227 protein-coding genes (2 of these 227 only partly in view) are annotated in these 224,215 nt (G+C 70.9%); 106 read left to right on the forward strand and 121 right to left on the reverse strand.

The features are described 5' to 3' along the window. Positions 1-1,050 carry the 5' portion of a molybdopterin-dependent oxidoreductase gene (locus tag JYK18_RS40800; protein ID WP_206809269.1) on the reverse strand. The gene continues 507 nt to the left of window position 1, outside the view, so 1,050 of the gene's 1,557 nt are visible here — the first part of the coding sequence; it begins with the start codon at positions 1,048-1,050; the stop codon falls past the left edge of the window. A 143-nt stretch (positions 1,051-1,193) separates the two neighbouring features. On the opposite strand from JYK18_RS40800, the gene JYK18_RS40805 reads away from it, so the two are divergent. From JYK18_RS40805 to JYK18_RS40830, 6 genes are read left to right on the forward strand one after another with little or no spacing between them, the layout of a single operon-like run. Continuing rightward, positions 1,194-1,625 carry an Asp23/Gls24 family envelope stress response protein gene (locus tag JYK18_RS40805; protein ID WP_206809270.1) on the forward strand — a complete coding sequence of 144 codons (432 nt, stop codon included), beginning with the start codon at positions 1,194-1,196 and terminating at the stop codon, positions 1,623-1,625. Positions 1,626-1,639: 14 nt separating this feature from the next. After that, on the forward strand, positions 1,640-1,816 hold the full coding sequence (locus JYK18_RS40810) for a hypothetical protein (protein ID WP_205215344.1): 177 nt from the start codon (positions 1,640-1,642) through the stop codon (positions 1,814-1,816). Positions 1,817-1,821: 5 nt separating this feature from the next. Beyond that, a complete protein-coding gene (locus tag JYK18_RS40815) occupies positions 1,822-2,133 on the forward strand; it encodes an Asp23/Gls24 family envelope stress response protein (RefSeq protein ID WP_307796285.1) in 312 nt (103 codons plus the stop codon). After that, positions 2,130-2,633 (forward strand): DUF6286 domain-containing protein, encoded by a 504-nt coding sequence (locus JYK18_RS40820; protein ID WP_206809272.1) that lies wholly within the window; start codon positions 2,130-2,132, stop codon positions 2,631-2,633. The genes JYK18_RS40815 and JYK18_RS40820 overlap by 4 nt, the downstream gene beginning before the upstream one ends. Continuing rightward, positions 2,630-3,196 (forward strand): alkaline shock response membrane anchor protein AmaP, encoded by a 567-nt coding sequence (locus JYK18_RS40825; RefSeq protein WP_206809273.1) that lies wholly within the window; start codon positions 2,630-2,632, stop codon positions 3,194-3,196. Before JYK18_RS40820 ends, JYK18_RS40825 begins: the two co-directional genes overlap by 4 nt. Before the next feature lie 28 nt (positions 3,197-3,224). Continuing rightward, complete coding sequence (locus JYK18_RS40830; protein WP_206809274.1) at positions 3,225-3,863, forward strand: LysE family translocator; 639 nt, start codon at positions 3,225-3,227, stop codon at positions 3,861-3,863. A gap of 4 nt (positions 3,864-3,867) precedes the next feature. On the opposite strand, the gene JYK18_RS40835 is transcribed toward JYK18_RS40830, so the two are convergent. After that, entirely contained in the window at positions 3,868-4,845 is a 978-nt protein-coding gene (locus JYK18_RS40835; RefSeq protein WP_206809275.1) for a glycoside hydrolase family 26 protein, read from the reverse strand. A 127-nt stretch (positions 4,846-4,972) separates the two neighbouring features. Between JYK18_RS40835 and JYK18_RS40840 the strand changes: the two genes are divergently transcribed. After that, complete coding sequence (locus tag JYK18_RS40840) at positions 4,973-6,277, forward strand: cytochrome P450 (protein WP_206809276.1); 1,305 nt, start codon at positions 4,973-4,975, stop codon at positions 6,275-6,277. A gap of 452 nt (positions 6,278-6,729) precedes the next feature. On the opposite strand, the gene JYK18_RS40845 is transcribed toward JYK18_RS40840, so the two are convergent. Next, positions 6,730-6,867: a hypothetical protein gene (locus JYK18_RS40845; RefSeq protein WP_206809277.1), complete on the reverse strand. Its 138-nt coding sequence runs from the start codon at positions 6,865-6,867 to the stop codon at positions 6,730-6,732. A gap of 232 nt (positions 6,868-7,099) precedes the next feature. Here JYK18_RS40845 and JYK18_RS40850 point away from each other — a divergent pair, with 232 nt between their 5' ends. Continuing rightward, positions 7,100-7,414, forward strand: a complete 315-nt coding sequence (locus tag JYK18_RS40850) for a hypothetical protein (protein ID WP_206809278.1) — start codon at positions 7,100-7,102, stop codon at positions 7,412-7,414. Positions 7,415-7,419: 5 nt separating this feature from the next. On the opposite strand, the gene JYK18_RS40855 is transcribed toward JYK18_RS40850, so the two are convergent. From JYK18_RS40855 to JYK18_RS40885, 7 genes are all read right to left on the reverse strand, one after another. Further along, positions 7,420-7,785 (reverse strand): RNA-binding S4 domain-containing protein, encoded by a 366-nt coding sequence (locus tag JYK18_RS40855; protein ID WP_206809279.1) that lies wholly within the window; start codon positions 7,783-7,785, stop codon positions 7,420-7,422. A 21-nt stretch (positions 7,786-7,806) separates the two neighbouring features. Continuing rightward, complete coding sequence (locus JYK18_RS40860; RefSeq protein ID WP_206809280.1) at positions 7,807-8,832, reverse strand: nucleoside hydrolase; 1,026 nt, start codon at positions 8,830-8,832, stop codon at positions 7,807-7,809. Between the two features lie 104 nt (positions 8,833-8,936). Then, positions 8,937-9,239, reverse strand: coding sequence for a muconolactone Delta-isomerase (gene catC / locus JYK18_RS40865; protein ID WP_206809281.1), 303 nt, complete (start codon positions 9,237-9,239; stop codon positions 8,937-8,939). A 13-nt stretch (positions 9,240-9,252) separates the two neighbouring features. Further along, a complete protein-coding gene (locus JYK18_RS40870; RefSeq protein WP_206809282.1) occupies positions 9,253-10,374 on the reverse strand; it encodes a muconate/chloromuconate family cycloisomerase in 1,122 nt (373 codons plus the stop codon). A 32-nt stretch (positions 10,375-10,406) separates the two neighbouring features. Then, positions 10,407-11,252, reverse strand: a complete 846-nt coding sequence (gene catA / locus JYK18_RS40875) for a catechol 1,2-dioxygenase (RefSeq protein ID WP_206809283.1) — start codon at positions 11,250-11,252, stop codon at positions 10,407-10,409. 15 nt (positions 11,253-11,267) lie between these two features. Beyond that, the gene (locus JYK18_RS40880; protein ID WP_206809284.1) at positions 11,268-12,839 is read right to left on the reverse strand and encodes a 4-hydroxyphenylacetate 3-hydroxylase family protein; all 1,572 of its coding nucleotides are present in this window, start codon (positions 12,837-12,839) and stop codon (positions 11,268-11,270) included. A gap of 33 nt (positions 12,840-12,872) precedes the next feature. Then, positions 12,873-13,442: a flavin reductase family protein gene (locus tag JYK18_RS40885; protein ID WP_206809285.1), complete on the reverse strand. Its 570-nt coding sequence runs from the start codon at positions 13,440-13,442 to the stop codon at positions 12,873-12,875. 111 nt (positions 13,443-13,553) lie between these two features. Between JYK18_RS40885 and JYK18_RS40890 the strand changes: the two genes are divergently transcribed. Then, positions 13,554-14,357, forward strand: coding sequence for an IclR family transcriptional regulator C-terminal domain-containing protein (locus JYK18_RS40890; RefSeq protein WP_307796286.1), 804 nt, complete (start codon positions 13,554-13,556; stop codon positions 14,355-14,357). Positions 14,358-14,370: 13 nt separating this feature from the next. Here the strand turns inward: JYK18_RS40890 and JYK18_RS40895 are convergent, their stop codons facing one another. After that, positions 14,371-14,808, reverse strand: coding sequence for a hypothetical protein (locus JYK18_RS40895; RefSeq protein WP_206809287.1), 438 nt, complete (start codon positions 14,806-14,808; stop codon positions 14,371-14,373). Between the two features lie 96 nt (positions 14,809-14,904). Between JYK18_RS40895 and JYK18_RS40900 the strand changes: the two genes are divergently transcribed. Further along, positions 14,905-15,396 carry a cupin domain-containing protein gene (locus JYK18_RS40900; RefSeq protein ID WP_206809288.1) on the forward strand — a complete coding sequence of 164 codons (492 nt, stop codon included), beginning with the start codon at positions 14,905-14,907 and terminating at the stop codon, positions 15,394-15,396. Between the two features lie 171 nt (positions 15,397-15,567). Continuing rightward, positions 15,568-15,723: a DUF6131 family protein gene (locus tag JYK18_RS40905; RefSeq protein ID WP_194240158.1), complete on the forward strand. Its 156-nt coding sequence runs from the start codon at positions 15,568-15,570 to the stop codon at positions 15,721-15,723. 40 nt (positions 15,724-15,763) lie between these two features. Here JYK18_RS40905 and JYK18_RS40910 read toward each other — a convergent pair whose 3' ends face one another. The 3 genes from JYK18_RS40910 to JYK18_RS40920 all read right to left on the reverse strand — a co-directional run bounded on the left by JYK18_RS40910 (position 15,764) and on the right by JYK18_RS40920 (position 17,446). Then, complete coding sequence (locus tag JYK18_RS40910) at positions 15,764-16,075, reverse strand: hypothetical protein (RefSeq protein WP_206809290.1); 312 nt, start codon at positions 16,073-16,075, stop codon at positions 15,764-15,766. 86 nt (positions 16,076-16,161) lie between these two features. Next, positions 16,162-16,554 carry a GNAT family N-acetyltransferase gene (locus JYK18_RS40915; protein WP_206809291.1) on the reverse strand — a complete coding sequence of 131 codons (393 nt, stop codon included), beginning with the start codon at positions 16,552-16,554 and terminating at the stop codon, positions 16,162-16,164. 16 nt (positions 16,555-16,570) lie between these two features. After that, positions 16,571-17,446, reverse strand: a complete 876-nt coding sequence (locus tag JYK18_RS40920; RefSeq protein ID WP_206809292.1) for a TIGR03564 family F420-dependent LLM class oxidoreductase — start codon at positions 17,444-17,446, stop codon at positions 16,571-16,573. 88 nt (positions 17,447-17,534) lie between these two features. Here JYK18_RS40920 and JYK18_RS40925 point away from each other — a divergent pair, with 88 nt between their 5' ends. Then, the gene (locus JYK18_RS40925) at positions 17,535-18,389 is read left to right on the forward strand and encodes a LysR family transcriptional regulator (protein WP_206809293.1); all 855 of its coding nucleotides are present in this window, start codon (positions 17,535-17,537) and stop codon (positions 18,387-18,389) included. On the opposite strand, the gene JYK18_RS40930 is transcribed toward JYK18_RS40925, so the two are convergent. Next, positions 18,361-21,423, reverse strand: coding sequence for a BTAD domain-containing putative transcriptional regulator (locus JYK18_RS40930; protein ID WP_206809294.1), 3,063 nt, complete (start codon positions 21,421-21,423; stop codon positions 18,361-18,363). The two genes, JYK18_RS40925 and JYK18_RS40930, sit on opposite strands and share 29 nt — an antisense overlap. Between JYK18_RS40930 and JYK18_RS40935 the strand changes: the two genes are divergently transcribed. Both JYK18_RS40935 and JYK18_RS40940 read left to right on the forward strand, forming a co-directional pair. After that, positions 21,422-22,285 carry an alpha/beta fold hydrolase gene (locus tag JYK18_RS40935; RefSeq protein WP_206809295.1) on the forward strand — a complete coding sequence of 288 codons (864 nt, stop codon included), beginning with the start codon at positions 21,422-21,424 and terminating at the stop codon, positions 22,283-22,285. The two genes, JYK18_RS40930 and JYK18_RS40935, sit on opposite strands and share 2 nt — an antisense overlap. 260 nt (positions 22,286-22,545) lie before the next feature. Beyond that, on the forward strand, positions 22,546-22,974 hold the full coding sequence (locus JYK18_RS40940) for a nitroreductase/quinone reductase family protein (protein WP_206809296.1): 429 nt from the start codon (positions 22,546-22,548) through the stop codon (positions 22,972-22,974). A gap of 12 nt (positions 22,975-22,986) precedes the next feature. On the opposite strand, the gene JYK18_RS40945 is transcribed toward JYK18_RS40940, so the two are convergent. Genes JYK18_RS40945 through JYK18_RS40955 form a run of 3 tightly spaced genes read right to left on the reverse strand, consistent with a single transcriptional unit; the run spans position 22,987 to position 25,690 of the window. Next, a complete protein-coding gene (locus tag JYK18_RS40945) occupies positions 22,987-24,012 on the reverse strand; it encodes an NAD(P)-dependent alcohol dehydrogenase (protein WP_206809996.1) in 1,026 nt (341 codons plus the stop codon). Then, positions 24,012-24,689 (reverse strand): iron-sulfur cluster assembly protein, encoded by a 678-nt coding sequence (locus JYK18_RS40950; RefSeq protein WP_206809297.1) that lies wholly within the window; start codon positions 24,687-24,689, stop codon positions 24,012-24,014. Before JYK18_RS40950 ends, JYK18_RS40945 begins: the two co-directional genes overlap by 1 nt. A gap of 2 nt (positions 24,690-24,691) precedes the next feature. After that, positions 24,692-25,690 (reverse strand): amidohydrolase family protein, encoded by a 999-nt coding sequence (locus tag JYK18_RS40955; RefSeq protein ID WP_206809299.1) that lies wholly within the window; start codon positions 25,688-25,690, stop codon positions 24,692-24,694. 154 nt (positions 25,691-25,844) lie between these two features. Here JYK18_RS40955 and JYK18_RS40960 point away from each other — a divergent pair, with 154 nt between their 5' ends. Continuing rightward, positions 25,845-27,296: a helix-turn-helix domain-containing protein gene (locus JYK18_RS40960; RefSeq protein WP_206809300.1), complete on the forward strand. Its 1,452-nt coding sequence runs from the start codon at positions 25,845-25,847 to the stop codon at positions 27,294-27,296. Positions 27,297-27,312: 16 nt separating this feature from the next. Here the strand turns inward: JYK18_RS40960 and JYK18_RS40965 are convergent, their stop codons facing one another. Further along, positions 27,313-27,918: a TetR/AcrR family transcriptional regulator gene (locus JYK18_RS40965; RefSeq protein ID WP_206809301.1), complete on the reverse strand. Its 606-nt coding sequence runs from the start codon at positions 27,916-27,918 to the stop codon at positions 27,313-27,315. Positions 27,919-27,980: 62 nt separating this feature from the next. Between JYK18_RS40965 and JYK18_RS40970 the strand changes: the two genes are divergently transcribed. Beyond that, positions 27,981-28,406 (forward strand): SgcJ/EcaC family oxidoreductase, encoded by a 426-nt coding sequence (locus tag JYK18_RS40970; protein ID WP_206809302.1) that lies wholly within the window; start codon positions 27,981-27,983, stop codon positions 28,404-28,406. A 3-nt stretch (positions 28,407-28,409) separates the two neighbouring features. Here JYK18_RS40970 and JYK18_RS40975 read toward each other — a convergent pair whose 3' ends face one another. Further along, positions 28,410-29,198, reverse strand: a complete 789-nt coding sequence (locus JYK18_RS40975) for an SDR family oxidoreductase (protein WP_206809303.1) — start codon at positions 29,196-29,198, stop codon at positions 28,410-28,412. Positions 29,199-29,271: 73 nt separating this feature from the next. Between JYK18_RS40975 and JYK18_RS40980 the strand changes: the two genes are divergently transcribed. After that, positions 29,272-29,985: a 2OG-Fe(II) oxygenase gene (locus tag JYK18_RS40980; RefSeq protein ID WP_206809304.1), complete on the forward strand. Its 714-nt coding sequence runs from the start codon at positions 29,272-29,274 to the stop codon at positions 29,983-29,985. Here JYK18_RS40980 and JYK18_RS40985 read toward each other — a convergent pair. The 4 genes from JYK18_RS40985 to JYK18_RS41000 form a co-directional block, all read right to left on the reverse strand. Next, positions 29,982-30,947: a sigma-70 family RNA polymerase sigma factor gene (locus JYK18_RS40985; protein ID WP_206809305.1), complete on the reverse strand. Its 966-nt coding sequence runs from the start codon at positions 30,945-30,947 to the stop codon at positions 29,982-29,984. The genes JYK18_RS40980 and JYK18_RS40985 overlap by 4 nt on opposite strands. 59 nt (positions 30,948-31,006) lie before the next feature. Next, a complete protein-coding gene (locus JYK18_RS40990) occupies positions 31,007-31,339 on the reverse strand; it encodes a hypothetical protein (protein WP_206809307.1) in 333 nt (110 codons plus the stop codon). A 121-nt stretch (positions 31,340-31,460) separates the two neighbouring features. Further along, positions 31,461-32,636: a glycosyltransferase gene (locus JYK18_RS40995; protein ID WP_206809308.1), complete on the reverse strand. Its 1,176-nt coding sequence runs from the start codon at positions 32,634-32,636 to the stop codon at positions 31,461-31,463. Position 32,637: 1 nt separating this feature from the next. Next, entirely contained in the window at positions 32,638-33,285 is a 648-nt protein-coding gene (locus JYK18_RS41000) for an FkbM family methyltransferase (RefSeq protein WP_206809309.1), read from the reverse strand. Positions 33,286-33,704: 419 nt separating this feature from the next. On the opposite strand from JYK18_RS41000, the gene JYK18_RS41005 reads away from it, so the two are divergent. From JYK18_RS41005 to JYK18_RS41025, 5 genes are read left to right on the forward strand one after another with little or no spacing between them, the layout of a single operon-like run. After that, entirely contained in the window at positions 33,705-34,658 is a 954-nt protein-coding gene (locus tag JYK18_RS41005) for an aminotransferase class I/II-fold pyridoxal phosphate-dependent enzyme (protein WP_242583994.1), read from the forward strand. Further along, positions 34,655-35,656, forward strand: coding sequence for a polyprenyl synthetase family protein (locus JYK18_RS41010; RefSeq protein WP_206809310.1), 1,002 nt, complete (start codon positions 34,655-34,657; stop codon positions 35,654-35,656). The genes JYK18_RS41005 and JYK18_RS41010 overlap by 4 nt, the downstream gene beginning before the upstream one ends. Then, entirely contained in the window at positions 35,653-36,630 is a 978-nt protein-coding gene (locus tag JYK18_RS41015; RefSeq protein WP_307796287.1) for a UbiA family prenyltransferase, read from the forward strand. Before JYK18_RS41010 ends, JYK18_RS41015 begins: the two co-directional genes overlap by 4 nt. Further along, entirely contained in the window at positions 36,627-38,282 is a 1,656-nt protein-coding gene (locus tag JYK18_RS41020) for a prenyltransferase/squalene oxidase repeat-containing protein (RefSeq protein ID WP_206809311.1), read from the forward strand. The genes JYK18_RS41015 and JYK18_RS41020 overlap by 4 nt, the downstream gene beginning before the upstream one ends. Beyond that, a complete protein-coding gene (locus tag JYK18_RS41025; protein WP_206809312.1) occupies positions 38,279-39,493 on the forward strand; it encodes an NAD(P)/FAD-dependent oxidoreductase in 1,215 nt (404 codons plus the stop codon). Before JYK18_RS41020 ends, JYK18_RS41025 begins: the two co-directional genes overlap by 4 nt. Positions 39,494-39,498: 5 nt before the next feature. On the opposite strand, the gene JYK18_RS41030 is transcribed toward JYK18_RS41025, so the two are convergent. Then, positions 39,499-40,485 (reverse strand): methyltransferase, encoded by a 987-nt coding sequence (locus JYK18_RS41030; protein WP_206809313.1) that lies wholly within the window; start codon positions 40,483-40,485, stop codon positions 39,499-39,501. A gap of 141 nt (positions 40,486-40,626) precedes the next feature. Here JYK18_RS41030 and JYK18_RS41035 point away from each other — a divergent pair, with 141 nt between their 5' ends. Further along, entirely contained in the window at positions 40,627-41,460 is an 834-nt protein-coding gene (locus JYK18_RS41035; RefSeq protein ID WP_206809314.1) for a TauD/TfdA family dioxygenase, read from the forward strand. 309 nt (positions 41,461-41,769) lie between these two features. On the opposite strand, the gene JYK18_RS41040 is transcribed toward JYK18_RS41035, so the two are convergent. Beyond that, positions 41,770-42,351 (reverse strand): TetR/AcrR family transcriptional regulator, encoded by a 582-nt coding sequence (locus tag JYK18_RS41040; RefSeq protein WP_206809315.1) that lies wholly within the window; start codon positions 42,349-42,351, stop codon positions 41,770-41,772. An 86-nt stretch (positions 42,352-42,437) separates the two neighbouring features. Between JYK18_RS41040 and JYK18_RS41045 the strand changes: the two genes are divergently transcribed. The 3 genes from JYK18_RS41045 (at position 42,438) to JYK18_RS41055 (ending at position 44,843) form a co-directional block, all read left to right on the forward strand. Next, positions 42,438-42,851, forward strand: a complete 414-nt coding sequence (locus tag JYK18_RS41045; protein ID WP_206809316.1) for a VOC family protein — start codon at positions 42,438-42,440, stop codon at positions 42,849-42,851. 40 nt (positions 42,852-42,891) lie between these two features. Further along, positions 42,892-44,448, forward strand: coding sequence for a serine/threonine-protein kinase (locus tag JYK18_RS41050; protein ID WP_206809319.1), 1,557 nt, complete (start codon positions 42,892-42,894; stop codon positions 44,446-44,448). Between the two features lie 68 nt (positions 44,449-44,516). Continuing rightward, positions 44,517-44,843: a DUF3817 domain-containing protein gene (locus JYK18_RS41055; protein ID WP_206809321.1), complete on the forward strand. Its 327-nt coding sequence runs from the start codon at positions 44,517-44,519 to the stop codon at positions 44,841-44,843. On the opposite strand, the gene JYK18_RS41060 is transcribed toward JYK18_RS41055, so the two are convergent. Further along, positions 44,817-45,449, reverse strand: a complete 633-nt coding sequence (locus JYK18_RS41060; protein WP_206809323.1) for a response regulator transcription factor — start codon at positions 45,447-45,449, stop codon at positions 44,817-44,819. The two genes, JYK18_RS41055 and JYK18_RS41060, sit on opposite strands and share 27 nt — an antisense overlap. Beyond that, the gene (locus JYK18_RS41065; protein ID WP_206809325.1) at positions 45,446-46,603 is read right to left on the reverse strand and encodes a sensor histidine kinase; all 1,158 of its coding nucleotides are present in this window, start codon (positions 46,601-46,603) and stop codon (positions 45,446-45,448) included. The genes JYK18_RS41060 and JYK18_RS41065 overlap by 4 nt, the downstream gene beginning before the upstream one ends. 84 nt (positions 46,604-46,687) lie before the next feature. Here JYK18_RS41065 and JYK18_RS41070 point away from each other — a divergent pair, with 84 nt between their 5' ends. Genes JYK18_RS41070 through JYK18_RS41080 form a run of 3 tightly spaced genes read left to right on the forward strand, consistent with a single transcriptional unit; the run spans position 46,688 to position 49,067 of the window. Further along, a complete protein-coding gene (locus tag JYK18_RS41070; RefSeq protein WP_206809326.1) occupies positions 46,688-47,590 on the forward strand; it encodes an ABC transporter ATP-binding protein in 903 nt (300 codons plus the stop codon). Then, positions 47,587-48,294, forward strand: coding sequence for an ABC transporter permease (locus JYK18_RS41075; RefSeq protein WP_206809327.1), 708 nt, complete (start codon positions 47,587-47,589; stop codon positions 48,292-48,294). The genes JYK18_RS41070 and JYK18_RS41075 overlap by 4 nt, the downstream gene beginning before the upstream one ends. Then, positions 48,291-49,067 (forward strand): hypothetical protein, encoded by a 777-nt coding sequence (locus JYK18_RS41080; protein ID WP_206809328.1) that lies wholly within the window; start codon positions 48,291-48,293, stop codon positions 49,065-49,067. The genes JYK18_RS41075 and JYK18_RS41080 overlap by 4 nt, the downstream gene beginning before the upstream one ends. Positions 49,068-49,083: 16 nt before the next feature. Here JYK18_RS41080 and JYK18_RS41085 read toward each other — a convergent pair whose 3' ends face one another. The 3 genes from JYK18_RS41085 to JYK18_RS41095 are packed head-to-tail and all read right to left on the reverse strand — an operon-like array spanning position 49,084 to position 50,926. Continuing rightward, positions 49,084-49,761, reverse strand: a complete 678-nt coding sequence (locus JYK18_RS41085; RefSeq protein ID WP_206809329.1) for a hypothetical protein — start codon at positions 49,759-49,761, stop codon at positions 49,084-49,086. After that, positions 49,761-50,588: an ATP-binding cassette domain-containing protein gene (locus JYK18_RS41090; RefSeq protein ID WP_206809330.1), complete on the reverse strand. Its 828-nt coding sequence runs from the start codon at positions 50,586-50,588 to the stop codon at positions 49,761-49,763. Before JYK18_RS41090 ends, JYK18_RS41085 begins: the two co-directional genes overlap by 1 nt. After that, positions 50,585-50,926, reverse strand: coding sequence for a PadR family transcriptional regulator (locus tag JYK18_RS41095; RefSeq protein WP_206809331.1), 342 nt, complete (start codon positions 50,924-50,926; stop codon positions 50,585-50,587). The genes JYK18_RS41090 and JYK18_RS41095 overlap by 4 nt, the downstream gene beginning before the upstream one ends. Positions 50,927-51,031: 105 nt before the next feature. Here JYK18_RS41095 and JYK18_RS41100 point away from each other — a divergent pair, with 105 nt between their 5' ends. Next, on the forward strand, positions 51,032-51,415 hold the full coding sequence (locus JYK18_RS41100) for a hypothetical protein (protein WP_206809332.1): 384 nt from the start codon (positions 51,032-51,034) through the stop codon (positions 51,413-51,415). On the opposite strand, the gene JYK18_RS41105 is transcribed toward JYK18_RS41100, so the two are convergent. Both JYK18_RS41105 and JYK18_RS41110 read right to left on the reverse strand, forming a co-directional pair. Then, entirely contained in the window at positions 51,416-52,612 is a 1,197-nt protein-coding gene (locus JYK18_RS41105; RefSeq protein WP_206809333.1) for an HNH endonuclease signature motif containing protein, read from the reverse strand. It abuts the gene before it with no gap. 59 nt (positions 52,613-52,671) lie between these two features. Further along, on the reverse strand, positions 52,672-53,280 hold the full coding sequence (locus JYK18_RS41110) for a TetR/AcrR family transcriptional regulator (protein WP_206809335.1): 609 nt from the start codon (positions 53,278-53,280) through the stop codon (positions 52,672-52,674). 98 nt (positions 53,281-53,378) lie between these two features. On the opposite strand from JYK18_RS41110, the gene JYK18_RS41115 reads away from it, so the two are divergent. From JYK18_RS41115 to JYK18_RS47310, 3 genes are all read left to right on the forward strand, one after another. Then, positions 53,379-53,825: a nuclear transport factor 2 family protein gene (locus tag JYK18_RS41115; RefSeq protein ID WP_206809336.1), complete on the forward strand. Its 447-nt coding sequence runs from the start codon at positions 53,379-53,381 to the stop codon at positions 53,823-53,825. Further along, a complete protein-coding gene (locus JYK18_RS41120) occupies positions 53,822-54,643 on the forward strand; it encodes an NmrA family NAD(P)-binding protein (RefSeq protein ID WP_206809337.1) in 822 nt (273 codons plus the stop codon). The genes JYK18_RS41115 and JYK18_RS41120 overlap by 4 nt, the downstream gene beginning before the upstream one ends. 158 nt (positions 54,644-54,801) lie before the next feature. Next, entirely contained in the window at positions 54,802-55,026 is a 225-nt protein-coding gene (locus tag JYK18_RS47310) for a DUF6010 family protein (RefSeq protein ID WP_307796288.1), read from the forward strand. A gap of 72 nt (positions 55,027-55,098) precedes the next feature. Here JYK18_RS47310 and JYK18_RS41125 read toward each other — a convergent pair whose 3' ends face one another. Together JYK18_RS41125 and JYK18_RS41130 are read right to left on the reverse strand one after the other, a co-directional pair. Next, positions 55,099-56,253 carry a Cmx/CmrA family chloramphenicol efflux MFS transporter gene (locus JYK18_RS41125; protein WP_206810002.1) on the reverse strand — a complete coding sequence of 385 codons (1,155 nt, stop codon included), beginning with the start codon at positions 56,251-56,253 and terminating at the stop codon, positions 55,099-55,101. 162 nt (positions 56,254-56,415) lie between these two features. Continuing rightward, a complete protein-coding gene (locus tag JYK18_RS41130; protein WP_206809338.1) occupies positions 56,416-56,853 on the reverse strand; it encodes a rhodanese-like domain-containing protein in 438 nt (145 codons plus the stop codon). Positions 56,854-56,946: 93 nt separating this feature from the next. Between JYK18_RS41130 and JYK18_RS41135 the strand changes: the two genes are divergently transcribed. The 4 genes from JYK18_RS41135 to JYK18_RS41150 are packed head-to-tail and all read left to right on the forward strand — an operon-like array spanning position 56,947 to position 60,093. Continuing rightward, on the forward strand, positions 56,947-57,414 hold the full coding sequence (locus tag JYK18_RS41135) for an Lrp/AsnC family transcriptional regulator (protein WP_206809339.1): 468 nt from the start codon (positions 56,947-56,949) through the stop codon (positions 57,412-57,414). A gap of 50 nt (positions 57,415-57,464) precedes the next feature. Continuing rightward, positions 57,465-58,244, forward strand: coding sequence for a molybdate ABC transporter substrate-binding protein (gene modA / locus JYK18_RS41140; protein ID WP_206809340.1), 780 nt, complete (start codon positions 57,465-57,467; stop codon positions 58,242-58,244). Beyond that, positions 58,241-59,044, forward strand: a complete 804-nt coding sequence (gene modB, locus JYK18_RS41145) for a molybdate ABC transporter permease subunit (RefSeq protein ID WP_206809342.1) — start codon at positions 58,241-58,243, stop codon at positions 59,042-59,044. Before modA ends, modB begins: the two co-directional genes overlap by 4 nt. Further along, a complete protein-coding gene (locus JYK18_RS41150; protein ID WP_206809344.1) occupies positions 59,041-60,093 on the forward strand; it encodes an ABC transporter ATP-binding protein in 1,053 nt (350 codons plus the stop codon). The genes modB and JYK18_RS41150 overlap by 4 nt, the downstream gene beginning before the upstream one ends. Before the next feature lie 71 nt (positions 60,094-60,164). Here the strand turns inward: JYK18_RS41150 and ligD are convergent, their stop codons facing one another. Further along, on the reverse strand, positions 60,165-61,763 hold the full coding sequence (gene ligD, locus JYK18_RS41155; RefSeq protein WP_307796289.1) for a non-homologous end-joining DNA ligase: 1,599 nt from the start codon (positions 61,761-61,763) through the stop codon (positions 60,165-60,167). Between the two features lie 95 nt (positions 61,764-61,858). Between ligD and JYK18_RS41160 the strand changes: the two genes are divergently transcribed. The 5 genes from JYK18_RS41160 to JYK18_RS41180 are packed head-to-tail and all read left to right on the forward strand — an operon-like array spanning position 61,859 to position 65,109. Then, positions 61,859-62,311, forward strand: coding sequence for a sigma factor-like helix-turn-helix DNA-binding protein (locus JYK18_RS41160; RefSeq protein WP_307796290.1), 453 nt, complete (start codon positions 61,859-61,861; stop codon positions 62,309-62,311). Positions 62,312-62,366: 55 nt separating this feature from the next. Further along, a complete protein-coding gene (locus JYK18_RS41165) occupies positions 62,367-63,449 on the forward strand; it encodes a TetR/AcrR family transcriptional regulator (RefSeq protein WP_206809346.1) in 1,083 nt (360 codons plus the stop codon). A 25-nt stretch (positions 63,450-63,474) separates the two neighbouring features. After that, a complete protein-coding gene (locus JYK18_RS41170; RefSeq protein WP_206809347.1) occupies positions 63,475-64,320 on the forward strand; it encodes an LLM class F420-dependent oxidoreductase in 846 nt (281 codons plus the stop codon). Between the two features lie 22 nt (positions 64,321-64,342). Continuing rightward, entirely contained in the window at positions 64,343-64,717 is a 375-nt protein-coding gene (locus JYK18_RS41175; protein WP_206809348.1) for a hypothetical protein, read from the forward strand. A gap of 44 nt (positions 64,718-64,761) precedes the next feature. Continuing rightward, positions 64,762-65,109, forward strand: a complete 348-nt coding sequence (locus tag JYK18_RS41180; RefSeq protein WP_242583998.1) for a DUF3140 domain-containing protein — start codon at positions 64,762-64,764, stop codon at positions 65,107-65,109. A 12-nt stretch (positions 65,110-65,121) separates the two neighbouring features. Here JYK18_RS41180 and JYK18_RS41185 read toward each other — a convergent pair whose 3' ends face one another. Both JYK18_RS41185 and JYK18_RS41190 read right to left on the reverse strand, forming a co-directional pair. Further along, positions 65,122-66,177 carry an alanine racemase gene (locus JYK18_RS41185; RefSeq protein WP_206809349.1) on the reverse strand — a complete coding sequence of 352 codons (1,056 nt, stop codon included), beginning with the start codon at positions 66,175-66,177 and terminating at the stop codon, positions 65,122-65,124. 23 nt (positions 66,178-66,200) lie between these two features. Continuing rightward, the gene (locus JYK18_RS41190) at positions 66,201-66,911 is read right to left on the reverse strand and encodes a nucleotidyltransferase domain-containing protein (RefSeq protein ID WP_307796291.1); all 711 of its coding nucleotides are present in this window, start codon (positions 66,909-66,911) and stop codon (positions 66,201-66,203) included. Between JYK18_RS41190 and JYK18_RS41195 the strand changes: the two genes are divergently transcribed. Next, positions 66,883-68,706: a primary-amine oxidase gene (locus JYK18_RS41195; RefSeq protein WP_206809350.1), complete on the forward strand. Its 1,824-nt coding sequence runs from the start codon at positions 66,883-66,885 to the stop codon at positions 68,704-68,706. The two genes, JYK18_RS41190 and JYK18_RS41195, sit on opposite strands and share 29 nt — an antisense overlap. Here JYK18_RS41195 and JYK18_RS41200 read toward each other — a convergent pair. The 6 genes from JYK18_RS41200 to JYK18_RS41225 all read right to left on the reverse strand — a co-directional run bounded on the left by JYK18_RS41200 (position 68,703) and on the right by JYK18_RS41225 (position 77,097). After that, on the reverse strand, positions 68,703-69,404 hold the full coding sequence (locus tag JYK18_RS41200; RefSeq protein ID WP_374195120.1) for a serine hydrolase: 702 nt from the start codon (positions 69,402-69,404) through the stop codon (positions 68,703-68,705). The genes JYK18_RS41195 and JYK18_RS41200 overlap by 4 nt on opposite strands. A 575-nt stretch (positions 69,405-69,979) precedes the next feature. Then, entirely contained in the window at positions 69,980-71,128 is a 1,149-nt protein-coding gene (locus JYK18_RS41205) for a VWA domain-containing protein (protein WP_206809351.1), read from the reverse strand. Then, the gene (locus tag JYK18_RS41210) at positions 71,125-73,305 is read right to left on the reverse strand and encodes a DUF5682 family protein (protein ID WP_206809353.1); all 2,181 of its coding nucleotides are present in this window, start codon (positions 73,303-73,305) and stop codon (positions 71,125-71,127) included. Before JYK18_RS41210 ends, JYK18_RS41205 begins: the two co-directional genes overlap by 4 nt. Next, the gene (locus tag JYK18_RS41215) at positions 73,302-74,387 is read right to left on the reverse strand and encodes an AAA family ATPase (protein WP_206809355.1); all 1,086 of its coding nucleotides are present in this window, start codon (positions 74,385-74,387) and stop codon (positions 73,302-73,304) included. Before JYK18_RS41215 ends, JYK18_RS41210 begins: the two co-directional genes overlap by 4 nt. Next, on the reverse strand, positions 74,384-75,766 hold the full coding sequence (locus JYK18_RS41220; RefSeq protein ID WP_206809356.1) for a DUF5691 domain-containing protein: 1,383 nt from the start codon (positions 75,764-75,766) through the stop codon (positions 74,384-74,386). The genes JYK18_RS41215 and JYK18_RS41220 overlap by 4 nt, the downstream gene beginning before the upstream one ends. Continuing rightward, entirely contained in the window at positions 75,763-77,097 is a 1,335-nt protein-coding gene (locus JYK18_RS41225; RefSeq protein WP_307796294.1) for an SWIM zinc finger family protein, read from the reverse strand. The genes JYK18_RS41220 and JYK18_RS41225 overlap by 4 nt, the downstream gene beginning before the upstream one ends. Positions 77,098-77,224: 127 nt before the next feature. On the opposite strand from JYK18_RS41225, the gene JYK18_RS41230 reads away from it, so the two are divergent. Next, the gene (locus JYK18_RS41230) at positions 77,225-78,553 is read left to right on the forward strand and encodes a cytochrome P450 (RefSeq protein ID WP_206809357.1); all 1,329 of its coding nucleotides are present in this window, start codon (positions 77,225-77,227) and stop codon (positions 78,551-78,553) included. On the opposite strand, the gene JYK18_RS41235 is transcribed toward JYK18_RS41230, so the two are convergent. The 4 genes from JYK18_RS41235 to ctaD are packed head-to-tail and all read right to left on the reverse strand — an operon-like array spanning position 78,528 to position 82,560. Beyond that, a complete protein-coding gene (locus JYK18_RS41235; protein WP_206809358.1) occupies positions 78,528-79,157 on the reverse strand; it encodes a UdgX family uracil-DNA binding protein in 630 nt (209 codons plus the stop codon). The genes JYK18_RS41230 and JYK18_RS41235 overlap by 26 nt on opposite strands. 35 nt (positions 79,158-79,192) lie before the next feature. Further along, positions 79,193-80,500, reverse strand: coding sequence for an alpha/beta fold hydrolase (locus tag JYK18_RS41240; RefSeq protein WP_206809359.1), 1,308 nt, complete (start codon positions 80,498-80,500; stop codon positions 79,193-79,195). Between the two features lie 3 nt (positions 80,501-80,503). Further along, the gene (locus tag JYK18_RS41245) at positions 80,504-80,836 is read right to left on the reverse strand and encodes a metalloregulator ArsR/SmtB family transcription factor (protein WP_307796295.1); all 333 of its coding nucleotides are present in this window, start codon (positions 80,834-80,836) and stop codon (positions 80,504-80,506) included. Between the two features lie 44 nt (positions 80,837-80,880). Further along, complete coding sequence (gene ctaD, locus JYK18_RS41250) at positions 80,881-82,560, reverse strand: cytochrome c oxidase subunit I (protein ID WP_206810012.1); 1,680 nt, start codon at positions 82,558-82,560, stop codon at positions 80,881-80,883. Between the two features lie 150 nt (positions 82,561-82,710). Between ctaD and JYK18_RS41255 the strand changes: the two genes are divergently transcribed. Next, positions 82,711-83,139: a hypothetical protein gene (locus tag JYK18_RS41255; protein ID WP_206809360.1), complete on the forward strand. Its 429-nt coding sequence runs from the start codon at positions 82,711-82,713 to the stop codon at positions 83,137-83,139. Here JYK18_RS41255 and JYK18_RS41260 read toward each other — a convergent pair. Genes JYK18_RS41260 through JYK18_RS41275 form a run of 4 tightly spaced genes read right to left on the reverse strand, consistent with a single transcriptional unit; the run spans position 83,136 to position 85,702 of the window. After that, positions 83,136-84,167 carry an FUSC family protein gene (locus JYK18_RS41260; RefSeq protein WP_206809361.1) on the reverse strand — a complete coding sequence of 344 codons (1,032 nt, stop codon included), beginning with the start codon at positions 84,165-84,167 and terminating at the stop codon, positions 83,136-83,138. The two genes, JYK18_RS41255 and JYK18_RS41260, sit on opposite strands and share 4 nt — an antisense overlap. Next, positions 84,160-84,891: a metallophosphoesterase gene (locus JYK18_RS41265; RefSeq protein ID WP_206809362.1), complete on the reverse strand. Its 732-nt coding sequence runs from the start codon at positions 84,889-84,891 to the stop codon at positions 84,160-84,162. Before JYK18_RS41265 ends, JYK18_RS41260 begins: the two co-directional genes overlap by 8 nt. Then, positions 84,888-85,145, reverse strand: a complete 258-nt coding sequence (locus JYK18_RS41270) for a BON domain-containing protein (RefSeq protein WP_206809364.1) — start codon at positions 85,143-85,145, stop codon at positions 84,888-84,890. Before JYK18_RS41270 ends, JYK18_RS41265 begins: the two co-directional genes overlap by 4 nt. Continuing rightward, positions 85,142-85,702, reverse strand: a complete 561-nt coding sequence (locus JYK18_RS41275) for a nucleotidyltransferase family protein (protein WP_374195102.1) — start codon at positions 85,700-85,702, stop codon at positions 85,142-85,144. The genes JYK18_RS41270 and JYK18_RS41275 overlap by 4 nt, the downstream gene beginning before the upstream one ends. 93 nt (positions 85,703-85,795) lie before the next feature. Here JYK18_RS41275 and JYK18_RS41280 point away from each other — a divergent pair, with 93 nt between their 5' ends. Both JYK18_RS41280 and JYK18_RS41285 read left to right on the forward strand, forming a co-directional pair. Further along, positions 85,796-88,147, forward strand: a complete 2,352-nt coding sequence (locus tag JYK18_RS41280; RefSeq protein ID WP_242584002.1) for a phosphoketolase family protein — start codon at positions 85,796-85,798, stop codon at positions 88,145-88,147. Further along, positions 88,147-89,256, forward strand: coding sequence for an acetate/propionate family kinase (locus JYK18_RS41285; RefSeq protein ID WP_206809365.1), 1,110 nt, complete (start codon positions 88,147-88,149; stop codon positions 89,254-89,256). The genes JYK18_RS41280 and JYK18_RS41285 overlap by 1 nt, the downstream gene beginning before the upstream one ends. A 35-nt stretch (positions 89,257-89,291) precedes the next feature. Here JYK18_RS41285 and JYK18_RS41290 read toward each other — a convergent pair whose 3' ends face one another. Then, a complete protein-coding gene (locus JYK18_RS41290) occupies positions 89,292-90,482 on the reverse strand; it encodes a zinc-dependent alcohol dehydrogenase (RefSeq protein ID WP_206809367.1) in 1,191 nt (396 codons plus the stop codon). 97 nt (positions 90,483-90,579) lie between these two features. Here JYK18_RS41290 and JYK18_RS41295 point away from each other — a divergent pair, with 97 nt between their 5' ends. Then, positions 90,580-92,361 (forward strand): thiamine pyrophosphate-requiring protein, encoded by a 1,782-nt coding sequence (locus tag JYK18_RS41295; RefSeq protein ID WP_206809369.1) that lies wholly within the window; start codon positions 90,580-90,582, stop codon positions 92,359-92,361. Between the two features lie 87 nt (positions 92,362-92,448). After that, on the forward strand, positions 92,449-93,468 hold the full coding sequence (locus tag JYK18_RS41300; protein WP_206809371.1) for a lipase: 1,020 nt from the start codon (positions 92,449-92,451) through the stop codon (positions 93,466-93,468). On the opposite strand, the gene JYK18_RS41305 is transcribed toward JYK18_RS41300, so the two are convergent. After that, a complete protein-coding gene (locus JYK18_RS41305) occupies positions 93,458-94,042 on the reverse strand; it encodes an HSP18 transcriptional regulator (RefSeq protein ID WP_206809373.1) in 585 nt (194 codons plus the stop codon). The two genes, JYK18_RS41300 and JYK18_RS41305, sit on opposite strands and share 11 nt — an antisense overlap. Positions 94,043-94,148: 106 nt before the next feature. Between JYK18_RS41305 and JYK18_RS41310 the strand changes: the two genes are divergently transcribed. Further along, complete coding sequence (locus tag JYK18_RS41310; RefSeq protein ID WP_206809374.1) at positions 94,149-94,577, forward strand: Hsp20/alpha crystallin family protein; 429 nt, start codon at positions 94,149-94,151, stop codon at positions 94,575-94,577. Between the two features lie 67 nt (positions 94,578-94,644). Then, positions 94,645-95,073, forward strand: a complete 429-nt coding sequence (locus JYK18_RS41315; RefSeq protein ID WP_206809375.1) for a DUF6292 family protein — start codon at positions 94,645-94,647, stop codon at positions 95,071-95,073. 9 nt (positions 95,074-95,082) lie between these two features. Here JYK18_RS41315 and JYK18_RS41320 read toward each other — a convergent pair whose 3' ends face one another. Further along, complete coding sequence (locus JYK18_RS41320; protein WP_206809376.1) at positions 95,083-95,547, reverse strand: PaaI family thioesterase; 465 nt, start codon at positions 95,545-95,547, stop codon at positions 95,083-95,085. A 69-nt stretch (positions 95,548-95,616) separates the two neighbouring features. Here JYK18_RS41320 and JYK18_RS41325 point away from each other — a divergent pair, with 69 nt between their 5' ends. After that, on the forward strand, positions 95,617-96,057 hold the full coding sequence (locus tag JYK18_RS41325) for a MarR family winged helix-turn-helix transcriptional regulator (protein ID WP_242584004.1): 441 nt from the start codon (positions 95,617-95,619) through the stop codon (positions 96,055-96,057). Here JYK18_RS41325 and JYK18_RS41330 read toward each other — a convergent pair. Together JYK18_RS41330 and JYK18_RS41335 are read right to left on the reverse strand one after the other, a co-directional pair. Then, positions 96,023-96,613, reverse strand: a complete 591-nt coding sequence (locus JYK18_RS41330) for a disulfide bond formation protein DsbA (protein WP_206809378.1) — start codon at positions 96,611-96,613, stop codon at positions 96,023-96,025. The genes JYK18_RS41325 and JYK18_RS41330 overlap by 35 nt on opposite strands. After that, on the reverse strand, positions 96,613-97,446 hold the full coding sequence (locus tag JYK18_RS41335; protein ID WP_307796296.1) for an urea carboxylase-associated family protein: 834 nt from the start codon (positions 97,444-97,446) through the stop codon (positions 96,613-96,615). The genes JYK18_RS41330 and JYK18_RS41335 overlap by 1 nt, the downstream gene beginning before the upstream one ends. Before the next feature lie 205 nt (positions 97,447-97,651). Between JYK18_RS41335 and JYK18_RS41340 the strand changes: the two genes are divergently transcribed. The 3 genes from JYK18_RS41340 to JYK18_RS41350 all read left to right on the forward strand — a co-directional run bounded on the left by JYK18_RS41340 (position 97,652) and on the right by JYK18_RS41350 (position 101,094). Next, complete coding sequence (locus JYK18_RS41340; protein WP_307796297.1) at positions 97,652-99,682, forward strand: NPCBM/NEW2 domain-containing protein; 2,031 nt, start codon at positions 97,652-97,654, stop codon at positions 99,680-99,682. Positions 99,683-99,761: 79 nt separating this feature from the next. Then, entirely contained in the window at positions 99,762-100,313 is a 552-nt protein-coding gene (locus JYK18_RS41345) for a DUF305 domain-containing protein (protein WP_206809382.1), read from the forward strand. A gap of 46 nt (positions 100,314-100,359) precedes the next feature. Next, on the forward strand, positions 100,360-101,094 hold the full coding sequence (locus JYK18_RS41350; RefSeq protein ID WP_206809384.1) for a DinB family protein: 735 nt from the start codon (positions 100,360-100,362) through the stop codon (positions 101,092-101,094). Here JYK18_RS41350 and JYK18_RS41355 read toward each other — a convergent pair. Next, entirely contained in the window at positions 101,075-101,977 is a 903-nt protein-coding gene (locus tag JYK18_RS41355) for a hypothetical protein (RefSeq protein ID WP_206809386.1), read from the reverse strand. The genes JYK18_RS41350 and JYK18_RS41355 overlap by 20 nt on opposite strands. Before the next feature lie 93 nt (positions 101,978-102,070). On the opposite strand from JYK18_RS41355, the gene JYK18_RS41360 reads away from it, so the two are divergent. Both JYK18_RS41360 and JYK18_RS41365 read left to right on the forward strand, forming a co-directional pair. After that, a complete protein-coding gene (locus JYK18_RS41360; protein WP_206809388.1) occupies positions 102,071-102,913 on the forward strand; it encodes an SDR family NAD(P)-dependent oxidoreductase in 843 nt (280 codons plus the stop codon). Positions 102,914-102,938: 25 nt separating this feature from the next. Next, positions 102,939-103,718, forward strand: coding sequence for a class I SAM-dependent methyltransferase (locus JYK18_RS41365; RefSeq protein ID WP_307796298.1), 780 nt, complete (start codon positions 102,939-102,941; stop codon positions 103,716-103,718). On the opposite strand, the gene JYK18_RS41370 is transcribed toward JYK18_RS41365, so the two are convergent. From JYK18_RS41370 to JYK18_RS41385, 4 genes are read right to left on the reverse strand one after another with little or no spacing between them, the layout of a single operon-like run. Continuing rightward, positions 103,708-106,044: a polysaccharide lyase 8 family protein gene (locus JYK18_RS41370; RefSeq protein ID WP_206809390.1), complete on the reverse strand. Its 2,337-nt coding sequence runs from the start codon at positions 106,042-106,044 to the stop codon at positions 103,708-103,710. The genes JYK18_RS41365 and JYK18_RS41370 overlap by 11 nt on opposite strands. Positions 106,045-106,056: 12 nt before the next feature. Then, positions 106,057-107,532, reverse strand: a complete 1,476-nt coding sequence (locus tag JYK18_RS41375; protein WP_206809391.1) for an aldehyde dehydrogenase (NADP(+)) — start codon at positions 107,530-107,532, stop codon at positions 106,057-106,059. An 11-nt stretch (positions 107,533-107,543) separates the two neighbouring features. Next, positions 107,544-108,683: a hypothetical protein gene (locus tag JYK18_RS41380; protein ID WP_206809392.1), complete on the reverse strand. Its 1,140-nt coding sequence runs from the start codon at positions 108,681-108,683 to the stop codon at positions 107,544-107,546. Further along, on the reverse strand, positions 108,680-109,624 hold the full coding sequence (locus tag JYK18_RS41385; protein WP_206809393.1) for a 5-dehydro-4-deoxyglucarate dehydratase: 945 nt from the start codon (positions 109,622-109,624) through the stop codon (positions 108,680-108,682). Before JYK18_RS41385 ends, JYK18_RS41380 begins: the two co-directional genes overlap by 4 nt. A 128-nt stretch (positions 109,625-109,752) precedes the next feature. Between JYK18_RS41385 and JYK18_RS41390 the strand changes: the two genes are divergently transcribed. From JYK18_RS41390 to JYK18_RS41410, 5 genes are all read left to right on the forward strand, one after another. Continuing rightward, the gene (locus tag JYK18_RS41390; RefSeq protein WP_206809394.1) at positions 109,753-110,556 is read left to right on the forward strand and encodes an IclR family transcriptional regulator; all 804 of its coding nucleotides are present in this window, start codon (positions 109,753-109,755) and stop codon (positions 110,554-110,556) included. A gap of 22 nt (positions 110,557-110,578) precedes the next feature. Further along, complete coding sequence (locus JYK18_RS41395; RefSeq protein WP_206809395.1) at positions 110,579-111,403, forward strand: NAD(P)-dependent oxidoreductase; 825 nt, start codon at positions 110,579-110,581, stop codon at positions 111,401-111,403. Between the two features lie 198 nt (positions 111,404-111,601). Beyond that, a complete protein-coding gene (locus JYK18_RS41400; protein ID WP_206809396.1) occupies positions 111,602-113,074 on the forward strand; it encodes an NAD(P)/FAD-dependent oxidoreductase in 1,473 nt (490 codons plus the stop codon). Continuing rightward, the gene (locus JYK18_RS41405) at positions 113,071-113,937 is read left to right on the forward strand and encodes a metal-dependent hydrolase (RefSeq protein ID WP_206809398.1); all 867 of its coding nucleotides are present in this window, start codon (positions 113,071-113,073) and stop codon (positions 113,935-113,937) included. Before JYK18_RS41400 ends, JYK18_RS41405 begins: the two co-directional genes overlap by 4 nt. Further along, positions 113,934-114,962, forward strand: coding sequence for a PDR/VanB family oxidoreductase (locus JYK18_RS41410; RefSeq protein WP_206809401.1), 1,029 nt, complete (start codon positions 113,934-113,936; stop codon positions 114,960-114,962). Before JYK18_RS41405 ends, JYK18_RS41410 begins: the two co-directional genes overlap by 4 nt. Here the strand turns inward: JYK18_RS41410 and JYK18_RS41415 are convergent. Both JYK18_RS41415 and JYK18_RS41420 read right to left on the reverse strand, forming a co-directional pair. Beyond that, positions 114,959-116,473 (reverse strand): hypothetical protein, encoded by a 1,515-nt coding sequence (locus JYK18_RS41415; protein ID WP_206809402.1) that lies wholly within the window; start codon positions 116,471-116,473, stop codon positions 114,959-114,961. The two genes, JYK18_RS41410 and JYK18_RS41415, sit on opposite strands and share 4 nt — an antisense overlap. A gap of 55 nt (positions 116,474-116,528) precedes the next feature. Further along, a complete protein-coding gene (locus tag JYK18_RS41420; RefSeq protein WP_206809403.1) occupies positions 116,529-118,874 on the reverse strand; it encodes a glycoside hydrolase family 95-like protein in 2,346 nt (781 codons plus the stop codon). 124 nt (positions 118,875-118,998) lie between these two features. Between JYK18_RS41420 and JYK18_RS41425 the strand changes: the two genes are divergently transcribed. Next, complete coding sequence (locus JYK18_RS41425) at positions 118,999-119,802, forward strand: methyltransferase domain-containing protein (RefSeq protein WP_206809404.1); 804 nt, start codon at positions 118,999-119,001, stop codon at positions 119,800-119,802. Between the two features lie 4 nt (positions 119,803-119,806). Next, the gene (locus tag JYK18_RS41430) at positions 119,807-119,965 is read left to right on the forward strand and encodes a hypothetical protein (RefSeq protein WP_206809405.1); all 159 of its coding nucleotides are present in this window, start codon (positions 119,807-119,809) and stop codon (positions 119,963-119,965) included. A 29-nt stretch (positions 119,966-119,994) separates the two neighbouring features. Here the strand turns inward: JYK18_RS41430 and JYK18_RS41435 are convergent, their stop codons facing one another. Genes JYK18_RS41435 through JYK18_RS41445 form a run of 3 tightly spaced genes read right to left on the reverse strand, consistent with a single transcriptional unit; the run spans position 119,995 to position 121,039 of the window. Further along, positions 119,995-120,246 (reverse strand): hypothetical protein, encoded by a 252-nt coding sequence (locus JYK18_RS41435; protein ID WP_206809406.1) that lies wholly within the window; start codon positions 120,244-120,246, stop codon positions 119,995-119,997. Continuing rightward, the gene (locus JYK18_RS41440) at positions 120,243-120,452 is read right to left on the reverse strand and encodes a hypothetical protein (RefSeq protein WP_206809407.1); all 210 of its coding nucleotides are present in this window, start codon (positions 120,450-120,452) and stop codon (positions 120,243-120,245) included. Before JYK18_RS41440 ends, JYK18_RS41435 begins: the two co-directional genes overlap by 4 nt. After that, positions 120,449-121,039 (reverse strand): hypothetical protein, encoded by a 591-nt coding sequence (locus tag JYK18_RS41445; protein WP_206809409.1) that lies wholly within the window; start codon positions 121,037-121,039, stop codon positions 120,449-120,451. The genes JYK18_RS41440 and JYK18_RS41445 overlap by 4 nt, the downstream gene beginning before the upstream one ends. 103 nt (positions 121,040-121,142) lie before the next feature. Here JYK18_RS41445 and JYK18_RS41450 point away from each other — a divergent pair, with 103 nt between their 5' ends. The 4 genes from JYK18_RS41450 (at position 121,143) to JYK18_RS41465 (ending at position 124,579) form a co-directional block, all read left to right on the forward strand. Then, positions 121,143-122,330 (forward strand): sensor histidine kinase, encoded by a 1,188-nt coding sequence (locus tag JYK18_RS41450; RefSeq protein WP_206809410.1) that lies wholly within the window; start codon positions 121,143-121,145, stop codon positions 122,328-122,330. Next, positions 122,330-122,986, forward strand: a complete 657-nt coding sequence (locus tag JYK18_RS41455; protein ID WP_206809412.1) for a response regulator transcription factor — start codon at positions 122,330-122,332, stop codon at positions 122,984-122,986. The genes JYK18_RS41450 and JYK18_RS41455 overlap by 1 nt, the downstream gene beginning before the upstream one ends. Beyond that, on the forward strand, positions 122,983-123,819 hold the full coding sequence (locus JYK18_RS41460; protein WP_206809413.1) for an amidohydrolase: 837 nt from the start codon (positions 122,983-122,985) through the stop codon (positions 123,817-123,819). Before JYK18_RS41455 ends, JYK18_RS41460 begins: the two co-directional genes overlap by 4 nt. Positions 123,820-124,396: 577 nt before the next feature. Then, on the forward strand, positions 124,397-124,579 hold the full coding sequence (locus JYK18_RS41465) for a hypothetical protein (protein WP_206809415.1): 183 nt from the start codon (positions 124,397-124,399) through the stop codon (positions 124,577-124,579). A 219-nt stretch (positions 124,580-124,798) separates the two neighbouring features. Here JYK18_RS41465 and JYK18_RS41470 read toward each other — a convergent pair whose 3' ends face one another. The 5 genes from JYK18_RS41470 to JYK18_RS41490 form a co-directional block, all read right to left on the reverse strand. After that, positions 124,799-125,968 (reverse strand): ROK family transcriptional regulator, encoded by a 1,170-nt coding sequence (locus tag JYK18_RS41470; protein ID WP_206809417.1) that lies wholly within the window; start codon positions 125,966-125,968, stop codon positions 124,799-124,801. Positions 125,969-125,993: 25 nt separating this feature from the next. Further along, positions 125,994-127,442, reverse strand: coding sequence for a sugar ABC transporter permease (locus JYK18_RS41475; RefSeq protein WP_206809420.1), 1,449 nt, complete (start codon positions 127,440-127,442; stop codon positions 125,994-125,996). Positions 127,443-127,457: 15 nt separating this feature from the next. Beyond that, a complete protein-coding gene (locus JYK18_RS41480) occupies positions 127,458-128,231 on the reverse strand; it encodes an ATP-binding cassette domain-containing protein (protein ID WP_206809422.1) in 774 nt (257 codons plus the stop codon). Between the two features lie 93 nt (positions 128,232-128,324). Then, positions 128,325-129,461: a sugar ABC transporter substrate-binding protein gene (locus tag JYK18_RS41485; protein WP_206809424.1), complete on the reverse strand. Its 1,137-nt coding sequence runs from the start codon at positions 129,459-129,461 to the stop codon at positions 128,325-128,327. A 495-nt stretch (positions 129,462-129,956) separates the two neighbouring features. Further along, complete coding sequence (locus JYK18_RS41490; RefSeq protein ID WP_206809425.1) at positions 129,957-131,714, reverse strand: DEAD/DEAH box helicase; 1,758 nt, start codon at positions 131,712-131,714, stop codon at positions 129,957-129,959. 225 nt (positions 131,715-131,939) lie between these two features. Between JYK18_RS41490 and JYK18_RS41495 the strand changes: the two genes are divergently transcribed. Both JYK18_RS41495 and JYK18_RS41500 read left to right on the forward strand, forming a co-directional pair. Further along, positions 131,940-133,085: a YihY/virulence factor BrkB family protein gene (locus JYK18_RS41495; RefSeq protein WP_206809426.1), complete on the forward strand. Its 1,146-nt coding sequence runs from the start codon at positions 131,940-131,942 to the stop codon at positions 133,083-133,085. 94 nt (positions 133,086-133,179) lie between these two features. After that, positions 133,180-136,269, forward strand: a complete 3,090-nt coding sequence (locus JYK18_RS41500; protein WP_206809427.1) for an efflux RND transporter permease subunit — start codon at positions 133,180-133,182, stop codon at positions 136,267-136,269. 76 nt (positions 136,270-136,345) lie between these two features. Here the strand turns inward: JYK18_RS41500 and JYK18_RS41505 are convergent, their stop codons facing one another. After that, the gene (locus tag JYK18_RS41505) at positions 136,346-136,591 is read right to left on the reverse strand and encodes a DUF3039 domain-containing protein (protein WP_206809428.1); all 246 of its coding nucleotides are present in this window, start codon (positions 136,589-136,591) and stop codon (positions 136,346-136,348) included. Between the two features lie 26 nt (positions 136,592-136,617). On the opposite strand from JYK18_RS41505, the gene JYK18_RS41510 reads away from it, so the two are divergent. Genes JYK18_RS41510 through JYK18_RS41525 form a run of 4 tightly spaced genes read left to right on the forward strand, consistent with a single transcriptional unit; the run spans position 136,618 to position 139,876 of the window. Then, positions 136,618-137,427 (forward strand): sporulation protein, encoded by an 810-nt coding sequence (locus tag JYK18_RS41510; RefSeq protein WP_206809429.1) that lies wholly within the window; start codon positions 136,618-136,620, stop codon positions 137,425-137,427. Beyond that, positions 137,364-138,086 carry a hypothetical protein gene (locus tag JYK18_RS41515; protein ID WP_307796299.1) on the forward strand — a complete coding sequence of 241 codons (723 nt, stop codon included), beginning with the start codon at positions 137,364-137,366 and terminating at the stop codon, positions 138,084-138,086. The genes JYK18_RS41510 and JYK18_RS41515 overlap by 64 nt, the downstream gene beginning before the upstream one ends. 12 nt (positions 138,087-138,098) lie before the next feature. Beyond that, positions 138,099-139,016: a pseudouridine-5'-phosphate glycosidase gene (locus JYK18_RS41520; protein ID WP_206809430.1), complete on the forward strand. Its 918-nt coding sequence runs from the start codon at positions 138,099-138,101 to the stop codon at positions 139,014-139,016. Beyond that, positions 139,013-139,876, forward strand: coding sequence for a carbohydrate kinase family protein (locus tag JYK18_RS41525; RefSeq protein WP_206809431.1), 864 nt, complete (start codon positions 139,013-139,015; stop codon positions 139,874-139,876). The genes JYK18_RS41520 and JYK18_RS41525 overlap by 4 nt, the downstream gene beginning before the upstream one ends. 18 nt (positions 139,877-139,894) lie before the next feature. Here the strand turns inward: JYK18_RS41525 and JYK18_RS41530 are convergent, their stop codons facing one another. From JYK18_RS41530 to JYK18_RS41540, 3 genes are read right to left on the reverse strand one after another with little or no spacing between them, the layout of a single operon-like run. Then, positions 139,895-140,209, reverse strand: a complete 315-nt coding sequence (locus tag JYK18_RS41530) for a DUF3099 domain-containing protein (protein ID WP_307796300.1) — start codon at positions 140,207-140,209, stop codon at positions 139,895-139,897. A gap of 40 nt (positions 140,210-140,249) precedes the next feature. After that, a complete protein-coding gene (locus JYK18_RS41535) occupies positions 140,250-141,509 on the reverse strand; it encodes an amidohydrolase (RefSeq protein WP_206809433.1) in 1,260 nt (419 codons plus the stop codon). Then, positions 141,506-142,039, reverse strand: coding sequence for a hypothetical protein (locus JYK18_RS41540; protein ID WP_206809434.1), 534 nt, complete (start codon positions 142,037-142,039; stop codon positions 141,506-141,508). The genes JYK18_RS41535 and JYK18_RS41540 overlap by 4 nt, the downstream gene beginning before the upstream one ends. A gap of 207 nt (positions 142,040-142,246) precedes the next feature. On the opposite strand from JYK18_RS41540, the gene JYK18_RS41545 reads away from it, so the two are divergent. From JYK18_RS41545 to JYK18_RS41560, 4 genes are all read left to right on the forward strand, one after another. Then, a complete protein-coding gene (locus JYK18_RS41545) occupies positions 142,247-143,731 on the forward strand; it encodes a class I SAM-dependent methyltransferase (protein WP_307796301.1) in 1,485 nt (494 codons plus the stop codon). Further along, positions 143,728-144,153, forward strand: a complete 426-nt coding sequence (dtd, locus tag JYK18_RS41550) for a D-aminoacyl-tRNA deacylase (RefSeq protein WP_206809436.1) — start codon at positions 143,728-143,730, stop codon at positions 144,151-144,153. Before JYK18_RS41545 ends, dtd begins: the two co-directional genes overlap by 4 nt. 281 nt (positions 144,154-144,434) lie before the next feature. Beyond that, positions 144,435-145,514, forward strand: a complete 1,080-nt coding sequence (locus tag JYK18_RS41555; protein ID WP_242584008.1) for a sigma-70 family RNA polymerase sigma factor — start codon at positions 144,435-144,437, stop codon at positions 145,512-145,514. Positions 145,515-145,782: 268 nt separating this feature from the next. Next, positions 145,783-147,456 (forward strand): fumarate hydratase, encoded by a 1,674-nt coding sequence (locus JYK18_RS41560; protein ID WP_374195103.1) that lies wholly within the window; start codon positions 145,783-145,785, stop codon positions 147,454-147,456. Between the two features lie 9 nt (positions 147,457-147,465). Here JYK18_RS41560 and JYK18_RS41565 read toward each other — a convergent pair whose 3' ends face one another. The 4 genes from JYK18_RS41565 to JYK18_RS41580 form a co-directional block, all read right to left on the reverse strand. After that, positions 147,466-147,903, reverse strand: a complete 438-nt coding sequence (locus JYK18_RS41565; protein WP_206809437.1) for an SRPBCC family protein — start codon at positions 147,901-147,903, stop codon at positions 147,466-147,468. A 96-nt stretch (positions 147,904-147,999) separates the two neighbouring features. Next, positions 148,000-148,506 (reverse strand): hypothetical protein, encoded by a 507-nt coding sequence (locus JYK18_RS41570; RefSeq protein WP_206809439.1) that lies wholly within the window; start codon positions 148,504-148,506, stop codon positions 148,000-148,002. 116 nt (positions 148,507-148,622) lie between these two features. Then, entirely contained in the window at positions 148,623-149,741 is a 1,119-nt protein-coding gene (locus JYK18_RS41575) for a TIGR03364 family FAD-dependent oxidoreductase (RefSeq protein ID WP_206809440.1), read from the reverse strand. A 108-nt stretch (positions 149,742-149,849) separates the two neighbouring features. Next, entirely contained in the window at positions 149,850-150,623 is a 774-nt protein-coding gene (locus tag JYK18_RS41580; protein WP_307796302.1) for a GntR family transcriptional regulator, read from the reverse strand. A 264-nt stretch (positions 150,624-150,887) separates the two neighbouring features. Between JYK18_RS41580 and JYK18_RS41585 the strand changes: the two genes are divergently transcribed. Next, the gene (locus JYK18_RS41585) at positions 150,888-152,039 is read left to right on the forward strand and encodes an APC family permease (RefSeq protein WP_206810020.1); all 1,152 of its coding nucleotides are present in this window, start codon (positions 150,888-150,890) and stop codon (positions 152,037-152,039) included. Here JYK18_RS41585 and JYK18_RS41590 read toward each other — a convergent pair. Both JYK18_RS41590 and JYK18_RS41595 read right to left on the reverse strand, forming a co-directional pair. Continuing rightward, positions 152,000-153,106, reverse strand: a complete 1,107-nt coding sequence (locus JYK18_RS41590; RefSeq protein ID WP_206809441.1) for a nitronate monooxygenase family protein — start codon at positions 153,104-153,106, stop codon at positions 152,000-152,002. The two genes, JYK18_RS41585 and JYK18_RS41590, sit on opposite strands and share 40 nt — an antisense overlap. Further along, positions 153,107-154,735, reverse strand: coding sequence for an acyl-CoA synthetase (locus tag JYK18_RS41595; RefSeq protein WP_206809442.1), 1,629 nt, complete (start codon positions 154,733-154,735; stop codon positions 153,107-153,109). A 64-nt stretch (positions 154,736-154,799) separates the two neighbouring features. Here JYK18_RS41595 and JYK18_RS41600 point away from each other — a divergent pair, with 64 nt between their 5' ends. Both JYK18_RS41600 and JYK18_RS41605 read left to right on the forward strand, forming a co-directional pair. After that, positions 154,800-155,591, forward strand: a complete 792-nt coding sequence (locus JYK18_RS41600; protein ID WP_206809443.1) for a crotonase/enoyl-CoA hydratase family protein — start codon at positions 154,800-154,802, stop codon at positions 155,589-155,591. Between the two features lie 193 nt (positions 155,592-155,784). Continuing rightward, positions 155,785-156,747, forward strand: coding sequence for a methyltransferase (locus JYK18_RS41605; RefSeq protein ID WP_206809444.1), 963 nt, complete (start codon positions 155,785-155,787; stop codon positions 156,745-156,747). Here JYK18_RS41605 and JYK18_RS41610 read toward each other — a convergent pair. Further along, complete coding sequence (locus JYK18_RS41610) at positions 156,717-158,252, reverse strand: acyl-CoA synthetase (protein ID WP_206809445.1); 1,536 nt, start codon at positions 158,250-158,252, stop codon at positions 156,717-156,719. The two genes, JYK18_RS41605 and JYK18_RS41610, sit on opposite strands and share 31 nt — an antisense overlap. 131 nt (positions 158,253-158,383) lie before the next feature. Here JYK18_RS41610 and JYK18_RS41615 point away from each other — a divergent pair, with 131 nt between their 5' ends. Genes JYK18_RS41615 through JYK18_RS41630 form a run of 4 tightly spaced genes read left to right on the forward strand, consistent with a single transcriptional unit; the run spans position 158,384 to position 162,367 of the window. After that, a complete protein-coding gene (locus tag JYK18_RS41615) occupies positions 158,384-159,340 on the forward strand; it encodes a Zn-ribbon domain-containing OB-fold protein (RefSeq protein WP_206810021.1) in 957 nt (318 codons plus the stop codon). Positions 159,341-159,350: 10 nt separating this feature from the next. Continuing rightward, positions 159,351-160,406, forward strand: a complete 1,056-nt coding sequence (locus tag JYK18_RS41620; RefSeq protein ID WP_206809446.1) for a thiolase domain-containing protein — start codon at positions 159,351-159,353, stop codon at positions 160,404-160,406. Then, positions 160,406-161,575, forward strand: a complete 1,170-nt coding sequence (locus tag JYK18_RS41625; protein ID WP_206809448.1) for a thiolase domain-containing protein — start codon at positions 160,406-160,408, stop codon at positions 161,573-161,575. The genes JYK18_RS41620 and JYK18_RS41625 overlap by 1 nt, the downstream gene beginning before the upstream one ends. A 9-nt stretch (positions 161,576-161,584) precedes the next feature. After that, positions 161,585-162,367 (forward strand): class I SAM-dependent methyltransferase, encoded by a 783-nt coding sequence (locus tag JYK18_RS41630; RefSeq protein ID WP_307796304.1) that lies wholly within the window; start codon positions 161,585-161,587, stop codon positions 162,365-162,367. Here the strand turns inward: JYK18_RS41630 and JYK18_RS41635 are convergent. Then, positions 162,346-163,572 (reverse strand): cytochrome P450, encoded by a 1,227-nt coding sequence (locus JYK18_RS41635; protein WP_206809449.1) that lies wholly within the window; start codon positions 163,570-163,572, stop codon positions 162,346-162,348. The genes JYK18_RS41630 and JYK18_RS41635 overlap by 22 nt on opposite strands. A 237-nt stretch (positions 163,573-163,809) precedes the next feature. On the opposite strand from JYK18_RS41635, the gene JYK18_RS41640 reads away from it, so the two are divergent. Then, on the forward strand, positions 163,810-164,940 hold the full coding sequence (locus tag JYK18_RS41640) for a steroid 3-ketoacyl-CoA thiolase (protein ID WP_206809452.1): 1,131 nt from the start codon (positions 163,810-163,812) through the stop codon (positions 164,938-164,940). 89 nt (positions 164,941-165,029) lie between these two features. On the opposite strand, the gene JYK18_RS41645 is transcribed toward JYK18_RS41640, so the two are convergent. From JYK18_RS41645 to JYK18_RS41655, 3 genes are read right to left on the reverse strand one after another with little or no spacing between them, the layout of a single operon-like run. Continuing rightward, positions 165,030-165,485, reverse strand: coding sequence for a pyridoxamine 5'-phosphate oxidase family protein (locus tag JYK18_RS41645; RefSeq protein WP_206809453.1), 456 nt, complete (start codon positions 165,483-165,485; stop codon positions 165,030-165,032). A 58-nt stretch (positions 165,486-165,543) separates the two neighbouring features. After that, positions 165,544-166,443 carry an SDR family oxidoreductase gene (locus JYK18_RS41650; RefSeq protein WP_206809454.1) on the reverse strand — a complete coding sequence of 300 codons (900 nt, stop codon included), beginning with the start codon at positions 166,441-166,443 and terminating at the stop codon, positions 165,544-165,546. Further along, positions 166,440-167,216: an SDR family oxidoreductase gene (locus JYK18_RS41655; protein ID WP_206809455.1), complete on the reverse strand. Its 777-nt coding sequence runs from the start codon at positions 167,214-167,216 to the stop codon at positions 166,440-166,442. The genes JYK18_RS41650 and JYK18_RS41655 overlap by 4 nt, the downstream gene beginning before the upstream one ends. A gap of 67 nt (positions 167,217-167,283) precedes the next feature. Here JYK18_RS41655 and JYK18_RS41660 point away from each other — a divergent pair, with 67 nt between their 5' ends. The 5 genes from JYK18_RS41660 to JYK18_RS41680 are packed head-to-tail and all read left to right on the forward strand — an operon-like array spanning position 167,284 to position 171,464. Further along, positions 167,284-168,039 carry an enoyl-CoA hydratase family protein gene (locus JYK18_RS41660; RefSeq protein ID WP_206809456.1) on the forward strand — a complete coding sequence of 252 codons (756 nt, stop codon included), beginning with the start codon at positions 167,284-167,286 and terminating at the stop codon, positions 168,037-168,039. Then, positions 168,029-168,892, forward strand: coding sequence for a CoA transferase subunit A (locus tag JYK18_RS41665; protein ID WP_206809457.1), 864 nt, complete (start codon positions 168,029-168,031; stop codon positions 168,890-168,892). Before JYK18_RS41660 ends, JYK18_RS41665 begins: the two co-directional genes overlap by 11 nt. Further along, on the forward strand, positions 168,889-169,605 hold the full coding sequence (locus tag JYK18_RS41670; protein ID WP_206809458.1) for a CoA-transferase subunit beta: 717 nt from the start codon (positions 168,889-168,891) through the stop codon (positions 169,603-169,605). Before JYK18_RS41665 ends, JYK18_RS41670 begins: the two co-directional genes overlap by 4 nt. Then, positions 169,602-170,648, forward strand: a complete 1,047-nt coding sequence (locus JYK18_RS41675; RefSeq protein WP_206809460.1) for a nitronate monooxygenase family protein — start codon at positions 169,602-169,604, stop codon at positions 170,646-170,648. The genes JYK18_RS41670 and JYK18_RS41675 overlap by 4 nt, the downstream gene beginning before the upstream one ends. An 18-nt stretch (positions 170,649-170,666) precedes the next feature. Further along, positions 170,667-171,464, forward strand: a complete 798-nt coding sequence (locus JYK18_RS41680; RefSeq protein WP_206809462.1) for an alpha/beta fold hydrolase — start codon at positions 170,667-170,669, stop codon at positions 171,462-171,464. Here the strand turns inward: JYK18_RS41680 and JYK18_RS41685 are convergent, their stop codons facing one another. From JYK18_RS41685 to JYK18_RS41705, 5 genes are read right to left on the reverse strand one after another with little or no spacing between them, the layout of a single operon-like run. Beyond that, positions 171,465-172,022, reverse strand: a complete 558-nt coding sequence (locus tag JYK18_RS41685; RefSeq protein ID WP_206809464.1) for a sugar O-acetyltransferase — start codon at positions 172,020-172,022, stop codon at positions 171,465-171,467. Between the two features lie 14 nt (positions 172,023-172,036). Beyond that, entirely contained in the window at positions 172,037-173,188 is a 1,152-nt protein-coding gene (locus tag JYK18_RS41690) for an acetyl-CoA C-acetyltransferase (protein WP_206809465.1), read from the reverse strand. Then, a complete protein-coding gene (locus tag JYK18_RS41695) occupies positions 173,188-173,805 on the reverse strand; it encodes a TetR/AcrR family transcriptional regulator (RefSeq protein WP_206809466.1) in 618 nt (205 codons plus the stop codon). The genes JYK18_RS41690 and JYK18_RS41695 overlap by 1 nt, the downstream gene beginning before the upstream one ends. Before the next feature lie 8 nt (positions 173,806-173,813). Next, the gene (locus tag JYK18_RS41700) at positions 173,814-174,581 is read right to left on the reverse strand and encodes an SDR family oxidoreductase (protein ID WP_206809467.1); all 768 of its coding nucleotides are present in this window, start codon (positions 174,579-174,581) and stop codon (positions 173,814-173,816) included. Continuing rightward, positions 174,578-175,711 (reverse strand): acyl-CoA dehydrogenase family protein, encoded by a 1,134-nt coding sequence (locus tag JYK18_RS41705; protein WP_206809468.1) that lies wholly within the window; start codon positions 175,709-175,711, stop codon positions 174,578-174,580. Before JYK18_RS41705 ends, JYK18_RS41700 begins: the two co-directional genes overlap by 4 nt. Before the next feature lie 39 nt (positions 175,712-175,750). Here JYK18_RS41705 and JYK18_RS41710 point away from each other — a divergent pair, with 39 nt between their 5' ends. The 6 genes from JYK18_RS41710 (at position 175,751) to JYK18_RS41735 (ending at position 182,053) form a co-directional block, all read left to right on the forward strand. Next, positions 175,751-177,229, forward strand: coding sequence for a FadD3 family acyl-CoA ligase (locus JYK18_RS41710; RefSeq protein ID WP_206809469.1), 1,479 nt, complete (start codon positions 175,751-175,753; stop codon positions 177,227-177,229). Then, the gene (locus tag JYK18_RS41715; protein WP_206809470.1) at positions 177,226-178,065 is read left to right on the forward strand and encodes an enoyl-CoA hydratase; all 840 of its coding nucleotides are present in this window, start codon (positions 177,226-177,228) and stop codon (positions 178,063-178,065) included. The genes JYK18_RS41710 and JYK18_RS41715 overlap by 4 nt, the downstream gene beginning before the upstream one ends. Then, entirely contained in the window at positions 178,065-179,189 is a 1,125-nt protein-coding gene (locus JYK18_RS41720; RefSeq protein ID WP_206809471.1) for an acyl-CoA dehydrogenase family protein, read from the forward strand. Before JYK18_RS41715 ends, JYK18_RS41720 begins: the two co-directional genes overlap by 1 nt. Then, positions 179,186-180,070 (forward strand): acyl-CoA dehydrogenase family protein, encoded by an 885-nt coding sequence (locus JYK18_RS41725; protein ID WP_206809472.1) that lies wholly within the window; start codon positions 179,186-179,188, stop codon positions 180,068-180,070. The genes JYK18_RS41720 and JYK18_RS41725 overlap by 4 nt, the downstream gene beginning before the upstream one ends. Next, the gene (locus JYK18_RS41730) at positions 180,067-180,963 is read left to right on the forward strand and encodes an acyl-CoA dehydrogenase family protein (RefSeq protein ID WP_206809473.1); all 897 of its coding nucleotides are present in this window, start codon (positions 180,067-180,069) and stop codon (positions 180,961-180,963) included. Before JYK18_RS41725 ends, JYK18_RS41730 begins: the two co-directional genes overlap by 4 nt. A gap of 70 nt (positions 180,964-181,033) precedes the next feature. Further along, a complete protein-coding gene (locus JYK18_RS41735) occupies positions 181,034-182,053 on the forward strand; it encodes an acyl-CoA desaturase (protein ID WP_206809475.1) in 1,020 nt (339 codons plus the stop codon). Here the strand turns inward: JYK18_RS41735 and JYK18_RS41740 are convergent. From JYK18_RS41740 to JYK18_RS41760, 5 genes are all read right to left on the reverse strand, one after another. Continuing rightward, positions 182,050-182,994, reverse strand: a complete 945-nt coding sequence (locus JYK18_RS41740; RefSeq protein ID WP_206809477.1) for a nuclear transport factor 2 family protein — start codon at positions 182,992-182,994, stop codon at positions 182,050-182,052. The two genes, JYK18_RS41735 and JYK18_RS41740, sit on opposite strands and share 4 nt — an antisense overlap. Before the next feature lie 75 nt (positions 182,995-183,069). Then, positions 183,070-184,422, reverse strand: a complete 1,353-nt coding sequence (locus JYK18_RS41745) for an MFS transporter (RefSeq protein WP_206809479.1) — start codon at positions 184,420-184,422, stop codon at positions 183,070-183,072. Positions 184,423-184,468: 46 nt separating this feature from the next. Then, the gene (locus JYK18_RS41750) at positions 184,469-185,584 is read right to left on the reverse strand and encodes a M20 family metallopeptidase (RefSeq protein ID WP_206809481.1); all 1,116 of its coding nucleotides are present in this window, start codon (positions 185,582-185,584) and stop codon (positions 184,469-184,471) included. Next, on the reverse strand, positions 185,581-186,258 hold the full coding sequence (locus JYK18_RS41755) for a DUF1028 domain-containing protein (protein WP_206809483.1): 678 nt from the start codon (positions 186,256-186,258) through the stop codon (positions 185,581-185,583). The genes JYK18_RS41750 and JYK18_RS41755 overlap by 4 nt, the downstream gene beginning before the upstream one ends. Continuing rightward, on the reverse strand, positions 186,255-186,677 hold the full coding sequence (locus JYK18_RS41760) for a RidA family protein (RefSeq protein ID WP_206809484.1): 423 nt from the start codon (positions 186,675-186,677) through the stop codon (positions 186,255-186,257). The genes JYK18_RS41755 and JYK18_RS41760 overlap by 4 nt, the downstream gene beginning before the upstream one ends. A 218-nt stretch (positions 186,678-186,895) precedes the next feature. On the opposite strand from JYK18_RS41760, the gene JYK18_RS41765 reads away from it, so the two are divergent. Continuing rightward, the gene (locus tag JYK18_RS41765; RefSeq protein WP_206809485.1) at positions 186,896-188,182 is read left to right on the forward strand and encodes an NAD(P)/FAD-dependent oxidoreductase; all 1,287 of its coding nucleotides are present in this window, start codon (positions 186,896-186,898) and stop codon (positions 188,180-188,182) included. On the opposite strand, the gene JYK18_RS41770 is transcribed toward JYK18_RS41765, so the two are convergent. The 6 genes from JYK18_RS41770 to JYK18_RS41795 are packed head-to-tail and all read right to left on the reverse strand — an operon-like array spanning position 188,170 to position 194,199. Beyond that, positions 188,170-189,081 carry a LysR substrate-binding domain-containing protein gene (locus tag JYK18_RS41770; protein ID WP_206809486.1) on the reverse strand — a complete coding sequence of 304 codons (912 nt, stop codon included), beginning with the start codon at positions 189,079-189,081 and terminating at the stop codon, positions 188,170-188,172. The genes JYK18_RS41765 and JYK18_RS41770 overlap by 13 nt on opposite strands. A 37-nt stretch (positions 189,082-189,118) precedes the next feature. Beyond that, the gene (gene hsaB, locus JYK18_RS41775) at positions 189,119-189,664 is read right to left on the reverse strand and encodes a 3-hydroxy-9,10-secoandrosta-1,3,5(10)-triene-9,17-dione monooxygenase reductase subunit (protein ID WP_206809487.1); all 546 of its coding nucleotides are present in this window, start codon (positions 189,662-189,664) and stop codon (positions 189,119-189,121) included. After that, positions 189,661-190,566 (reverse strand): iron-dependent extradiol dioxygenase HsaC, encoded by a 906-nt coding sequence (gene hsaC / locus JYK18_RS41780; protein WP_206809488.1) that lies wholly within the window; start codon positions 190,564-190,566, stop codon positions 189,661-189,663. The genes hsaB and hsaC overlap by 4 nt, the downstream gene beginning before the upstream one ends. Then, positions 190,567-191,415: a 4,5:9,10-diseco-3-hydroxy-5,9,17-trioxoandrosta-1(10),2-diene-4-oate hydrolase gene (hsaD, locus tag JYK18_RS41785; RefSeq protein WP_206809489.1), complete on the reverse strand. Its 849-nt coding sequence runs from the start codon at positions 191,413-191,415 to the stop codon at positions 190,567-190,569. A 2-nt stretch (positions 191,416-191,417) separates the two neighbouring features. Next, complete coding sequence (gene hsaA, locus JYK18_RS41790) at positions 191,418-192,596, reverse strand: 3-hydroxy-9,10-secoandrosta-1,3,5(10)-triene-9,17-dione monooxygenase oxygenase subunit (protein WP_206809490.1); 1,179 nt, start codon at positions 192,594-192,596, stop codon at positions 191,418-191,420. A 10-nt stretch (positions 192,597-192,606) separates the two neighbouring features. Further along, a complete protein-coding gene (locus JYK18_RS41795; protein ID WP_307796305.1) occupies positions 192,607-194,199 on the reverse strand; it encodes an FAD-binding protein in 1,593 nt (530 codons plus the stop codon). Between the two features lie 106 nt (positions 194,200-194,305). Here JYK18_RS41795 and kstD point away from each other — a divergent pair, with 106 nt between their 5' ends. Genes kstD through JYK18_RS41820 form a run of 5 tightly spaced genes read left to right on the forward strand, consistent with a single transcriptional unit; the run spans position 194,306 to position 199,324 of the window. After that, positions 194,306-195,979 carry a 3-oxosteroid 1-dehydrogenase gene (gene kstD / locus JYK18_RS41800; RefSeq protein WP_206809491.1) on the forward strand — a complete coding sequence of 558 codons (1,674 nt, stop codon included), beginning with the start codon at positions 194,306-194,308 and terminating at the stop codon, positions 195,977-195,979. Next, on the forward strand, positions 195,976-197,109 hold the full coding sequence (locus JYK18_RS41805) for a Rieske 2Fe-2S domain-containing protein (RefSeq protein WP_206809492.1): 1,134 nt from the start codon (positions 195,976-195,978) through the stop codon (positions 197,107-197,109). The genes kstD and JYK18_RS41805 overlap by 4 nt, the downstream gene beginning before the upstream one ends. A gap of 1 nt (position 197,110) precedes the next feature. Then, complete coding sequence (locus tag JYK18_RS41810) at positions 197,111-197,401, forward strand: hypothetical protein (RefSeq protein WP_206809494.1); 291 nt, start codon at positions 197,111-197,113, stop codon at positions 197,399-197,401. Beyond that, positions 197,394-198,407 carry a ferredoxin--NADP reductase gene (locus JYK18_RS41815; protein WP_206809496.1) on the forward strand — a complete coding sequence of 338 codons (1,014 nt, stop codon included), beginning with the start codon at positions 197,394-197,396 and terminating at the stop codon, positions 198,405-198,407. The genes JYK18_RS41810 and JYK18_RS41815 overlap by 8 nt, the downstream gene beginning before the upstream one ends. A gap of 53 nt (positions 198,408-198,460) precedes the next feature. Further along, complete coding sequence (locus tag JYK18_RS41820; protein ID WP_206809498.1) at positions 198,461-199,324, forward strand: MaoC/PaaZ C-terminal domain-containing protein; 864 nt, start codon at positions 198,461-198,463, stop codon at positions 199,322-199,324. Here the strand turns inward: JYK18_RS41820 and JYK18_RS41825 are convergent. The 6 genes from JYK18_RS41825 to JYK18_RS41850 form a co-directional block, all read right to left on the reverse strand. Then, positions 199,314-200,480 (reverse strand): lipid-transfer protein, encoded by a 1,167-nt coding sequence (locus tag JYK18_RS41825; protein ID WP_206809499.1) that lies wholly within the window; start codon positions 200,478-200,480, stop codon positions 199,314-199,316. The genes JYK18_RS41820 and JYK18_RS41825 overlap by 11 nt on opposite strands. Further along, entirely contained in the window at positions 200,477-200,875 is a 399-nt protein-coding gene (locus JYK18_RS41830) for a MaoC family dehydratase (protein ID WP_206809500.1), read from the reverse strand. The genes JYK18_RS41825 and JYK18_RS41830 overlap by 4 nt, the downstream gene beginning before the upstream one ends. Next, positions 200,872-201,798, reverse strand: a complete 927-nt coding sequence (locus JYK18_RS41835) for an OB-fold domain-containing protein (RefSeq protein WP_307796346.1) — start codon at positions 201,796-201,798, stop codon at positions 200,872-200,874. The genes JYK18_RS41830 and JYK18_RS41835 overlap by 4 nt, the downstream gene beginning before the upstream one ends. An 11-nt stretch (positions 201,799-201,809) precedes the next feature. Further along, positions 201,810-202,964 (reverse strand): acyl-CoA dehydrogenase family protein, encoded by a 1,155-nt coding sequence (locus tag JYK18_RS41840; protein ID WP_206809502.1) that lies wholly within the window; start codon positions 202,962-202,964, stop codon positions 201,810-201,812. Further along, positions 202,964-204,001, reverse strand: coding sequence for an acyl-CoA dehydrogenase family protein (locus JYK18_RS41845; protein WP_206809503.1), 1,038 nt, complete (start codon positions 203,999-204,001; stop codon positions 202,964-202,966). The genes JYK18_RS41840 and JYK18_RS41845 overlap by 1 nt, the downstream gene beginning before the upstream one ends. Positions 204,002-204,069: 68 nt before the next feature. Then, a complete protein-coding gene (locus tag JYK18_RS41850; RefSeq protein WP_206809504.1) occupies positions 204,070-205,035 on the reverse strand; it encodes a GlxA family transcriptional regulator in 966 nt (321 codons plus the stop codon). A gap of 72 nt (positions 205,036-205,107) precedes the next feature. Between JYK18_RS41850 and JYK18_RS41855 the strand changes: the two genes are divergently transcribed. Further along, the gene (locus tag JYK18_RS41855; RefSeq protein WP_206809506.1) at positions 205,108-205,878 is read left to right on the forward strand and encodes an NAD(P)H-dependent oxidoreductase; all 771 of its coding nucleotides are present in this window, start codon (positions 205,108-205,110) and stop codon (positions 205,876-205,878) included. A gap of 417 nt (positions 205,879-206,295) precedes the next feature. Here the strand turns inward: JYK18_RS41855 and JYK18_RS41860 are convergent, their stop codons facing one another. Both JYK18_RS41860 and JYK18_RS41865 read right to left on the reverse strand, forming a co-directional pair. Then, positions 206,296-208,851 carry a DEAD/DEAH box helicase gene (locus JYK18_RS41860; protein ID WP_206809508.1) on the reverse strand — a complete coding sequence of 852 codons (2,556 nt, stop codon included), beginning with the start codon at positions 208,849-208,851 and terminating at the stop codon, positions 206,296-206,298. 30 nt (positions 208,852-208,881) lie between these two features. After that, on the reverse strand, positions 208,882-210,990 hold the full coding sequence (locus tag JYK18_RS41865; RefSeq protein ID WP_206809510.1) for an acyl-CoA dehydrogenase: 2,109 nt from the start codon (positions 210,988-210,990) through the stop codon (positions 208,882-208,884). Between the two features lie 142 nt (positions 210,991-211,132). Between JYK18_RS41865 and kstR the strand changes: the two genes are divergently transcribed. Further along, a complete protein-coding gene (gene kstR / locus JYK18_RS41870; RefSeq protein ID WP_206809512.1) occupies positions 211,133-211,741 on the forward strand; it encodes a cholesterol catabolism transcriptional regulator KstR in 609 nt (202 codons plus the stop codon). On the opposite strand, the gene JYK18_RS41875 is transcribed toward kstR, so the two are convergent. The 4 genes from JYK18_RS41875 to JYK18_RS41890 form a co-directional block, all read right to left on the reverse strand. Then, positions 211,727-211,975: a hypothetical protein gene (locus JYK18_RS41875; RefSeq protein WP_206809514.1), complete on the reverse strand. Its 249-nt coding sequence runs from the start codon at positions 211,973-211,975 to the stop codon at positions 211,727-211,729. The two genes, kstR and JYK18_RS41875, sit on opposite strands and share 15 nt — an antisense overlap. A gap of 202 nt (positions 211,976-212,177) precedes the next feature. Further along, positions 212,178-213,167: a TIGR03557 family F420-dependent LLM class oxidoreductase gene (locus JYK18_RS41880; protein WP_206809516.1), complete on the reverse strand. Its 990-nt coding sequence runs from the start codon at positions 213,165-213,167 to the stop codon at positions 212,178-212,180. A 46-nt stretch (positions 213,168-213,213) separates the two neighbouring features. Beyond that, entirely contained in the window at positions 213,214-214,044 is an 831-nt protein-coding gene (locus JYK18_RS41885; RefSeq protein WP_206809517.1) for an LLM class F420-dependent oxidoreductase, read from the reverse strand. Positions 214,045-214,097: 53 nt separating this feature from the next. Then, the gene (locus tag JYK18_RS41890; RefSeq protein ID WP_206809518.1) at positions 214,098-214,721 is read right to left on the reverse strand and encodes a DUF4383 domain-containing protein; all 624 of its coding nucleotides are present in this window, start codon (positions 214,719-214,721) and stop codon (positions 214,098-214,100) included. Between the two features lie 77 nt (positions 214,722-214,798). On the opposite strand from JYK18_RS41890, the gene JYK18_RS41895 reads away from it, so the two are divergent. After that, a complete protein-coding gene (locus JYK18_RS41895; RefSeq protein WP_206809519.1) occupies positions 214,799-215,245 on the forward strand; it encodes a pyridoxamine 5'-phosphate oxidase in 447 nt (148 codons plus the stop codon). Here the strand turns inward: JYK18_RS41895 and JYK18_RS41900 are convergent. The 6 genes from JYK18_RS41900 to JYK18_RS41925 form a co-directional block, all read right to left on the reverse strand. Then, positions 215,229-215,864, reverse strand: coding sequence for a hypothetical protein (locus tag JYK18_RS41900; RefSeq protein ID WP_206809520.1), 636 nt, complete (start codon positions 215,862-215,864; stop codon positions 215,229-215,231). The genes JYK18_RS41895 and JYK18_RS41900 overlap by 17 nt on opposite strands. After that, positions 215,861-219,100: a fused isobutyryl-CoA mutase/GTPase IcmF gene (icmF, locus tag JYK18_RS41905; RefSeq protein ID WP_206809521.1), complete on the reverse strand. Its 3,240-nt coding sequence runs from the start codon at positions 219,098-219,100 to the stop codon at positions 215,861-215,863. The genes JYK18_RS41900 and icmF overlap by 4 nt, the downstream gene beginning before the upstream one ends. 71 nt (positions 219,101-219,171) lie before the next feature. Further along, positions 219,172-219,744, reverse strand: coding sequence for an ATP/GTP-binding protein (locus JYK18_RS41910; protein ID WP_242584010.1), 573 nt, complete (start codon positions 219,742-219,744; stop codon positions 219,172-219,174). Positions 219,745-219,772: 28 nt separating this feature from the next. After that, the gene (locus tag JYK18_RS41915; RefSeq protein ID WP_206809523.1) at positions 219,773-220,435 is read right to left on the reverse strand and encodes a DUF742 domain-containing protein; all 663 of its coding nucleotides are present in this window, start codon (positions 220,433-220,435) and stop codon (positions 219,773-219,775) included. A gap of 7 nt (positions 220,436-220,442) precedes the next feature. Further along, the gene (locus tag JYK18_RS41920; protein WP_206809524.1) at positions 220,443-220,892 is read right to left on the reverse strand and encodes a roadblock/LC7 domain-containing protein; all 450 of its coding nucleotides are present in this window, start codon (positions 220,890-220,892) and stop codon (positions 220,443-220,445) included. Further along, a protein-coding gene (locus tag JYK18_RS41925; protein WP_206809525.1) for a nitrate- and nitrite sensing domain-containing protein crosses the window boundary here: on the reverse strand, positions 220,889-224,215 show its 3' portion. 603 nt of this gene lie beyond the right edge of the window; the window shows 3,327 of its 3,930 coding nt (coding positions 604-3,930); its start codon lies beyond the right edge, outside the window; its stop codon occupies positions 220,889-220,891. The genes JYK18_RS41920 and JYK18_RS41925 overlap by 4 nt, the downstream gene beginning before the upstream one ends.

Genomic DNA, 224,215 nt, shown 5'->3' on the forward strand with positions numbered 1-224,215 from the left:
GATCGCCAGCATCGCGCCGCGCCCCCGGTCCAGCGCGGCGGCCACCGGCGTTCCCGCGGTCCAGCCGTCCACGCTGGTCGAGAACAACTGCTCGGCACCGGGACGCACCCCGGCCTCGGTCAGCAGGTCCGCCAGGTCCACCCCGACGAAGTTCGCCGTGGACACGTACGGGCCACCGACCTCATTGGACACACAGGTCATGGTGATGGTGCGTTCCACCAGCGGCCGGTCGCGGATGTCGGCGAAGTCGTAGGTGACCTCGCGGTCCACCATGCCGTGGATGCGCAGGCTCCAGTCCTCGGTCCGCACCTGCGGCACCGACAACGCGGTGTCCACGCGGTAGAAATCCTTATTGGGCGTCAGGAACGGTGGTGTGCCGAGTTTCGCGAAGTCGGCGTCGGCCGGGATCGCGGGCGCGGTGCGCGCGGGCACCAGTGCGCCGACGCCGGCCCGGGAGGTCGCCGCGTCACGCGAACCGGCGAGCACCTGTCCGGCGGCACCGGCCACGCCCGCGCCGACCACCACCCCCGCTCCGGCGAGCAACACCGAACGCCGGGACGGGCCGTCTTCCCGTTCTTCCGCCCTGGTCCGGAAAAGCCGGTGCAGCCAGGCGAAAACCCCGACGCCGGCGAGCAGGCTGGCGATCGGCGCCAGCACGGCGACGGCGCTCAGGTCCGGACGTGCGGCCACCGCGATGATGCCGATCACGCCGAAAGCCGCGATCACCACCGCGCCGGGCACCACCGACCGCCTCGACGCGAGCCCGGCGGCGGCCGCCACCAGCACCATCACCACCGCCATGCCCAGCAGCAACACCAGTTTGTCGTAGGTGCCGAAGGTGCGGACGGCGTAGTCCTTCAGTTCCACCGGGGTCAGGTCGATGGCGCCGTTGCCGACCGCCAGGTACGGCGAGGCGTTGCTGCCGATGAAGCCGGCGACCAGGTGCCCGGCGGCCAGCGCCGCGAGCAGCGCGAGCACGCCCAGCAACGCCGCGACGAGCCGCGGCACCGCTGCGGTGTCCGATGTGGATCGTGCTTCGTCGCTGGTCATGCCGGGGATTCGGCACCGGTGCCGGGGCGGATTGGTCGGCGCGGGAAATTTCGGTGAGCGGCACCACAAAACCCGCCCGTGACGTTTCCCCCACCCCCGTGTCCTTCCACCGACGCGTTCGACCACCCGACGAGGAGGACAAGATGGCGAACGAGAAGCAGCAGCAGCCGGGCAGCGACCTGGTCACCACCGAGGGCATCACCACCATCGCCGACACGGTGGTGCGCAAGGTCGCCGGGCTGGCCGCGCACGAGATCTCCGGGGTGCACGCGCTCGGCGGTGGAGCTTCGCGGGCGTTCAACGCGTTGCGCGAGCGCATTCCCGGCGCCACCGCGAGCGCCGGGCAGGGCGTCTCGGTCGAGGTCGGCGAACGCCAGGCCGCGGTGGACCTCCAGCTCGAAGTGGAATACGGGGTGGCCATCGCCGACCTGAGCCGCGCCGTGCGCCGCAACGTCATCACCGCGGTGGAGCGGATGACCGGACTCCAGGTCGTCGAGGTCAACATCACCGTCGCGGACGTGCACCTGCCCGACGAGGACGACTCCGCCCCCGCCGAAACCGGCCGCGTGAACTGAGTGGGGGGAAGACCATGAACGCCACCCGCATCGGCTTGCTCACCGGCCTGGCGCTCGGCCTCGCGGCCGCGTTCGGCGGTTTCGGCGCCTTCCTGATCGTGCTGGTGCTCGGCGGGCTCGGCCTGCTCGTCGGGCGCTTCCTGGACGGCGAGCTCGACCTGTCCCAGCTGACCGGCCGCGATCGGGGGTGACCGCGGTGGACACGGAGGACCGCGGCACGCTCACCATCGAGGACCGCGTCGTCGAGCGCATCGCCACACGCGCGGTCAGCGAACTCGATGGCACCGACCAGCCCGCGAAGGTCCGCGCGCGGGTGACCGGCGATTCGGCGACGCTGGACGTCCGGCTCGCGCTCAGCTATCCGGTTCCGGTGGCCAGTACCACCGAGAACGCGCGGCGGCACCTGCGGCACCGCGTCGGTGAGCTGGCCGGGCTGACGGTTTCGCGAGTGGACATCACGGTCGCGGCCCTGCGCACCAGCGCCGCCGAACCGCGGAGGGTCCGGTGAAGCGCCGTCCCCGCCGCGTGGTGGCGGCCACCTCGGCGGCGCTGGTGATGGCCGCGGGCAGCACCGTGGTCGCGGTGGTGGCCATCCAGCTGATCCTCGGGGAACGGCCGTGGATCGACTGGAACGCGGTGGCGGGGCTGGACTGGCGTGCCCTGCCGATCGCGATTTCCGGTGGCACCCTTGTCCTTTTAGGACTCTTACTGGGGTGCGCCGCGGTGCTGCCCGGCAGGCTCACCGTGCTGCCGTTGCGCCCGGATTCCGGGGTGTCCCGGCCCAGCTACCGGTCCACCCTGCGCCGCGCGGCGGCGAACGTGGACGGGGTGTCGCGGGCGAAGCTCACCGTGCGCCGGCGCAGGCTCTCGGCGAAGGTGCGCACTGATCGGACGAACACCACGGGCCTGGCGGACGCCGTGCGCTCGGCGTTGGCCGAACGGCTCGGCCGAATCGATCCCGCGACCAGCCCGCGGATCTCGGTCAAGGTGGTCAGGAGGACAAAATGACCGGTCTCAACCGCCCGGCGCGGCTCAACCGCGCACTGCTCGGGCTGTCCGGGCTGACCCTGCTGGCGGCGGGCGGGTTCGCGCTGGGCACCTATTCCGGCAAGCTCACCTGGATCGACCGGTCCGGTCCGCTGCTGCCCGAGAACCCGCCCACGTGGGCGCTCTACACCACCGCGGCGGTCGCCATCGTGCTCGGCCTGCTGGCGTTGCGGTGGCTGCTGGCCCAGCTGGCGCAGAAGCCGAAAACGCACACTTGGCGCTACGAAAGCGATCCCGCGGCGGGGCGCACCGAACTCGCCGCGTCCACCGCGGTCGCGCCCTTCGCCGAGGAGGTCAGCGCCTACGCCGGGGTGCACTCGGCACGCGCCACGCTGGCGGGCCCGCGTCACGCGCCGACGCTGGCGGTGATCATCCGGGCCCACGATTCCGGTGATCTCAGTGCAATCCGGGATCGACTGGACACCGAAGCCGTCCCGCGCCTGCGACAAGCGCTGGACCTGGACACCCTGCCGCTCACCGTCGAATACCGCTTCACCGCCGCCGCCGGTGAACGCGTGCGTTAGTTCGCCCGTGATCGTCTAATCTGGCGGCATGCCCACGCCTGATCGCCTGGCCGCTTTCGCGCTCGCGTCGTTCCTGCTGATCCTCATCCCGGGTCCGGCCGTGCTCTTCGCGGTCAGCCGCGCGCTGGCGTACGGCCGCCGGGTCGCGCTGACGACCGTGCTCGGCGGGGCGCTGGGCAGTTTCACCGCCGCCACGGCCGTCGCCATCGGGGTGGGCGCCATCATCCAGGCCTCCGCCGTGATCTACACCGTGATCAAGCTCGTCGGCGCCGCCTACCTGGTCTACCTGGGTGTCCAGGCGATCCGGCGCCGCCGGGCGCTGCGGGAGGCCTTCGAGGCGGAGGCGGCCCCGATCAGCGGCGGGCGCACGCTGCTGCAGGGCTTCATCGTCGGCGTGACGAACCCGAAGACGGTGGTGTTCTTCGCGGCGATCCTGCCGCAGTTCGTCGACCCGGGCGCCGGGCAGGCCGGTCTGCAGATGGTGGTGCTGGGCGCGGTGTTCGCGGTGATCGCACTGGCGATGGATTCGGTGTGGGGCGTGGCGGCGGGCGCGGTCCGATCGTGGTTCGCGCGCTCGGCGCGGCGCCTGGACCTGGTCGGCGGCGCGGCGGGGCTCACCATGGTCGGGCTCGGCGTCGGGCTGGCCGTCAGCGGCCGCAAGGAGTAGGCGGTCAGCCCACCTGGACCTCACCCTGGTTCAGCACGCGCGGGTGGAAGTAGCCCGCCTGGATCTCGGCGTTGGTGTTGTTGCCGCGCAACTGTTCCGACCAGATCATGAAGTAGCTCCAGCGGGTCTGCGAGGTCAGCATCGCGTTGTCCGGGATCTTGCCCATTTCCGCCACGGCCACCGGTTTCTGCCCGGCGATGCCCAGCAGTTGCTGGTAGTCCGCCGCGCTCGGGTGGTTCTTGTACCAGACGTCCAGCGAGACCAGGTCGACGTAGTCCTCGCCCGGGTAGTACTGCGCCCAGCCGCCGTTCGGGTTGTCCTGGACGTTCCACACCCAGATGAGGTTGTCCAGGCCCTGGCCGTCGAGGTGGTCGCGGGTGATCCGGTAGAGCTCGGCGCCACCGTCCGGACCGGGCCGGTTCCCCCACCAGTTCCAGGATTCGTTCATCTCGTGCAGCGGCCGGAACAACACCGGCACGCCCGCGTCCTTCAGCTGGCGCAGGTACGGCACGACCTCGTCGAGGCGCCGCTTCCACGCCTGGTTCAGCGCGGTGCCCTCGGTGACGACCTGCCGGAACTGCTCGTCGTCGATCCGCGTTTTCACGCCGCCCTCGAACTCGCAGGTGCTCGGGCCGGTCGGCGTGCAGACGTGCCAGGTGAGCGTGACCAGCGAACCGTTGGCCCATTCGGTTCGGGCCTGGTCGATGACGTGCTGCCGGTCGGCCACGTCCGGGGCGCGGAACATCAGGTCGCCACCCCACAGCCCGGGGTACTGCCCGGTGATCGCGTGCACCTGCGCGGTGTACTGCGACGGCAGCGAGGCCGGTTCCTTGTTGTGCTGCCCCGAAATCACGCCGCCGCCCGCGGTCGCGCGCAGGTGGTCGAGCACCTGCTGCTTCGGGGTGGGCGGGAACGCCTGTGCCGCCGGGACCACCACGGCTGCCGCCAGCAGGGCAACGGCCATCGAACCGCGAACACGCATGGGATCCACCTTCCGCCGGTGAGCCACCGACGGTAGCCAGGTGAATCACCCACCGTCCAGGATGTTCAGCTGCCACCCGGCAACCCGCCCTTGACCAGGGGCTCTTTCCTTTCCTACTCTTGGTAAGGTGCCGACGACCGCGGAGACCAGGATCAAACCGGTGGTGCGCTGGAGCCTGGGGCACGCGCTGCCCCGGACCGCGCTCCGCGTCGCGGCCCGCCGCGGCGATTTGCAGGCCCGCCTCTTCGTCGAGGCCAACGCGGCGCCGACCGCGGAGCTGACCGGGCTGTTCGACGGCATCCGCGCCCGCGGGCCGTTGCTCGAATCCCGGTTCGTCTACGCCACCGCCACGCACGCGACGGTCAAGGAAGTGCTCACCGGCAACGACTTCCGCAGCGGGATCGGCGCGGCGGGCACCGGCCTGCTGGCACGGCTGACCGAATGGTCCGCGAGCGAAGTGCTGCACCCCATCGCGCCGCCGTCGCTGCTGGCCACCGAGCCGCCCGACCACACGCGCTACCGCAAGCTCGTCACCAGGGTGTTCACCGTGCGGGCGGTGGAGAACCTGCGCACGCGCACCGAGCAGATCGCGAACGACCTGATCGACCAGCTCGACGCCACCGGGCCGGTCGACCTGGTCGGCACCTACTGCGGTCTGCTCCCGGTCACCGTGATCGCGGAGATCCTCGGGGTGCCAGCGCACGAACGCCGCCGGATGCTGGAGCTGGGTTCCGCGGCCGCGCCCAGCCTCGACATGGGATTGCCCTGGCGGCAGTTCCGCGCGGTGGAGGCGGCGCTCGAGGCGTTCGACACGTGGTTGTCGCGACACCTGGACCACCTGCGGGAGAACCCGGGCGACAACCTGCTCAGCAAGCTCATCGCGGCCCGTGAGGACGGGGTCGGCCTCACCGACCACGAGCTGCGGGCGACCGCGGGCCTGGTGCTGGCCGCCGGGTTCGAGACCACGGTGAACCTGCTCGGCAACGGCATCGCGCTCCTGCACGAGCACCCGGAGCAGCTCGAAGCGCTGGAGGACGGCGGCTGGGCCAACGCGGTCGACGAGATCCTCCGCGTCGATCCGCCGGTGCTGCTGACCGGCCGGACGTGCCTGCGCGACACCGAGGTGTCCGGCGTGCGGGTGCCCGAGGGTGCGGTGGTGACCACCATTCTCGCCGGGGCGAATCGCGACCCGGCGGTGTTCGACGACCCGGCGCGCTTCGACGTGGGCCGGGAGAACGCGCGGGAGCACCTGTCCTTCTCCGCGGGTCGCCACTACTGCCTCGGCGCCGCGCTCGCGCGAATGGAGGGGGAGGTAGGGCTGCGGGTGCTGTTCGACCGCTTCCCCCGCCTGGCGCTCCTGCCGGGCGCCCGGCGCCGCCCCACCCGAATCCTGCGTGGCTACGAACACCTGCCCGCCCGGTTGAAGGGCTAGGTCCGGCCACCCGCACGACTGACGCTTCCCAAGCGGCGGAGCCGCTTGCTGTGGGCCGTCCACCCGCACCGCAGCGGGTTCTCAGGTGGCTTCTCGCGAGGACAGCTTCACCGTGGTGAATCGGTATTCATGAGGTGGAGCTCCCGGAGCGAGAAGCCGCCTGAGGTTCCGCCACCCGCACCGCTACGCAAGCCGTGGTCAACCATGCTTTAGGTCCCGCTTCGCCTGCAAGGATCGGGGGCGCTCCGAGGCGAAGCGGGAGCTCGAGGGCCGGCCCGTGGGTCACCGCGCGGAGCCAGGCGAACTGGTCTCCGCTGGGGCGAGGGGGGCGCCCGGGACTTCTCGCGGGCCGGCACCCAGTACAACGCTCCAGCGCCGCCGGTGTTCCGGCGTCGAGCGTGACCTGTACCTCAGCGTGGTCGTTCGCCCGGTATTTGATCACTCACGGTGAGTCAGGCCGACCGCGCCCGCCGCGCGTGGTCGACGATCGCCACCGCTCGCTCGACCGACACCAGCTCGGGCATCGGCACGCTGTCGATCTCCGCGCGCCACTGGACCAGCAGCCGGTCCACCACGGTCTCTGTCCACATCACACGCCTCGCACTTGGTCGCTTCGGAACCGTTAGTCGGCGTTGGGCACCGTCGCGTTATCAGAGTTTCGGCTGGTGGTGAGCACGGTCACCGTCCACGACGGAGCTACCGGGCCGGGCCGGGTTAACCCATCCGGGCGGGGGCCGTTCGCACCACGACGGAGCGCGTTCCCCGGGTTAGGCTGGGTGCCCCGGCAGTGTCGCTAGTGGACTGTCGATGGGAGTGGATGCCATGACACCGAACAACACCACGGTGGTCTCGGCCAGACTGGACCGGGAAATCAGCCACCGCGAAGCCGCCGAACTGGCGCAGCGCATGCACGGCGCCGCGCTGATCGCCATCGCCGTGCGGGGTGACCTGCTCGGCGTCGCCAGCCACACCCGGTTCACGCCGTACCCGGCGCTGGAGATCGCGGGCGAAACCTTCGCCGAGGGCCTGGCCGAGGCGGGCTACAAGATCCGCTCGTGGCGCTCGATCGAATGGCTCTCCGGCGCCGACGCCACCCTGCGCCACGCCGACCTCGAATGGCTCCCGCTGGCCGCCTGACCGGCTCAGGCGCGGCTGGAGCGGAACTTGTCCAGCACCCGCCGTTCGCGCTTCGTCGGCCGTCCGGCGCCCCGGTCCCGCCGGGCGACCGGGATGGCGGCTTCCGGCGGCGGCGCGGGCGTGCGGTCGATGAAGCAGGTGGCCGCGTCGGCGGCACCCACCCGCTTCTGGATCACCCGCACCACCTCGACCACGCGCGTCCGGTCACCCACCCGCGCGCGCACCTCGTCGCCGGGGGACACCGTGGTGGCCGGTTTCGCCGGCTTGTCGTTGACGCGGACGTGCCCGCCACGACAGGCCGCGGCGGCATCCGGTCGGGTCTTGGTCAGCCGGACCGCCCACAGCCAGCGGTCCACTCGGGTGGACTCCACCACCCCATGATGCCCTACCGCTCAGTCCCCGTTGAGCCCGTCGAGGAACGCCTGCTCGAACCGCACCGGATCGGCCCCGAGCGCGACCAGCAGCCGGTCTCCCCCGGCCCGCGGCGCGGTCCGGCCCGACTGCTCACCGTGCTGAACCACCACGATCGGGGTCTTCCGCGCCTCGGTCACCACCCCGCCGTCCCCGAAGCCCCACACCGCGGCCAGCGCGTCCCACCAGTAGAAGTACCCCAGCGCGATCCCGTCCCGCATGATCGGCTGCGTCATGATCGCGTGCACGATCCGCGCGCTCGGCGTCCGCGCCTCGGCACCGACGCGGTCCACGTAGGCCTGCGTGATCGGCACGTCGTTCGTCGCGTCGAGCGGGGTCAGGCGCACCGGCACGGCCCCGAAGGCGGCCCGCGCCGACGGCGGGTCCAGCCAGATGTTCAGCTCCTGGCTGTTGTCGAACCCCGGCAGCGCCTCGCCGAACAGGTTGCCCGGCACGTGCACCGCCCCGCCCATCACGTGCGCGGCCGACACCTTGTGCGCCAGCGGGCTGCCTTCGGGCACGGCCCGCGCGAGGTTGCTCAGCGGCCCGGTCACCAGCACCGACACCTTGCCCTTGGCCGACGCCAGCGTTTTCGCGATCAGCTGGGCCGCGGTCAGCTCCGACGGCGGCGGCGTGCGCCCGGCGTCACCGAGCGCGCCGGTGAGCACCTCCTCCATGTCGCGCACGGTGGACGCGGGCGCCGGGTGCACGCCGGTGTCCGAGCCGTCGGCGACCGGGATGCCCGGCAGCCCGCACTGCTCGAGCACGCTGATCGCGTGCTGGCGGGCGCGGCCGGGCGTGCCGAAACCGTTGTTGGTGACGGTGACCGCGCGCAGGTCGATCCGGTTCTCCTGGTGCTGGACGCACAGGTAGGCCAGCGTCGACGCGTCGTCCACGTCGAGATCGCTGTCGTAGATCACCGGAACGGGCGACGGTGCCGCCTGGACCGGCGGAGCGACCACCACTCCGGCGGCGGCGAGGACAAGGGCGAGCAGTGCGGTGCGCATCGGAATCTCCCCAGGAAGCCGATCAGGCCACGACGCACCAGCCTAGGCGTTGTCCGGCGAGTCTGCTCGATGGGCTTCGCGATGCGTGACTCGCCGGACAGCGCCTAGCCCGGACGGAACTCCGTCGGAACCGGTCGCGCCGACGGGTGCGTGGCCAGCGGCGTGACCTGGATCGTCATGAACGGGTACAGCGGCAGCGACGACAGGATGCCGTGTAGTTCGTCGTTCGACGGCACGTCGAACACGCTGATGTTGCTGTAGCGCCCGACGACCCGCCACAGGTGCCGCCACACCCCCGTCCGCTGCAGCTCCAGCGCCCTGGCCTTCTCGGTGGCCACCAGTTCGTCGCGGGCGGCGGGGTCGAGGTCGTGCGGGATGGCGACGTCCATCCGGACGTGGAACAACACGGGGATCTCCTTCTCAGGTGCGGGTGAACGCCTTGACCGCGGCCGGATCCAGCTCGACGCCCAGCCCGGGACCGTCCGGCAGGTGCAGCTCGCCGTCGGCGTAGCGCAGCGGTGTGGTCAGCAGCTGCTCGCTCATCAGCAGCGGCCCGAACAGCTCGCTGCCCCAGGTCACCGCCGGGCTCGCGCAGGCCAGCTGCAACGAGGCCGCGGTACCGATCGGACTTTCGATGGAAGTGCCGCCGTGGCACGGGATCCCGGCGGCCGCGGCGATTTCCGCGATGGCCATGGTCCGGCGCAGCCCGCCGGATTTGGTGGTCTTGAGCGCGTACACGTCGGCCGCGCGCAACCGCGCCAGCCGCAGCGCGTCACCGGGGGTGCGCAGGCTTTCGTCGACCATCACCGGGATCGGCAGCGCGCGGTTGATCTCGGCGAGCGCTTCGACCTCGGGTCCGGGCACCGGCTGTTCGACCAGTTCGACCCCCGCGTCGGCCAGTTTCGGCAGGTACGTCAACGACGTGAGCAGGTCCCAGCGGGCGTTGAGATCCACCCGGACCCCGGCCACGCCGGCCAGTTTCTCGGCGATCGCGCACACCCGCGCCACGTCCTCGGCGGGCTCCAGCGCGCCCATCTTCAGCTTGAAGCTCCGGTGCAGCCCGGCGTCCAGCTTGCCCAGCGCCTCCTCGACCACCACCGGCGCCGGTTCGGTGCCCAGCGCCCAGGTGACCGGGATGGAGCGCCGGGCCACCCCGCCGAGCAGGGTGTGCACCGGCACCCCGAGGCAGCGGGCCCAGGCGTCGTGCAGCGCGACCTCCACGGCGGCCTTGGCGTAGAGGTTCGCGGCGACCACGTCGCCCAGGTCCCGCTGGATCCCGGCGAGATCGTCGACCCGGCGGCCGAGCAGCACCGGGGTGAGGTACCGCTCGACCACCAGCCGCATGGTCTCCACCGACTCGCCGCCCCACCACGGGCCGCCCGGCACCACCCCTTCGCCGACGCCGGTGACCCCGCCCGCGGTGCGGACGAAGACCAGCAGCACCGGCTGGGCCGCCATGCTCGTCCTGGCGAACCGGTGCGGCCGGCGCAGCGGCACGTCCAGCAGCACGGTGTCGACTCGCTCGATGCGCAGGTCGGTCATGGAAGCTCGCTTTCCGTTGGGGCGAAAGGGGTTCAGGCCCGTTCGAGGACGAAGTCGTAGGCCGAGCGCAGGCCGCCGTCACCGGTGGGTTCCGGCCGCAGCACCAGTTCGGGTTTGGTGGCTTCGGCGATGTCGCTGTCGAGCCACTGCCCGCCCTCGAAGTACAACTGCGTGGTGATCGGCCGGTAACCGGGTGCGCGCACGATCAGGTGCAGGTGCGCGGGCCGCCACGGGTGCCAGCCCGCGGCTTCGATCAGCTTCCCGGTGGGGCCGTCGGTGGGGATCTGGTAGGGCGCGGGCTGGATCGTGCTGATCTCGAACCGGCCCTGGCCGTCGGCGACCACCACCCCGCGCAGGTTGCCCTCCGGGATGCCGGGCGCGAAACCGGAGTAGTACCCCTGCTCGTCGGCGTGCCAGAGGTCGAGTTCCGCGCCGTACACCGGGTTTCCGTCGACGTCGCGGACCTGGCCGGTGAACACCAGCGGGGTACCCGCCTCGTCCGGCCGCGACGGCAGCGCCGTCACCGACGGCAGCCGCGGCTGGTCCGGCAGGTAGTACGGGCCGAGAATGCTGCCCTTGGTGCCCTTCTGCGATTCCGCGGCCACGTCCTCGACCACGTGCTCCACGAAGACGTCGAGGAACAGCGGCCATTCGCCGCCCTCCCCCAGGTCCATCAGCCACTGCTTGGCCGCCTGGAACTCCGGGTAGGTCACCCGCTCGTCGCGGATGGCCTGGTGCACACCGGCGAGCACGGCGCGGACGACGGCGTCCACGCGTTCGGCGGTGGCCTCCCCGCCGGTGTGCCGCCGGGTGGCGCGGAAGGCTTCGGTGGCGGACGCGCCTGCCCCCGCCGCGGTGGGTTCTTCCGTGGTGGTCATGGGTTTCTCCTCCGCTCAGCGGGCCCGCAGGGTCTGGTCACCGGGGTTGTACAGGTCGGGCACGGTCCAGCCGTCGAGGTCGTACTCGGCCATGCACGACTCGGCGAAGCCCTTCATCCGGTCCGCTTCCCCGGACTGCTGGGCGGCGAAGAGCAGTTCGGCGCGCACGCCTTCGTGGTTGCCGGAGTAGTTGCGCTCGTAGAGTTCGTGGCGGCCGCCGAACTCGCTGCCGATCGAGTCCCAGATCAGCTTCATCAGCTTGACCCGCTCGACCGAGTCGTACCCGTTGGAGCCGCGCACGTACTGGTCGAGGTACGGGCGGATCTCCGGCGACTTGAAGTCCACAGAGGACGATGGCAGGTAGATCAGGCCGCTGCCGAGGTCCTGCATGATGATCTCGCGCACCCGCGGGTAGCCCACGGTCATGAACCAGCGGTACGCCAGCCCGTAGTCCAGGTGCGGCAGCACCGCGCCGTCGCGCCATTCGTCCGGCTGCGCGGCCATCGCGTCGGACAGCGCCCAGAACATGTTGCGCCAGCCGATGACCTCGCCCACCCGGGTCTGGATCCCGCGGAAGTCCTTGGTACCGGTGACCTCCACGCCCTTCATCAGCAGTCCGGCGATGAAGTCGAGCTTGACCGCGAGCCGGGTGACGCCGTGGAAGGTGAACCGGTGCAGGAAACCGGAACCGGGGAAGAAGGTGCTCGCCTTGTCGGCGTCCCCGTAGATGAACACGTTCTCCCACGGGATCTTCACCTTGTCCAGGATGAAGATCGTGTCGTTCTCGTCGAACCGGCTCGACAGCGGGTAGTCGAACGGGCTGGCGGTCTTGTCGGCCACGCCGGCGTAGGAGTTGCGGCAGATCAGCTTCATCCCCGGCGCGCCCATCGGCACCGTGCAGACCAGCGCGAACTCGCGCTTCTTGATCGGCAGGCCGTAGTGGGCGATGAAGTTGTAGTTGGTGATCGCCGAGCCGGTGGCCACCACCTTCGCGCCGGAGACGACCAGCCCGTCATCGGTTTCCTTCTCCACGTGGATGAACAGGTCCTTGACCTCGTCCGGTGCCTTGTCGCGGTCGACCGGCGGGTTGATGATCGCGTGGTTCCAGTACAGGACCTTCTCCTGCGACTCGCGGTACCAGCGCCGCGCGTTGCCGGCGAAGGGTTCGTAGAAGTCGGAGTTCGCGCCGAGCGTGCCGAGGAAAGCCGCCTTGTAGTCCGGGCTGCGGCCCATCCAGCCGTAGGTCTGCCTGGCCCAGGCCGCGATCGCGTCGCGGTCGGCGAACAGGTCCGCGCTGCTGCGCGGGGTGCGGAAGAACGGGTGCGTGAAGCCGTCGCTGCCGGTGTCGGTCGGCGTGGTCAGCACGTCGCGCTGGGCGGGGTCGTGCAGGGCGTCGTAGAGCCGAGCGGTCATCTGCACCGAGTTGCGGAAGGCCGGGTGCGTGGTGACGTCGTCGACCTTGTCGCCGTAGATGAACACCTCGCGACCGTCGCGAATGGACTCGACGTACTCGGCGCCGGTCATCGGGCGGGTGGTCGGACGGGCGGGCTCGGCGGTCGCCGGGGCGTGGTCCTGCTGGATGGTCATGGGAACCCTTCTTCGTTGAATGGTCCGGCTGGCTCAGGAACGGGCGGGCAGCGGCGAGAACAGTTCGGAGCCGAACCAGCCGCTGTCGGGACAGTCGAGCGACGCGGCCCAGGGCGGATCGGCCTGGATCGGCCCCAGTTCGCGGAAAGCACCGGCGTAGAACAGCAACGGGTCCGCGCCGCTGGTCTCGAGGTGGGCCACCTCGCCGATGACGATGAGGTGGTCGCCGCCGTCGTAGGTGCGCCACGGCAGGCAGGAGATGGTCGCCGCGTTCCCCGCCAGCACCGGGGCGGTCGGCCCCTCGGCCCACTCCGGCGGGGTGTCCTGCGGGCGGCCCGCGAAGTGCAGTGCGGTTCCGAGCTGGCCGGCGGCGAGCACGTTGACCGCGAACGGCGCGTCGCCGAGGTACCGGCAGGCCTTGGACCGGCGGGTCAGCGTGACCTGGCAGAGCGCCGGTTCGAGGGAAACGGCGGTGAAGGCGTTGACCGTGGCGCCGTGGGGCTCCCCGGCCTCGTTGCGGCAGGTCACCACGGTGACCCCGGTGGCGAACCGGCCGAATCCGGTCCGGATCTCCCGCTGGTCGAGCGTCTTGAGCGAGGACACTACGGCCTCCTGTACGCTATGCGTTCAAGTAGCACGCTCTGCGTGCAGGGTTGAGCGTGCCCCGCGCGCACACGTCGTGTCAAGCGGGGGTGGTACGAGAGGATGGCGATCATGACCACCGGACCGACCGATCGCGACCGCATCCAGAGCATCGAGCGCGGCTTCGCCGTACTGCTCGCGTTCGACGCCGAAAGGCCCAATCCGACGCTGGCCGAACTGGCCTCGGCCACCGACCTCTCCCGGCCGGCCGTGCGCCGGATTCTCCTTACCCTGCAACACCTCGGCTATGTGCGCGGCGAGGCGGGACGGTGGTCGCTCACCCCGCGCGTGCTGAGCATCGGGCAGCACTACTCGGCCTCGCACGCGATGATCGAGATCGCCCAGCCGCACCTGATGCGACTGGCCGAGCACACCCAGGAATCGGCTTCGCTGGCCGCGCTCGACGGCGCCGAAGTGGTGTACGTGGCCCGCGTCCCGGTCCGGCGGATCATGAGCATCAACGTTTCCGTCGGCACCCGCGTGCCGCCGCATTCGACCTCGATGGGCCGGGTGCTGCTGGCCTGGGAACCCGCCGAGGTGGTCGATCAGGTGCTCGCCGAGCACGGACTGCCCGCGAGCACCGAGCACACGATCACCGATCCGGCGCGGTTCCGCCGGGCACTGGCCGAAACCCGGGCGCAGGGCTGGGCGATCGTGGCCGAGGAACTGGAGATCGGCCTGCTCTCGGCGTCGGCGCCGGTGCGCGACCAGTCCGGGAAGGTGGTCGCCGCGCTGGCGTCGTCAACCTCCAGCGGCCGGTCGAGCGTGGCCGAGTTGCGGGAGAAGGTGGTGCCGGTGCTGCGCGAGGCCGCCGACCGGATCAGCGCCGACTTCGGGCACCGGGCCGCCGCGCGCGGGCACGAGGGCTTCTTCTGAGGTTTCCGTCAGCTCACTGGGGTCGTAGCACCAGCACGTCGGCGTCGTGCCCGTCGTCCATCGGGATGCGGAGCCGGACGTTGGCCCAGAACGTGGTCCGCTCGCCGTCGCGGCTGATGCCCCAGGCGAGCGTGCAGTTGTTGAGCACCTTCCAGCTCTCCTGGCTGGGCACGGTCCCCGGCGGGTCGCCCTCCCTGCCGGTGCGGACCTCCACCCGGAGCTGGGGCTGGGCCGCGGCGAACGGGCTGATCACCGCGTGCACCTCGCCGGGCAGCCGTCCGTTGCCCAGCGCGATCACCGCCAGTTCGTCGGCCACCAGCAGGGTGTCCACCACCGCGTCCCGGCCGTACGGCTCGACCAGCGCCCGGATGGCCGCGCGGACCCCGGCGAGATCGTTGACGTCTTTCAGCAGGTGCGAGGACTGCAACTCGTTCCCGTCCGGGATCGACATGAACGTCACCTCCGCGAGCGACTCAGGCGTCGGTGACGCGTTGTTACCCCGTTCAGCCGAAAGGCAAACCCGGGTGGCCTGCGCTTGGATGAGGACATGACCGAAGAGATCGTACTGGGACCGCTGCCCAAGGGCATCACGTTGGCCGGTGAGGCCATGGGCAGCCGCGTCTGGAACGTGCTGGGTCACCGGTACGCGATGAAGTCCGCCACCGAGAGCAGCTTCGCCTTCGAGACCTACGACCCGCCGGGCACCGGGGTGCCGCCGCACGTGCACCCCACCCAGGACGAGCACATCTACGTGCTGGAGGGGGTGTTCACCCTCTACCTCGACGGTGACTGGCTGACCGCCGGGCCGGGTGACACCGTCCGGATGCCGAAGGACCTGCCGCACGCCTACTACAACCGGAGCGAGGCGCCGAGCCGCGCGTTGTTCTGGGTCAGCCCGGCCGGGCGGCTGGCGCAGTTGTTCGACCGGCTGCACGACCTCACCGACCTGGCCGAAGCGGTCCGGGTCTCGGCCGAGCACGACGTGCACTTCCTGCCACCGGACGCGGTCGGTGAGCCGCCGTCCGGGCTCCGCGCTTAGCCCGTTCGGCAGAATGCCGGGGAATTCGGTGAAAAACCCACCACGGTAATTCTCACCCCCGGCGAGATCGGGTTCATTCGAACGGGTTTATCCGGGACGGGAACGGGATACCCGGGGCTTGCCCGCGCCACCACAGGGCGGCGCAGAAATCCCCACCTGGAGGCCAGTTAGATGATCGTTCTCGGCGTCATCCTGATTGTCATCGGTATCATCGCGAGCATTCCCGTGCTTTATTCAATCGGTATCGCGTTGGTGATCATCGGCGTTGTCCTCGCGGTACTCGGGCGGGCGGGCACCAAGGTCGGCGGCCGCAGCCACTGGTTCTAGAAAGGCCGATGGAAAGTGCTCCCCCGGCCCCGGCGCGCCTTCAGGTGCGCCGGAGCCGGAGCGCGTAGGCGGGCACCAGCTGGTCCGGCAAGGACAGTTTGTCGCGCCTGCCGTCGGCGTAGGCGAGGTCGAAGTTCACCACGCCGAGCCAGTCCCCTTTCACCGTGGGGAACCAGCCGTGCAGCCTGCCCGGTACCTCACCGGAGACGTCCAGCCCTGTTTCCACCACGTGCTCCGGCGCGCCGGGCACGCGGACGTAGAGCGCGTCCAGCCGCACCCACACCGGGGTGATCACCGGCACGCGGCCGTGCAGCTCGTCACCCCGCCAGCGGGTGTGCGGGCTGACGATCACGGCCGGTCGGGGTTGGTCGGCTGCTGCATACCCGGCAACATACGTCGCACAGGTGTTCGATGTCCACTGTGGCCTGTACGACACGCTCAACCGGTCAGCCGGAGCAGCCCCGCCTCGGTCGGGGAGAACCCGCACGCGTCGAAGTAGAACGGCCGCAACCGCGCCTCGAAATCGACGTGCAACCAGGTGCAGCCCGCCGACCGCGCACCGTCGGCGGCCCGGCGCACCAGTTCGGTGCCGATGCCCTGGTGCTGGTGGCTGGGCCGCACCTTCGGGTCGAGCAGGAACGCGTGGTCGCCGCCGTCCCAGGCGACGTTGGCGAACCCGGCGAGCACTCCGCCGGGTGGCCGGGCGGTCACCCAGCCGAGGCTGTGCGCCCGCACCCGGGTCCACCAGCCCGCTTTGTCCTGGCCGCCGTGCGACCGGGTCAGCTCGGCCAGTTCCTCGTCTCCGGCAGCTCCACGCCATTGGTAGTCCACCTGATCATGGTGGCAGTCACGCGGGGAAGAGCTCCGGCACCAAGTCCAGCGTGCGCTCGCGTTCCCGTTCGTCGCCGGTCGGCATGAGCAGCAGATCGGTCACCCCGGCGTCGGCGTACCGGCGGAGTTCGGCGGCCACCGCCGCTTCGTCCCCGGCGACCACCGTGTCACCAGGGCCGGACAACCCGCCTCGGTCGAGCACCGCGCGGTAGGCGGGCAGTTCGTTGATGATGGCGAGGTCGCGGGCGAAGCCCTCGCGCACGCGGTCGGGCTCGGTGGTCACGGAGACGGGCACCGACACCACCACCCGCCGGTCGGGCAGCCGCGGCACCAGGTAGTCGGCGATGAGCCGCGGCTGGACCCACAGCGCGATGGTGCCGTCGGCCAGCTCCCTGGTCACCTCCAGCATGCGCGGTCCGAGCGCGGAGACCAGCACGGACGGTTCCGGCGCGTCGATATCCAGCTGGGTGTCGACGGTGTAGAACCGCCCGGCGTGCTTGACGTGCTCGCCGCGCAGCAGCGGACGCAGGATCTCCAGGTATTCGCGCGTGTGACGCGCCGGCGCCTCGTAGGGCAGGCCGAGCTGGCCGGTCATCATCAGCTCGTGGCTCGGGCCGATGCCCAGGGTGAACTTGCCGCCGGTGACCGCCTGCGCGGTCAGCGCCTCGGTGGCCATCACCACCGGGTGGCGCGGGTAGGTGGGCACCACCGCGGTGCCCAGTTCCGCCGGTGAGTCCGCGGTCGCGGCCAGCAGGGTGATGGGGTCCATCCCGCCGGGCCGCTGGTTGGTCCACGCGCTGTGGTAGCCGCGGGCCTTGGCCTTCGCGGCTTCCGCGATGAGGTCGGCGACGGAGGAGTCGCCGAGGGTGACGAGGGATTGTCCGATCCGCATGCCCCCAGTCCACCGTTCCCGGCGCCGTCGATCGAGATCCAGTCGCCCCGCGCAGCGATAACATGAAGTGATCACTGAGGAGGGGTGGATGGAGCTGCGGGCGTTGCGGTACTTCGTCACCGTCGCCGAGGAACTGCACTTCGGGCGGGCGGCCCAGCGGCTGAACATCGTGCAGCCCGCGGTCAGCCAGCAGATCGCGCGGCTGGAGCGGGAGCTGGGCACGCGGTTGCTCGACCGCAGCCCGCGGACCGTCCGGCTGACCGAGGCCGGGCACCGGGTGCTCACCGCGGCGCGGGAAACCCTGGCCGCGGCCGACCGGGTGCGCGAAGTGGTGCACGAGCCGAGCTGCGTGGTCCGGATCGGCACGGCGGCCGGGCTCACCGCGCGGCTGGAACGCGGGATCGACGCGCTGCGGGAGCAGAACCCGGAGTTCGAACTGGTGCTGGTCGACCTGCCGGTGGCCGAGCGGATCGCCGCCCTGCGCCGCGGTGAGCTGGACCTGGCGCTGGTGCGCGGACCGGTGTCGGCGCCGGGGTTGCGCGTGCTGCCGGTGTGGACCGAGGCGCTGCACGCCGTGGTCTCGCGGCGGCACCCGCTCGCGGAGCGGTCGAGCGTGACCATCGGGGATCTGGCCGAGCACGTGCTGCGGGTGCCCTCCGACCCGCTGCTGCACGAGGCGGTCACCACCGCGCTGGGCCCGGGGGGTGCCCGGCTCGGCCGCCCGGCGGGCACCGTGCCGGACACCATCGTCGAGGTCGGTTCGGACCCGGGGAGCTGGGCCGTGCTGCCCGCCGCCGATGTCGCCGCGATCGGGTCGACCCGCGTGCGCTCCCTCCCGCTGATCCCGCCGATCACCATCACCGGCCACATCCTCACCCCGGACGGCGCCTTCCCTCGCCAATGCGCCGCCGCGGTCACCGCCGCTTTCCGGGACGCGCCCTGAGTTCTTCGGCCTGGTGGTAGTGGTGGGCGGCGGCCTCCGGGCGGCCGAGTGCCGTGGCCAGGTCGCCCAGGTAGCGCGCGACCGGGCCGAAGGTGAGCAGGCCGCTCCCCGCGCCGGCCAGTTCGCCGGCGGCCGGGAGCAGTTCGGCATAAAGGCGTTCCATCACCACGGTTTCGCCCCGGCGGAGGGCGTGCACCACGTGCAGGCAGGTGCGTGCCTCGAACAGCAGATCCCTCGGTGAGTCCGGAATGGACTGTCCCGAGTGGACCCACGGCTCGTACGGGCCGCAGTCCTCGTCGCCGGGGTTTTCGGGGTCGAGCAGGGCGAACGGCAGGATTCCCGGCTCCAGACCCGACATCCCCGTACCGGCCAGGCGCGCGGCGGCGGCATGGTAGGCCGGGCGCGCGTCGCCGCCGGTGATGGTCAGGCGGAGGGCGGCGTACCACGAGGTGAACACGCCGACCAGCGGGAGTTCGTACCGCTCCGCGAGCTGGTCCGCCGCCGCGGCGTGCTGGTCGGCGGCGGGCAGATCGGCCACCGCCGCGGCGGACTGGAGTTGGATCAGGTGGCCGAGCACCTCGAACGCGACCAGTCCACCGTCCTGTGTGGACACCGAAACCAGCTCGGCCCCGATCCGCCCCCGTTCCGGCGCCAGCCCGGCCCGGTGGAACGTCTGCAGGAAGAGTCCGTTGAGCGCCAAGGCGAGCAACCCCGGATCAGCCAGCGAACGGGCGATCCGCACGGCTTCCGCCGCCGCCTCCTCACCCCGGCCGCCGGCGTCCGCGCGCCGCTCCATCGCGATGGTGATCAGCAGCCGGGCCCGTTCGGCCGGAAATCCCTCCGGGAGCTCGGCGAGCACGCGTTCCGCGGCGGCCACCAACCGCGCCGAGAGCGCTTCGTCGTCGTTGGCCGTCCAGATCGCGGGCACGTCGAACGAACCCAGCACCCGCGCGGTCAGCACCGGATCACCAGCCGCCTCCGTGACCGCCTCGGCCCGCAACCGCCGCGCCTGCGCCAGTTCGCCGGTCACCGCCAGCGCCCGGACCAGGCCCATCGTCGCCTCCAGCCGGGCGCGTCCCGTGGACCTGGCCACGACCTCCCGCCACAACCGGGCCGCCTCGTGCGGAGCCGAGCGGCGTTCGGCGGCTTCGGCCGCGGCACGGGCGTAGTGCGCGGCCCGGTCCGCGACGGAAGCGCTGTCCGCCCGCAGGAAGTGGTGCGCGATCGCGGCGACGTCGCCGGGACGGCGTTGCTCGATGAGCTCCGCCACCGCGATGTGCCAGCGCGCCCGACGTGCCCGCGAAATGTCCTCGTACAGGGTTTCCCGCACCAGAGCATGTCCGAAGTGGACGAAGTCGGCGTCCGCCTCGACCAGGAATCCGGCCAGTACGGCCGATTCCACCGACGCCAGCACCGCGTCCTCGTCCCCGGCCAGCGCGATCAGCAGATCCAGTTCGACCTTCTCGCCGAGCACCGCCGCCTGACGCAGGTGCGTCGTCTCGGCGAGGGCGGCGAGCCGATGCCGGATGACCTCGCGGACCCCGGCGGGCACGGCATGCAGATCGCCTTCGTCCTCCCACAGGCGCGCCAGTTCCCGGACGAAGAACGGGTTCCCGCCACTGCGGCGGTGGATCACCCGCGCGTCCGGCGGTTCCGCCCGGCTCAGCGCCGTCACCAACGCCGCCACCTGCGATTCGGTCAGCCCTTCGAGGTAGATCCGCAGCGGTTCGGCCCGGGCCGCACGGCCGAGCGCCTCGGTCAGCGCGGCGGAGATCTCGGTCGACCGGTAGGTGCCGACGAGCAGCACCGGCCCGGCGCCGGGATCGGTGGCCAGCCCGGTCAGCAGCGCGAGCGTTTCCTCGTCGGCCCAGTGCAGGTCGTCGAAGACCAGCACCACCGGGCCCCGCCCGCCGAGCTTCGCCAGGTACTCCCCCATCGCCCGCTGGCGCCGGAAGCGCGCGACGGCGAGATCGCCACCGGGCACCGACGGGAGTTCGACGCTGCCACCCCACGCCGTGGCCCAGCCCATCGCGCCCAGCCGCCGGGTCAACGCACTGGCCAGCGCGGTTTTGCCCACCCCGGCCGAGCCGGACAGGAGCACCAGCCCCGGCCGGTCCGCCGACGCCGTGGCCAGCGCGGCCTTGACCAGTGCGTCCAGTTCGTCGTCCCGGCCGACGAACGGCTCTTCGTCCGGCGGCGCGACCGGTTCGCTCAGGCGTGGTTCCTGGGCCAGGATGTCCGCCTCCACCTGCCGCAGCTCCGCGCCCGGATCCACCCCGAGTTCCGTGCGCAGCACCTCGCGGGCCCGGCGCAACGTGGCCAGTGCGTCCCCCTGCCGCCCGGAGCGGTAGAGCGCCAGCGCGAGCAGCCGCCAGCCGTCCTCGCGCAGGGGGTGCGCGGCGACGTGGGCACGCAGGTCAGGCACGGATTCGGCGGCCTGCCCCGACGCCGTCGCCGCCTCGGCGCGGCGTTCGACGGCGAGCAGTCGCAGTTCGGTCAGCCGGTCGGCCTCGGCCCGCGCCCAGTCCTGCTCGGCGAACTCCGCGTAGGCGGGCCCCCGCCAGAGCGCGAGCGCGTCGTCGAGCAGGAGCCGCGCCCGTTCGGCCTGGCCCCCGGTCAGCAGGCGGGCGGATTCGGCGACGGCCGCCTCGAAGCGCCACGCGTCCACCGCGTCGGGCTCGGCTCGCAGGGCGTAGCCGGGTGAGGCCGTCACCAGCAGTCGCGACGGGGTGCGCGGCGGGCGGTCCGGCTCCAGCGCCTTCCGCAGCGCGCCGACGAAGGTCTGCACCGCGCCGAGTGCGCCGTCGGGCGGGTTGCCGTTCCAGAGGTCGTCGATCAGCCAGGTCACCGGCACCACCCGGCCCCTGGCCACCAGCAGCCGCGCGAGCACGGCCTGGTGCCGCGGCCCCTTCAACCCGACCGGCCCCGCCGCGTTCTCGGCGGCCAGCGGACCCAGCACCCGGAACGCCACCACGGGGGTCAATTTATCCGCGCTGATCGGTTGCTGATCGGCGGCGCCCACGATCGAGCGCATGATCCCTTCCTTCACCACCCAGCGCGTCACCGTCGCCGACGGCGTGGCGCTCAACGCCGCCATCGGTGGCTCCGGCGACCCGATCGTGCTGCTGCACGGCTTCCCGCAAACCCAGCTGATGTGGCGGCACGTGGCCGCCGACCTCGCCGCCGATCACACGGTCATCTGCCCCGACCTGCGGGGATACGGCGACAGCGACAAGCCCGAAGGGGCGGAGGCCTACGCCAAGCGCACGATGGCGGCCGACGTGGTCGCGCTCGCCCGGGCGCTGGGGCACGAGCGGTTCGCGCTGGCCGGGCACGACCGGGGCGCGCTGGTCGCCATCCGCGCCGGCCTCGACCACCCGGACGTGATCACGCACCTGGCCTCGCTGGACGTGCTGCCCACGCTGGACATGTGGGAGGTCATGCACGGCACGTCCGCCGCGGTGGGCTTCCACCTGTACCTGATGGCGCAGCCGCCCGGCCTGCCCGAGCAGCTGATCGGCAATTCGGCGGACGCCTTCTTCGGCTACTTCCTCGACCTGTGGACGAACGACCCGGCGGCCATCCCGCCGGAGGTGCGCGCGGCGTACCTGAAGGCCAGCCGCGAGGCGGTGCCCTCGATCGTCGCCGACTACCGCGCCTCGGCGGGCATCGACGTCGAACACGACGAGGCCGACCGCCGGGCGGGCAACCAGCTGCGCATGCCGGTGACCGTGCTCCAGCAGGACTGGGGCGCCGCGCTCGGCTTCGACGCCGCCGCCCGCTGGCGGGCGTGGGCGCCGGACCTGGAGCACCGGACCGTCTCCAGTGGACACTTCATGGCCGAGGAGGACCCCGGCGTGGTGGTCAAGGAGTTGCGCGCGCTGCTGGAACGGTGACGCCGGGCTCGCGGAAGAGGTTTTCGTAGGTGGCACCGGGCAGTTCGGCGGTGAAACCGTCGTCCTGCTGATCGGTCTGGGGATGGCTGAACAACGGATCACCCGTTGTGGCGGTGTTGACGGTAGAACTCCTTCGAATGCGCCGCGGGCCTCCGGGCCGGTCAGTTGCCAGGCGAAACGGGAGGCGCTCTGCGAAGTGCGGCTACCCCCACGGTAGCACGTGCCCGGCCCGGCACCGGGGTCTCGGTTAGGGTCGGGCCATGCCACATGACGTCGTGTTGAAGCTGATGAACGGGGCCCACCGCGGCCTGCTCAAGGTCACCGGCGGCCGGGTGGGCTGGCAGGCGTCGGGCATGCCGGTGCTGGAGCTGACCACGGTCGGCCGCAAGTCCGGGCAGAAGCGCTCGGTCATGCTGACCGCCCCGGTGCACGACGGGGACACGCTCGTGGTGGTCGCCTCGCGCGGCGGTGACGACCACCACCCGGCCTGGTTCCTCAACCTGCGCGACAACCCCGAGGTCGAGGTGGCGCTGAAGGGCGCGCCCGCCAAGCCGATGCGCGCCAGGATCGCCACCGCCGAGGAACGCGGCGAGCTGTGGCCGCGCATCGCCGGCGACTTCCGGAACTACCGCGCCTACCAGGACAAGACCGAGCGAGAGATCCCGCTGGTGCTGCTGGAGCCGCGGTAGTCCCGGCCCACCTCACGGGGTGAGGATGGCGCGGCCCCGGATGCGCCCGGCTTCCAGGTCGTCGAGCGCGTCCTGGAAGCGTTCGAGCGGGTACTTCGCGGTGTGCAGCCGGACCCGGCCCTGCGCGGCCAGCACCATCAGCTCGCCCAGGTCGGTGTAGGACCCGACCAGGTTGCCGATGAAGTTGATCTCGGTGGAGATGACGTCGATGGTCGGGATGTCGATGTTCTCGCCGTAGCCGACGACGTGGTAGTCACCGGCCCGGCGCAGCATCCGCGTCCCGTCCTTCGTCGCGCCGCCCTCGCCGACGAAGTCCAGCACCACCTCGGCGCCGTCGCCGCCGGTGAGGGTGAGCACCTCGTCGACCTGACCGCCGTCGGCGACCACGCCGTGGTCGGCCCCGATCGACACGGCGAGCTTCACCGCCTCCGGGTTGCGGTCGACCACCACCAGTTCCGCCGCGGTGATCGCCTTGAGCACCTGGATACCGATGTGCCCGAGCCCGCCCGCGCCGATCACCACGCACCGGTCCCCCGGCCGCAGCTTGCGCGCCGCCTTGGCCGCCGCGTGGTACGCGGTGAGCCCGGCGTCGGCGAGCGCGGCCACGTCGGCGGGTTCGAGCGAGTCGTCGATGCGGACCACGCTGCGTGCCGAGGTCTTGAGGTACTCGGCGTACCCGCCGTGCGTGTCGATGCCGGGGAACTGCGACCGCGCGCAGTGGACGTCGTCACCGGAGCGGCAGGCCCGGCAGAGCCCGCAGGTGATCAGCGGGTGCAGGATCACCTTGTCGCCCTCGGCCACGTTGGTCACCGCGCTGCCCACCGCGTGCACCCAGCCCGCGTTCTCGTGCCCGATCGTGTAGGGCAGGGTGACGCTGGACTTCTCCGCCCACTGGCCCTCGAGGATGTGGATGTCGGTGCGGCACACCCCGGCGCCGCCGACGCGCACGATCACGTCGAACGGGCCGGTGACCTCCGGTGCGGGCACCTCGGCCAGCCGCAGGTTCTCCCCATAGCCGACCACCTGTACTGCCTTCATCATGCGTTCGCCTTCGCTTCCGGATAACGGGTTTTCAGCAGGCCGCGGCAGAAGTGCGCGTTGCCTTCGATGGAGATGCGGACCGAGCGCGCGAACCGCAGGCGCACCGGGGTTTCCTCGGCCGGGTAAGCGATCCCGTGCTCGTCCACCAGCACCTTCGACAGCGGGTCGAGGCTCAGGCCGAGTGCTTCGCGGCGGCGCAGCAACGCGTCGGTGGCCGGGCCGCCGGGCAGGTCCCCGAGCACGGTTTCGTGTGGCCGCAGTTCGGGATCCTGGCGGATCATCGCGGTGAGCGAACGTTCCATCGCCGCGGTGTGCGCCTTGCGGCGGAAGGTCAACCGCAGTTCGTCCAGGCTCTCCTCGGCTTCGGCACCGAACGTGCCGCGGTACCCGGCGTCGGCGGCGAGGCCGCGGTTGATCAGGTCCGAGTCGTGGTGGTCGTCCAGCCGCACCACGACTTCTTCCGTCCACGGCAACGCGGACAGCACGTCCTTCGCGTCGGAAGCCATCAGGTACGCGAAGTTCGGCGAGCAGAACGCCGTCGGCAGTCGCAAGTGGACGGTCACCCGGGTGCCGGTGACTTCCAGCGAGCGCACGAAGTCCAGGTCGGTGATGGGTTCGTCGAGTTCGGGGTCGAGCACCGCGTCCAGTGCCCCCCAGGCCTGCTGTTCCCGCATGCTCACACCCCCACCGGGGTTTCCAGGCCCAGCCCCGCCGGTACCTCGATGCCGTACATCGCGGCGGCGTTCAGTCCGAGCACCTTCTTCTTCTGCGCCACGGTGATCGGCGCGTACTCGGTCATGTCGGCCGGGATCTGGAAGTCGACGAACCGCTCGACCAGCCAGCGCGGCGTCCACAGCGCGTAGTCGCTGGAGAACTGGATCCGGTCCTCGCCGAGCCAGTACAGCAGTTCGCCGATGATCTGCGCGAAGTACCGCGGCCGGGTGTGGATGAACGGCATCGCCACGGCCAGCCCGGCGTGCACGTTCGGCTCCTGCGTGGCGATCCAGCAGAAGTCCTCCAGCCGGGGCAGGCCGCAGTGCTCGACCACGAAGTTCAGGTCGGTGAAGTCGGTGGCGGCGTGGTCCACGTCGGCCACGTCGAAGGCGTCGCGGTCCAGCGGGCGGATGGTCGGCCCCTTGTGGATGTGGATGTTCCGGATGCCGAGTTCCCGGCACGCCTCCAGGTAGCGGTAGCTCCACGGGTCGTCGAGCTTGTACCCGCGGGAGTCGCCCTTCCACTCGGCGGTGTAGAGCTTGACCCCCTTGAGCCCGAACCGGTCGGCGTCGCGGCGCAACTGCTCCAGGCCTGCCTGCTCGTAACGCGGGTCGTAGCAGTGGTTGTAGGTCAGCTTGTCCGGGTGCTGGCTAGCCAGCGCGAAGGCCTCCTCGGTCTGGCCGAACCCGTTCTTGTAGAAGGCGCCGAGGCGCGCGGGCTGGAAGATCGCGTGATCGACGTACCCGTCCTCGAACAGGTCCTTCATCAGCCGCTCGCCGCCGTAGTAGAGGTACTCCTCGTACGGCCACAGCTCCGACTCCGGGCTCAGGTTCCGGTGGTAGTCGTAGAAGCAGTCGATGAACTGCTTGCCGTGCACGTTGAGCTGGTTCTCCGGGCGGGCGTCCCAGAGCGCGATGTGCGCGTCGACGATGAAGTAGTGCTCGCCGTCCTTGCTGTACATGGGTTTCCTCCGCGTCGTGGCGCCTTCGGCACGTTCTGCGAGGGAACGCTAGGCAGGCCGGGGCAGCCGCGGCAGCGTCCGGCTGTCTCAGTTTGAGACACGCGCGCGGCGTGAACCGGCCGGTCGAGGGGTTAGCCTGGCGGGGACCGGCGCAATGACGCGTGCACGGGAGGTCGAAGTGGAGCAACGGCAACTTTCGCCGGACCGGCCGCGGCTGCTGGCGTCCTGGCAGCGCAGCGAGCGCTACGGCGTGTCACTGGACGAGGTCAAGCCGGTGTTCACCGGCTCGGTCGACACCGGTTCGCTGCTCTACGAATGCGGGTACGAGGTGCTCAGCGGGCTCCAGGCGACGCTGGCGAACGAACCGGTCAGCCTGATGATCACCGACAGCGCCGGGCTGGTGCTGGCCCGGCTGTGCAACGACAACTCGATCAACCGTTCACTCGATCGGGTGCACCTGGCGCCGGGTTTCTACTTCGCCGAGCGCAACGCGGGCACCAACGGGCTCGGGCTGGCGCTCGCCGATCGCGCTCCGTCACTGGTCAAGGCCGAGGAGCACTACTGCACCGGGTTGCGCGGGTACACCTGCGCGGCGGTGCCGGTGCTCGACCCGCTCACCGGTGACCTCGCCGGCAGCGTCAACCTGACCACCTGGTCGAACTCGTCCTCGGACCTGCTGCTCGCGCTGGCGCAGGCCGCCGCGGGCAACACCACCGCGCTGATGCTGGCCCGCTCGGCCGGGCGCCGGATGCGGCCGACCCCGCGCGGTGAGGTGTTCCACGTCTACGCCGACCGGTTCCCGCAGGCCGACGGCGGACGGCTGTGGCGCGACGCGGTCGCCGAGGCGCACACCGCGCTCGCGGCCGGGCGGGTGGTCGCGGTGGTCGGCGAGCCGGGGGCCGGGAAGACCGCGCTCGCTTCGATGGCCCACCGGCGGGCGCGCCCGCGTGAACGCGTGCTCAGCGCGCGGCCACCGGCACCCGACGACGTGCACGCCTGGCTGACGCTGTGGACGCCGGAGCTGGCGAAGGACGACACCTGCGTGATCGTTTCCGGGGTGGACGGACTGCCCGCGTGGGCCGCCGAGGAGCTGGCCAAGCAGTTCACCTCGGTCCGGCACGACGGGGCCCGGCCGCAGCCGTTCGTGCTGACCGCCGAGGACTTCGGCGCGCTGCCCGGTCCGCTCGGCGCTTTGGTCGACACCGTGGTCGAGGCACCCCCGCTGCGGCACCGCCCCGACGACATCCTGCCGCTGGCCAGGCACTTCGCCGAACGCGAGCGCGGACGGCCGATCAGCTTCACCGCCGCCGCGTCGCAGGCGCTGACCGAGTTCCACTGGCCGGAGAACGTCAAGCAGCTCAAGCGCGTGGTCCGCACCGCCGCGGCCCGCGCGGACGTGGTCGACCAGCGGCACCTGCCCGCCGAGCTGTTCAGTTCCGGCGCCCACCGGCTGAGCCGGCTGCAGGCGCTCGAACGCGACGAGATCGTGCGCTGCCTGACCGAACCGGGCGCCACCGTGGTGCGCGCGGCGGCCGAGCTGGGCATGAGCCGGGCGACGGTCTACCGCAAGATGGCGCAGTACGAGATCAAGGTGCCCGGCCGGTGAACAAGCAGACCCCCACTCAGCGCAGAACCGCGCTGACCAGGGTCTCCCGCAGCCAGTCCTGGTAGTCGTCCGGGGACCAGCCCGCCGTGCCGACCAGGCTGTCGTGCACCCCCGCGCTCATCAGGGCGACCGCGATGTCGACGGCCCGCGGGTCGACGCGGTGCCCCGCCGAGCGGATGCGCTCGACCACCATCTCCACCCCCATCCGGTTGCGGCGCGCGCCCTCCGCCTCGGTGGCCGCGAGGTCCGGGTCGACCGCCGCGCCCGAGCTGAGGATGGCCACGATGTCGCCGCAGCGTTCCCTGACCTGGCGGCTCGCCTGCGCCAGCAGCCCGAGCAGGTCCGCCGGATCGGTCAGGTCCTCGGCCGACGCCACCAGATCGGGCAGCCCGGCCTCGTCGTCGAGCAAATCGACGAGCCCGCCGAGCACGCCCGCCTTCGACCCGAAGTGCGCGTAGATCGTCTGCGGCGCGACCCCCGCCTCCTGCGCGATCAGCCGGATCGGGGTGCGCGCGTAGCCGCGTTCGGCGAACAGGCGACGCGCGGCGGTGAGGATCGTGCGCAGGGTCAGCGCTTCCCGCCGATCCCGCAGCCGGACGATGCCCGGCAGGTCCGCTGCCATGTATGCTCCGAAGTTAGAACGTCGTTCCAAGTTTTAGACCATCGATCCAGCGAGGATAGCCGATGACCGTCGAACAGATCATCTCCGGAATGCAGCAGGCGTGGAACGCGGGCGACGGCGCCGCCTGGGGCGCGCACTTCGCCGAGGACGCCGATTTTGTCGACGCGCTGGGCCGGATCCAGCGGGGCCGCGAGGTGATCGGCGCCGAGCACCAGAAGATCTTCGACACCATCTACCAGGGCAGCGTGCTGGAGTACCGGCTGGTCGACAGCCGCCCGCTCGGCGACGGCCTGCTGCTCGTGCACACCGACTCGACGCTGCGCGTCCCGGCGGGCCCGCGCAAGGGCACCATCGACGGCGTCCAGACCAAGCTGATCCGCGACGGCCTGATCCACGCCTTCCACAACACCGCCCGCGGCGACCTGGCCACCTTCACCCAGCACGACCCGGCGCTGGCCGCCCGCTCCCCGCTGGGCTGGAAGTCCTGACCTTCACAGGTCGGGCAGGCCGAGGTCCAGGTTGGGTTCCTGCAGGCCGCCGTCCACTTCGAGCAGCTTGCCGGTGAGGTACGCGCCGGCCGGGGAAGTCAGGTAGAGCACCGCCGCGGCGATGTCCTCCGGTTCGCCGAGCCGGCGCAGCGGGGTGTCCCGCTCCATGCGCTCGAGCAGTTCCGGGTTCGCCGCGACCACCTCGAGCGCGGAGGTCAGCACCGTGCCCACGGCGATCGCGTTGACGCGGACCTTCGGCGCCAGATCCGCCGCGGCGAGCCGGGTGTAGTGCGCGAGCGCGGCCTTCACCGTGCCGTAGGCGAGGTAACCGCGCCCGGCCACCCGGCCCAGCGCGGAGGAGATGTTCACGACCGCGCCCCCGCCGCCCGCCACCATCGCCGGGGCGGCGGCGCGGGTCAGCGCGTGCGCGGTGGAGACGTTGAACCGGAACGCCTCTTCGAGGAACCGGGGTGAGGTGTCCAGCAGCGGCCGCGGCAGGGTGCCACCGACGTTGTTGACCACGATGTCGAGCCTGCCGAACGCGCTGGTGGCCGCGTCGGCCAGCGCGGCGGCGGCCGCCGGGTCGCTGAGGTCGGCGGTGACCACCTCCGCCTTGCGGCCCGCGGCTTCGACTCGCCCGGCGACCTCGCGCAACTGCTCTTCGGTGCGGGCGGCGAGCACCACGTCGGCACCGGCTTCGGCCAGTGCCACGGCCGTCGCCGCGCCGATGCCCCGGCCGGCGCCGGTCACCACGGCGACCCGGTCGGTCAGCCGGAATCGGTCGAGGATCATGGCAAAACTGTAACACGTTCTACTGACGGAACCCGCCATCTCACGTTTCGCGCCGCCCGGGCGTCTACCGGGTATGGACAAGTACGCGAAACGTGTGGCCGCCACCGACTGGGGCGCGGTGGGCACCGAGCTGGCCGACCTCGGCTGCGCTCTGCTGCCGCAACTGCTCACCCCGGCCGAGTGCCGCCGGATCGCCGCGCTGTGGCCGGAGACCAGCCGGTTCCGCGCCACCGTCAACCTGCGCCGCCACCGGTTCGGCGATCACGGCGACTACCGCTACTTCGCCGAGCCCTTCCCGGAGCCGGTCGCCGCGCTGCGCGAGGCGCTGTACCCGCGGCTGCTGCCGATCGCCCGCGACTGGTACGCCAAGCTCGGCCGTGACGCCGAATGGCCGGACACGCTCGCCGACTGGCTGCGCGTCTGCCACGACGCCGGGCAGACCCGCCCGACGCCCATCCTGCTGCGGTACGAGACCGGCGGGTGGAACGCGTTGCACCGCGACCTCTACGGCGAGAAGATGTTCCCGCTGCAGGTCGTCATCAATCTCGACGAGCCGGGCACGGACCACACCGGCGGTGAGTTCCTGCTGGTCGAGCAGCGCCCGCGGGCCCAGTCACGCGGGACGTCGACGCTCATCCCGCAGGGCCACGGCCTGGTGTTCACCACGCGCGACCGGCCGGTGGCCTCCGCCCGAGGCTGGTCGGCGGCGCCGGTGCGCCACGGCGTCTCCCCGGTCCGCAGCGGCCGGCGGCACACCCTCGGCCTGGTCTTCCACGACGCCACCTAAAGGCTTTCCGGCAGGCCGAACCGGCTGAAGTCCGCGTCCAGGAACGAGACGACCTCGGCGATCCGGTCGCCGCGCACGGCGAGCACGTCCAGTCCGCAGGGCAGGTGGGCCCCGCGTTCCTCGTCCCAGCAGTAGGTGCCGAAAGCGAGCTGGCCGTTCGCGCGGGCGGGCAAGAACCGCCAGCGCCACCGCAGCGGCCCGCTCGCCAGGAACTCGCGGATGCCGTCGCGCCCGGAATACCACTCGAACAGCGGTGGCATCGAGTACCTGGCGTCCTCGGTCAGCATGTCCACAATGGCCTGGAGATCCCCGCGCTGCCACGCGTCGGCGTACCGGCCGGCCAGTTCGCGGACGGTGTCCGCACCCGCCGCGGCCAGCTCGGCCTGCTGGCTGGTCCGTTGTGGATCGATCGCCCGGCGGGCCCGCTGGAGCGCGCTGTTGACCGAGGCCACGCTGGTCTCCAGCAGTTCGGCGACCTCGTTCGCGGAGAACTCCAGCACCTCGCGCAGCAGGAGCACGGCCCGCTGCCGGGCGCCGAGGTGCTGCACCGCGGCGACGAACGCCAGTTCCACGTTCTCCCTGGCCGCGTACCGCGCCTCCGGCCCGAGCCGGTCGTCCGGGTAGGGCTCCAGCCAGGACACCTCGGTCTCCGGTGCGCCGGGACCGAGGTGGGCGGGCAGCTCGCGGCGGCCGCGGCGCTCGATCGTGGTCAGGCAGCGGTTCGTGGCGATCTTGTACAGCCAGGCGCGGACCGTGCCCCGGTCCGGGTCGAACTTCGGCAGCGCGCGCCAGGCCCGCACCAGTGCCTCCTGCACCGCGTCCTCGGCGTCGTGCACCGAGCCGAGCATCCGGTAACAATGCGCTTGCAGTTCGTCACGAAAAGGGTCGACGAGCCTGCCGAAAGCAGCCGGATCACCGGCGCGCGCCGCGTCGGTCAGCTGTGCGGTGCTCTCGCCAGGCATGGTCGAATCCTACGGCAGGGCAGAAATACCGCCACCATTAGCAGTATTACCCGTGTTATTCACGGCGCGGCGAGTGGTGCGGGCAACCACTCGGCGAAATCCTCGGCCTCCTCGCGCAGCTGCGCCTCGGCGCCGGAAAGCCACTCCACCGACTCCCACGACTTCACCGTGAACCCCGCGTCGGCCAGCACCTCGACAAAGGCCTGACCAGCGAGTTCCAGTGCGGGGTACGGATTGTCGTCGGTACGGGACGCGACGCCGAAGCGGTGCTCACGCACCGCGACCGCGATCAGGTCCGTGCCGTACATCCGCTCGGCCAGCACCACGGCTTCAGGCTCGCCAAGGGGCCGGTCCAGCATGCCGAAGAGCCTCGTGACATTCCGTGAAGCCATGCTCGAAGAATACCGAGGAATTCGCGCCGCAACGACGATTCACCCTCTCGCCGAATTCGCCGGGGCCAAACCGTCCAGCCAGTTGAAGCGAAATATCATCCGGTGAACTGCTCCATTCGGCTCAGCGGTGGTGCGCGAAGAGATCTTCGGCCAGCGCCGCCGGTCCGGGGCAGGCCAGCGCGCGCCGGGACATCGCCGCCGAAGTCCACTGGTACGCCCGGTCGCCGAGCACCTTCGCGCACGCGCCGGCGAGCACGTCCGGATCGAGTCCGGCCGGGTCGAGCCGGACGCCGAGCCCGAGCGCCGCCACCCGCTCGGCGTTGTACGGCTGATCGGAGAACAGCGGCAGCACCACCATCGGCGTTCCGGTGCGCACGGCCTCGGCGACCCCGCCGAAACCACCGTGGGACACGAACAGTTCGGCCGACTCCAGCAAGAGCCGTTGCGGGGTGAACTCCAGCAGCCGCACGTTGTCCGGCCGCGATCCCGGCCACCGCCGCGGATCGCTCCCGAGGCCGACCACCGCCGAGACGGGCAGCCGCCCGAGCGCGGTGATCAGGAGTTCCAGCAGGTCCGGGCTCTCCGGCACCACGGTCGCCGCGACACTGCCCAGCCCGGCGACCACGAGTGGACGGTCGGCGGGGAGGTCGAGCGAACCGTCCAGCACCCCGTCCGGCTCGGCCGCCCGATAGCACCGCGGCGGGTCGGCCGGATACCACTCGGGCGGCACGAACCCGGCAACGAAGGTCCGATTCGGATACCACGGGTCATCGACCTCGGCGAGGCCCAGTTCCGCGCGCTGGCCGTTGAGCGCGGCCCGCACCGACGGCAGGGTCGCCGTCGAACCCGGCGCGATGTCCAGCACGGCTTGGCCCACACCCAGCCGTTCGGCGGCCAGGTGCCCGCCGAACTCGTTGCACTCGCGCACGATCAGGTCGGGGCGCCAGGTTTCGCACACCCGGATCAGGTCGCGTGCGAACACCCCGGCCAGCGGTCCGGCGAAGGCCGCGGCGAGCGGGCCGGACTCGGCCCTGGCCGTCGCCGCCCGCGCGCTGCCCTCCGGGTCACCGGGCATTCCCGGGCTGGTGGCCACCTCGGGCCGGTCGAGCAGTTGCGCGAGCGTGAGCACGTTCGGCAGGGACAGGTGCTCGATCCCGGCGGCGGTCACCTCGGGTGCCATGCCCGGCGCGGTCGCGACGGCCACTTGGTGCCCGGCCCGCCGCAGCGCGCGGGCGACCGGCAGCACCACCGGCACCAGGTGCGAGTAGAACGGCAGGCAGGTCAGCACCACGCGCACGTCAGCACCGCCGTCCGGTGATCGTGGTCGTGCCCAGCAGCGCGAGCGGGCCGTGGGGCTGGCGCTCGGTGACGGTGAACCCGTGGCGCGCCAGCAGCCCGCGCACCGGTCCGGGATCCTCGGCCTCGATCACCACCTGCCGGACACGAGCCCAGTCCGGTTCGTCGATCCCGGCGAGCACATCGAGTTCGGCGCCTTCGACATCGATCTTGAGCAGGTCGATCGCCTCCGCCGCGGGCAGGAGGGCGGAAAGTCGTTCGACCGCGACGGTCACCGGAACGCTGTCCTCCAGCAGGCGACCGGCCGCGGGAACCAGGTCCCGCACGCGTGCCTTCGACTCCGGGTAGCGCGTCGAATTGCCCGGCAGGTCGCGGTAGTAGGTGAACGGAACGGCCGCCTCGCGCCGGGCACCCAGCGCCACCTCCCTGGTGACCACGTCCTCGTGGCCGTGGTGCGCGAGGTTCGCGCGCAGGGCGCGGAACGTGCTGGGCACCGGTTCGACGGCGAGCACCCTCGCCCGCGGGTAGCGGCTTTTCAGGTACAGGCTGAACAAGCCGACGTTCGCGCCCGCGTCCACCACCACCGGGTCGTCCGGTAATCGGATACCGGGCCCCAGATAACAGTTGTCACGGAATATCTCCTGATACATGAACCCGATCTCGGCGGTGTCCCCGGAATCGTTAACCGGGACGTAACAACCGAATTCTCCGGACAGCCGGACATAACGAAGATCTGCGTGCACGGTTCGAGCACACTACCGGACGCGACCTGTCGACTACTCCGTCCGAATGTCTTGCGAGAGCCGAAAAACCTGCGTATCGGCAGAGCGGCGCGCAAGTCTAGCCAGCGGCTCCGGCACCGTCCACCTGCGACCGGCGGATCGTCCCTTTTCCCACCCGAAGTGTACGAAAACCATTAGTTTCGAGGGCCGACCGGACAAAGCAGGACAAGCGAGGGTGACCACCTTGACAGTGCCGAGCCGGGCACCGGAGCCTGACGGCTGCTGTACGGCTGGAAAACGCACCGGGAGGCCTGGTGAAAATGGTCCCGATCATTCATCAGCTGGCATTGAACGAAAACCATTCACCGCCGCTGCCCGGCGTCCGGCGCGCGATCGAGGACGGCGCGGACCGGGTCCACCTGACCCAGGATGCGCTGGCCGGCGGGCTGACCGCGGAACTGGCGCGCCGCCTGGGCGTGGCTGCCGAGCGGGTGGTCGCCGGGGCCGGTTCGGGTGCGCTGATCCAGCAGTTCCTCAACGCCCACGCGGGTTCCCGGGTGGTGCACGGCTGGCCGTCGTTCGAGCTGTACCCGCTGCTGATCGGCAACGCCGGGAGCACGCCGATCGCGGTCCCCGCCGAGCCGCAGGACCTGCGTGCCCTGGCCGCCGCGGTGACCCCGGAGACCCGAGTGGTCCTGCTGTGCAATCCGAACAACCCGACCGGCGAGGTGCTCGGGCACGCCGAGGTCGCGGAGTTCCTCGACCTGCTCCCGCCGCACGTGCTGGTGCTGATCGACGAGGCCTACCGCGAATTCGCCACCCCCGGCGAACTCGCCGACGGCCTGGCGCTGGCCGCGGGCGACGACCGGGTGGCGGTGGTCCGGACCTTCTCCAAGTCACACGGACTGCTCGGCCTCCGCGTCGGCTACCTGGTCGCGAGCGAACCGGTGGCCGCCGCGCTGCGCCCGACGTTGCCGTTCTTCCGGGTCGGCACCCTCGCCCAGGCCGCGGCACTCGCCGCACTCGACGCGGAATCGCAGATGCGGTCGCAGTGCGCCGAAGTCGCGGCGGAACGGGATCGGGTGCGTGCCGGTCTGCTGGATCTCGGCTGGGACGTTCCCCCGAGTGGCGGAAACTTCCTGTGGCTCCGGCTGGGCTCGCAGAACCAGTCCTTTGTAGACCATCTGGCGGCCGGTGGTGTGGCGGTCCGGGAGATCGCCGGGGCCGGGGTGCGCGTGAGCACCGGCACGCCCGAGGCGAACGATCTGGTGCTGGCGCTGGCGAAGGAGTTCGCCGCATGACCGCCATCGGTGAGGTCACCTCCTCCCCCGCCGTCGAGGACGTCCGGCGGGCACTGAACGAACGCTGGTCCGGTACCGATCACCGGGTCGCCGAGATCTCCGGGTACGCCCTGCTCCCGGCGGGCAAGCTGCTGCGGCCGCTGCTGCTGGTGACCTCGGCCGAGGCCGTCGGCGGCACGCGTGAGCAGGTGTTGCCCGCCGCGCTCGCGGTCGAATACCTGCACGTGGCGTCGCTGATCCACGACGACATCATCGACGGTGACGACCTGCGGCGCGGCCGTCCGGCGGTGCACGCGCGCTTCGGCACGCCGGACGCCATCGTCACCGGTGACGCGCTGCTCCTCGGCTTGTTCTCCGCCGTCGCCGAATGCGCGTCGCTGGGTGTGCCGGAGCCCGCGGTGCTCGCCGCGGTCCAGGTGCTGGCCTCGGCCGGTGAGGACCTCTGCCGCGGTCAGGTGCAGGAAGCCCTGCTGGACAAGGAAGTGCTCGCGTCCGGGGTGGACCACTGCCTGGCCGCGTACCTGGAGATGGCCGCGTTGAAGACCGGTGCGTTGTTCCGGGGCGCGTGCCGGGCGGGCGCGCTGCTCGGCGGCGGTTCACCGGCCGAGGTCGCCGCGATCACCGGGTTCGCCGAGCACGCCGGGCTGGCCTTCCAGATGCACGACGACCTGTTGCCGTTCCTCGGCGACCCGTCGGTCACCGGCAAGCCGGATACCAGCGACGCGGCGAACCTGCGGCTGACCTTCCCGGTCCTGCTCGCCATCCGCGAAACCGGCCCGGCCCCGCTCGAACGCATCCTCGGCGGCGCCCTTCCGCCGGAGCGAACGCTGGCCGAACTCCGCGAGCTGGTCACCGGGACCGGTGCACTCGACCTCGCCCGCACCCGCGCCGAGGAGGAGGTCGCGCTGGCCCGTGCCGAACTCGACACGCTGCCGTCCGGTGACGCGACCGCGCTGCTCGGTTCCATCGCCGAAGCAGCTGTGCGGCGGGACCGGTGAGCGGGTCCAGGTGGCGCTCGGCCGCCGTCGCGCACGTGCAGACCTGGCGTCCCTACACGCTTTGTTACCCCGCGATGCTCGGTCTCGCCGGCGCGGCGGCAGCCGGTGACGCGGTCTCCCTGGTGCCCGCGCTGGTCCCCGCGCTCGGCTGGCTTTCCGGGCACTACCTCGGCGACTACTTCGACCGCGGGCTCGACGCGATCGGCAAACCACACCGGCCGATCCCGTCCGGACGGCTCTCCGCCGAAGCCGCGCTGTTCGGCGGGATCGCGTGCGCACTGGCGTCCGCGCTGCTCGCGGCCGCGTCGAACTGGCGCATCCTGCCGGTCTTCGTGCTCGCGATGCTCGGGATCGTGGGGTACAGCAAGGTGTTCAAGAAGCGCGGCGCCTCGGGCAACGTGGTGCGCGGGGCGTTGAGCGCGCTCGCCGTGGTGATCGGCGCGATGCTGGTCACGCCGTTGCCGCCGTGGTCGGTCCTCCCGGTCGCGCTCGGTTTCCTGCTGCACGACACGGCGTCCAATCTGGTTGGCACGGTCCGGGACGTGGACGGCGATCGGGCCGGTGGGTACCGCTCGGTGCCGGTGCGCCATGGGGTCCGGCACGCGGTCCGGCTGGCTTCCGGCCTCTACGGCACCGGCGTGCTGTTTGTCGCTTCGGCGGCTTGGTTCGTCTCGGACGCTTCCGCCCACCTCGCGCTTGTTCTGCTCGCGGCGCTCGCGGGCGTCTTCGCCTTCACGCCTCTGTTCCGCGACTCGGTGGACCGGGCGGTCGCGTTGCGTGCGCACGAAGTCCTGGTCGGCGAACGGCTCGTGCTCGCCGCGGCGGTCGTCGCCGGCAGCACCGGGCCCGCGCTCGCGCTCGCCGTCCTGGTCCCGGTCCTCGTGCTTTCCCTGACCACGCAGGCCGCCATGCGAACCCGGCACGAGATCCCGCCCGCCCCGGCCCTGCTCCGACGAAAGGACACCGTCGCATGACCTCGCTCCGAGCCGACGAGCTCTCCGAAGCCATCGCCACCGGGGCCGAGGCGTTGTTCTCGGCGCAGCGCCCGGACGGGGTGTTCGACTACGGCGAGCACGCGCTCACCTCGACGCTCGGCACGGTCGGCGCGGTCAGCGCGCTGCACTTCGCCGACCCCGCCGGATCGGCGGACCTGATCGCCCGCGGCACGGCCTGGCTGGAACGCACCCAGGCCGACGACGGCGGCTGGAGCATGATCCCCGGCGAAGCCTCCGAAGCCGGGCCGACCGCCGTCGCCACCGCCACCCTGCACCTGCTGGGCAATTCCGCCTCCGCGGTCCACAGAGGACAAGAGTGGCTGCGGGCCTACGGTGGTTTGGAAGCGATCCCGCACGCCGAGGTGGTCGCCTGGTGCCGCCAGTACTACGGCTTCGCGGGCTGGCTCGACCCGCGGGAAATGCGCCGCTTCCCGCTCGAACTGGCACTGCTGCCCGGGTTGTACCGGAAGTTGTTCGACCTGCGCGCGCCCATGGTGTCGGCGCTGGGTCTGGCGCAAACCCGCCACAAGCCGATCGGCCGCGTGCACCGCGCCCTCTCGAAACTGGCGGAACCCAAGGCACTCGACGTCATCCGGCAGGTCTACGAGCACGAAGGCAGCACCGGCGGCTGGTGTGAGGACGCCTGGGTGACCGGTCTGATCGTCGTCGGGCTCGCGCGCGCCGACCTCGGGCACGACATGATCGCGGGTGCTGTGGGCTGGTTCCGTGAGAACGCCAATGAGGACGGCTCGTGGAACAGCGGCCCGCTCGACCTGACGTGGTCGATGTACGCGGCGGCCGGGCTGCTCGAAGCCGGTTACCGCGACGACGCCCGGCTCGGCCTGACCAAGGACCTTTTCCTTCGGCTGCAACAGGATCAGCCGTTCACCGCATTCGGTTGCCCGCCGGGGTTCTGGGGCTGGTCGGGTACCCGCGGCTGGCCCGCCACGCTCGAAACCGGTGAGATCGTCTCCGCTCTGTGCCACCTGCCCGGCGAAGACCAGGCCGAAAGCGTGCAGCGCGGCGTCACCTGGCTGACCCTGCAACAGGACACGCGCGGCTCGTGGGGGTTGTGCGTGCGGAACACGAAGGTGGCCAACAGCGGGCCGTGCCCGCACATGACCGCGCAGGCGCTCGACGGCCTCCTCGATTCCGGTGTGCCGGTGAGCGACCGGCGGGTGCACCGCGGTCTGCGCTGGCTGGCGTCGGCGCAACGACCGGATGGCAGCTTCGAATCGGTCTGGTACCGGATGCACACCGCGGGCACGTCGGCCGTGTTGCAGACCTTCGCCAAGGCCGGCCAGTCCGGTGAACCGGCGGCGGTGCGGGCCCGCTCGTGGCTGGAACGCACGCAACGGGACGACGGTTCGTGGGGCACCGGCGATCCCGCGGACCCGGGCACCGTGGAGGAAACCGGCTGGGCGGTCAGCGCACTGCTCGCGGCCGGAACGCCCGCCGATTCCGTGTTGCCGGGCGTGCGATGGCTGCTGGCCGCGCGTGATCCCGGCGGGGGCTGGCCCGCTTCCCGCGTGAACGAATACGTCCGCCACGTGTCGCGGTACGCGAATCCGGCGCTGGCGAACGGTCTCGCCTTGCGAGCGCTGGCCCGCTACCGGAAGGCGGTCCGATGAGGACGGACGCAATCGTTTGCGGGGCCGGGGTCGCGGGTATCGCCACGGCTTGCGCACTGGGCAAGCTCGGTCTGCGCGTGACGTTGGTGGACAAACAGGACGCACCGAAGCCGGTCGCCAAGGGCGAGGTCTTCCAGCCGGGTTCGCTGCGGATCCTGCGTTCCTGGGGCGTGGCACAACGACTCGAATCGGCGGGCGCACTGCGCCTGGCACGGCTGGTCGCCCGCGATGCCGCGGGCTCCGCGCAGATGGCACTGGACTACGGCACGCTGCCCGGTGATGACCGTTGGCTGCTCGCCCACGACTACCCCGCCATTCTCACCGCCTTGACGGACTCCCTGCCGTCCACTGTGGATTTCCGCCGGGGCGTGCTGGTGAAGGGGCTCCTGCGGGACCAGGCCGACCAGGTGTCCGGCGTGCGCCTGGGGGACGGCACCATCGAGGCCCCGCTGGTGGTCGCGGCCGACGGCATCTCCTCGCGGCTGCGCAAGGAAGCCGGTATCGAGATCACCCGGTCCGAGTACCCGCACCGCCTGGTCGCACTGGAACTACACGACGCGCCCGAGGTCGAGTCCGACTTCTCCGCCTACGTCACCGAACGGGGTCTGCGCCTGCGGTATCCGCTGCCCGGGGGCCGGATCCGGCTGTACGCGCAGATCCGCCCCGACGAACTGCGTGGCGGCGACCTGGTTGCGTGGGGTCGGGCGCTGGCCCGTGAAACACCCGCTCTTTCCCCGCTGGAGGACGCGATCCTGGCGGCGCTTCCGCAGCGGCAGGTGCTCCCGGTCGCGCGTTTCCTCGCGCCCAGGCTGTGGATCCCCGGGCTGGCACTGGTCGGCGAGGCCGGGCACGCAGTGCACCCGATGGCGGCGCAGGGCATGAACAGCGCCATCGCCGACGCCGACTGCCTGGCCGCCGTGCTGGCCGAATCCGGCAACCTGGCGACGTACGATCGCCGTCGCCAAGCCGATCTCGCCCTGATCGGCCGCACCAGCCACGCCGCGGCACGCATGATCACCGACCTGTCGTGGGCCGGGCGCACCCTCGGTCGGCGCGCGCTGCGGCACACCGGCGCGAACCAGCGGCTGCGCTACACCGTCATGCACAACATGTCCGGGCTCGGCGCGCACCCGCTGACGCCGCTGGACCGGCTGCACCAGATCGGGGTGCTGCCGGACCCGCGGGCCCGGCGGCTCCCGGCCTGGGCATGAGCCCGTCAGCCCACCCCGCATTCGATCAGCACCAGGCCACCGGGTGCGGTCCGTTCGCCGCGCACGGCGAGCCCCGCGGCGGCGGCCAGCTCCCGGAAGTCCTGAATGGACCTTTCGCGCCCGCCGAGCAGGGTCAGCGACTGGAGGTCGAAGGAGGAGTTGTTCTTCGCGTGCTCCTCGCCCGCGAGCACCTCGACGATGAGCACGGTGCTCGCGGCTTCGGCGCAGCGGCGCAGGATGCGGGTGGCGTCGTCGTCGCCCCAGTCGGTCAGCACGCGGGACACCATGAGCACGTCGAAGCCGCCGGGAAGCGGGTCGAAGAAGCTGCCGCCGATGAACTCCGCGCGCTCGGCGAGCCCGGCGTCGGCCAGCGCCTGCTTCGCCTCCGGCTCGACCGGGGGCAGGTCGAGCACCGCGCCGTCGAGGTGCGGGTGCTGCCGCAGCACCTCGGTGAGCAGCGCCCCGATGCCGCCGCCGACGTCGAGCACCCGGCGGACCGGCGCCCAGTCGTACTCGGCGGCCACCGCCGGGCCGGTCTGCCAGGCGTGTGCGGCCATGATGCCGCCGAAGAACACCCGCAGCTGTTCGTCGCGCTGGTAGTCGGCCCAGAACGGCGTGCCGTGCACGGACTCGTACGCGGATTCGCCGGTGCGCACCGAATGCAGCATTCCGCTGTAGGCCAGGTCCATTTTGGCGCCGGGGCCGTCGAGGTCGAGCCAGCCGCGCTGCCAGCGGTGGTCCTCGCCGAGCAGCTGCTGCGAAAGGGGTGTGAGGCCGTAGTTCCCGTTGTCCTCGGCGAAGAGTCCGATGGCCACCAGGTGCCGGAGCAGCCTGCCGAGCGAATCCTCGTGCGCGCCGGCCGCCTCGGCGAGCGCGGCGAGTTCGGTGGTGCCGTCCGCGACCAGCTCCGGCAAGCGCAACGCGACCGCCGCGCGCACGGCGAACGGGGTGGCGAGATCGACGAGGCCGGCCAGTTCGGCAGCGGGATCCATCCAGGTCCTCCAGTCGGCAGGGCGCCGCCGTTGCGGTGGCGCTCGGTTTTCTCCTCCGAGAATCACATTCACCGGCAATTCCGGTCAAGCATTTTCTTCTTTCGTCAAAAGTGTTTCCAACCTGCCCGAAAGGTGTTTCAAATGACTTCGTTTTCGGTGACTCCCATTTCCGGCGCACTCGGCGCGGAGGTTCGCGGCGTGCCGCTGACCTCATTGTCCGATGCCGACTTCGCCGCGGTCCGCGAACTCCTGCTGACGCACCTGGTGCTGTTCTTCCCGGACGCCGCCGGTCTCACCCCGGAGGCGCACAAGGCTTTCGGCAGGCGCTTCGGCGAGCTGGAGGTGCACCCGTTCCTGCCGAAGCTGGACGGGCACGAGGAACTCGTCGTGCTGGATTCCGACCAGGGCGCGAAGGCCGATGTGTGGCACACGGACGTGACGTTCAGCCAGTCGCCGCCGATCGCCTCGATCCTGCAACTGGTCGAATGCCCGCCCGCCGGCGGCGACACGATGTGGAGCAACCAGTACCTGGCCTACGAGGCCCTTTCCGCGCCGATGCGGGACTTGCTCGACGGCCTCAGCGCGGTGCACGTTTTCGAGCACCCGAACGGTTCTTTCCGCAGCGAAGCCGAGCACCCGGTGGTGCGCACCCACCCGGAAACCGGGCGGCGCTCGCTGTACGTGAACCGCATGTTCACGCGGCGCATCCCGCAACTCACCCCCACCGAAAGCGACGCACTGCTGGGGTATTTGTTCGGCGTTTCCGAGAGCCCGCAGCGGGTCTGCCGGTACCGCTGGACCCCAGGCGCGATCGCCCTGTGGGACAACCGGGCCACCCAGCACTACGCCGTCAACGACTACACCGGACGCCGCGTCGGCCAACGAGCCACCATCCTCGGCGACAAACCAGAAGGCGAGGCCCCGCGCTGGCCGCACCACGAGGGAGCCACCCTGAGCGCCGCCACCACCCGCTAACCACTCGCCCCACGCCCACCACTCCCGCGGCCCGTTCCCCTTCCCGCGGCCCCCTCCGCCACTCCTCTCCCCTACCGCCGCAGCCCGCTCCCCTGTCCCACTCCCGCCGCGGCCCGCTCTCCACCCCTCCCCTCCCGCGACCGCCACCAGACCGGAGCCCACAGAGCCCGCGGCCGCCACCACGCCCAAGGACCGTCACCGTCCCAACATCCCGCAACCGCTACCCCAACCTCATGCGGCCACGCCCCACCGGCGGCCGCATCCGCCACCACACCCGAGGGCCGTCACCGCCCCAACCTCCCGCAACCCCTAAACCCTCATCGATTCGAGCATCCGGGTCAGCGCGGCCACCGTGTCCGCGAGATCGCGCCCCGGGTCAGCCGACCCGGCCAGCCAGGCGGCGGCCTCGTTCATCGCACCCGAGAGCAGGTGCGCGAGCGGGGCCACCGGCTGCCGGACCACCACGCCTTCTTCGATCAACCGGGTCAGCACCTCGGCGAGGTGCCGCATCGACGCGGTCGCGTCCAGCTCGCGCCAGGTCTCCCAGCCGAGCACCGCCGGCGCGTCGACCAGCATGATCCGCTGGATCTCCGGTTCCGTCGTCACCGTGAGGAACGCGGTGCACCCCTCGACCAGCTGCGTCCACGCGTCCGCCTCCGGCGCGGCACCGCCCACGCGCTCGGCCACCTCGGCGTGCACCTGCTCCAGCACCGCGCGGAACAGCTGGTCCTTGCCGGTGAAGTAGTGGTACAGCGCGCCCTTGGACACCCCCGCCGCCGCGACGATCTCGGCGAGGCTCACCTGCCCGTAGCCCTTCGTCGAAAAAAGCGCCCGCGCCACCACGACCAGGGCCCGGGTGGTTTCCTCGCGCTGCTGCGCCTTCGTCGCCATGCCGCCCACCCTACTTGACGTACCGACGGTCGGTATCTATGGTTCGAACACATACCGACCGCCGGTACGTATCTGAGGGAGTCACCGTGAAACTGTCCAGCTTCTACCCCGTCATCTGCACCGACGCCGCGACCGTGGCGCCCACTCGCGATTTCTACGTCGAGCACTTCGGCTTCGAAGTCGTCTTCGACTCGGGCTGGTACGTCAGCCTCCGCCACGAGGGCGGCCACGAACTCGGCATCGTCGACCACACGCACCCGTCGGTGCCGGAAGGCAGCCGCAGACCGGTCGCCGGGTTGATCCTGAACTTCGAGGTCGACGACGTCGACGCCGAGCACCAGCGGCTGGGCGAGCAGGCCGGACTGCCGCTGGCCCTGCCGTTGCGCAGCGAGGAGTTCGGCCAGCGGCACTTCATCGTGACCGATCCGGCGGGCGTGCTCGTCGACGTGATCACCGAGATCGAGCCGTCGGCCGCCTTCGCCGGCGACTTCACCAGCTGAACCGAGGGAACCCGGCGGGCGCACCGGGCGTCGATCAGGCATGCCAGGTGAGACCTTCGGGCCGTACCGCATCGAGGATCTGCTCGGGCGCGGCGGCATGGGCGAGGTGCATCGCGCCTACGACACCACCCACGACCGGGTCGTCGCGTTGAAGCGGCTGTCCGAGTCGGCCGTCGGCGACCCCGGTTTCCGCGCGCGGTTCCGGCGCGAATCGCGGATCGTCGCGCGGCTGCGCGAACCGCACGTGATCCCGATCCACGCCTACGGCGAAATCGACGGGCGCCTGTACCTGGACATGCGCCTGGTCGAAGGACCCGACCTGAAGGAACTCACCGATGCGGGCCCGCTGGCGCCGGCGCGGTCCGTGCACATCGTCGAGCAGGTGGCGAGCGCACTGGACGCCGCGCACGCCGACGGCCTCGTGCACCGCGACGTCAAACCGTCGAACATCCTGGTCGCCGCCGGGGACTTCGTCTACCTGGCCGACTTCGGGATCGCGCGCAGCTCGTCGGCCACGGCGACGTCGATCACCGCGTCGGGCGTCATGGTCGGCACGCTCGACTACATGGCGCCCGAGCGGTTCGGTGAAGGCGCGGTCGACGGACGCACCGACGTCTACGCCCTCGCGTGCGTGCTCTTCACCAGCCTGACCGGACGGCGCCCGTTCACCGTCGAAGGCACGGCCGCGCAGATCTGGGCGCACCTGCAGGAACCGCCACCGCGCGCGTCGACCTGGAACTCGTCGATTCCGTCGACGCTCGATGACGTAATCATCCGCGGCATGGCAAAGGAGCCTGACCAGCGCTTTCCCACCGCGGGTGCCCTGGCCGCCGCCGCTCGCGCCGCCCTCGAGCAACCCGCCACCGCACCAACACCGTCCCGCCGACGTCCGGCTCGGGTGCCTCCTCGTCTTGCCCCGATGTTGCCGATCGGGCTCGCGGTCCTGGTGATCGTCGCCGTCGTGGCCACCCTCTTGCTCGTCCGGAACGGCGACTCGCCGGTGTCCGGCATCGCGATCGCCGGCGCGTCCTCCTCGTCATCCCCGTCGACCGTGCCGACGCCGCCAACCTTGCCGACGCCGTCGACTCCGCCGACGCCCAGCACACGCTCCTCCCCCGCGAACACCGAATTCCCGCAGCTGCTGCCCAGCGTCTACCGCGGCAACGCCTCGTGCCGCGAGGTCGAAAAGGTCGACGGCGCGCTGGCGACCATCACCTGCACCGAGACGAACAGAGCGCACCCGACCTTCCCCGGTCCCGCGGAAGCCAATTTCTACCTGTTCGCCGATCGCACCAGTCAAGACGCGTTCTTCCGGAAGCTGGTGACCGACCGCGACATTCCCCGCCAGGACCAGTACGGCGGCTGTCGGCCGAGCACGCAGGCCATTCACTACGCGCTGTACTACCGCGACACCAGCGGCCCGATCCCCGGCGAGTTCACCACCTGCTTCACTGAAGACGGCACCGGCCAGTTGTGGTGGGTGGACACCCGGACGCTCACCATCGGCGCACTGATCGCCCCCGGCGCGACCAGCGACGACGCACTAACGCAGCTGGACACCTGGTGGAACAACATGATCTTGGTGACGTTGAAGTGACCCGCCCGGCGGCAGCCGCGGCGTCCTCTCCACAATGGGGACAAATCCCCCACCGAAGGGAGAGCTTCGTGCTCACCAGCCCCGCCGGACGTTTCCGCCTTCTCGCCCTGGCCGAGGCGATGTCCTGGGCCGGTCTGCTGATCGGCATGTTCTTCAAGTACGTGGTGGTCGGCAACGAGATCGGCGTGAAGATCTTCGGCCCGATCCACGGCGTGGTGTTCGTCGCCTACGTGATCGTCGCGCTCCTGGTGCGCGAGTCGCTGCGCTGGGACGCCCGCACCACCGTGCTCGCGCTGATCGCCAGCATCCCGCCGTTCGGCACCGTGCTGTTCGAGCGCTGGGCCACCCGCACCGGGCGCCTGGACCGCTCAGCCCAGCCCGTCGCGAGCCAGTAGCGCGGCCTGCACGCGGTTCGCGCAGCCCAGCTTGGCCAGGATCCGGCTGACGTAGGTCTTGATGGTGGCCTCGCTCATGTGCACGCGGCCGCCGATCTCGGCGTTCGAAAGACCTTCGGCGAGCAGCCCGAGCACCTCCGACTCCCGCGGGGAAAGCGCGGCCAACCGCGCGGCCGCGTTCTCCCGGCGTTCGGTGTCGCCGGTGCCGACCATGTCCATCACGAGCCGCGCCACCTCGGGTGACAGGTAGGCCTCCCCGGCGTGCGCCGCGCGGACGGCGCGGATCAACTCGTCCGGCGTGCAGTTTTTCAACACGAACCCGGCGACCTGCTGCCGGATCGCCCGGCGGACGTTCGGTTCGACGCCGAAGGCGGTCAGGATGACCACCGGCACGCCGGGCAGTTCCCGCACGGCGGACAACCCGTCCAGCTCGGGCATGTTCAGGTCGAGCACGGCGACGTCGGCCCGGTGCGCCCGCGCGAGTTCGACCGCCGCCCGCCCGTCGGCGGCCTCGGCGACCACCTCGATCCCGGCGTCGGATTCGAGCACGGTCCGGATGCCGGCGGTGATCAGCGGCTCGTCGTCGGCGATCAGGACGCGGATCACCCCGCACCGCCGAACGCGCTCGCCGGTCCGACCATGACCACCATCGACACCACGGCGAGCACCAGCGCCGCCACCCGCACTCGCCCCAACGACCGCGGTTCAGCCTCCGGCGGCGGCGCGGCAGGCAACATCGCCGTCAACCGGAACTCCGTCTCGGACCTGTCGTGGTGCACCAGCCCACCGGCCAGCCCGACCCGCTCGGCCAGCCCGGTCAACCCATGCCCGCCATCGCTTTCCGGTGCGCCAGGCACTCCGTTGCGGATACTGACCAGCAGGGCGTCGTCCTCCCAGCGCAACGACACCCGGACCTCGGCGGCGGGCGCATGCTTGGCCGCGTTCGTCAGTCCCTCCTCGACCACCCGGTAGGCCGCCTGCTCGACCTCCGGCTCCACCGACCGAGCCTCGCCCACGCTGCACAAATCGACCCTCATCCCGGCGGCGCGGAACTCGTCGACCAAACCGCCGACCTCCGCGAGCCTCGGTTCACGGGGCTCAACCTCGACTGGACTGCGCAGCGTGCCGACCAGCTCGTGCAGTTCGGCGGTCGCCTGGCGCGCGATCCCGGCCAGCCTCCGCACCGCCTCGCGGTCCGGTGAGTCGCCGACCTCCAACGCGGCGGCCTGCACCGACAGCAACCCGAGCCGATGTCCGAGTGAGTCGTGCATGTCCCTGGCGATCCGGAGGCGCTCGGTGAGCCGTTCCCGCTCGGCCAGCAGGTCGCGCTCGGCGCGCAACCGCCGGTTGTGCTCGTCGAGCGCGTTGACGAGCTGCCGATGCTGCGCGAAGTACCGGCCGACGACCATCGGCAACGCCACCAGCATCAGCACCTTCGGCACCAAGTGCAGGCCGCCCGCGAACTGCACACCAAGGTAAACCGCCGTCGACAGGCCCACCGTCAGGTAGTCCCGCCACTGCTCAGCCTGCTGGCCGGCGCGGTAGCTCGCGCACAGCATGAGCGCGTACCCACCGCCGGTGAGACACGCGAGCGCGACCGCCACCGCGAACCCAGGTACCGTCCGGCGCCACAGCAGGACCAGCGCGATCGCACCGGCGAACAACGGCGCCGCCCACCAGCCCACGCCGACCACCCGGTCCGGCGCCAGCCAGACCACGTCCACCAGCACGGCGATCACGGCTATCACCACTCGGCCCATGCGGTGAGGCTAGCGACTTTGGTGAACACCAGGAGCGACCTTCGAGGACAGCGCCCGGCGGTTCACCGTTCCTAGCCTGCGAGCGTGATCGAAGTGCGCGAACTGAGCAAACGCTACGGCCGGGCGACCGCCGTCGACGACCTGACCTTCACCGTGCGGCCGGGCGGTGTCACCGGCTTCCTGGGACCGAACGGCGCCGGAAAGTCCACGACCATGCGAATCATCCTGGGATTGGACGCACCCGACGCCGGCGAGGCGCTCGTCGGCGGTCGCCGATACGCCACCCTTCGGCGGCCGATGTTCGAAGTGGGCGCCCTGCTCGACGCGAACGCGGTGCACGGCGGGCGCAGCGCCTACGACCACTTGCTGGCGCTGGCCCTGACCAACGGCATCGGCCCCGGACGAGTCCGGGAAGTGTTGGAGCAGGTCGGTTTGGCCGACGTGGCCCGAAAGCGGGCGGGCAAGTTCTCGCTGGGTATGAAGCAGCGGCTAGGACTCGCCGCCGCACTGCTCGGTGACCCCGCCGTTCTCCTGCTCGACGAACCGGTGAACGGCTTGGACCCCGATGGCGTGCGTTGGATCCGCGAGCTACTGCGCTCGCTGGCCGCCGAAGGCCGAACCGTGCTGGTGTCGAGCCACCTGATGAGCGAGATGGCCCTCACCGCGGACCGCCTCATCGTGATCGGACGCGGCCGGCTGATCGCCGACACCTCCGTCCGCGAACTCGAAGAACGCTTCCAGCGCGGCGTTTTCGTCCGCTCCCCACGCGCCGTCGAATTGTCCGACGCCCTCCGAGGTGCCGGGGCCGAGGTGGTCGCGGAATCCAACGAAGCGCTTTCGGTACACGGAATGGGCGTGGACAGCATCGGCGAACTCGCCGCCGCTCGCGGAATCCCGGTGTACGAGGTCATGCCGCGAAGCGCCTCACTGGAAGAGGCGTACTTGGAGCTGACCGCGGACAGCGTCGACTACCGGGCGGCGCGATGACCGCCGCGCTCGCCGCCGAATGGCGCAAACTACGTTCGGTTCAGTCAACCCAGTACGTGCTCGGCATGGTGTTGCTCAGTGTGGTCGTCGGTGCGGCGCTCGCGTGGGCCTGGGGCCAGACGTGGGACTCGATGTCGGCTGAACGCCGAGGATCGCTCTCCGACGGGTCCATCGAGGAGACCCTGCTTCCGGTTCTCCAGTTGTGCCTAGGCATTCTTGGCGCACTCACCATCACGGCCGAATACGCGACCGGCTTGATCCGAACCAGTCTCACCGTGCTGCCGCGCCGGACGTCGGTCTTCGCGGCGAAGGCGATCACCGTCGGCGTACTGGCGCTCGCCGCCGGAATCGCCGCGACCTTCGCGATCCATCTGCTCAGCAAGGCGGTCTTCGGTGACCGCACCTTCCCCGGTTACCACGACCTGGCCAGCGAAGCACCGGGCCTGCTCGGCGCCGGCACGACCGTTGGGCTCGTGGCGTTGATCGGCTTCGGCGCCGGCACCGTACTGCGGTCGACTGCCGGTGCCGTGTCCGTACTCGTCGTGCTGTTGTTCGTCCTGCCGATGATCAGCGGCTTCCTTCCCGAGCCGTGGGGAGAACGCATCGGCTCGGCCCTGCTCACGAACCCCGTCAGCGCGCTCGTTCTGGCAGCCGTGCTCCTGGCCGTCGCCGCCGTGACGATCACACGGAGGGATGTCGGATGACCGGCGTTCTGCGTTCGGAATGGGTGAAGCTGCGATCGGTGCGTTCCACCTACGCGGTCCTCGCCGTCGTGCCCGTCATCTTCGCGCTGGTCGCGTTGTTGACCATGAGCGTGGTGAACTTCTGGGACGCCACCCCCGCTCGCCGCGACACCACCATCCTCTCGCCGTTGACCGGCTTCACCTCCTGGTTAGCGGGCATCGGGGTGGCCGTCCTGGGCGTGCTGGCCATCACCAGCGAGCATTCCAGCGGCCTGGTTCGCACCAGTTTCACCGTGGTGCCGCGGCGAACCAGGGTGCTCGCCGCGAAGGCCGTGGTGCTGGCCGCACTCGCGTTCGTGGTCGGTCAACTCGTCGAGTTCGGTTCGTTCTTCCTGAGCCGCGCGATGATCGGTGACAGGACACTCGTCGGCCACACCAGCGCCCTCGCCGAGGAAGCTCCCCGAATGCTGGCGGCCGGTTCGGTCGTAGTCGTCTACGCGATGCTGGGACTTGGACTCGGCGTCCTTCTCCGCTCCACCGCGGGCGCGATTTCGGCCCTGGTCGCTTACTGGTACGTCGCCCCACTGATCACCCAGAAACTGCCAGGCGAGTGGGCCTCGTGGGCAACTTCGGTGATGCTGACCCACCTCCCGGAGCAACTGGCCGGATCGGGACGACTCGGGATCGGCCCCGAATTGATGCTGTCTCAGGTAGGCGCGGCGGTCGCCCTGGTGCTCTACGTGGCGCTGGCCCTCGGCGCCGCATCGATCGTGATGCGACGCCGAGATGTCTGACGCTCTCACCGAGCCCTCAAACCGATACCGCAGGCAACCGCTGAGGACGCAAGCGGACGACAGCCGCCACCCATGCCGCAACCGCGGCGACCACCAGCACAAAGACAAAGTGCATGAGCCCGCGCGACAGGTACTCGTCACCGACGGGATCGACCGCATAGCTGGCGAGTTCGCGCGTCGACCACAACGGCAGCAACTTCGCGAGCGTGCCGTCGGGGTCGGCCAGCATCTGGGTCGCCATGATCGCCAGCAACGCCAGCGCACCTTCGAGCTCGCGGGGAAGCACCAGGCTCACCACCGCCCCCAGAGGTGCAGCGATCAACACCGTGGTCGCAAGCAACACACCAACCGCCCACAACCGCTGCACATCCAACGTCACCGACACGAGCACGAGGTACACGAGCGCGATGGAGAGTCCGGTCCCGATCAGCGCGATCTGCCTACCCGCGAACAACACGGTCGGCGACGCGCCGACCACCGCGAGCCTGCGGTCAAGGTGCCTCGACCCGACATGCGAGAACAAAGCCAGCGTCGCAACCGCCCAGCCGACCCCCAACGCCAGGAACCTCACCGCCTGGCCCTCAAGATCGATCCGCGCGGCGTAGAACGCCAATGGCAGCAAGGTGACCAAGGACAATGCCGCCCTGCGGCGGAGCAGCTCGCGCAAACTGGTCGCGGCAATCGTCGACAACATCAGTGGTCCTCCGCCCCGGTCAGTTCGAGCAGGTGGTCGACCCGGTCGAGATCGTGCAGCAAGTGGGTGACCACGAGCACGCCGGCCCCCGCATCACGCCAAGCGAAAATCTGTGCCCAGAGGTCTACATAGGAACCTTGATCGAATCCCTGGTAGGGCTCGTCGAGCAGGATCAGGTCGGGCCTGTTCAACTCGCCCAGCACCACGTTGAGCTTCTGCTGCGTGCCGCCCGACAGTTGTGCGGCGACAACACCGCGTCGCGGCCGCCAGCCGAGGCTGCTGCAGAGATGGGAGCCGGTCGCGACCGCTTTGCGCCGGGACATCCCATGGACCGCACCGAACAACCGGAAGTGCTCGTCCGCGGTCAGATGCTGTGCGACCCCATGTTGCTGAGGTGCGTATCCGACCCGTTCCGTGCGTTCCACAATGCCACCGGAGGCTTTGGTGGTGCCCGCACAGATGTCCAGCAGCGTCGACTTACCCGACCCGTTGGCTCCGACGATCGCCGCGACTTCGCCGCCACGAAGCGTCAAGTCGACACCGCGCAGGACCTCGCGTCGCCGGTAGCGCTTGGTCACACCCGAGAGCCGAAGCACAACAGGCCCCCGGCTGCGACGTAGTGGCGCCCACATCGGCACCGTCTCGCGTGCGGCCTGCGCCAGCGTGGCGGCGTACGCGTTCGCAGGACCGTAGAGTTCGGCCGGGTCGAGCGCGGCCGCCCGCGCTTCTGCGTGGCTGTCGTCGGCCAGTCGCGCCGCTTCGCCGGGCTCCACTCCGAGTTCAACAAGCCGACGAGCAAGTCGGGTCGGCCATTCGCGCCCCGTCATGCGCGACTTCCCAGTGACTCGGTGACACGGTCGACCGCGTCGCGGAAGCCACGCCAGGCCTCGGTGCGTTCCGCCGCGACCGCGCGACCTTCCTCACTCACTTCGTAGTACTTGCGGCGCGGCCCGCTCGCCGACGGCACCCAGTCTGTCCGCACTAGGCCTTGCTTCTCCAGGCGCAACAGGGACGGATAGAGCGTGCCGCCGGGCACGTCACCGAACCCCGACTCCGCCAGCCTCTGTCCCAGCCCAAGGCCGTAGTCACGGCGCTCAGCCAGCAGACACAGTAGGCAGAGATCGAGGAATCCATGCAGCCATTGCTGCCTCATCACGTCTCGCACGGTAGGCAGGCTAGCTACATAGTGGTAGATAGGCAAACTGCCTACCTCTGTGAAGTCTGGCACGAGCTGCTGACCAGACGGCACCACCTGGCGCACCGTTGCTTCATGGACTGGTCGCTCTCGTGGACACCCGAGGACGACGCCGACCTGCTCGCCGGCTGGCGCCTGTGGCTGGAGTTGAGCGACCAGGTGTGGCCGGACGGTTCTTGGACAGGCACTCCCGCCGACGCCATTCGCCGGATCCGCGAACTGCTCGCCGTCTGTGACGAACTCGAACGCGGCACGCTCACACCGCTGGTGCAGTCCATGTTCCTGACGACCGGTGCTGCGGTGGGGCTTTGGCGGGACGACGACAGGCCGCTGGACGTCGATCGCGCCGCCTTGCTGCATGCCGACCTAGCTGTGGTCGCCGAACACATCGACCGCGTCCTGACGGCCTTGGCCGCCGGTGGCGGCTGGACCGACTTGAACACCGCCCGTCACCGCTGATCAGGCTGCGCGGGCCGGCTCGGCGGCAGCAGGGAAAAGCGGAGTCGGCTTGGTTGTGCGCGTCCGGCCGGCCGGGGTCGTGATGGTCAACTCACCGGTGCCACGGTCGAGGTCGAACTTCCAGCCGGGCGCGTCTTTGAGCCGGTGATGTGAACGACAAAGCACACAAAGGTTCTGGCAACTGGTGTCGCCGCCCTTTGCCCGTGCTCGATGGTGGTCCAGGTCGGCACACTGCGCGGGATGGTGACAACCCGGCATCCGGCAGACCCGATCACGCACTCGGACGTAGTCGGCAAGGTGAGCAGGTGGTCGATAGCGGGAACGGCCGATGTCCAGCGGCGCCCCGCTCGTGGGATCGGTGATCACCTTGCGCCACACGCTGTTCGACTGCTTCATGATGTCGCGTGCGATTGAGGCCGGAATCGGCCCATGTCCCACCAGTTCGGCGGCGCGATCCGTGACACCCAGTGCCGCGTCCGCCGAGACGTGCACGAATACTTCAGCCCGAGGCGCGCCGGTGCGCTCCCCCAGGAGTAATTCAGCGAACACATCGGCCCGAAGTTGGTCCATGGTGCGCTTCTCTTTGCGGGAGCGCATGGTCCGGGCGATGCGATTGACCCGAGCGTAGATCGTGGAGGCGACCTCGACGGGCAACTCCGCGACCAACTGCGCCATCGCGTCCTCGCGATGGCGAATCTCGACCCTTCTCTCCGATCTTCGCGCTCTTGCTCTCGCTTCGGCGCCACCCGGGTCGATCTTGTGCACGAGGTCACGGGTGATACGCCGGATCTGGCCGGCGTTCTTGTCGGTGATCCGGCCAACCAGGTCGACGTCGACCTTCCCAGCGAGATCGTCGGACAGGGGCGCCAGGACGTCGGAGATCTTGGCAGCGGCCAACCGGCTCAACGTGCCCGCCTCCATCGCCGCCAGCACATTCGGCAGGCGACTCATAACGTCGCGGGCGAGCCTGACCAGGTTCTCCGCAGCGCGCCTCGACAGGCACAACTCGAAGGCCACCTCGTCGACAACCGACCGCGCGTCACCACGCAACTCGGTCAACCGGTGCACTGCGCGCAGCTCGACCGCTTCGAGCTGCGCGTTCAGCCGCCGCGCGGTGAACAGGGCATCGACCGCCGAGCTGTCGTCAAACTTTCCGACTTCGGCAGGACTGAGAGAGAAGAAATGAGTACGTTTCACACAGACCAAGGTACATCAGTATCGAACGCGTGTTCCCAACACGAATGGGTAATTTCCGTTCACTCAGTCGCTAATGCAGAAAAACCCATGGCTCGCAACAAAAGTTCGACCAGTTCTTCTTCGTATCCGGACCCCAGGGCCACTTTACGCACGCTCAAACGCCAGAACAGCGGCCCCGGAAGGAAATCGAGGGCCATCTCCATGTTCAGGTCCGCCGGCAGCTCGCCACGAGCGATCGCTCTCCGCAACATCACCGCGCCTTGCTCGCGCCGAGGTTGGCCGATCATCGCCTGAATGGCGGCAGCGAGAGCCGGGTTTCGCCCCGCTTCGGCAGTGATATCAGGCAAAATCGCGGAAAAGTGCGGGTGAGTGAACCAGTTACGCAGCGCATCCACGAGGGCCAGCAGGTCGCCCCGCAGCGAACCGGTGTCCGCCACCACCGCCAGCGGAACGCTGAACTCCGACAACACCGCGATGACCATGTCCTGCTTCGACGGCCATCGCCGGTAGAGCGCACTCTTGCCGACCCCGGCACGCTTGGCCACCGCCTCCATCGACAGCCGCCCATAACCGTTGGCGGCGAGTTCGTCGAGCACGGCTTCCGCGATGGCCGAGGTGATCCGCGGCTGAAGCACGGCCGCCCCGGTCGGAGTACGGCGAGGGGTCATGGCCCACAGCATACGACTGGACGAGACGGACCCGTTCTGCGTAGGGTTGTGGACGGGACGGTGCCGTATCGTCCATTCGTAAAACCTCAGGAGCAGCAGTGTCCAGAACCGCCCGTGACCTGGTGGACGAAGCCCTTCGGCGAATCCTCGCCAAGGACATGACCGGCTTCGCCGAACTCTTCGCGACCGACGGAGTCCTCGAGTTCCCGTTCGCGGCGGCCGGCTACCCGGCGCGCCTCGATGGCCGCGACAACGTGCGCGAGTACCTACGCGACTACAACGACAACATCGTGCCGGAACGGGTCGTGTCCAGTGAGATCCACGACATCGCCGGCGCCGACCGCGTCGTCGTGGAGTTCGAGATCGCTGGCACGATCGTGGCGAGCGGAAAGCCCTACAGCCTGCGCTACATCGCGGTCATCACCGCGAAGAACGGTGAAATCGCTCACTACCGCGACTATTGGAGCCCGTTGGCCGCAGCGGAAGCGTTGGGCGGAGCCGACGAGCTCATGACGTTCGGCAACTCGACAACGGCCACGTCGTGAAAACATTGGTCCTCGGTGGCACCGGTACGACCGGCAGCCGGGTCGCGACGCTACTCGGACCGTCTGCCCGCGTCGCCACCCGCAAGCCGATCGCTGCAGACCAAGTCCGTTTCGACTGGGCGGAACCGGAAACTTACGTTCCGGCACTGGTCGGCATTGATCGGATATACTTGGTCGCGCCCATCAGCGAAGCTGAACCGACACCGATTGTCGAACCGTTCCTGGCAGACGCCCGCGACAATGGTGTTCGCCGGGTCGTGTTGCTGAGTTCGTCCGCGATCAGCGAAGACACACCCAGCTTGGGCACGCTTCAGCGTTTGGTACGAGAAGGCTTCCCGGAATGGACGGTCCTGCGACCCTCCTGGTTCATGCAGAACTTCATCGGCGAACATGCTGTCGCGCAAGGCATTCGGTCGGCCGGTGAGATCGTTACGGCCACCGGTTCGGGTCGCGTCGCTTTTGTCGACGCGGGTGACATCGCCGCGGTCGCCGCTCGTGCCCTGATCGATCCGCTACCGCACAACACTGACCACGTGATCACCGGTCCGCAGGCACTCAGCTACGCGGATGCCGCCGAAATCATCACCGAGGTCACGGGAAGGCCGGTGCGGCACCGCTCCCTCGGCACCGACGAACTCGCCGAGATGCTGACTACGACTGGCCTGCCATCGGAGTTCGCCGTCGTGCTCGCCGGGTTGGATGAACAGATCCGCCACGGTGCCGAGGATCGCGTCACCACGACGGTCGAAGAAGTCGTCGGCCGCCCCGCCCGGACGTTCGCCGAGTTCGTCAACGCGCATCGGGACAGTTGGCAATAGTCCGAGGGGGGTTGGCGATTCAGCCGGTGTCGTGCGCACAGCCACCGAATTAGCGTCCGGCAAGTGCGGATCATCGCTCCGAGCTTGATCGGGAGCGCCTAAGTCTTCCGCAAATCCTCCCCCCCTGTGAACCATATCGTCGCCGCTTCAACGTGGGGATGATCGTGGGAGCCGGAGCCGCCTACCCCAGCGGTGGCGACTTCGGCGCGTGGGAGATCGCGCTCACGGCTGAGCTAGGCTACGTCGCCTTCCGTGGCCTCGATTCGTGGACCTTCATCGGCATCGGCTGGCTGCTACACACGGCTTGCACCCTTGGAAAGGCACGTCGGTCCTGCCGTTCACGGAGGACTCGTCGCTTGGCTGGGCCGTTTGCGATCCCGTGATCGCGTTTAGCTGCGGGTAGCGCCAGGTGGCGTGCCTCTTCGGGGAAGGGGCACGCCACCTGCGCGACTACGTCAGCGGAGTGCCCGCTTCCTGATTCCCTGTGCTGTCACGGCCACGGCGAGAGCCGCCACCATCATCGCCGCGCTGACCCACAACGGGGCACGGAAGCCACTGCCGGTTCCGATGGCGATGCCGCCGAGCCACGGTCCGACCGCGGCGCCGACGTTGAAGGCGGCCGTCGCGAACCCGCCGGCAAGCGTCGGCGCATTCTCCGCCACGTAGAACACGCGCGAGATCAGCGTGGAGCCGGTCGCGAAGGCGAGCGTGCCCTGCACCAGGACGAGTACGACGGTGGCGAACACGTTGCCCGCCGTCAGCGCGAACAACGACCAGCCCACGATCAGTGCCACCATGCCGATAGTCAGCAGCGGAACCGGGTGCGTGTCACCGACCCGGCCGCCGATCGTCACACCGAGGAACGACCCGACGCCGAACAGCGCGAGCAGCACTGGGACCCAGCCGGCGCTGAGCCCGGTATCGGTGGTGAACAGCGGTGCGAGGTAGGTGAAAGCGCAGAAGGTCGCACCGTTCACCAAGGCGGCGACCAGCAGGATCACCAGCAGCCGGGTGTCGCGCAGCGACCGCAGTTCGCCGCGCACGCCTGCGTCCGCGACCTCCGGGCGACCGGCCGGAATGGCACGCAGGATCGCAATGAGCGGCGGCAGAGAAATCAACGCGACCGCCCAGAAGGCCGATCGCCAGCCCCACTGCTGGCCCAGCCAGGCACCGGCCGGTACTCCGGCGACGCACGCGACGGTAACCCCGCCGACCACGATGGACGTGGCCCGGGCTTTGGCGTTCGACGGCACCATGGCGTTGGCCGTCGCCAGTGCGGTGGCCCAGAACCCGGCGTTGGCCAGCGCCCCGACGACCCGGGTGACCAGCAGGACCTCGTAGCTCGTGGTGAGCGCACCGAGAACGTGCACCACCACGAAGGTGGTCAGGAAAATCGCCAACGTGCGTCGACGTGGCCAGCGCAGGCTCAGCGCCGCCATCAACGGTGCGCCGACGATCATTCCCACCGCGAAGCCCGAGGTGAGCAAGCCCGCGGCGGGCACGGAAACCCGCAGGTCGGCGGCGATCTCAGGGATGAGCCCGGACAGCATGAATTCAGAAGTGCCCTGGGCGAAAACAGCCAGCCCGAGCAGGTAGACGGCAAAAGGCATGAAGGACCCCATTGAGGACGTCGGGAAAACGGCAGCATTCAGCGATGTCCGAATAGGACAATTCGCGGATGGCTACCGTCTGGAGGCCTCGGGGCTGGACATGCCCGCAGGCTAGCCAGTCCCGGTGATCGCTGTCCACGCCTTTTACCGGCCCGCACGAGGTCAGCAGTCGCAGGTGATCCCGGCTGTCGGTGAGGTCAGCGGATCAGCGGGCCGCCGCACGACGCCGTCATCGGTTTCGACGCCGAACCCTTCCCGGATCCAATACTCGATGCCACCGATCATCTCCTTGACCTCGTACCCGAGCTCGGCAACGGCCAACGCTGCTCTGGTCGCGCCATCGCAACCTGGGCCCCAGCAGTAGGTGACCACCGGCAGTGATGGGTCGAGCGAATCCACGCCTCGACGGGCGATGTCCGCAGTCGGCAGGTGCAGGGCGCCTGGGATACGGCCCTGCGTCCAGGCCAAGGCACCGCGTGAATCCAGCAGGGTGAAGCCGGGAGTTCCAGATGCCATCGCGGCGTGCACGTCGGCGACGTCCGTCCGGAACCGCAGCTGGGCGGTGAAGAAGGAGACAGCGTCCGAGGAGGTGATCGTCATGGGTAGAACGCTAGGCGAGACGTCGGGCACCAGGAACGGACGTTCCACGGCGTATTATTGGGTCGACCGTGGCTTCCCTGGTATTTGTAGTCGATGACCGTTGAATCCCTGGACGATACCGATTGGCGCATCCTGGAGGCACTCCAGCTCGATGGCCGTGCCAGCTACGCGGACCTCGCCAGGACCGTCGCGATGTCGCCGAGCGCGGTGACCGAGCGCGTGCGGCGCCTGGAGGAAGCCGGGGTCATCGCCGGTTACTCCGCCGTGGTCGATCCGGAGCGGCTCGGCCTGGGCATCACCGCGCTCGTGCGGCTGCGGTACCCGACGGGCAATTACAAGCCGTTCAAGGATCTGATCGCGGTGACGCCCGAAATCCTGGAAGCGCACCACGTCACCGGCGAGGACTGCTTCGTCCTGAAGGTACTCACCAGGTCGATGCGGCACCTGGAGGCGGTCACCGGGCGGATCGCCGGCCTCGGCCCGGTGACTACGAGCGTCGTCTACTCGAGCCCGCTGTCGCGCCGCGATCTCACCCGGGGTCTCACAGTCGATCCGCAATAGATACCGCATCACAGGTTTTCTTCCGCGATCGCGTAGCTACACTGCCGATCATGCCGAACTTGCGGATTAGTACGACGCTGGCCGCCGTGGCGCTCACGCTGGTCGCCTGCGGCAGCGAGACGCCGGCGGGCAACGACAACGCCACCGGCGCGGTGAACGGCCCGGTCACCGTGTTCGCCGCGGCCTCGCTGACGGAGTCCTTCACCAAGCTCGGCCAGGAGTTCGAGACCGCGAACCCCGGCACGAAGGTCACCTTCAACTTCGCCGGCAGTTCGGCGCTCGCACAGCAGATCAACCAGGGCGCGCCCGCGGACGTGTTCGCCTCCGCCGCACCGGCCAACATGAAGCAGGTCAGCGACACGGGCGCGACCAGCAGCGAACCGGTCACCTTCGTCCGCAACCGGCTCGAGATCGCGGTGCCCAAGGGCAATCCGGCGGGCATCACCGGGCTCGTCGATTTCGCCAACGCCGAGCGCAAGATCGCGCTCTGCGACGAGAAGGTGCCCTGCGGAGCGGCCGCCAAGAAGGTCTTCGAAGCCGCCGGGGTGACGGCCGCGCCCGACACCCTCGAGCAGGACGTCAAGGCGGCGCTGACCAAGGTTCGACTCGGCGAGGTCGACGCGGCGCTCGTCTACCGGACCGACGTCAAGTCCGCCGGTGGCGAGGTCGACGGCATCGCGTTCCCGGAGGCCGACAAGGCGATCAACGACTACCCGATCGCCACCCTGTCGAAGGCTCCCAACGCCACCACCGCCGGCGCGTTCCTGCAGTTCGTGCTGTCGGAACGCGGGCGAGCCGTGCTCCGAGAGGCAGGTTTCGATACTCCATGACCGCACGCCGCAAGGCTCGCGGGCGGCTTCCCCTCGTTCTGCTCGTACCAGCACTGCTCGGCTTGGCGTTCCTCATGGTGCCACTGGCCGGGTTGATCATCCGGGCGCCGTGGAGCACGCTGCCCAGCCAGCTCCTGAGCCCGGAAGTCGGTGAAGCGCTTCGGCTGTCGTTGGTGTGCGCGAGCCTTGCCACGGTCATCTGCCTAGTGCTGGGCGTGCCGCTCGCCTGGGTGCTCGCGCGTGGCGAGGTACGCGGGCGCGGTGTGCTGCGTGCGCTGGTGACCGTGCCGCTCGTGTTGCCGCCGGTAGTCGGCGGGGTCGCCCTGCTGCTCGTACTCGGCAGGCGCGGGCCGATCGGTCAGTACCTCGACTCGTGGTTCGGCATCTCGCTGCCGTTCACCACGGCCGGGGTGGTACTCGCCGAGGCGTTCGTCGCGATGCCGTTCCTGGTCATCTCGGTCGAAGGTGCGCTGCGCGCCGCCGACCCCCGCTACGAGGAGGCCGCGGCGACGCTGGGGGCGTCGCGCTGGCTGACCTTCCGCCGGGTCACGTTGCCGTCGATCGCACCGGGGATCGTGGCGGGCACGGTGTTGTGCTGGGCTCGCGCACTCGGCGAATTCGGCGCCACGATCACCTTCGCCGGCAACTTCCCCGGCGAGACCACCACGATGCCGCTCGCGGTGTACCTGGCGCTGGAGGCCGATCCGGACGCTGCGATCGTGCTGAGCATGGTGTTGCTGATCGTGTCGATCGTGGTGCTGGCCAGTCTGCGGGACCGCTGGATCCGAGGTGTGTCGTGACCCTGCACGCCGATTTCCGGGTCGATCGGGACGGTGGGTTCCGCCTCGATCTGCGGTTGGCTGTCGCACCTGGCGAAGTGGTCGCCCTGCTCGGACCCAACGGCGCGGGCAAGACCACGGCGTTGCGGGCGTTCGCCGGACTGTTGCCGATCAGCGAGGGATCGCTGCGTTTGGACGATCGTGCCTGGGATGAACCTCCCCGGGAGTTCGTCCTGGCCGAGCACCGGCCGATCGGCGTCGTTTTCCAGGACTACCTGCTGTTCAACCACCTGTCCGCGCTGGAGAACGTCGCGTTCGGGCTTCGCGCGCGCGGCACCGACCGCGCGAAGGCACGACGCCTCGCAGCCGAATGGCTCGACAAGGTCGGCCTCGACGCGCACCACAACGTCCGGCCGAGGTCGCTGTCGGGCGGGCAGGCTCAGCGGGTCGCGCTCGCGCGGGCGCTGGTCACCGATCCCGAGCTGCTGCTGCTGGACGAACCACTCGCCGCGCTCGATGCCGGTACGCGGCTCCACATCCGCGCCGAACTGGGCCGCCACCTCGCGGACTACCCGGGACGTACCCTGCTCGTCACCCACGACCCCCTCGACGCGATGGTGCTGGCCGACCGGCTGGTGATCATCGAGAACGGCCGGGTGGTGCAGGAAGGCGCGCCTGCCGACGTGGCGCGGCGGCCGCGCACCGACTACATCGCCCAGCTGGTCGGGCTGAACCTGCACCGGGGTAAGGCCGCCGGCACCACCGTCGCACTCGATGCCGGTGGTGAACTCACCGTCGCCGAACCCGCCGACGGCGCCGTGCACGTGGCCTTCTCCCCCTCCGCCATCAGCCTGCACCTCGACCGGCCGACCGGCAGTCCCCGCAACACCTGGCCGGTCACCGTGCTGGGCCTGGAACAGCACGCGCACACGATCCGCGTCCACCTCGACGGGGAACCCGCCGTGCACGCCGACATCACCCCCGCGGTGGTCGCCGAGCTGCGGATCGTGCCGGGTGCCAGGCTGTGGGCAGCGTTGAAGGCCACGGAAATCCAGACCTACTCGGCGTGACGTGGGGTTCAGCGACTGGGCATCGGACGGTGACGAGTCGACAGCTTCGCCGGCCGCGAGTTCTTTGCCCCCTACAGCTTGGGCAGGCGTTGCTCGACCCCGAGCAGCGCGGCGAACGGATCGCCGACGTCCTTCAGGCGGTCGAACAAGGTGCGCACGGTCCAGCGGTCCGGGGTCAGGTCCGGGTCGTCCAGTTCGTCCCATTCGATCGGCACCGACACCGGGGCGCCCGGCTTCGGCCGGATGCTGTACGGCGCGACCAGGGTTTTGTTGATCACGTTCTGCGTGTAGTCCAGGCGCGCCAGGCCCTTGCGCTTGTCCTTGGTCCACTTCCAGCTGACCAGGTCGGGCACGGTCCGGCCGATCGTCTTCGACACGGTTTCGGTCCAGGCGCGGGTCTCGGCGAAGGTGTAGCGCGGTTCGACCGGCACCCACACCTGGATGCCGCGCTGCCCGGTGATCTTCGCGCGACCTTCGAGCCCCAGGTGCGACAACGCGGTGCGATGCAGGCGGGCGAGCACCAGCAGGTCGTCGAACGAGGTCTCCGGGCCCGGGTCGATGTCGAACAAGGCCCAGGTCGGGTGTTCGACATCCGGGATCCGCGACGTCCACGCGTGCAGCTCGATCGCGCCGTAGTTCGCGAGCCAGGCCATCGCGGGCAAGCTGTCCGGCACCAGGTAGTACTCCACGTCACCGGCCTCGGCCTGTTCGTGGTGCCAGCGCTTGAGCCACTTCGGCGCGTGGCCGGGTACTTCCTTGTGCCAGAACCCCGGTTTTTCGACGCCGTTCGGGAAGCGGTGCGTGTTCAGCGGACGACCGGCCAGGTACGGCAGCATCGTCGGCGCGATCAACGTGTAGTAGCGGATGAGGTCGCGTTTGGTCAGTGGCTCCTCGCCGTCGCGACCCGGCACCAGGACCTTGTCCAGATTGGTCAGGTTGAGGGACCGGCCGGCTAGTTCCCAGGTTCCTTTCGCGCCCAGTTCCTCGAGTGCGGCCATCTCGTCCTCGGTGGGCGGCTCCCATTGCGCGGTGCCCATCCGCACTTCAGCCTCAGCGGCCGGCAGGTCGCTGCGCCACAACGCATCGGGCTTGGCCGCGACCTCGTCGTTCGTGCGGCCGGTTTTCACCGACTTCGGGTGGTCTTCGGCGTCCCAACCCGGCTGCGCGTACTCATCCTGCTTGTGCAGCATGAACCACTGGTCCTTCTCGGACTCCGCGCGACGCGGGCGGATCAGCACGAAGAGGCCGTGCAGTTTTTCGCCGTAGAGGTTGAAGTGGAGGTTGCCGTTCTCGATGGCCTGCAGCGGGTCGTCGGTGTCGACCGGCTCCCAGGTGCCACGGTCCCAGACGATCACGTCGCCGCCGCCGTACTCGCCCGCCGGGATCACGCCCTCGAAATCGGCGTACTCGATCGGGTGATCCTCGACGTGCACGGCCATGCGGCGCGCCTTGGGGTCGAGCGTCGGCCCCTTGGGCACCGCCCAGCTGACCAGCACCCCGTCGATCTCCAGCCGGACGTCGTAGTGGCGGCGGCGGGCGCGGTGCCGCTGCACCACGAAGCGGTTGCCGTCCGGTTCGACCTTGCCGTCACCGGCGGGTTCGGCGGTGCGCGTGAAGTCGCGCATCGACTGGTACTTGGCCAGCCGATCGTTCTTCGCGCGCTTGTTCACACCTATCGATATACCCATCCGACGTCCGCGAGAAAAGCCCCGTTGTCACATCCACCGCCTGGTGAGCGTCAGTGCGATGACGAAGGGACGCGAAAGTGGACGATGGCACGACCCCGGCGGCGGCGTTCGAAATGCACCACGCTCACCTGCGAGCGGTCGCCCACCGTCTGCTCGGCTCGCCGGGCGAAGCGGACGCCGCGATGCGAGAAGCGCGAGCGCGACTGGAACGCGCGGGAGTCGGCGATCCCGAGCACCTCGGCAACTGGCTGACCGCGGTGGTTGCGCGGGTGTGTATCGACCTGCTGCGCGGGCACAAGTCCGACGTCGAACAAACGCACGAGGCCCTGCTCGCCGATTCCATCGGGCTTGCGCTGGTGGTCGCACTGGACGAGCTGACCTCGGCCGAGCGGCTGGCATTCGTGCTGCGCGACCTGTTCGCGATGCCGTACGACGAGATCGCGCCGATCGTGGACCGCTCCCCCGCCGTCACGCGCCACCTCACCGAGCGCGCCCGAAGCCTCGTGCGGGGTGCGGCGCTCGATTTTTGAACGCCTACGTCGTTCAGATGTTAGCGTCATCTGAACGACGTCGGAGAGGAGCACGATGGTCCGGCTCAGCAGGGCGGAGCTGCAGGAGCACAACCGGGCAAAGGTGCTCAGGGCCGCGCGCGAGGAGTTCGCCGAGCGCGGTTTCCGCGAGGCGAAGGTCGACGCGATCGCCGAACGTGCCGAGCTGACCCGTGGCGCGGTCTACTCGAACTTCCCTGGCAAGCGCGCGTTGTACTTCGCCGTGCTGGCGGAACTGGCCGAACAGGCGGACGCTCCCCCGCACGCCAAGCCCGGACGGGATTTGCGCGAAGCGCTCGGTGCGCTCGCACGCACATGGGTGACCCGGTTGCCCATCGCGGATGTCGGTGCGCCGAAGACGGCCAGGCTCGGCGTGGACCTCGTGTCCGAAGTCGGCTCCGACGAGCAGCTTCGGCGGCCGTTCGCGCAGTTGATGAAGCTCGACGGGTTGCTGCTGGGTCTGGCGATGGAGCGGTTGCAGCCGCCGGAGCGGCCACCGGGCGCACCGCCGCGCCGACTGGTCCGGGTCGCCGAGTCGGTTCTGACGACGCTGCACGGCGCGAGCCGGCTGGCGGCAGCCGCGCCGGGCTTCGTCGAACCGTTCGACGTGGTCAGCGCCTGTGAACAGCTCGCGGATCTCGACCTCAACGACTGGTGGGCGGCGCCGTCGACGCCGTCGACGAGTCGCGAGATGAGCGAGCCGTGGGCGCCTCAGGAGGTGGTCGACCTGGTGCGCGGTGAGGCCGTGTCCCTCGACGATGGCGTCGTGATGGTTGTCGGGCTGCATCGGTTGGCGGCGGTGGAGCACGCCGTTCGTTCAAGCGACGGGGTGACCGCGGTGCTGGTCACGAGCTCGCCGGACGAACTGATGCCACTGGCCCGGTTGACCATCGCCGAGCTCGCGAGCTGTGTGCGTTCCGCTTTCCCGGCGGCGACCTGGCCTCCCCTGCGGGTCGTCTGCGACGCACCGGGAACTCTCGCCGCGGCGGCGGGCGTGCACACGATCGACGACGAGACGGAGGCTGCGGTCCGTATCGAGGGCGGGCGGATCGTCGCCCGCGCCGACGGCTCCGGGGCCGGTCACGCCGTCGCGAGCACACTCGGCAAGGTTGCAAACTGAAACACGTTCTAATAATGTCCGCCGGGTGAGACACGGGATCGTGCTGTTCACCAGCGACCGGGGCATCGCGCCCGCCGCCGCGGCCAAGGCCGCCGAGGCAGCGGGTTTCGACACGTTCTACGTACCCGAGCACACCCACATCCCGGTCAAGCGGGAAGCACCGCATCCGGGCACCGGCGGCGCGGCACTGCCGGACGACCGGTACCTGCGCACGCTCGATCCGTGGGTGGCGCTGGCGACCGCCGCTTCGGTGACCACCCGCATCCGGCTCGCGACCGCGGTGGCGCTGCCCGTGGAGAGCGATCCGATCACGCTCGCGAAGACGATCGCCAGCCTGGACCACCTGTCCGGCGGACGGGTCACGCTCGGCGCCGGGTTCGGCTGGAACGTCGACGAACTCGCCGACCACGGGGTGCCGGGGGCGAAACGGCGGACGGTGCTGCGGGAGTACCTCGAAGCGATGCGCGCGCTGTGGACCGATGACGAAGCCAGTTACGCCGGGGAGTACGTCTCGTTCGGTGCGAGCTGGGCGTGGCCGAAACCGATCCAGTCGCACATCCCGGTGCTGGTAGGCGCCGGGGGCAACGAGCGGACGTTCCGCTGGATCGCGAAATCGGCCGACGGCTGGCTGACCACACCCGGCGACGTCGAAATCGACGACCAGGTGGCGTTGTTGCGGCAGATCTGGCGCGAGGCCGGTCGGGCCGGCGAACCGGAGGTCGCCGCGTTGAGCGGCAAGCCCGATCCCGAGCGGATCGCGCACCTCGCCTCGATCGGCGTCACCGAACTGATCTTCGGACTGCCGGACCGTGAACCCGACGAGGTCACCGCCTGGCTCGGCCGGTTGGCCGGCAAGCTCGGCATCGGCTGAAAGTCCCGGTAGAACTGGAGTTATGGCCGAACTCCTGGCACTTCTCGGGCGCGGGCTACTGGTGGTCATCGGACACCTGGCGCCCCTCGTCGATTGGTTCGACGTGCGCGAGCGACGCCGCCGGCGCACCCGCGCGGAGACCCTCGCCCGCGGCGAACGCACCGAAATTCCGTGCGTGCTCAAGGACGCCGAGCTGACCGGGGGCGCGGAGCAGGAGGGTTACCTGGCCGTCGGCGGTGGTTCGCCGGTGACCTGGCGCGGTCAGGAATTCGCCCCGGGAACGCTGACCATGCAGGCCGTCGACCGACAGGCGGTCACCTTTCACTCCGCGGACCGGCGGACCGAACTGCGTGTGCACCCGGACGAGGCCGGGCCGATCCTGCGCGCGCTCGAATAACCGACGGCACCCCTGGGTACTCGATCTTCACGAACCATCGACGAATGGAGGCCGAGATGCCGTCCTTCGACGACGAATTGTGGAACGAGTTCCACCGCGTGGTGAACATGACCTCCCGCGAGTTGGACGATTGGCTGCGCACGGACGACGCCGGGCCCGAAGGTGAGGCGCTGCCGGACCAGGCGGGACGCGCGCTGGGCAGGCAGGTGCTCGCGGTCCTGCGCAAGCGGCGCGTCGATCTCGACAACGACGATGAGCGCGTGATGCGCAAGGTCGTCGATCGGGTGCACGCGGAGCGCCGCGATGACCTGGAGCCCACGCCGGGTCAGGCCGCTTGGCGGCACAAGCTGATGTCCATCGGGCACGACCCGCTCAAGCCGGCGCGCACCTGAAGCGGGCTTGGGCTACCAGCCGCGGATCCGTTGCCATAGTTCACCATCGGACAGGTGGTACTGGTCGTGCTGGGCGGCGGTGGCGCACGCGTGGATCGGCAGGATGCGAACCTGGGTGCCGATCGGCAGGTCGGGGAGTGGTTCTGGGCTGCCCGGCCGGAGCGCGAGAATGCCGTGTTCCTGGCTGGCGTCGGTCATCAGCACGTCGGGGTACAGCTTGCCGTCGAAATTCGCGACGAGGCCGTAGCGCTGGTCGACGCGCTGCCGTTCGGTGCCGCGATCGCGTGAGGTCGCCATCCAGCCGCCGTCGGTCAGGATCCAGCCCTTGTCGCGGCGGTGGCCGATCACCGTGGTGACCACGCTGAGAGCGAGGTCGTCGATCTGGCAGACGCCGATTCCGGCCATCACCAGGTCGAAGAAGACGAAGTTTCCCGCGCGGACCTCGGTCACGCCGGTGAGGTCCTCGGCGAAGTGCGCGGTCGGCGTCGAGCCGACGCTCACCACCGGGACCTCGTGCCCGGCGTCGCACAATTCGACGGCGACCGCGACGGCGGCCAGGCGTTCCTGCTCGGCGGCGGCAGCGAGCGCGGCCGGGCTGTCAGCGAAGTAGGACTCGCCGGCGTGAGTGAGTACGCCCCGCAGGTCGGCGCCGAGTGCGCGGGCGATCTCCAGCGCGGCCGGGTCGCCGGGGACGATGCCACCGCGGTGGCCGTCGCAGTCGACCTCGATCAGGGCGGGGATGCCGGGCACGACCTGGTCCACGCTGTCGACCAAAACGACGAGGTCAACGCCGCGTTCGCGCAGCGCGCGCACGCGGTCGAGCTTGTCGGGCGAAAAACCGACGGCGTAGAGGATGTCGGTGAAGCCCGCGTCGGCGAAGGCCTCGGCTTCGGCGAGGGTGGAGACGGTGATCGGGCCCGTGCCGCCGTCGAAGAGCAGGCGCGCGACCTCGACCGACTTCGCGGTTTTCACGTGCGGGCGCAGCGTGGTGTCGCCGAGGCGGTGGCGCAGCCGGCGGATGTTGGCTTCGAGCTTGGCTCGGTCGAGCGCGAGGTACGGGGTGCCCATGCCAGCGAGTATAGACAAACTGTCTAGGCCTTAGACAGTCGGTCAAGCCAAGGGTGGTCGTCGGCGATCGCGTGGACGAGCCAGCGCCGCTGCTCGCTGGTGAGCAGGGGCAGCGCGGCGTCGAAATCGACGACGTCCTTGGAGCGGACGTTCCGCGACTTGTAGTAGAGCTGGATTTCCGGCGCGAGCACCGGGAGGCCGTCCGGGGTGGGCCAGCCCAGCGAGGTGATCGGCCGACGCAACGAGGGATCCGGTCGGGCGATCCAGTCGGGGCCGTCGGAATTATCGACCATGAGCTGCAGGCGCCACGGTTCGCCGGGGCCCGGGCGGCACCAGATGTCATGGACGGCGTCCGGGAGCACTTCGCCCACTCGCCACGGCCGGAGGTGGCCCGGTGGGTCAGCCGCCCACCATTCCCAACCGGGCAGCGCTTGCTGCGCGAGGAGGTGGTCGCGGCGGAGCAGGAGCACGTCGATGTCGGCGTGTTCACGAAATGAACGACCCACGAACAGCTCGATCGCGTAGCCGCCCGCGAGCCACCACGGTGCCGGAAAGGCCTCGAAGAGCCGGTGCACTTCGGCGGGCGTCACCGGATTCCATGGCATTCGGGTCAAATCCACGCCGCCGATGATGACAGCGGTGGCGGGTGTGATCGACGGTAGATTCGACAGGCCCCGGAAGCGACCACCGACGAAGGGAACGCCGATGACCGCGCATCCGCTCTCCGCGCTCACCGCCGACGAAATCAACGACGTGCGGCGGGTGCTCACCGATGCCGGGCACATCGGCGCCGACACCCGGTTCGCCTACGTCGGCCTGGACGAACCCGACAAGCGCGAGGCCGCACCGGAACGGCGGGCCCGGGTGTTGCTGCTCGACCTCGGAACGGGAGTGGCGAACGACGCGCGCGTTTCGTTGACGACCGAAGCGGTGGAGGTCGTCCCGATCGACGCGGCGCTCGGGCAGTTGCCGATCCTCGACGAGGAGTTCGGCATCATCGGGCCGATCCTCAACGACTCACCCGAATGGCTGGCGGCACTGGAAAAACGCGGGGTCGATCCGAAGTCGGTGATCTTCGCGCCGTTGTCGGCAGGCAACTACGGTTATCCGGACGAGGTCGGCAAACGCCTGTTGCGCGTGCTCGCCTTCCGCCAGGACTTCCCCGAGGACCACTGCTGGGCGCACCCGGTCGACGGGCTGTGTGCCTATGTCGACGTGATCGGCCGCAAACTGCACAAGCTGATCGACTACCGCGAATTCGAGGTACCGGCGGAATCCGGGAACTACACCGACCCCGAACTGGCCGGCCCGCCGCTCGAAGGGCTCAAGCCCATCGAGATCCGGCAGCCGGAAGGGCCGTCCTTCCGGTTCGACGGCGACGAACTGCATTGGGCCAACTGGTCGCTGCGCGTCGGTTTCGACACCCGCGAAGGGCTGGTTCTGCGCAAGCTCGCGTTCGGCGGACGGTCGATCGTCGAACGCGCGTCCATCGCCGAAATGGTGGTGCCCTACGCCGACCCGTCGCCGGTCCGGTTCTGGCAGAACTACTTCGACACCGGCGAGTACCTGTTCGGGCGGTACACGAACTCGCTGAAGCTGGGCTGCGACTGCCTCGGCGAAATCACCTACCTCGACGTGACCGTCGCCGACGAACTCGGCAATCCGCGCGTCATCGAAAACGCCATCTGCGTGCACGAGGAGGACTTCGGCACGCTCTGGAAGCACACCGACCTGTTCACCGGGATCGCCGAGACCCGCAGACAGCGCCGCCTGGTGATCAGCTTCTTCACCACCGTCGGAAATTACGACTACGGCTTCTACTGGTACCTCTACCTCGACGGCACCATCGAGTGCGAAGTCAAGCTCACCGGGTTCCTGTTCACCTCGGCCTATCCCGAGGAGGGCTCCGACTACGCCACGCAGGTCGCGCCCGGCCTCGGCGCGCCGTACCACCAGCACCTGTTCTGCGCGAGGCTCGACATGGCCGTCGACGGTGGAGCGAACGCCGTCGACGAAATCGACGTGGTGGCGCGGCCGATGGACGAGGCGAACGAGTACGGCAACGCGTTCACCATCCAGACCACCCGGTTGACCAGCGAAACGGCCCGCGACGCCGCGCCGAACCGGGTCTGGCGCGTGGTCAACCCGGACAAGGTGAACCGGATGGGCGAGCCCGTCGGGTACACGCTTTCGGTGCAGCAGTCGCCGACGCTGCTGGCCGATCCGCGGTCGGTGATCGCGGCCAGGGCCGGGTTCGCCACGAAGCACCTGTGGGTCACCCGGTACGCGCCGGGCGAGCGCTACGCGGCCGGCGATTTCGTGAACCAGAGCCCCGGCGGTGACGGGCTGCCCGCCTACACCGCCGCCGGGCGTGACATCGACGGCGAGGACATCGTGCTGTGGCACACCTTCGGCCCGACGCACGTGCCGCGGTTGGAGGACTGGCCGATCATGCCGGTCGACCACGCGAAGTTCACCCTCAAGCCGACCGGGTTCTTCGACCGCAACCCGGCGCTGAACGTGCCCTAGCCGAAGTAGCCGTCGAACAGGATCTGGTTGATGCGGGTGGTGGTTTCGACGCCGGTCTCGAAACCACCCTCGACGACCTGGGTGTTGTTCATGACGGCCACCGTGTAGCGCTCGTCCGGGCCGACGAAGCCGACCGTGTTGACCAGCCACGAGCCGTCGTCGTTGTCGTCGGACCAGCCGTTCTTGTTGCCCGGTTTGGCGGCCGGGCCCGCGCCCCACACGCCCCACTGCTGGTTCGCGTCCACCGCGCGCATTTCTTCGACGAGGTAGTCGCGGTGCTCGGCGGGCATCTTCTCCAGCACGAAGTTCATCAGGCGGTCGAGGTCGTTGGCGGTGGTCAGGATCCAGCCCCAGTGGTGCGGGTGCTCGTCGGTGAAGCGCATGTCGGTCATGCCGTAGGACGGGAAGCGGGTGGCGAAGTCCTCGCCGCCGTAGCGGTTCCACAGGGTGTGCGCAGCGTCGTTGTCGCTGGTGTTGAGCATCGCGTGCATGAGCGCGCGGTCCTCGTCGGTCAAATCGACGGCGCCCGCGTCGTCGCGCAGGAGGAGGTCGACCACCATCGCCAGTTTCGGGGTGGAGCAGGCCCAGATCAGCGTGTCGGAGTTGGCGTTGCGCCAGGCGGCGCCGGTCTGGCGGTCGTGCACCACGAGCCCGGCGAACCCGGGGCGGCTGCGCGCGTACAGCTCGGCGCGGATGATGCGCTTGCCGAGGCCGGGCTCGAAGCCGGCTGCCGCGGCCTCCTCCGCGACGGGGGCCGGGCGCGCCTGGGCAACCGGGCTGGTGACCAGCGCGGCGAGCAACAACGTGGACAACACACTGGAAACGACCCGGCGGCCGGAGGATTTCACCTACGCGACCTTAGCGGTCGGGGGCGGTGGTGGGGACCGCCGAGCGCACCGAACTGGTCGGCGGGGCTGAGGGAGGCGCTCGGGTGGGTGGTTGGGCGGCCGGTTGGCTGTCCGAGGTCGGTAGGTTCGGCGGCCGGTCGGCGGGCTGGGTTGGGGATGTGGGGGCGCCGAACCGGGGCACGAACGGCTCTCCGCGCGGGACCGGGTCGTTGGAGGGGACGAGGCCCGAGGTGGATCGTCGACGCTGGCCGGTGGGGCGGCCGGGGTCGCTGAGCTGCTCCGATGCGCGCCTGGCTCCTTGGAGGCTGCGCAACGCCACGGCCCGGGCGGTGGAGCCGTTCGGCATGGGCACGCGGGAGTCGGCGTTCGGGGTGGGCATGAGGGTAGGGCGTTCGGCACCGGGGCGGGGGCGTTCGGGGGGTGGGTTAGCTGGTCATGCGGCCTGCCCATTGGCTCAGGTCGTCTCGGCGGATGGCGGCGGCCATCAGCTCCGGGAAGAGGTCGGGGGTGCAGGCGAAGGCGGGCACACCCAGCTCGGCTAGGGCGGCGGCGTTTTCCCGGTCGTAGGAAGGGGCGCCTGAGTCGGAGAGGGCTAGGAGGGCGACCATTTGCACGCCCGCGCCCGTGAGTTCGGCGGCTCGGCGTAGCAACTCCTCTCGGACGCCGCCTTCGTAGAGGTCGCTGATCAGCACCAGCAGCGTGTTCGCCGGGCTGGTGATCAGGGTTTGGCAGTAGGCCAGGGCGCGGTTGATGTCGGTGCCGCCACCTAGCTGGGTGCCGAAGAGGACGTCGACTGGGTCGGCCAGGTGTTCGGTCAGGTCGGCGATCTCGGTGTCGAAGGCGACGAACCGCGTGCTCAGCGAGTGCATCGACGCCAGCACCGCGCCGAACACCCCCGAGTACACCACCGACTCGGCCATCGAGCCCGACTGGTCGACGCACAGGATCACCTCCCGCCGCACCTGGCGGGCGCGGCGGCCGTAGCCGATCAGCCGTTCCGGGATGATCGTGCCCAGCTCGGGCGAGTAGTGCCGCAGGTTGGTGCGAATGGTGCGCGACCAGTCGACGTCGGACAGGCGCGGGCGGTGGGTGCGAGCGGCGCGGTCGAGCGCACCCCGGACCGCGGCCCTGGTCGGTTCGGCCAGTCGATCTTCCAGCTCGGCGACCACCTCGCGGACGACGCCGCGCGCGGTTTCCTTTGTCTCCTGCGGCAGCACGCTGTTCAACGACAGCAGGGTGCCGACGAGGTGGATGTCCGGCTCGACAGCCGACAACAGCTCCGGTTCGAGCAGCATCCGAGTCAGGCCCAGCCGGTCCACGGCATCGCGCTGCATCACCTGGACGACCGTGCCGGGGAAGTAACGCCGGATGTCGCCGAGCCAGCGCGCCACCCGCGGTGAAGAACCGCCCAGCCCGCCGGTGCGGCGGCCGCCGCGTGCTTCGTCCGGTGGGGCGTCGTACAACGCGGCCAGCGCGCCGTCCACGCCACTGTCCTCATCGGACAGTCCGGCCCCGGTGCCGTCGTCCTCGCCGCCGAGCACCAGCCGCCACTTCCGCAACCGCTCCTCGGTCATCGGCCCACCCCCAGCAGTGTCGCGAGCACCGGCAGCACGGCCTCGGCCCGTTCCTCGTCGAGTTCTTCGGTCACCACGGCCTTCCGGGCACCACCGCCGGAAGTCAGCCCGGCCGCGCGCTCCCCGATGGCCCGCTTCTCCGGCCCGGCGAACGCGCCGAAAGTGCGTCGCAGCAAGGGAAGCACCTCGGTGAACTGGTCGCCGGGAATGGCCGCGAGCCAGGCGTCGATCACCCGCAGCAGCCTGTCGTCGTGGACCAGCAACAGGGCGCCACCGGCGAAGAAGCCCTCCACGTAGGCCGCGCCCTTGACCGGTTCGACGCCCGCGGTGAGCACGCGCGCGAGCCGGACCTCCACGTCGCCGGTGTCCAGCCGATCGGCGTCGAGCAGGATGCGCGCCAGCTTCCCGGCGAGCAACGACGGCAGGCCGGGCGCGTCGATCAGGCCGACGAGCGCGTCGATCCAGCGCTCTTTCGCGCCGTCGTCGAGCAGGGTGGTCGCCTCGTGCACGTCGTCGACCAGTTCGCCGAGGCGCGTGGCCGCGTCGTCGTCGAGGTTGTGCGCGGCGGGCGGCAGGCCGGCGCACACCCGCGCCAGCATGCGGTCGGCGACCACGCGCAACGCACCGACGTCGGTACCGCGGACGTCGCCGTACCGGGTGACCCTGGCGAGCGCGGGCAGCGCGGCCATCAGATGCGCCACGTCGGCGTCCGCGGCGGCGCGTTCGTCCAGTGCGGCCAGCACCTCGGGCAGCGCGTCGGTGAGGTCGGCGAGCAGGCAGTCCTCCACCGCCGTGGTGATCTCCGGCAACGGCGGCCGCCCGGCCACCACCTTCCGGACCACCTCGGTGGCCGCGACCGGCACCGTGGTGCCGTAGACCGCGGCGGCGATCAGGTCCACCTCGAACGAGGGTTCCCAGGCCAGTTCCCAGGTCTCGCGGAAGGTGCCCTTGCCCCGGATCGCGGAGACTTCCCTGACGCCCCAATGGATGCCGAGAATGCGCAGGCGGTGCAGCAGCCGTGACTTCCCGAGCCCGGAATCGGTGCGCAGGTCGAGGTCCAGCTCGCGGACCACCGGATCCCGCTTCAGCCGCAGCCGCCGGGCGGTGGCCGTCAGGTCCGCGGCCAGCGGCGCCTGCGGGACCTGCTCGGACACCGCGCCGAGCCGCTCCCCCACCATCAGCTTCTCGACGACGAGCTTCCCGCGCAGTTCGTCACCGTCGCAGAGCACCGCCTGGATGGACTCCGACACCTCGGCCAGCCCGGCCGACGACCGGTCCCGCAGGGTGGCCAGCGTGTCGGCGAGCCGGACCGCCTCGATCACGTGCGCGGTGGACACCGGCAGGTCCTGGTCGCGCAGCACCGCGGCGGCGTCGGTCATCCAGCGGGCGGTGACGTTCTCGTCGGTGGTGAACAGGTGGTGGTACCAGCCGGGGGAACGCACGCCGGCGCCGTAACCGCTGGCCCCGGCCAGCCGCCCGTGCGTCCACGGCACCCAGGTGCACGAAACCTTCCGCTTCGGCAGGCCCTTGAGCACGGCCTGGTCGCGGTTGGCCGGCGGCAGGGGGCTCGCCAGCGCGGGCACGTGCCAGGCCCCGCAGATCACCGCGATCCGTTCGTAGCCCTGTTTGATCGTGCGGCGCAGCACCGTGCGCATGTACGCCTCGCGCCGCTGCTCGCGGACGTCGGAATCGGGTTCGTCCTCGCGCAGGGCCGTCATCGCCTCGGCGATCACCTCGAACGGCGAGGTCCCGTCACGCCAGTGCTCGATCTTGTCGTCCCACCAGCGTTCCGGGTCGTCGTACCCGGCCACGGCGGCCAGCCGCGCGAGCGGATCCGCCGCGCGACCGGACCTGGTGCCGTCCGGCTCGGCGAACTGGAACGCGGCGGGCAGGTCGCAGAAGTGGACCGGCACCTCGTGCTCGACCGCGTACCGCAGCGCCTGCCACTCCGGGCTGAACAGGGCGAACGGCCAGAACGCCGCGCGCGAGACGTCGTCGCTCGCGTAGGCGAGCAGCGCCACCGGCGGCCGCAGGTCGCGGACCAGCGGCACCAGCGCGTCGGCCTCCGGCGGGCCCTCGATCAGCACCACGTCCGGCGCCAGCTCGGCCAGTTCGGTGCGCACGGCCCTGGCCGAACCGGGGCCGTGGTGCCGGATGCCGAGCAGATGCACGCTCACCCGGCGATCTCCTGCCCGGCGCGGTAGAAGTCGTCCCAGCCCTCGCGCTCGCGGACCACGGTTTCCAGGTACTCCACCCAGATCGCGCGATCGGCGACCGGGTCCTTGACCACCGCGCCGAGAATGCCCGCGGCCACGTCGTGCGCGCGGAGCACCCCGTCGCCGAAGTGCGCGGCGAGCGCCAGGCCCCCGGTGAGCACGCTGATCGCCTCCGCGGTGGAGAGCGTGCCCGACGGCGACTTCACCGCGGTGCGCCCGTCCTCGGTGCGCCCGGCCCGCAGCTCGCGGAACACGGTGACCACGCGCCGGATCTCGGCCAGGTCGGCCACGTCGGCGGGCAGTTCCAGGGACGCGCCCAGCTGCGCCACCCGCCTGCTGACGATCTCCACCTCGGCCTCGGCGGTGTCCGGCAACGGCAGCACCACCGTGTTGAACCGGCGGCGCAGCGCGCTGGACAGCTCGTTGACGCCCTTGTCGCGGTTGTTCGCGGTGGCGATCAGGTTGAACCCCGGCCGCGCCTGGACCTCGGTGTTCAGCTCCGGCACCGGCAGCGTCTTCTCCGAGAGCAGGGTGATCAGCGAGTCCTGCACGTCGGCCGGGATGCGGGTCAGCTCCTCGAGCCGGGCGATGCGGCCGTCGCGCATGGCCCGCAGCACCGGGCTCTCCACCAGCGCCTGGTCGCTCGGCCCCTCGGCGATCAGCCGCGCGTAGTTCCAGCCGTAGCGGATGGCCTCCTCGGCGGTGCCCGCGGTGCCCTGCACCAGCAGCGTGGAGTCCCCGCTGATCGCCGCCGCCAGGTGCTCGGACACCCAGGTCTTCGCGGTACCGGGCACGCCGAGCAGCAGCAGCGCGCGATCGGTGGCCAGGGTGGCCACCGCGACCTCGATCAGCCGCCGCTGCCCCACGTACTTCGGGGTGATCTCGGTGCCGTCCGCCAGCGTGCCGCCGAGCAGGTACTGCACCACCGCCCACGGCGACAGGCGCCACGACGGCGGGCGCGGGCGGTCGTCGACGGCGGCCAGCGCCGCCAGCTCGTCGGCGTGGTCCTGCTCGGCGTGCGGCCGCAGCACAGTGGAAGTCATGCCAGCTCCTCGTACATCTCACGGCGGAAGTTCAGGGTTTCGGCCAGCGCCCGCCGCCAGGGCGCCGAACCGGGTTCGGGCGCGGTGGTGGCCAGCGGGTGCCCGAGGCACTCCGGTGGCACCGTGCGCGCGATGGTGACCGCGGCGTGGGCGACCGCCCTGGTGTCCTCGCGGCCGGCCAGCCAGTCGAGCAGCACCGTGCCCACTTCGGGCGGCCACGGCGCGGGCAGGTCGACCACCAGCCGCGCCACCGCCTCCGGGCGGGCCTGGCGGATCAACCGCGCCAGCACCTTCGCGCGTTCGGGTGGGGCCAGCACCTGGATCAGCGTGCCCGCGTCGGCCCGGCCGGGGTCGGCGTCGAACAGCGCCTTCGCCCAGCGCGCGTCCCGGTGCCGCACGGCGACCACGGTCCAGCCCTCGCGCAGCACCGACGCGGGTGCGCCGCGCACGCTCAGCCGCACGAGTTCGGCCGGGGTGCCGAACTCGGCCCAGAACTCGGGCGGGGTCGCCGCGACCACCTGCCGCAGCCAGCGGGTGTCACCGTCGGGGACCTCGACCTCGAGCACGTCCTCGCGCACGTGGATCAGCGGTCGCAGGCGCTCGGCCATCCGGCGGCCGAGCGCGGACCCGGGCACCCTGGCCAGCAGCGCCGACGCCAGTTGCCGGACCGAAGCGGCCCGATCGCCGAGCGCGGCTTCGAGGAACGGCTCGTCCTCGGCGCGCAGGTGCTCACCGAGCAGTTCGAGCACGGTGGCCCTGACCTCGGCGGGTTCGCTCTCCCAGCTGCCGAGGAACGCCGCGCGGGCGCCTTCGGGATCGGCCACCAGCGCGACCGCCAGCCAGGAGCGCCGCTGCGCCGGGGAACCGAAGCGCCAGTCGTCGGCCCCGGTGCCCGGCTCGGGCGCGGCGGCGGTGAGGAAGCGCCATTCCGGGTTCAGCCCGGCCAGCCACCGCCCGGCGGGACCGGCGACCAGTGCCACCGGCCCGCGCAGGGCCGGTTTCGCGCGGGCGGATTCGGCGAGCGCGGGCAACCGCTCCGGCGGCACGCGCAACCCGCGCGCGGCCACCACGCCGAGCCACTCCGCGAGCAGTTCGGGACGGCTCGCGGTGAGCAGGCGGGCCAGCCGCTCCCTGGCCGCGTCGGGCAGGTACGGCCGGTGGTCGGTTTCGGCCACCGGCAAAGTTTCCGCCGCGCCCTCCGGCTGCCAGCCCGCCCGCCGGTACGCGGTGAGCAGGGCACCCGCGGTGAGCAGCGCGTCCGCCGGATCGGCGCGCTCACCGGCCAGCTCCCGCACCGCGGGCGGCAGCGCGCCCAGGTCCGGCGCGCGCCGCCGGGTGCCGAGCAGCGCGACCCCGACCAGATCCTCCCAGGCCGTCACAACCGCACCGCCCGATCCCCGTCCCAGCACAGCAGCGGCCGCAGCCCGGCCGCACCCCATTCCCCGGCCAGCGTGACCATCGCGCCCGCGGACACCGCGAGCAGCCGCCACGGGTCGAAGCCCGGCACCAGCGGCAGCACCTGACCGTCCACATCGGACAACACCAGGTCGCCGCGGTGCTGCGCCGGCCGCAGCCCGGACAGCAGCACCGGCCAGCGGTCCAGCCACGGATCGGCGGCCATCGCCCGCGAGTGCGCGGCGAGCGCGACCGGGATCGTGTCACCGTCGGGCCGGGTGGCGGGCACCGGCGGACCGTGGTCGGCCACCAGCGCGCGCAACGGCAGCGCGCTGGGGTGGAACGCCAGCTCCGCCGGGAGCACGTGCCCGGCGGGCAGCACCGAGCTGAGCGGCTGCCCCGGCGGCGCGAACGCGAGCACCAGCGCCACCCGGCCGCTGCGCTGCCCGAACAACCACGTCCGGCGGGTGACCAGCTGCTCGCGTTCCTCGTCGATCACGCCGCCGACCAGCCAGGTGTCCGCGACCCGCTCACCGGAGGACAGCACCCGCGCGGTCTCGGTGCTGAACCCGAGCCGCGTGCGGACCGTCTCGCCCAGCGCGTGCGGCAACTCCCCCAGCCGCGACCCGGCCTCGGCGAGCAGGTAGAGCAACGACAGTTCGGCCAGCACCCGGCTGGGCCAGTCCCGGCCGCGCCCGACCATCCCGGCCGCCCGGCGCAGCCCGGCGGCCAGTCCGGGGGCCTGCGCGTCGACCATGCGCGCGGCCACCCGGCGCAGTTCCTCGGCACCGCCGCGCTCCAGTCCGGCCAGCCCCGCGCGGATCTGGTCGAGCAGCCATTCCCGCAGTTCGGTGGCACCGGCGCCGACCCGGTCGGCCCGGCGCTCGGCCCGTTTGGCCGCGGCCTCCGGATCACGCGGACCGGTGCTTTCCCGCCGCTGCTCGGTGCGCTCGGCCTTGTCGGCGCGCTCGGCCAGCCAGGCCGCGACGAAGTCCGGCTCCGGCTCCTCCGGCAGCTCACCACCGGCCCAGCGCAGCAACAACCCCAATGCGTGCTTGCACGGGAACTTCCGGCTCGGGCACGAGCAGCGGTACGCCGGACCGGCCAGCTCAATGCAGGTCTGGTACGGCTTCTTGCCGCTGCCCTGGCAATACCCCCACACCGCCGCCGCCGACGCGCCGGCACCGGACCAGCGCACCGGCGCCGCCTGCGCCCGCCCGGCCTTCGCCGACGCCGCGTCCGGCGCGAGTGCGATCACCCGTTCGGTGCTCCACCGCGCGTGAGACACCCCGGCCACCACGCCTCCCAACCCCACTTGCCCACCTCTCCCCTCGACCCGAGATGGATCATGCCAGCGGGCACCGACAGTTTCGGCGGCCACCGTGCGGGTAGCCGGTCAGCACCGGGGAAACCGCACAGGAAGCACCACGGAGGTCCACACCATGCCACGCCCCAGCCCGGAAGACCACGGCCTGAAGACCCTGCCGGCGACCGACGCGCTGCGCGTGCTCACCGGGGTCGCGCTGCCGACGGTCGCCGGTGGCGTGATCAAGCGACTGCCACCGGCGATGAAGCTCGCGGACAGGCTCCGCGTGGACGAGAGCGCCGACCGCGTGCTGCGCCGCCTGCGCGACCGCCACGGCGACGGACCGCTGCTGATCAAGGCGGGCAAACGCACCTTCGCCCTGCCGCTCTCCTCGGCCGACGCCGGACGCGTGCTCGCCGGCGCGCCCTCCCCGTTTTCCCCGGCGAACCTGGAGAAGAGGGCGGCGCTGTCGCACTTCCAGCCCCACGGTGTGCTGATCTCGCAGGGGCCCGAGCGCGGTGAACGCCGCCAGTTCAACGAGAACGTGCTGGAAACCGGCGAACCACTGCACCACCTCGCGCCCGCGGTGGCCGCGAAGGTGCGGGAGGAAGCGAACCGGTTGCTGGAACTGGCCGAGGTCGGCGGCAGGCTGGACTGGGACGCGTTCAACGCGGCGTGGTGGCGGATCGTGCGCCGGGTGACGCTCGGCGACGCGGCCCGCGACGACCACCGCACCACGGATCTGCTCGCGGGCCTGCGGATGCGCGCGAACCTCGCCTACGGCATGAAGAAGAACAAGGCCGCCCGTGAGGAACTCGGGCACCGGCTCCGCGCGCACGTCGCCCGCGGGGAGAAGGACTGCCTGGCCGGGGTGGTCGCGCAGGCACCGACCGGGCCGGAAACCGATCCGCTCGGCCAGATCCCGCACTGGCTGTTCGCCTTCGACGCCGCCGGGATCACCTCGTACCGCGCGCTGGCGCTGCTCGCCACGCATCCGGCCGAACGCGCGAAAGCGCTCCAGGACGAGGGACCGCTGTTCCCCTACCTCCGCGCCTGCGAGCTGGAATCGGTGCGGTTGTGGCCGACCACGCCGATGATCCTGCGTGACTCCACAGAGGACACCGACTGGCCGGGTGGCACGCTGCCGTCCGGGAGCACCGTGCTGGTCTTCGCGCCGTTCTTCCACCGCGACGAGGAGGAACTGCCGTTCGCGAACCGGTTCACCCCGGAGATCTGGCTGGACGGCCGGGCCCGGGAGCACCCGGCGCTGGTGCCGTTCAGCGCCGGGCCCGCCGAATGCCCCGGCCGGAACCTGGTGCTGCTGGTGACCAGCACCCTGCTCTCGGCCTTGCTGGAACAGGCCGAGTTCACCGCGCTCACCACGCTCGAACCGGGCCGCCTGCCGTCCACTTTCGACAACTTCGGCCTCGAATTCGACGTCACAGCACCGCGACAGCGGCCTTGAGATCGGCGACGAAGGCCGCGTAGGCCTCATCGCGTTCGCGGGAGCGCAGGATCGACGAGGGGTGCACGGTGGCCACGGCTCGGGCGTCTCGGGCCTTACTGCCACCGGGCAGGTCCAGGACTTCCCCTCGGCGTTCGGTGATGCGGAAATCCGGTCCGAAGACCGCCTGCGCGGCGGTCGCGCCGAGCAGGATCACCAGATCGGGGTTCACCGCGTCGAGTTCCGCGTCGAGCCACGGGCGGCAGGCGACGATCTCGGTGCGCCCCGGCTTCTTGTGGATGCGACGAGAGCCCCGGTCGTCGCGGCGGAACTTGAAGTGCTTGACGGCGTTGGTGACGTACACGCCGTCGCGCTCGATCCCGCTCTCCTCCAGCGCGCGGTCGAGCAGGCGGCCGGCCGGGCCGACGAACGGTTCACCGCGCCGGTCCTCCTGGTCACCGGGCTGCTCACCGATCATCATCGTCCGCGCCCGGCGCGTGCCCTCCCCGAAGACGGTTTGCGTGGCGTCCCGGTAGAGGTCACAACCCCGGCACCCGGCGGCCGCCTCGCGGAGGCGGGCCAGGTCCTTGGTCTCGGGCACGAAATCGGCCGCCGTAGTCGCCATCGAACGGGATTACCCGGGTGGCGACCGGGGAAACCTCAGCGCTGGAGGAACCCGCGGATCTGCTCGGCGACCGGTTCCGGCGCCATCCAGAACGCCGAATGGTCGTGCCCCTCCAGGGTCAGCACGGTGACGTCCGGCAGCACCGACGCCAGCGCGTGCGCGCCCTTGCGGATGAACTCTTCGCCGTTGCTCCCGACGGACACCGCGACCGGCGCCTCGATCGACCAGCGGTCGGCGGGCAGCGGCTTGCCGTCCTGCAGGCCGCGGAGGATGCGGGCGTCGTAGGCGTAGGTGTGGGCGTACTTGGCCATCTCGTCCCACGACGGGTCCTGCTTCATCGCCGGGATGTACTCGGCGGGCACCCGGATCATCCGGGTCATGAAGTACTCGACGGCCTCACCGCGCTTGCCGTCCGCGATCAGCGCGTCCAGGTGCTCGACGTAGTCCGCCGGCGCCGGCGGCCGGGAGTCGTCCACGATGAACGACGGCTCGTAGAGGTAGATCCCGGTCACCTTGTCCCCGAGGGCGCTGGCCGCGTCGAGGGTCAGGCCACTGCCACCGGAACCGCTGGTCAGCGCCGCCGAACCGCCCAGCACCTCGACCAGCGCGGCGATGTCCTCGATCTCGCGAGCCGGGTCGTAGGGCTGCGGGTCACCGCTGGCACCGCGGCCGCGGCGGTCGAAGGTGAGCACGGTGAAGTGCGCGGACAGCGCCTCGGCCAGCCCGGCGACGCCGGAGCGGTCCTCGGCGACGTTGCTGACCACGATGATCGCGGGACCGGAACCGGCCGTCTCGTAGGCGATCGTGGTGCCGTCGGCGGAGGTGAGCGTGGACATGGTGGTTCCTCTTTCGTTCGAAGGGTTTTCGAGCAGGCCGGCCAGGCGGTCGAGCGCCTCGGCGTAGCCTTCGGCCATCTGGAGTTCGACGGCCCGCTGCAACGCGGCGCCGTCCGGGAAGGTGGCGGACACCTCGACGGTGCAGCCGGTGCCGTCGGTGGCGAAGGCGACCGTGGTCGGGAAGGTCCCGGTGCCGTCGGCCGTCCACGCCTCATCGGCAAAGGTGTCCTCATAGGACAGTTCGGCACGGGGCACGACGGTCCCGTACGTGGCGAGGATGCGGACCGGGCCCGCCGATCCGTCCAACGGCGCCAGCTGGAACCGCCAGCGACCGCCCGGCCGCACGTCCATCTCGTGCACGGTCGCGGCCCAGCCCTCCGGCCCCCACCACTGGCTGATGGCGTCGGCGTCGGTCCACGCCCACCAGACCTTGTCGATCCCGGCGCGGTAGGCGCGGGTGATGACGACCGTGTTGCGCGACCGGTCGATCGCGATGCCGTCCGGCATGGTTCAGACTCCCTGCTGCTTGGTTTCGTCATCGAGGAAGGCACCGAGGCGGTCCAGGCGCGCCGACCACAGCCCGGCGAAGCCGGCCGCCCAGTCGCTCAGCTCACGCATCGCGTCCGGGCGCAGGTGGTAGATCCGCTGCTGGGCCTTCTTGGTCGCCTCGACCACGCCCGCCTCGGCGAGCAGGCGCAGGTGCCGGGACACCTGCGGCTGGCCGAGGCCCAGCGCGTCGACGATCTCGCCCACCGACCGCGGGCCGTCCCCGAGCAACTCGACGATCCGGAACCGGTTGGGCTCCGAGATCACCGTCAGGCGTTGCTGCACGTTGTTGACCACGCCATGAACATACACGGCGGCATATATACACGCAAGTAGATGTTCTAGCCTTCGGGCGACTTGCTGGCGTCGGCCAGCTTCTCCGACGGGGTGGGCGGCTCGGTCTTGCGGCGGAACGGGGACACGTGCGTCTCCTCCCGCCAGCGCGCCGACATGTGCGGGTAGTGCAGCTCGAACGCCGGGCGCTCCGACCGGATGCGCGGCAGCTCGGTGAAGTTGTGCCGCGGCGGCGGGCAGGTGGTGGCCCATTCCAGCGAGTTCCCGAAGCCCCACGGGTCGTCGACCTCGACGCGTTCGCCGTAGCGGTAGCTGCGCACCACGTTCCACAGGAACGGCAGCACCGAGAGCCCCAGCAGGAACGCGCCCACCGTGGACACCATGTTCAGCGCCACGAACCCGTCGCTGACCAGGTAGTCGGCGTAGCGCCGCGGCATGCCCTCGTCACCGAGCCAGTGCTGCACGAGGAAGGTGGTGTGGAAACCGAGGAACGTGGTCCAGAAGTGCAGCTTGCCCAGCGGTTCGTCGAGCATCCGGCCGGTGATCTTGGGGAACCAGAAGTAGATCCCGGCGAAGGTGGCGAACACGATGGTGCCGAACAGCACGTAGTGGAAGTGCGCGACGACGAAGTACGAGTCGGTGATGTGGAAGTTCAGCGGCGGCGAGGCGAGCAGCACCCCGGTCAGCCCGCCGAGCAGGAAGGTGACCATGAACCCGAGCGCCCACAGCATCGGCGTCTCGAAGCTCAGCGTGCCCTTCCACATGGTGCCGATCCAGTTGAAGAACTTGATCCCGGTGGGCACCGCGATCATGAAGGTGAGGAAGGCGAAGAACGGCAGCACCACCGCGCCGGTGGCGTACATGTGGTGCGCCCACACCGCGAACGACAACGCGGTGATGCCGACCGTGGCCCACACCATCAGCTTGTAGCCGAACAGCGGTTTCCGGCTGAACACCGGCACGATCTCGGTGATGATGCCGAAGTACGGCAGCGCCACGATGTAGACCTCGGGATGGCCGAAGAACCAGAACAGGTGCTGCCACAGGATCACCCCGCCGTTGGCCGGGTCGAACGCGTGCGCGCCCAGGTGCCGGTCGATGAGCAGGGCGAACAGCGCCGCGGTCAGGATCGGGAAGGCGGCCAGCACCAGGATCGAGGTGAACAGGATGTTCCAGGTGAAGATCGGCATCCGCCACATGGTCATGCCCGGGCCGCGCAGGCAGACCACCGTGGTGGTCATGTTGACCGCGCCGAGAATGGTGCCGAGGCCGGACACGATCAGCCCGGAGATCCACAGGTCGCTGCCGATGCCGGGCGAGTGGATGGCGCTGGACAGCGGCGTGTAGGCGGTCCAGCCGAAGTCGGCGGCGCCGCCCGGGGTGAAGAACGAGGACAGCACGATCAGGCCGCCGAACAGGTAGAGCCAGTAGGCGAACGCGTTCAGCCGCGGGAAGGCCACGTCCGGCGAGCCGATCTGCAGCGGCAGGATGAAGTTGGCGAAGCCGAACACGTTCGGTGTGGCGTAGAGCAGCAGCATGATCGTGCCGTGCATGGTGAACAGCTGGTTGTACTGCTCCTGGGAGAGGAACTGCAGGCCCGGGTAGCCGAGTTCGCCGCGCATCAGCAGTGCCATCAGCCCGCCGACCACGAAGAAGCCGAACGAGGTGACCAGGTAGAGGATGCCGATCTGCTTGTGGTCGGTGGTGCGCAACAGGTTCAGCAGCATCGCGCCCTTGGCCCCGGCGTGCCGCGGCCGGTGCTCCACCGGACGGGGCTTGAGCACTTCCCTCAACGCGGCCACGACGTCACCTCCACGCGGACGCGGATACCCGGCCGGGGACTGGTTCACGCACGCTCGGGCGGGTACTCGCGCTCTATGACGGCTAATCCCGAAACCGAAGGCCCGCCGATCGTCACCGGCGGGGATCCAGATCACCCGACGATACTCGTCTTCGATCCGGACGGACTCGCCAAACACGGTGAGCTTCCGGCGACTTGGCGTCCGCTGAGCGAACACCGCCGGATCGTGTGGTGCCGCGTCCCGTCCGACGGCGCGCTCACCGAGGGTGCCGAACTGCTGGCCGACGGGGGTCTCACCGGGCCGCTGCACGTGGTGGCCGGCGGGGAGGCGGTGTCACCGGTGCTGAGGCTGCTCGACGAGCACCCCGTCGCGGTCACGCTGTTGCTGGTGAAACCGCCGCCGGGCGCGGACGGCGAGGGCGAGGTGGTCGTGCACGGCGACGGCGGGCCGTTGCCGCTGGGTCATCCGGACGTGGTGGCCGCGGTCGAACGCAGCCTGCGCTAGACCGCGAACTGCTCGAAGGTCTTCTTCGCCGGGAGCAGGACCCCGGCCAGGCCGATGGTCAGGTTCAACCCCTCGCCGGAGACGAGGTCGCGTTCGAGCGCGTTCATCGCCTCACGGCCTTCTTCGACGAGCGGCGAGAGTTTCTCGCCCTCGGCTCTGGCTCGGCTCAGCCGCGCGGTCACTTCGAGCAGGGCGGCGAGCCGTTCGCGCACTTCCTCGCTCGGGTAGCGGTAGGCGTCGTCGTCGCGCACGGCGTGGTCGAGCGCCTCGGTGAGTTCGCGGACGTGCGGCCAGGCGGCCCGCAGCAACACCATCAGGTCGTGCCAGCGGGCCGCGTTCGCGACCTTGCCGCCCGACCCCGACCGCGCGTTGAACCGCACGCTTTCGGTCCCCCAGCCGCTGGCCTCCTCGGCCCGGCGGAGCAGTTGCTCGGTGTTGCGCGCCCTGGCCACCCAGGACGGCGTGGAGCGCGGAACCGACGACTCCCGCAGCGTCGCGGCGATGTCGCACAACACGTCGGCGAGTTCGGCGGCGAGCGCCTTCGTGGCCGCCTCGGTGCCGCGCGTGTACACCGGCGGGAAGACCAGCGCGTTGATCGCCACCCCGATGGCCGCGCCGAGCACGGTCTCGCCAACGCGGTCCAGCATCAGCATCGAGTCGTCCGCCGATCCGTAGCTGACCAGCAGCAACGCCGTCACGCCGACCCAGACCCCGCTCGCGCCGAACCCCCGCCACCGGCCGACCAGCAACCCGACCAGCACCACCAGCCCCAGCGCCACCGTCTGCCACGGCAGCACCTGGATCGCCAGCGCCGCCAGCACCACGCCCAGCACCACCGCCCCGACCTGCTGCAACGCCGAGAACAACGAGCGGTAGACGGTGGCTTCGACCAGGAACACGGCCGCGTACGGGGCGAGGAACGGCTGCGGCAGGCCCCACCACTCGGCGGCGATCAACCAGGCGAGGACCGCCGCGACGGCGGCCTTGGCCGCCTGGAGCACCGCGGTCCGGCGCCAGTGCTCAGCCACTCGGCACCGCGGCGCTTTCCACGCAGTAGACCGCGTACGCGGACTGGATGATCGGCTGGGCGACGTTGCGCACCCGCACCCCGCCCGGGGTCACGCCCTGCTCGCAGCCGTAGTGCGCGTGCCCGTGCACGGCCAGGTCGACGCCGTTCGCGTCGATCGCCTCGCCGAGTTGGTAGGCACCGAGGAACGGGTGGATTTCCGGGGGCTCGCCGCGCAGCGTGCCCGGGATCGGCGCGTAGTGCGTCAGCGCCACCTTCACGTCGGTGCGCAGTTCCGCGAGCGAGGCGTCCAGCCGATCGGCCAGTTCCACCGAATGCCGGACGAAGTTCTTCATCTCCGGTTCGCCGAACGCGCTCGCGCACTTGCCGGCGAACCCGCCGCCGAAGCCCTTGATCCCGGCCACGCCCAACGTTTCCTCGCCGATCTCCAGCGTGGCGTGCTCGCCTTCGAGCACGGTGATCCCGTGCTCCCGCAGCAGATCGGTGATCTCGTCCTCGGCGTCGCCGTGGTAGTCGTGGTTGCCCAGCACGGAGAGCACGGGCACCGGCAGATCGGCGAACTCGTCGGCGACCACCTCGGCCTCGTCGACCGTGCCGTGCCGGGTCAGGTCGCCGGCCAGCAGCAGCACGTCGGCGTGCTCGCCGACCTGTTCCAGCGCGGGCCGGAGCCGGCCACGCGCGTCTTCGCCGAGGTGCACGTCCCCGATGGCCGCGATCCGGATCACCGCAGTTCCTCCCTCGAAGCCGGTTCACCCACCGCCGAGACCCGCAGATCGTTGTGCACCCGCAGGTTCGGGGCGTGCTCGTGCACCACCTGCTCCAGTTCGGCGCGGCGCGCCTCGCAGGCGACCTCGCCGGACAGGTGCACGTGGTCGGCGCGGATGTCCACCCGCACGCCGAGTTCGGTGGTCCGCTCGTCCTCGGCGAGCGCCCGGCGCAACCGGGCCGCCGAGTACTGCGGCACATCTTCGGTGTTCATTCCGCCTCCACTACGTCCAGTTCCCGCAGCAGCACGAGAAAGGCCCGCGCGTACGGGGAATCCCTGGTCCCCTCGGCCACCAGCGCCCAGTCGACCTGCTCCCGCAGTTCCCTGGCGATCTGCAGCAGGTCGGTGAAATCGCACCGGTGCGGTCCGAGCACGAGCAGCTTGTCGGTCATCAGGTCGGTCCCGGTGACCACCGGCGCCATGGTCGCGCCGATGCGCATCGGCTCGGCGCGGTCGAGGGTCTCGTCGGTGACCTCGCGGTGGTTGGGCCGGAAGATCAGGTCGACCAGGATGTCCCCGTCGTAGACCTTGGTCAGCCAGTCCTCGGGCGGGTCGACCGGGATCATGCCCGCCTCCGCCAGCACCCGGCTGGCCTTCTCCGCGTCGGACTCCTTGAGCAGGACGTCAACGTCGTGGTCGGACGGTGGCCCGCCCCGCGCGTACGCCGCGAAGCCGCCGGCCACCGCGAATCGGATGCCTTGGTGCGTCAACGTGTTCGCCACCCTCGTGAGGGTGTCGAGCAGGTCCTTGTCCGCCGCGGTCACGCTCACCGGCTACCCGTTCGGCGCGAGGTCAACCCTGGTCGCGTTTGCGCTGCTCCGGTCCGGGTAACCGATTGGCGCCCCCGAGGGAAGGCCGAACCGTTGCCCGACGACACCACGCCGGCGCGGTACCGCCGCGCCTGCGACTACCTGGCCGCCGCGATGATCTACCTGCGGGACAACGTGCTCCTGCGCGAACCGCTGCGGCCCGAGCACCTGAAACCCCGGCAGCTGGGCCACTGGGGCACCTGCCCCGGGCTCAACCTCGTCTACAGTGGACTGAACCGGCTGGTCCGCGAGACCGGCAGGCGGACCCTGCTGGTCACCGGGCCCGGCCACGGCGCGCCGGCGAACCACGCGAACCTCTGGCTCGAAGGCACGCACGCCGAATACGACGAACGCCTGAGCCGCGACGGGAGCGGGCTGGCCGAGCTGGTGCGCCGGTTCTCCTGGCCGGGCGGCTTCCCGAGCCACCTCTCCCCCGACGTGCCGGGGGTCATCCACGAGGGCGGCGAGCTGGGGTACGCGCTGGCGACCGCGTTCGGGGCGGCGCTGGACGATCCCGGGCTGCTCGTCGCCTGCGTGGTCGGGGACGGCGAGGCGGAGACCGGGCCGACCGCGGGTTCCTGGCAGGGCGTCAAGTTCCGCACGCCGGGCGTGGACGGCGCGGTGTTGCCGATCCTGCACCTCAACGGGTACAAGATCGCGTCGCCGACGGTCTACGGCACGATGTCGGACGAGGAGCTGACGGACTACTTCCGTGGCTGCGGCTGGTCGCCCCTGATCGTCGACACCACCGAGGCGGCCGATCCGGACCAGGCCCTCGCCGACGCGCTCGACCGGGCGTACGCCGGGCTGGCGGACGAACGGCCGCCGATGATCGTGCTGCGCAACGCCAAGGGCGCGGGCGCACCCGGCGAGGACGCCGACGGCAAACCGCTCGCCGGGACGTTCCGCGCGCACCAGGTCCCGCTGACCAGCGCCGCCGACGACCCGCGTGAACTCGCGCTGCTGGAGGAATGGCTGCGCTCGTACCGGCCCGAAGAGCTGTTCGACGAGCACGGCCGCCCGGCCGACGACCTGCTCGCCCTGCCACCCGAGGGCGACCTGCGGCTCGGCCGGGTCCCCCAGGCCAACGGCGGCCTGCTGCGCGAACCGCTCCCGCTGCCCGACTTGACGCGGTTCGCCGAGCCCGTCGAGCAACCGGGCGGCAGCGAAGCGGGGGCGACCGGCGTGCTCGGGGTCTGGCTGGCCGAACTCATGCGGGCCACCGAGAACCGCCGCGACTTCCGCATCACCTGCCCGGATGAACTGGAGTCCAACAAGCTCGGCGCGGTGCTGGAGGTGACCCCGCGCGCGTTCGCCCGCGAGGTGCCGGGCTACGCCGAGCACCTCGGGCGCGGCGGGCGCGTGATGGAGGTGCTGTCCGAGCACCTGTGCCAGGGCTGGCTGCAGGGCTACCTGCTGACCGGGCGGCACGGCCTGCTCGCCAGCTACGAGGCGTTCGCCTCCATTGTGGACGGAATGGTGAACCAGTACGCCAAGTTCCTCAAGCTGTCCGGGGAGGTGGGCTGGCGGGCGCCGGTGCCCAGCCTGAACTACCTGCTCAGCAGCGATGGCTGGCGCCAGGAGCACAACGGCTACAGCCACCAGGGCCCCGGGTTCCTGAACTCCATGCTGAACAAGAAGTCCTCGGTGGCGCGGATCTACCTGCCGCCGGACGCCAACACGCTGCTGGTCACCATGGCGCGCTGCCTGGACACCACCGACCTGATCAACGTGGTGGTGGCGGGCAAGCAGAGCGCGCCGGTGTGGCTGGGCCTGGACGAGGCCCGCGCGCACTGCCGGGCGGGCGCCGGCGTGTGGGACTGGGCGGGCACCGAGCGCGGCGGCGCGGGCAGGCCTGGCGAGCGGGCCACCGCGGGCGCGCGCGAGGCCAGCCGCCCGGACGTGGTGCTGGCCTGCGCCGGGACCACCCCGACGACCGAGGTGCTCGCCGCCGCGTGGCTGCTCCGGCGGTCGGCGCCCGAGCTGCGGGTGCGCGTGGTCAACGTGGTCGACCTGCTCGCGCTCGCGCCGAGGGAACGCCATTCGCACGGCATGACCGACGAGGAGTTCGCCGCCTGCTTCGCCGAGGACGTGCCGGTGGTGTTCGGCTTCCACGGGTATCCCTCGGCGGTGCACCAGGTGCTGCACGGGCGCACCCGGCCCAACCGGTTCCACGTGCACGGCTACCTCGAAGAGGGCACCACCACGACGCCGCTCGACCTGCTGGCGCGCAACCGGATGAGCCGCTACGACCTGGCCGCGGCCGCGCTCTCACACGCCGAGGGCTGGGGTTCGCGGGGTGGTGACCTCGCCGACGCGCTGGTCCGCGAGCGCGACGAACTGCTGCACCGGGCCTACACCGATGGCGATGACCCGGCCGAATTCACCCAGTGGAGGTGGTCGTGATGCTGGTGCTGACCGTCAACCCCGGCTCGTCGAGCCTGCGGGCCCACCTGGTCGACACCACGGACAACCGCGTGGTCGACGCCGCCGAGATCGAGCACCCCGCTGATTCCGACGAAGCACGCCGGGAACTGCGCGACCTGCTCGGCCGGACCCCGACGGGCGCGATCACCGCGGTCGGGCACCGGCTGGTGCACGGTGGTCAGACGATCACCGAGCCGGTGGCCGTCGACAACGAACTGTGCGACCAGGTGCGCGAGCTGACCTCGCTCGCGCCGCTGCACGTGCCGAACACCGTGGCCCTGCTGGACTTCCTGCGCGAGGAGATCCCGGAACGCCCGCACGTGCTCTGCCCGGACACCGCGTTCCACAATGGACTCCCCGAAGCGGCGAGCACGTACGCGCTGCCGCGGCAGTGGCGGGAGCAGTGGGGTCTGCGGCGGTACGGGTTCCACGGGCTTTCGTTCGCGTGGGCCCTGGGCCGGGCGGCCGAACTGCTCGGGAAACCCGCCGCGGAGCTGAACCTGCTGATCGCGCACCTGAGCGGCGGCTCGTCGGTCTGCGCGGTGCGCGGCGGGCGCAGTGTCGACACGTCGATGGGCTTCACGCCGCTGGAGGGCCTGGTGATGGCCAAGCGCGCGGGCACGGTCGACCCGGGCCTGCTGGTGTGGTTGCTGCGGGAGAAGAAGCTGAGCGTCGACGAGCTGGAACGCGGGCTGCAGAAGGAATCCGGCCTGCTCGGGCTCTCCGGCGGGTTCTCCGAGGACACCCGCGACCTGGTCCCCGCCGCTCGCGAGGGGGACGACCGTGCGGCCTTGGCGTTGAACGTGTTCGCGCACCGGGCACGCCGCGAGCTGGCCGGGGTGGCGGCGAGCCTCGACCGGATCGACGGGCTGGTGCTGACCGGGGACATCGGCTGGGACCAGCCGGAACTCGCCGAGGACATCGCCGCCGGGCTGGGCATCCTCGGGTTCCGGGGCGACCTGGACACCGCACGCGATGAGGACGCCGTGCTCAGCCGTTCCGGGGTTCCGGTGCTGACCGTGCGATCCCGGGAAGAACTGCAGCTGGCCATGGAAACGGCGCGCGCCGCCCAGCCAAGCCGAGCGTGAACGACGCGCGCCGCACGTGTTGTCGGCCCCGCCTCTCAGCCGGCTGGCTGCAACAAGACCTTGATCGCCCCGTTGGTCTTCTCCTGGAACATCTTGTAGGCCTGCGGAGCGTCTTCCAGCGGCAGCCGGTGCGTGGCCAGGTCACGCACACCGAGCGGATCCGCGTCGTCGCTGACCAGGGGCAGGATGTCGTCGATCCACCGGCGGACGTTGGCCTGGCCCATCCGCAACTGGATCTGCTTGTCGAACAGCTCCATCATCGGCAGCGGGTCCAGCATGCCGCCGTAGACCCCGCTCAGTGAGATCGTGCCGCCCCGCCGGACCGCGTCGATCGCGGCGTACAGCACGCTGAGCCGGTCGATCCCGGCCTTCTCGGTCACCTTCGCCGCGATCGGCTTCGGCAGCAACCCCACCAGCTGGTGCGCGAGCTTGCCCGCGGGCGCGCCGTGCGCCTCCATGCCGACCGCGTCGATCACCGCGTCGGCACCGCGTCCGCCGGTCAGGTCGCGGATCACGCCGCCCACCTCCGGCTGGGTGCGGAGGTCCACTGTGGTCACCCCGTGCCGTTCGGCCATGGTCAGCCGCTCGTCCACCAGGTCCACGCCGATCACCTTGCCGGCACCGCGGTGCAACGCCACCCGGCAGCACATCTGCCCGATCGGGCCGAGGCCGAAGACCACCAGGCTGCCGCCGTCGGGCACGTCGGCGTAGGCCACCGCCTGCCACGCCGTCGGCAGCACGTCGGACAGGTAGACGAACTGCTCGTCCGGCGGGCCGTCGGGCACCTTGATCGGACCGTACTGGGCCTGCGGCACGCGCAGGTACTCCGCCTGGCCGCCGGGCACCTGCCCGTACAGCTTGGTGTAGCCGAACAACGCCGCGCCCTTGCCCTGCTCCTTGACCTGGGTGGTCTCGCACTGCGACTGCAACCCCGTGTCGCACATGTAGCAGTGGCCGCAGGAGATGTTGAACGGCACCACCACCCGGTCCCCGGGCTTCAGCGCGCCCGCTTCGGCGCCGACCTCCTCGACCACCCCCATCGGTTCGTGGCCGAGGATGTCGCCCTCGCCCATGAACGGGCCGAGCACCTCGTACAGGTGCAGGTCCGAACCGCAGATCCCGCTGGAGGTGACGCGGATGATCGCGTCGGTGGGTTCGCGCAGTTTCGGATCGTCGACCGTGTCGACCCGCACGTCGCGCTTGCCGTGCCAGGTGACCGCTTTCATGCTGTCCTCCGTCCACGTCTGGTGCCCTCCGGGTGCCCGTGGCCGCCGGGGGCAAACGTCCGTTTAGCCGCGGACGGGGTGCGGTACCCGAGACCGTATGGCTCAGACAGTCGCTGATTTCATCGTGGCCCGGTTGCGCGAGTGGTCGGTGGGGCAGGTGTTCGCCTATCCCGGCGACGGCATCAACGGACTGGTCGCCGCGTTCGGCAGAGCGGACAACGAACCCCGGTTCGTGCAGGCCCGGCACGAGGAGATGGCCGCGTTCCAGGCGGTCGGCTACGCGAAGTTCAGCGGGCGGGCCGGCGTCTGCATGGCCACCTCGGGGCCCGGCGCGATCCACCTGCTCAACGGCCTCTACGACGCGAAGCTGGACCACGTGCCGGTGGTCGCCATCGTCGGCCAGACCGCGCGCAGCGCGATGGGTGGCAGTTACCAGCAGGAGGTCGACCTCCAGGCGCTGTACAAGGACGTCGCCAGCGAGTACCTGGTCGAGGTCAACGTGCCCGAACAGCTGCCGAACGCGCTGGACCGCGCGATCCGGACCGCGCTCACGCAGCGGGCGCCGACCGCGCTGATCATCCCGGCCGACGTGCAGGACGAGAAGTACACGCCCCCGCAGCACGAGTTCAAGCACGTGCCGTCCAGCCCGCCGGACCTGCCGCGCACCACCATGGTGCCCCCGCCCGACCAGCTCGACGCGGCGGCCGCGGTGCTCAACGCCGGCGAGAAGGTGGCCGTGCTGGCCGGTCAGGGTGCCCGCGCGGCGGTCCCCGAACTCACCGAGTTCGCCGAACTGACCGGCGCCGGGGTGGCGAAGGCGTTGCTGGGCAAGGACGTGCTCTCCGACGAACTGTCCTTCGTCACCGGTTCGATCGGGCTGCTCGGCACCCGGCCCAGCTGGGAACTGATGCAGGGGTGCGACACCCTGCTGATCGTCGGCTCCAGCCTGCCGTACTCCCAGTTCCTGCCGGAGTTCGGCCAGGCGCGGGCGGTGCAGATCGACCTGGACGGCCGGTTCCTCGGCCTGCGCTACCCCACCGAGGTCAACCTGCTCGGGGACGCGAAGAGCACGCTGCGGGCGTTGCTGCCGCTGCTCACCCGCAAGGACGCCGCGGACTGGCGGAAGAAGACCGCCAAGAACGTCGAGGACTGGTGGGACACCGTCGGCAAGCAGGCGATGGTCGACGCGAAACCGGTCAACCCGATGCGGGTGGTGCACGAACTCTCGCCACGCGTGCCGGAGAACGCCATCGTCACCGCGGATTCCGGGTCCGCCGCCAACTGGTACGCGCGGAACCTGCGGATGCGCGGTGACATGCGAGGGTCGCTCTCCGGCACGCTGGCCACCATGGGCTGCGCGGTGCCGTACGCGATCGGTGCCAAGTTCGCCCACCCGGACCGGCCGGTGGTCGCACTGGCCGGGGACGGCGCCATGCAGATGAACGGACTGGCGGAACTGATGACCATCGCCCGCTACCGTGCACTGTGGACGGACCAGCGGCTGGTGGTCTGCGTGCTGCACAACGGGGATCTGAACCAGGTCACCTGGGAACTGCGCGCGATGGGCGGCGCGCCGAAGTTCGAGGAGTCGCAGAACCTGCCCGAAGTGTCCTATGCGGACTTCGCCCGCGGCATCGGCCTCGGCGGCATCACCGTGGACGCGCCGGACCAGCTGGGCCCGGCCTGGGAGCAGGCCCTCGCCTCGGACGGCCCGACCGTGCTGGACGTGCACTGCGACCCCGAGGTGCCGCCGATCCCGCCGCACGCCACCTTCGACCAGATCAAGGCGACCACGCAGGCCGTGCTCCGCGGTGACCCGAACGCCTGGCGGATGGCGAAGGAAGGCTTCAAGACCAAGGCACAGGAACTCCTTCCCTAGCGGGAGGTGGCTCCCGCCCGCGAGGGAAGCGCGGAAACCCGTCCCTCCCCGACCCTGCTCATGGCGGGATCGAGGAGGGACGGGTTCATGACGAAGGCACTGGCGAGAACGCTTCCGCGGCCCAGCGGGCGGCACGCGGCCGGCCGGGTGACGCTCCGGCTGGTCGACTGGTCCCGGCCCGATCCGTGGGTGCCGGAACAGCCGTACCGCGAGCTGATGGTGAGCCTCTGGTACCCCTCGGACGGTGGCGGCCGTCCCGCGCTCTACCTGCGCCAGGGTGCCGCCGCGAGCGTCGAGGGGTGCGACTTCACCGGCGTCGGCCTGCACACCGAGGAGGGCGCGGCGGTGCTGCGCGGGGAGAAGCGGCCGGTCCTGCTGTTCTCCCCGGACTTCGGCCTGCCGCGCGATCTCTGCACCACCCTGGCCGAGGACCTCGCGAGCCACGGCTACGTGGTGGTCACCATCGACCACACCTACGAGACCGCGGTCGACTTCCCGGCCGGGCGGATCACCGAGCGGCGGGCCGACCGGGCCCGCATCCCGGCGCGCGTGGAGGACGTGCGGACCGTGCTGGCCAAGCTGGCCTCACTGGCCGAGGGGCGCATGCCAGGGGACGGTCAGCTGCCGCCGGGACTGGGCGCGGTACTGGACCTGAACCGGCTGGGGGCGTTCGGGCACGGCGCGGGCGGCGGCACCGTCGCGGAGGCGATGTACCGGGACAACCGGCTGCGCGCCGGGGTGGTGCTCGACGGGGAGTTCCTGCCGCCGATGCCGGGGCACGACCTGGACCGGCCGGTCCTGCTGTTCGGCAGCGAGGACGCGAACCGGACGCACCTCACCGATCCGGCGGCCGAGTCGTTCTGGGCGCGGCACCGCGGCTGGCGGCGCGATCTCCAGCTGGTCGGCACGACCACGCTCTCCTTCACCGACTGCGAGCCGCTGCTGCTGCCCGATCCGGAGCGGCTGGGCAGCACGGCACCGGGCAAGGTGGTCACCGCGACGCGGACGCACGTGCGCGCGTTCTTCGACCTGCACCTGCGAGACCGCGCGACCCAGCTGTTCGACGGCGCGCTCAGCCGCTGCCCGGAGATCCGGTTCATCCGGTAGGCGGTCGCCGGGAGCCGATGGCGTCGCGGCGCAGGCGGTCGGTGTGCTCGGTGACCGCGGCGACCTCGGCGGCCAGCCGCTCGTGCCCGGCTTCGAGGTGCGGGTTCGCCGCGGCCAGCGGGGACAGCAGCGCCGACGCGTCGTTGTCCCCGAGCGCCCGCTCCACCCGGCCCGCGCTTTCCGAATCCAGCCCGTCCGCCGCGCTGACCTGACCGGCCAGGCGCCGCAGCGAACCGGAGTTCTCCCGCGCCCAGGTGGCCACCGCGCGGTCACCCGCCCGCCGGTCGCGCTGCGCCCGCACGCGTCCCTCCCCGGTCACCTCCCCCGAGGCCGACGGGTTGAGCCGCAGGTACCGCCGTTCCGCCGCCTGGCGGCTGGCGACGCCGAGCGCGGGCGCCAGCGCCGCCCAGCTGACGCCCCGCGCGCGAGCCGCCGAGATCAGCTCCGGCTCCCACGCCGCCAGTTCCTCCCGCAGCTGCCGCAACGCGGTCAGGGCGTCGAGCAGGTCCCGCGGGCTCGCTTCGGGATCGGCGACCACCGCGCCGACCTGCCGTAATCGCTCCTCGGCTGGCATTTGTCATCCTTTCGACGACGTTCAACTTGTCATCGTTGTGACGACATGCTAGAACATCTGGTGCGTGTTGACACCCCTTGACCCCGAACCACAGGAGGTGGAACCGATGTTGATGCGCACCGACCCGTTCCGCGACCTCGACCGCCTGCTCCAGCTCGGCAGCACGGCCGGTACCTGGTCGAAGCCGGCGGCCATGCCGATGGACGCCTACCGCGCCGGCGAGGACTTCGTGGTCATGTTCGACCTGCCCGGGGTGGATCCCGACGGCATCGAACTCGGCATCGAGCGCAACGTGCTCACGGTGAAGGCGGAACGGCGGCCGGTCGGCGGGAACGCCGAGATGCAGGTCGCGGAGCGGCCGCTCGGCGTGTTCTCCCGCCAGTTGTTCCTCAGCGACTCGCTGGACACCGAGCGCATCGGGGCGCACTACGAAGCCGGGGTGCTGACCCTGCGCATCCCGATCGCCGAGCAGGCGAAACCCCGCAAGATCGCCATCTCCGACCGCGGCACCGACCGCAAGGAGATCAAAGCCTGACGCCCCACCGGCCCGCCGCCGTCCCCGGCACGGGGGCGGCGGCCTTTCCCGAGAGGCTCACGAACCCGTGGTCCCCCTGCTGGAAACCGATTTCGAGTTCACCCGCGCGCTGCGCGCGTACACCGCGGCCGTCGGCTCGGCCTGCGGTGCCGGGCCGGAGTCCTGCACCGTGGACACCGGCACCCCGGCGTCCGCCTACATCGCGCTGGACGGGCGGCTCCCCCGCTTCCCCGACCGCGACCTCGCGCTGATCTGGGACGAGCGCCACGGCTGGGCGCTGGCGGTGGAGACCCATTCCGCCGAGGACCTGCTGGTGCTCGGTTACCTCGGGCACGATCCGCTGGCCACCCCGGCCGAGGTGGCCGGGTACGCCACCCGGGCGCTCGCCGGGAAGCCCGGCTCGCCGGAGCCGCCGCGGCTGCGCGAAGCGGGCGGGCACCACGACCTGACCGACCGGCTCCGGCCCTACGTCACCGGACTGCTCGTCACGCGGTGAGCGCGCCGGTCATCGAGTCCACTGTGGAGCCACCGAACTGCTCGGATCCGCCGCCGCGGAACGGATCGGCGAGCTCGGCGTGGCCACCGCGATCGAACCCTGCGCGATCGCGCACAGCCGCCGCTCGTCGTCCACTGTGTACAGATCGCACCGGCAGGTGGCCCCGCGCCTGCCCGCCCGCACCACGCTCGCCTCCGCGCGCAGCACCCCGCCGGTGGCCGGGCGCAGGTAGTCGATGGTGAAGCCGCTGGTCAGCACCGCCGGGCCGAGCACGCTGCCGGCCGCGAAGGTCAGCGCGTTGTCGGCGGCGTAGCTGAGCACCCCGCCGTGCACAAAACCGTTCTGCTGCCGCAGTTCGTCGCGGATGTCGAGTTCCAGCACGGCGGCGCCGTCGCCGAACTCGGCGAGCCGCGCCCCGACCAGCTTGCTGAACGGCTGGGCGTCGAGGCCGGCGCGGGCGAAGGCCAGGTCCATCACGGCACACCTCACTTCACTAGTGAAGCTAGAATGGCGCCGAGCCGCTCCGGCTGTCAAGATTCGGTCATGCCCGAGCAGCGCCTGTACTTCCTGCTCCAGCGAGCCGCGCACGAACTGCGGGTGGACGCCGACCGCCGCTGCCTCGGCGCGGCCGGGATCACCACCGCCCAGCTCGGCGCTTTGTTCGCGGTGCGGGAGACGCCCGGCCTCACCCAGCGGGACCTCGCCGCCACCCTGGGGCAGCGCGAATCGGCGATCACCGCGATGGTGAACCGGCTGACCGGCGCGGGCCTGCTCGCCCGGGAACGGCACCCCGAGCAGCACCGGGCCGTCCAGCTCGCGCTGACCGACGAGGGCGAGAGCGCGCTCGACCGCCTCCGCCCCGAGCTGGACCGGTTCAACGCCGAACTGCGTGCCCTGCTCGGCGACGACTTCGACGACACCGTCGCCGCGCTGGCCAAACTGGCCGGGTTCAGAACTTCGGCTCCTCGTGCGGACGGCCCTTGAGTTCGTGGAAGCCGGGCACCGCGGCGACCAGCAGCGTGCCGTCCCACAACCGCCCGGCGTCCTCCCCGCGCGGCACCCGCGAGATCACCGGGCCGAAGAACGAGACCCCCGCCGAGGAGATCACCGGCGTGCCGACGTGGTCACCCACCTTCGCCACCCCCTCCTCGTGGGAGGTGCGCACGGCCTGGTCGTACTCGGTCGTTTCGGCCACCGCGGCCAGTTCCTCGGGCAAACCGGCGTCGGCGAGCACGCCGTCGAAGCCCCACTGGCCGTTCTGGTGCACCCGCGTGCCGAAAGCGGTGTAGAGCCTGCCGAGCGCCTCCTGCCCGTAGCGCTGCTCGACCGCGGCGAACAGGCGGACCGGCTTCCACAGGTACCCCTCGGTGTCGCCTTCCGGGTCCTCCTCGGCGTGTTCGTTGAGCACGGCCAGGCTCATCACGTGCCACCGAAGCTCGACCGGGCGCACCCGCGCCACCTCGGTCATCCAGCGCGAGGTGAGCCAGGTGTACGGGCACGAGGGGTCGAACCAGAAGTCGGCGATCCGCTGTTCGGTCATCAGGCGTTCCCTTCTCGCGCCGGTGGGCGCAGTCCGTGCAGATTGCGGTAGGCGGCACGCTCCGGCGGCCGCCAGCCGTCGAGCAGTCCGGCGGCCGGCCGGTACACCTCCACGCCGATCGGGTGGCAGGTGTCGATCGGGTCGCGTGCCCCCGGTCCCCACAGTGGCACGGACAGGTCCCCGCCGGGGCAGGTGGACAACGCGCACAGCAGGTCGAGTTCGGCGAAGAACTCGAAGAAGTCGCCGGGTCGCGCCGGGCACGCCTTCATGAAATAGCGGTCATCGGCATTGAGCCCGGTGCACTGGAAAACGTTGAGCACGTCGTGCACGTCGAATTCGGTGAGCCCGTGCGGCAATATCGCGCGCACCAGGTTCGAATGGCAGTGGAAATCGAAGTCGTCGCCGGTGAGCATCCGGTTCACGTACGGATCACAGCGGGTGCCGAGCAGGTCGTGCACGCGGCCGCCGTGCTCGTCCGGACCGTACCCGGCCAGCGTGTCGCCGGTGACCGTGACCAGCGGGCGCAGGAACGGCAGGTTCGACCACAGCCGGTCGAAGGTGCTCACGTGCGCGCGCTGCAGCTGCCGGGTGCGCGAAGCCCACAACCGCTCGCGCGGGTCGTTGGCGTGCCACAGGTTCAGGTCGCCCACCTGCGGTCCGTCCACGGTCACCAGCCGGCACAGGTGCCCGCGCGGGACCGTCCACGCGCGACCCGAGCGGATCGGTACCTCGAACCGCTCGACCAGCTCGCGCGGGCCGTCGGCCAGCGCGGTGTAGAAGGCCTCGTCCACGCTCAGCGCGGCGCCCTGGTAGGCCGCCGGGAAATCGGCCACTCGCGCACTCCTTCCGGCTGTTCGAATAGGGGGTGCTGCCGGTGATGAGGGGTATTCCCCGCGCATAACGCAGGGGGTTGCCGGACCGGCGCGGCGGGTGTTCGGATTGTCGCGCTCGAACCGCCCGGCCGGGTTCATGGTAAGCGATTTTCGTTCGCCCCGCCGGGTCCGGCCCGTTTTTTCCGCCAACTGCCGAGGAGCACCCGTGTCCACAGGACGACGAAGAAGACCGGCCCACCGCTGGGTACTGGCCGCGTCGCTCGCGCTGTGCACCACCACCTTCGCGCTGCCCGCGAACAGCGCCGAGCCCGCGCCGGCGCCACCGGCCGCCGACGGCCTGGCGCTCACCCCGCCGATGGGCTTCAACAACTGGAACAGCACCCACTGCGCGGAGGACTTCAACGAGAAGCTGGTCCGCGACATCGCCGACATCTTCGTCTCGCACGGGCTCAAGGAGGCCGGGTACACCTACGTCAACCTCGACGACTGCTGGGCGCTGCCGGACCGCGCGCCCAACGGTGACCTGGTGCCGGACCCGGTGCGCTTCCCCCACGGCATCAAGGCGGTCGCCGACTACGTGCACGCGAAGGGGCTCAAGTTCGGCATCTACTCCAGCGCGGGCACCAAGACCTGCCACCCGGACGGGTTCCCCGGCGCACTCGGGCACGAGCAGCGGGACGCGAACCTGTTCGCCTCGTGGGGCGTCGACTACCTGAAGTACGACAACTGCAACAACCAGGGCGTCAACGCGGTCGAGCGGTACACGAAGATGCGCGACGCGCTGAAGGCCACCGGGCGGCCCATCGTGTTCTCGATCTGCGAGTGGGGCGTGAACAAGCCGTGGGAGTGGGGCAAGGGCGTCGGGCACCTGTGGCGCACCACCATCGACATCAGCGACAGCTGGGCGAGCATGCTCAGCATCCTCAAGCAGAACATGGTCCGCGCCGACCACGCCGGCCCCGGCCACTGGAACGACCCCGACATGCTGGAGGTCGGCAACGGCGGGATGACCGATACCGAGTACCGCACGCACTTCTCGCTGTGGTCGATGATGGCCGCGCCCCTGCTGATCGGCGCCGACCTGCGCAAGGTGACCCCGGAGACCTTCGAGATCCTGGGCAACAAGGACGTGATCGCGGTCGACCAGGACCCGCTCGGGGTGCAGGGCAGGCCGATCCGCTCGGCAGGCGGGCTGCACGTGTTCGTGAAACCGCTGGCGGGCGGCGACAAGGCGGTCGCGTTGTTCAACGAGAACGACACCCCGGCGCGGATCGACACCACCGCGGCGGAAGTCGGCCTGCCCGCGTCCGCCGGGTACAAACTGCGTGACCTGTGGGCGCACACCGACGCGCACACCACGGGCGCGATCAGCGCGGTGGTCCCCGCGCACGGCACCACGATGTACCGGATCGGCGCGGACCGGCACTGGTTCCAGTACCCGCCCGCGCTCGACGCGGCCGCCGAGGTCGAACTGTCGTACTCGGGCGCGCTGCCGGTGGTCGCGCCGGACACCCCGGTCGCGTACACCACCACGCTCGGCAATTCCGGTGGGGCGCCGGTGCACTCGGTGCGGGCCAAGCTCATCGCGCCGCCGACCTGGTCGGTCCGCCCCACCTCGGACGTGGAAACCACGGCACTGCGCGAGAACGAGCGGTTCCGCACCACGTGGGAGGTCTCGGCCCCACCGGGCACACCGCCGGGCCGGTACCCGGTGAGCGCCACCTTCGAGTACGTGAACCCGCAGACCGGCGCCCCGGCGACGCTCACCAACGTGGCCGAGGCGGTGGTCCCGGAAGTGCCGCACACCGGCACGCAGTACCTCAGCGACGTGTCGTGGCTGCGCACGACGAACGGCTGGGGCCCGGTGGAGGTCGACCACACGAACGGCGCACGCGCCCCCGGTGACGGCGGGCCGCTGACCCTGCGCGGGGTCTACTACGCCAAGGGGCTGGGCACGCATGCGCTGTCCTCGGTGGAGTACTTCACCGGTGGCGCTTGTTCCGAGGTGCGCGCGCTGGTCGGCGTGGACGACGGCAAGACCGGCTCGGTCACCTTCGAGGTATGGGCCGACGGGGACCGGGTCTACGACAGCGGGACGCTCACCGTCGCCGATCCGGCGAGGCAGCTGGTCGCGGACGTCACCGGGGCCAAGGCGATCCGGCTCGTGGCCACGGACGCGGGCGACGGCATCCAGAACGACCACGCGGACTGGGCGGACCTGACGCTCACTTGCTGAGCGCGCGTATTCACCGTCGACGGTGAACCACCCCCGGGTGCGGACCGTATCCACCATCACCGCCGCACCAGGAGGGTCCATGCGCACGTTTGCCTTGCTCGCCAGTCTGTTCGCCGCCGTTCTCCTCGCCGGGTGCTCGGCGTCCGGCGAGGAGAACCCCCCGGCCACCGGTGCCGGGAACGAGTCGGACATCCGCTTCTCGCAGCAGATGATCCCGCACCACCAGCAGACGCTGGACATCGCCGAGATCGCCAAGCAACGCGGCACGCTGCCGCTGGTCAAGACCACCGCGGAAGAGGTCTCGACCACCGAGGCGGCGGAGATCCAGCAGATGACCGGGTGGCTGCGGAGCTGGAACGTCGAGGTGCCCGCCGCGGGCGCGCACGGCGGGCACGCGATGCCGGGAATGCTGACGCTGCAGGACATCGCCGCGCTGGAGAACGCGAGCGGGGCGGAGTTCGACCAGAAGTGGCTGAGCACGCTGGCGAAGCACCTGCGCGAAGGCGTGTCGATGGCGAAGAACGTCCAGCTGACCGGCGCCCACGAGGAAACCAAGGCGCTGGCCAGGAAGATCGTCGAAGGCCAGGAGGCGAAGATCGCCGAGATCACCGCCGCGCAACCGGCCTCGTGACGCGGAAGTCGCCGGCTTGTCGGTGCCCCGACCTAGTATTCGGGGCATGAAGCGGTATGCCGACGAGGACCTGCGCGGGGCGGAGTTCCGCGAGTGCGACCTGACCGGGGCCCGGCTAGTCGGGGTGGTCATGCAGGACGCCGTGATCGACGGGCTCGTCACCAATCTCGTGGTGAACGGGGTCGAGGTCACCGAGTACGTCGAGGCGGAGCTCGACCGGCGTCACCCGGTGCGGGTGCTGATCCGCGCCGAGGACCCGGCCGACCTGCGCGAGGCAGCGCGCCGGCTCCACGCCGGCTGGGCCGCCACGATCGAGCGCATCCGCCGTGCGCCCGGTATCGAACGCCGCGGTGTGAACGACGAGTGGTCGGCGGTGCAGACGTTGCGCCACCTGGTCTTCGTCCACGACTCGTGGTTCCGCCGCTGCTGCCTGGGTTCGACGGAGCTGTTCACCCCGATGGGCATCGGCCCGGCCGACGAGCCCTACCGCGGCGCGCACGGGCTCGACCCCTCGCTCGATCCGGCCCTCGACGAGATCGTGAGCGTGCGCGAAGCACAGGCCGCCGAGCTCGAAGCCTGGCTCGACGAGGTCACCCCGGCGCAGCTCGCCGCGCGAGCGCCGGTGCCCGACGACGATGTCTGGCCGCCGTACGCCCGGGGCCGCTCGGTGCGGCAGTGCCTGGGCACGGTGCTCACCGAGACCTTCGAGCACCACGGCTTCTGCGTCCGCGACCTCGACCTGATCGAGGCATCGGACGCCCCTACTGCGTCACGGTCTTGAAGTCGAGGACGGCGCCTTCGGCGTTCAGCGCGGTGACGGTGAGTTCGAGCTTCTTGCCGGTGTTCACGTTGCCCCAGCTCGCCTTGCCGCCCACGCCGGTGCGCATCGTGCCGGACGCGCCCTGGGGGCCGTAGTCCTTCAGCGTCACCGACTTCTCCGACAGCGTGATGGTAAACTCGTTGTCCCCCACCTTCAGCTTCGGCTCGCCGGTGACCAGGATCTGGCACTCCCCGTCGGCGCAGGCGCCGAAGTCGGTGCCGTCCTTCGCGGCGGGCAGCGGACCCGGCGGCACCTCCGGCGGGGGCGGCGGCGCGGGCGGCTGGCACCGCGGCGCGAGGTGGTGGGCCGCGGTCAGCAGCGGGTCGGCGGCCACCACCGCCGGGAGGTCCGGCCCGGCCGGTTTCACCGAGTCGAGCAGCTCGTTGAGCTTGCGGGCGCGGTCGTACATGCCCGTGAAGTCACCGCGCGGGCTCATCGCGAAGCGGTCCCCGACCAGTGCCTCCACCTCGGGCAGGATGCGCTGCAGCCCTTCCCCCAGGCTCTTGGCCAGTTGGTCACCGGCGGCCACGCCGGACGGCGGCAGCCCGGTGAACTGCGAAGCCAGGCTCTCCAGCCCCATGTCGGCCGAGCTGAGGTAGCTGTACAGGTGCATGTCGGCGAACTCGTCCGGTTTGGCGGGATCCACCTCGAGCCCCTCGAACTCGACCTGGTCCCGCGTCAGCGAGTCCGTCGCCTGGCACATCGTGTCCGCCCAGGTGACCATTTCCCTGGTCGGCTGCGGTGGCGGTGGTGGCGGCGCGGCCGCCGGTGGCGGCGCCTCCGCCGATCCGCACCCGCCCGCCACGAGCACCACGCCCACCGCCGCCCACGTCCACTTCCGCATCCCCGGCCCCTTCCGTTCGCCGGGAACGGTAACCACGCCCGCCGGGACGGGTCCCGAGTTGGCATTTACCGGCCACGGCCCAAAACTGGCGGCATGGGAGCACTCCAGGGAAAAGCCGTGGTGATCACCGGCGCCGGCCGCGGTCTCGGCCGCGAATACGCACTGCACGCCGCCCGCGCGGGCGCCGCGGTGGTGGTCAACGACGTGTACGGCGAACCGGCGCGGGAGGTCGCCGCCTTGATCACCGAGGCGGGTGGCCGGGCCGAGGTGAGCACGCGTTCGGTGGCCGACGCCGGTGAGGCGGCCGAGATCGTCGACCAGTGCGTGCGCGCCTTCGGCACGATCGACGGGCTGGTCAACAACGCGGGCCTGAACTACCAGGCACCGCCGTGGGACGACGATCCCGCCCGCGTCCGCGCACTGGTCGAGGTCAACGTGCTGGGCACGATGTTCACCGGGATGGCCGCCCTGCGGGTGATGCGCGAGCGCGGTTCCGGGGTGATCGTGAACGTGGCTTCGGGCGCGCTGCTCGGCAAACGGGGTGGCGCGGCGTACTCGGCGTCCAAGGGCGCGGTCGCGTCGCTCACCTATTCGTGGGCGGCGGACCTCACCGAGCTGGGCATCCGGGTGAACGCGATCAGCCCGCTGGCGTGGACCAGGATGGTGGAAGCCGATCGGGTGGAACGCGCGCGGCTGAGCCGGGACCTCACCCCGGACCTGGCCGCGCCGCTGGTCACCTTCCTGCTCAGCGACCGGTCCGCGGGCGTCAGCGGGCAGCTGATCCGGTTGCGTGGCGAGAAGCTGCACCTGGTGCGGCAGCACTCGGTGAAAGAGCCCGTGCTGACCCGGCCGCACTGGGACGTGGAGGACTTCGCCGCCGCGTTCGACGGTGAACTGGTGCCGGAGTCACCACCGGCTATTCGGTGGAAGCTCTGACCGGCCCGAGGTAGCGTCGGCAGGCGTGTCGCCCGTGGATCTGGAGGAGTTCGAGCGCCTGCTCGCCGAAGGGGAAGCCGAGCCCGTCGAGGGCTGGGACTTCTCGTGGTTCGACGGGCGCGCCACCGAGGAACGGCCGTCGTGGGGCTATTCGCGCCTGCTCGCCGACCGCCTCTCCGCCGCGGGGATCGCACTGGACCTTCAGACCGGCGGTGGTGAGGTGCTGACGAGCGCGGCACGCGGCGGCACGCGCCTGGTCGCCACCGAGGGCTGGCCGCCCAACGCCGCGATCGCCGCGCAACGCCTGCGCCGCCTCGGCGGTTCGGTGGTGCTCGCCGCGCACGACGGCCTGATCCCCTTCCGCGACGCCACTTTCGACTTGGTCACCGGCAGGCACCTGATCGTGGAGCCGTGGGCGGAGATCGCCCGTGTGCTCCGGCCCGGCGGCACCTTCCTCACCCAGGGCGTCGGAATGGGCTCCAACCGCGAGCTGTACGAGTTCTTCCTCGGCCCGCAACCTGGCGACAACAACACAGACGAAGGCGCCGCCGACCGGGCCGCCGAGCGAGCCCGCGCCGCCGGGCTCGACGTCCTCGACGTGCGCCACGAGAAGCTGCGCGTGGTGTTCCACGACGTCGGCGCGGTGGTCTACTTCCTGCGCAAGGTGCTCTGGACGGTGCCGGACTTCACCGTGGCCAAGTACCGGCCGCGCCTGGCCGAACTGCACCGCCGCATCCTGGTCGAAGGCTCGTTCGTGGCGCATTCGCGGCGGTACCTGATCGAGGCCCGCAAGGTCAGCGGCTGAGTTTCACCGTGACGGTGGCACCCTGCGTCCCGGCCACGTCGACGTCCACCGACCTCCGCAGGATCGTCACCCGGATCGACTTCTGCAGCTGCGTCGGGTCCGAGACCGCGACCTGCCAGCCGTCGCGCACCCGTTCCACCGCGATCGACGCGGGGCCGGAGACGGTCAGGTCGTCGAGCGTGCCGCCGGTGAAGAAGTTCGCCAGCAGAGTGCCTTCCCACAACCGGATCGCCTGCACCTCGGCGGTGTTCGACCGCACCCGCCAGGACAGCGCCGAGGCCGCGGTGGCCGCCGCCGAAGCACCCGGCAGCACGACGTAGCCGTAGCTCGCGCCGGACGGGTTGGCGCCGTGTTCGATCACCACCTTCTGGTACCGCCGCGTGTACGGCGTGGTGGTACCGCCGGTGTTGGCGCCCTTGTCGACGTCGGCCCAGGCACCGGTCCGATCCTCACGCAGCACGGAGACATCCACATCGGACAGAAGCACGTAACCGCCAACCCCGTCGAGGTGCACCCATCGCGGCTTGCGCACCACCGTGGTCCGGCCGAGTTCGACCGGCAGCAGGCGGCCGTCCGCCCGCAGGGCGTTGCGCGGATTCGTGCCCAGGGAACGGTTTTCGATGGTTGTCCGCACGTTCGCCCCGGACGCGTCGGTGATCCCCGCACCCAGGCACACCACTCCGTCCGGGGTGAAGAACCACGACTTCTTCGCAGTGAGCGTGCCGTCCTGCGAGATGAAGTCGACCCCGTAGGCGCCGTGCTGCGCGCCGAACCGCACCCCGCCGGAGAACGGCTTGCTGGACAACGGGATCTGCTCGAGCTTCGGCGGCTCGGAGTCCTTCGCCGTGGTGCCGGGCAGGAGCTTCGCGTCGACCGTGGGCCAGTAGGCGTCGCTGTAGTGGCCCTCGGCGTCGGGCCGGAACACGTACAGCACGCCGTCGCCGGTGTACCAGCCACGCAGGTTCATCGAGTTGATCGCCTCGTAGCGGCAGATCCGCGTCGAGCTGACCCCGAGCGAAGCCGACCACGACGGGGTCACGTGCAGCATCCGGTCCTGCTGGCCGAACACGCGGTGCTCCGGCACCACCGGCGCCGGAACCGGGTTCGCCGCCAGCAGTTCCTGCGCGTACTCGACCTCCGGCACGCCCACCGGCTGCAACCCGCCGGAGAAGCGCCCCACGTCGGTCACCTCCAGGAAGGGCGCCCACTTGCCGCGCTGGATCCACGACGCGACCAGCCCGCTCACCTGCGCCCGCTCCGGTTCCGGCGCGTTGCGTGCCAGCAACGCCGTCGCGGCGGTCAGCTGGTGCCCGGCGTCGTGGCCGGTCTCTCCCTGCCTGGACAGGAAGCGGCCGCGAACCGGTTCCATCATGTAGCCGTTGAACATGAACGGCGCCAGCGAATCCGGCACCGTGCCGCAGATCGCCCGGCGCACGGCCTCCGGCAACTCCCACTCCGTGCCGCGGGTGACCTCCATCAGCCCGGCCACCGCCTGCACCAGCACCAGCGCGTAGTGCCCCGGATAGGGCACCACCTCGTGCTGGAGGAACGAGCCGTCGGTGTGGAAGCCGTCGCCGGCGGTCACCTTCGCGATCAGGCTGGCCGCGCCACCACCGGCCACGTCGGTCACCGCGTCCACCCCCAGCCGGATGCGGGCGGTATCCCCCATCATCGCGCCGGACACCACGGTCAGCGTGGCCTTGTCGGCCCGGTTCGCGCCCGTCTCCACCACGCTGGGGTTGTTGGTGCGCCGGTTCGGGTCGGCGATGAACCGCAGCACCGGGCGCAGGTACCGCTCACGGTCGGCCGCCGGAATGATGTCCCAGGTGGACGCAAGCGTTTGCAGCAGCCACAACGGCGTGCCGATCTCGTAGCTGTACCAGTTGCCGATCTCGTCGGTGTGCTCGTTGTACTGCACCCGGTACAGCGTCTCCAGCGCGGTGTGGAGGCGCTGCGGCACCGCCGGGTCCGCCGACAGCGCGGACCCCGGCGTCGCCCAGTCGACCGCGATGGTGCGCAGCCGGTAGTACATCTTCTGGAAGTACGTGCTGCCCGGACCCACCGGCAGATCCGGCCACAGCTGGTCGATCGAGGTGTTCATCGCGGCGTGGTAGGCCACCGCCACCTCGTCGAGCGCCCGGACCGCCCGCGTCCGCTCCGGCGAGGTGCGCCCGGCCCCGATCTGGAGGAACCGGTACGCCGCGACGATCTTCGCCGGATCGTTCCCGGCGGCCACCGCCGGTGCGCCCACCACCCCGGCCAGGGTGGTGGACGCGGCGACCGCCGCCCCGCCGAGCAACGCTGATCTGCGGGTCAGTCCGTGCATGTCGTCTCCCAGTCAGAGGATCTGCGGTGAACCGTCCGTCCGCCGCGGCAGCTGCCACGGGTTGTCCTCGCGCAGGGCGGGCGGCAGCAGCGCGTCGGGGAAGCCCTGCCAGGCCACCGGGCGCAGGAAGCGGTCGATCGCGGCGGTGCCCACCGAGGTGGTGGTCGGCGCGGTGGTGGCCGGGTACGGGCCGCCGTGCTGCTGCGCCCAGCTCACCGTGACCCCGGTCGGCCAGTCGTTGTACAGCACGCGCCCGGCGATCCGGGCCAGTGGCGCCAGCAGCGGGCGCACGTCCTCCACTTCGGACTCTTCGGCGTGCAGGGTGGCGGTCAGGCCCGGCTCGAGCCCGTCGAGCAGGCCGATCAGCTCCTCCTGGCTGGAGTAGGTGATCACCAGCGAAGCCGGGCCGAAGCACTCGTGGCGCAGCACCTCCGCGCCCTGGGCGAAGTTCTCCGCGCTGGTGCTGAGCAGGGTCGGGGTGAAGCCCGATCCGGCGTTCTCCGGCGCGGAAAACACCTCGACCCCGTCGGCGGACCGCAGTGCGGCCACGCCTTCGGAGTACCCGCCGGCGATGCGGTCGTTGAGCATCTCCTGCGCGGCGACACCGTCCACAGCGGACTTCAGCGCGGTCTCCAGGCCGTGCTCGTCGGGCAGGAAGACCAGGCCGGGCTTGGTGCAGAACTGACCGGCGCCCAGGGTGAACGAGGCGGCGTACCCCTTGGCGATCTCCTCGCCGCGTGCCTTCACCGCACCCGGCGTGACCACCACCGGGTTGACGCTGCCCAGCTCACCGTAGAACGGGATCGGCACCGGACGGGCGTTGGCGATGTCGAACAGGGCCCGGCCGCCGGGCACCGAGCCGGTGAACGAGGCGGCTGAGATCCGCGGGTCCTTGAGTGCGGCCACGCCGGTCTCGCGGCCGTGGACCACGGCGAAGATGCCTTCGGGCGCACCGGCCGCGAGCAGCGCGGCGAGCAGGATCCGGCCGGTCAGGTCGGACAGGCGCGGATGCCCGGGGTGCGCCTTGAGCACCACCGGGCAGCCGGCGGCCAGCGCCGAGGCGGTGTCCCCGCCCGCGGTGCTGAAGGCGAACGGGAAGTTGCTGGCGGCGAACACCAGCACCGGGCCGATCGGGGTGAGCACCCGGCGGATGTCCGGGCGCGGTCCCATCGGCCAGTCCGGGTCGGCGTGGTCCACGGTGGCCTTGAGGAACGCGCCATCGGTCAGCACCTGGCCGAACAACCGCAGCTGGAAGGTGGTCCGCTTCAGCTCGCCACGCAGGCGCGGGGCCTCGGGCAGGTTGGTCTCCTCGGCGGCCAGCACGACGAGTTCGTCGGCCGCGGCGTCCAGCGCGTCGGCGGCCGCGGTGAGCCACTCCGCCCGCTGCGCCGGGGTGGTCCCGGCCAGTGCGGGCGTGACCAGGGCGGCCGCTTCCAGCACCCGGTCCAGCTCGGCTTCTTCGGTCTCAGCGACAAATTCGGCAGACAAAGCACAAACTCCTAGGTCACGGTCCGGGCACCGCGCACGGCGTCCCGGAGATCGGCCCAGCGACCGGCGCCGGCCAGGCCGAGGTGGTACAGGTGCAGTTCGCTCGCGCCGGCATCGGCCAGTGCGGCGGTGTAGCGGTCGAACTCGGGCACCGGGTTCGCCGCCACCCCGGTGACATACGCCCCGACGTCCACAATGGACGGCAGCGCGGCGCGGGCGGCGGCGACCGCGGCCACGCTGGCCTGACCGGGTGCCCAGCACTGGAGCACCACGGAATGCACGTCCTCGGGCGCGCCCGGGGTCAGCCCGGGCAACGCGCCGGTCACCCAGGGGTCCAGCGCCCCGTGCAGCACCAGTCTAGGCCCGGCGCCGATTTCGGCGAGGATCCCGGCCCGCAGCGCGTCGGTGGAGCGCTGCCGCCCGGCCAGCACGGTGGCCTTCAGTTCCGGGGACAGCTCGTCCTCGGTGGCTCCGAGGTCACCGCTCGCGATCAACCGGCGGGCCTCGGCGGCGAGTGCGGCCTGCACCTCCCCGGTGTCCGCGTCCCACTGGGCCGCGCAGGCTTCGCAGCAGCAGATCGACAGCACCCTGGCCGCGGCGGGTGACCACACGCCGTCGGTTTTCTCGTGCTGGTGCTGGTGCACCACGCCGAGCGGCCCGCAGGCCTCCAGGATCACCGACCGGAACTCCAGGTCGCGCACGCTTTCCGCGGCCACCTTCGCGGCGTACTCGCGGACCTCCTCACGTGCCGGGCACAACGCCCACGGGTACGGCTCGCCGAAGCAGTTCCGCACCGAGACGTCCGGGTTTTCGGTGCCCAGCAGGGAGTTGTGCGTGAAGACCACCCACGCCGCCGCCGGGATCCCGGCCTGGTCCAGCACCCGCACCGCGTCTCCGGCGCTGTCTTCGGCACCCGCCCAGTCCGGGGACGCCGGGCGCAGCCGCCCCCAGGCGGTTTTCCGGATCGGCCGGTAGAAGGCCGCGTGCCGGGCCACCACCGAGGACCGGTCGGCCGACCAGGGCGTGGCCGCCCGCGCGCTGTGGTACGACACCGCGACGGCGACCTCGTCCACGTCCAGCTCGGCCGCGCGGTCGGTGAAGCCGGGGGCGTCCAGCACATCCCACGGGTAGGCGTAACCGGTCACCCTCATCGCGCGGCCCCGATCCGGTCGAGCACCGCGGTCCCTTCGCCGATGATGCGCTCCAGCCGGTCGAGCTGGCCCGGGCTGGGTTCGCGCAGCGGCGGGCGCACGGTGCCGACCTTCTCCCCGCACAGCCGGGCGGCGGCCTTGACCAGCGACACGGCGAACCCTGGCGTCTCGTCGCGGAGTTCGACCAGCGGCAGGTAGAACCCGGCCAGCAGCGCGTCCATCGTCGCGTCGTCCCCTGTGGACAGTGCTTTGTGGAAGGCCTGGGCGATCCGCGGGGCGAAGCAGTGCACCGCGGAGGAGTACCGGGCCACGCCGATCGCCGCGTAGGCCCGCGCCGAGACCTCGGCGGTGGGCAGTCCGTTGAAGAACAGGAACTCCCGCCCGCGCGGGTTGTCCGCGCCGCGGATGCCGGTGACGATCCGGGTCATCAGGTCGACGTCGCCGAAGCCGTCCTTGAGCCCGGCCACCGTCGGCAGGTCGAGCAGCTTCACCGCCGCGGCCGCGGTGAACACGCCCGGCGAACGGTGGTAGACGATCACCGGGACGCCGCTGTCACCGATCGCGTGGCGGACGTGGTCGACCAGCCCGTCGGGCGGGCCGGTGACCAGGTACGGCGGCAGGAGCAGCACCCCGTCGGCGCCCCCGGCCTCGGCGGCCGCGATCCCGGCCCGCGCGGTGGCGGCCCCGCCACCCGCGCCCACCCAGATCGGCACGCGCCCGGCGACGACCTCGCGCGCGCGACGCAGCAGCGCCCGCACCTCGTCCGGGCTCAGCGCGCTGAACTCCCCGGTGCCGCAGGCGATGAACAACGCGCCCGCACCCGCGTCCAGGTGCCGCCCGACGTGGTCGCCGAAGGCGTCGAGATCGACCTGGAGGTCTTCGGTGAACGGGGTGAGCGGGAACGCGAGCAGACCGTCCAACACGGTCTCAGGCTGTGCCATCGGGACCCTTCTGTTCACACTTATGAATGAAGTCTGCTATCGTGACGCTCGTTCACCTACAAGAACACTGTCGCAGGACGTTAATATGGGTGCGGACACAAGTCAACCCGCAGGTGGAGGAGGGGTCGATGGCTCAGCCGACAGCGGTTTCGGCCGGTGAGAACAACGCGGAGCCGGCCGGCGTCAAATCCGCGCGGCGCGCGATCGACCTGCTGGAGACCTTCGCCGAGAACGACGTCTGGATGTCGCTCTCGGACCTGCACACCCGCACCGGGTTCCCGCGGTCCAGCCTGCACGGGCTGCTGCGGACCCTGCACGAGGCCGGCTGGCTGGAGACCGATTCCAGTGGCACGCGCTACCGCCTCGGCGTGCGCGCGCTGATCTGCGGAACGGCCTACCTCGACCGGGACCCGGTGGTGCCCTTCGCCACCGAGGCGCTGGAGAAGGTGCGTGAGCGCACCGGGTTCACCGCGCACTACGCGCGGCGCAACGGCACCGAGGTGGTGTACCTGGAGACGCGGGAGTCCGCGAAGTCCATCCACCTGGTGTCGCGGGTCGGGCGCACGCTGCCCGCCCACGCGACCGCGCTGGGCAAGGTGCTGCTCGCCGAACTCACCCACGACGAGATCGACGCGCTGCTGCCGAACCCGCTCACCGCGCTCACCCCGAACACGGTGACCTCGCTCGACGAACTGCACCGCCAGTTCGCCGAGACCCGCGAACGCGGGTACGCCTCGGAGATCGAAGAGGGCACGCCGGGCATCCGGTGCGTGGCCGCGGTGGTGCCGTACCGCATCCCCGGCACCGACGCGCTCAGCTGCTCGATGCCGGTCGACCAGGTCACCGAGGCCGAAGCGCGGCGGGCGGGCGAGCTGATCGCGGAGATCACCACCGAACTCGGGCAGAACCTGCGACGCGCCGGTATCCGCTGACCTGTTCCAAGAAAGAGGCGTCATGGCAGACGAGCGCGTCCTGATCACGGGTGCGTCGGGGGTGGTGGGCACGCTGATGCGGCCGCGGCTGGCCAGGCCGGGCCGGATCCTGCGGTTGCTCGACGTGCGCCCGCCCGCTCCGGCGGAGCCGGGTGAAGCGGTCGAGGTGCTGACCGGTTCGGTCACCGATCCCGACGCGATGGCGCGGGCCTGCGAGGGCGCCGACGCGCTGATCCACCTCGGCGGGCACAGCCGCGAGAACTCGTGGGAAGAGATCCTCGACGTCAACATCAACGGCACGCAGATCGCGCTGGCGGCCGCGCAGGCGGCGGGTATCAAACGGGTGATCCTGGCGTCGAGCAACCACTCGGTCGGCTTCCGGCGCAACGACGAAGCGGGCCCGGACGGCCTGCCCGCCGATTCGAGCACGCGGCCGGACACGTACTACGGCGTGGGCAAGGCCGCGATGGAGGCGCTGGGCAGCCTGTACGCGTCGCGGTTCGGCATGGACGTCATCTGCGTGCGGATCGGGTCGTGCTTCGAGACCCCGGTCGTGCTGGGCCCGCGGGGCCTGACCACCTGGCTCTCCCCGGACGACGGGGCCCGCCTGTTCGAGGCCTGCCTGACCGCGCCCTCCCCCGGTTACCGCCTGATCTGGGGCGTCTCCGACAACAAGCGGCGCCTGTTCTCCCTGGAGGAGGCGGCCGCTCTGGGCTACGCCCCCCAGGACGACGCGGAGTCGTACGCCGCCGAGCTGGCGGACGTCCCTGGCCCGACGGGCGTGGCGGCCGAGCACATCGGCGGTCCCTTCTGCACCGCCCCCCTCGGCGAGTACAACCCCCTCTGACGACCGCGCCCCATGCCGTGAATGTGGCTTTCACAGCCGATTCCGCCGTGAAAGCCACATTCACGGCACCCTCGGCCCGCCCGGCGGCCTCCCCCGCCAGGTGGCTTGACACGTCAATCCGCGTCCCGCATCCTACTCCGAAGTAGCTGTTACTTCCGGTTACAGCTACTTGAGGATCCGCAACGGCGTGGAGGACCAATGGGTGCGCGGTTCAAGGTGGTCATCGTCGGTACCGGCTTCTCCGGGCTGGGCCAGGCGATCCAGCTGGAGAAGGCGGGCATCCGCGACTACGTGGTCCTGGAGAAGGCCGACGAGGTCGGCGGCACCTGGCGCGACAACTCCTACCCGGGCTGCGCCTGCGACGTGCAGTCCCACATGTACTCGTTCTCCTACGAGCAGAACCCCGACTGGACCCGCTCCTTCTCCCGCCAGCCGGAGATCTTCGACTACCTCAAGGGCGTCGCCGACAAGTACCGCCTGCGCGACAAGATCCGCTTCGGCGTGGAGATCACCGGCGCGCACTGGGACTCCGACCGTGGCTTGTGGACGGTCGAAACCAAGGGCGGCGAGGAGTTCGTCGCGCAGTTCGTCGTCGCCGGGGTGGGTGGGCTGCACATCCCGCGCATCCCCGAACTCCCCGGCATCGAACGCTTCCAGGGGCGCACCTGGCACTCCGCGCAGTGGGACCACGACTACGACCTGACCGGCAAGCGCGTCGCCGTGGTCGGCACCGGGGCCAGCGCGATCCAGTTCGTGCCGCGCATCGCCCGCGACGTCGCCCAGCTCGACCTCTTCCAGCGCACGCCGCCGTGGATCATGCCCAAACCCGACCACGCCATGCCCGAGTGGTCGAAGAAGCTGTTCCGCCGCGTCCCCGGCGCCCAGCGCGCCTACCGCACCGCGCTGTACTGGCTGCTCGAAGTGCGCGCGCTCGGCTTCAACGGCCACCCCGCGCTGATGAAGGCAGGCGAAGCCGTGGCCAAGCGCCACATCGGCAAGCAGATCCCCGACCGCGAACTCCGGCGCAAGGTCACCCCGGACTACACCATGGGCTGCAAGCGCGTGCTCATCTCCAACGACTACTACCCCGCGCTCTCCCGCGACAACGTGGACGTGATCACCGACGGTATCCGCGAGGTCCGCGAGCACTCCATTGTGGACAGCGCGGGCGTCGAGCACGAGGTGGACGCGATCATCTACGGCACCGGCTTCCACGTCACCGACGCGCTGGAGTACCTGAACATCACCGGCGCGGACGGGCGCGACCTGGCCAAGGAATGGGCCACCGAGGGCATGCGCACGCACTTCGGCATCACCGTGGCCGGCTTCCCGAACCTGTTCTTCCTGCTCGGCCCGAACACCGCGCTCGGCCACAACTCGGTGGTGTTCATGATCGAGTCGCAGTCCCGGTACGTGGTGGACGCGATCAAGCTGACCGACCGCCACCACGCCGCCGCGCTGTCGGTGCGCGAGCGGGCGCAGGCGGAGTTCCAGGCCGAGATCCAGGACAAGCTGGTCAAGGGCGTGTGGACGCAGGGCGGCTGCAAGAGCTGGTACCTCGACGCGAAGGGGGTGAACCGGACCATCTGGCCCGGCTTCACCTGGCGCTACTGGCAGCGCACCCGCCACGTCGACCCGAGCCACTACGAGCTGACCGGGAGGTCCCAGTGAGCGCCGCCCACGACGACGAGCAGCTGGTGCTGCGTGCCCGCGACGTCCACTTCGACTGGTCGGCGCTGCCGATGCACTGGATCCCGGCCGAACCGCAGTCCACGCACACGATCAACGTGCTGCACCTGCTGCTGCCCGAGGGCGAGCGCTGGTTCGTCGAGCTGTTCAAGCAGACCGTGCCGATGATCCGCGACGACCGGCTGCGCCAGGACGTGCTCGGCTTCATCGGCCAGGAGGCCATGCACGCCGAGGCGCACAGCGGCGTGCTCGACCACTTCGAGGCGCACGGGCTCGACCCGCGGCCCTACACCCGCCAGATGGAGTGGGTGTTCCGCCGCCTGCTCGGCGACCGCGACCTCACCGGCAAGGCCCGCGAGGAGTGGATCGTCGAACGGGTCGCGATCGTCGCCGCGATCGAGCACTACACCGCCTTCCTCGGCCAGTGGATCCTCGACTCGGTGCCGCTGGACCGCGCCGGCGCCGATCCGACCATGCTCGACCTGTTGCGCTGGCACGGTGCCGAGGAGGTCGAGCACCGCGCGGTGGCCTACGACCTGTACCAGCACCTCGACGGCCGGTACCTGCGTCGCGCGCGGACGATGGCGCTGGTCACGCCGGTGCTGGCGTGGTTGTGGCTGCGCGGGACCCGGTTCCTGATGGCCGCCGACCCGACGCTGACGGAGAAGGCGAGCTGGCGCGGGTTCCGCAGCGGCGCCCGGCGTGGGCTCGTGCCGAGCGGACGTGGGCTGCTGCGGGAGATCCGGCCGTACTTCCGGCGGTCCTACCACCCGTCCCAGACCGGCAACACCGATCAGGCGGTGGCCTACCTGGCCAGTTCCCCGGCCGCGCTGGCGGCCGAGTGACGCAGCCCAGGTTCCCTCCGGATCTACGCGGTCGCGGCCGCGCGGACCGGCTGTTGTCCACGCTGAGCGGGGTCGCCGTGGTGTACACGCGGCTGAGCCGGGTCAGCGGCAGGCGGCGCCCGCCGGTCGCGGCGGTGGACCGCGACCTGCCGATGGTCGTCGACGAGGCCGAGATCGTCGCCGACGGGGTGAAAAGCCTGCGGCTGCGCCGGATCGACGGCGCACCGCTGCCGTCGTGGCGGCCCGGCGCGCACATCGATCTGGTGCTGCCGTCCGGTCGCGTTCGGCAGTATTCGTTGTGCGACGGCGATTCCGGTTCGTACCGCATCGCGGTGCGCCGGATCGAGAACGGCAACGGTGGTTCGCGCGAGGTGCACGAGGCGGTGGGCCTCGGCACGAGGGTGACCGTTCGCGGGCCGCGCAACGCCTTTCCGTTCGTGGGCACCGGCGCGTACCAGTTCATCGCCGGTGGCATCGGCATCACGCCGATCCTGCCGATGGTGCGCGCGGCCGCGGCGGCCGGTGCCGACTGGCGGCTCGTGTACGCCGGCCGTGACCGCGCCTCCATGCCATTCCTCGACGAGCTGTCCACACTGGACTCCCGACGGGTGTGGATCCGCCCGGACACCGAGTACGGCATCCCGGCATCCGGCGCCGAGTTGCTGGAGAAGGCGCCACCGGGTGCGCACGTCTACTGCTGCGGCCCGATCCCGATGATCACTTCGGTGCGCACGGACGCGCTGGCCACCGGCGGCCGGACCGTCCACTTCGAACGGTTTGCCGAACCGCCGATCGTGGACGGCAAGCCGTTCCGGGTGGAGCTGCGGCGCACCGGCACCACGGTGGACGTCCCGGCCGACCGGTCGGCGCTGGAGGTGATCCGCGCGGTGCGCCCGGACGTCGCCTACTCGTGCCGCCAGGGCTTCTGCGGCACCTGCCGGGTGCGCGTGCTGGACGGCGACGAGGACAGCATGCTGATCTGCGTCGGACGCGCGACCTCGGGCACGGTCGCCCTGGACCTCTAGCGCAACGCCGCCAGGTCGACCACTTCCCGTGCCGGGCGGAAGCCGTCCGGTGGCACGCCTTTGGCCGTGCGCAACCAGCCAACGCGGTCCTGCGGCTTGCCCGGTTTGCCCGCGTCGAGCAGCAGCGCCACGTAGCAGCCGTAGTCCAGCGAGTACCCGTCGTACAGCGTGCCCGGCGATTCCTCGTCGACCACGCCGCGGCGGAGCAGGTGCAGCAGGCGCGCGTCGTGCAGGTCGTCGATCGCGGTCCAGCGCGATTCCTGGGCCAGCAGGAAGGTCCGGCAGCGGCGGCGGCCGACCACCTCGTCGATCAGCTTGCGCAGCAGGTCGGCGGCGGCGCGGTCGGTCTCGATCGCTTTGCGCTTGTCGCGCAGGTACCAGTCGCGTGCGGCGAGGCGGACATCGCGGACGTCGATCGGTTCGTCGTGCGCGTGCTGGGCGGCGAGCGCGGCGATGTTGATCGCGTCGCGCGGCACCCCCTCCGACGCCCTCACCAGTTCACCGAAGGCGTTGCGGTGGAAGACCTGTCGGACGAATTGGTCCATTTCGGACGGTGGGTCGGCGAGCATCTTCGCCAGTGCCACCGAAGCGTGGTTGAACAGCAGTTCGCCGAGGAACTCCTCCGGCCCGGCCGGGAGGTCGTCCAGGCTGACCGCCGACGCGGCGTCCGCGCCGACCTCGATGCCGAGGTGGTCCCCGTCCGGCAGCCGGCGGCGGAACCGCGACCGGCGTTCGATCGCGGCGATCTTCACCGTCATCCCGTTGACCGGCAGCACACTGCGGCGCAGCAGGTCCGCCAGCAGCGGCTGGAGTTCCAGCGGCAGGCTGCTCCACTCGTCGAGCAGCAGCCAGAGCCGGGCTCCGCCCAGTGCCGCGGCGATCCGCTGCAACGCCCGGCCGAGCGGGCCGAACACCACCCGGTGGCGCTCGGTTCCGGTGCGGCGCAAGGAACTCTCCGCGGTGACCGCGTCCTTCCGCCGTCCCCACAGCTTCGCCGACGACGACAACTCCAGCGCGGCCTCCGCTTCGGCGGCCGCCCCCACCTTCGTGGCGCGTTCGACCTCGCCGACCACCTCGACCGCGGTGATCGCCTCGGCGAGTTCGTCGAGCGCGGGCAGCAGGCGGTGATCACCCACCTCGCGGTCGACGGCGACGGTGAATAGCTCCTCGTGTAACGCTTCCAGCGTGTCGACCAGCAGTTGCGTGCCCCGCAGGTCCGCGCCCAGCTCGCTGTCCGAGTACAGCCCACCGGCCGAGCCGATCGTGCGCAGGTCGAGGTAGACCGAGAGGTCCCCGGAGGTCGACGCGAGTTCGTGCAGGTACCGCAGGGCGTGGGTCTTCCCGGTGCCCCGCCGCCCGTACAGGATCTGGTGGTCGGTCGAGTGCAGCATCGCGGCGAACGAACCCGCCGAGACGAAGGTGCGGCTCAGCGTCGCCCGGTCGACGCCCTCCGCTCGCCGGGGGATGCGCAACAGCGCCTGGTTGAGGTGTGTCTGCCGCGAAGATCCCATCGCGTCCAGCGTGGCTGGCGCACCCGAGCGGGCAACAGCCCCCAGCCGGGTGGCGTCAGGGCAGCCCCCACGGGGTCGAATCGCCCTGCGGTGCCACCGGACCGACCTCGAAGTCGGGTTTGTCACCCACCCGGTGCACCACCGCTTCCGCACCGCGCGGCAGCTCCACCTCGATCGTGCCGTCGCCGAGGTCCTTGAAGTTCCGTGGTTTCCCGCGTTCGTCCAGTACCGCCAGCGCACCGGTGATGCCCGGCCGCAGCACGCACGGCGCCCCGGCCTCGCTGCGCACCCGCAGCCAGCGCGTACTCCCCCGCTGCCGGGACGCGCTGACCAGGAACGCGCCCTGCGTGCGGAAGTTGTGGATCGTCGCGTCGGCCCAGCCGGCCGGCAGCGCGGGGAACAACCGCACCACGCCGCCCCAGCTCTGGCACAGCATGTCGTGCAGCGACTGGGCCGCCGACAGCGGTGTCTCGATGACCGGCCCGGATTCCTGGTACATCGTGTTCGGCTTGATGAACCGCCGTTGCAACTCCCCCAGGTAGAACTCCGCCTTGTCGCCGTGCCGCAGCTGCGCCGAGATCGAGGCCGCGCCGGTGAAGGTGTAGCCCTGCAACGCGCCTTCGAAACTGACCCAGTGCGCCAGCGACTTCTCGATCAGCGGCCGGGATTCCGGCTGCTCGCCGGTGATCTCGTACAGCGGGTAGATCTGCAGCAGGTGCGAGTAGTGCCGGTGCGACTTCGCGAACGGCACCCCGGCACCGATCATGTACCCGTTGGCGTCCACCGCGTACGGCGCCAGCTTGGCCAGGACCTCACGCCACCGCCCGGCGAGCGGGTCGTCGAGGTGCAGCGCGTCCGCCGACTCCAGCAGGGTCCGGCAGCCCCAGCGGATCAGCGCGAGGTCGTAGGTGCAGTCCGGCGCGTTCACCCCGTACTCGGGCGAGAAGGTGAACGGCAGGTGCAGGCGGCCGTCCGCGCCGGGCGCGAGGAAGTGCAGGTAGTAGTTGATCGCGCCGCGCAGCAACGGGAACAGCACGTCGCGGAGGATGCGCTCGTCCATCGTGTGCCGGTAGCTCAGCCACACGTTGTGCAGGGCCCAGGTGAGGTTGCCGACCTCCGGGGTCGGGCTGGCCTGGCCGGGAATGCCCACGCCGTAACCGGAATCGCCGAGCCCGGCGCCGTTGCGCAGTTCCATGTCGGTGGTCCGCGGGATGCCGTAGGACCCGGCCGCGTACTGCTCGGGGAGTTCGTCGCGGAGGTGTTCGCGGTAGCGGTCGAGCGAGTGCGTGACCGCGTCCAGTTCCAGGTGGTTGGCGCCGTGGATCGGCCAGTACTCCAACTGCACGTTGAGGTTCCACCACGTCGCCGGCCACGGGGTCGGTTCCAGCCACGGCCCGCAGGTGGCCATCGCCGGCGCGTCCTTCCTGGCCGCGGCGGCGAGCTTGTACAGCTGGATCCAGTAGAAGCTCTGCAACTTACGGTCCGGAATGGACAGGAAACCGTGCCGGTAGTAGTCGTGCCACCAGCGCCGGTGGTCGGCGGCCAGCGCGTCGAGCGGCACGCTCGCGCCGCGCACCAGTGACAACGCTTGCCGCACAGCGGTTTTCAGCGGGTGCGACCAGGCGACCGCGGTGTAGAGCACGCGGCTTGAACCCCGTTCGGCCTCGCGCCAGGCGGTCACGTGCTCCCCACCGGCGTGCAGCGGCTGCACCGCGAGCCGGACGTCACCCGCCGATTCGAGGACGGCGGGCGGGTTCGCGGTGTACCCGGGCGGCGGTTGCCTGCCGAACTTCGGGTCGGCACGCGGACTGATCGCCACCGCCGGGTGGAACACCCAGCGGAACCCGCGTTCGCCCTCGGACGGCCGGACCTCGACGGCGAGCACGCTCCGGGTGCTGTGCAGCAGGGCACGCAGGTCGAGGCGGCCCGCGGCGGTGGTGATGGTGCCGCGCAGTTCGGCGTTCCACAGGTCCAGGCGCCAGTCGACGCCGGTGATCGCGCCGGCCGGTTCCAGGGTGAAGTGCCCGATCGGCAGCCTGGCCAGGCCGAACAGCGAGCCGAACTCCGGGCGGTGGTCCTGGACCTGGCTGTGCTGGACGTTGACGCGGATGGCGTTGCGGCCGGGCTCGGCGTAGATGCCCGAGCCGAGGAAGCCGTTGCCGAGGAACGGGCCTTCGAACCAGGTCTTCGGCAGGCGCTTCCAGACCAGATCGGCGAGGCCGACGAACTCGGCCCAGTCCGGGAGGCCGAGTGAGCCGCCCGCCGCGCCTGCCCCGCCGGGCGTGCCCGCTGTGCCGCCTGCTGTGCCGGGCGAGGCGTGCGCCGCCGAGCCGAGCACGGCCGGGGCGAGGATCCCGCCCGCCATTCCCGCGAGCACCGTCCGTCGATCGACCTCGGGCATGACAGCTCCCTTCTCGGCGGCGAGAGATGCTATGTTTCGCCAAGAATCCGCCCGAGATCCAGCCTGTTCACCCGGAAAGCGCAAGATACATCCGATGTCTGGTCTCGCTGGCTAGAGTTTCCCGGTGTTCACCGGCAGCTACCGGTACCCCGACGCCGGGGACCACGTGACGGCTTCGTTCATCAGCCACCACGAGCCGTATCCCGGCTACTGGGCGGCCAGCGAGCGGCTGGCCCTCGACCGCCTGGTCGAGCGGCTCGACGCCGGTCCGCGCGAACGCGTGCGCGGGCTCGACGCGGGCTGCGGGGACGGCAGGCTGCTGCCGTGGCTCAGCCACCAGGCCGCCACGATCACCGCGATCGACCCCGATCCCGAGCGCCTCGCCGCCGCCCGCGGCAAGCACGAAGCGCTGGCGCCGGGCACCGAGATCACCTACACCGTCGGCGACACCTCGACCGCCGGTGGCGGCCCGTACGACCTGCTGCTGTCCAACCACGTGATCCAGCACGTGCCGACCGGCGCGGTCGGCGGCATCCTGCGGGACCTGGCCGGGCTCGCGGCCCCCGGCGGCGCGCTCGTGCTGTGCTACAGCCGCTCGCCGGTCGGGCGCGGCGGGTACACGGTCGATCTGCTGGTGGACGGGGAAAGCCGGTCGGAGGCGGTCGGCCGGGCGCGGTTCGACGAGCTGGTCGCCGGGCCCGGTGAGCCCGGCACGCTGCCGGTCCGGCTGCTCGACCCGGCGGAGGTGCGGGCGGAAGCGGCCGAGGCGGGCTGGGTGCTCGACTGGGAGTGGACCTACCACGTGCTCGACGACCTGAGCGGACTCGACGCGCACAGCGACCGCGACGAGTTCGTCAACGAATCCCCGTTGCTGGCCAGGGAAGTGGGCCGCGACATGGTGAACCTGTTCCGGCTGGGCTCGAGATGACCGAGTGGCCGGCCGGGCGACGCGGCACCCGGCCGACCGCACCACCACCCTGCTCATCACGGTGACCACCACCGGACGGCACGCGGTGCTCGAAACGTCCGATGTGGACAGCTGCGGGCGGCCGTCGGGCAGGTCGTCTTCACCGTCTGAACGCCCGCCGTGAAGGTGGCTTTCACGGCGGGCGCGTTCTCGTCAGGAGCAGTACTGGGTGATCTCCGTGGCGACGCCGTCGATGTCGCCTTCGCCGACGAGATCGCTCAACCGCCGCAGTTCCTCGTTCCCCAGCGAGTCCACCGCGGACCGCAGCGTGTCGGCCAGGCCGGACCGCGAATCCGCGTCCGCCGACAGCCAGGCTTCGGCGGCACCGCAGACCACCTCGCGATCCACTCCCCGGCCGCATCCCGCCAGCAGCAGGAGCGCGGCCAGCACCGCCGCCACCCTCATTCCGCGCGCCGCTTCTTCCGGCGGGCCATGTCGCCCAGCACGAGAGCCGCGCCCAGCAGGGCCATCACCACGCTCACCGGGATGTGCAGCCAGTCCGGCAGGAGGTGCAGTTGCACGAACCAGCTCTTCGACGAGCTCTCCGCCACCCGGTTGATGAACCCCCCGACTCCCTGCACCACCAGGATGATGCCGAGCACCTCGATCATCGTCGTACCCCTTCCCGTGAACCCGTTGACGAAACCAGTTGCCACAACGGACCGGTGATCAGCCAGATCCCGGCGATCCACCCGAGCCTCGGCAGCCACGCGCCCCCGCCCGACCACAGCGCGGTGGTCTGCTCGGGCGTGCCAACCACCAGGATCAGCACCGCCAGCACCACCGCCGCGATCGCGCAGGCGATCAGGCACTTGCCCCATTCACGCCATTCGTGGCGCAGCCGGTCGGTGCCCCCGCGCTTGACCGGTGGCGGCCCGCCGGCGAACCGGTGCGCGAACCGCACGTCGGCCCAGCGGATCATGCTCGGCCCGAAGACCACGCTGAAACCGAGGTAGATCGCGGCCAGCCCGTGCGTCCACGACGCCCGCCCGCCCCCGGCCAGGTCGATCATCGTGGCCACCAGCACCACCACGTCGATCACCGGCGTCATCGCCAGCAGCACCACGCTCGTCCGCCGCAGCTTCAGCAGGTAACGAGCCGCCAGCCCGGCCGCGATGAACACCCAGAACCCGATCTCCCCCGCCGCGACCACCGCCGCCATCGGGTTGTCCCGGATGAAGTCCAGCACCTTGTCCATGCCACCCAGCCTGCGGCCGGACCCCGCGCCCGCGCGTCGGCGGACGGCAGGATCGGCCCGTCATCACTTCGGAGGACGAACCGCTTTCGCGCGGTGTGCTGAGATGGTCCACGTGCGACTGGACTACCGCCGGCTGCCGCCGTTCACCCAGGACGTCGGCATCGCCCTGCTCTACTTCGCCGGCGGCACCGTGCTCTACCTCTCCGGCATCTACCCGCTCTTCGGCGAACCCACTCCGCTGATCTGGACGCGCTTCCTGCTGCTGGCGGCGGTCTGCCTGCTGCAACTACTGCGCCGCACCAAACCCGCGCTGGCACTGGTGCTCGCCGCCGTGCCGTTCGGTGCCGACATCTACCTCGGCATGTCCGCGCCGATCCTGATCGCCTTCTCCGACCACCTCTACGCGGCGACCCTCTACGGCTCGCGACGGCTCAGCCGCACCATGATCGGCCTCGCCGCGAGCGGCACCCTCGGCGCGGTGGTGATCGCGCTGATCGTCGCCGACGACTGGCGCACCGCGGTGCTGGCGGCGGTCGCCGCGGTGCCGTTCATCATCACGCCGGTGTGGTGGGCGTCGAACGTCCGCACGCACCGCGAGATCGCGCTCAAGGAACGCGCCAACGCCGAGCAGCTGGCCAGGATCGCCGAACTCGACCGCAACGCCGCCGTCGCCGGGGAACGCGCGCGCATGGCCCGCGACCTGCACGACGTGATCGCCGGGCACCTGTCCGCCATCGCGATCCAGTCCGAGGCCGCGCTGTCGATCGCCGACGGCGCGAAGCCGGACACCATGCGCGAGGTGCTGCAGTCGGTGCGCGGCAACAGCGTCGACGCGCTGGAGGAGATGCGCGCGATGATCGGGCTGCTGCGCTCGCAGGGCGTCGGCGAGGACGAGACCACCGCGCCCGCGCGCCTCGGCGAACTGTCCAAACTGGTCGAATCGGCGCGGGCGAGCGGGATGGCGGTGTCGGTGGCCAACGAGGTCGACCCCGCCACCCCGCTCCCGGCCGCGGTCGACCTGACCGCCTACCGGATCGCCCAGGAGGCGCTGACCAACGCGGTCAAGCACGCGCCGGGCACCTCGGCCGCGGTGCGCATCCGGCTCGACGGCAAGATCCTCACCGTGGAAGTCACCAACGCACTGACCACCACCCGGCGCGCGTCCGACACCGGGCACGGGCTGCTCAACATGCGCGAGCGGGCCCAGGCCATCGGCGGCTCGTTCACCGCGGGCCCGGCCGAACCCGGCTGGCGGGTCTTCGCCGCGCTCCCGATCGGAGGACCGGCCTGATGGGCATCCGCGTTCTCGTCGCCGACGACCACGGCGCCATCCGCGCCGGGCTGGTGATGATCCTGAACAACGCCGAGGGCATCGAGGTGGTCGGCGAGGCGGCCGACGGCGCCACCGCGATCCGCCAGGCCACGGCGCTGCGCCCGGACGTCACGCTGATGGACGTCCGCATGCCGGGCGTCGACGGCATCGCGGCCACCCGCGAGCTGGTCGCCGCGGAACTCGGCCAGGTGCTCGTGCTGACCACCTTCGACCTCGACGAGTACGTGTTCGCCGCGTTGCGCGCGGGCGCGGCGGGCTTCCTGCTCAAGTCGGTCGAAGCCCCGCGCCTGGTCGAGGCGATCCGGCTGGTGCACGCCGGGGAGGGCGTGCTCGCCCCGCAGATCACCCGCAAGCTGATCAGCGCGTTCGCCACCGCCGAGCCGCCGCGCCCGGCCGGGCCGCCGGAGCCGGCGGGACTGGCCGAGCTGACCGACCGCGAGCGCGAGGTGCTGGCCTGCCTCGGTGAGGGCCTGTCGAACGCGCAGATCGCGAGCAGGCTGTACATCGGTGAGACCACGGTGAAAACGCACGTGTCGCGGGTGCTGACGAAACTGGACCTGCGGTCGCGGGTGCAGGCGGCCATCCTGGCCCAGGAAGCGGGGGTGTCCCGGTGAACCGGTTCGACACGCACCACCACCTGTGGAGCCTGGCCGGCATCGAGCGCGGCGACTACCCGTGGATGCCGCCGGACGGGCCGCTGCGGGAGGAGTACCTGCCGGACCGGCTGGCCCCCGAACTGGCCGCGGCCGGTGTCACCGGCACCATCGTCGTGCAGGCGTCGCCGAGCGTCGCCGAGACCCGGTACCTGCTCGACCTGGCCGCGAACACCGGCTTCATCCTCGGCGTGACCGGCTGGCTCCCGCTCGACCAGCCGGACGCGCTGCCCGAACTGGCCGCCGACCCGTACTTCCTCGGCGTGCGCCCGATGCTGCAGGACCTGCCCGACGACGACTGGATCGGCAGGCCGGAGGTCCGCGACGGGCTGCGGGCGCTCGCCGGGGCCGGGGTCCGGTTCGAGGCGCTGACCTTCACCCGGCACCTGCCCACGCTGTACGCGGTGCTCAGCGAACTGCCCGAGCTGACCGTGGTGCTCGACCACCTGTCGAAACCCGCCTACGACTGGGAAGCCGACGCCGGCTGGCGCACCTGGCTGGGCAGGTTGGCCGAACTGCCGAACACCTGGTGCAAGCTGTCCGGTCTGCTCACCGAAGTGGAGCCGTCGGCGGCCTCGGTCGAGCGGTTCGTGCCGTACGCGGCGTTCGCCTTCGAGCGGTTCGGCGAGGACCGGGTGCTGTTCGGCAGCGACTGGCCGGTGAGCCGCCTGCGCGGCGAGTACGGCGACGTGGTCCGGTTCACCGAGGAGCTGGTGTCCGCGGCCGGTTTGGGCGATTCGGCCGGGTTCTGGCGGACCAACGGCGAGCGCTGCTACGGCGTCCGAGTCCCGTGACAGCCCGCAATCCCTTCTTTTTTCTTGCCGAACCTCGGCGGCGAGCACGCAGCGTGACATAACCCACGCCGAACCGGGGCCGCGGCGTGACCCAAGATCCGCCCCGGCCGCGCCCCGGCTCCGGATTTAACCTCATTTTTCGTTGCCCACCAGGGAATTCGTCGGCAAACCGGCTATTCCGGTCAGTGGCCGGCGGCCGTCGATTTCCGTCACGGCCCGCCTTCCACCGGATAACGGTTCAAAATTCAGCTCTGAACGAACACGGTTTCCTCACCCCGTTTCGGCGGGTGCGACCGGCTGCGGACGACTGCTGGCGACAGGGCTCTGACCTGCGGAAACAAGGGCTCCGGTCACCGGCTGTTCCGGACTGGCGGGGCCACTTGCGACATCCGGGGTAATTCGGCGTGACACACCTCCCACGGAGATGGGAACACTTGCGGCTTCCGAAACGTCTGCAAGAGTAGAAGCAGCGAACACCGAGGAGCCGGAGACGCCCCGTCGCCGGATAAGTACCGGAGTGGTCGCGGCTGGATCGATGGCATCGGCCCCGCCGATGCCGGGACGGAGGGAGACTCCCATGACTTCGCCTACGCTCACCCGCCCCGAACTGACCGCTGCGGACCGTTGCGACCGGTGCGGCGCCGCGGCCCAGGTTCGCGCCGTGCTCCGCAACGGTGGCGAGCTGCTCTTCTGCGGCCACCACGCCAGGGCTCACGAGGACAAGCTCAAGGAACTCGAAGCGAGCATCGAGCGAGGCTGACACCACTCAGCCACCCGGCAGCCATCCATCCGTCTCGGGCGGGGATCCCTCAGCAGGGGTCCCCGCCCTCTGTAATTTTGGCCGCGCCTCCGGGCGCCCCACGCGAGGTCGCGCCGGTCAACTGAGGGAGGCGCGACGGGCCGCCCAGCGGCACGGCGTGCCTTCCTCAGTTGACCGGGTCCAGAGCGACCTCGCCCGCCGCGCCGGAGGCGCGGCCAATCACACCGTGTCCAGGACGCTCTCGAAGGCCACTTCGGCGGCGCCCAGCAGCTTCACGTCGACGCCCAGCGCGGACGGCACGATCCGGGTGCCACCGACCGCGCGGCTGACCATGCTCCGCCGCTGCACCTCGGCGGTGACCTTGCGCACGATCTCCTCCGGCAGCATGCCGAACAGCTCACCCAGCACCACCAGCTGCGGCCCGAGCAGGTTCACCACGTTGACCAGGCCCAGCGTCAGCCACTCGGCGAACTCGCCGAGCTTCTCGCCCGCCCGCTCCGGGTCCTTCTCCAGCTCCCGCAGCTCCACCAGCAGCACCCCGCGCGGGGTCTCCTCCGGCACGTCCAGCGCCCGCCGCAGCGCGGCCTCGCCCACCTCGGTCTCCCAGCAGCCGCTGCTGCCGCAGTAGCAGCCGCGCCCGCCGGGCCGGATGACCATGTGCCCGAGTTCGCCGATGTACCCGGCCGCCCCGCGCAACGAGGAGCCGTCGGCGATCACGCCGCCGCCGACCCCGACGTCCGCCGAGACGTAGACCGCGTCCGACGAGCCCTTCGCCACCCCGCGCAGGTGCTCGGCGACCGCACCCAGCTCGGCGTCGTTCCCGACGACCACCGGCATGCGCAGCACCGAGCCGAGCCGCTCGCCCAGCGCCACGTCGGTCCAGCGGAGGTTGGGTGCCTGGTGCACGTAGCCGTCCGAGCGCCGGACCACGCCGGGCACCGAGACGCCGGTCCCGATCGGTTCCACGCCGAGATCGGCGGCGAGCATGCCCGCCGACTCGATCACGTGCGTGATCACCTCGTCCGGTTCCCGCGAGCGGCCACGCAGGTTCCAGCTGTTGCGGCCGAGGATCTGCCCGCCGAAGCCGACCAGTGCCAGTGCCACGTGCTCGACCTGGATGTCCACCGCGAGCACCACGGCGGCCTGCGGCTGCGGCAGCACGAGCAGGGAGGGCCGCCCGGCCCCCCGCCCCGGTCGCGGCACCCGCTCCTCGACCACCCCGGCCTCGGCGAGGCTGTCCACCAGCGTCTTGATGGTGCTCCGGTTGAGCCCCAGTTCGGTGGCCAGGGCGGCCCGGGTGACCGGGCCGCCCACGTGCAGCAACCGCAGCAGGGTCGTGCGGTTGTGCCTGCGCACCTCGTCGGGTCGTGCAACGGGTGTGCTGGTCACGATGGTTATCGTCCCATGTGCACGGTCAGCGCGGCGAAGCCGCCGCGCGACGCCGCGAAAGCGCGTCCACGGTGGCCGCCAGCAGCAGCACCAGCCCAGTCACGATGGAGACCACCGCGGCGGGCTGCTTGAGCAGGCCGAGGCCGTTGGCCACCACGGCCAGCACGGTGCCACCGATGACCGCGTCGAAGACCCGGCCCTTGCCACCGAACAGCGAGGTCCCGCCGATCACCGCCGCGCCGACCGCGAACAGCAGCGTGTTCAGGCCACCGGCCTGCGGATCCACCGAACCGACCTTCGACGAGTAGACGATCGCGCCGACCGCGGCCACCGCCGAGGACACCACGAAAACGCTCGCCCGGATCTTGGTCACGTTGATGCCCGCGCGGCGCGCCGCCTCGGCGTTGCCGCCGACCGCGTAGATGTGGCGGCCGTAGCGGGTCCGGTTGAGCACGTAGGTGCCGATGGTCAGCAGCACCAGCACGATCGGCACCACGTACGGCACGCCCGAGATGACGATGGTCGGGCTGGGCGCGCGGTTCAGCGTGAGCAGGTAGGTGGCCACCGCGGCGAGCAGGGCGACGCCGCCGACCTTGAACAGCACCAGCGGGGTGGGCTGGGTGACCAGGCCGCGCTTGAGCCGGGTGAAGTGCCTGCCCAGGGTCACCGCGGCGAACCCGCCGGCGCCGAGGAAGAACAGCAGCCAGCTGCCGAAGGTGGACAGGTTGCCGTTGGCCACCTTGTCCAGCACGCTCGACGAGCTGATGCCGAGCACGCCGCCGTCGCCGATGAACTGCAGGATGACGCCCTGCCAGGCGAGGAACAGCGCCAGCGTCACCACGAACGACGGCATGCCGATCTTGGACACCAGGAACCCGGTGATCGAGCCGATCGCCGCGCCGACGCACAGCGCCAGCAGCATCTCCACCCAGGGGTTGGCGGCGATGCCGAGCAGCGCGATCGCGATGGCCACCACGGAGAGCACGGCGCCGGCCCAGATCCGCAGGAAGATCGCCAGCGCGGCACCGAGGCCGAGCACGATGACGAAGATGTAGAAGACCGTGGAGCCCATGCCGCCGAGCAGGTTGCCGTTCTCCACGTAGTGCATCGCCATCACCGCGGCGGTCACCCCGGACGCGGTGCCCGCGGCCAGGTCGATCTCGCCGATCAGCAGCACGAAGACGATGCCCATCGCGATGATCGTCTGCCCGGCGCCCTGTGCGAGCAGGTTCGCGATGTTGTTCAGCGAGAGGAACACGTCCGACATCCCGGTGAACACCGCGACCAGGACGACCAGTCCGAGCAACGCGGGCAGCGAACCGAGCTGCCCGGCGCGCAACCGGGAGAAGTAGTCGCGGACGGCCTCCGCGGTGGACATCGAGGTGGTGTCGATCCCGAAGTCGGAGATCGCGGCCTTGGCGGACCCGGAGCCGGTCACCTCCGGCTCGGCCGGCTTGGCGGGGGTCTCAGTCATGTTCTCTTTCTCCACTTACAGCACTGCGGCTTCGGGACGGGCCAGGCCGAGGTCGCCGGAGCGACCGGCGGTGATCAGTTCGACCACCTGCCCGTGGGTGACGTTCTTGGTGTGCACGTCGGCGACGAGGCGGCCGAGGTAGAGCACCGCGATGCGGTCGGCGACCTCGAACACGTCGGCCATGTTGTGGCTGATCAGCACCACACCGAGGCCCTGCTCGGCGAGGCGGCGGACCAGGTCGAGCACCTGGCGGGTCTGCGCGACGCCCAGCGCCGCGGTCGGCTCGTCGAGCAGCACCACCTTGCTGTCCCACAGCACCGACTTGGCGATGGCCACGGTCTGGCGCTGCCCGCCGGACAGCGCGGACACCGGGGTGCGCACCGACTTCACCGTGCGCACCGACAGCGAGGCCAGCGTCTCGCGCGCGGCCTGCTCCATGCTGGCCTCGTCGAGCAGCCAGCCGCTGCCGCGCTCGCGGCCGAGGAACATGTTCTGCACGATGTCGAGGTTGTCGGCCAGCGCGAGGTCCTGGTAGACGACCTCGATGCCGAGCTCGGCGGCGTCCTTGGGGCCCTTGATGCTCACCGGCTCGCCCTGGAACAGCACTTCCCCGGAGTCGGTCGGGTGGATCCCGGCGATGCTCTTGACCAGCGTGGACTTACCCGCACCGTTGTCGCCGACCAGCGCGGTGACCTCGCCTGCCCGCACCGAGAAGTCCACGTCGTGCAGGACGTGGACCGGGCCGAAGCTCTTGTTCACCGCTTTGAGTTCGAGAATCGGAACTGTCATCTGAGTTTTCTCCGGGCTGCTGGTTACACGGGTGGGCCCGGGCTGGGGTGCGCCTTCGGGGCACGCACCCCAGCCCGGAGCTCGGGGGCTCGGCTACTGGATGCCGAGTTCGGTGCAGGCGGGCTGCAGGTCGCCGGCGCAGATCTCCGACGCCTTGACGTAGCCCTGGTCGACGACCTTCTTGATGTCGGCCTTGAGCACGGTCTGCGGGGTCAGCAGCACCGACTTGACGTCGCGGCCGCCCTTGTCGTCGCGGGCGGTGCCGGTGGCGATCGCGTCGGCGGCGGCCTTGTCGCCCTTGGCCAGCGCGGCGGCCAGCTTGGCGGCGGCCTCGGCCTCCTCCTTGATCGGCTTGAACACGGTCATGTACTGGTCACCGCGGAGGATGTTCTTCAGTCCGTCGGCGGTGGCGTCCTGGCCGGTGACCGGGACGGTGCCGTTGAGGCCGTTCTTCTTCAGCACGGTGATGATCGCGCCGGCCAGGCCGTCGTTCGCGGCGACCACGCCGTCGACCTTGCCGCCGTTGCCGGTGAGGATCTGCTCGAAGGTCGAGCCACCCTTCTGGTTGTCCCAGTTGTCGATGGCCTGCTTCTGGACCAGCTTCAGCGTGCCCGAGGTGTACAGCGGGCCGAGCACGCGCTGCTGGCCGTTGTAGAACAGGGTCGCGTTGTTGTCCGTCGGCGCGCCCTCGATCTCGATGACCTGCGCGGCCGGCTTGTCCTTGAGCGCGTCGGCCAGCGCCTGGCCCTGCAGCTCGCCGACCTTCTCGTTGTCGAACGAGACGTAGTAGTCGGAGGAGCCGCCGAGGTTGAGGCGGTCGTAGTCGATGGTGGGGATGCCGGCGTTGCGCGCCTTGGTCGCCACCGCGCTGCCGACCTCGCTGTTGATCGAGGCGATGATCAGCACCTTGACGCCCTGGGCGATCATGCCGTCGGCGAGCGTGCTGAACTTCTGCACGTCACCCTGGGCGTTCTGCACGTCGGGGTCGAGACCGGCGGCGCGGAGCGCCTCTTCGATCATCGGCTTGTCGAAGCCTTCCCAGCGGGCCGAGCTCGCCGTCTCCGGCAGCACCACGCCGACCTTCGCGCCGCCGGTGGCGGGCTGCTGCCCGGCGGTGGCGGTGCCGCTCGAGCCTGCCGGCGGGGCTTCGGAGTTGGCCCCGCAGCCCGCGAGTGCGATCGTGACGCTCGCCGCCGCGGCGAAGAGGGCAAGAGTCTTTGTCCTGCGCATCCGTTGTCCTTCCCGGATTCTGCGCCCGAGCAGCGCGGCGGCCCTGCCCGGACCGGCGCCCCGTCGCGCAAATGTTGTGGGCGACAACATATGTCCCGGCAGGTTACCAACGGAAGAAGTCTGAATCGATCCAGTACCGGATGTCCGGATACGTTTTGGCAACAGGGCCACCTAAGTCCACTCCGGACGCAGCGTGACCGGCGAGCGGGTGACTGCCCAGGGTGGGTGTCCGCCCACTATCCGCAGCGTGACGATCCGGGGCCAGGGACCGGGTGCAGGTTCACCCGATAGGCGGGCACCCAGAAACCCCTCACCAGGAGGGTCCGGGGTCGGCCCGGTGCTGTGAATGTGGCTTTCACTGCGGATTCCGCAGTGAAAGCCACATTCACAGCGCTGCTGCCACCCTTCGCGACGGCGGAGCGGGGTCGCGTGGGGGCCATGAAGAAACCCGCCCACCCGGGTCCGGGGACCTGGGTGGGCGGGTTCGGCTCGGAGCTACCAGGAGCGCAGCGTGACCACGCGTTCTTCCAGCTGTTCCAGCGTGGCCATCGCGGTCGGCGGGCCACCGCAGGCCGCGCGGAGTTCGTTGTGGATCTGGCCGTGGGACTTCCCGGTGCGGTGGTGGTACATGCCGACCAGGGCGTTCAGTTCCTTCCGCAGCGCACCCAGGCGCTCGGCCACCGTGCGCGGCTTGGGTGCCGGGGGCGGGGCCTCCACCTTGGGCTTGCGGCGCTTGTCGTCGGCGAGTTGCTCTTCCTGGCGCTTGCGCAGCAGCGCGCGCACCTGGTCCGGCTCCAGCAGGCCCGGCAGACCCAGGTACTCCTGCTCCTCGTCCGATCCCGAGAACACCGCGGTCCCGAACGAGTTGCCGTCGTAGATGACCTGGTCGAGTTCGGCGGAGGCACCCAGGGACGTGAACGCCTTCTCCTCCTCACCAGGCTCGTCCTCGGTGCGGTTCGCGGCGACCAGCAGCTCGTCGTCCCAGCCGTCCTTCTCGCGGTGCGGCTTGCCCAGCACGTGGTCGCGCTGGACCTCCAGCTCGCTCGCCAGCTCCAGCAGCACCGGCACGCTCGGCACAAAAACGCTCGCCGTCTCACCGGGCCGCCGCGCCCGCACGAACCGGCCGATCGCCTGCGCGAAGAACAGCGGCGTCGAAGCGCTCGTCGCGTACACCCCGACCGCCAACCGCGGCACGTCCACGCCTTCGGACACCATGCGCACCGCGACCAGCCAGCGGTCCGTCGACTCGGAGAACTCGCCGATGCGCGCGGACGCCTTCGGATCGTCGGACAGCACCACCGCGGGCGCCTCGCCCGAGATGCGCTGCAGGATCTTCGCGTACGCGCGGGCGGAGTCCTGGTCGGTGGCGATGACCAGGCCACCGGCGTCGGGCATGCTCGTGCGGACCTGGCTCAGCCGCGTGTCGGCGGCCTGCAGGACCGCGGGCACCCACTCACCGGACGGGTCGAGCGCGGTGCGCCAGGCGCGGGCGTTCTGCTCCGCGGTCAGCGGCTCGCCGAGCCGCGCGGTGAACTCGTCCCCCGCGCTCGTGCGCCACGACGCCTCCCCCGAGTAGGCGAGGAAGACCACCGGCCGCACGACGCCGTCGGCGAGCGCGTCGGAGTAGCCGTAGGCGTGGTCGGCGCGGCTGCGCATGGCGCCTTCGCCGTCCGGCTCATAGGTGATGAACGGGATCGGCGAGTCGTCGCTGCGGAACGGTGTCCCGGTCAGTGAAAGCCGCCGGACCGCGGGCGTGAACGCCTCGCGCACCGCGTCACCCCACGACTTGGCGTCGCCGCCGTGGTGGATCTCGTCCAGGATCACCAGCGTCTTGCGGTTCTCGGTGCGCACCCGGTGCATCGTCGGGTGCGCGGCGACCTGCGCGTAGGTGACCGCGACCCCGCGGTAGTCCGAGGAGGTCACGCCGGTGGTGTTGCGGAAGTTGCTGTCGATCGCGATGCCCGCCGCCGCGGCCGAGGCCGCCCACTGGTGCTTGAGGTGCTCGGTGGGCGTGACGATGGTGACCGCCTCGATGGTGCGGTCGGACAGCAGTTCGGCGGCGATGCGCAGGCCGAAGACGGTCTTCCCGGCGCCGGGCGTCGCCACCGCGAGGAAGTCCTTGGGCTTGGTCGTCAGGTACTTGGTCAGCGCGCGGCGCTGCCAGGCGCGCAGCGGCCGGACGGTGGTGTCCTGGCCGGGCGGCGGAGCGCTGAATCCGGCGGCCGCCCGATCGTGCTGGGCCGTCTCCGACAAAGAGGTCCAACTCCCCTCTGGGCGTGCTATCCCCTGCGACTACATGCGAACGCCCCCGCGTGGCACCGCTGCGGAGGCTCCGACGAGCTTACCCGCCGCCCCCGACAACTTCGTGCCGCGCCACGGCGGGCGGCGGCGAGAGCACGGCCACAACCCGGCGACACCCCGGCAAGAGGTGCCCCCACGAGCCAAATTCGCCCGAATGCACCATGCTTGAGGGTGAAGATGAACACAGCCGACCCCGAACCCGACGCAGACCCCGACGCCGAGCGGGCGCCGGGGCCCAAGCCTGCCCGCAAGCGCCCGCTGCGGTTGATCCAGCGCACGCTGAACAAGGCGTGGGACGGCAACATCTTCTCCGAGTCGGCCGAGGCCGCGTTCTGGCAGACGCTCTCGCTGCCACCGCTGCTGCTCGGGTTGCTCGGCAGCCTCGGCTTCATCGGCGACTGGTTCGGCCAGGGCGTGGTCACCGCCGTGCACGACCGGATCATCGCCTTCTGCGCGCAGATCTTCAGCTCCGACGTGGTCACCCGGATCATCGAGCCGACGGTCAACGACATCCTGACCATCGGCAAGGGCGAGATCGTCTCGATCGGCTTCCTGATCTCGCTGTGGGCCGGTTCCTCGGCGATGTCCTCCTTCGTCGACGCGATCACCGTGGCCCACGGCCAGTACGGCGTGCGCAACGAGGTCTGGCAGCGGATCTTCGCGCTGCTGCTGTACCTGGTGATGCTGGTCTTCCTGGTGGTCGGCCTGCCGGTGATCGCGATCGGGCCGGACCTGCTGCCGGAGTTCTTCCCGGACAGCTGGCAGCCGACCGTGCGGGACCTGGTCGGCACGCTGTACTTCCCGGTGCTCGGCGCGCTGCTGGTGCTCGCGCTGGCCACGCTGTACAAGCTGGCGCTGCCGCGCAAGCTGCCGTGGCACCGCGGCCTGCCGGGCGCGGTGCTGGCCATGGCGATCTTCCTGCTCTCCAGTGTGGGCCTGCGGATCTACATCTCCTGGATCACCACCACCGGCTACACCTACGGCGCGCTGGCCACGCCGATCGCCTTCCTGCTGTTCACCTTCTTCATCGGCCTCGCGGTGGTCGGCGGTGCCTACTTCAACAGCGCCATCCAGGAGCTGTGGCCGGCCAAGATGACCCGGCGCCAGCGGCGCAAGTGGCGGCGGCTGGAGATGGAACGGGCCAGCGAGCGGCTGCGCACCGAGGAGGGCCGCAAGCTCTGGGAACGCACCACCATCCCGCTGCGGCGCCCGCGGAAGGCCGAACCGGAGCCCGAAGCCGAGCCGCGCGGTGACGCGGACGAACCGGCCGAACACCCGGCGCGACCGGCTGAAACCCCGCCCTCATCCCAAAGTAGGACGTGAATCCACTCCTCGGTTGAGCCGCGGGTACGGGCCGTGATGACAGGCTTCAGCGGTGCCACGCACCGGCGTGGCCCGCACCTAGGGGGTTCCCGTCATGTCCGCGCTGGCCAAGCTCAGCCTCCGGAACAGAAGCCTGATCGGCCTGCTGGCCATCCTGGTACTCGGCTTCGGCGCACTCGCGCTGCCGCAGCTCAAGCAACAGCTCTACCCGTCGCTGCAACTGCCGAGCGCGGTGGTGGTGACGCCGTACCCCGGCGCCTCCCCCGACGCGGTGGACCGCCAGCTCACCCAGCCGATCGAAGGCGGGATCCAGGGCATCACCGGGGTCGAGGAGGTCACCTCCACCTCGGCCGAGGGCGCGTCCACGGTGGTGGTCCAGTTCGCCTACGGCACCGACATCGACGCCTCGGTGAACCAGTTGCAGCAGGCGGTCAACCGGCTGCGCCCGCAACTGCCGGAGAACACCGAGTCCACCGTGACCGCGGGCGGCACCGACGACATCCCGGTGGTCATCCTGGCCGCCTCCGCCCCCGGTGACCAGCAGCAGTTCGCCCAGCGGCTGAACCGGGAAGTGGTGCCGGAGCTGCGCAAGGTCACCGACGTGCGCGACGCGACGGTCACCGGTGCGCAGGAGAAGACGGTCACCATCGACGTCGACTACGCCAGGCTCGCCGCGGCCGGGGTGGAGCCGACCGCGCTGGCCACCGCGCTCAAGACCGCGGGCGCGGCCGTGCCGGCGGGCACCATCGAGGACGGCGAGCGCACGCTCTCCGTCGAGGTCGGCGGCGGACCGGTCACTGTGGACAGTCTGCGGAACCTCCAGCTCTCCCCCACCGCGAAACTCGGTGACGTGGCGACCGTGGAGCCCTCGCTCGCGGCGGCCAGTTCGATCACCCGCACCAACGGCAAGCCGAGCCTGGGCATCAACGTCACCATGGTCACCGACGGCAGCGCGGTCGCGGTTTCCGACGCGGTGGCGGCGAAACTGCCCGAGCTGAGCCAGAAGCTGGGCGCCGAGCTGACCCCGACCTTCGACCAGGGCCCGCAGGTGGCCGAGGCGGTCAGCGGGCTGACCACCGAAGGGCTGCTGGGGCTGGCCTTCGCCGTGGTGGTGATCCTGCTCTTCCTGCTCTCGGTGCGCTCGACCCTGGTCACCGCGGTGTCCATCCCGCTGTCGGTGGTGGTGGCGCTGCTCGCGCTGTGGGCCGGCGACCTCTCGCTCAACCTGCTCACCCTCGGCGCGCTGACCATCGCCGTCGGGCGCGTGGTGGACGACTCGATCGTGGTGCTGGAGAACATCAAACGGCACCTCGGGTACGGCGAGGGCAAGCAACGTGCCGTGCTCAACGGCGTGCGCGAGGTGGCGGGCGCGGTCACCGCGTCCACGCTCACCACGGTCGCGGTGTTCCTGCCGATCGCCTTCGTCGGCGGCATGGCCGGTGAGCTGTTCGCGCCGTTCTCGCTGACCGTCACCGTGGCGCTGCTGGCTTCCCTGCTGGTTTCGCTGACCGTGGTGCCGGTGCTGGCCTACTGGTTCCTCAAGCCGCCGAAGGCCGCGGCGTCCGCCGAAGAGGCCGAGGCGAACCTCCAGCGCGCGCTGGAGAAGGAGCGGCGGGGCCTGCTGCAGCGGCTGTACGTGCCGGTGATCCGGTTCGCCACCCGGCGGCGGCTGACCGTGGTGCTGCTGTCCCTGCTGATCTTCGCCGGCACCATCGGGCTGACCGCGAAGCTGGAGACGAACTTCCTCGATGACGGCGCCACCACCACGACCAGCCTGAGCCAGAAGTTCGAGCCGGGCACCGGCCTGGACACCCGCGAGCAGGCGGCGATCCGGGTGGAGCAGGCGCTGGCGGCCACCGGCGAGGTGGAGAAGTACCAGGTCACCGTGGGCAACGACCCGGTCGCCGCGATGTTCGGCGGGGGCGGCGCGAGCACCACGAACATCAGCATCACGGTCAAGGAGGGCACCGATCTCGACGCCTTCGAGAACCGCCTGCGCGACACCCTGAACGGCCAGCAGGGCCTCGGTGAACTGGAGTTCGGCGGTGCGGCGGCCGGTCCGGCGTCGGACGAGGTGTCGGTGACCGTGACCGCGCCGGACGAGGCGTCGCTGCGCCCCGCCGCCGACGCGGTGGAGCGGGCCTTCGGCGAGGTCGGCGGGCTGACCGCGGTGACCAACGACCTGGCCGCGGGCATGCCGCGGGTGCAGATCGAGGTCGACCAGGTCAAGGCGGCCCAGCGCGGGCTGAGCGCGACCACCATCGGGCAGCTGGCCAACCAGGCCATCGCCGGGCAGACGGTCACCCAGCTGCCGGTCGACGGCACCCGGACCGACATCGTGCTGCGGAGCGGGGACAAGCCGGGGACCGCGGCGGCGGTGGCCGCGCTGCCGGTGCCGACCGCGACCGGGATCGTCCGGCTGGACCAGGTGGCGGCCGTGCGCACGGTGGACGGGCCGACCGAGGTCAAGCGCACCGACGGGGAGCTGAGCACCACGGTCTCGGCCAAGGCGACCGGGTCCGACCTGGCCGCGGTGACCAGGGACCTGACCGGGAAGCTGGACGCGCTGGCGTTGCCGGGCGGTGCCGCCTACACGCTCGGCGGGGTGAGCCAGGAGCAGAACGAGGCCTTCGCCGAGCTGGGCCTGGCCATGCTGGCGGCGATCGCGATCGTCTTCCTGATCATGGTGGCCACCTTCCGCAGCCTGGTGCAGCCGCTGATCCTGCTGGTGTCCATCCCGTTCGCGGCCACCGGGGCGATCGGCCTGCTGCTGCTCACCGGTACCGCGCTGGGGCTGCCCGCGCTGATCGGCATGCTGATGCTGATCGGCATCGTGGTGACCAACGCGATCGTGCTGATCGACCTGGTCAACCAGTACCGCGACGAGGGCATGAGCGTGGCGGACGCGGTGGTCGAGGGCGGCAGGCGGCGGCTGCGCCCGATCCTGATGACCGCGGCGGCGACCATCTTCGCGCTGGTGCCGATGGCGCTCGGGCTGACCGGGCAGGGCGGGTTCATCGGGCAGCCGCTGGCGATCGTGGTGATCGGCGGGCTGGTCAGCTCGACCGTGCTGACGCTGATCCTGGTGCCGACGCTGTACACCATGGTCGAAGGCCGCAAGGAACGGCGGCGCGCGAAGAAGGCGGCGCGCACCGAAACCCCGGAACTGGCCGGCGCCCACTAGCGCGCGCGAGTGCTGTGAATGTGGCTTTCACTGCGGAATCCGCGGTGAAAGCCACATTCACAGCCTCAAGCGGGGGTCAGTCGCCGCCGGGGCGGAGGCCCTCGTAGATCTTCTGGCAGTCGGGGCACACCGGCGAGCCCGGCTTCGGCGACTTCGTCACCGGGAACACCTCTCCGCACAGCGCCACCACGTGATTGCCCATGACCGCGCTTTCGGCGATCTTGTTCTTCTTCACGTAGTGGAACATCTTCGGGGTGTCGTCGTCCGTGGTGTCGGTGCCCTCGGGACGGGTGTCGACTTCCGGCAAGGTCTGCGTACTCACCCCTCCATAATGGCAGTATCGGCGCCATGTTCCAGAAGGTGCTCGCCAGCTTCGGCTCCGGTGGCGCGCGGCTCGACGCGCGGCTGACCGATCGCGCCGTCCAGCCCGGCCGTCCCCTCCGCGGTGAGGTCCTCCTGCTCGGCGGCGAAGTCGATCAGGAGATCAACGCGCTGGGCATCCGGCTGATCGCCAGGGTGGAGATCCCGTCGGACCGCGGGGAGCCGGAGATCGGCGACCTCGGTTTCGGCGACCAGCACCTGGCGGGCAACGAGGTGATCCGGCCCGGCCAGCAGGTCCGGCTGCCGTTCGAGATCGCCCTGCCGTGGGAGACGCCGATCAGCAGCGTGTTCGGCAAGCCGCTGGCCGGGATCGCGGTCGGCGTGCAGACCAGCCTCGACCTGGCGGGCAGCGTGTCGGACCCGCGTGACGTCGACGCCGCGTCGATCGAGCCGCTGCCCGCGCAGAAGCGGGTGCTCGACGCGATGAGCCGGGTCGGCTTCACCTTCACCGGCGCCACGCTGGAGAAGGGCCGGATCAACGGCGTCACCCAGCAGCTGCCGTTCTTCCAGGAGATCCGGTTCAGCCCGTCGCAGCGGTTCGCGCCGGTGTTCGAGTCGGTGGCGGTGACCTTCCTGTCGAACCCCACCGAGACCACCGTGGTGCTCGAAGTGGTCAAGCGCGTCCGGGTGAGCAAGACCGGCGGCTTCGGCGGGCGCGGCCAGGAGTTCCTCGGCTCGTTCAAGGTCGACCACGCGAACCTCGAACGGGTCCCGTGGGAGAAGCAACTCGAAGGCTGGCTGCACGACGTGGCCAAGGCCCGCGGGATCTTCGACTGAACGCGCGGGAGGCCTGGCTGCAGGCCCACGTCACGCTCGGCGGTGACCTGGAGGTCGGGGCCCGCGCGGCCGCCGAACTCGCGGCCCAGTACGCCCAGCCGCACCGCCGGTACCACACCGCCGAGCACCTCGAAGCCGTGGTGCGCGACAGCGCGGAGATCGGGGCTGACCTGGGCTTGCCCGCCCGCGAGCAGGCACTGGTCACGCTCGCGGCGTGCGCGCACGACGTGGTCTACGACGCCAGCCCCGGCCACGACGAGCGGCACAGCGCGGACTGGGCGGTGAGCTGGCTGGAGACCGCCGGGCTGGGCGGTTCGGACGTGCTCCGGGTCGAGGAGCTGGTGCTGACCACGCTCGGGCACGACGCGCCCGCCGAGGACCTGGCCGCGTCCGCGCTGCTCGACGCCGATCTCGCCACCCTCGGCGCGCCGGACGCCGCGTACGACGCGTTCTCGGCGAACGTGCGCGCGGAGTACGCCGCCGTGTCCGATCAGGACTGGGCGGCCGGCCGGTCGAAGGTGCTCGCGCGGCTGCTGGCGCGCGACCCGCTGTACCGCACCGCGCTCGGCCGGTCGCGCTGGGAGGCGGCGGCCAAGCGGAACCTGGCCAGGGAGCTGGGTGTGCTGACCCGGGAAGCGCCGCCGTCACCTGATCGGTGAGGATGTCCCGTTGTGACCGATTACCTGACCGTGGCCCCCGAAGTGGCCGACGCCCTCGCCGACGGCAATCCCGTGGTGGCGCTGGAAAGCACGATCCTCTCGCACGGCCTGCCGCCGGGCCGGAACCTGAAGGTGGCCGCCGAGCTGGAGCGCGCGGTGCGCGGGGCGGGCGCGGTGCCCGCCACCATCGCGGTGCTGGACGGCCGCGCGGTGATCGGCCTGTCCCCCGCCGAGCTGGAGCGGGTCTGCGCCGAGGACGCCGGGCTGGACAAGCTCTCGTGGCGCGACCTCGGCCCGGCACTGGGGCTGGGCGGTTCGGGCGCGACCACGGTGGCCAGCACCTCGGCGCTGGCGCACGCGGCGGGGATCGGCGTGTTCGGCACCGGCGGCCTCGGCGGGGTGCACCTCCCGCTGCCCGGCGCCACCGGCACCTGGGACGTCTCCGCCGATCTCGGCGCGCTGTCCCGGCTGCCGGTGCTGGTGGTCTGCTCCGGGGTCAAGTCCATTTTGGACATCGCGGCCACGCTGGAGGTGCTGGAGACCAACTCGGTGCCGGTGCTCGGCTACCGCACCGGCGAGTTCCCCGCCTTCTACCGCCGGAGCTCCGGCTTCGAGCTGAACTGGCGGGTGGACGACGCCAAGCAGGCCGCCGCCGCCTTCGCCGCGCACCGGCGGCTCACCGGTTCCGCCGCGCTGCTGGCGAACCCGATCCCGGAAGAGTTCGAAATGGACGCTTCGCTGCACGACCGCCTGCTCGCCGAAGGGCTCGAACTGCTGCGGGAGCGCGAGGTGCTCGGCTCGGACGTCACGCCGGTGCTGCTGGAGCACTTCCACACCGCCAGCGGCGGGGTGAGCCTGGACGCCAACGAGGCGCTGGTGGTGTCGAACGTGCGGCTCGCCGCCGAGGTGGCCGTGGAGCTGAGCGCATGATCGTCGTGGTCGGGGACGCCGGGCTGGACGTGGTCGCCCAGCACGACGGGCCCATCCTGCACGGCGGTGACGTGCGCACGAAGGTGCGGTTCGCCGGTGGCGGCGCGGGCGCGAACACCGCGATGTGGCTGCGGGCGGCCGGTGCCGAGCCGACGCTCGTCGCGCGCATCGGCGACGACGCCGGCGGACGGCTGATCCGCGCGGAACTGGAAGCCGCCGGGATCCGGTGCGCGCTGGCCGTGGACCCCGAGGCCACCACGTGCTGCGTGGTCGTGCTGGTGGACAACGACGGCCAGCGGAGCATGCTGCCGGACCGCGGCGCGAACGCCCGGTTCTGCCCGGAGGACGTCACGGCGGAAGCGCTGGACGGTGCCCAGCACCTGCACCTGTCGGGGTACGTCCTGCTCGACGCCACGTCACGGCCCGCCGGGCTCGCGGCACTGGCGGCCGCCAAGCGGGCCGGGATGACCACCTCGGTGGACCCGCAGTCGGCCCCGTTGCTGACCGACGGCGCGCAGTTCCTGGCGGACGTGCGCGGGGTCGACCTGCTCATGCCGAACGCGGCGGAGCTGGCCGCGCTGACCGGCTCCGGCGACCCGGCCGCGGCCAAGGCGCTGCTCGGCACGGTCGGCGAGGTCGTGGTCACCTCGGGCATGGACGGCGCGAGTTGGGTGAACGGCGACGGCGTGGTCTCGGTGCCCGCGGAACCCGCCGAGTGCATCGACTCCACCGGCGCCGGGGACGCCTTCGACGCGGGCGTGCTGGCCGCCTGGCTGTCCGGTTCGTCCCATGAGGACGCCCTGCGCGCCGGGGTCCGCTTCGGCGCCAGGGCGGTCGGCAAGGTCGGCGCCCAGCCGTGAACCCCGGCCGGCGGGAGGTCAGCCGTCGATCACGCGGTGTTCGCGTTGCTCGATGGCCTTGGCCTCCCGCTGGTACCGGCTGACCGACTCGGCCTTGCGCGGCGGGCGGTCGTTCGCGATCAGCACGGCCACCCAGGGCAGCGGGATCGACAGCACGATCAGCCCCAGCGCCAGCCACCAGGTGTGGTAGAAGACCCCGGCCAGGATGAGGCAGGGGAACCGCAGCCCCATCATCAGCATGTACTTGCGCTTGCGGGCGCCGAGCTGTTCCTCGTAGGACGCCTGCGCCTCGGTGATCAGGACCGGCTCGGAAGTGCCTCGCGGCTCACTCACCACACCACCTCCAACCCACCCATGTTCCCACTCCGCCCGCTCATCCGACACCCGGGGGCGCGAGCCGGTGCAGTGCGCCGACCACGAGCGTCTCCACCCCGGCGGACAGCGTCGGGTGCGGGACCGGGGCGAACCGCGGCGAATGGTTCGACGGCACGTCCGCCTCGAACCGGCCGGCCGCCATCGCGGTCAGCACCAGCTCCGGGTCCAGACCGCCGACCAGCCAGTACACTGACGGCACCCCGGCCGCGGTGCCGAACTCGCTGAAGTCCTCGCTGCCGGTCACCAGCGGTGCCTCCAGCACCCGGTCGGCGCCGAAGTGCGCGCGGAACGCCTCGGTCAGCTCGTCACTGGCGGCGGCGTCGTTCCTGGTCACCGGGAAGCTGCCGATCTCGGTGATCTCCGGCGGCTTCGGCGCGCCCGCCACCGCGGCCTCGCCGTGCACGATGCGCTCGATCGCGGCGAGCACCTTCTTCCGCACGGTTTCGTCGAACGTCCGCACGTTGACCTCGATCACCGCGTCGTCGGCGATCACGTTGTGCGTGGTGCCGACGTGCATCGAACCGACGGTGACCACCGCGGACTCGTTCGCCGAGATCTCGCGCGAGACGATCGTCTGCAACCGCATCACCACGGACGCCGCCAGCACGGCCGGGTCGACCGTGGTCTCCGGCCGCGAACCGTGCCCGCCGCGGCCGTGCAGCACGATCCGCAGCGCGTCGGTGGCGGCCATGATCACGCCGGGCCGGGTGAGCACCCAGCCCGCCGGTCCCGGCACCACGTGCTGCCCGAGCACCACGTCCGGCCGCCCGCCCAGGTCGAAGAGGCCGTCGGCGATCATGCCCTCGGCCCCGCCGCCGACCTCCTCGGCGGGCTGGAAGACCACCTGCAGCGTGCCGGACCAGGCCTCCCGCCGCGCGGCCAGCAGTGCCGCCGCCCCGGTGAGCCAGGTGGCGTGCATGTCGTGCCCGCACGCGTGCATCACGGGCACCTCCTGCCCGTCGGCACCGGTGACGCGGGCCGTGCTCGCGTACTCCAGCCCGGTCTTCTCCTCGACCGGCAGCGCGTCGATGTCCGCGCGCAGCATGACCTTCGGGCCGGGTCCGTTGCGCAGCACGCCGAGCACGCCGGTCTGCCCGACGCCGCGGTGCACCTCGTACCCCGCCGCTTCGAGGCGGTCCGCCAGCAGTCCGGCGGTCCGGTGCTCGGCGAAGGCCAGTTCGGGGTGGCGGTGCAGGTCGAGGTAGAGCGCTTCCAGGTCCGGCAGCAGCCCGGCCAGCCCGGCCAGCACGTCGGTCACTTCTCCTCCAGGTGGCTCAGGTCTTCGGCGTCCAGGCCGAGGTCGCGGCGCATCTCCGCGCGGAGCAGGCGGTACTCGCGCTGCCCCTTGTGCCACTTCCCCAGATCGTCGCCGCCCTTCTCCAGGAGCTTGGCGGCGAGATCGAAGCGCGGCAGCATCGACTCCTTCAGCTTCACCCGGATCCGCTCGGGTGCGTGCAGGTTCACCGGTCCGAGGGCGTGCCGCGCCTTCGACACGACCTCGCGCAGGTCGTCCGCGAGCACGACATCGTTCTCATCCCCCTTGCGAACCCGGTACAGCGCGAAGTCGAGGGCTTCCACCACGCCGATCAGTTCGGCGTAGGCCTCCGCCCGTGCCTCGTGCGTGCGTTCCTCCTTCTGCCGTTCCCAGCGCAGATCCTCCCGCTGCTGTTCACGACGCCAGCGCCGTTCCTCGCGGAAGGTGGTGATCACCTGCGCGGTGACCACACCGGCGACACCGAGCACGCCGACCAGGATCGGCACCCAAAGTGGTACCTGTGCCGAAGACATGGCGACCAACCTAGTGGTCGCCCCCGGAAGTCCTTCGGGGTCTCGACGGCCCAGCTTCCCGCTGGACGCACCGCGCAAAGGCCCGAGTACGACTCGGTACGAGGACCTTCACGCGGCACGCCCAGCGGAAACCTGGATCCGCCGATACCCACGAAGGGCTTCCGGGGGCAACCACTGGTGGTCGTCCCCGTGGGATCATGCGCACTCGTGAGCGATCTTCCTGAGTTCTCCCCCGACTTCCGCGCCCGCCTGCGCGACGCGCTGCGCGAAGCCCGCTACGACACCGACGGGGTGGTGGAGGCGCTCGGCGGTGCCGCGCACGCCGCGCTCGGCCGCGGTGAGCCGGAACTGGCGTTCCGCGCCAGCCGGGACGCGGGCTCGCTCGGCGTGCTGATCCGGCTGTTCCTGCTGGGGTCCACCGAAAGCGAGGCGGCCGTCGCGGACGCGCTGCCGCTGGACGGTTCGCTCGAAGCCGGGCTGGTGCGCCGCGCCGAGAACGGCATCCGCGCCGGGCTCGACCTCCGGCCGCACGGGGACGACGACACCTCGTGGTGGGTGCTCTCCGACCTCGACTCCGACGTGCTCGGCCACCCGGTCCCCGAGGACCACGTGCTCGGGGTCGGGCACGCCTCGCTCAGCCTCATCCGCGCGACCAGCCGCCGCCCGGTCGGCAGCCTGCTCGACCTCGGCACCGGCAACGGCGTGCAGGCGCTGCACGCGAGCCGCCACGCGAGCCGGATCACCGCCACCGACATCTCCGACCGCGCGCTGGCACTGGCCAAGGCCACCTTCGCGCTCAACGAGGTGGACGTGGAGCTGGCGCGCGGCGAGTGGTTCGCACCGGTGGCGCGCCGCCGGTTCGACCAGATCGTCTGCAATCCCCCGTTCGTGGTGGGCCCGCCGCGGGTGGACTACGTCTACCGCGATTCCGGCCTCGGCGGCGACGACGCCAGCGCGCTCGTGATCCGCCAGCTGCCCTCGTTCCTCAACGAGGGTGGCGTCGGCCAGCTGCTCGCCTCGTGGCTGCACGTGAAGGGCGAGGATTGGGCCGATCGGGTGCACCGCTGGCTGCCCGCGGGCACCGACGCCTGGTTCGTCCAGCGGGACGTGGCCGATCCCGGGCTGTACGTCGGCACCTGGCTGCGTGACGCCGGGCTGGACCCGAAGTCGCCGGAGGGCCGCGCCAAGGCGGGTGCCTGGCTCGACTGGTTCGCCGAGCACGACGTCGAGGGCATCGGGTTCGGTTTTGTCACCCTGCGCCGGACCGGCGGCACGCCCACGGTGGTCTGCGAGGACCTGCGCCAGGCGTTCGACGATCCGCTCGGCGCCGAGGCGGCGGGCTGGCTCGACCGGGTGGACTGGCTGCGCGAGCACCACACCGAGTTGTTGGAGACGCGGTTCACCGTGCCGGACACGGTCGTGCTCGAACGGGTCGACAACGCCACCGACGAGGGCTGGCAGACCGCGATCCGCCGCCTGCACCGCACCGACGGGCCCGGCTGGCAGCACGAACTGGACGAGCTGGCCACCGCGCTGCTGGCGGGCTGCCGCGGCGCGCTGCCGCTGGAGGACCTGCTGGAGCTGCTGGCCTTCGGGCACGGCCAGGAGGTCGAGGAGCTGACCGAGGCCGCGCTGCCGGTGGTCCGCGAACTGGTGCGGCACGGCATGCTGCTGCCGGTGACCGGGCGATGAGGGCCGTGGTCGCCAGGGTGACCGAGGCGAGTGTCACAGTCGACGGCGAGGTGGTGGGCTCCATCACCGAACCGGGACTGCTGGTACTGCTCGGCATCCGCACCGACGACACCGAGGAACAGGCCGCGACGATGGCCAGGAAACTGCACGAACTTCGCATTCTTCGCGAAGAACGTTCGTGTGCCGACACCGGCGCGCCGCTGCTGGTGGTCAGCCAGTTCACCCTCTACGGCGAGACCCGCAAGGGCAGGCGGCCGTCCTGGGGCAACGCCGCCCGTGGGGATATAGCGGAAAAACTGGTGGATTCCGTGGTTTCCGAACTGCGCGGGCGCGGTGCGCCGGTGGCCACCGGCCGCTTCGGCGCGATGATGTCGGTGCACAGCGTGAACGACGGCCCGTTCACCGTGCTGGTCGAGGTCTGACGGGTGGTCTAGACCACAAGACGACGCTGACTCCCCGCTGTCACACCGAAGCTACTGAGCCGTTCTCAGGAAAAGCTCAGGCTTGCTGGAGCAACTTCGGCCTCCCCGGAGCCGTCTTCTCTTCGACGACTCGGGAACGTTTCGAGACACCGAGGCGTTGAACCGAATGTCCGGCCAGCCAGCCGGACTCACGAGACGGGTTCCACAGGCCCGTCCCGTGACGCACAGCGTTGGCGTGTGACGCCAGCCACACACGTCAGCCCGTGACCGGGGAGGCAGAAATGTCAGTCCAGACTCTTGAGCGCGAAGCCAGGGGCATTCGCCGCCGCAAGATTCCCAAGTCCGTTTCCGACGATACGGGCACTTCCTCCTCGAGCGCCACCTCGCCGGGCGCGCAGAGCGTCCAGCCCACCGCGCTGGTCCCCGAAGGCGCCGACCTCGACGCCCAGAGCCCGGCCGCCGACCTGGTCCGCGTCTACCTGAACGGGATCGGCAAGACGGCCCTGCTCACCGCGGCCGACGAGGTCGAGATCGCCAAGCGCATCGAGGCGGGCGTGTTCGCCCAGCACATGCTGGACACCGCCGCGGACCTCACCCCGAAGCGCCGCGCCGAGCTGTCCGCGCTGGTCCGCGACGGGGGCGTGGCCAAGAACCACCTGCTCGAGGCCAACCTGCGCCTGGTCGTCTCGCTGGCCAAGCGCTACACCGGCCGGGGCATGCCGCTGCTGGACCTGATCCAGGAGGGGAACCTGGGCCTGATCCGCGCGGTGGAGAAGTTCGACTACTCCAAGGGCTTCAAGTTCTCCACCTACGCCACCTGGTGGATCCGCCAGGCCATCACCAGGGGCATGGCCGACCAGGGCCGCACCATCCGGCTGCCGGTCCACCTGGTCGAGCAGGTGAACAAGCTGGCCAGGATCAAGCGCGACCTGCACCAGCAGCTGGGCCGCGAGGCCACCAACGAGGAGCTGGCCGCGGAGTCGGGCATCGCCGAGCACAAGATCGCCGACCTGCTCGACCACGCGCGTGACCCGGTAAGCCTGGACATGCCGGTGGGCACCGAGGAGGACGCCCCGCTGGGCGACTTCATCGAGGACTCCGAGGCCACCGACGCCGAGAGCGCGGTGATCTCCGGCCTGCTGCAGGACGACCTGCGGCGCGTGCTGGCCACCCTGGACGACCGGGAGCAGCACGTGATCCGGCTGCGCTACGGCCTCGACGACGGCCAGCCGCGCACGCTCGACCAGATCGGCAAGCACTTCGGGCTCTCCCGCGAGCGCGTCCGCCAGATCGAGCGGGAGGTCATGTCCAAGCTGCGCCAGGGTGAGCGGGCCGACCGCCTGCGGGCCTACGCCAGCTGATCCACCTGGCGCAACACGCAGTGTGACCGTTGTGCACCCGTTCGGCCGCGTTGACTTATGACGTGTGTCACGAGACGGTCGGGGGCAGGCCTCCCGATCGTCTCGGCTCGGGCCACACCATGAGTTTCGCGGTGGGTGCTCCTCGCACGGCACCGCTTTCCCCGGAAGGTCGGGTCCGTCGGGGTGGGCCCGGCCTTCCGTTTATTCGCGCTCTCCCGGCTGAGGTACGGTGCCAGCACCGAAATCCGCGTGCAAGGGAGCCCGCGCAGTGCCCGAACTGCCTGCCACCACCACTTTTCAGCACACCGAGGTCCTGCCGCTGCGCGAGGACACCGAAACCGAGTACCGCCTGGTCACCGACGAGGGTGTCCGCGTGGTCGAGGCCGCCGGGAAGGAGTTCCTCGAGGTGGACCCGGCCGCGCTGACCCAGCTCGCGCGCACCGCGATCACCGACATCCAGCACCTGTTGCGCTCCTCACACCTGGCGCAGCTCCGCTCGATCGTCGACGACCCCGAGGCCAGCGGCAACGACCGCTTCGTGGCGATGGACCTGCTGCGCAACGCGGCCATCTCGGCCGGCGGGGTGCTCCCGATGTGCCAGGACACCGGCACCGCCATCGTGATCGGCAAGCGGACCGAGCGCGTGCTCACCGGCGGCACCGACGAGGAAGCCCTCTCCCGCGGCATCTTCGACGCCTACCAGGAGCTGAACCTGCGGTACTCGCAGATGGCGCCGGTGAACTTCTGGGAGGAACGCAACACCGGCACGAACCTGCCCGCGCAGGTCGAGCTGTACCACAAGGACGGTGACGGGGACCCGAAGTACGAGTTCCTCTTCATGGCCAAGGGTGGCGGCAGCGCCAACAAGACCTTCCTCTACCAGGAGACCAAGGCGGTGCTGAACCCCAAGCGCCTGGCCCGGTTCCTGGACGAGAAGCTGCGCAGCCTGGGCACCGCGGCCTGCCCGCCCTACCACCTGGCGATCGTGGTCGGCGGCACCTCGGCCGAGTTCAACCTCAAGGTGGCCAAGCTCGCCTCCGCGCGGTACCTGGACGACCTGCCCACCGAGGGTTCCCCGCTGGGCCACGGGTTCCGCGACGTGGACCTCGAGCAGCAGGTGCTGGAGATGACCCGCGAGTTCGGCATCGGCGCGCAGTTCGGCGGCAAGTACTTCTGCCACGACGTGCGGGTGATCCGGCTGCCGCGGCACGGCGCCTCCTGCCCGGTGGGCGTGGCGGTGTCCTGCTCGGCCGACCGGCAGGCCAAGGCGAAGATCACCGCCGACGGTGTGTTCATCGAGCAGCTGGAGCGCGACCCGGCCCGCTTCCTGCCCGACGTCACCGAGGACGACCTCTCCGGTGAGCTGGTCGAGGTGGACCTCAACCGCCCGATGGCCGAGATCCGCGAGCAGCTGTCCGCGCTGCCGGTGAAGACGCGCCTGTCGCTGACCGGGCCGCTGGTGGTGGCCCGCGACATCGCGCACGCGAAGATCGCCGAACGCCTGGACGCGGGCGAGGAGATGCCGCAGTACCTGCGCGATCACCCGGTCTACTACGCCGGCCCGGCCAAGACGCCGGACGGCTACGCCTCGGGCTCGTTCGGCCCGACCACGGCCGGGCGGATGGACTCCTACGTCGAGCAGTTCCAGGCGGCGGGCGGCTCACTGGTGATGCTGGCCAAGGGCAACCGGTCGAAGAAGGTGACCGCCGCCTGCCAGGCACACGGCGGTTTCTACCTCGGCTCGATCGGCGGCCCGGCGGCCCGGCTCGCGCAGGACTGCATCAAGAAGGTCGAAGTCCTCGAATACCCCGAACTCGGCATGGAAGCCGTGTGGAAGATCGAGGTCGAGGACTTCCCCGCGTTCATCGTGATCGACGACAAGGGCAACGACTTCTTCGCCGAGACCGCCGAGCCGGTGCTGCAGATCTCGTTCCGGAGCTGAGCCCTTCGCTCAGCCCGGGAACATTTCGGACAGGCGGGCCAGTGACTTCTCGATGCCCGCCTTGTTCCGCTTCGGGAACGGGCTGAGCGAGATCAGCAGCGGCACGCGCGCGGTCGACCAGTCGAAGGTCTCGGTGACCTGGGTGCGGCCGCCGTCGAGCGGGGTGAGCGCCCAGCGCCAGCGGTGGCCGTTGAAGTGGCGCCAGGCGATCAGGCGCCCCTCCTCGAACTCGACCACGGTGTTGAGGATCTTGTACGAGGCGCCCATCTTCATGTCCATGCCGAACTTGGCGCCGAGTTCGAGGCGTTCCGGGCCGCCGGACTGCGGGGCGAGCACGGTACCGGAGCCGTCGAGCAGCGGGTGCTTGGCCGGGTCCGCGAGCAGCTCGAAGATCTTGTCCGGCGTGGTGTTGATCGTCCGCGTGGACGAGACCTGACGTTGTCCCATGGGGACACCCTAGGGCGGATCCGGGGCCGGAACGGGGTTGTGGCCGGGAACACGCCCCGACATGTTCCCGGCCACCGGCACTGTGGTCTTTCCCCGTTACTGCTTGCGCTGCTCGTGCTCGAGCACCACGGTCCGCTCGCCGAGCGGCTGCTCCAGTTCGACGGTCAGCGTCGGGTAGCGAATGTCCATTGTGCACGCGACGTTGCCACCTGGCTCGGTCTCGACCACGTTGACCACGACCTTCTCCGCGCTCTGCTCCTTGATCTCCAGGCTGGCCTTGCCGCAGCCGCCCTCCTGGGCACCGATGGAGAGCACCTTGCCGTCGGCCACCATGGCGACCTTCTTCGGGAAGCCCTCCGGGAGCTTCGCCGCGTCGATCTTCTGCTCCGGGATCGTGGTGCCCGCCTCCGGATCGGCCGGATCCGCGGGTTCCGCCCCGCCGGGCACCTTGCTCACCGGCGGCGCGGGCTGCGGTTCACCGGGGGCGATCTGGTCGGCGGGCGCACTCGCGGCGGGCGGCGGCGGTGCGGCGGCGGGCTGACTGCCGTTCTGTGGGCTGGCGCAGGCCGTACCGGCGAGCAGGACGACACCGACGCCAACCATCTTCGCTGAGTACCTCATGCCCAGTAGACGGAACGGGTGCCGAACGGGGTTGCACGGTACCTACTTTCGTATTGCCACCACCACTCCGGCGATCTTCCGTGTCTACTTAGGACGTTTCAGAGGCCCACCTCGGCGGCGGTTTCCTCGGCGATCGCCGGGGAACAGGTCATGCCGCGGCCGCCGGGTCCGGTGATCAGCCAGGCGTTGCCGCCGACGCGGGCGCGGTGCACCACCCGGTCGCGGTCGGCGCACTGGGCGTAGACACCCGCCCAGCGGCGCACGATGCGCGGCAGCGGGCGGCCGAGCAGGTCCAGCGCCACCGCGTTGAGGTGGTCGTAGGGCTCCTCGGTGACGTCGAAGGCGAACGGTTCCTCGTACTCGTGCGTGTCACCGATGGTCAGCCCACCATCGCGACGCTGCACCATCAGCAGTTGCATCCCGTGCCCGGCGGCGATTTCGGCCTGGGGCTGGGTGCGGTTGAGCTGGTCGAGCGCGGGACCGCGGTAGGCCGGGTAGTAGCGGAGGCTGTCGCCGTCGGCCACCGAGGTGGTCAGCGGGGTGCCGAGCGGCGCGGTCTGCGCCATCTGCAGGCGGACGCGGCGCACCGGGATCTCCCCGGCCAGCTCGCGGACCAGGCCACCGAGCGCGGCACCGGTGCAGAACAGCACGAGGTCGCCGCCGTGCCACTGGCCGGTCTGGTCGACGACGCCGAGTTCGGCGAGCCCGCGAACCTCACGGCCGGGCAGCCAGGTGTAGCGGCCGGTCGCGGTGAGGTACTCGCGCAGCGCGGGCTGCGCGGTACGCGGCTCGACGGCCGCGTCCCGCTCGCACCACAACGCGCCGAGGTAGTCGCCGCCGAGCGCGGGGTTGATCGCACGCGTCTCCTGGGCGTCGACCAGCTTGTGGCCACGCTCCGCCGCCTCCTCGCCCTTGGCGACCTCGGCGGCGACGGCCAGCTCGGCTTCGGTGCGCAGGACGGTCAGCGAGCCGTTGGCGCGGAAACCCAGTTCGGGCACCTTGGCGCCGATCTGCTCCCAGAGCTCGCGGGCGCGCAGGGCCGTGGTCAGCTCGGGACCGGTCGCGCGGCCACCCACCCAGACCAGCCCGAAGTTGCGCACCGACGCGCCGCGGGCCTCCAGCTCGCGATCGAGCTGGATCACCTCGTGGCCGCGTTCGACGGCCTGCCAGGCGTGCATGGTGCCGAGCACCCCGCCACCGACGATCAGAATTCGCATGCCGCCGACGGTCGCCGCCGCCGGTGAACGCTTCACGACCACCCGGCGAACCCGAGCCGAACCGGCCCGCAACATTGGACCGAACCAGTTACTTTTCCGTTATCTACTTCACGGTGTGAGGCGGGTCGAGAAGCTGAGCCGGTCGCCTCGGTAAAGCGAGCGCACCCGTTCGAACGGCCGCCCGTCCGTCCCCCACGAGACCCGGTGCAGGAGCAACATCGGCAACGCCGGGTTCGTGCCGATCAGCAGGGCCTCCCGCGGGGTGGTCAGCACCGTCTCCAGCCGTTCGTCCGCACCGCCGAAGCTCAGCCCGAAGTGGTTCCGGAGGCACGCGTACAGCGACTCCGCCGGATCGAAGACGTCCAGCAGGCCGGGGAACCGCTCGGCCACCAGGTAGGTCGACTCCAGGCCGACGCGTTCCCCGTCGGCGAGCAGGACGCGTTCGAGGTGCACCACCGGCTCGTCGCGCGGGACGCGGAGGTCCGCGCCCAGCGCCGCCCCGGCGGGCACGGTCTCCAGGGTGATCAGCGCCCGCCCCGGTTCGATGCCCTGCTGCCGCAGTCCTTCGGTGTAGCTGACCAGTGCCAGCGGCTGCACCAGCTTCGGCCCGGCGACGAAGGTGCCGCTGCCCTGCCGCCTGCTCAGCCTGCCCTCCAGCACCAGCTCGCCCACCGCCTGCCGGATCGTCGCCCGTGAGACGTCGAACCGCTCGACGAGTTCGCGTTCGGTGGGCAGCGCGGCGCCCTCCCCCAGCTCGGCGATCAGGCCGAGCAGCTCGACCTTGATCGCGTAGTACCGCGGGATCCGGCCGTGCTCGGGAACGCCGTCCCGCACCGGCCCGCCGCCACTGGCCGGCGGCGGCGTGTTCGAAGTCTCAGGCACGAGCAACCACCCTAGGCGCTGTCCGGCGAGTCAAGCTCGCGGTCTTCGCGCCCAGCCGGCCCCTGGCGGCACGGGCGGATCGGCCGAGTACGGCCAGTACGAGGCCGACCCGCCCGCACCGCCAGGAACCACCTGGATCACGAAGCCCATCGAGCAGACTCACCGGACAGCGCCTGCACTCGACCTCGTAGGGTGACCGCCGTGAGCGAAAGCCTCAAGCGACGGCTCGGCACCGGCGACGCGGTGTTCATCGGGCTCGGGTCCATGATCGGTGCGGGAGTCTTCGTCGCCTTCGCGCCGGCGGCGAGGGCCGCGGGGTCGGGGCTGCTGCTCGGTCTCGCCATCGCCGCCGTGGTCGCCTACTGCAACGCGACCTCCTCCGCCCGCCTCGCCGCGCTCTACCCGTCGTCCGGCGGCACCTACGTCTACGGGCGCGAGCGGCTCGGCGAGTTCTGGGGTTACCTGGCCGGCTGGGGCTTCATCATCGGCAAGACGGCCAGTTGCGCGGCGATGACGATCGCCGTGGTCAGCTACGCCGCACCCGGCCTCGGCCAGCCGTGGCGCGGGGCGTTCGCGGCCGCGGTGGTGCTGGCGGTGACCGCGTTGAACTACCGCGGTGTGCAACGGTCCACCTTGGCCATGCGGGTGATCGTGTCGATCACGCTGACCGTGCTCGCCGCCGCCGTGGTCACCATCTTCGCCGCCGGCGACCCGCAACCGGCGAACCTCCGGCTGAGCACCGGCGGCGTGCTCGAAGCGGCCGGGCTGCTGTTCTTCGCCTTCGCCGGGTACGCGCGGATCGCCACGCTCGGCGAGGAGGTCCGCGACCCGGCGCGCACGCTGCCCAGGGCCGTGCCGCTGGCGCTGGGCATCACGCTGGTCGTCTACGCCGTGCTGGCCGTCGCGCTGCTCCTGCAGCTCGGGCCGGCCGCGCTCGCCGCCTCGACCGACCCGGTGGCGCAGGCCGTCCCGGCGTGGCTGTCCCCGGTCGTCCGGGTCAGCGCCGCACTGGCCGCGCTCGGCGCGCTGCTCGCGCTGGTGCTCGGCGTCTCGCGGACCACGCTGGCGATGGCCCGCGACGGCCACCTGCCGCGCGGGCTCGCCGCCGTGCACCCCCGTTTCGGCGTGCCACACCGCGCCGAGGTCACCGTCGGCGTGGTCGTCGCCGCGCTCGCGGCGGTGGCCGATCTGCGCACGGCGATCGGGTTCTCGTCGTTCGCCGTGCTCGTCTACTACGCCATCGCGAACGCGAGCGCGTTCACCCTCGGCCGCGTGGTCGGCGGCGTCGGCCTGGCGGGCTGCGTGGTGCTCGCGTTCAGCCTGCCGCTCGCGTCCGTGCTCGCCGGGGCCGGGGTGCTGGCCCTCGGCGCGCTCGCCTACCTCGTTTTGTCCAAACGCGACAGTGCGGCGGCGTAGTCCCGGACCAGCTCGTCGATGACCTCGGCCACCGGCCGCACCCGGTTCATCCGGCCGACGATCTGCCCCACCGGCATGGACACCACGGTCGGGTCACCCGCGGCGTGGATCCGGTTGTGCGCGTGGGAAACCAGCAGGTTCTGCAACGGCATAGGCAGCGGTGCCGGCGCGTCCTCCGCCGCCCACGCCTCGGTCCAGCGCGTCTTCAGCAGGCGGGCGGGCTTGCCGGTGTAGATCCGGGTCCGCACCGTGTCCGAGGACTTCGCCTCGACCAGGGCCCGTTGCATGGCCTCGGATTCCGACATGGTCTGGAGGTATTCCTCGGTGGTGAGCCAGATCGAGCCGGTCCACACCCCGGAGGCACCCAGCGCCAGTGCCGCGGCGACCTGCCGCCCGGAGCCGATGCCCCCGGCCGCGAGCACCGGCACCCGGTCACCGACCGCGTCGGCGATCTCCGGCAGCAACACCATCGAGGCGATCTCCCCGGTGTGCCCGCCCGCTTCGTAACCCTGCGCCACCACGATGTCCACGCCGTTGTCGACGTGGCGCACCGCGTGCTCGGCCTTGCCCGCCAGCGCCGCCACCGGCACCCCGTGCTCGTGGACCTGCTCGATCACGTCCACCGGGGGTGAGCCGAGCGCGTTGGCGATCAGCTTGATCGGGTGCTTGAGCGCCACCTCGACGTGCGACCGGGCCACCGAGTGCAGCCAGCCGAGCACGCCCTCGCGCTCGTCCGCGCCGCCGGGCAGCTCGGGCACCCCGAGCTGCGCCAGCGTGCGGTCGACGAACTCGCGGTGCTCCGGCGGGATGAGCTTGCCGAGGTCGACCGAGCTGCCCTCGTCCGGGATCTTGGCGGGCATCACGATGTCCACCCCGTACGGGCGGCCACCGGTGTTGGCGTCCATCCAGTCGAGCACCCGGTCCAGCTCGCCGGCGTCGTTGAACCGGACGCAGCCCAGCACCCCGAGCCCGCCCGCGTTGGTCACCGCGGCGGCCACGTGCTCCGACGGGGTGAACGCCACGATCGGGTGCTCGATGCCGAAGGTGTCGCAGAGTTCCGTGTGCATTCAGCCCGCCTGTCCCGCTACCAGCCCGGTAGCCGGTTCGTGTTCCGCCGCGTACTTCTGGGCCCACTGGTAGTCGGGCTTGCCGGTCGGCGTGCGCCCGACCTCGTCGGCCAGCCAGACCGTGCGCGGCACCTTGTAGCCCGCCACCTCCCGCCGGACGTGGGTCTCCAGCGCGACCAGGTCCAGCGCCCGGCCGGGCCGCACCTGCACCACCGCCGCCACCCGCTGGCCCAGCCGGTCGTCCGGCACGCCGATGACCAGTGCGTCGAAGACGTCGGGGTGCGATTTCAGCGCGCCCTCGACCTCCTCCGGGTACACCTTCTCGCCACCGGTGTTCACGCACTGCGAACCGCGGCCGAGCAGGGTCACCGTGCCGTCGCCCTCGTAGCGCGCGTAGTCGCCGGGGATGACGTACCGGGTGCCGTCGATCTCGGTGAAGATCGTCCGGCTCTTCTCCGGGTCGTTGTAGTAGCCGATCGGCACGTGGGCGCGCCGCGCGATCCGGCCGACCGCGCCCGGTTGCGGGTCGATCACCTGGTTGTCGTCGTCGAGCAGCACCGCCTGGCTGCCGAAGTTCACCCGCGGGCCGGCGCTGTGGTCGCTGCCCTTGGCCACCATGCCGATCCCGGTGAACCCGCTCTCCGAGGAGCCGATCGCGTCGGTGACCACCAGGTTCGGGAAGGTGTCCAGGAACTCCTGCTTGACGCTCTGCGAGAACAGCGCCGCGTGGCTGGACAGGGCCACCAGCGAGGTGGCGTCGTAGTCGCCTTCGCGGTAGGCCTCGATCAGCGGGCGGGCCATCGCGTCCCCGACGATGGTGAGCACCTGGACGCGGTTGCGCTGCACCTCCTTCCAGACCTCGTGCGCGTCGAACTGCGGCACGAACACGACCGGGCTGCCGGTGAACAGCGCGCCGAAGGCGGCCCACTGCGCGGCGCCGTGGATCAGCGGCGCCGCCGGGAAGCGCACCAGGCCGCTCGCCTTGCCCTCTTCGGCGAGCTGCCACTCGTCCTTGACGTACTCGCCGGTGACGAAGTTGATGCCGCCGCCGAGCGCGCGCCAGATGTCCTCGTGGCGCCACAGCACGCCCTTGGGGTAGCCGGTGGTGCCGCCGGTGTAGAGGATGTAGAGGTCGTCGGCACTGCGCTCGGGGAAGTCGCGTTCCGGGGAGCTGTCCGCCAGCGCCGTCTCGTAGGAAACGCCGCCGTAGGAAGAGAAGTCGGTGTCCGTCCCGTCCTCGACCACGACAACGTGTTGCAGTTTGGGACATTCCGGCAGAACCGCCGCCACCTTGTCGGCATACCGCCGTTCGTGTACGAGCGCCACCAGGTCGGCGTTGTCGAACAGGTACTTCAGTTCACTGTGGACGTAGCGGTAGTTGACGTTGACCGCGATCGCGCGCAGTTTGTAGGCGGCGATCATCGCTTCGAGTGTCTCGATGGAGTTTCGTGAATAGACGCCGATATGGGAATTTCTTGCCACACCGCGCCCGGCGAGGTGGTGCGCCAACCGGTTGGCGCGCGCCTCTAGTTCGGCGAAGGTGACCTGTCGATCGCCGCAGATGACCGCGGTGCGGTCCGGCACGGCGTCGACGGCGTGCTCGAGCAGATCTGCGATGTTGAGTGCCACCAGGCCAAACTAGAACATGTTATCGTTTTGGGCAATGGCCACGCCGCCGACTGGAGGACGCCGCATGACCGAGACCCCCCACGCACTGGTCGAGCAGCACGACCACACGCTGGTCGTCACGATGAACCGCCCCGCCGCGCGCAACGCGATCACCGGCGAAATGATGGCGATCATGACCGAGGCCTGGGACCGGGTCGACGCCGACGAGAGCATCCGCTGCTGCGTGCTGACCGGGGCCGGCGGCGCGTTCTGCGCCGGGGCGGACCTCAAGTCGATGGCGCGCAACTCGCCGGGTGACGCCTACCAGCGCGGGACCTGGGACCCGAGCTCCATCCCCGGCCTGCTCAAGGGGCGGCGGCTGACCAAGCCCCTGATCGCCGCGGTGGAGGGGCCCGCGATCGCCGGCGGGACCGAGATCCTGCAGGCCACCGACATCCGGATCGCCGGGGAGAGCGCGAAGTTCGGCGTGTCCGAGGCGCGGTGGGGCCTGTTCCCGATGGGCGGTTCGGCCGTTCGGTTGCCGCGGCAGATCCCGTACACCGTGGCGGCGGAGCTGTTGCTGACCGGACGGCACGTGCGCGCGGCGGAGGCCAAGGAGCTCGGCTTGATCGGCCGCGTGGTGCCGGACGGGACCGCGCTGGAAGCCGCACTGGAAACCGCCGCGGCGATCGCGGCGAACGGGCCGTTGGCCGTGCAGGCCATCCTGCGCACGATCCGCGAGACCGAAGGCATGCCGGAAGAAGAGGCGTTCAAGATCGAGGCGCAGCTGGGTGCCGCGGTCTTCACCAGCGAGGACGCGAAGGAAGGCCCCCGAGCCTTCGCGGAGAAGCGCCGCCCGAACTTCCGAGGCCGCTGACTCGATCGGTTCAGTGTCGTGCCCTAATTCCATTGCTCACCGTGGTGTGCCCGTGCCAGGGTTTGGGCATGTGCATGGGCATGGTCCTCGGTGACGTCCGGCTCCCACTTCGGCGCCGGAGCACCTGAACCCCGCTTGCTCCTCGCGTCGCAGTGATCCGCGTGTGGTCCACGTCCGATCATGAGGAGCCGAAGTGCTTTCCGAACCTCCCGCGAGCGCGCTGCTCGCGGACGACACCCTGCGCGCCGACACCGCGCTGCGCCACTTCCGCCGCGGCCGCCCGGTGTTGTGGCAGGGCGACTTCCACGGCGCCCGCCAGCTGCTGACCGCGCTCGGCCGCCGCACCAACAGCGTGCCGTTGCTGAAAATGCTGCTCATCCCGCTCGACGCCGACTACACCGTGCCGCTGCGCCGCGCGCCCGACGTGCGCGCGGCGTGCACCGAGGCGTTCGGCCCGCCGACCAGTCCGAAAGCGCTCCCCCTGCGCGAACTGCTCGGCGTCATCGGCGCGCACGAATGGCGTGTCAAGGGCATCGAAGTCCCCGTCCTGGGCGCGAAGATCCACCCGCACTACGGGGTCTTCGCGCCGATCCGCCAGGAGTACCTGGAGCTGGCAGGCAGAGCACCCTTCCCGACCACAAACCCCACCGCGTTCGACATCGGCACCGGCACCGGCGTGCTCGCCGCGCTCCTCGCCCGCCGGGGTGCCACGAAGATCGTCGCCACCGACGTGAACCCGCGGGCCTGCGCGTGCGCCCGCGAGAACCTGGCCAGGCTCGGCCACGACGTCGAAGTGCAGCAGCGCGACCTCTTCCCACCGGGCCGCGCGGACCTGGTCGTGTGCAACCCGCCCTGGGTGCCCGGCCGCGCCCGTTCCGACCTGGAGCTGGCGATCTTCGACACCGACATGCTCGACCGGTTCCTGGCGGACCTCGGAGACCACCTGACCCCGGCCGGCGAAGGCTGGCTCATCCTGTCCGACCTCGCCGAGCACCTCGGCCTGCGCACCCGCGAAGACCTCGAACGCACCATCGCCAGAGCGGGCCTGCGCGTCACGCAGAGGCTGGACACGCGGCCCAGGCACAAACGGGCCAGGGCCGACGAGACCACCTCGCTCTGGCGGCTTCAGATGGCGCGTTCGCGACCGGCCCAGTAGGGATCGCGCAGCTTTCGCTTGTACAGCTTGCCGTTCGGATCGCGGGGCAGCTCCGGCAGGTAGTCCACGCTCTTCGGCAGTTTGAACTTCGCCAGCCGGGAAGCGGCGAACTCCAGCAGCTCGGTGGTCAGCGCCGGATCGCCGGAAACACCCTCGGCGGGCTGCACGACGGCCTTGATCTCCTCGCCCCAGTCGTCGTGCGGCACGCCGAACACGGCCACGTCGGCCACCTTCGGGTGCATCACCAGCTCGCCCTCGATCTCGGCCGGGTAGATGTTCACCCCACCGGAGATGATCATGTCGTTGCGCCGGTCGTGCAGGTACAGGTACCCGTCCTCATCCAGGTGCCCGACGTCGCCGAGGGTGAACAGGTCGCCGACCCGCGCGCGCTCGGTCTTCTCCTTGTCCTTGTGGTACTCGAACTTCGAGTCGCCCATGCGCATGTAGACGGTGCCGATCTCGCCGGCGGGCAGTTCCTCCCCGTCCTCGTCGAGCACCTTGATCGTCGAGCCCGGCCACGGCTTGCCGACCGAACCCGGTTTGCGCAGCCACTCCTCGCCGTTGATCGCGGTGCCGCCGCCCTCGGTGGCCGCGTAGTACTCGGTGACCACCGGACCCCACCAGTCCAGCATCTGCCGCTTGACCTCCGGCGGGCACGGCGCCGCGCCGTGGATCATGCACCGCAGCGAGGAGACGTCGTAGCGCTCGCGGTCCGGCAGCGCCAGCAGCCGCCGGAACTGGGTCGGCACCATGTGGCTGTGCGTCACCCGGTACCGCTCGATCAGGCGCAGCATCTCGGCCGGGTCCCACCGGTCCATCAGCACCGCGGAATGGCCCAGCTGCAGGGAAATCGCCACGAAGTTGAGCACCGCGGTGTGGTACAGCGGCGAACCGCACAGGTGCACGTGCCCGTCCCCCGGCTTCAGCCCGAAGATGCCGAAGAACCAGGTGGACGCGGCGGGCACCTGGTCGGGGTCGGCGCCGGTCAGCGGACGGCGCACGCCCTTGGGCCGTCCGGTGGTGCCGGAGGTGTAGAGCATCGGCGAGCCGGAGGTGCGTTCCCCTGGCCGCTCGGTCGAGCCTGCCAGCTCCTCCATCGGGCGGAAGCCGTCGACCGCACCGACGGCGAACCGCGCTTCGGCGGGAATGCCCGCTTCGTCGGCCGCCGCGATGGCCACGTCGGCGAACCGCTCGTGCGCGAGGAACGCCTTGGCCCCGCTGTCGTTGAGGATGTAGGCGATCTCGGGACCGACCAGGTGCCAGTTCACCACCACGATGTACAGGCCGGTCTGGATCGCGGCGAAGTAGGCGGCCACCAGCTCGGCGCCGTTGGGCTGCAGCACGACGACCACGTCGCCGGTGCGGAGCCCCCGGTCCCGCAGGCCGTTGGCGTAGGCGTTCGCCTTGGCGGCCAGCTCGCCGTAGGTGACTTCGGTGCCGTCCGGCTCGATCACCGCCGTGCGGTCACCCTCGGCGGCGGCGATCGTCCACAGACCCAGGCTCATCCCCCAAATCTAGAACGTGTTCCACTTCTGGGCAAGTGGCAGCCGCCGTCCCATTGCCGAGATTTCGAGAACGTGTTTCACTTCTGCTCGTGACTCCCCCGCACACGCAGGAAGCGCCGTTGTCGGCCCCGATGAACATCGGGTTCGACTACACCCGTTCGGTCGGCCCGGTGCTGGGCCGGTTCGTCAACGGCCTCGCCGCGCACCGGATCGAAGGCGTCCGGGGCAGCGACGGCCGCGTCCACGTGCCGCCGGTCGAGTACGACCCGGGGACCGCCGAGGCGCTGACCGAGTTCGTCGAGGTCGGCACCGAGGGCACGGTCAGGTCGTGGACCTGGATGGCCGAACCGCTGGACGGACAGCCGTTGTCGCGCCCGTTCGCCTGGGCGCTGATCCAGCTCGACGGCGCCGACACCACGATGTTGCACGCGGTGGACGTGCCCGGGCCGGAGCACATGAGCACCGGCATGCGGGTGGCGGTCCGCTGGGCCGACGAGACCGTCGGGCACATCCGCGACATCGCCTACTTCCGCCCTGTCGACACCGAGGAAGCCGACGCCGGGCCGACGGCCGAGCCGCCGCCGGTGGCCGAGCGCGAGGAGGGCGACCCGGTCGGCGTGGTGATCACGCCCGTGCACCTGAAGTACCGGCACTCCGCCTCCCCCGAGGAGAGCCGGTACCTGCGCGGCCTCGCCAAGGGCAAGCTGCTCGGCCAGCGCTGCCCGGTGTGCCGCAAGGTCTACCTGCCACCGCGCGGCGCCTGCCCGACCGACGGCGTGCCGACCACCGACGAGGTGGAACTGCCCGACACCGGCATCATCACCACCTTCTGCGTGGTGAACGTGCCGTTCCTCGGCCAGCGCATCAAACCGCCGTACGTCACCGCGTACATCCTCATCGACGGCGCCGACATCGCCTTCCTGCACCTGATCCTCGGCTGCGACGCGGCCGACGTGCGGATGGGCATGCGCGTGCGCGCGTCGTGGCGCCCGCGCGAGGAGTGGACCACCTCGCTGGAGAACATCGCGCACTTCGAGCCGACCGGGGAACCGGACGCGCCGTACGAATCCTTCGCCCACCACCTGTAGGGACGCACAAATGCCAGATGTCGCCGTGATCGGCTTCGCCCAGGCGCCGAACGTGCGGGAGACGCCGGGCACCACCAACGGGGTGGAGATGCTGGTGCCCCTGCTCGCCGACGCCTACCAGCAGACCGGGTTGTCCAAACAGGACATCGGGTTCTGGTGCTCGGGATCCTCGGACTACCTGGCCGGGCGCGCGTTCTCGTTCATCGCCGCGGTGGACGCGATCGGCGCCTTCCCGCCGATCCACGAGTCCCACGTGGAGATGGACGCGGCGTGGGCGCTCTACGAGGCCTGGCTGAAGGTCCGGATGGGCGAGGTGGACACCGCGCTCGTCTACGGCTTCGGCAAGTCCTCGGCCGGGCAGCTGCGCCGGGTGCTCGCGCTCCAGCTCGACCCGTACTTCACCGCGCCGCTGTGGCCGGACTCGATCAGCATCGCCGCGTTGCAGGCCAGAGCCGGGCTCGACGCGGGCCTCTGGTCCGAAAAGGACCTCGCGGAGGTCGCCGTGCGCAGCCGGGCGGACGCGGCGGACAACCCGTTCGCCCAGTTCTCCGGTTCCGCCGGGGTGGGCGAGCTGCTGGACGCGCCGATGGTGGCGGATCCGTTGCGGCGCCACGACATCGCGCCGATCACCGACGGCGCCGCGGTGATCGTGCTGGCTTCCGAGGAACGCGCCCGCGACCTCGTCGAACGACCCGCCGTGATCACCGGCATCGAGCACCGGGTGGACTCGCCGGAGCTGGGCGGCCGCGACCTGACCCGCTCCCCCAGCACCGCGGCCGCCGGGAAGGCGGCGGGCGCCGACGGGATCGAGGTGGCCGAACTGCACGCGCCGTTCACCCACCAGGAACTCATCCTCCGCCGCGAACTGGGCCTGGGCGACGACGTCCGGATCAACCCGTCCGGCGGGGTGCTCACCGGGAACCCGATGTTCGCCGCCGGGCTGGCCAGGATCGGCGAAGCGGCCAAGCGCATCCTCGCCGGCACCGCCCGGCGCACCCTCGCGCACGCCACCAGCGGGCCCGCGCTCCAACAGAACCTGGTCGCCGTGCTGGAGAGGCGGGACTGATGACCGAGAAGCAACCGGCCGCGGTGCTCGGCACCGGGCAGACGCACCACCGCGCCAAGCGCCTCGACGTGTCCATGCCCGGCCTGCTGCGCGAGGCGATCGACCGCGCGATGGCCGACGCCGAAGTCGGCTGGGGCGAGATCGACGCGGTGGTGCTGGGCAAGGCCCCGGACCTGTTCGAGGGCGTGATGATGCCCGAGCTGTTCCTGGCCGACTCGCTCGGCGCCAACGGGAAACCGCTGCTGCGCGTGCACACCGCCGGTTCGGTCGGCGGGTCGACCGCGCTGGTGGCCGCCAGCCTGGTCCAGTCGGGCGTGCACCGGCGGGTGCTCACCGTGGCCTTCGAGAAGCAGTCCGAGTCCAACGCGATGTGGGGACTGTCCATCGTGCCGCCGTTCCAGATGCCGGTCGGCGCCGGGGCGGGCGGGTACTTCGCCCCGCACGTGCGCTCCTACATCCGGCGGTCGGGCGCGCCCGAGGTGGTCGGCGCGATGGTCGCTGCGAAGGACCGCCGCAACGGCGCGCTGAACCCGCACGCGCACCTCCAGCAGCCGGACATCACCGTGGAATCGGTTCAGGCGTCGAAGATGCTGTGGGATCCGATCCGCTACGACGAGACGTGCCCGTCCTCCGACGGCGCCTGCGCCATGGTGATCGGCGACGAGGCCGCTGGGGACGCGGTGCCCGGTGGTGCCGCCTGGATCCACGCGACCGCGATGCGCACCGAGCCGACCACGTTCGCCGGCCGTGACCAGGTCAGCCCGCGGGCGGGCCGGGACGCGGCGGCCGCGCTGTGGCGCGACGCCGGGATCACCGACCCGCTGTCCGAAGTGGACACCGCGGAGATCTACGTGCCGTTCTCCTGGTTCGAGCCGATGTGGCTGGAGAACCTGGGCTTCGCCGAAGCCGGGGCCGGCTGGAAGCTGACCGAGGCCGGGGAAACCGCGATCGGTGGCCGGTTGCCGGTGAACCCCTCGGGTGGGGTCCTTTCGTCCAACCCGATCGGCGCGTCGGGCATGCTGCGCTTCGCCGAGGCAGCCCGCCAGGTGATGGGCCGCGCCGGGGACCACCAGGTCGACGGCGCGCGGATCGCGCTCGGGCACGCCTACGGCGGCGGCTCGCAATATTTCTCCATGTGGGTGGTGGGCTCGCGCAAACCGGGTGACTAACCTGCCAACGTGACCGAGGAGCACGACAACACGAGCAGCGCCGGCAGTCCCGGCAGTCCCGGCAGTCCCGGCAGTCCCGGCAGGATCGGCCGGGAACCGCAGTACGAGGTGTTCGCGGACGCGTTCGCCGAGCACGCCGAAAGCGGCGCGTTCAACGCGCTCTACGACCGGCCGACGATGCTCGCCCTGCTCGGTGACGTGCGCGGCGCCAAGGTGCTCGACGCGGCCTGCGGCCCCGGCCTCTACGCCAGCGAACTGGTCTCCCGCGGTGCCGAGGTGACCGGTATGGACCAGAGCCCGCGCATGGTGGAACTGGCGAAGGCCCGCGTGCCGGACGCGGAGTTCCGCGTGCACGACCTCCACGACCCGTTCGACTGGCTGCCCGGCGGCACGTTCGACGCGGCGTTGTTCGCGCTGGCCATCCACCACCTCGACGACCGCGTGCCCGCGCTGCGGGAACTGCACCGCGTGCTCAAGCCGGCGGGCAGGCTGCTGGTCTCCACCGGGCACCCCACCTGGGACTGGCTGCGCACCGGTGGTGACTACTTCCAGACCGAGCTGATCACCGAGACGTGGACGAAGGGCTGGCGCGTGAGTTACTGGCGCCAGCCCCTGTCCGCGGTCTGCGCGGAGTTCTCCGCGGCCGGTTTTGTCATCGACGAACTGGTGGAACCGAAGCCGGACGAGCAGATGGCGCAGCACTACCCGGAGAACTACGCGCAGCTGAGCGAGGCACCGGCGTTCCTCGCCTTCCGGCTGACCAAACGTGGTCAGTCGTACGCGACCTCGTAGTGCTTGATGGCGTTCAGCCAGCCCGACCGCAACCGCACCGGCGGGGACAGTTCGCGGATGCCGGGCATCTCGTCGGCGATCGCCTTGAAGATCAGGTCGATCTCCAGCCGCGCCAGGTTGGCGCCGATGCAGTAGTGGGCCCCGGTGCCGCCGAAGCCGACGTGCGGGTTGTCCTGGCGCAGGATGTCGAACTTCTCCGGCTCGTCGAAGGCGTCGGGGTCGAAGTTCGCCGAACCGTAGAACAGGCCGACGCGATCGCCCTTGCGGATCTGCTGGCCGCCGAGCTCGGTGTCCTCCATCGCGGTCCGCTGGAACGCGGTCACCGGCGTCGCCCAGCGCACGATCTCGTCCGGCGCGGTGTTCGGCCGCTGCTCGCGGAAGATCTCCCACTGCTCGGGGTGGTCGAGGAAGGCCTTCATGCCGTGCGTGATGGCGTTGCGCGTGGTTTCGTTGCCCGCCACCGCGAGCAGCAGCACGAAGAAGCCGAACTCGTCGGACGCCAGCGCCTCACCGTCGACGTCGGCGTGGATGAGCTTGGTGACGATGTCGTCCATCGGGCACTTGCGCCGGTCCTCGGCCATGTTCCAGGCGTAGCCGATCAGCTCGGCGGAGGCGGCGATCGGCTCGATCTCGTACTCGGGGTCGTCGTAGGCGACCATCTGGTTGGACCAGTCGAAGATCTTGAGCCGGTCCTGCTGCGGGATGCCGATCAGTTCGGCGATCGCCTGCAGCGGCAGCTCGCAGGCCACGTCGGTGACGAAGTCGCCGGAGCCCTTCTTCTTCGCCTCGGCCGCGATGCGCCCGGCGCGCTCGCGCAGCGCGTCCTCCAGCTTCGCGATCGACCGCGGGGTGAAGCCCTTCTGCACGATCCGCCGCAGCTTGGTGTGCTGCGGGGCGTCCATGTTGAGCAGCACCAGCCGGTTCGCTTCGATGGTCTCCTGGGTGATCGACTCGTCGAAGCGGATGATCGCGGTCTTCTCGCGCGAGGAGAACACCTTGTCGTTGCGGGAAACCGCCTTCACGTCCTCGAGCTTGCTCACCACCCAGTAGCCGTCGTCGGAGAAGCCGGCCAGGTTGTGGGGCTGCGCGTTCCACCAGACCGGCGCGGTCCGGCGGAGTGCCGCGAACTCCTCCAGTGGCACTCTCTCGGCGTACAGATCCGGATCCGTGAAATCGAAACCAGCGGGGATCCCGGGAGCGGCCACGGTTGCCTCCAGCGCGAACTCGGCAGTGAAACGCGTTCTATTTCGCGATTGAAGCACAGCTGTCCCGTCAGGTGAAGGGCTTCTAGTGAAACCCGTTAACTCGCGCACCGAACTCCGCGAAGCACTGGTGGCCGACTTGGTGGCCGATTGACACCGATCGGCGGTTGACGCGCTGCCTGCTTGCCCTGAATGAGAACGTGTTCTACTTTTGACCCCAGGTGACGAGAGGAGCGGCCCATGCCGGAACCGGTGATCGTGGCGGCCGCGCGCACCCCGATCGGCAGGCGGCGCGGCCGGCTGTCCGGGCTGCACGCGGCCGAGTTGCTCGGGGTGGCCCAGCAGGCCGTGCTCGACCGCGCGGGGATCGAACCGGACCTGGTCGAGCAGGTGATCGGCGGTGCGGTGACGCAGGCGGGCGAGCAGGCGGGGAACGTTACGCGCACCGCGTGGCTGCACGCCGGGCTCCCGCAGGGCTGCGGGGCCACCACGATCGACGCGCAGTGCGGGTCGGCGCAGCAGGCCGCGCACCTGATCGCCGGGCTGGTCGCGGCCGGGGCGATCGAAGCCGGGGTGGCCTGCGGGGTGGAGTCGATGTCCCGCGTGCCGCTCGGCTCGAACCTCGGCACCGACGTGGGCAAGCCGAAACCGGACTCGTGGGCAATTGATATGCCGAACCAGTTCGGTGCGGCCGAACGGATCGCGGCGCGCCGGGGCATCACGCGCGAGGACGTGGACGCGTTCGGCGCCGACTCGCAGCGCAAGGCCGCGGCGGCGTGGGCGGACGGCCGGTTCGAGCGCGAGGTGGTGCCGGTCAAGACCGCCGACGAGCTGGTGGACCGGGACGAGGGCCTGCGCGAGACCTCCGTCGAGGCGCTCGCCGGGCTGAAACCCGTTCTCGAAGGTGGCGTGCACACCGCGGGCACCTCGTCGCAGATCTCGGACGGCGCGGCCGCCCTGCTGATCATGGACGCCGCTCGCGCGCGGGCGCTGGGGCTGAAGCCGCGGGCACGCATCCGGGCGCAGGCACTGGTCGGCGCCGAGCCGTACTACCACCTCGACGGCCCGGTCCAGGCGACTTCGCGGGTGCTGGAGCGCGCGGGCATGAGCATCGCGGACCCGGACATCTTCGAGGTGAACGAGGCGTTCGCTTCGGTGGTGCTGTCGTGGCAGCGGGTGCACGAGCCGGACCCCTCGCGCGTCAACGTGAACGGCGGCGCGATCGCGCTGGGGCACCCGGTGGGCAGCACCGGCGCGCGCCTGCTGACCAGCGCCCTGCACGAACTCGAACGCCGGGACGGTTCGACCGCGCTGGTCACCATGTGCGCCGGGGGCGCCATGTCCACCGCCACCATCCTGGAACGCCTCTGACCCGCCCGCGCGGTGCTGTGAATGTGGCTTTCACGGCGAATTCGGCAGTGAAAGCCACATTCACAGCACGCGGGGTCACAGCACGCGGGTCACAGCTCGTAGCGGAGGGCCGGGCCGTTCTCCGGGCGTTCGAAGCGGACCCGGCGCCGACCCGGCCACCACGTCTCCACCTTCAGCGAGTTGCCCTCCACCCAGGTGAGCACCACATCGGTCAGCGCCACCCGGAACAGGTGCGAGTCCTCGCCGCCGGGGAGTTCCTCGGCCACGCCCGACACCTTCGCGTCGCCGCCGTTCTCCGGGTCGCCCGGGTAGGCGTGGATCGCGCACCGGCCGTCCCGCCGCAGGTCGCGGGCCTTCATCGCGTCCAGCATCGAGCCGAGCAGGAGTTCGCCGTCGCGGAACTCGACCTCGCTGCCGTTCACCCGCGGTGAGCCGTCGCGCCGCAGCGTGGCCAGCACGTGCGACTTCTCCGCGGTGAACCGGGCGTGCACCCGCGCGGCCAGCTCGGGCGCCTCGGTTTCGAACTGCTTCCAGGAACCTGTCATGCGCCCAGGGTCACCCCAAACCCCGACAGAACCTGTCATGGTTTCGGGCGCGGGTTTTTCAGACGCCGTAGACGGGCTCCGGTTCGGGTGCCTCGGCCAGCAGTTCGGCCACCACCGCGCCCAGTTCGGCGGGTTCCCAGCGCGCGCCCTTGTCGCGCTCCGGGCCGTGCCGCCAGCCGGTGGCCAGCGAGACCCTGCCACCGTCCACTTCGAACACCCGTCCGGTCACCCCGGCGGACTCCGCGCTGCCCAGCCAGACCACCAGCGGCGAGATGTTCTCCGGCGCCATCGCGTCGAACCCGTCCCCGGCCGCCATCATCTCGGCGAACACCTGCTCGGTCATCCGGGTCCGCGCGGCCGGGGCGATCGCGTTCACCGTGACGCCGTAGCGGGCGAGTTCGGCCGCCGCCACCACGGTCAGCCCGGCGATGCCCGCCTTGGCCGCGGAGTAGTTGCCCTGCCCGACGCTGCCGAGCAGCCCGGCGCCGGAACTGGTGTTGATCACCCGCGCCGACGACGGCGTCCGGCCCGCCTTGGCCTCGGCCCGCCAGTGCGCGGCGGCGTGGTGCAGGGGCGCGAAGTGGCCCTTGAGGTGCACGCGGATCACCGCGTCCCACTCCTGCTCGCTCAACGTCACCAGCATGCGGTCGCGGACGAAACCCGCGTTGTTCACCAGTACGTCCAGCTTGCCGAAGTTCTCCAGCGCGGTGCCGATCAGCCGGGCCGCACCGGCCCAGTCGGCCACGTCGTCGGTGTTCGCGACGGCCTTGCCGCCCCGCTCCTCGATCTCGGCGACCACCTGCTCGGCGGGCCCGGCCGAGGTGCCGCTCCCGTCGGCGGCCACCCCGGCGTCGTTCACCACGACCGACGCGCCCTCGGCGGCGAAGGCCAGCGCGTGCGCGCGGCCGATCCCCCGGCCCGCCCCGGTCACCACGACCACCCGGCCGTCCATGATCATGCCCGCTCCTCGTGTTGTGCGTTGCTCGCCGCCAGGAAGGCGGGTACCTCACCGCCGCCGTGCACGGTCAGCGTGGTCCCGCTGACGTAGGCGGCCCTGGCCGAGGCGAGGAACACCGCGCAGGAACCGATTTCCGCCGGTTCCGCGAGCCGTCCCAGCGGGACCGTGCGGCCCGCCGCCGCCACGCCCGCCTCGTCGCCGTAGTGCAGGTGGGCCTGTTCGGTGCGCACCATGCCCGCGGCGATCGCGACCACCCGCACCTTCGGCGCCCATTCCACGGCGAGGCTGGCGGTCAGGTTCGCCAGCCCGGCCTTGGCAGCACCGTAGGAAGCCGTGCCCGGGGACGCCCTGCCCCCGCTCACGCTGCCCACGTTGACGATCACCCCGCCGGTTTCCTGCTGCCGCATCACGGAATTCGCGCAGCGCGCGACGGTCAGCGGGGCCAGCAGGTTCAGCGCGACCACCTTCTCGTGGAATCGCGGTGAGGCCTCCGCCGCCTCGGCGAACGGTGCCCCACCGGCGTTGTTGACCGCCACGTCCAGCCGCCCGTACTGCTCGGCGATCCGCGTGACGAGTGCCTCGACCTGCTCCGGCTCGCGCACGTCGCACGGCAGGAAGTCCGCGCCGGACAAGCGATCCGGCGGCTTCCGGCCGCACACCACCACCCGCGCGCCGACCTCGGCGAAGGCCGCGGTGATCCCCGCGCCCACGCCGCGCGCGCCGCCGGTGACCAGCACGACGGCACCGTCGAGGCCGAGATCCCAGGTCGTCATGGCCTGCCCTTCCGACGGCTGCCCTGCTAACGTACCAAGCAAGTGCTAGGTTTGGCGAGAGGCCCACATGCCCATCACCACCGAACAACCAGAGCCGGGCGTCACCGTGGTCACGGTGAACGCGCCCCCGGTCAACGCCCTCACCGTGCGGGGCTGGTTCGACCTCGCGGACGCGGTCCGCGCCGCCGGCGAGGACCCCGGCTGCCACGTCGTGGTGCTGCGCGCCGAAGGCCGCGGCTTCAACGCCGGGGTCGACATCAAGGAGATCCAGGCCGATTCCGGCTACTCCGCGCTCATCGGCGCCAACCAGGGCTGCGCGGCGGCCTTCGCCGCGGTCTACGACTGCGCCGTCCCGGTCATCGCCGCCGTGCAGGGCTTCTGCCTCGGCGGCGGCATCGGCCTCGTCGGCAACGCGGACGTGGTGATCGCCAGCGAGGACGCCAGTTTTGGACTGCCCGAAGTGGACCGCGGCGCACTGGGCGCGGCCACGCACCTCGCGCGACTGGTGCCGCAGCACCTGATGCGCACGCTCTACTTCACCGCGAGCACCATCGACGCGCACCAGCTCCACCACCACGGTTCGGTGTATTCCGTGGTGCCGCGCGAAGAACTGGACAAGACCGCGCTGGCGCTCGCCCGCACGATCGCGGAGAAGGACACCCGGGTGATCCGCGCGGCGAAGCAGGCGATCAACGGGATCGACCCGCAGAACGTGCACCGCAGCTACCGCTTCGAGCAGGGCTTCACCTTCGAGCTGAACCTCTCCGGGGTGTCGGACGAGGCACGGCAGCAGTTCCTGGACAGGGGGAAGAATGGCGGATAAGCGAACCACGCCGGACGAGATCGTCGCGGAACTGCGCGACGGCATGACCGTCGGCATCGGCGGCTGGGGGTCCCGCCGCAAGCCGATGGCGCTGGTCCGGGCGCTGCTGCGGTCGCCGGTCAAGGACCTGACCGTGGTCTCCTACGGTGGTCCCGACGTGGGCCTGCTCGCGTCGGCGGGCAAGATCCGGCGGCTGGTGTTCGGCTTCGTCACGCTCGACTCGATCCCGTTCGACCCGTGGTTCAACCGCGTGCGCGAGCAGGGCTCGATCGAGGTGACCGAGTACGACGAGGGCGTGTTCGGCACCGCGCTTTCCGCTGCCGCGCAACGACTTCCGTTCCTGCCGACGCGGGCGGGGCTGGGTTCGGCGGTGCTGGACCTCAACCGGCACCTGCGCACCGTCCGCTCCCCCTACGACGACGGCGAGGAATTGCTCGCCGTGCCCGCGTTGAAACTGGACGCCGCGCTCGTCCACCTGAACCGCGCCGACGCCCGCGGCAACGCCCAGTACCTCGGCCCCGATCCGTACTTCGACGAACTCTTCGCGCTCGCCGCCGAACGCACCTTCGTCAGCGTGGAGAAGGTGGTCGACACCGCGGAGCTGACCGCGGGCGGGCCGGTGCAGAGCCTGCTGCTGAACCGGAGTTCGGTCGACGGCGTGGCGGAAACGCCGAACGGCGCGCACTTCACCACGGCCGCGCCCGACTACGGCCGCGACGAGAAGTTCCAGCGCCACTACGCCGAATCCGCCAAGGACCCGGACAAGTGGCCTGCCTTCGCCGATCGCTTCCTCGGCGGCGACGAACAGCAGTACCAGGACCAGGTCGCGAAGTTCCACGAGGAGGCCGCATGAGCACCACCCGCGCCGACGTCGCCGCGGTCGCCTGCGCGGAGTTGTTCCGCGGCGACGGGGAGATCCTGGTCAGCCCGATGGGCCTGCTGCCGTCCATCGGCGCGCGGCTGGCCCGGCTCACCTTCGAACCGGATCTGCTGCTCTCCAACGGCGAGGCGTACCTGGTCGACGCCGAGGGCACGATCGAGGGCTGGCAGCCGTTCCGCAAGGTGCTCGACACCGTGGTGCCGCACGGCAAGCGCCACGTGGTGATGGGCGCGAACCAGATCGGCCGCCACGGGGACCAGAACATCTCGGCGATCGGTGCGCACGCCCGGCCGGTGAAGCAGCTGCTCGGGGTGCGCGGCGGGCCGGGCAACACGGTCAACCACCGCACCAGCTACTGGGTGCCCCGGCACGGCAAGCGCGTCTTCGTGTCCGAAGTGGACATCGTATCCGGGGTGGGTTACCAGCGCGCCAAGGGTTTCCCGTACCACGACGTGCACCGCGTGGTGACCAACCTGGCCGTGCTCGACTTCGGCGGGCCGGACCACACCATGCGGCTGGTGTCCACGCACCCGGGGGTGTCCGTGGCCGAGGTGTGCGCGAACACCTCCTTCGAGCTCGACACCAGCGAGGTCACCGAAACCCGGCAGCCCACCGACGAGGAACTGCGCCTGCTGCGGGAGGTCGTCGACCCGAAGGGGCACCGCGAGCGCGAGGTGCCGTCGTGAAGACCGCGCTGACCGAGCTGACCGGGGTCGAGCACCCGGTGGTGCAGACCGGGATGGGCTGGGTGGCCGGGCCGCGGCTGGTGTCCGCCACCGCCGAGGGCGGCGGGCTCGGCATCCTCGCCTCGGCGACGATGACCTACGAGGAACTCGCCACCGCGATCAAGGAAACCCGGCTGCGCACGGCGAAACCGTTCGGCGTGAACCTCCGCGCCGACGCCGAGGACGCCGGCCGCCGGGTCGACCTGCTCATTTCCGAGGGCGTCAAGGTCGCCTCCTTCGCGCTCGCCCCGAAACCGGACATGATCGCCAAGCTCAAGGACCACGGCGTGGTGGTCGTCCCGTCGGTCGGGGCCGCGCGGCACGCGGAGAAGGTCGCGGGCTGGGGCGCCGACGCGGTGATCGTGCAGGGTGGCGAGGGCGGCGGGCACACCGGTGGCGTGGCCACCACACTGCTGCTGCCGTCCGTGCTGGACGTGGTGGACATCCCGGTGGTGGCCGCCGGCGGCTTCTACGACGGTCGCGGCCTGGCCGCCGCGCTGGCCTACGGCGCGGCCGGGGTGGCGATGGGCACGCGGTTCCTGCTGACCCGCGAAAGCACCGTGCCGGACGCGGTCAAACGCGCCTACCTGGACCGCGGGCTCGGCGACACCGTGGTGACGCGCAAGGTCGACGGCATGCCGCACCGCGTGCTGCGCACCGAACTGGTCGACTCGCTGGAGCGGTCCGGGCGGCTCACCGGGTTCGCGCGGGCCGTCGCCAACGCCGCGCGGTTCCGCCGGATCACCGGGCTGAGCTGGCGGGCGATGCTGCGCGAGGGCGTGGCGATGAAGCGCGGCGGCGACCGCGACTGGGCGCAGGTGCTGATGGCGGCGAACACGCCGATGCTGTTGCGCGCCGGGCTGGTCGGCGGCGATCCGGACGCCGGGGTGCTGGCGTCCGGGCAGGTGGTGGGCGTGCTGGCGGACCTGCCGCCGGTGGCGGAGCTGATCGAGAGCATCGTCACCGACGCCGAGCAGATCCTTCGGCGCCTCGGCACCGGTTGATGTGCTTGACTTCCCGGCATGATCTCGGAGCGCTGCCCGGTCGTCGACGGTGAGCTGCACGTCGAATCCACCGGGGACGGGCCGCCGCTGCTGATGATCGCGGGCGGGCTGGGCGCGGCGAACAGCTATCGGGCCATCGGCAAGCGGCTGAGCAGCGACTACACCGTGATCACCTACGACAGACGCGGGCACTTCCGCAGCACGGACGAGACCACCGGAGCAGTCCCGGTGAGCCTGCAGGCCGACGACGCGCGGGCGGTGATCGAGCACGCCGGACTGGGCAAGGCCACCGTGTTCGGCACCAGCGCGGGCGCGCTGATCGGGCTGGACCTGGCCGCGCGGCACCCCGACGTGCTGACCGGGCTGATCGCGCACGAGCCGCCGGTGGTGCACCTGCTGCCGGACGCCGAGGAGTGGCTGGCCTTCGCCGAGGCGCAGGTCGTCGCGTGCGAGCGGGGTGACCTGGTCGGGGCGTTCAGGCAGTTCGTCGGCTCGCTGGCCGGGGCGGGGCTGCCGGAGCTGAAGATGGTGCGCCTGCCGAACGAGCAGGAGTGGATCCGGCTGTTCACCAGGGAGATCCGCGAGTTCTACGGGTACGAACCGGACCTGGTGGCGCTGCGGCGGTCGCGGGTGGAGATCACCCCGACCGCGGGCCGGGACAGCCGGGGGTACTACCACTACCGGCCGGCGAAAACGCTGGCGCTGGAGCTGGGGCAGCCGTTCGCCGAGGTGCCGGGCGCGCACCTGGCCCCGCAGCGCAACCCGAAGGGCTTCGAAGCCGCCCTACGGGAGCTACTGGCGGACCTGCCCGGCTGATCAGAGCGGCCGGATCACCCGCGCCGGGTTGCCCGCGGCGAACACCCGGTCCGGCAGGTCCCTGGTGACCACGCTCCCGGCACCGACCACGGTGTAGTCGCCGACGGTCACGCCGGCGCACACGGTGACCCCGCCGCCGAACCAGACGTTGTTCCCGATGGTGATCGGCGCCGCGCTCTCCCACCGCTGGCGGCGCGCCTCGTGGTCCTCCATCGGGTGCAGCGCGGTCAGCAGCTGCGCCCGAGGCCCGATCGAGACGTCGTCACCGATCCGGATCGGGGCGCAGTCCAGCAGGATCGCGTCGTAGTTGAGGAACGAGTTGGCGCCGATCTCGATGAGGTAGCCGTAGTCGCACTGGAAGCGCGGCATGATCCACGAGCCCTCACCGAACTTGCCGAGCAACTCGCGCAGCAACTCGTCCCGGCGGACGGTCGCGTCCGGTTCGGTCGCGTTGAACTCACCGCACAGCCGCTGCGCCCGGTGCCGCTCGGCGACCAGCTCGGGATCGTTGTCGCGGTACAGCTCGCCGCGCAGCATGCGCTCCTTGTGCTCACCCATGCCACGAGGCTAGATCACACTCGCTCGACGATGGTGACGTTGGCGGTGCCGCCGCCTTCGCACATGGTCTGGAGGCCGTATCGGCCCCCGCGTCGCTCGAGTTCGTGCAGCAGGGTGGCGAAGAGCTTCGTCCCGGTCGCGCCGATCGGGTGCCCCAGTGCGATACCGCCGCCGTTGACGTTGACCCGCGCCGGGTCGGCGCCGGTTTCGTCGAGCCACGCCAGCACCACCGGCGCGAACGCCTCGTTCACCTCGAACAGGTCGATGTCCCCGATCGACAACCCGGTACGCCGCAACGCGTGCGCGGTCGCCGGGATCGGGCCCGTCAGCATCCACACCGGGTCCGCGGCGCGCACCGACAGGTGGTGGATGCGGGCCCGCGGTCGAAGGCCGTGCTCATTCACGAACTCCGACGACGCGATCAGCGTCGCCGAGGCGCCGTCCGAGATCTGGCTGGCCACCGCGGCGGTCAGCACCGAACCCGGGCTCAGCGGCTTCAACGAGGCCATCCGCTCCAGCGTGGTGTCCCGCCGCGGCCCCTCGTCGTGGCGGAACTCGCCGACCGGCGCGATCTCCGCGTCGAAGCGACCGGAATCGATGGCCGCCAGCGCGCGCTGGTGGCTCGCGAACGCGTACTCCTCCAGCTGCGCTCGCGGGAAACCCCAGTGCGAAGCGATCATCTCGGCCGCGTGGAACTGCGAGATCTCGGCCGCGCCGTACCGCTCCTGCCAGCCCTTCGACCCCGAGAACGGGTCGTCGAAGCCGTACTCGCGCCCGGCCAGCATGGCCGCGCTGATCGGGATCTGGCTCATGTTCTGCACCCCACCGGCCAGCACCAGGTCCATCGTGCCGCTGAGCACCGCCTGCGCGGCGAAGTGCACCGCCTGCTGGCTCGACCCGCACTGCCGGTCCACCGTCACCCCCGGCACGTGGTGCGGGAACCCGGCGGCCAGCCACGCCGTCCTGGCGATGTTGCCCGCCTGCGGCCCGAGCGTGTCCGTGCAGCCGAGGATCACGTCGTCGACCAGCGCCGGGTCGACCCCGGTCCGCTCGACCACCGCCTCGATCACGTGGGCGCCGAGATCGGCGGAGTGCAGCGCGCTGAGCGCACCACCGCGCCTGCCCACCGGGGTGCGCACGGCGTCGAGCACGTAGGCCTCGGCCATCAGGTCTCCTTCTTGACGCGGCGCCGCTTCGTCGCGATGCCGTCGAGCAGGATGCCGAGGTACTGCGCGGCCACGTCGGCCGCGGACAGCGTGCCCTCGGGGTTGTACCACCGCACGGCCACCCAGACGGTGTCGCGGACGAACCGGTAGACCAGTTCGATGTCCAGGTCCGCGCGGAACTCACCGGTGGTGATGCCCTCGGCGAGCAGGTCGTGCCACAGCTTGCGGAACTCGGCGTTGCGCGTGCCGAGGTAGGCGAACCTCGGGAACTTCGCCAGGTGCTTGGCCTCGTTCTGGTAGATCTCCACCTCGGCGGGCCGCCGGTGGATCGAGTCGAACGAGGCGGACACCACCGCCTCCAGCGTCTTGCGCGGCCCCAGCTTGGACTCGACGATCTCGGCGTAGGTGCCGAACAGCTCGTCGAGGAACCCGGTGAGGATCTCGTCGGCGATCTGCTCCTTGGAGTCGAAGTGGTGGTACAGGCTGCCGGAGAGGATGCCCGCCGCGTCGGCGATGTCCCGCACGGTGGTGGAGACGAACCCGCGCTCGGCGAACAGGCCGGCCGCGATGCCCAGCAGTTCGGCCCGGCGGCCCGAGTTCGTTCCTGGCTTGCTCATCGGCTTCCTCACGCGTGCTGACTGGAAACGGAGACCACCTCGCCGGTCAGGTACGAGGCGTAGTCACTGGCGAGGAACACCATCACATTCGCCACCTCCCACGGTTCGGCCGCCCTGCCGGAAACCTCGCGCGCGGTCAGCTCGGCCAGCACCTCCTCGCTGGTCACCTTGGCCAGGAACGGGTGCATCGCCAGGCTCGGCGCGACCGCGTTGACCCGGATGCCGTGCTCGGCGACGTCGACCGCGGCGCAGCGGGTCAGCGCCATCACCCCGGCCTTCGCCGCGGCGTAGTGCGCCTGCCCGCCCTGCGCCCGCCAGCCGAGCACGGAGGCGTTGTTCACCACCGCTCCCCCGTCGCCCTGCGCGATGAACTGCCGCAGCGCCGCTCTCGTCACCCGGAACGTGCTGTTCAGCGTCACGTCCATCACCGTGGACCACTCGTCGTCCGTCATGTCCACAATGGACTTCTGGCCGCCGAGCCCGGCGTTGTTGATCAGCACGTCGATCCGGCCGTGGTGCGCGACGGCCCCGTCGATCAGCGCCCGCACCTGGTCGCCGTCGGTGACGTCGCACGGGATCGCGGGCACCCCGCCGAGCTCGGCCGCCTTCTCGGCCAGCCTGCGCTCGTGCCGGTCGCTGAGCACCACCCGCGCGCCCTCCTCCTGGCAGCGCCTGGCCACCGCGGAGCCGATCCCGGTGCCCGCCGCCGCGGTGATCACCACGACCTTGTCCCGCAGCAGATCGCGGCCTTCCGGGTACTTCGGCACGGGAATCACGGGCGGGCCTCCCTTGGCAGGCCGAGCACGCGCTCGGCGATGACGTTGCGCTGGATCTCGTTGGACCCGCCGTAGATGGTGTCGGCGCGGGTGAACAGGTAGAGCCGCTGCCACTCGTCCAGTTCCGCCGCCAGGAGGGATTCCCGGCCGCGCACCAGCATCGCCAGCTCACCGAGCGAGCGGTGCCAGTTCGCCCAGACCAGTTTGGACACTTCGGCCACGCCGGGCGCGGTGTCCCCGAGCGTGCGGCGCGCGTGCGCGTTCATCACTTCGAGGCCGACCCGGGCCCGCGCCAGCTTTTCCGCGATGTGCGGGTCGGCGGCGGCGCCGGTGCGCTCGGCGAGTTCGGTCAGCGCGTCGAGTTCACGCCGGAAGCCGACCTGCTGGCCGAGGGTGGCGACCCCGCGTTCGAAGCCGAGCGTGCCCATCGCCACCCGCCAGCCGTCACCCGGTTCGCCGACCACCAGGTCACGGGCGGTGCGGGCACCGTCGAAGAACACCTCGTTGAACTCCGAGGTGCCGGTCAGCTGCACGATCGGCCGGATCTCGATGCCGGGCTGGCGCATCGGCACCAGCAGGTAGGACAGCCCGTGGTGGCGCTTCGAGCCGGGTTCGGTGCGCGCCAGCACGAAGCACCAGTCGGCCTGCTGCGCCAGCGAGGTCCACACCTTCTGCCCGTGCAGCACCCATTCGTCACCGTCGAGCGTGGCCGTGGTCGACACCGCGGCCAGGTCCGAGCCGGCGCCCGGCTCGGAATAGCCCTGACACCACAGCTCCTCGACGGCCGCGATCTTCGGCAGGAACCGCCGCTGCTGCTCCGGCGTGCCGAAGGCGATCAGCGTCGGTCCGAGCAGCTGCTCACCCAGGTGCCCGACCTTCGCCGGCGCGTTCGCCCTGGCGTACTCCTCGTGGAAGATCACCTGTTCGCCGAGGCTCGCCCCGCGGCCGCCGTGCTCCTCCGGCCAGCCGAGGCAGGTCCAGCCACCGTCGGCGAGCCGCCGTTCCCAGGCGAGCCGCTCCTCGAACGCCTCGTGCTCGCGGCCGGGGCCGCCGAGGCCACGCAGCGCGGCGAACTCACCGGCCAGATTCTCGGCCAGCCAGTCGCGCACCCGTTCCCGGAACTCGGTCACGCTGCTACCCTACCAAGCACTTGCTAGGGAGCGAAGACCTTGAACACTTCGGACACGATTCCCGCCGCACTGGCCGCGACGGCGGCCCGCCTGCCGCACGGTGAAGCGCTCGTGGACGGTCCGGCGCGGCTCAGCTGGCCGGAGTTGCACGAGCAGGTACTCGGGCGCGCCGCCTGGTTCGCCGAACGGGGCGTCCACCGCGGCGACCGCGTGGCGATCTGCGCGCCGAACACGCACCAGTGGGTGATCGCCGCACTGGGCGCGCTGACCGCGGGCGCGGTGCTGGTCCCGATCAACACCCGGTTCACCGGCCCGGAGATGCGGGACGTGATCACCCGCAGCCGGGCCAAGGCGCTGGTGGTCGCGGACGACTTCCTCGGCGTGGACCGGCTCGCCCAGATCGGGGACGCCGCGCCGGGCGTGGTGCTGCGCCTGCCCACCGACTGGACCGACGTCCCCGGCACGTTCGACCCGGTCGTCGAACCCGACGACCTCGCCGACATCCTGTTCACCTCGGGCACCACCGGCCGCAGCAAGGGCGCGATGACCAGCCACCGGCGCTCGCTCGGCGTCGCCGCCGCCTGGGCCGAGCGCGCCGCGCTCACCGCCGACGACCGGTACCTGGTGCTCAACCCGTTCTTCCACACCTTCGGCTACAAGGCGGGCATTCTCGCCGCGGTCCTGCGCGGCAGCACCATCGTGCCGCAGGCCACCTTCGACCCGGTGCGCACGATGGAGCTGATCGAGGCGGAGCGGATCACCGTGCTGCCCGGCGCGCCGACCGTCTTCCAGGTGCTGCTCGACCACCCGGACCGCCCGGCGCACGACCTGTCGTCGCTGCGGATCGCGGTGACCGGCGCGGCCATCGTGCCGGTCCCCCTGATCGAACGCATGCAGACCGATCTCGGCCTGGACACCGTGCTGACCGCCTACGGGCTGACCGAAGCCGTGGTGGCGACCATGTGCCACGCGGGCGACGACCCGGTCACCGTGGCCACCACCTGCGGTCCCGGGGTGGCGGGCTTCGAGGTGCGGATCGCCGAGTCCGGCGAGGTCCTGCTGCGCGGTCCGAACACCATGCTCGGCTACCTCGACGATCCGGAGGCCACCGCCGAGGCCATCGACGCCGACGGCTGGCTGCACACCGGGGACGCCGGTGAGCTGGACGAACGCGGTTACCTCCGGATCACCGACCGCATCAAGGACATGTACATCTGCGGTGGGTTCAACGTCTACCCGGCCGAGGTGGAGCAGGTGCTCGCGCGGCTCGACGGGGTCACCGAATCGGCGGTGATCGGGGTGCCGGACGCCCGGCTCGGCGAGGTCGGCGCGGCCTTCGTGGTGCGCTCCGGTAGCGGTTCCGCACTGTCCGAAGAGGACGTTCTCGCGCACTGCACGGCGAACCTGGCCAACTACAAGCGCCCGCGCCGGGTGGAGTTCGTCGACGCCCTGCCGCGCAACGCGTCCGGGAAAGTACTCAAGCGAACACTCCGTGTCGACGGCGAGGAGGCCCCATGACGGTGCGGTACGAGCAGCGGGACGCGGTCGCGGTGGTGACGATGGACCGGCCCGACTACCGCAACGCGCAGAACTCGGCGATGACCTACGCGCTGGACGACGCGTTCTCGCGGGCGGTCGACGACGACTCGGTGAAGGTGATCGTGCTGGCCGGGGCGGGCAAGCACTTCTCCGCCGGGCACGACATCGGCTCGCCGGAACGGGACGCGGACACCTCCTTCGACCGCCGTGCGGTGCTGTGGTGGGACCACACCCGCCGCGAGGGCGGCGACCGGCGGTTCGCCCGTGAGTCCGAGGTGTACCTGGGCATGTGCCGCCGCTGGCGGGAGCTGCCGAAGCCGATGATCGCCAGCGTCCAGGGCGCGTGCATCGCCGGTGGGCTGATGCTGGCGTGGTCGTGCGACCTGATCGTCGCCTCGGAGGACGCCTTCTTCGCGGATCCCGTGGTGCGCATGGGTATTCCCGGGGTCGAGTACTTCGCGCACCCGTGGGTGCTCGGGCCGCGCGCGGCCAAGGAGGTGCTGTTCACCGGCGAGCGGTTCACCGCCGCGCAGGCCAAGGAGTGGGGCATGCTCAACCGCGTCGTGCCGCGCGAGGAACTGGAGTCGGCGACGCTGGAACTGGCCGGGAAGATCGCCGCCATGCCCGGGTTCGGGCTCGCGCTGGCGAAGAAGGCGGTCAACCAGGCCGAGGACCTGATGGGCCTGCGCGCGGGCATGGACTCGGTGTTCGGGTTGCACCACTTCGCGCACGCGCACAACGCCGAGGTCGCCGGCGGTGACTCGCTCGGCGGGCAGGACGCCCGGTCGATGCGGGACGCCGGGAAGCAGTCCTGATGGACCTCGACCTCCCCGAATCGACGCTGGCCTTCCGGGCCGAAGTGCGCGAGTGGCTGGCCGAGAACGTCGTCAAACTGCCCTCGTTCGACACCGCCGAAGGGTTCACGCGGCACCGCGAATGGGAGGCCAAGCTGGCCGACGCGCGGTTGTCGGTGGTCTCGTGGCCGGTCGAGTTCGGTGGCCGTGACGTGTCCCTTTTGGACTGGCTGATCTTCGAAGAGGAGTACTACGCGGCCGCCGCGCCCGGCCGGGTCAACCAGAACGGCCTGTTCATGCTGGCGCCCACGCTGTTCTCCCACGGCACGCCCGAGCAACAGGCCCGCATCCTGCCGAAGATGGCGCGCTCCGAGGAGGTCTGGGCGCAGGCGTGGTCCGAACCCGAGGCGGGCAGCGACATCGCGGCCCTCCGGAGCACCGCGACACCCACCTCGGGTGGCTGGCTGTTGTCCGGCCAGAAGACGTGGAGTTCGCGGGCCGCCTTCGCGGACAAGGCCTTCGGCCTCTTCCGGAGCGATCCGGGCTCGGAGCGGCACCGCGGGCTGACCTACTTCATGATCGACCTGCGGGCCGAGGGCGTGCAGGTGCGGCCGATCAACCAGCTCGACGGTGAACCGGGTTTCGCGGAGCTGTTCTTCGACGAGGTCTTCGTACCGGACGAGGACGTGATCGGCACGCCGGGTGAAGGCTGGCGGGTCGCGATGACCACGGCGAACAACGAGCGCGGGCTGTCGCTGCGCAGCCCCGGCCGGTTCCTGGCCACCGCCGACCGGCTCGTCCGGTTGTGGTCGGAGAGCCGGGATCCGGCGCTGGCCGACCGGGTGGCCGACGCGTGGATCGGGGCGCGCGCCTACCAGCTGTACACCTTCGGCACGGCCACCCGGCTCGCCGAAGGCGCGTCGCTCGGGCCGGAATCCAGTGTGAACAAGCTGTTCTGGTCGCAGCTGGACGTCTCCATGCACGAAACCGCGCTGGACCTGCTGGGCCCGGCGGCCGAGGTGGACGACACGTGGCCGGACGGCTGGCTGTTCTCCCTGGCCGGGCCGATCTACGGCGGTACCGACCAGATCCAGCGCAACATCGTCGCCGAGCGGTTGCTCGGCCTCCCGCGAGGTGATCGATGAGGTTCGCCCTTTCCGCGGAACAGCAGGACTTCGCCGCCGCGATCGACGCGTATCTGTCCACAGCGGACTGCGACGCGGCCGCCCGGTCGTGGGCCGAGGACGATCTCGGGCCGGGCATGAAGCTCTGGCACGGGCTCACCGATCTCGGCCTGCTCGACCTGCTGGACGCCGGTGGCTCGCTGGTCGACCTGGTGGTGGCCGTCGAACGCCTCGGGTACCACGCGGTGCCGGGGCCGTGGGTCGACACGGCCGCCGTGCTGCCCGCGCTGTCGATCGAATCGGGCGGGCGGCTGGCGTCGGTGGTGGCGCCGCCGCACGTGCCGTACGGGCTGGACGCCGATGTCGCGGACGTGCGTCTGATGCTCACGCCCGACGGGACGTACGATTTCGCCGCCGGTGAGCGCCTGTCCTCTGTGGACCGGGTGCGCCGGTTGTTCGAGCCGGAACGCGGTAATCGGGTCGGCGACGCGGTAGCGCTGGCGTTCGAGCACGGCGCACTGGCCACGGCCGCGCAACTGCTCGGTGCCGGTCAGTGGCTGCTGGACACCTCGGTGACCTACGCCAAGCAGCGCAAGCAGTACGGCCGGGAGATCGGCGGTTACCAGGCCATCAAGCACCTGCTCGCGGACGCCGTCACCGCATTGGAACTCGCCCGTCCGCTGCTCCACGCGGCCGCGCTGACCGCGGCACCCCGGGACGTCTCCGCGGCGAAGGTCGCGGCGGGACAGGCCGCCGCGCTCGCCGCGAAGACCGGTCTCCAGGTGCACGGCGCCATCGGCTACACCGCCGAGCACGGGCTCGGCCTGCGGTTGACGAAGGTGCGCGCCCTGGCCGCGGCGTGGGGAACGCCTGCCTTCCACCGAGGGCGGGTGCTGGCGTGAGTACGGCGGAGGAGCTGGACGCGCTGCGCTCGTCGGTCCGCACCGCGTTGTCCCGCGACGCTTCCTGGGACGTGCTGTGCTCGCAGATCGGGGTCGCCGCGCTCGCGGTGCCGGAGGAACACGGCGGTTTGGGGGCCGGACTGCCCGAACTGGCCGTGGTCGCGGCGGAGTTCGGCCGGGTGCTGTCGCCGCTGCCGTTCCTGTCCACGTCCATCACCGCGCTGGCGCTGGCGGACTCACCGCTGGCAGCCAAGCTGACCACCGGAACCGTGGCGTGGTCGGGCTTCTCCGCTGATGAGTCCACTGTGGATGGCACCGACCGCTTCGTGCTCGACGGCGACACGGCGGATCTGCTGCTCGTGGTGGCGGATTCCCTGTACGCCGTACCGACCGATCAGGACGGCGTCCGGCGCACCCACTCCCCCACCATGGACGAAACGCGGCGGCTCGCGACCGTGGAACTCCGCGGGGTGCGGGCTTCGCGGGTGGGGGACGTCGATCCTTCGCTGCGGGACCAGGCGTGCGTGCTGCTGGCCGCCGAGCAGACCGGCGCGATGGCCCGCGCGTTCGAGATCACCCTGGACTACGCCAAACAGCGCAAGCAGTTCGGCCGGGCGATCGGGAGCTTCCAGGCGATCAAGCACCGGCTGGCCGAGCTGTACGTGCTGGTGGAAACCGCGCGCTCGTGCGTTGCGGAAGCCGCGGAAGACCCGTCGCTCGCCTGGGTGGCGAAGGTGCACTGCTCGGAGGCGTTCACCACGGTCGCCGCGGAGATGATCCAGCTGCACGGCGGGATCGGCATCACCTGGGAACACCCGGCGCACCGGTACTTCAAGCGCGCGCACGGCAGCAGCCTGCTCTTCGGCGCACCGCACGAACATCTCCGCCGGTAGGGGCAGCCCTACCCCGATCGGGGGTGTGCACCGGCTACCGGCTCGCCCACGCGATCAAGAGACTCGACGCGTGACCACACAGCCTCTCATCGCCGCGGAGACCGGAAGCGATTTCGCCCGGCTGTCACGGCGGATCAACCAGGCCGGCCTGCTGGACCGGCGTCCTGGCTACTACGCACTGCGCATCGGCACGGTGACCGCGCTGTTCGCCGGCGCGTGGGCCGCTTTCGCCTGGGTCGGCGACTCCTGGGCGACGCTGGTCGTCGCCGTGGCGCTGGCCGTGTTGTTCGGGCAGATCGCCCTGCTGTCGCACGATCTCGCGCACCGGCAGGTGTTCCGCACCCGGCGGCCGAGCGAGATCGCCGGGCGGCTGGCGGGCAATCTCGGCATCGGCATGAGCTACGGCTGGTGGATGGACAAGCACACCCGCCACCACGCCAACCCGAACCACGAGGAACTCGATCCCGACGTCGACCCGGACGTCCTGGTGTGGTCGAAGGACCAGGCAAGGGCCAGCCGCGGGGTGCCGCGGTTCATCGGCCGGTACCAGGCCTTCCTGTTCTTCCCGCTGCTCACCCTGGAGGGCCTGAACCTGCACTGGTCGGGCATCCGGGCGGTGCTGAAGCCGGGCCTCAAGCGCCGCGGCCTGGAGGCCGGGCTGCTGCTGGCGCACTTCGCGCTGTACCTCGGCGCGGTGTTCCTGGTGCTGTCGCCGGCCAAGGCGCTGGTGTTCATCGCCGTGCACCAGGGGCTCTGGGGTGTCTACATGGGATCGATCTTCGCGCCGAACCACAAGGGCATGCCGACGCTGACCGGGAACGACCGGCCGGACTTCCTGCGCCGCCAGGTGCTCACCTCGCGCAACGTGCGCGGCGGCTGGTTCGTCGACACCGCGATGGGCGGGCTGAACTACCAGATCGAGCACCACCTGTTCCCCAGCATGCCCACCCCGCACCTGCGGCGCGCCCAGCCCATCGTGCGGGACTACTGCGCGGAAATCGGCGTCCCGTACCACGAAACCGGCCTCGTCGACTCGTACGCGCAAGCCCTGCGCCACCTCCACGAGGCCGGTTCACCGCTACGGCACTAGCCGAAGATCCGCTGGCGGAGCACCGCGACCGTCTCCCGGGAGGCGACCAGGTCCAGCGTGTCGAAGTACAGCGACCACCGCTGCGGTTCGATGCGCTCGACCAGGGAGAACGGGACCGGCCTGGCGTCACCACCGCCGTGTGCGGTGGTGGTGCCGAGCCATTCCTGGTACGTCGTGCCACCGGAGCGCACGGTGGTCCCCGGCTCCAGGCGCAGGTCGCTCACCGTGCCGAAGAACCGGTCCAGGTACGCCGTCACCGCCTTCCGGCCGGTGAGCGGCGTCGCGAGACCGGGACCGCTCAGGCTCGCCGTGCCCGGGTGACCGGCCACCAGCGCGTCGCTCTTCTCGTGCCGCCAGAGCTTTTCCCGGAGGTACACGGGCAGGTCGATGCCGGGCAGCGAGTCGACCGGTGTCGAGGTGATGCCCTCGAAGAGGTTCGGCAGGGGGTGCTGCGCGTCGGCCACCGGCGCGAACAGGTTCACCTGGTCCCAGGACCGCCTGCCGTCCTGCACCCTGGTCGTCTCCGGATCACCGAAGACCAGGCGGTGCATGGTCGTGAAGGCGACCGGCTTCCCGTTGATGGTCCCGGTGTTGGTCGCTTCGACGAAGGCGACCTTGCCGTCCGGGCTCGCCGTGGCTCGTTCCGGGACGAACCGGTAGTCCGGCACCAGCCGGTTGACCCCTTCGATCTGCGCGCGGATGCCCGCCGTGGTGTCGATCGGCTTCGCCAGCCCGCTGTCCCACAAGCGTGCCGAACCGTCCGAAACGAACAGGTCCAGGTACGCGTCCACGTCCCGCGGGTTGTCGCCCCAGGCCGTGTACGCGGTCATGAACGTGCGGACGTTCTCGGGCAGTTCCTCGAACCGGCTCGACGCCCCGGCCGGCGTCGCCAGAACGGCGAGTGCGGCGGTCGCGGCGAACGCACTGACCCATGCGCGCAAGGTGTTCTCCCAGTTGCCGGGGCAGTGGTCCTGCCCGTTGGGCGAAAGCCTCGCAACGATCGGTCACCCCGTCGATTACCCCCGGGGTAAGCGATCGCCGGGGATGTCCTCGGCTCGCAGCAAGGGGGTGCCCGCGGTCTCCCGCAGCGAGAAGGCGGCGACCAGGCCGACCACGGCCGCCACCATCAGGTACGGCCCGGGCACCAGCGTGCTGCCGGTGGCCGAGATCAGCACCGTCATCAGGTACGGCACGGTCCCGGCGAACAACGCGGCGGTCACGTTGTACGCGATGGACAGACCGCCCTGGCGGGTCCTGGTCGGGAAGATCTCGGCCGACCACACCGCGTACGTGCCCAGGATCGCCGACAGCACCACACCGAGCGCGAGCCCGCCGATCCACGTGCCGACCACGCCCGTGCGCATCAGCAGGTAGGCCGGGACCGCGAGCACGAACAACGCGAGGCCCGCGCCGATCAGCACCGGCCGCCTGCCGACGCGGTCGGACAGCCGCCCGAACGCCGGGACGAAGACCAGCCCGACCAACGAGATGACCGTGGACAGCAACGCGGCGTTTCCGGCGGAGTGACCGAGGTAGTCGGTCTGGTAGGTGACCAGGTAGGTGAGCACGGCGTAGAACGGCACGTGCATCATGGTCATCAGCCCGGCCGCCTGGAACAGCTGCTTCTTGTTGTGCCGGAACAGTTCCCGCACCGGGCTGCGGGGCACGTTGTCGGTGGCCTCCAGCGCGCGGTACTCCGGCGTGTCCTCGATCTTGTTGCGGATGACGAAGCCGACGATGCCCAGCGGCGCGGCGATGAGGAACGGGATGCGCCAGCCCCACGAGCTGAGCTGCTCCTCGGTCAAGCCAACCGACAGCAGGAAGAACACGAACGAACCGGCCAGGAAGCCCAGCAGGGAACCGACTTCGAGCCAGCTGACCCCGAACCCGCGGCGGCGGCGCGGCGCGTACTCGGCGAGGAAGCTCGCCGCGCTGCCGAACTCACCACCCGCCGCGAACCCCTGCAGCAGCCGCAGGAAGACCAGCAGCAGCGGGGCCGCGATCCCGATCTGCGAGTACCCTGGCAGCAACCCGATCACCAGCGTGGCACCGGTCATCATGAAGATGACGATCGACAGCGTGCGCTTGCGCCCGATCCGGTCCCCGAGCGGGCCGAACACCAGTGCGCCGACCGGCCGGATCCCGAACGACACGGCGAAGACGCCGAACACCGCGAGCAGCCCGGCGGTGGCGTCACCGTCCGGGAAGAACACCGTCGCGATGGTGCTCGCGAGGTACGCGTACGCGGCCCAGTCGAACCAGTGCACAAAAACACCGACCGCGCCGGCGGTGATGCTCCGGCGCAACGTCCGGGGATCGACTTCCGTCTCGGGGAACTCCCCGGCGGGAGCGGAGTCAGTGGCGGTCATGATGGCCTCCTCGGGCCGTGGGACGTCGTTGTCCTCGCGGAAGGGGTCAGCGGGCGCGGTCCACGCCGGTCCACGCCAGCGCGATCGCCCCGTCGAGCAGGGCCCGCTGGGCGGTGCCGCCGACGCAGTGCGCGGCGAACTCGCGCTGGTGGTTGAGCGCCGGCAGCGACCCGATGCCGATGTAGGGGTGGATGGCGGGCACGACCTTGGAGACGTTGCCCATGTCGGTGGAGGCGCGGTTCATCCGGGACGCGGTGGCGTCCCGGCCGAACTCGCGGCCGAGTTCGACGGCGTTGGCGCGGTAGGCCGCCAGTGCCGTCTCGTCCGCGCGGAACTCCGCGTACGGCTTGCTCTCCGGTTCCACGGTCAGCTCGCAGCCGGTGGCCAGCGCCCCGGCTTCGAAGGCACGCATCACCCGCGGTTCCAGCTCGGCCAGTTCCGCGAGGGTTTCCGCACGCACGTACCAGCGGCCCGTGGCGTGCTCGGGGATCGCGTTGGGTGCGTCACCCGCGTGCGTCACGACGCCGTGCACCCGCGCCGACGCGGGGATGTGCTGGCGCAGCAGGCCGATGGCGACCTGGGCGACGGTGAACGCGTCGGCGGCGTTGACCCCGGCTTCGGGGTAGGCGGCCGCGTGCGCGGACTTGCCGGTGTAGGAGATCTTCGAGTGGCTGACCGCGAACGGCCGCGCTTCGGCCACGTCCACCGGGGCCGGGTGCACCATCATCGCGAGGTCCACCCCGGTGAACGCACCGCGGTCGAGCAGTTCGATCTTGCCGCCGCCGCCTTCCTCCGCCGGGGTGCCGTAGACCTCGACGGTCACCCCGGCGTCGTCGGCGACCGCGGCCAGCCCCAGCGCTGCGCCGATGGAACTGGCCGCGATCAGATTGTGGCCGCAGGCGTGACCGAGCCCGGGCAGCGCGTCGTACTCGGCGCACACCGCGATCCGCGTCGGCCCGGAACCGAAGCTCGCGTGGAACGCCGTGTCCAGGCCGAGGTGGTTCGAGGTGACGGCGAACCCGGCGCGGTCGAGCAGGTCCGGTACTGCCGCGGCGGCGCGGTGTTCCTCCCACGCGGTCTCCGGATCGGCGTGCAGCCGTTCGGACAACGCGATCAGCTCGTCGGCGTGCCGGTCGATCACGGCACGGGCGGCGGCCTTCACTCGTCCCCCGGCACGCCGTAGGACGGCGCCGACGCGGGGTCGAGCCCACGGGCGACGTAGGTGTCCCGCTGCGGCAGCCACACGTCGAGCAGTTCGGCGAGCCGGTCGATCGGGTCGTCCGCCCAGTCCACCCGGAGGTCGGTGACCGGCCAGTCCACATCGGACACCACGACGAGCCCGGCGGAGTGGACCGGCCCCTCCTCGCCGCCCGCGTCGAGCCCGGCGCGCATGGCGGCGACGAGCCGTTGCTCCAGTTCGCCGGTGGCGGTGGTGAAGGCGTCCACAATGGCCTGGGGAAGGTGCTCGCCCGCCAGCATGTTGCCCGCGACGACCACGCCGTCCGCGGTCGCCGACGCGTGCTTGCCCAGCGTCCCCGCGCCGCTGTAGGCGAAACCGGGGCCGGTCGCGCCGAGCACGGTGAGCTGCCGGTACTCGATGTGGTCCGCGGCGGCGGTGACCTCGGCGAGCGCGCGTTCGGGATCGCCGTGCGCACCGAGCCGGTCGAGCAGGCGACCGCCGAGGCGCGGGTCGGTGACGTTCTGCGAGGCCGCGGCGCCGACGCCCGGCCGCAGGTGCGCGACGCGGGCGACCACCGCGGGGCTCGACGAGCTGGCCGCGATGCCGAAGCGGGTGGTACCGCCCTCGACCGCACGGGCCACGATCGAAAAGGTCACTTCTCCTCCTCCGGGATCACGGCGATGGCGTCGATCTCGCACAGCCACTCCGGCCGCGCGAGCGCCGAGACCACCACGCCGGTCGAGATCGGGTGCACACCCTTGGTCCAGCGCCCGACCACTCGGTAGACCTCCTCGCGGTAGCGCGGGTCGATCAGGTAGATGGTGAGCTTGACCAGGTGCTCCATCCTGCTGCCCGCCTCCGTCAGCAGCAGCTCGATGTTCGCCATCGCCCGCTCGGCCTGCGCGGCGGCGTCGCCGATGCCGACCGACTCGCTGGTGTCGAGGTCCTGCCCGATCTGGCCGCGGACGTAGACCGTGCCGTTGGCCACCACGGCCTGGCAGAGGTCGTTGTCCAGGTTCTGCTCGGGATAGGTGTCCCGGGTGTTGAACGGGCGGATGCGGCGGTGGACAGTCACGGCGTGGCCTTCCCTGACGTGGGCTTCCGGCGGTTCGCCCCAGCCTGAACTCGGCCCGAGCCTCTGTCCAACAGATGTTTCAGTACCAATGAATCGAAAAAACTGATGCAACCTTGCATCGGAAAATCAGATCTTGTGTGCCGGAAACATCTGTTGGACACGAGCAAAACCGGCGGTGAGGATCCGGAGGACAAGCACCGAGGCGCAAGGGAGGCCGGATGTCGAGCCGAGAGGTGGAGGCCGCGGGAGCCGTGGGGGCCGTGGAAGCTGTGGCGGCCGTGGAAGCCGTGGAGGCTGTCGTGGTCGGCGGGGGCCAGGCCGGGCTGGCGATGAGCGAGCACCTTGGCGAGGCGGGCGTGCCGCACCTGGTCCTCGAACGGCACCGGATCGCCGAGCGCTGGCGGTCCGAGCGGTGGGACTCGCTGGTGGCGAACGGGCCCGCGTGGCACGACCGCTTCCCCGGCCTGGAGTTCGTCGACCTGGACCCCGGCGCGTTCGCGTCGAAGGAGCGGGTCGCGGCCTACTTCGAGGCGTACGCGGAGAAGATCGCCGCGCCGATCCGGACCGGGGTCGAGGTGACCTCGGTCCGCAGGCACGAGGGCCGCCCCGGGTTCCGCGTGGAGACCTCCGACGGCCCCATCGACGCGCGGTACGTCGTCGCTGCGACCGGGCCGTTCCAGCGGCCGGTGATCCCGCCGATCGTGCCCGCCGACGCCGGTCCGGTGCAGCTCCACTCCAGCTCCTACCGCAACCCGGAGCAACTGCCCGAGGGCGCGGTGCTGGTGGTCGGTGCCGGGTCGTCGGGGGTGCAGATCGCCGAGGAACTCCGCCGATCCGGCCGGTCGGTGTACCTCTCCGTTGGCCCCCACGACCGTCCCCCGCGCCGGTACCGCGACCGCGACTTCTGCTGGTGGCTCGGGGTGCTCGGCAAGTGGGACGCGGAAACCCCGCCCGCCGGGGCGGAACACGTCACCATCGCGGTCAGCGGGGCCCGCGGCGGGCACACGGTCGACTTCCGCGACCTCGCCGGCCTCGGCATCACCCTGGTCGGCATGACCAGTTCGCACGACAACGGCACCCTCCGCTTCGCGCCGGACCTCGGCACCAACATCGCCAACGGGGACGCGAACTACCTCGCGCTGCTCGACGAAGCCGACGCCTACGTCACGCGCAACGGCCTGGACCTCCCGGAGGAACCGGCTGCCCGCGCGCTGGGGCCGGACCCCGCGTGCGTGACCGACCCGATCCTCGAACTCGACCTCGACGGCATCGGCTCGATCGTCTGGGCGACCGGGTACGCCGTCAACTACAGCTGGCTCCAAGTCGACGCGCTCGACGAGAACGGCAGGCCGAAGCACCGCCGCGGTATTTCGGCCGAGCCGGGCGTGTACTTCCTCGGCCTGCCCTGGTTGGCGCGCCGTGGTTCGAGCTTCATCTGGGGCGTGTGGCACGACGCCAAGTTCGTCGCCGACCACATCGCCATCCAGCGCGGCTACCTCGCGTAGCGCGCCCGGCACAGCTCCCGGAACTCCTGCGCGCGCCGGGTGAGGCGGGCTCCGCGCATCGACGTGACCACGACGTCGAGCGATGGGACTTCGTCGGTCAGCGTGAGCGCCACCGCCCGCGCGCCCGAGTAGGTGGTCTCGGCGGACGGGCGCTGGTTGAGCAGGGCGAAGCCGTGGCCGTGGGCGACCAGCGCTCGCACGGTCTCGTACCCGGTGGTCCGGTGGCGGACCCGGGGTTCCACGCCCGCGTCGCTGAGGATCGACTGCAGGTACTCGCGGCTGTGCGGCAGGTCGAGCAGCACCATCGGCTCCTCGGCCAGTTCCGCCAGCGACACCTTGCGGTGCTTGCGCTTGGCGAAGCGGTGGTCCTCGGCGACCAGGGCGTACGGCGGTGCCGTGCCCACGACCTCACGGTCGATGTCGTCGTCGAGGTCGTAGCCGTAGAGCAGGGCGAGCTCGGTCTCCCCCGAGCGCAGCGCCGACTTGAGCGCGTGGTGTTCGCCTTCGCGCAGGGACACGTGGACCCGCGTGTGCCGCGCCTCGAACTCCGCCAGCAGGCTCGGCAGCCGGAAGGGCGCGAGTGTGGCGAAGCAGCCGACGGTCAGCGTGCCGACCAGCTCGGTCCCGGACTGCCGGGCGGTCTCGACCAGTTCGGCGCCGTGGGCGAGGAAGTCCAGCACGCGCTTGTAGAACGTCTCACCGGCGGTGGTCAGGCTGAGCCCGCGGGCGTGGTGACGCAGCAGGAACTGCACCCCCATCTCCTTCTCCAGCTGCGCGATCGCGGTCGACACCGCCGACTGCGACACCAGCAGTTCCTTCGACGCGGCGGTCATGCTGAGGTGCCGGGCCGCCGCCTCGAAGTACCGCAGCTGCACGAGGGTGAAGGAGGGCTCGCTCATGGCGACATCCTGCCCTGTGCCCGGAACCCCCGCCGGACTACAGCCAGTCGTCGGGGCGCGGCCAGCTGAACAGGCGCTCGACCTCGGTCCGCGGGCGCGTGGCCGCGTACTGGCCCCGGTAGAACAGCAGCGGTGAGCCGTGGTCCGGGGATTCGGCGCCCAGCGCCCGCACCCGGCCGATCACGACGTAGTGGTCACCGGCCTCGTGCACGGTTTCCACGTCGCAGTCCAACCAGGTCAGTGCACCCTCCAGGACCGGAGAGCCCGACGGGCCGGGGCGCCAGGGCACGGTGGCGAACTTGTCCGCGCCGCGTGCCCCGAACACCGCGCTGAGCTCCTGTTGCTCCTCCGAGAGCACGTTGACCGCGAACGAGCCGCTGCGTTCGATGACCGGCCACGAGCCGGAGGTCTTCGCCGGGCAGAACAACACCAGCGGCGGGTCGAGCGAGAGGGCGGCGAAGGACTGGCAGGCGAACCCGACCGGCGAGCTGCCGTCGTGCCCGGTCACCACCGCGACGCCGGTGCAGAAGTGCCCCAGCACCGCCCGGAAGCGCGCCGCGTCGATCGCCGCCGTCGCGGTCACTGCTGCTGCGCCCCGATCGAGAAGTCGTGACCCCACAAGGAAACCGCCGTGCTCTCGCGAGCCATCCAGTTGTCGTCGTCGACCTGCCTGCCTTCGCAACCGAACTCGATGTCGAAGCCGCCGGGGGTCTTCATGTAGAACGACAGCATCAGGTCGTTGACGTGCCTGCCCAGCGTCGCCGACATCGGCACCTTCCGCCGCAGCGCGCGGTCCAGGCACAGCCCCACGTCGTCGGTGTTCTCCACCTCGACCATCAGGTGCACGATCCCGCTCGGCACCGGCATCGGCAGGAACGCCAGGCTGTGGTGACGCGGGTTGCAGCCGAAGAACCGCAGCCACGCCGGTTCGCCGTCGGCAGGCCTGCCGACGAACTGCGGTGGCAAGCGCATCGAGTCGCGCAGCCGGAACCCCAGCACGTCGCGGTAGAAGGTCAACGCGGCGGCATCGTCGTGAGTGGACAGTACGACGTGGCCGAGGCCCTGCTCCTCGGTGACGAACCGGTGCCCGTACGGGCTCACCACGCGCCGGTGCTGCAACGCGATGCCGTGGAAGACCTCAAGGGTGTTCCCCGACGGGTCGTCGAAGGTGATCATCTCCACCACGTGCCGGTCGGCCAGCTGCTCGGCGGTGCCCTCCTTGAACGGCACCTCGTGCGCGGCCAGGCTCTGGCGGACCTCCTCCAGTTCGGCGGCGTTGGCCACCTCCCAGCCGGCCTGCGCGAGCCGGTCGGTCTCCCCCGGCACGATCACCAGCCGTGCCGGGAAGTCGTCCATCCGCAGGTAGAGGGCGTCGGGATTGGTGCCCTTGCCCTCGACCATGCCGAGCACCTTGAGCCCGTACTCGCGCCAGGCCGCCAGATCGGTGGCCTCGATGCGCAGATATCCCAGCGACCGGATGCCCATTTACCCCACACCTCCACCGAGGAATTCGATGGCGAGCCGGTTGAACTCGTCGAACTTCTCCAGCTGCGCCCAGTGCCCGCAGCGGCCGAACACGTGCAGCTGCGCGCGCGGAATGTTCTTCAACGCCACCAAAGCGCCGTCGAGCGGGTTCACCCGGTCCTCGCGGCCCCAGATCAACAGCACCCGCTGGCGCAGGCGGTGGACGTCACGCCACAGCATGCCCTGCTCGTAGCTGTCCGGCCGCATGAACGACGCGCCCATCGCGCGCATCGCCGCCAGCGACTCGGGTGCGCTCGCCAGCGCGAACCGCTCGTCGATCAGCTCATCGGTGATCAGCGACTGGTCGAACACCATCACCCGGAGAAAGGCTTCCATGTTCTCGCGGGTGGGTTTCGCGCCGAACGCGGCGAGCTTGCCGACGCCCTCGGTCGGGTCCGGCGCGAACAGGTTCACGCTCAGCCCGCCCGGCCCCATCAGCACCAGCCTGCCCGCGCGTCCATTGTGGTCCAAGGCCAGCCGGACCGCGGCGCCACCGCCGAGCGAGTTGCCCACCAGGTGCGCGCGCTCGATGCCGAGCTCGTCCATCAGCGCGACCACGGCGTCGGCGCTGTGCTTGAAGTACTGCGGGTGCTCGGTCGGCTTGTCCGACCGGCCGAAGCCCGGCTGGTCCACCGCGATGGTCCGGAACGCCTTGCCGAACACCGGCAGGTTGCGGCCGAAGTTGCTCCACGCCGAGGCACCCGGCCCGCCACCGTGCAGCAGGATCACCGTTTCCTCGTGCTCGGCCCCGGTTTCGTGGTAGTGCAGCCGGAGTTCCGGCGTCACCTGGGCGTACTGGCCTTCGGTCACCGTCACACCATCCCGTTTTCCACCGGGAGCCCGAACTCGCCGGTGCCGAACATCGTGTAGGCGCGCTCGGGGTCGTTCGCCGCGTGCACCCGGCCCGCGTGCGCGTCCCGCCAGAACCGCTGGATCGGCGTACCGGTCTGCAACGCGCGGCCACCGGAGTTCTCGAAGAGCCGGTCGATCGCGGAGATCGCGCGCTCGGTGCCGCGCACCTGGTCGCGGCGGACCCGCAGCCGGGTGGCGAACGGGAGCTTCTCCCCGGCGACCGCGAGCTGGTACAGCTCGTCGATGTTGTGCGTCAGCTGCAGCCAGGCCGCGTCGATCTCGCTGGCCGCCTCGGCGATCCGCACCTTGGCGAACGGGTCCTCTTTGGACTGTTCACCGGCGTAGGCGGCGCGCACCCGCTTGCGCTGGAACTCCACGTGCGCGTCGTAGGCGCCCTGCGCCATGCCGATGATCGGCGCGGTGATGGTGGACGGGTGCACCGAACCGTAGGGCAGCCGGTACAGCGGCCCGGGGTTGACCGCCTGGCCGGGGGTCCGGCACTTCGAGGTGGCCATGAAGCTGAGCGCCCGGTGCGCCGGGACGAACACGTCGTCGACGATGATGTCGTTGCTCCCGGTACCCCGCAGGCCCACGGTGTCCCAGACGTCTTCGATGGTGTAGTCGGCGATCGGCAGCAGGTAGGTGCAGAAGTCGACCGGCTTGCCGTCGGCGTCGAAGGCGGGCGCGCCCAGCAGCACCCAGGTGGCGTGGTCGCAGCCGGAGGAGAAGCTCCACCGCCCGCTCAGCCGGTAGCCCCCGTCAACCACCTTCGCCTTGCCCATCGGGGCGTAGGAGGAGGACAGCCGGACCTCGTGGTCGTGCGCCCACACGTCCTCCTGCGCCTGGGCGTCGAACAACGCCAGGTGCCAGGGGTGCACACCGAGGATGGAGGCCACCCAGCCGGTGGACCCGCAGGCGCTGGCGATGAGCTTCACCGCGGTGTAGAAGGAAACCGGGTCGGCTTCGTAACCACCGTACGGCTTGGGCTGCAGCAGCTTGAAGAAACCGGTCTCCTGCAACGCCTTGATCGACTCTTCGGGAATGCGGCGGGCGTCCTCGGTCTCCTGTGCGCGTTCCCGCAGCACGGGAAGCAGCTCGGAAACCCCGGCCAGCACACCGCCGACACTCGACTCTGTCATAGCGCCAAGACTAGAACACGTTCTCGTTTTTGTCGAGTTCCCGCAGCGTCCGCCCACTGTGGTTCCCAGCACGGCGGCCGGAGAACACGCAGTCCGCCAGCGAGAGCCCGCTGACGTAGGAACGAGAACAGATTCCTACCGCGGTCCGGCCCGCGGCGTACAGGCCGGGGATCGGGCGCCGGTCGCCGCCGAGCACCAGTCCGCTGTCCTCGTCCACCACCAGCCCGCCGAGGGTGAGCATCGGGCACGGGAAGGCCAGACTCGGCCGGATCGACACGTCGACCAGCGAGTACGGCGGCTGCCCGAGCCGGTGCGCGAAGTCGGCCGGCTTGCCCGTCGGATCGGGTATCGCGGCCGCGGCGGCCACCGTTTCGGCCAGCCCGTCCGGATCGATCCCGGCCCGGCACGCGACCTCGGCGAGCGAGCCACCGGTCACCCGCCCGCGCTTGAGCAGGTAGAGCGTCTGCAGCCGCTGGAACCACTGGACGTCACCCTGCGCGCGTGCCCGCCGGATCAGCTCTTCGTCCAGCAGCAGCCAGCCCTTGCCGCCGTGGCGGGTGATCAGCTCCTCCCCCACCGCCGCGCCGTACCGTGACTCGTCGATGACCCGCTGCCCGCGCTCGTTGACCAGCAGTCCGCCGAGGAACGCGCTCGGCGGGGTCAGGAAGCGCCACGCCGAGACGCGCCCCAGTTCGGCGGTCGCGCCCCCGGCCGACCGGCCCAGCTCGATGCCCGAACCGTCGTCACCCGCGGTGCCGAGTTGCAGGCCGCCCCGGTAGGCGGGCGCGTGCTCGCGCACCCAGTCGCGGTTGGCGATGAAGCCACCCGCGGTGAGGATCACGCTGCGTGCGGAGATCTCGATCTCGCGCGCGAACCGACTTTCGATCGCGTTCACCCGGCGGTTCAGCAGTTTCCGCAGCGCGGGCACATAGATCCCGGGTTTCGCGGACCACTGGCCGAGCACCCGGTGGAGCGCCCTCGCCCAGCCGGGCGCGTCACGCAGGGTCGTCGCGATCAGCCCGGTCACCGTGCCGTCGGCCGACTGGAGCACGCGCTGGACGCGGGTCTGCGGCAGCACCTCCGCACGCCTGCGCACCGCCGCCGCGAGCGGCTTGAACAGGGCTTTTCCGGAGGTCCCGCGTCCTCGCGCGCGATGTCCGCGCGGCGCGGGCGCGGCGACGTCGCGGAACGCGCCGGAGGCCTCGCTGCCCGAGTAGTAGAGGTAGTGCTTGTTGCCCGGGTACGAGGTCTTCTGCGGGCACAAGCTGCCTTCGAACGGCACGCCGTGACCCTCCAGCCAGCGGATCATCTCCACGCTGCCCTCGCAGAAAGCACGCAGGGTCCGCTCGCTCACCACGTCCCCGGCCTCCAGCCGGAGGTAGGCGTACATGGCGTCCACCGAATCGGTGACCCCGGCGTCCCGCTGCTGCGCGGTGCCACCACCCGCGTAGACCACGCCGCCGCTGATGGCGGTCGCGCCGCCGCCCTGGAAGCGGTCGAGCACCAGCACGTCGGCACCGGCTTCGGCGGCCGACAGCGCGGCGCAGGCGCCCGCGGCTCCGAATCCCACCACCACGACATCGGTTTGCAGAGGTCCGGTCACCCTCGGCAGCCTAGAACTGAAACACGTTCTCGTCTATGGTGACCGATAGTGCAGCCACCAGCTGTCTGCATTTCTATAACGCGTTCCAGTAACACGGGAGGCTCGAATGCCCGACGAGTTCGACGTCGTGGTGGTCGGCAGCGGTGCCGCCGGCATGACCGCCGCACTCGCCGCGGCCCGGCACGGACTGAGCGTGGTGGTGCTGGAGAAGGCCGCCAAGTACGGCGGTTCCACCGCCCGGTCCGGTGGTGGGGTGTGGATCCCCGGCAACGAGGCGCTGCGCGCGGCCGGGATCGACGAACCCCCCGAGCCGGCGCGCGACTACCTCGAAGCCATCGTCGGGGACGTGGTGCCCGCCGAGCGGCGGAACACCTACCTGGACCGCGGTCCCGAGGTGATCGAGTTCCTGCACCGCGAGACACCGCTGCGGTTGTGCTGGGTGCCGGGGTACTCCGACTACCACCCGGAAGCCCCGGGTGGCCGGCCCGGCGGGCGGTCCGCCGAGCCGAAACCGCTGGACGCCAGGGTGCTGGGGGACGAGCTCAAGAACCTCGAACCGCCGTACAGCGCCCCGCCCGCCGGTGTGCCGCTGATGCAGGCCGACTACCGCTGGTTGAGCCTGCTCGCCCGGCACCCGCGCGGCCTGCTGCGCGTGTTCCGCCTCGGTGCGCGCTGGCTGGCGGGAAGGCTGACCGGCAAGCGCCAGCTCGCCATGGGCCAGGCGCTCTCCGCCGGGTTGCGCGCCGGACTGCTGCGCGCCGACGTGCCGGTCCGGCTCGACACCCCGCTGGTGGACCTGTGCACCGAGGGCGATCGCGTGACCGGCGTGGTGGTCGGTGGCGGCACCGAGATCCGGGCCAGGCTCGGCGTGGTGCTGGCGTGCGGCGGGTTCGAGCGCAACGCCGAGATGCGGGCCAAGTACCAGCGCGCGCCGATCGGTACCGAGTGGACGGTCGGCGCCGAGGCGAACACCGGTGACGGCATTCTCGCCGGCCTCAAACTGGGCGCCACCACGGAGCTGATGGACGACGCGTGGTGGGGCCCGTCCATCCCGCTCACCGGCGGGCCGTGGTTCGCCCTCGCCGAGCGCTCCCGGCCGGGCTGCCTGCTGGTCAACGAGCGCGGTGAACGGTTCGTCAACGAATCCGCGCCCTACGTCGAAGCCGTGCACGCGATGTACGGCGGTGAGCACGGCCAGGGCGAGGGCCCCGGCGAGAACGTGCCCTGCTGGCTGATCTTCGACCAGCGCAACCGCAACCGGTACATGTTCACCGGGCTCGGCCCGCGCCAGCCGCTGCCCGGCCGCTGGTACAAGGCGGGTATCGCGGCGAAGGCCGCCACCCTGCGCGAACTGGCCGAAGCGACCGGGCTGCCCGCCGACCGCCTCGAAGCCACCGTGGCCCGGTTCAACGGTTTCGCCCGCGACGGCGTGGACCAGGACTTCGGCCGTGGCAAGAGCGCCTACGACCACTACTACGGCGACCCGCTCAACAAGCCCAACCCGAGCCTCGGCCCGGTGGACAAGGCGCCGTACTACGCGGTGCGCGTGGTGCCCGGCGACCTGGGCACCAAGGGCGGGCTGCTGACCGACACCCGCGCCAGGGTGCTGCGCGCGGACGGCTCGGTGATCGACGGGCTGTACGCGGCGGGCAACACCAGCGCCGCGGTGATGGGCCACACCTACGCGGGGCCCGGCGCGACCATCGGGCCGGCGATGGTCTTCGGCTACCTTGCGGCCGAGGACCTCGCGGCCAAGAATCGAACCGGAGGTACGCGATGACCGAGAGCTTTCGCACGATCGACGCCGGGACCCCGCCGAGCCGGTTCGCCAGGGGCTGGCACTGCCTCGGCCTCGCCGAGACCTTCCGCGACGGGAAACCCCACGCCATCAACGCCTTCGGCACCAAGCTGGTGGTGTTCCAGTCCAGCGACGGCAAGCTGAACGTGCTCGACGGCTACTGCAGGCACATGGGCGGCGACCTGACCCAGGGCACGGTCAAGGGCGACCAGATCGCCTGCCCGTTCCACGACTGGCGCTGGGGCGGCGACGGGAAGTGCAAGTCGATCCCCTACGCCAAAAGGGTTCCGCTGCGGGCGCGCACCCGGTCGTGGACCACGGTCGAGGAGAACAAGCAGCTGTTCGTCTGGCACGACCCGGAGGGCAACCCGCCGCCGCCGGAGCTGGCGATCCCGCGCATCGACGGCATCTTCAGCGGCGAGTGGAGCAACTGGACCTGGGACTCGGTGCTGATCGAGAACTCCAACTGCCGCGAGATCATCGACAACATGGTCGACATGGCCCACTTCTTCTACATCCACTACGCGTTCCCGACCTACTTCAAGAACGTGTTCGAAGGCCACATCGCCACCCAGTACCTGAACACCAAGGGCCGCCCGGACATGGGCATGGCCTCGAACTACGGCGGCGAGGAGAACCTGCTCCGCTCGGAGGCCTCCTACTACGGCCCGTCCTACATGATCAACACGCTGCTCAACACCTACAAGGGCTTCGAGATCGAGAACGTGCTGATCAACTGCCACTACCCGGTCTCGGAGAACTCCTTCGTGCTGCAGTGGGGCGTCAGCGTGAAGAAGCTGCCCGGGGTCAGCGACGAGCAGGCGGACAAGATCGCCGGCAAGTTCGCCAAGAGCATCGGCGTCGGTTTCCTGCAGGACGTGGAGATCTGGCGGAACAAGTCGCGCATCGACAACCCGCTGCTGTGCGAAGAGGACGGTCCGGTCTACCAGCTCCGCCGGTGGTACGAGCAGTTCTACGTGGACGTCGCCGACGTCACCCCGGAGATGACCCAGCGGTTCGAGTTCGAAGTGGACACCACAAGGGCCAACGAGGTGTGGGCGGTGGAGGTACAGGAGAACCTGGCCAGGCAGGCCGCCGAGGCGGAGGTCTGAGGTGGCCCCGCCCTACACGGCCTTCGGTTCGCCGGTCGCCTCCGCCGAAGAGACCAGGGAGTTCCTCAGCGGCGGGCTGGCGCCGGTCGGTTGCCGGACCTGCGCGGTCCGGGTGCTGGTGAAGAAGAACAGCCCCAAGCACACCAGCATCCAGTGGACCACGGACAGCTCGGCGTGCCCGGTGTACGCGGCCTCGGACCGGCCCGCCGCGCTCCAGGACACCTGCGCGGAACTCCAGCGCAGCATCGACGAGGACGTCCGGGCCGGCGCGCTGGGAGTGGCCGGTGAGTGAGGTCCGGCGCCTGCGGGTGGCGGACGTGATCGCCGAGACCGCCGAGGCGCATTCGCTGGTGTTCGAATCGGCCCCCGGCATGGACTACCGGCCCGGCCAGTTCCTCACCCTGCGCGTGCCCAGCGACCGCTGCGGTTCGGTGGCGCGCTGCTACTCACTGTCCAGTTCACCGCACACCGGTGATCCGCTGACGGTCACGGTGAAGCGCACCGGGTACGCGTCGAACTGGATCTGCGACAACGTCCGGCCGGGCGCGGAGATCGAGGTGCTGCCGCCATCGGGCCTGTTCAGCCCGCCGGACCTGGACGCCGACCTGCTGCTGTTCGCCGCGGGCAGCGGCATCACCCCGGTGATGTCCATCGTGAAGTCCGTGCTGGCCAAGGGAACCGGCAGGCTGCTGCTGGTGTACGCCAACCGCGACGAGCAGTCGGTGATCTTCGCGCGGGAGCTGCGCGAGCTGTCCGCCGCCATGCCGGACCGGCTCACCGTGGTGCACTGGCTCGAATCCGTGCAGGGCCTGCCGTCGGTGGAACAGCTGCAGGCGCTGGCCGCGCCCTTCCCCGGCCGTCCCGCGTTCCTCTGTGGACCGAAGCCGTTCATGGAGGCCGCGCAGACCGGGCTGAAGGCGCTGGGCTGGGACCGCAAGCTGATCCACGTCGAGAAGTTCCTGTCCTTGGACGGCAACCCGTTCGAGGAGGTGGCCGAGGAGCTCGCCGAACCGTCGGACGAGCCGGACGCCACGGTGCACGTCGACCTCGACGGCGAGCAGCGGTCCCTGGCCTGGCCACGGGAACGCAAGCTGCTCGACCTGCTGCTGGACGCCGGGCTCGACGCGCCCTACTCCTGCCGTGCCGGGCAGTGCAGCGCGTGCGCCTGCCGCCTGGTCTCGGGCAAGGTGAAGATGCTCAACAACGAAGTACTCGATTCCGACGACCTCGACGAGGGCATCGTACTGGCGTGCCAGTCGGTTCCGCTCACGGATGAGGTTTCGGTCAGCTACCAATAGTAGTTCGGGGGTCCGGGGGTCGTCCCCCGAGCAGACAACAGAGAGTGGTGCGCATGCCCATCGACCCGGCTGTCGCGATCGGCGCGGAACTCGGCGAGGAGCAGTTCTCCTGGACCGCCTCCGACGTCCAGCTCTACCACCTCGCGCTCGGCGCGGGCGCCGACCCGGCCGACCCGCGTGAACTGCGGTACGTGCTGGAGGACGACCTCCGGGTGCTGCCCACCTTCGCCACCGTAGCCGCCTCCTTCCACTGGACCGAGCCGCCGACGGTGGTCTTCCCCGGGGTGTCGATCGATCTGACCAAGGTGGTGCACGGCACCCAGGAGGTGATCGCGCACCGGCCGCTGCCAGTGGCGGGCAAGGCCACCTCGCGGACGAAGGTGGTCGACGTGCTGGACAAGGGCAAGGCCGCGGTGATCCTCCGCGAGACGGTCACCCTGGACGAGCGCGGCAGTCCGTTGTGGACGGCCCGGTCGAGCATCTTCGCCAAGGGCGAGGGCGGGTTCGGCGGGCACCGGGGCAGCACGGAGAAGGTCCTGGCCCCGGAGCGCGAGCCGGATCTCGTTGTCGACACGGCGACACTGCCGCAGCAGGCGCTGCTGTACCGGCTGTGCGGAGACCGCAACCCGTTGCACGCCGACCCGGCGTTCGCCGCCCGTGCCGGGTTCGACCGGCCGATCCTGCACGGCCTGTGCACCTACGGGATCGTGGCGAAGGTGGTCACCGACGCCGTGCTCGACGGCGACCCGGCGGCCGTCGGCTCGTGGTCGGCGAAGTTCGCCGGGGTGGTGTTCCCCGGCGAAACCCTGCGCACCTCGATCTGGCGTGAGGACGGCCGGTTCGTCGTGGTGGCCACGGTTCCCGAACGGGACGACGCGGTGGTGCTGTCGGAAGGCGCGCTGAGCGCTACGACGTGAGCACGAGGGCGCTGGTCGGCACGCCGGTGCCCGCCGTGACCAGCACTCGCTCGGCGCCGTCGACCTGGTTGACCGCGGTGCCGCGCAGCTGGCGCACGCCCTCGGCGATGCCGTTCATCCCGTGGATGTAGGCCTCGCCGAGCTGCCCGCCGTGCGGGTTGAGCGGGAGCGAGCCGTCCAGTTCCAGGTTGCCGTCGGCGATGAAGTCCTTCGCCTCGCCCCGGCCGCAGAAACCCAGCTGCTCCAACTGCATCAGCACGTACGGGGTGAAGTGGTCGTAGAGCACCCCGACGTCCATTTCGGACGGTGAGAGCCCGGACTGGGCCCACAGCTGCCGCGCCACCACGCCCATCTCCGGCAGGGCGGCGAGGTCGTCGCGGTAGTAGCTGGTCATCACGTACTGGCCGGTCCCGCTGCCCTGGGCCGCCGCGGCGATCAACGCGGGCTTGTGCGGCAGGTCGCGGGCGCGCTCGGCGCTGGTGATCACCAGTGCTACTCCGCCGTCGCTCTCCTGGCAGCAGTCGAGCAACCGCAGCGGTTCGGCGATCCAGCGGGACGACTGGTGCTGTTCCAGGGTGATCGGCTTGCCGTGGAACCAGGCGTGCGGATTGGTCGCCGCGTGCTTGCGGTCCACCACCGCCACCCGGCCGAAGTCCTCGCTGGTGGCGCCGTACTCGTGCTGGTAGCGCCTGGCCAGCATGGCCACCGTGGCGGCGGGCGTGGCGATGCCCATCGGGTAGTGGAAGCTGTTGTCCACCCCGGACGAGTTCACCTGCTGCGCGGCTCCCGCGGACACCTGGCCGAAGCGGTGCCCCGAGCGCTCGTTGAACGCGCGGTAGGCCACCACGACCTCGGCCACCCCGGACGCCACGGCCAGTGCCGCCTGCTGCACGGTCGCCGCCGCGGCACCACCGCCGTAGTGGATCCGGCTGAAGAAGGTCAGCTCGCCGATGCCCAGCTCCCTGGCCACCGAGATCTCGCTGTTGGCGTCCATGGTGAAGCTGACCAGACCATCCACATCGGACAGCTGAAGCCCGGCGTCGGCGACCGCGGCGCGCACGCATTCGGCCGCCAGCCGCAGTTCGCTGCGGCCGGAGTCCTTGGAGAACTCGGTGGCGCCGATCCCGGCGATGGCGGTGGTGCGCGAGAACGTCATGCCCTCTCCCCTGGTAGCACGACCCGCACGGTGCCGCTGAGGTGGTCGCCCAGCGCCCCGCGGCCGGTCACCTCGACGACCACCTCGTCACCGTCCCGTTCGGCCACCCGGCCGGAGAGCACGAGCGTGTCGTAGGCGTAGCACGGCACCCCGAGGCGGATGCTGATCGAGCGGATCAGCGCCTCCGGCCCGGCCCACTCGGAGACGAACCGCTGCACGAGTCCGTTGTCGGTGAGGATGTTGATGAAGATGTCCTGGGAGCCGCGGGTGATCGCCGCGTCCCGGTCGTGGTGCACGTCCTGGAAGTCGCGGGTGGCGATGGCCGTGCTGATCACGAAGGTCGGGGTGAGCTCGATCTTCAGCTCGGGCAGCTCGGTGCCCACCACGGCGGTCACCGGGCCACCCGCCAGGCGGGCAGGGTGAGCTCGTCGTCGATCCGGAGGAACGCCGCCTCGACCGCCAGTCCGATGTGGACTTCCTCGGGCTTCGCCTCCAGCAGTTCCCCGAGCACCCGCACGCCTTCCTCCAGTTCGACGAGCGCGACCACGAACGGCAGCTCCTTGCCCGGCACGGGCGGGTGGTGGTGCACCACGTAGCTGTAGACCGTGCCGCGACCGCAGGCGACCACGTAGTCCGGTACGGCGTCCAGGTCGCCGTCCGGCGGCATCGGGCCCGGCGGGTGGCGAAGCACGTCACCCCAGCGCTGGATGCGCAGTTCCCCGGCCTTGGTGCCCTCCCAGAAGAACTCGGTGTCCTGGCTGATCACCGGCCGCAGCACGGCGGCCCCCGGCGCGTCGACCACCTTCGGCCGCGGCTGCTCGCGCGGGCGGAACTTGAGCACGCGGAACACCATGTCCGCCACCAGTTCCTCGCCCACGTACCAGTTCGTCCTGGTGGTGACGAACCAGCCTTCGCCGAGCGCGGTCTTCTTCGGCCCCTTGACCCCTTCGAGCAGCGTGGTGGCCGAGACGTGCTCACCGGGGCGCAGGTAGCGGTGGTAGGTCTGGTCGGAGTTGGTGGCCACCACCGAGGTGAACCCCGCCTCGTCCAAAATGGACATCATCGCGCCGAGCGGGTCGTCGCTGGCGCGCTTGCCGTGCAGGCCGCCCATCGTCCACGCCTGCGCCATCGCCGGTGGTGCCACGATCCCGCCGTGCACGGACTTCGCGGCGAACTCCTCGTCCACGTACACCGGGTTCGTGTCGCCGATGGCTTCGACCCAGTTGTTCACCATGCCCTGGTTCACCGGGTCGCGGGCGAACCGCCGGGCGGATTCGCCACCCGCCGCGATGCGCTCGGCCGCCGCCTCGATCTCCACACTCGCTCCCGTCATCGCGGCACCCTCGGCAACCCCAGTCCGGCGGTGGCGATCAGCTCGCGCTGGACCTCGTTGACCCCGCCGCCGAAGGTCAGCACCAGGTTGCGCTTGGCCAGCCGGTCGAGCAGTTCGGCCAGTTCGGCGGTCTCCGGATCGGCGAGGTCCCCGTGCCGCCCGACCACCTCCTCGCACAGCCTGCCGATCCGCTGCACCCGCTCCGAGCCGAGCACCTTGGTCGCCGAGGCGTCCGCGATGTCCACACCGGACGGTTTGGCCACCGAGGCCACCTGCCAGTTGAGCAGTTCGTTCACCCTGGTCACCGCGCGCGTCTCGGCCAGCACGGCCCGCACGTCGGGCAGGTCCAGCAGCGAGTTCGCCGCCGCCCACGCCCGCACGCGGTCGTACAGGCCGCCGATGCGCCCGGCCGGGCCGAGCATCACGCGCTCGTGGTTGAGCTGCGTGGTGATCAGCCGCCAGCCCCGGTTCTCCTCGCCCACCAGCCGGTTCACCGGCACGCGCACGTCGGAGAAGTAGGTGGCGTTGGTGTGGTGGGCACCGTCACAGGTGATGATCGGCGTCCAGCTGTAGCCGGGATCGGTGGTGTCCACGATCAGGATCGAGATGCCCTTGTGCTTGGGCGCGTCCGGATCGGTGCGCACGGCGAGCCAGACGTAGTCGGCGTCGTGGCCGCCGGTGGTGAAGATCTTCTGGCCGTTGACCACGTACTCGTCACCGTCGCGGACCGCGGTGGTGCGCAACGAGGCGAGGTCGGTGCCCGCCTCCGGTTCGGTGTAGCCGATCGCGAAGTGCAGTTCGCCGTCGAGGATCTTCGGCAGGAAGAACTCCTTCTGCTCGTCGGTGCCGAACGCCTGCAGGGTGGGGCCGACGGTCTGGAGCGTCACCGAAGGCAGCTGCACTTCGGCGCGCGCCGCCTCGTCGGCGAAGATGTGCTGCTCCAGCTCGCCGAAGCCGCGGCCGCCGTACTCCTTCGGCCAGCCGACGCCGAGCCAGCGGTCGCGGCCCATGCGCCGCACGATCTCCCGGAACACCTTGCCGTGGCGCTCGCGCACCATCGCCCGGCGTTCCTCCGGTGAGACCAGGCCGGCGAAGTACGCCCGCAGTTCGTCGCGGAGCTGCTGTTGTTCCGCGGTGAGTTCGAGGTGCATCAGGCCCTCCCCGCCAGCTCGCCGAGCCGGTGTGCGTGGCCGCCGAGGAACCGCACGAGATCCTTGGCGGCGGCCGAATAGCGGTGCATCGGATAGCTCGTGTCCACGCCGAGGCCGCCGTGGAGGTGGTGGCAGATGCCCATGGCCAGCGGCACCTGCTCGGTGGCCCAGTACGCGGCGACGTCGAGTTCCTCGTCGGCGTCGCGGCCGGTCGCCAGCCGCCAGATCGCCGAGGTGGTGCTCAGGTGCACGGTCCGCGAAGCGATGTAGACGTCGGCGATCTGCTGGGCGACGGCTTGGAAGGCGGCCAGCGGCCTGCCGAACTGCACCCGCTCCCCGATGTGCTGGGTGGTCAGCTCCAGCGCGCCGGCGAGCAGGCCGTCGAGCGTGGCGAGCGTGCCGGCGATGGCGAACCGGTGCACGCCGTCGAGCGTGCCGCCGAGCAGGTTCCGTTCGTCCAGCGGGACTTCCGCGAAGGTCAGCCGGTGCTCGGGGGTGCCACCGGAGTGGTACGACTCCTCGACGGTCACCCCGGGTGCCTTCGGATCCACCAGGAACACGCCGGTGCCGACCGGCAGCGAGGCGGGCACGAGGATCCGCGTGGCTTCGGCGGCGCGGGGTACCGCGGTTTTCATGCCGTTGAGCAGCCAGCCGCCGTTCGCCTGCGACGCCGTGGTCGACGGTCGCGACGGGAACGGTGCCGACGGCTCGTGCAGCGCGGCGGTAAGCACTTCGGTGCCGTCACCCACGCCGGGCAGGAACGCGGCGCGTTGTTCGGGGGTGCCGAAGGCGTCGAGCGGCAACGCGCCCAGGGCGAGCGCGGGCAGGGCCGGGACGTCCGCGGCGGCGCGGCCGATCTCGGTGAGCAGGGCGCAGACTTCGGCGACACCGAGCCCGTCCCCGCCGAGGTCGGCGGGCAGCGAGAGGGCGAGCAGGCCGGACTTGGCCAGCGCGGGCCAGGAATCGGCTTCACCACGCAGGATCTGCGCCGCCAGTTCGGTGACCGCGGCCTCGTGCGCACCGGGGGTGAAGTCCACTCGGGCCTCCTTGCTCCTTGCGCCGGGATCAAACTGAAACCTGTTCTAGTTCTAGCCCGGATCCGGTGCTACGGCAAGCCCCCGCGGAAGGTCGTCCGGTAACTGCTCGGCGAAACGCCCAGCGCGGCCTGCAGGTGCTGGCGCAGGGAGGAGGCCGTGCCGAAGCCTGCTTTCTCGGCCACGCGGTCCACCGGGAGGTCGGTCTCCTCCAGCAGCTGGCGGGCGCGTTCGACGCGTTGCTGGGTGAGCCAGCGCGCCGGGGGCATGCCGACCTCGTCGGCGAAGCGGCGGGTGAAGGTGCGCACGCTCATCGACGCCTGCTTCGCCAGGTCGTGGCGGGTGAGCGGCCGGTCGAGGTGCGCCAGCGCCCAGGCCCGCGCGCCGCCGGTGGCCGAGGCGCGCTCCGCCGGTACCGGGCGCGGGATGTACTGGGCCTGGCCGCCCTCGCGGTGGGGCGGCACCACTGTGGTCCGCGCCACTTCGTTGGCCACCGCGACGCCGTGGTCGCAGCGGATCATGTGCAGGCAGAGGTCGATGCCCGCGGCCTCGCCCGCCGAGGTGAGCACGTCGCCGTTGTCGGTGTAGAGCACGTCCGGGTCCAGGTCGACGCGCGGGTACAGGCGGCGGAAGTCCTCGGCCGACTTCCAGTGCGTGGTCGCCCGCTTGCCGTCGAGCAACCCGGCGGCGGCCAGCACGAACGCGCCGGTGCAGATCGAAGCGATGCGCGTCCCGGGCCGGATGCGGGCGAACGCGTCGGCCAGCTCGGCGGAGAGTCGGCCGTCGGTCTCGGTCTCGTCGGGCTCGTGGGAGGCGAGGATGAGGACGGTGTCGGCCTTCTCCAGCACCTCCGGCCCGGCGTCGACGTGGATCGGGAAGTCGGCGTCGGTGCGGACCTCGCCGGGGGTGAGTGCGCAGGTCACGACCTCGTAGAGGGGCTCGCCGCCGGGCGCGGCGGCCCGGCCGAACATCTGGTGCACGATGCCCAGCTCCAGCGGCATCACCCCGTGACGCACGAGAGCGGCGACGCGTGACATGGCCCAATTCTGGCACATGTTGTCCTTTGGGCCACTCGTGCTGGTGGGCCGGTGGTTCGGAGGATGGGGGTCATGAACGTGCTTTGGGTTTTCGCGCATCCGGACCAGGCCTCGCTCAGCGGCGTGCTGCGTGATGAGGGCGTGCGGGCGCTGGTCGAGGCCGGCCACGAGGTCCGGATGTCGGATCTGTACGCGATGAAGTGGAAGGCCGTGGTCGACCGGGACGACTTCCCGGAGGAGACCGCTTCGCGGACGATCGCCGCGGCCTCCCGGCAGGCCTACGACGACGGCACGCTCAGCGCCGACATCCGTGCGGAGCAGGAGAAGCTGCGCTGGGCGGACACCGTGGTGCTGCAGTTCCCGCTGTGGTGGTACAGCATGCCCGCGATCATGAAGGGCTGGGTGGACCGGGTTTTCGTGAAGGGCTTCGGGTACGGCGTGAGCGACCCGTCGTCCGGCCGGACCCTGCGGTACGGCGAGGGCGTGCTAGCCGGGAAGCGGGCGCTGGTGGTGCTGACCGCGGGCAGCCGGGAACCGGCGTTCGGGCCGAGGGGGATCAACGGGCAGCTGGACCTGGCGCTTTTCCCGTTGCTGCACGGGACTCTGTGGTACACGGGGATGGACGTGCTCCCGCCGGTGGCCATCTACGGTGCGGACCGGGTAAACCCCGCTCAGCTGGAGGCGGCGTCCTCCCTGGTCCGCTCGAAGGTCCTCACCGCCGGGACCGACGCGCCCCTCCCGTACCGCACCCAAAACGGCGGCGACTACGACTCGGACCTGGTCCTGCTGCCGCACCACTCCCCCGATTCGACGGGCCTCGGGGTGCACTACCACTCGGTCTGACTCCACGCCCTCGCCCCCCGGCCACTCCGCCCAGCCACGCCCTCCCGGCCGCGCCCTCCTGGCCGCCTCCCGGCCGCGCTGTGAATGTGGCTTTCACTGCGGATTCGGCAGTGAAAGCCACATTCACAGCACCAGACGCGGGCGCACCGGAAGCGAGAAGGCACGGCTCAGGTGAGGGGCGCGCCGCAGATGAGGAGGCGCGGCGGGCAAGGGCGCCAGGCAAGGACGCGCGGGCTGGGTGCGGGCGAGGCATGGGTCAGGCGAGCAGGCGCGCCGGAGGCTCAAGGTGAGGGGAGGCGCGGGGCTGGGTGCGGGCGGGGCGCGGGTCAGGCGAGCAGGCGCGCCGGAGACTCAGGGCGCGGGGAGGCGCGGGTCAGGTGAGCAGGCGCGCCGGAGGCTCGGTTGAGGGGCCGCGGGTCAGGTCAGGTGGACCAGGGCGGCCAGGTCCGCATCGCTCAGAGAGGTTAGCCAGTCTTCCCCGTGGCCGATGATGGCGTCGGTCAGGGCGCGTTTCCTGGCCAGCAGGGTGGCGACGCGTTCCTCCACGGTGCCTTCGGCGATCAGGCGGTGCACCTGCACCGGCCGCTCCTGGCCGATCCGGTGCGCGCGGTCCGTCGCCTGGTCCTCCACCGCCGGGTTCCACCAGCGGTCGTAGTGGATTACCTGCGTCGCGCGGGTCAGGTTCAGGCCGACCCCGCCTGCCTTCAGCGACAACAGGAACACCGGCACCTCCCCCGACTGGAACCGCTGGACCATGCGGTCCCGCTCCCCCACCGGCACCGAACCCGACAGCACCTGCACCGGCAGCCCCCGCTCGCGCAGCCACCCCTCCAGCAACCGGCACATCGCCACGTACTGGCTGAACACCAGCACCTGCTCCCCCGCCTCCAGCATCACCTCCAGCAACTCCTCGACCGCCGCCAGCTTTCCCGACCGGCCGTCGAGCGCACCCGGCTCCTTCAGGTACTGCGCCGGGTGGTTGCAGATCTGCTTCAGCTCGGTCAGCAGCTTGAGCACCTGCGCCCGCCGCGTGATGCCGCTGGTGTCCTTGATCGCGGCCAGGTTCTCCCTGACCACCGCCTCGTACAAGGTCACCTGCTCGCGGGTCAGCGGCACGAACAGATCGGTCTCGGTCTTGGCGGGCAGCTCCGGCGCGACGTCCGGGTCGGTTTTGCGCCGCCGCAACAGGAACGGCCGCACCACCGCGGCCAGCCGATCGGTCGCCGCCTGGTCGGCGTGGCGTTCGATCGGCCGGGCGAACCGCTGCCGGAACCGTTCGGCGGTGCCCAGCAGCCCCGGCGTTGTCCAGTCCAAAATGGACCACAGCTCGGACAGCCGGTTCTCCATCGGCGTGCCGGTCAACGCGATGCGTGCCGCCGAGGGCAGTTTGCGCAACTCCCGCGCGGTCTTCGACAGCGCGTTCTTCACCTGCTGCGCCTCGTCTGCGGCGACCAGTCCCCAGTCCACTGTGGCCAGTGTCGCGCGATCACGCAGCAGCACCCCGTAGGTGGCCAGCACCACCTCGTTCCCGGCCAGCCCGTCGAGGCTGCGCTTGCCCCCATGGAACTGGCGCACCGGCACCGACGGCGCGAACCGCGCGAACTCGCGCTCCCAGTTGCCCAGCAGCGACGCCGGGCACAGCACCAGCGTGGGCCCCGCCCGCCGGTGCAGGTGCAGCGCGATCAGCTGGATCGTCTTGCCCAGCCCCATGTCGTCGGCCAGGCACCCGCCCAACCCCAGCTCGGTCATCCGCACCAGCCACGCCAGCCCGCTCAGCTGGTACGGGCGAAGCGTGCCGTGCAGCCCTTCCGGCGGCTCCACCACCACCTCGGGCGCGGCGCGGATCCGCTCCAGCAGGCCGGTGAGCACCGACGGCGTGGCGAACTCGACCTGCTCACCGTCCACTTCGAGCGATCCGGTGAGCGCGGCGGCCAGCGCGTCCGCCTCGCTCACCGGCGCCCGCGCCCGCAACCTCGCCAGCAGCAGCGAATCCGCCCGCACCCAACGCCCCCGCAACCGCACCAGGGGGCGTTTCGCCTCGGCCAGCGCGGCCACCTCGGCGTCGGTCAGGTCCTCGTCCCCGATGCTGACCTGCCACCGGAAGTCGAGCATCCGGCTCAGCGTGAGCTGCGCCGGCGAATCCGACGGCACCCGCACCGACGCCCGGATCTTCGGCACGCCCTCGAACAGATCCTTCGGCCACAGCACCTCGATGCCCAGCGGACCGCCACCGCGCAACAACGCCACGACCTCGTGATCGGCCAGCTCGACCACCCCGCCCACCGCCCGCGCCAGCGGCGGCCACGCCACCGCCCCACGCCGCAACGCCAGCGCCACCCGCACCTGGACGTGCTCACCGAACAACGAGCGCACCACTTCCGGCGCCTCGCCGAACTCGGCCACGTCCAGCACCAACCCCGGATCGCTCCCACGCACCGCGAGCACCCCGGCGAAACCGTCGTCCACCGGTTCCACCCGCAACACCAGGCGCACGGACTCGTTCTCGGCGAGCAGATCGGCGATGGCGTCCCAGACCGCCCGCACCAGCGACTCCGGCGAGTGCAGCCGGACCCGTTTCAGCCCCGACAACGGCAGCGCGAGCGCCTCCGGCGGCAGCGCTTCCGCCAGCTCGGTCAGCCGCAGCGCGTCGTCCACTTCGAGCGGCCCGGCCCGCCAACTCGTGCCGTCCGGCTCGACCCGGCCTCGGGCGACCAGGTTCAGCCCGGCCGCCACCACCTCGGCCCACGCGGTGACCGTGGCGCTGGCGTGCTCACCGGCGCCGAGCAGCACGCGGACCGCCTCGGCCACGGGCAGCACCGAGGCGGCCACCTGGGTGCGGCGGTAGGCCTGGTCCTTGGGCAGGACCAGGTCGATCGGCGTGTCACCGCCGCCGTGCCCCCACAGGGCGAGCACACCGTCGCGAGGCGGGTCGGACGGCACGAAGAGGGCCTGGGTTCCGGGAGCGAGCTCCATGGCGGTCACCGTAGGACGCGCCCCCGACAATTACGCGCGAGGGAGGCCCAGCAGGCGTTCGGCGGCCACGTTCCGCAGGACCTGGGTGGTGCCGCCGGCGATGCTCAGGCACCGCGAGACGAGGAACTCGTACTGCGCCGCCGCGGTGGCTTCCCCTTGCAGGCCAACGACTTCCATCGTGGTCTCGGCGACCTCCTGCCGGTGCCGCACGCCGATCAGCTTGCGCACGCTGGATTCCGGGCCGGGGTCCTGCCCGGCCAGCTGCCGCAGCGTGCCGCGCAGTCCCAGCAGCGAACCGGCGGCCCCCTCGGCGATCAGCGCGCCGAGCCGGTCCAGCAGCACCGGGTCCTCGGTGCCGCGCAGGTGCTCGACCAGTCGTTCCACGCCCTCGCCGACCAGCGTGCCCGAGCCCATCGCGACCCGTTCGTTGGCCAGCGTGGTGCGCGCGAGCCGCCAGCCGCCGTTCACCGCACCGACGACCTGCTCGTCCGGCACGAAGACGTCGTCGAGGAACACCTCGTTGAACCGCTCTTCCCCGGTGATCTCCCGCAGCGGCCGGACCTCGATGCCGTCGGCGCGCATGTCGACCAGGAAGTAGGTGATGCCGCGGTGCTGCGGGGCGTCCGGATCGGTGCGCGCCAGGCAGATCGCCCAGTCGGCTTTGTCCGCGAGCGAGGTCCACACCTTCTGCCCCGAGATCCGCCAGCCACCGTCGGCCCGGATCGCCTTGGTGCGCAGGGAAGCCAGGTCCGAACCGGCGCCCGGTTCGCTGAACAGCTGGCACCACGTGATCTCCCCGCGCAGCGTCGGCCCGACGTACTTCTCGCGTTGCGCGTCGGTGCCGTGCTCCAGGATGGTGGGCGCGGCCCAGGCGCCGATGATCAACTCCGGCCGGGTCACCCCCGCGCGGTCCAGTTCGGCGTCGATGACCAGCTGACGGGCCGCGGTCGCGCCGAGGCCGTACGGCTCCGGCCAATGTGGAGCGAGCAGGCCGGTCTCCGCCAGCTTCACGCGTTGCTCCGCACGGGGCAACGCGGCGATTTCCTCGGCCAGCGCCCGGATTTCCGGGTCGGAGGCCGTGGTGGAGTCGCCTTGGCGGCGGACTCCGCCGAGCGCGAGTTCAGCGGCCCGGCGCCGCCAGTACGCGCCCCCGCCGAGCACCTGGCGCATGGTGATCGCGCGGCGCAGGTACAGGTGGGCGTCGTGTTCCCAGGTGAAGCCGATGCCGCCGAGCACCTGGACGCAGTCCTTCGCGTTCTCCACCGCGGCGTCGAGCGCGAACCCCGCGGCGGTCGCGGCGGTGAACTCCCGCTGGCCGCCGTCCGCCGCGCGCGCCGCGTCCCAGGCCAGCGCGGCGGTGGCCTCGGCCCGGCAGAGCATTTCCGCGCACAGGTGCTTGATCGCCTGGAACGACCCGATCGGGCGACCGAACTGCTCGCGGACCTTGGCGTAGTCGACCGCCGTGCGCAGGCACCACTGCGCGATGCCGGCGGCTTCGGCGGCGGCCAGCGCGGCCGCGAGTGCCCGGACATCACCCGATACGGGGATCAGCGCGTCGGCGGGCACAGCCGCGCCCGTGAGCCGGATCACGCCCAGCGCGCGGGAGGTGTCCATCGATTCGACGGCGGTGATCTCCACGCCGGGAAAGCCGGGCGGCAGCACGAACCACTGGTCCCCCGCGGTCAACAGCAGGTGCGCGGCCGGACCGGCGTCCAGCACGGGCGCGGTTTCGCCGGTGACCAGCAGGCCACCGTCCACTCCGGGCAGTGCGGTCAGCGGGGACCAGGACACCGCCGCGGTCGCCGAGCCGTCGGCCAGCGCGGGCACGAGTTCCTTGGCCGCCGGGGTGTCCGCCGCCCGGCCGAGCACCAGCGCGGCGAGGAGGCCGCCGAAAACCGGTCCCGGCACCAGCGCTTCGGCGGTGGCCTCGAGGCCGGCGACCGCGTCGGCCACCTCGGCTCCCGCGCCGCCGAGCGCCTCCGGCACGGCTACCGCGAACAGGCCGATGCGCCCGAGCGGGGCCAGGCAGGCCGGGGACGCGCCGTCCGCGCGGAGGCGTTCCACCGGGTGGTCATCGGCCGCCCACGCCCGGATCGAGTCCGCCAGCGCCCGCTGCTCCTCGGTGATGGCGATCGGCACGGTCCACCTCCACGTTCACGCCGATAAGTAGAACGTGTTTCACTTTAGGCCGTCAAGGCCCCTGGTTTGAACCCCCGGTCTGGTTGGGTATTCTCCAGGGAAGAATTGGAACAAGTTTCGACCGGACCGGGGGAGCCGCCCGATGGCCAAGCAGAAGGCCCCCATGGGCACGCTGAACGGCGACGAGCTGGGCTCGGCCGCCCAGCGCGACCGTCGCAAGCGGATCGTCGACGCCACGCTGGCGCTGGCCTCCAAGGGCGGCTACGACGCGGTGCAGATGCGGGCCGTCGCCGAACGCGCGGACGTGGCGCTGGGCACCCTGTACCGGTACTTCCCGTCGAAGATCCACCTGCTGGTTTCCGGGCTGGCCAGGGAGTTCGAGCGCGCGCAGGAGAAGCTGCAGCGCGGCGCCATCCCCGGCGACACGCCGACCGAGCGGCTGATGTTCGTGCTGGGGCGCAACACCCGGCTGATGCAGCGCGACCCGCACCTGACCGAGGCGATGGTGCGCGCGTTCATGTTCGCCGACACCACCGCGGCCACCGAGGTCGAGCACGTCGGGCGGCTGATGGAGAACATGTTCGCCACCGCGATGGGCATCGACGACCCGACCGAGGCCGACCGCGACATCTTCCACGTGATCGCCGACGTCTGGATGGCGAACCTGGTCGCCTGGGTGACCCGGCGGGCGTCGGCCGCGGACGTGGCGAACCGCCTCGAACTCTCGGTGCACCTGCTACTGGACAAGTGAGGCTCGCGCCCGCACCCACGCCACGATTTCCGGTCCGACCGGCCATCCCACGGGGTCCAGCGCCTCGTAGTAGGCGATTTCGGCATCGAGTTCCGGCGACGGGCCTCCGTCGACCATGAGCATGATCGGATGGCCGAGGCCCGAGGCGAGCGGTTTCGCCGGGTCGCGGACCATGGCCAGGAACTCGGCACGGTCGGTGAGGCGCAGCAACAGCGGCACGGCCTGCTCGCGCAACACCTCCGCGATAACTTCACCGCACCTCGGGTCTCCCGGTGAGAACCGCCACAGATCCGTCGACGGTGCCCAGCCGGGCCGCACGACCTCTTCTGGCGCGTCCACCCGTCCCTGCCACAGACCGTCACCGGGCGCCGGGTGGCGAATGCTATGAGTGGGGCATTACTTGCGTTGATTGCAAGTAATGCCCCACTCATAGCAATCAGGCGTGCAGCTTCGGCAGGACGTCCCGGCCGAAGACCTCGATCCACTCCTTCTGGTTCCGCCCCACGTTGTGCACGTAGATCCGGTTGAACCCGGCGTCGACGTACTTCTGCAGCGACGCGCGGTGCACGTCCGGGTCGGACGAGATGACCATGCGGCCTTCGAAGTCCTCCGGCCGCACCAGCTTCGCCATCTGCTCGAAGTCGAACGGCGAGCGCACGTCGGCCTTCGGGAACTTCATGCCGCCGTTGGGCCACTGCTCCATCGCGTTGGCCAGCGCCTCCTCCTCGGTCGGCGCCCACGACAGGTGGACCTGCAGCAGCTTCGGCATCGCGTCCGGGTCCTTGCCCGCCTTCTTCGCGCCCTTGCCGAAGTTGTCCAGGATGCCGGCCAGCTTCTCCAGCGAGGCACCCGGCGTGATCAGGCCGTCGGCCAGCTCACCGGTCTTGCGCGAGGTGTACGGCCCGGCCGAGGCGATGTAGATCGGCGGCGGCGCGTCCGGCAGCGTCCACAGCCGGGTGGTGTGCAGCTTGAAGAACTCCCCGCTGTGCTTGACGTCCTGCCCGCTGAACAGCTTCCGGATGATCTCCAGCGCCTCGAACATCCGGCGCACCCGCTCCGGCGCCTCCGGCCAGTACCCGGCGATGATGTGCTCGTTGAGCGCCTCGCCGGAGCCGATGCCGAGCCAGGTCCGCCCCGGGTAGGTGGCCTCCAGCGTGGCCGCGGCCTGCGCCACCACCGCCGGGTGCAGCCGGAACGACGGGCAGGTCACGCCCGGCCCCAGGTCACCCGTGGTGTTCTCGGCGAGCGAGGCCAGCACGCTCCAGACGAACGAGGCCTCCCCCTGCGCGGGCACCCACGGCTGGAAATGGTCGGCGGCCATCTGGCCGGAGAACCCGTGCTGCTCGGCCAGTGCGGCCAGCTCGATGGACTCCCGCGGCGAGAACTGCTCCAAAGCCGCCGCCATGCCGATCTGAACTTCAGTCACGAACGCTTACCCCTTCTCACCGTGGTACTCCGCCAACCTACTCCGCTCACCGGAATCCGCCCGCGAAGGCGGCGAACTCGTCCAGCTTGCGCAGCGTTTCCGACTCCGGCAGCGTCGGCAGCAGCAACGACAGCCGGTCGACCCCGGCCTCGGCCAGTGCGGCCACGTCGTCCGGCCTGGCCGGTGCGCCGAAGATGGTGGCGGGCACGTCCGGGCGGCCCTGCTCGGCCAGCCAGGACTTGACCCGCCGGATCTCCGCCGGCGAAGTGCCGGGACGCGGCAGCCAGGCGTCTCCGTACTTCGCCAGCCGCTCCAGCGCGCGCTCGCTCTCACCACCGATGTAGATCGGCGGGTGGGGTCGCTGCACCGGTTTCGGCCAGGAGAACACCGGGTCGAAGTCGACGTGCTTGCCGTGGAACTCGGCCTCGTCCTCGGTCCACAGCAGTTTCAGCGCCTGGAGCTGCTCGTCCAGCAGCGCGCCGCGGGTGCGCGGGTCGGTGCCGTGGTTGCGCATTTCCTCGCGGTTCCAGCCCGCGCCGACGCCGAACAGCACCCGGCCGCCGGAGATCAGGTCGAGGCTGGCGACCTCCTTCGCGGTGTGGAAGAGGTCGCGCTGGATCAACAGGGCCACGCCGGTGCCGAGCAGCAGGTTCGAGGTGGTGGCGGCGATCGCGGCGAGGGTGACGAACGGGTCGAGCGTGCGGTAGTAGATCCGCGGCAGGTCACCGCCACCCGGGTACGGCGACTCCCGGCTCGCCGGGATGTGCGAGTGCTCGGCGAGGAAGAGCGAGTCGAAACCGCGCTCCTCCAGCGCCGGGCCGAGCACGCCGGGGCGGATGCCCTCGTCGGTCACGAACGTGGAGATGCCGAAGTCCATATTCGTGGCGAACCAGGACCGCCCCGGCGGTTATTCCCGTCCGGGTGAGTTGGTCAGCGGGTCCGGAGATCCCAGCGGCGGTGCTTCGGCGTGCTGATCGGCGCGGTCGCCGGCTCGTTGCGGGCGGTGCGGTCGGTGACCGGCTCGGTCACCGCGGTGGTCTCCCCCGTGGTTTCCCGCGGGGTCTCGCCGGTGGTTTCGGCGGGCACCTCCTCCACCGTGCGCACCACCTTGCGCGCCGGCAGCAGGGCCATCACCAGGCCGAGCAGGGCCAGCCCGCCGTGCAGCCAGTTGTCGGCGGCGTTGATGTGCAGCGGGTCGCCCATGCCGGAGATCGGGTTGGTGGCGATCACGCCGGTGATCATCAGGCCCCAGACGAACACCGCGCCGTAGCCGATGAGCAGGAGCCAGCCGTACGTCCTGGCCAGCCCGGAGGCGGTGGCCATCAGCACGCCGAGCAGGCCGCTGAGCACGTGGAGCACGTTGTGGAACGGGTTGATCGCGAAGCCGAGCAGGGTGCCGTGCGAATGCCCGGCGAAATCGCCGAAACCGGTCCTGACCAGGCCGACTATGCCGAACACCAGGAACGCCAGGCCGACCAGCCCGGCCAGCAGCTGGACCGGCTGGAGACCGGCCCGGTGGGGACGGAGGGTTTTCGCGGTGGTCGCGCGAGCCATGACCTTCTCCCATCACGGAATGCGGATAGGCACGATTACCCCGGGCTTTCCGCTGGCAAACCGCCTACCGTGGGGGCATGCCAGCCGACCTGGACCTGCTCCGGCGCCTCGCCGTGGAAGAACACGGCCTCGCCACCATCTCGACCGTGCGCGCGGACGGCACGGTCCACTCGTCCGTGGTGAACGCGGGCCTGATCGACGACCCCGTGAGCGGCACGCCGTCGGTCGGCTTCGTCGCCCGCGGTGACGCGCTCAAGCTGCGGCTGCTGCGCACGGCCGGGCACGCCACCATCGTCTTCCGCCGCGGCTGGAACTGGGCGGGGGCGCAGGGCCCGGTGCGGATCATCGGGCCGGACCACCCCGATCCCGGGTTCTCCCAGGACGAGCTGCCCACGCTGCTGCGCCAGGTGTTCCGCGCGGCCACCGGCACGCACGACGACTGGGACGAATACGACCGGGTGATGGCCGCCGAACGGCGGGCCGCGGTCTTCATCGCGGCCGACCGGCTCACAGGAAACGGCTGAACCGGGCCTGCACCTCGTCCGCGATCCCTTCGGCGTCGCGGGTGCCGTCCACTTCGATCACCGGAACGCCGAACTCGCGCGCCCGCCGCACCGCGTCCGCGGCGACCAGACGGTCGCGGGCGAGCCGGTTCCGTTGCGCCCGTTCGGGATCGCTGACCGGCACGCCGAGGCTGCCCGCCCGCGGCAGTTCGCGGACCTGGCGGTCGCGGAACTCCTCGGTGGGCACCAGCACCACCATGCGCTCCGCCCCGAACGCGGGGACCACCAGTTCCGGCCGCAGTCCCCAGCCCTCGACCAGGATCGGCCGCGGGGACACCAGCGAGCGCAGGTCGTCGAGTGTCCATTCGAAACGGTCGGGGAAGCCGCCGAGCACCTCGGCGGCCATCTCCTCCGGCGTGGTGGTCACCCACCGCTGTTCGTCGTCGATCTCCGGCAGCCCACGCCGCAACCGGCGCAGCAGGTCGCGTTCGTGATGGGCGCGCAGGCCCTGGTAGTCGTAGTGGAACGCGGTGAGGCCGTGCCGTTCGGCGAGCAGGCGCGCCACGGTCGACTTGCCCGCCCACTGCGCGCCACCGAGCCACAGCGCGCGCCCCAGCGTGCCGAACGGGTCGGCCGTCACACGTTCCGCCGGTACTGCCCGCCCACCTCGAAGAACGCCTCGGTGATCTGGCCCAGCGAGCACACCCGCGCGGCGTCCATCAGCACGCCGAACAGGTTCTCGTCCCCGCGGGTCGCGGCCTCGCGCAGGGTGCGCAGGGCCAGCTCCGCCTCGGTGCCGTTGCGCTGCTGGAAGTCGGCCAGTCGCCGCAGCTGCGACTCCTTCTCGTCCTCGGTGGCGCGCGCCAGCTCGACCTCGACCTCGTCCTCTTCGGGGTGCGGGTTGCGGAAGGTGTTCACCCCGATGATCGGCAGCGTGCCCTCGTGCTTGAGGCGCTCGTACAGGATCGACTCGTCCTGGATGCGGCCGCGCTGGTAGCCGGTCTCCATCGCGCCGAGCACGCCGCCGCGCTCGGAGATCCGGTCGAACTCGGCCAGCACGGCCTCCTCGACCAGGTCGGTCAGCTCGTCGATGATGAACGCGCCCTGCAGCGGGTTCTCGTTCTTCGACAGGCCCCATTCCTTGTTGATGATCATCTGGATGGCCATCGCGCGGCGCACCGAGCTCTCCGACGGGGTGGTGATCGCCTCGTCGAAAGCGTTGGTGTGCAACGAGTTCGCGTTGTCGTAGAGGGCGCACAGGGCCTGCAGCGTGGTCCGGATGTCGTTGAAGCTCATCTCCTGCGCGTGCAGCGACCGGCCCGAGGTCTGCACGTGGTACTTGAGCTTCTGCGAGCGCTCGTTGGCGCCGTAGCGATCGCGCATGGCCACCGCCCAGATCCGCCGCGCCACCCGGCCGAGCACCGAGTACTCCGCGTCCATGCCGTTGGAGAAGAAGAACGACAGGTTCGGCGCGAAGTCGTCGATGTCCATGCCGCGCGCCAGGTACGACTCCACGTAGGTGAAGCCGTTGGAGAGGGTGAAGGCCAGCTGCGAGATCGGGTTCGCCCCGGCCTCGGCGATGTGGTAGCCGGAGATGGACACCGAGTAGAAGTTCCGCACGCCGTGCTGGATGAACCACTCCTGGATGTCGGCCATCATGCGCAGGCTGAACTCGGTGGAGAAGATGCAGGTGTTCTGGCCCTGGTCCTCCTTGAGGATGTCGGCCTGCACGGTGCCGCGGACGTTGCGCAGCGCCCACTCCCGCAGCTCGGCGGCCTCCTCGGCGGACGGGTCGCGGCCGTGCTCGGCCTTGAACGCGTCCATCCGCTGGTCGATCGCGGTGTTCAGGAAGAAGGCGAGAATGGTCGGTGCCGGGCCGTTGATGGTCATCGACACCGAGGTGCTCGGCGCGGTCAGGTCGAAGCCGTCGTAGAGCGCCTTCATGTCCTCGAGCGTGGCGATGGACACGCCGGAGGTGCCGACCTTGCCGTAGATGTCGGGACGGGTGTCGGGGTCGTGCCCGTACAGCGTCACCGAGTCGAACGCGGTGGACAGGCGCTTGGCGTCGGAGTCCGAGGACAGGTACTTGAACCGGCGGTTGGTGCGGAAGGCGTCGCCCTCGCCGGCGAACATGCGGGCCGGGTCCTCACCCTCCCGCTTGAACGGGAAAACCCCGGCGGTGTAAGGGAAGTAGCCGGGCAGGTGTTCGCGGCGCAGGAACGAGAGCAGCTCACCGGTCTCGGTGTAGCGCGGCAGCGCCACCCGCGGGATCTTGCTGCCGGACAGGGTTTCCCGCCAGAGCTGGGTGTGCAGCTCCTTGTCGCGGATCTTCACCACCAGCTCTTCGGCGCGGTAGGACTCGGCCAGCTCGGTCCACTGCTCCAGCAGCCGCCGAACGTCACCGTCGACCTTCGCCGCGGCCCGTTCCGCCAGCTTCTCGATCGCGGCGACGTCGTCACCGGCGTCGGCCAGCGCGGTGCGCGCGGCGTCCAGGTGCTCCTGCTGCCGCACCGCCGCGACCTGGTCGATCGTGCGCTGGTGGTAGCCGCGCACGGTGTCGGCGATGTCGGCGAGGTAGCGGGCCCGCGAGGACGGGATGATCGTGCTGGCGTCGGTGGACACCTTGCCCTCGACCCTCGGCAGCACCCCGGCCGAGACCGTCAGGCCCTTCTCGGCCAGTTCGTCCCGCAGTTTCTGGTACAGCGCGGTGACGCCGTCATCGTTGAACTTGGCCGCCGAGGTGCCGTAGACCGGCATGTCCTCGGGGGCGGAGCCGAACGCCTCGCGGTTGCGCACGAGCTGTCGGGCCACGTCGCGGCGCGCGTCCTCGGCCCCGCGGCGCTCGAACTTGTTGATCGCCACGGCGTCGGCGAAGTCGAGCATGTCGATCTTCTCCAGCTGCGACGCGGCGCCGAACTCCGGCGTCATCACGTACAGCGCGTGGTCCACGTGGTCGACGATGCCCGCGTCGCCCTGGCCGATGCCCGGGGTCTCCACGATCACCAGGTCGTAGCCCGCCGCCTTGCAGGCCAGCACCGACTCGTCGAGCCCGGCCGGGATCTCACCGCTGGTGGTGCGGGTGGCCAGCGAGCGGAAGAACACCGGCGAGCCGTCCAGGCAGTTCATCCGGATCCGGTCGCCGAGCAGCGCGCCACCGCCGCGCCGCCGCGACGGGTCGACCGCGAGCACCGCGATCCGCAGCTTGTCCTCCTGGTCGAGCCGGAACCGGCGGATCAGCTCGTCGGTCAGCGAGGACTTGCCCGAACCACCCGTTCCGGTGATCCCGAGCACCGGCACCTGGCGGTTCGCCGCCGCCTCGGTGATCGCGGTGAGGTGCTCCTCGGGCAGCGTGCCCAGCTGCAGCCGGGTGATCGCGCGGGCCAGCGCGGGGACCTCACCGGAGAGCAGCTTCTCCACCGAGCCCGCCCCGGCCTCGGACAGGTCCGTGTCGCACTCGCGGATCATCAGGTTGATCATGCCGGGCAGGCCGAGCTGCTGGCCGTCCTCCGGGGAGAAGATCCGGGCCACCCCGCGCGAGTGCAGTAGGTCGATCTCCTCGCGCACGATGACGCCGCCACCACCGCCGTAGACCCGGATGTGGCCGGCACCGCGCTCGTTGAGCAGCTCCACCAGGTAGCTGAAGTACTCGACGTGCCCGCCCTGGTAGGCGCTGATGGCCACGCCCTGCACGTCCTCCGAGATGGCCGCGGTGACCACCTCGTCGACCGAGCGGTTGTGCCCGAGGTGCACCACCTCGGCGCCCTGCGACTGCAGGATCCGGCGCATGATGTTGATCGACGCGTCGTGCCCGTCGAACAGGCTGGACGCGGTCACGAACCGGACGGGGTGCGCGGGCTGGTGCAGCTCGGTGGTCATCCCTCCAAAATACTTGGACTTCCTACTATTTTGAAGGCCGCCACGATCGTGTGAGCAGATTCACCAGACTTCTACCGGACCCCGGCCGCGACCCCGCCGCGGCGGGCCAGCCACTGCCGCATGGCGTACTCGACCATGGTGATCAGGGTCTGCTTGGTGGACTCGCGATCACGGGCGTCGCACTTGACGATCGGGATGCTGGGGTCGATCGAGAGCGCCTCGCGCACGTCCTCGACCGAGTGCGAGAGCTCGCCGTCGAAGCAGTTCAGCCCGATGATGTAGGGCAGGCCGCGGTCCTCGAAGAAGTCGACCGGCGCGAACGAGTCCGCCAGGCGGCGCGTGTCGGCCAGCACCACCGCGCCGATCGCACCGCGGACGAGGTCGTCCCACATGAACCAGAAGCGCTGCTGCCCCGGGGTGCCGAACAGGTAGAGGATCAGGTCCGAGTCCAGCGAGACGCGGCCGAAGTCCATCGCCACCGTGGTGGTGGCCTTGTTCGGCGTCGCCCGCAGGTCGTCGACACCGGTACTGGCCTCGGTCATCATCGCCTCGGTGGTGAGCGGCACGATCTCCGACACCGACCCGACGAAGGTCGTCTTGCCGGCGGCGAAACCGCCGGCCACCACGATCTTCGCCGAGGTCATGGTGCCGGGCGCGCTCTCCCGCGGAGCCTTAAAGCCGACGGAGTCCACTCAAAACCCTTTCCATCAAGATCAGATGTGCCTCGTCGTTCTCGCTGCCGGAGGCGGTCTTGTGCACGATGACCAGGCCGGCGTCCGCGGCATCACTGATCAGGACCCTGGCCACACCCAGCGGCACCCGCAACGTCGAGGCGAGCTCCGCGACGGAACGGGGGGTCCGGCATTCTTCCACGATCGAGGTCTGCTCGATCTGGTCGGGCACGAAGGAGGCGAGCTCCTCGGTGTTGGTGGAGATCAGGGTCTCCAGTTCGAGCACGTGGTTGGCCTTCGTGCGCCCGCCGGTCAGGGCGTACGGGCGGACGATGGCGGTCTCTTCGGCCGCCGATGGCGGTTCCGGCACGGGCGGGGGCCGGTAGGCCGGGTGGCCGTGGGGCGGCGGCACGCGCCGCTGCTGGCCGGTGTCGAAGAGCGGGTTGTGCGGGGCGAGGATCTCGGCGACGGGCGCCGGCGGGGGCGTCATCGCGTCCCCCCGCGTTTCAGGCGGTGGTGCGTCAGCTGACTGAACATGAGCATGACCGTCCTTGTCCTTCTTGCGCTTACGACGTCCACGACCGGAATCCAGGGTGAAGCCGTTGAGGACGTCGGCGAAGGTGCCGTCATCCCGCTCGCGCCCGTATTCCGGTCCCGTGCTCATCGGGCCATCATCCCACCGGCTCGCCGATCAGCGAACCGCCCGCTCCCTGCAGCTGGGCGCGGAGCTCCGGGGTGAGGATCTGGCCGACCCGGTCCACGAGCATGGTCATCTCGTAGGCGACCTGGCCGATGTCGCAGTTCGGGGCAGCGAGAACGGCCAGGCACGAACCGTCGCTGATGGACATCAGCACCATGATGCCGAGTTCCATCTCCACCACGGTTTCGTTGACCGCGCCCGCTTCGAAGCAACGCGCCGCGCCCTGGGTCAGGCTGACCAGTCCGGAGGCCACCGCGGCGAGCTGGTCGGCGCGGTCCAGCGGCAGCCGGTTCGATGAGGTCAGCAGGAGCCCGTCGGCGGAGACCACCACGGCGTGCGCGACACCGGGGACCCGCTCGGCGAAGTCGTTGACCAGCCAGCCGAACTGGTTCTGGGGCTGGGCCGAACTAGGGGAAGTCATTCACCCTCCACTTTCTCTGTTTTCCCGTCCGCGGCGGCCTGAGCGTTGTGGTGCCGCCCGCGGCGGACGCCCTGCTGGAAACTGCTCAACCGGCCGCGCACATCATGCGGGTCACGACCCGGCCGCGGTGCGGCGGCCGGGGTAGCGGGTGCGGCGCTGCCCGGGACCAGGTGCTCACCACGCCGGCGGCGGGGCAGGCCCGCCGCGGTGAAACTCGACGGCGTCGCCTCGGCGACGGCCTGCGCCGCCTGCCAACCCTCGTCGGTGCCGAACCCCTTGGCCACGGGCCGCGTCTCGGCTGTGCCCTCGGCCCGGCCCCGGGCAGCCTGGGCGGCGGTGGCCCCGGACTGGGCGGTTTCCGCGCCCGCCTTGGCGGCGGCCTGGTTCTTGGCTGCCTGGGTGGTGGCCTGGTTCTTGGCTGCCTGGGTGGTGGCCTGGGTTTCGGGCGCCTGGGTTTCGGTGGCTGCCTGGGTTTCCGCGCCGTTCTTGGCTTCCTCGGGCGTGTCCCGCGGGGTGGCCTTGGTGGCGGTCCGCGTGCTGGTCTTGGCCGCGGCCTTGGCACCCGGTTCGGCCTTGGCCGGGGACGTGGCCTTCGTGCCCGGCTCGGCCTGCGCGGTGGTACCCGGCTCGGCCTGCGCGGCACCCGGCTCGGCCTTGGCCGGGGGCGTGGCCTTCGTGCTCGGCTCGGCCTTGGCAGCCGTCTTGCGGGTGCCTGCCTTCGGCGCGGCCTTGGAGCCGGACCTGGCTCCCGTCTTCGGGGTGGCCTCGCCGGTTGCCTTCGCGGTGGCACCTATCGCGGTGGCTCCGCCGGGCTTCGTGGCGGCCTCGGTGCCCTTCGCAGCCCCGCCAGGTTTCGTGGGGGCCTCGGTGGCCTTGGCGGTCGCCCCTGCGGGCTGCCCGGTGGCGGGCTTCGCGGCGGCATCCGTGGGTTTTGCGGTGCCCCCGCCGGGCTTCGCGGTGGCGTCGGTGGGCATCGCGGGGGTGTCGGTGGGGCCGGGCTTCCCGGGCGGCTTCGGGGCGACACCCCGCGTTGTGTCGAGGCGGGTCGGTTCTGGGGCGGGCGCCGGGCCGAGAGGAACCTGCGCGATGGCGGGCACCTCAGCGGACGGCTCCTCCGGCACCGCGCGCCCGGTCTCCTGCCGGCCGCGGTTGACGCCCTGTTGGAAGCTGCTCAACCGCCCCCGCACGTTTGCCGGGTCGCGGACCGGAAGATCCGTGCCCTTGACCACCGGCACCGGGGTGGACGCCGCCGCGCTGCCGGGCAGGAGCTTCTCACCGCGCTGCCGGCGGGGCAGGCCCGCCGCGGTGAAGCTCGACGGCTCCGATTTGGACACCGCCTCCACCGTCCGCCAGCTTTCGTCGGACGGGAAGTCCCACTCCGGCTCGGCTTCGGCGGGCTCCGGATCAACAGCCGCCTTGCCGTTCGTCACCGGCGCGGGCTCGTCGGCCGGCTCGCTCTTGCGGAACCAGGCCGACAGCATCGCGTCGAAGATCGGCGTGTTCTCCGGCAGCTCCGGCTCCGGCTCGGGCCTCGGCTCCGGCGTGACCGAGGCGGCCCACCAGTCGCTGAGCACCCCGCGCGTGGACTCGGTGTCCTGAGTGGACACGAACAGCGCCTTGCCACTGGGCAACGTCGCTTCGCTGTCGCTCTCGGCGGGCTTCGGCTTCGAGGTCAGCGGCGCGGCTTCCGGCTCCTCCGGCACCACCGTCACCGGGATCTCTTCGGTCGGCGTGATCGGGCTGAACAACGCGGTACCGGAGATCTCCGCCGGCGACGGCGCCTCCTCCCCGCTCAACCGCCGCTCCAGCGCACTGCCCTTGGCCGGCGCGGGCACCGGCGAAGACGCGGGCAGCACCCCGGACCGGTTGGCGCCGTTGGGCTTCCGGCGCGGCAGCGCCCCGGCGGGCTGGCTCGGCGACGGCACGGACTGCGCCGGCGGCTCCAGCCGCGGCCGGGTACCGGTACCCGGGATCGCGTCCATCACCAGCTCGGCGGGCACGGTCACGGTGGCGCGCACGCCGACGATGTCCCGGCCGCCGTGCAGCACCACGCCGATCCCGTGGCGCCCGGCCAGCCTGCCGACCACGAACAGCCCCATCCGCCGCGACGTGGCCAGGTCGACCGAACCGGCTTCGGTCAGCCGCGTGTTGGCCTCGGCGACCTCCGCCTCGTTCATCCCGATGCCCTTGTCCAGGATGTCCACCGAGAGCACCCGGTCCTCCGAGAGCCGGGTCGCCACGGTCACCTGGGTCTCCGGCGCGGAGAACGCGGTGGCGTTGTCGAGCAGTTCGGCGATCAGGCGCATCAGGTCGCTCGCCGCGTACCCGACCACCCTGGCCGGTGGCGGTGGCTGCACCACCACCCGCTGGTACTGCTCGATCTCCGAGACCGCCGCGCGCAGCATGTCCGTTGTGGACACCGGCTGCCCGGACCGGCGGGCCGGTTCGGCGCCGGAGAGCACCATCAGGTTCTCGTTGTTGCGGCGCATCCGGGTGGCCAGGTGGTCCAGCTGGAACAGCGTGGCCAGCTGGTCGGCGTCCTCCTCGTCGCGCTCGAGCCGCTCGATCAGCTGCAGCTGCCGCTGCACCAGGCTCTGGCTGCGCCGGGACAGGTTGACGAACACGCTGCTGTACCCGGTGCGCATCGCGGCCTGTTCCACGGCAAGGCGCAGCGCCTGGCTGTGCACCGCGTCGAAGGCGCGGGCCACCTCACCGACCTCGTCCTTCACCGTCACCGGAACGGGTGACACGTCGGTGCTCTGCGGGCGGCCCTCCTGGATGTTGACCACCGCGGCGGGCAGTTGCTTCTCGGCGATGTCCAGCGCGCTGGCCCGCAGCACCCGCAGCGACCGCAGCAGCTGGCGGGTGATCAGGAAGACCACCGCGGCGGCGAGCACCAGCGCGGCGAACAACAACACGGTGAGCACCCCGGCGCCGGTGCTGGCCTGGTCGGCCAGGTTCGCCGACACCGAGCTGAGCTGCCCGCCGATCCGGCCGCTGACCTCGGACAGCCGGGAGCCGACCGCGGTCGAGCTGTCCGTCCACTGCTGGGCCGAGGTCTCGCGCAGCGCCTCCTCCGGCGACCGGCCCTGCTCCCCCAGCGCGCTGCGGACCAGCGTGGCGCGGGTTTCGAAGCTGGGCCCGGCGACCGTGGTGTCGAAGTCCTGGCGCTGCTCCTGCGAAGCCGCGGCGCGGAAGTCGGCGAGCCGGTCGGTCAGGCGCACCTCGGTGGTGCGCAACTGGTTCAGCTCGGCGGGCGAGAGCGTGCGCCGGGCGATGCCGTAGCCCACCAGCGCCTGCGCCAGCGACACCTCTTCCTTGGC

It is taken from the genome of Amycolatopsis sp. 195334CR (assembly GCF_017309385.1).
Classification (GTDB): Bacteria; Actinomycetota; Actinomycetes; order Mycobacteriales; family Pseudonocardiaceae; genus Amycolatopsis.

Coding starts and splice junctions, on each gene's coding strand:
- JYK18_RS41825 (WP_206809499.1), bottom strand. CDS start 200,480: ATGACGTTCTCGCGCACCACCGCCATCGCCGGGATCGGCGCCACCGAG.
- JYK18_RS41085 (WP_206809329.1), bottom strand. CDS start 49,761: ATGTTGTCGACGATTGCCGCGACCAGTTTGCGCGAGCTGCTCCGCCGC.
- icmF (WP_206809521.1), bottom strand. CDS start 219,100: ATGACCACCGAGCTGCACCAGCCCGCGCACCCCGTCCGGTTCGTGACC.
- JYK18_RS40890 (WP_307796286.1), top strand. CDS start 13,554: ATGACCACCGGACCGACCGATCGCGACCGCATCCAGAGCATCGAGCGC.
- JYK18_RS40990 (WP_206809307.1), bottom strand. CDS start 31,339: ATGGCTTCACGGAATGTCACGAGGCTCTTCGGCATGCTGGACCGGCCC.
- JYK18_RS41720 (WP_206809471.1), top strand. CDS start 178,065: ATGGACCTCGACCTCCCCGAATCGACGCTGGCCTTCCGGGCCGAAGTG.
- JYK18_RS41415 (WP_206809402.1), bottom strand. CDS start 116,473: ATGGGATCTTCGCGGCAGACACACCTCAACCAGGCGCTGTTGCGCATC.
- JYK18_RS41370 (WP_206809390.1), bottom strand. CDS start 106,044: ATGCACGGACTGACCCGCAGATCAGCGTTGCTCGGCGGGGCGGCGGTC.
- JYK18_RS41345 (WP_206809382.1), top strand. CDS start 99,762: ATGCGCACGTTTGCCTTGCTCGCCAGTCTGTTCGCCGCCGTTCTCCTC.
- JYK18_RS41510 (WP_206809429.1), top strand. CDS start 136,618: ATGTTCCAGAAGGTGCTCGCCAGCTTCGGCTCCGGTGGCGCGCGGCTC.
- JYK18_RS41565 (WP_206809437.1), bottom strand. CDS start 147,903: ATGGGACAACGTCAGGTCTCGTCCACGCGGACGATCAACACCACGCCG.
- JYK18_RS40955 (WP_206809299.1), bottom strand. CDS start 25,690: ATGTACAGCAAGGACGGCGAGCACTACTTCATCGTCGACGCGCACATC.
- JYK18_RS41350 (WP_206809384.1), top strand. CDS start 100,360: ATGAAGCGGTATGCCGACGAGGACCTGCGCGGGGCGGAGTTCCGCGAG.
- JYK18_RS40965 (WP_206809301.1), bottom strand. CDS start 27,918: ATGGCAGCGGACCTGCCGGGCATCGTCCGGCTGCGGGATCGGCGGGAA.
- JYK18_RS41920 (WP_206809524.1), bottom strand. CDS start 220,892: ATGACTTCCCCTAGTTCGGCCCAGCCCCAGAACCAGTTCGGCTGGCTG.
- JYK18_RS41485 (WP_206809424.1), bottom strand. CDS start 129,461: ATGCGCAGGACAAAGACTCTTGCCCTCTTCGCCGCGGCGGCGAGCGTC.
- JYK18_RS41885 (WP_206809517.1), bottom strand. CDS start 214,044: ATGGACTTCGGCATCTCCACGTTCGTGACCGACGAGGGCATCCGCCCC.
- JYK18_RS41100 (WP_206809332.1), top strand. CDS start 51,032: ATGGACTGGTCGCTCTCGTGGACACCCGAGGACGACGCCGACCTGCTC.
- JYK18_RS41030 (WP_206809313.1), bottom strand. CDS start 40,485: ATGGATCCCGCTGCCGAACTGGCCGGCCTCGTCGATCTCGCCACCCCG.
- JYK18_RS40985 (WP_206809305.1), bottom strand. CDS start 30,947: ATGCCTGGCGAGAGCACCGCACAGCTGACCGACGCGGCGCGCGCCGGT.
- JYK18_RS41440 (WP_206809407.1), bottom strand. CDS start 120,452: ATGATCGAGGTGCTCGGCATCATCCTGGTGGTGCAGGGAGTCGGGGGG.
- JYK18_RS47310 (WP_307796288.1), top strand. CDS start 54,802: ATGATCGTGGGAGCCGGAGCCGCCTACCCCAGCGGTGGCGACTTCGGC.
- JYK18_RS41840 (WP_206809502.1), bottom strand. CDS start 202,964: ATGCACCTCGAACTCACCGCGGAACAACAGCAGCTCCGCGACGAACTG.
- JYK18_RS41625 (WP_206809448.1), top strand. CDS start 160,406: ATGACCGAGAAGCAACCGGCCGCGGTGCTCGGCACCGGGCAGACGCAC.
- JYK18_RS41655 (WP_206809455.1), bottom strand. CDS start 167,216: ATGACGACCTGGGATCTCGGCCTCGACGGTGCCGTCGTGCTGGTCACC.
- JYK18_RS41725 (WP_206809472.1), top strand. CDS start 179,186: ATGAGGTTCGCCCTTTCCGCGGAACAGCAGGACTTCGCCGCCGCGATC.
- JYK18_RS41065 (WP_206809325.1), bottom strand. CDS start 46,603: ATGGGCCGAGTGGTGATAGCCGTGATCGCCGTGCTGGTGGACGTGGTC.
- JYK18_RS41325 (WP_242584004.1), top strand. CDS start 95,617: ATGCCCGAGCAGCGCCTGTACTTCCTGCTCCAGCGAGCCGCGCACGAA.
- JYK18_RS40970 (WP_206809302.1), top strand. CDS start 27,981: ATGACCGTCGAACAGATCATCTCCGGAATGCAGCAGGCGTGGAACGCG.
- JYK18_RS41395 (WP_206809395.1), top strand. CDS start 110,579: ATGGCAGACGAGCGCGTCCTGATCACGGGTGCGTCGGGGGTGGTGGGC.
- JYK18_RS41525 (WP_206809431.1), top strand. CDS start 139,013: ATGATCGTCGTGGTCGGGGACGCCGGGCTGGACGTGGTCGCCCAGCAC.
- JYK18_RS40925 (WP_206809293.1), top strand. CDS start 17,535: ATGGAGCTGCGGGCGTTGCGGTACTTCGTCACCGTCGCCGAGGAACTG.
- JYK18_RS41910 (WP_242584010.1), bottom strand. CDS start 219,744: ATGACCTCGGCGAAGATCGTGGTGGCCGGCGGTTTCGCCGCCGGCAAG.
- JYK18_RS41215 (WP_206809355.1), bottom strand. CDS start 74,387: ATGACTTCCACTGTGCTGCGGCCGCACGCCGAGCAGGACCACGCCGAC.
- modA (WP_206809340.1), top strand. CDS start 57,465: ATGCCGAACTTGCGGATTAGTACGACGCTGGCCGCCGTGGCGCTCACG.
- JYK18_RS41020 (WP_206809311.1), top strand. CDS start 36,627: ATGACCTCGCTCCGAGCCGACGAGCTCTCCGAAGCCATCGCCACCGGG.
- JYK18_RS41465 (WP_206809415.1), top strand. CDS start 124,397: ATGACTTCGCCTACGCTCACCCGCCCCGAACTGACCGCTGCGGACCGT.
- JYK18_RS41040 (WP_206809315.1), bottom strand. CDS start 42,351: ATGGCGACGAAGGCGCAGCAGCGCGAGGAAACCACCCGGGCCCTGGTC.
- JYK18_RS40895 (WP_206809287.1), bottom strand. CDS start 14,808: ATGTCGATCCCGGACGGGAACGAGTTGCAGTCCTCGCACCTGCTGAAA.
- JYK18_RS41135 (WP_206809339.1), top strand. CDS start 56,947: ATGACCGTTGAATCCCTGGACGATACCGATTGGCGCATCCTGGAGGCA.
- JYK18_RS41455 (WP_206809412.1), top strand. CDS start 122,330: ATGGGCATCCGCGTTCTCGTCGCCGACGACCACGGCGCCATCCGCGCC.
- JYK18_RS40860 (WP_206809280.1), bottom strand. CDS start 8,832: ATGCGCACCGCACTGCTCGCCCTTGTCCTCGCCGCCGCCGGAGTGGTG.
- JYK18_RS40935 (WP_206809295.1), top strand. CDS start 21,422: ATGATCCCTTCCTTCACCACCCAGCGCGTCACCGTCGCCGACGGCGTG.
- JYK18_RS40930 (WP_206809294.1), bottom strand. CDS start 21,423: ATGCGCTCGATCGTGGGCGCCGCCGATCAGCAACCGATCAGCGCGGAT.
- JYK18_RS41600 (WP_206809443.1), top strand. CDS start 154,800: ATGACCGAGACCCCCCACGCACTGGTCGAGCAGCACGACCACACGCTG.
- JYK18_RS41475 (WP_206809420.1), bottom strand. CDS start 127,442: ATGACTGAGACCCCCGCCAAGCCGGCCGAGCCGGAGGTGACCGGCTCC.
- JYK18_RS41050 (WP_206809319.1), top strand. CDS start 42,892: ATGCCAGGTGAGACCTTCGGGCCGTACCGCATCGAGGATCTGCTCGGG.
- JYK18_RS40945 (WP_206809996.1), bottom strand. CDS start 24,012: ATGAAGGCAGTACAGGTGGTCGGCTATGGGGAGAACCTGCGGCTGGCC.
- JYK18_RS40810 (WP_205215344.1), top strand. CDS start 1,640: ATGAACGCCACCCGCATCGGCTTGCTCACCGGCCTGGCGCTCGGCCTC.
- JYK18_RS41165 (WP_206809346.1), top strand. CDS start 62,367: ATGGTCCGGCTCAGCAGGGCGGAGCTGCAGGAGCACAACCGGGCAAAG.
- JYK18_RS41620 (WP_206809446.1), top strand. CDS start 159,351: ATGCCAGATGTCGCCGTGATCGGCTTCGCCCAGGCGCCGAACGTGCGG.
- JYK18_RS41585 (WP_206810020.1), top strand. CDS start 150,888: ATGATCGGTGCGGGAGTCTTCGTCGCCTTCGCGCCGGCGGCGAGGGCC.
- JYK18_RS41175 (WP_206809348.1), top strand. CDS start 64,343: ATGGCCGAACTCCTGGCACTTCTCGGGCGCGGGCTACTGGTGGTCATC.
- JYK18_RS40805 (WP_206809270.1), top strand. CDS start 1,194: ATGGCGAACGAGAAGCAGCAGCAGCCGGGCAGCGACCTGGTCACCACC.
- JYK18_RS41850 (WP_206809504.1), bottom strand. CDS start 205,035: ATGTCACGCGTCGCCGCTCTCGTGCGTCACGGGGTGATGCCGCTGGAG.
- JYK18_RS41310 (WP_206809374.1), top strand. CDS start 94,149: ATGTTGATGCGCACCGACCCGTTCCGCGACCTCGACCGCCTGCTCCAG.
- JYK18_RS40960 (WP_206809300.1), top strand. CDS start 25,845: ATGACGCGTGCACGGGAGGTCGAAGTGGAGCAACGGCAACTTTCGCCG.
- JYK18_RS41645 (WP_206809453.1), bottom strand. CDS start 165,485: ATGACAGGTTCCTGGAAGCAGTTCGAAACCGAGGCGCCCGAGCTGGCC.
- JYK18_RS40825 (WP_206809273.1), top strand. CDS start 2,630: ATGACCGGTCTCAACCGCCCGGCGCGGCTCAACCGCGCACTGCTCGGG.
- JYK18_RS41855 (WP_206809506.1), top strand. CDS start 205,108: ATGAACGTGCTTTGGGTTTTCGCGCATCCGGACCAGGCCTCGCTCAGC.
- JYK18_RS40940 (WP_206809296.1), top strand. CDS start 22,546: ATGCCACATGACGTCGTGTTGAAGCTGATGAACGGGGCCCACCGCGGC.
- JYK18_RS41270 (WP_206809364.1), bottom strand. CDS start 85,145: ATGAACACCGAAGATGTGCCGCAGTACTCGGCGGCCCGGTTGCGCCGG.
- JYK18_RS40845 (WP_206809277.1), bottom strand. CDS start 6,867: ATGTGGACAGAGACCGTGGTGGACCGGCTGCTGGTCCAGTGGCGCGCG.
- JYK18_RS40975 (WP_206809303.1), bottom strand. CDS start 29,198: ATGATCCTCGACCGATTCCGGCTGACCGACCGGGTCGCCGTGGTGACC.
- JYK18_RS41480 (WP_206809422.1), bottom strand. CDS start 128,231: ATGACAGTTCCGATTCTCGAACTCAAAGCGGTGAACAAGAGCTTCGGC.
- JYK18_RS40950 (WP_206809297.1), bottom strand. CDS start 24,689: ATGCGGGAACAGCAGGCCTGGGGGGCACTGGACGCGGTGCTCGACCCC.
- kstD (WP_206809491.1), top strand. CDS start 194,306: ATGCCCGACGAGTTCGACGTCGTGGTGGTCGGCAGCGGTGCCGCCGGC.
- hsaA (WP_206809490.1), bottom strand. CDS start 192,596: ATGACAGAGTCGAGTGTCGGCGGTGTGCTGGCCGGGGTTTCCGAGCTG.
- JYK18_RS41435 (WP_206809406.1), bottom strand. CDS start 120,246: ATGAGGGTGGCGGCGGTGCTGGCCGCGCTCCTGCTGCTGGCGGGATGC.
- JYK18_RS41820 (WP_206809498.1), top strand. CDS start 198,461: ATGCCCATCGACCCGGCTGTCGCGATCGGCGCGGAACTCGGCGAGGAG.
- JYK18_RS41680 (WP_206809462.1), top strand. CDS start 170,667: ATGATCTCGGAGCGCTGCCCGGTCGTCGACGGTGAGCTGCACGTCGAA.
- JYK18_RS40905 (WP_194240158.1), top strand. CDS start 15,568: ATGATCGTTCTCGGCGTCATCCTGATTGTCATCGGTATCATCGCGAGC.
- JYK18_RS41660 (WP_206809456.1), top strand. CDS start 167,284: ATGCCCATCACCACCGAACAACCAGAGCCGGGCGTCACCGTGGTCACG.
- JYK18_RS41590 (WP_206809441.1), bottom strand. CDS start 153,106: ATGCACACGGAACTCTGCGACACCTTCGGCATCGAGCACCCGATCGTG.
- JYK18_RS41555 (WP_242584008.1), top strand. CDS start 144,435: ATGTCAGTCCAGACTCTTGAGCGCGAAGCCAGGGGCATTCGCCGCCGC.
- ctaD (WP_206810012.1), bottom strand. CDS start 82,560: ATGCTGCTGAACCTGTTGCGCACCACCGACCACAAGCAGATCGGCATC.
- JYK18_RS41805 (WP_206809492.1), top strand. CDS start 195,976: ATGACCGAGAGCTTTCGCACGATCGACGCCGGGACCCCGCCGAGCCGG.
- JYK18_RS41235 (WP_206809358.1), bottom strand. CDS start 79,157: ATGGCGACTACGGCGGCCGATTTCGTGCCCGAGACCAAGGACCTGGCC.
- JYK18_RS41570 (WP_206809439.1), bottom strand. CDS start 148,506: ATGGTTGGCGTCGGTGTCGTCCTGCTCGCCGGTACGGCCTGCGCCAGC.
- JYK18_RS41255 (WP_206809360.1), top strand. CDS start 82,711: ATGACGGCTAATCCCGAAACCGAAGGCCCGCCGATCGTCACCGGCGGG.
- JYK18_RS41010 (WP_206809310.1), top strand. CDS start 34,655: ATGACCGCCATCGGTGAGGTCACCTCCTCCCCCGCCGTCGAGGACGTC.
- dtd (WP_206809436.1), top strand. CDS start 143,728: ATGAGGGCCGTGGTCGCCAGGGTGACCGAGGCGAGTGTCACAGTCGAC.
- JYK18_RS40870 (WP_206809282.1), bottom strand. CDS start 10,374: ATGACCGACCTGCGCATCGAGCGAGTCGACACCGTGCTGCTGGACGTG.
- JYK18_RS41035 (WP_206809314.1), top strand. CDS start 40,627: ATGACTTCGTTTTCGGTGACTCCCATTTCCGGCGCACTCGGCGCGGAG.
- hsaC (WP_206809488.1), bottom strand. CDS start 190,566: ATGGGCATCCGGTCGCTGGGATATCTGCGCATCGAGGCCACCGATCTG.
- JYK18_RS41685 (WP_206809464.1), bottom strand. CDS start 172,022: ATGGGTGAGCACAAGGAGCGCATGCTGCGCGGCGAGCTGTACCGCGAC.
- JYK18_RS41665 (WP_206809457.1), top strand. CDS start 168,029: ATGGCGGATAAGCGAACCACGCCGGACGAGATCGTCGCGGAACTGCGC.
- JYK18_RS41860 (WP_206809508.1), bottom strand. CDS start 208,851: ATGGAGCTCGCTCCCGGAACCCAGGCCCTCTTCGTGCCGTCCGACCCG.
- JYK18_RS40830 (WP_206809274.1), top strand. CDS start 3,225: ATGCCCACGCCTGATCGCCTGGCCGCTTTCGCGCTCGCGTCGTTCCTG.
- JYK18_RS41330 (WP_206809378.1), bottom strand. CDS start 96,613: ATGACCGAACAGCGGATCGCCGACTTCTGGTTCGACCCCTCGTGCCCG.
- JYK18_RS41125 (WP_206810002.1), bottom strand. CDS start 56,253: ATGCCTTTTGCCGTCTACCTGCTCGGGCTGGCTGTTTTCGCCCAGGGC.
- JYK18_RS41320 (WP_206809376.1), bottom strand. CDS start 95,547: ATGGACCTGGCCTTCGCCCGCGCCGGCCTCGACGCCCAGCCGTTCAGC.
- JYK18_RS41025 (WP_206809312.1), top strand. CDS start 38,279: ATGAGGACGGACGCAATCGTTTGCGGGGCCGGGGTCGCGGGTATCGCC.
- JYK18_RS41890 (WP_206809518.1), bottom strand. CDS start 214,721: ATGGCTCGCGCGACCACCGCGAAAACCCTCCGTCCCCACCGGGCCGGT.
- JYK18_RS41670 (WP_206809458.1), top strand. CDS start 168,889: ATGAGCACCACCCGCGCCGACGTCGCCGCGGTCGCCTGCGCGGAGTTG.
- JYK18_RS41450 (WP_206809410.1), top strand. CDS start 121,143: ATGGTCCACGTGCGACTGGACTACCGCCGGCTGCCGCCGTTCACCCAG.
- JYK18_RS41445 (WP_206809409.1), bottom strand. CDS start 121,039: ATGGACAAGGTGCTGGACTTCATCCGGGACAACCCGATGGCGGCGGTG.
- JYK18_RS41390 (WP_206809394.1), top strand. CDS start 109,753: ATGGCTCAGCCGACAGCGGTTTCGGCCGGTGAGAACAACGCGGAGCCG.
- JYK18_RS41090 (WP_206809330.1), bottom strand. CDS start 50,588: ATGACGGGGCGCGAATGGCCGACCCGACTTGCTCGTCGGCTTGTTGAA.
- JYK18_RS41300 (WP_206809371.1), top strand. CDS start 92,449: ATGACGAAGGCACTGGCGAGAACGCTTCCGCGGCCCAGCGGGCGGCAC.
- JYK18_RS40835 (WP_206809275.1), bottom strand. CDS start 4,845: ATGCGTGTTCGCGGTTCGATGGCCGTTGCCCTGCTGGCGGCAGCCGTG.
- JYK18_RS40980 (WP_206809304.1), top strand. CDS start 29,272: ATGGACAAGTACGCGAAACGTGTGGCCGCCACCGACTGGGGCGCGGTG.
- JYK18_RS41285 (WP_206809365.1), top strand. CDS start 88,147: ATGCTGGTGCTGACCGTCAACCCCGGCTCGTCGAGCCTGCGGGCCCAC.
- JYK18_RS41000 (WP_206809309.1), bottom strand. CDS start 33,285: ATGTATCAGGAGATATTCCGTGACAACTGTTATCTGGGGCCCGGTATC.
- JYK18_RS40850 (WP_206809278.1), top strand. CDS start 7,100: ATGACACCGAACAACACCACGGTGGTCTCGGCCAGACTGGACCGGGAA.
- JYK18_RS41420 (WP_206809403.1), bottom strand. CDS start 118,874: ATGCCCGAGGTCGATCGACGGACGGTGCTCGCGGGAATGGCGGGCGGG.
- JYK18_RS41650 (WP_206809454.1), bottom strand. CDS start 166,443: ATGATCATGGACGGCCGGGTGGTCGTGGTGACCGGGGCGGGCCGGGGG.
- JYK18_RS41895 (WP_206809519.1), top strand. CDS start 214,799: ATGCCAGCCGACCTGGACCTGCTCCGGCGCCTCGCCGTGGAAGAACAC.
- JYK18_RS41690 (WP_206809465.1), bottom strand. CDS start 173,188: ATGGCCGAGGCCTACGTGCTCGACGCCGTGCGCACCCCGGTGGGCAGG.
- JYK18_RS41230 (WP_206809357.1), top strand. CDS start 77,225: ATGCCACGCCCCAGCCCGGAAGACCACGGCCTGAAGACCCTGCCGGCG.
- JYK18_RS41540 (WP_206809434.1), bottom strand. CDS start 142,039: ATGTCTTCGGCACAGGTACCACTTTGGGTGCCGATCCTGGTCGGCGTG.
- JYK18_RS41240 (WP_206809359.1), bottom strand. CDS start 80,500: ATGCCGGACGGCATCGCGATCGACCGGTCGCGCAACACGGTCGTCATC.
- JYK18_RS41355 (WP_206809386.1), bottom strand. CDS start 101,977: ATGCGGAAGTGGACGTGGGCGGCGGTGGGCGTGGTGCTCGTGGCGGGC.
- JYK18_RS41610 (WP_206809445.1), bottom strand. CDS start 158,252: ATGAGCCTGGGTCTGTGGACGATCGCCGCCGCCGAGGGTGACCGCACG.
- JYK18_RS41075 (WP_206809327.1), top strand. CDS start 47,587: ATGACCGCCGCGCTCGCCGCCGAATGGCGCAAACTACGTTCGGTTCAG.
- modB (WP_206809342.1), top strand. CDS start 58,241: ATGACCGCACGCCGCAAGGCTCGCGGGCGGCTTCCCCTCGTTCTGCTC.
- JYK18_RS41765 (WP_206809485.1), top strand. CDS start 186,896: ATGTCGAGCCGAGAGGTGGAGGCCGCGGGAGCCGTGGGGGCCGTGGAA.
- JYK18_RS41640 (WP_206809452.1), top strand. CDS start 163,810: ATGCCGGAACCGGTGATCGTGGCGGCCGCGCGCACCCCGATCGGCAGG.
- JYK18_RS41400 (WP_206809396.1), top strand. CDS start 111,602: ATGGGTGCGCGGTTCAAGGTGGTCATCGTCGGTACCGGCTTCTCCGGG.
- JYK18_RS41080 (WP_206809328.1), top strand. CDS start 48,291: ATGACCGGCGTTCTGCGTTCGGAATGGGTGAAGCTGCGATCGGTGCGT.
- JYK18_RS41290 (WP_206809367.1), bottom strand. CDS start 90,482: ATGAAAGCGGTCACCTGGCACGGCAAGCGCGACGTGCGGGTCGACACG.
- JYK18_RS41205 (WP_206809351.1), bottom strand. CDS start 71,128: ATGACCGAGGAGCGGTTGCGGAAGTGGCGGCTGGTGCTCGGCGGCGAG.
- JYK18_RS41715 (WP_206809470.1), top strand. CDS start 177,226: ATGACGGTGCGGTACGAGCAGCGGGACGCGGTCGCGGTGGTGACGATG.
- JYK18_RS41695 (WP_206809466.1), bottom strand. CDS start 173,805: ATGAGCAAGCCAGGAACGAACTCGGGCCGCCGGGCCGAACTGCTGGGC.
- JYK18_RS41745 (WP_206809479.1), bottom strand. CDS start 184,422: ATGACCGCCACTGACTCCGCTCCCGCCGGGGAGTTCCCCGAGACGGAA.
- JYK18_RS40900 (WP_206809288.1), top strand. CDS start 14,905: ATGACCGAAGAGATCGTACTGGGACCGCTGCCCAAGGGCATCACGTTG.
- JYK18_RS41295 (WP_206809369.1), top strand. CDS start 90,580: ATGGCTCAGACAGTCGCTGATTTCATCGTGGCCCGGTTGCGCGAGTGG.
- JYK18_RS41385 (WP_206809393.1), bottom strand. CDS start 109,624: ATGGCACAGCCTGAGACCGTGTTGGACGGTCTGCTCGCGTTCCCGCTC.
- JYK18_RS41195 (WP_206809350.1), top strand. CDS start 66,883: ATGACCGCGCATCCGCTCTCCGCGCTCACCGCCGACGAAATCAACGAC.
- JYK18_RS41180 (WP_242583998.1), top strand. CDS start 64,762: ATGGAGGCCGAGATGCCGTCCTTCGACGACGAATTGTGGAACGAGTTC.
- JYK18_RS41500 (WP_206809427.1), top strand. CDS start 133,180: ATGTCCGCGCTGGCCAAGCTCAGCCTCCGGAACAGAAGCCTGATCGGC.
- JYK18_RS40920 (WP_206809292.1), bottom strand. CDS start 17,446: ATGCGGATCGGACAATCCCTCGTCACCCTCGGCGACTCCTCCGTCGCC.
- JYK18_RS41770 (WP_206809486.1), bottom strand. CDS start 189,081: ATGAGCGAGCCCTCCTTCACCCTCGTGCAGCTGCGGTACTTCGAGGCG.
- catA (WP_206809283.1), bottom strand. CDS start 11,252: ATGACCACCACGGAAGAACCCACCGCGGCGGGGGCAGGCGCGTCCGCC.
- JYK18_RS41380 (WP_206809392.1), bottom strand. CDS start 108,683: ATGAGGGTGACCGGTTACGCCTACCCGTGGGATGTGCTGGACGCCCCC.
- JYK18_RS41130 (WP_206809338.1), bottom strand. CDS start 56,853: ATGACGATCACCTCCTCGGACGCTGTCTCCTTCTTCACCGCCCAGCTG.
- JYK18_RS41615 (WP_206810021.1), top strand. CDS start 158,384: ATGAACATCGGGTTCGACTACACCCGTTCGGTCGGCCCGGTGCTGGGC.
- JYK18_RS41110 (WP_206809335.1), bottom strand. CDS start 53,280: ATGACCCCTCGCCGTACTCCGACCGGGGCGGCCGTGCTTCAGCCGCGG.
- JYK18_RS41575 (WP_206809440.1), bottom strand. CDS start 149,741: ATGCGAATTCTGATCGTCGGTGGCGGGGTGCTCGGCACCATGCACGCC.
- JYK18_RS40880 (WP_206809284.1), bottom strand. CDS start 12,839: ATGACCATCCAGCAGGACCACGCCCCGGCGACCGCCGAGCCCGCCCGT.
- JYK18_RS41185 (WP_206809349.1), bottom strand. CDS start 66,177: ATGGGCACCCCGTACCTCGCGCTCGACCGAGCCAAGCTCGAAGCCAAC.
- JYK18_RS41495 (WP_206809426.1), top strand. CDS start 131,940: ATGAACACAGCCGACCCCGAACCCGACGCAGACCCCGACGCCGAGCGG.
- JYK18_RS41360 (WP_206809388.1), top strand. CDS start 102,071: ATGGGAGCACTCCAGGGAAAAGCCGTGGTGATCACCGGCGCCGGCCGC.
- JYK18_RS41305 (WP_206809373.1), bottom strand. CDS start 94,042: ATGCCAGCCGAGGAGCGATTACGGCAGGTCGGCGCGGTGGTCGCCGAT.
- kstR (WP_206809512.1), top strand. CDS start 211,133: ATGGCCAAGCAGAAGGCCCCCATGGGCACGCTGAACGGCGACGAGCTG.
- JYK18_RS41915 (WP_206809523.1), bottom strand. CDS start 220,435: ATGAGCACGGGACCGGAATACGGGCGCGAGCGGGATGACGGCACCTTC.